Below are 185430 nucleotides of genomic sequence, written 5' to 3' on the forward strand. Positions count from 1 at the left end.
CCGGCAAGAACCAACGCACCGTCAATAAGAAGAGCAAGAGTAACGGTCAGCACTATTCCGGCAAGGATTTCGGCGGTGATTCCCCGGGCTATCCCGTCGGTGAAAAGCATGCCGAGATTCGGCACGCCCAGCAGGGCGGATACCGTCACCAGGCTGACCGTGGATACGGCGACCACGCGCAGGCCCGCAAGCAGCGCCGGCCCTGCCAATGGCAAGTCGACGGCGAAGAAGCGATGGATCGGCGAGTACCCGGTGGCCGTTGCTGCCAGTTTGGTAGAGAGGTCCACCGCCGTAAACGCGTCCGCCGCCGAGCGGACCATGAGCGCCACGCCGTAAAGGGTCATGGCTATAACCACATTGACCCTGTCGCGGATGGTGGTGCCGACGATCAACGGCAAAACGATAAACATCGGCAGGGAGGGGATGGCATAGATGAGGCCGGCTGCCCCGATGAGGAATGAGCGCAGACGGCGTAATCTGTTCGCCAACACGGCGATGGGCAGGGCGAGAACGAAACTGAGAATAATCGCGGGAACGCTCAATACGAGGTGCGAGAGCGTCCGCTCCCCCAGCATGGGCAGGTTTGCGATAATCCAGCTCACCGGGGTTCCTCCACACGAGGCTGCGCCGGACCGGGTTCCTCCGGAGGGGTTTGCTCACGGTGGCCTTCCCCCGGACGGGGCTCCTCCAAGCGGCCGACGACGCGGCCTGTCCCATCGAGCACGATAGGCGCGCCACCGGTGCTCTCCACGTGCAGGCTGCTGTTGCCTCCACGGCTGATGAAGCGGGCAACAAAATCTGAGACGGGCCGGGCGACAAGATCGTGCGGTGTGCCGATCTGCTCCACAATTCCACCCGTGGAGAGCAGAACCACTTGGTCGGCCAAGGTGAAGGCCTCGGAGATGTCATGCGTGACGAAGAGGATGGTTTTACGCAGGCGCGACTGCAGATCCTGTACAAGTTCTTGCAGGCCGGCGCGAACAATCGGATCGACGGCGCTGAAGGGCTCGTCCATCAGAAGGATATTCGGATCGCTGGCGAGCGCCCGAGCCACTCCTACCCTCTGCCGTTGTCCACCGGAAAGCTGGGCCGGGTAGCGCGATGCCAGATCGCGGTCTAGTTCGACTGCGTCCATAAGATCGAGGGCGCGAGCACTGGCTTCGGGCTTTGAGGCACCGTTCAGGCGCGGCACCGTCATAATGTTGGCGAGTACCGTTCGATGAGGCAACAGGCCGGACTCCTGCATGACGTAGCCGATCCGCCGTCGCAAATGTACGGGCTGAAGGGTGGCGACATCGTCGTCGTCGATCAGAACCCGGCCAGCGCTGGGGTCAACCATGCGGTTGACCATACGCAACAGCGTAGTCTTCCCACTCCCAGATGTCCCGACAAGCGCGGTCACCGTATGAGACGGGATGGTGATACTGACATCGTCGACGACGGTTGGACCGTTGCCGTACTGCTTGGACACGTGGTCGAATTGGATCACGAAGTGCTCCCATCGTTTCGCTTATCGTATGCTATACATCGATTCGATGTATAGCCCGAGGGAAGGAATCTCATGAACGAGAAGAATCTCATGCGCGATACCGAACCCGCGCAGGTTCCGCGCCTCATGCGGGCAGCGGTGTTGAGTGAGCCCGGCCCGGTCGAGAACCTCGTTGTACAAGATGTTCCTATTCCCTCCCCGCAAGAGGGGTGGGTTCGCGTGGCGGTGCGTGCCTTTGGCCTCAACCGCTCCGAATTGCACACCAGGCTTGGACTGGGAGAAGGCGTCTCATTCCCGCGAATCCTGGGCATCGAGGCCGTTGGCGTAGTGGATCTGGATCCTTCCGGCACCTACCGCCAGGGTCAGCAGGTGGCAACAATGATGGGAGAAATGGGACGGCAATATGACGGTGGGTACGCGGAATACACCTGCGTGCCGCTCGGCCAACTCATCCCCTTCCACTCCGAGTTGCCCTGGGATCAGATTGGGGCAGTGCCGGAGACTCTGCAAACCGCCTACGGAACGCTTCGAATCGGCATCGACCTGCACGATGGTAACCACTTACTGGTACGCGGCGGCACCTCGGCCTTGGGATTGGCCATCACCGCGCTGGCGAAACGGCAAGGCTGCACGGTGTATGCCACCACGCGGCGTCCGGAACGTTTGGAGCAGCTTGCGGCCTGCGGAGTTGATGTACCCCTGGTCGATGACGGCTCCATTGCGGATCAGATACGGGCGCTGCGCCCGGAGGGTGTTGACGGCGCCGTCGAGCTGGTCGGTACACCGACCCTGCGTGACACGCTGCGGGCGGTGCGAATACACGGCACAGCCTGCTTCACCGGAATGCTCTCCAATGCGTGGACGATTGACGGCTTCTACCCCATCGACTACATCCCGTACGGTGTGCGCCTGACATCGTATGCGGGCGAGGCCGCCGACCTGCCCGCTGCCGTCTTGCAGGATATCTTGGACGGCATCGCAACGGGAACGGTGACGCTCGGGCCGTATCACACCTACCGCTTGGACGAGATCCAGCAGGCGCATCGCGACATGGAGGAAGGTACGAGAGTTGGGAAACTGGTAGGGATGCCGTAGTCAACCACTGCCATGCGCAAGGCGCCACGAGTATAGTGGCGGCATGGCTCAATTGACTGTTTCTCTTCCCTCCTCCCTTCCGGATGACGTACTGGATGGTTTCGACGTGGAGATTGTCCGCTGGGATTTTGATGTGCCGGCACCACGTAGCGACGTCGACGTCGTCGTCGTGCCCGGTGGACGAGGCGTTTCCATTGTCAAGGAGTTGGAAGGACTACACCCCCGGCTTGTCCAGCTCTCCGCCATTGGCTACGACGGCCTAGTGGAAAACGCGCCCGCAGGAATGGTTTTCGCCAACGCTGCCACAGTTTATGAAACACCCACCGCCGAGTTGACACTTGGGTTGATTCTTGCCGCTGAGCGCGAACTGCCCCGGGTCGTCTTGGCGCAGCAGAACAACAATTGGGAACGTTTCTACGCTCGCGGCCTGGCAGATTCCACCGTGCTGGTTATTGGTACCGGCGGTGTCGGCCAGGCAATAATTGACCGGCTGCTTCCCTTCGAAGTGGATGTGATGCGCGTGGCGAGCCGAGAGCGCGACGACGAGGACGGCCATGTTTTCCCGACGGCGGCGCTGCCGGAGCTGCTGCCGCAGGCCGATATTGTGATTCTCGCAGTTCCGTTGAATGACGCTACCCGCCACCTTGTCGACGACGCCTTCCTGGCGGCTATGCGCGACGACGCTCTGCTGGTGAATATAGCGCGGGGACCGGTCGCCGACACCGATGCGCTGCTGCGGCATGTGGGGCGCCTTCGCTTCGCTCTGGATGTAACCGAGCCGGAGCCTCTGCCTGCGGACCATCCCCTGTGGAAGGCACCGGGAGTGTTGATCGCTCCGCACCTGGGTGGGCTTTCGGCTGCACAGTTCTCGCGTGAGAATGCCTTGCTGCGGCGGCAGATTGCGCATGTGCTTGCCGGAGAAGAACCGGAGAATATCGTCTACCGCAGTTGATACGCAGTTGATAACAAGGGCTGAGCGTTGATAACAAGGGCTGGGCGTTGATAACAAGGGCTGAGCGTTGATAGCGAGGGCTGAGCGTTGATCCCGGCGGTCAGGACGGTTGATCCCGGCGGCAACGAGGGCGACGACGATCAGGGCGCTGAGGCCAGATCCGGGTGTGGTGTCTGAGAGGCGACCACGGGAGGGTGACGATCGTGCCAAAACCGGCACAAGCCGATTAGTTCACGAATCGAGGTCCGCGCACAAAGTGCCGGGCGTAGCAAGCCATGACGCTTAGTCGATGGTGGGTATGAGGACGAAGACTTCAGGTGAGTTTTCGAGTCGGTCATCCTTGAAGGCCATGCCGGTGGGTGTGAAGTCTCCGGGGACTTGGTAGTACAACCAGCCCTCACCCGTCTCACCCTGTTCAAGCCAGATGACTTGCACGAGGTATTCATCGCCGTGGTAGCCTCCGACACTGACGTAGTGTTCATAGTATGTGCCTTTCGAGGTGCCAACGATGTGCCGTCCGACATCAACATACGGCGATGCTTTGTCGGGGTCGTTGTTGGTGATGCGGAGTTTGACGCCTACCCATTTGTGTCCTTCGATGACCACGGGGTGGTCGGCGGCGGTGAGGATGTCGTTCACATCAGGTGAGTATTCCAAGACTTCGACGGTCCAGCCACCGACTTCTGCTGGGCCGGTCACGGTCGGAGAAGCAGAAGGGGTGGGCGTCACGGTTGGCGTATGACCAGCCGTGGTCGATGGCGCCAATATTGTCGCCTGTGAGGAGGAAATTCCCACTGTTGGCGTGCCAGCTGGTTGCGTGCCAGCCGTGTCCCGTCCGGCGATGACGATCCCGGCGACCACCACCGCCACGACCACGATGCCGCCGATGAGCACCCAGACCCAGCCGTGTGAGTCCCGCCGGGTGGTGGGTGGTGTGGTGGTCGTCTGCGGCGTGCCGTTACTGTTCGTGTGCTGGCGCCTATCCGGGCCGCCGTTTCGCGGGAATGCCTGCGGGCCGTCGGTGGGTGGTGTGGTCATCGTGAGGGTCTTTCTGTCCGAATGTCGGGTTGTCGTGGTGTTGGTGGTGTCGCTCTTCGGGGAAGCGACGCGGCATGCGACCGGTGTGGTGCGTGGGTCGCTCTGGTGTTCTAGTCGGTGGTGGGCATGAGGATGAAGGTTTCGGGTGGGTCGTCGGGGTCGATGCGGTAGTCTTCGAAGGCCATGCCGGTGGGTGTGAAGTCTCCGGGGACTTGGTAGTACAACCAGCCCTCACCGGTCTCGCCTTGGTAGAGTCGCGGGACGCTGACAAGGTATTCATCGCCTTTATAGCCTCCAACGGTCACATAGTGTTCGTAGTATTTGCCTTTCGAGGTGCCCACGATGTGTCGGCCGAGGTCTGTGTATGCTGATGCTTTGTCGGGGTCGTTGTTGGTGATGCGGAGTTTGACGCCGACCCATTTGTGTCCTTCGATGACCACGGGGTGATCGGCGGCGGCGAGGACGTCGTTCACATTAGGTGAGTATTCCAAGATCTCCACCGTCCACCCACCAACCTGAGTCGGCCCGGTGACGGTGGGCGAGGCAGACGCGGCCGGTGTGGCAGTCTCCGTCGGACTGCTGCTGACAGTCGACGGCGTGGCTGCTGTCGATTGCGAGGAGGAGGCTCCCGGCATTGTCGTGCCAGCTGGGTGTGTGCTGGGCGTGTTCCGTCCTGCGATGATGATCCCGGCAACCACCACGGCCACGACCACGATGCCGCCGATGGCTGCCCAGGCCCAACCGTGCGGGCTCGGCCGGGTGGGCGGTGGTGTGGCTGGGTTTCCGGTCGCCTCGGGTGGTTGGCTGCTTGGGGCTGGTGCGAGTGGTGCGGTCATCGTGGGGGTCTTTCTGTTCGAGTCTCGAAATTGTCTTGTTCTCTTCTTGATGGTGGGGCGGTGCCAGGTTCGCATTCATGCGCGAGCTTATACAAGTCGATGCAGGGTTGAAACTCAGCAAGACTTGTACGAACATGCCAGCACGAGCCTCGGGTGTGCACGGCGGTCCGCACGCGTGTGTGCCCCTCGCGTCCGGGTTATCGTCTGCGAGGGGTCGAGGCAGTGTGATGCGTTGTGTCGGTCCTCGGAGGTGTCTAGTTGGTGGTGGGTATGAGGATGAAGGTTTCGGGTGGGTCGTCGGGGTCGATGCGGTAGTCTTCGAAGACCATGCCGGTGGGTGTGAAGTCTCCGGGGACTTGGTAGTACAACCAGCCCTCACCGGTCTCACCCTGGTAGAGTCGCGACACTTTCACAAGGTATTCATCGCCTTTATAGCCTCCAACGTCCATGTAGTGTTCGTAGTATTTACCTTCCGATGTACCTACGATATGGCGGCCGAGGTCTGTGTATGCTGATGCTTTGTCGGGGTCGTTGTTGGTGATACGGAGTTTGACGCCGACCCATTTGTGTCCTTCGATGACCACGGGGTGGTCGGCGGCGGCGAGGATGTCGTTCACATCGGGTGAGTATTCCAGGATCTCCACCGTCCACCCACCAATGTCCGCTGGCCCGGTCACGGTCGGAGAAGCAGACGCCGCCGGTGTGGCAGTCTCCTCCGGACTGCTGCTGACAGTCGACGGCGTGGCTGCTGTTGATTGTGAGGAGGAGACTCCCGGCATTGTCGTGCCAGCTGGTTGTGTGCTGGGCGTGTTCCGTCCGGCGATGACGATCCCGACAACCACCACAGCCACGATGAGGGCGCCGATGGCAGCCCAGGCCCAACCGTGCGGGCCACGCCGGGAGGCGGACGGTGTGGTAGTCGTCTGCGGCGTGCCACTACTGTTCGTGTGCTGGCGTATATCCGGGCTGCCGTTTCGCGGGGAGGCCTGCGGGCCGTCGGTAGGTGGTGTGGTCATGGGGTAGGGTCCTTGTCTTGTGATTGTCGTGGTGTTGGTGGTGTCGCTCTTCGGGGACTGTCTCCACTTATGACCGGTGGGCACCACTTGTGATCGGTGTGGTGCGTGGGTCGCTCTGGTGTTCTAGTTGGTGGTGGGTATGAGGATGAAGGTCTCGGGTGGGTCGGGGTCGGTGCGTTGGTCTTGGAAGCTCATCACGGTGGGGGTGAAGTCGCCGGGGACTTGGTAGTACAACCAGCCCTCACCGGTCTCACCCGGGTAAAGCTGTGGGACAGCGGAGAGGTATTCGTCGCCCATATAGCTGGCGGTCTCCATGTGGTGTTCGTAGTAGGCGCCGTTCGAGATGCCGATAATGTACCGGTCAAGATCAACATACGGATCGGCACGGTCTGCTCCATCATTGGTGATGCGGAGTTTGACGCCGACGTATTTGTGGCCTTCGATGTACACGGGCTGGTCGGCTGCGGCGAGGATGTCGTTAACATCAGGTGAGTATTCCAGGATTTCTACCGTCCATTCCCCGACCTGGGTGGGACCTGTGGATATTGATGCGGACGCAGATGCTGACGGCAGAAACAGGGGTGACACGGTCACTGTCGCCGTAGCGGTGGGCGTGTCGGGTACTGTCGTCCCACTAGATGTGGTCGAGGCTGTCGGTATCAGTGTTGGCGTGCCAGCTGGGTGCGGGTTGGCCGTGTTCCGCCCCGCGATGATGATCCCGGCGATGACGACGGCCACGACCACTAGGGCGCCGAGGAGCGCCCAGGCCCAACCGGGCAGACCACGCCGACCAGTGTTAGTGCGGGTGTTATTAGTCGGGGTGGGGATGTGCGGGTTGTTCTCGGGTGGTGGTGTGCTCATGGTGGGGGTCTTTCTGTTCGACTGTTTGGCTGTGATTCCTCTTGATTGTGACAGATTGGCGCGTGGCGCGCAGTTTCTGACGAGTTTTCATCACCGTTGTCGGGGTGCGACACACGGTGTGAGCTGCACAAACACTTTCAAACGTTGCCCGGCTGAGTGAGCGCGGGTCGTTATTCCGTGTAGACAGGGCTTGGTCTGCCCGGTAGAGTCTGTTGCATCACACGATTCTGGTCCGGGTATCGGGGTGGCTCACCGAGCATTCGCCCCGGCCGGGACACGAGACGAGAGGACAGCAGATGGCAAGCCGAGAGCAACGCGACACCTTGGCGCAGATCGCAACCTTCGACCCGGATGAAGCACAGGACTTGGCCACGGAGCTTGGCCGTGTGAGTCGTGGTTTTGAGGCGTTGCGCGTGAAGATTAATGGGATGTTGAATCCTGATGATTGGGGGATTCGGGGTGCGACGGCGGATGCGATGTTGTCGTCGTTGGAGTGGGTGCGTAACCGGCTGGGCAATCACGCGGATGATACGGAAGCGATGGGCAAGTCGGTTCAAGTGATCGCTGACGTGACGATTCAGGCCCGGGCGGCGCATAAGGAGATCAGCGCGGCCACCGAAGCATCGGATACTGCCTACAAGGTAGAGGTCGCCTCGATTGGCCTGGCAACTAGTACCGTCCCGTCCCCGGTCAATGCAGTCCTTGCCAATGGTGGCATGGAGCACGCCGCACAGGCGCATGAGGCTCGTGATAGTGGGTTTGAGGAGCGGGCGGGGCGGATGGTGGATTATGTGGGTGAGGAAGTCGACCGGGCGATTCGCATGCTCCCCAGGAGTGAGAAGGCGGCTCCACGCTCGTATGTGACCTACACGCCCTCGTCGCCGTCGTTGTCGGGTGTGGATTCGTCGGTGACGGGCCTGCCGAGCGATGGTGGGGCCTCCTATGCGGCCGCGATGGCGGAGGGCCGCCCGACAGACACGGACCCAGACGTGTCGGAGACGGGGTCTGTTGTTCCGTCAGTGGGTGCGATTGCTGCTGGTGTGGGCGTTCCTGGGAGTGCGGCGTGGATGTTTTCGTGGTATGCGGGTGAGCGTGTGGAGGGCATGGTGGGGACTCCGCAAGGCAGGATGATCCGAGCGGACTCGGCGGAAGCACGTTACCTGTATGGTCCGGGTGAGGGTGATTTGATGGACCGTGTCCGGGAAGCCGGACGCCTCTCCTTCCAAGACAACAACCCCTCGGGTGGTGCTGCTGGTGCTGCGGGAACAGCCGGTGCTGCGGCGGGTGTGGCCGGTGTGGCCCGTGGAGCGGCATCTGGTGTGCGGTGGAGTAATGCGCAGCAGATGGGTATGCGCCCCACACGTATCCCCCTGTCGGGCCAACCCCAACAAGGCGCAACCCGCGGCACAGGTGTAAGGGGCGGACAGGCCCAGCAGGCAGGCGCGCGTGGTACCGGTGGTGCGCGTGGCACGGGCCGTGGTACCGGTACGGCCGGCGTCCGGGGCGGTCAGGCGCAGCAGACTGGAGCCCGCAGCACAGGAGTCCGCGGCACAGGCGTAAGGGGCGGCCAGGCCCAGCAGACTGGCCGTGGCACAGGTGTTCGTGGTGGTCAGGTGCAGCAGTCTGGTGTGCGTGGTGCCGGGGGTGTGCGTGGTGCTGGTCGTAAGAAGAGGGATGAGCGGGAGCGGAGGTGGAGTCCGGAGGTGTGGTGTGCTATGCGTGGTCGGGAGGTTCCGGATCCGCAGGAAGAGGAGCGTCGCAAGGAGGAGGCGCTCAAGCGGTTGGATGCGGTGTGGTTGAGTCGTCATGGTGCGGAGAGTGTGCGTGAGCGTGAGCGGCGTGAGGCCGAGGAGGCTACTCGCCGGGAAATGTTCTCCCGGCCCCTGCTGTACTGGCGAGAGCCCCGCGAGAAGGGTGAAGGTCAATGACAGCTGTGCGTCGTGTTCACGCTGCCAGGTGCCTGTTTCCAGGTGTGAGCTTCACACCAGTTGCACGGCTGGTTGATCCGACCGTGCGGGGACGACCACCGTACGTGTGGTCGCGTGGGGTGTGCGGCATGCTGGTCTTGTGGCTTGATGGGTGGTGGCTATCCCGGGTGTGGGGTGGACGTTGACGTTGAGCATGGGCGTGCCTGGTCGACCGAACGGGTGGATCGAGGAGCGAGGAGAACTGCTGTGCGGCGGCCGTCGTTTTGGGCGGCGTAATAGTTCAGACAATGGCGAGATACTCTCAGGAATCTAGAGGGAAGGAGACGAACCAGTGAGTATTGAGTTTGATCGTGACGCGGTCGGGGTGCAGGCGCAGGCCCGGTGGGAGGATGCGGCGGAGTTTGGCCGGTTGACAGGGTTTGTGCGGGGTATGCAGGTACGCCGGTGTGTGTCACAGTTGCCGGCCCATGTGAGTTCGGCTGGTAGCAGCGAGTTACGGTCGGCGTTACGGGAGTTTAAGAACGATATGGAGGACGTGTTGGGTGAGTTTTCGGATACGTGTTCGATGCTCGGGTCGGGGGCCAAAGACGCTGCTGGCGATTTTGATGACTCGGAGAGGTTGAGTGCGGCGCAGTTTGAAGAGATGAACGCTCTATTGGGTGGAGGGCAGGACTTGTGAGGCACCACAGTGTGACTGGAGAACTGGTGCGGGGAAGAGTTCCGGGCAGGCCTGTGCGGCTTGTGAGGCCTGTGCGGCCTGATGGTGTGGCCACGCGTGTGGTTGCTGTGGTGTGTGGGGGTGTGTTGTGAAGGGTGAGGATGTGTTTTCGTTGCCGCCGGATACGTCCGGGGCGTGTTGTGAGGTGGCAGACCAGTTTGGTGGTGTGGGTGGTCAGGTACAGACCACGCAGGTGGCGATGATGTCGACCACGGGTGTGCCGGGCTGGTTGGGTGAGTCGGCGACGGCGTATCTGGATCAGGTGTGCCGGTTGAAGGGTATTGCGCAGGATGTCAGTGGCGTGTTGATGGATGTGGCCCGTCCGCTCAAGGAGTATGGGGAGAAGGTTCGGGAGACGAGAGAGTCGATCAAAGTCCTCTGGCAAGACTATGACGATGCGTATGCCGCCTACGAGAGGAAGATGCACGACTTGCAGCAGGAGCGGGTTGACTTTGCGCGGACGGGCATTGGCCCGATGTCGGATTACGATATCGACCGGGCGGAGCAGTCCTGTCAGGAGGAGTGGGAGGCGACTCAGGCAGAGTTGCGTCGTACCCATCAAGGGTATTTGGAGGCGTTGGATGAGCAGGCGCGAGTCATAGCGGTGCAGATCACAGCGATTAAGGACCGTCTGTTTGACATGTCGAAACCGCATGGCACGCGGGAGGAGATCGGTGTGAACCTGTTCGGCGATCTCGACCTGATCGCCGTACAAAACGAGATGAACCACGCCGCCCAGATCGCACCAGAAATGGCCGCCATCATCACCAACCCCAACCCCACCCCCGAAGACCTCGAAGAATTCTGGAACCAATACGGCGACGAACTCGGCAACCCCTTCGTCACCAACATGCTCCTCACCCACGTCTCAGCAGACGACATCCTGAACTTCTCCGTGCGCGTGGATGATGTTCTTGGTGATGGTGAGTTGCATGACGACATACTTCGCGGAGTCGGCACGACCATCGCTCTTGGTACCGGCGGAATGAACCTCGACGGAGACCACGTCGAGCAACAGGCCCTCCTAGAACAATACCGCGACCAGATCAACCTCAAGCCAGGACTGCCACTGACGACCCGAACGAACAGTTTCCTGGAGGAACTGAAAAATGCCGGTGACCGGGCATTTAGGATTCCGGATACCGCAAAGTCACATTACAACCCCTATATTCATACCTCTGGCGTTCCGGACCGGATCGGAGGTTTCGATCTGATCTCCCAACTGCTGGGCGAAGCTGGCCGCGAGAATCCGAATCTCACCCTCGGTTCGGGATTCTTCACCAGTACATCTGGCGAGGGGTTGTCCGTCGCCGAGAAAATGGTGATGTGGGACGCAGAGAGATTCCCGCATTCAGCTGCCGCAAACTACACGGATACAGACTCCTTGTTCAGCTCGGATGGGACCATGCGTGATCCGATGCATGCCATCTATACGCTCATGGACTGCCCCGAAGCCCTGGATCCGCAAATCCTGGACCAACAGGGAACGACGGCGGACCCCGTGTTGGCTGCGGCGGACCGAGTACGCTTAGATTCCGTGCAGGAGTTCCTGACGAGTACGACGCCAGCAGGTATGGATGTCAATCATGACGGCGTCGTCGATAGCAACGACGAGGCGATGGATATGACCCGGTACCTCACCGGCGGTCGCGTCTTGGCAGATCACTATTTCGGCTTCCAAGATGGCGGAGAACAGTTCGGCAAAGTGATTCAGCAGGCCTCCATGCCGGAACCTGCTCCAGACCGATCGCAGGTCAGCACGGAGGAATGGGAGGAATGGGATGCGCGTGATGAAAGGGCCACCCGTATAGCCGGGAATTTCCTCATCGGCTACCAGGATGGTCTAGACGTTCTCAACTCCACGGATGATATCGATGTTCCGAAGGATGATCTCGACGATAGCTACGTTGTGGACGGCGAGGATGTCTTTGGGAACACGAATCCTCATCTGCGCTGGTGGTCAAGCCTGATCTTGACACCCCATGTCGAGGGCCTAACAGATTCTCTAAAGGATCCGCTCTCTTCAGATGAGGAATTGGTCGTCGGTCCCGGCATCGGTGACCACCACACGTTTGCATTCTCCGGCGACGTGCGAACAAGACTGTTGGGTCATAACGGTTATTTCGTCGATATCGGGAACGACGCTCCCATGGAAGATGCAGGCGAGGATACAACGAACGGCAACGGGCGCAGGTCAGATCGCGCTCCGGCCGTTTATATCCTGCTCACGGCCGCACAAGCAGAGTCCATGCGTGATTTGAACGGGTCCTTGGACGGGACGATTAATTTCGATCTTGATCAGGTCATCGCACGTTGGACTCCATTGGAAGAGGCATTGTTCACCGCGCAGCCCGATGCGGAGGATCGGCAGAGCCAGTTGCTGGATCAAATGAATACCAACGAGAGGGAATTCCAAGAGAAGATCTTCGACCTACATCCAATCAAGTACTTACTTGACGATCCCGTGTTCGAATGGGCGTATGACGCTGCCGACACTCTCATTGTCGAGCCGACTCTCGATGCCATCTACCCCACCGATACGGTCACGCTCGGCAACCAATCGCTAGCGCACGGTGACCTGGAGACGCATCTGAAGGACGCCACCTACGAGGCCATTAGCACCCACGGCTCTTTTGAAAACGCCTCCCAGTCTCCAGCCGAATTCTGCGCACGAAACGATGCCAAGTACAGCTTTGTTGACGTTGACGGGTCGGTCCTGCCGTACCACGACATGAATGATGGTCAACGAAAAGCCTTTGACACGTATCTGCAAAGCGAGTCCAACACGCTCTACTACGATTCTGCAATCAATTCCGCGGGAGGCGCGATTGGTGAGGCCAATCGCGTTCACCACAATGCCTATTCCCAAACAGGCGCAAAACGGGACAGCTAATGACTATTGCTCGGTCTCTGCACCGCGGGAAAACCGAACGTACCGCTTTTCTTCTTGCCACCCTCTTGCTCCTCGCAACTGGTTGCTCTCCTGACGCTCCGGCGTCCAATGTAGTTTCGCCAACCGTGTCGGCGACTGCATCGGTACAATCAACCTTTGTAGCAGCGCAAGACGAAGCGGATGTGATGCGCGCAGAGATTCCGGAAGCCCTGACGGAAGTAGATACAGCTACGCCGGACTTCCTTGCCTCCATGGATGGCACCACAGGCTTCTCATCCGCAAGCATCCGCGCCTTGCGTTTCAGCCCTAGAACCATTGCAATGGATAGAAACATAAGGCGTGATGAGCCAGACACCTACGATCTCGACCTCCTGATCGGAACCCAGCTCGACAGTCTGTTGTCCGACAGTCGGATCAGTTCGTTTACTCTTCTTCCCGCCCGCACGATCGGTGGCGCACCCGCACGAGGCTACACCTACATCCGCATCTCCGACGGACTGCCAACCCGATACGAAGCATGGCAGGTAGGCAGGCGTGATGGCTTGTGGGATATCACGTTGAACTCTGCGCCCGGCGAGACCGAGCTCCCGCCCGAACTCGACGGTATCCTCGATACCATCACTTGGACCGACGCTCCCGCCCCAAGCGCACCCTCCACCTAAACCTAGGTGCAAGACAAAGACGCCCCCATACCCGGATCTACAGAGAACATAGGAAGTAATCGCCCCCGGAGAGGCACGGAAGGAGAACAGCATGGCACATAGCAGAAGGCCAGAGCGGAACACTGCACGGTTCCCCACCGCGCGACCTTCTGCGATTCTTCATGACAGCTCTGCTAATCGTCTCGTAGTCCTCCGGTCTGCAGATCTCACCAGATTTAAGGCCATCCAACTCGCCATCCTTCTACTCCTGGCAGCTGGCTGCACTGCTCACGTACCGGCGTCCAATGTAGTTTCGCCAGCCCTGTCGGAGACTGCGTCGGTACAGTCAACCTTTGTCGCAAAGCAAGACGAAGCAGATCTGATGCGTGCAAAGGCGCCGGAGGGATGGACAGAACTACCCGTGGATGACACGGCCCCACTGGACTACCTGGCATCCAGGGATGGCACGACAGGATTCTCAACCGCAAGCATCCGCGCCTGGCGTTTTGCACCTGAAATCATTGCAAACCGTAGGAATATAACCCTCGACGAGCCAGACAGTTATGATCTTGACCTCTTGATCGGTAACTGGCTCCACGGCATGCTGGCCGACAGTCGAGTGAGTTCGTTTTCTCTACTTCCTGCCCGCACCATTGGTGGCGCACCCGCACGAGGCTACACTTACATCCGCGTCTCGGATGGACTGCCAACCCGATACGAAGCGTGGGAGGTAGGCAGGCGTGATGGCTTGTGGGATATCACGTTGAACTCTGCCCCCGGCGAGACTGAGCTCCCGCCCGAACTCGACGGCATCCTCGATACCATCACCTGGACAGACGCCCCCACCCCAAGCACTCCACCCACATGAGGCATACTGGTGGCGGTAACGTACACAGCGTCACTCTGATCCATAGGCATATGACGCGAAGCATACCGGCCACCACATCCGCTTATGACCCACCGCAGAAAGGCCACTTGGACATGAGATCTCAGCCGCACGGCAGAAGCCCGTTTGCCCGCACCAGTAAACGGCACCACAGTCACAGGGGCGCCTTCCGAGCGGCCGCCGTCGCAGGCGCACTGTTCATCCTCGCTGGATGTGTCCCCGGCCAACCAACCGGTGACGGCACCACTCTGCAGACCCCCTCGCCCGAAGAAACAGTGTTTTTCACTGAAACGGAAGTCGCGGACATCATGGACGGCGACGAACCAGCCGGGTGGACCGAGACCGTTGACGAGTCGAAAACAGGCCTGGAGTACTTGGCTTCCGAAAACGGCGGCGTCGGCTTTGACTCCGCCTCTATCCGAGCCACCCGCATCGCGCCCAGCGTATTGGACGCAACCGGATACAGGTACGCAGGTCAAGCCGATACATACAGTTTCAACAGAGTCTTCCAAACCTGGTACCGAGAGATGGATCGTTCCAGCTCGCATCAGGAACTCGAAGAACTCGACTACCGCACCGTCGATGGAAGCCCTGCCCGCGGTTACACCTACGTGGACACAACCGACGAGGCGGCCCCCACCCGCTATGAGATCTGGCTCGTCGCCCGCCGTGACGGCGTCTGGCGCATCACCATCACCTCCACACCCGGACAACGGGACTTGCCCGAAGGTTTCACCGAGTCCTTCCTGGACTCCATCACCTGGACCGCGCCGACGGAATAGCCAGGCGCCTCATCCACCGGTGAGCCTTCTTCGACGGCGCCCACGCACCCCGATGGGCCGCCTTCAGCGCCGCTTCCTACGCCCACGCACCCCGATGGGCCGCCTTCAGCGCCGCTTCCTACACCCACGCACCCCGATGGGCCTGCACCTGATAGGTCCCTTTCAGCGCCGCTTCCTCCGTTCGCGCACCCGCACCGAAATCTCGATCGGTGTGCCACTGAACCCGAAAGTCTGCCGCAGGCGGTTCTCGATGAAGCGCCGATACCCGGCTTCCAGGAAGCCGGTCGCAAACAGCACGAAGCGTGGCGGCTGCGTAGAGGGCTGCGTCGCGAACAGAATACGTGGCTGTTTGCCTCCCCGCACCGGATGGGGATGCTCCGCCGCTAACTCCCCCAAGAACGAGTTCAACCGCCCGGTGGGAATCCGCCGGTTCCAAGACTCGAGTGCAGAGTCCATGGCCCGGGTCAGTCGATTCGTATGCCAACCGGTCGATGCGGAAAGATTCACCCGCTCCGCCCACGGAATCTGCACCAGTTCCCGTTCCAACTCGCGGTCAAGTTCCTGCCGGCGCTCGTCGGAAACCAGATCCCACTTGTTACACACGATGACGAGAGCCCGCCCGGCGTCGATCACCTGCTGCATGACCCGAATGTCTTGCTCGGTCAGCGGCTCCGAGGCATCAATGAGCACCAGCCCCAGTTCGGCTTTTTCCAGCGCTGCCTGCGTTCGCAACGAGGCATAGAAGTCCGCTCCGTGTGTCTGGTGCACCCGGCGGCGAATCCCAGCAGTATCCACGAATGTCCACTGCCGACCATCAAGCATGATGATCTCATCAACCGGGTCACGTGTAGTACCTGCTGTGGAATCAACCACCACCCGCTCGGCGCCGGCAAGCTGATTCAACAAGGACGACTTGCCAACGTTCGGTCGACCCACTAGGGCGATACGCCGCGGACCGCCGCTCACCCGTTCCTGGCCATGCGCGGATTCCTGCGGTAGCACCCGCATCGCCGATTCCAGTAGCTCGCCTATCCCCCGGCCATGCATCGCCGAAATAGGATGGGGCTCTCCCAATCCCAGACCCCACAGCACCGCGGCGTCCGATTCTAGTAGCGGCGAATCGACCTTGTTTGCCGCCAGCACAATCGGCCGCTTTGCCCGGCGCAGTAGCCGCACGATCTGCTCGTCCGTATCCGTCATGCCGGTGGTCGCGTCAACCACCAGAATGATTGCGTCCGCGCCTTCGATCGCCAGCTCCGCCTGCCGAGCAACCGCTGCATCAAGCCCGGCGACGTCGATTTCCCAGCCGCCGGTATCCAGCAGCATGAATTCACGCCCGTTCCATTCCGCTGGATAGGACACACGGTCGCGTGTCACGCCGGGAGTGTCCTGCACAACGGCCACCCGCCGTCCGACAATTCGATTCACCAGCGTTGACTTGCCGACGTTCGGTCGCCCGACCACTGCAAGAACCGGCAAACGTTGCGCCTGCTCGGATGAGGCAACGGCTTCTTCACCGGCCAGTACAGCCAGGTCATCGTCGCTGAGCTCATATGCCTCCAGACTGGCGCGTAGCACCTCCTCGCGAAGCATATCGTCCGCGAGATCCGTTACATCATCGGCGCCCTCCGGCATTCCACCGTCCCAGGCGTCGCTGCCATTACCTACGGCGTCGTCGCTCATCGTGCCTCCTCCGGAACCAGCGAAATAATGGCCGCCACGACCTCGTCAATCCCCAAGGTTGAAGAATCGATCATTGTCACGCCATCCCGCGCGGTCATGAACTCTGAGACGGTGGAATCCTCACTGTCGCGCCGCACCACCTCATCGCGGGTCGCCTCTAGGGCTGCCGCATCCGCCGAGCCGCGAGTCTCTAAGGCCCGGCGTGCCAGGCGTGCCTCTTCCGAAGCGGTGAGGAGCACTCTTACCTCCGCATCCGGGGCAACCACAGTAGTGATGTCTCGTCCTTCCGCCACGATGCCATGCCGGGCGCCGACAATCAGCTCGCGTTGGCGCCGCACCAGCTCGGCCCGCACATCCAGATTAGTGGCCACTTTCGAAACGATACGGGAAAGTTCCGGAGCACGGATCGCCTCGGTAATATCCTCCCCGGCGCATACGATCCGCTGCGCCATGGGACTCAGCGGCATCTCCAGAGGCATTCGCCGCGTTGCCTCAACCACAGCCTCGTGATCGTCGAGGTCAATCCCCTCTCGCTCACACCACCAGGTAGCAGCCCGGTACATGGCACCCGTATCCAGGTAGCTTAATCCCAACTGGCTGGCGACCTGCCGGGAAACTGTTGATTTCCCAGACCCGGACGGCCCGTCCACCGCAATGACAATACGCATCTTCTGCTCTCCCCCTTCGAGGATGACCTCCCAGCCTCGCTGCTCCAAGCAACGTGCCAGACGTTCCGCTTCGCCCGGAACCACCGCTAGCGAGGCCCGTCCAACGGGCGCCCCCACCGAATGCTCCAGTTGCAAATCCTCAATGTTGACACCGATTTCGCCGACCTCGGTGAACAGCCGCCCCAGTTCTCCCGGTCGATCCGGCACGAGCGCAACCACCTCCCGGTAACGCCGCGGTGCACCGCCGTGTTTTCCCGGAATACGCGCAACGCCATCATTGCCGTGCCCTATTACGCGGGAGATTCCGGCCAGCACTCCCGGAGCTAGCGGATCATCCACGCCCGGCTCCAAGGCGCGAATCAGCCCTTGCAACTCCCGTTGGATGGAGCTCAGCACACCACCGACCGCCTGGGCATTGCCGGCAATAATCGTTGCCCACAGACGAGGATCCGATGCGGCTACGCGGGTCACATCCCGCAGCCCCTGCCCGGCCAGCTCTAGTGCCTCCACCGGCGTGTCACGCAGTGCGCTAGCCACCAGCGACGACATGAGTTGCGGCATATGCGACACCGCGGCCACTGAGCGATCATGCTCCCGTGGCTCCATTTCCACCGGTAGTGCTCCCGTATCCAGGGCGACCTGCTTGACAAGGGCCAGAGCCTCCACATCGGTGGCCGATGTCGGTGTTAACACCCAAGGCCGCCCGATGAATAGGTCCGCATCGGCGGCGATCGCGCCCGAACGCTCCTTTCCCGCCATGGGGTGAGAGCCAACGTAACGGGATTCGCCGGGATGACCCGCAACCTCGGCAACAACGCGCTCCTTCACGGACGACACGTCGGTGATCACCGCCGTCGGAAAGCGATCCAGGGCGGCACGCACCACATCAGCGGCGCTGTCCGGCGGAGTGGCGACGACGACGAGTAGCGGTTCCGGGGAATCGGCGTCCGCAATCGCACCCGCGCCCAGATCGCGCGCCAGAGCCTGCGCGGCGGGCCAGGTGTCCTCCAGTTGCACCTCAACACCTAAGCTGCGTAGGCGCAACCCAAGGGAGGCACCGAGCAGCCCGGTACCGATGATTCGAACTGGAGAAGGCGCCATCGTTAAATCCCCGCCGCCACGACCATCGCTACATTCCCACCATGCGCATCAGCGCACCGAGTTCACTGCCCGCCACGATCCGCGTCTTTCCCGGCTTTAGACGGCCCGCCTCAATATTGCCGAACCGGGTGCGTACCAGCTCCATCACGGGGTGCCCGACCTCATCCATCATCCGGCGCACGATCCGATTCCGCCCCGAATGCAGCGTTATCTCGACAATCGAGTTCCGACGCGCAGATTCGCGCAGTACGAATTTGTCGACGCTGATCGGTCCATCTTCCAGCGTGATTCCCTGCTCCAACACGCGCCCCAAACCGCGCGTCACGGTGCCTTCCACTCGCGCCACGTACGTCTTCGGCACTTTGTAGGAGGGATGGGTTAAGCGATGCGTCAGTTCGCCATCATTGGAGAGCAGAAGGATGCCTTCCGTATCTTGGTCCAATCGGCCAACGTGGAACAGACGTTCCGGACGATCAGCCACGTACTGTGCCAGGCCGGGACGTCCGCGCGCATCCTCCTCTTCCATCGTGCACACAACCCCCGGCGGCTTGTACAACGCCAGGGTCACCAAAGACTTATCCAGTTGCAGCGGGGTACCATCCACGTGGATGGTGACTTCCTGTGGGTCCACACGCATGCCGAGCGCGGTGACCACCTCGCCATTGACGGTCACGCGACCCTGCGAGATGAGGTTTTCACACAGACGGCGCGACCCTACTCCGGCATGAGCCATAATCTTCTGCAGGCGCTCCCCCTGCGGGTTGTAAAGATCGCTCATGGCAAGTCCTTCTCCACATCCTCAAGTTCATCGGCCTCCGGCAAATACGGCGCAAGCGGCGCTAGTTCCGCGATGGAGTTCATACCCATAACCTCCAAGAAATACGGAGTCGTGCCGTACAGAATTGCGCCCGTTGCAGCGGTGGTTCCTGTTTCTTCCACCAGTCCTCGCGTGACCAACGTCCGGACCACGGAATCCACGTTTACGCCGCGCACGGCGGCTACCTGCGCGCGGGTGACCGGCTGCCGGTAGGCTATCACCGCCAGGGTCTCCAAGGCGGCCTGAGACAGTTTACCGGATTGGTCCGCCACAACATAGGCGGCAACAATATCCGCAAAGCGCGGTCGCGTGTACAAACGCCACCCGCCACCGGCCTCCCGTAGGTCAAAGCCGCGCACACGCCCCTCGCCGTCGCCGGCATACTCCCGCGCCATCTCACGCAGCAGTGCATCCGTGTATGCCTCGGATGCCCCGATGGCTCCCGCCAGGTTCACCAACGGCATCGGCTCCGCCGCGATCAGCAGCAGTGCTTCAAGGGCGCCACAGGCATCATCGTGCTCCGGCTCCCCTGTTTCAGGCACGCCCACTACTTCCGCTTCAGTCACCGTCCTGCCCTTCCTGCATAGCCTTCCCTATTTTTTGTCTTTTCTTCCTTGACGGTCGCAGTCTCCGTACCCACGCCATCCGCTCCGTCGTCGGACGCGGCGGTGATCAGCAGCGGGCCGAGCGGTTCTTCCTGGCTCACACTGATATCACGTGCGCGCAGTAACTCCAGCACCGCCATGAACCGCGCCACCACCGTCGGAACATTCGGGGCGTTAGCACATAGCGAGGCAAAGCTGACCGGATCACCCGGCACGAGCCGCTCACGCAGGTAGCTGATCTGCGTGGATACCGGTACCAGCGGGTCATGCAAATGGTCCAAGAGCAGCCGGGGTTCTTTGTGGCTTCGCGACATCGCCATGGCCGCCAACAATGCTAGGTCGGCCACGCCAATCCCTACATGTACTTCGGGCAAGGCCCGCGCATACTGCTCCTCCAAGGGCACGCGCCGCGGTACCGAGCGCGACTCTCGCGCCATACGAGCCGCGAAGTCTCCCGCGACCTCCTTGTACGCGCGGTACTGCAGGAGTTTCGCGAACAGCAGGTCACGCTGTTCAAGCAGTTCCAGATCCTCGGGCTCCTCCTCGCCACGCGGCAGCAACCGTGCCGCCTTCAAATCCAGCAGAGTTGCCGCAACGACGAGGAACTCGCTGGCCTCCGACATATCAAAGTCGCGTTGCGAGCGAATGAAGGCAATAAACTCGTCGGTAACCTCGGCCAGCGCCACCTCGGTAATATCGAGACGCTTGCGGGCGACTAATGACAGCAGAACGGAGAACGGGCCCGAAAACACGTCCAGTTCGACGGCGAAGGCCTGTTCGCCCTTCGAATCAATCGGGAAAAGCTCGTCCATCACGGGCATTGCCCGCGCGCCACGAGTTCGCGCGCCAGGCGACGATAGGAGGCGGCACCGGAATGCGTCGGCGCGTACTCGGTGATCGGAACCGCCGCGATGGTGGCATCGGGGAACTTTACGGTGCGGGAGATGTACGTCGAGTAGACCTTGTCGCCGAATCCTTCACGTACGGACTTGATCACTTCCCGCGAATGCAGGGTACGCATGTCCACCATGGTCAGCAGCACACCGTCGATCTGCAGGCGCGGGTTCAGCCTGTCTTGTACACGTTCAATCTGCTCGGTCAGCAGCGCCACGCCACGCATGGCGAAATACTCCGCCTCCAGCGGGATAATCACTCCATGCGCCGCAGTTAAGGCATTCACCGTGAGGAGCCCAAGAGACGGCTGGCAGTCGATAATGATGAGATCGTAGTCGTCCATCACCGGGCGCAGCACTCGGGTCAGCGCCTGTTCCCTGGCCACTTCGTTGATAAGAACGATTTCCGCCGCCGACAGGTCGATATTGGCCGGCACAAGATCCAGATTCTCCGCCGACGTCGGCTGAATGACCGCTTTCACGTCGGGCTTGGATGCAACGAGCTCGTTGTAGATTGTTCGCTCCAGCGCGCGGGCATTCACCCCTAGGCCCGCGCTGGCCGCACCCTGCGGATCAAAGTCGACCACAAGTACCTTCCGGCCGTACTCCGCAAAAGCAGCGGCGAGGTTGATCGTCGTCGTCGTTTTTCCGACGCCGCCCTTCTGATTCGACATCGCAATGATGCGCGCCGGTCCATGCGATGCCAGCGGAGCCGGCTCCGGGAAGTCCTGGCCGGCATAGTCGGGGATGAGGGCGTCTTGTTCGATCACGGTCCTAGCCTACCTAACACAGCGGCCAAGGGGGTTTAAGACGCCGCGATACTACAGCATTCCAGGGGGCTAACTCCGCGCCATGGTTAGGGTGTCGCAGCGAGTGAACCTGCCACGCTACGACATCGCCCCAGTTGCTTCAACGTCCCACCACACCGCTACTTCAGCCGTCGGCTCAGCTCGCTGCTCCGATGTACCCGCTCCGCATGGTCCTTCACGACAGCGCACGCGGATGTGCTGCAGCGTACACCTCCCGTACCGTATCGCGGGTAACCAAGGTGTAGATCTGCGTCGTCGTCACGGAGGAATGCCCCAGCATCTCCTGGACAACGCGTACATCCGCGCCGCCCTGGAGCAAGTGCGTGGCAAATGAATGCCGCAGACTGTGCGGAGACACCCGCCCGGCCAATCCTGCTCGCTCAGCGGCTTGCTGCACAATGGTCCACGCGCTTTGCCGCGAGAGCGGCCGACCACGAGTATTCAAGAAAAGGATGGGGGTGCCCGCGCCATGCCTCGCCAGCGCTGGCCGTCCGCGCACGGTGTAAGCCTCAAGCGCTGAAATGGCATAGCTTCCCAGAGGTAGCAGGCGTTCCTTCCGCCCTTTTCCGAACAGGCGGATCACCTTGGTTTCCGTATCAATATCGTCAGCGGTCAGCCCGACTGCCTCAGAGATACGAGCACCAGTTCCGTACAAGACCTCTAGCAGCGCTCTATCGCGCAGTGACACCGGAGTGTCCCGAACGCTGGCGGCCTCGATGAGGCAGCTTACTTCCTCAACCGACAGAGCCTTGGGGAGCCTCCGCGGAAGTTTGGGAGGCCGCACATCACGGGCCGGATTATCCGGCGTCGTTCCCTCGTCAAACAGGAAGCGATGAAAGGAACGCGCCGCCGTCATCGAGCGTGCCACCGACGATGGCGCCATTGCGGCCAGAACATCGGCGAAGGAGGCAACATCCTCCCGCGTCACCGCTGCCGGGCCGCTGATTCCCCTGCTCTCCAGGTGCCGTACGTACTTCTCCAGATCACGTCGGTATGCAGCGAGGGTATTCTCCGAGAGCGAACGTTCAACCGCGAGATGCGCAAGGTACTGCCGAGCCGCCCGCGCTAAGGCGCCCGATCCGGGAAGCTTCTCATTCGCCATGATGCCATTTATTCTAGGTGGGCGGCCATCCCGCCAACCACGACCCACGCGGTTCCGCGAGAATGGCTCGATCTGCGCGCATCGGCCCTCCCCGTCTTGTGCCACCCCACCGAACACCTCTGATCACGGCACCGGGTAGTCACCAACTGCACCCGTGTCACTCGTCGGGCGATTTCAAGCCAGTTGAACGGTAGTCGACGGGTGATTCTCTCCCGGCGGACCACAGGCTCACATGTTTCAGGGCCAAATATCCTGTCGTTTTGCTGTGCCAGGCAGGTAGGCTGGTAGAGATTGGCTCCGGATGGACCGGAGCACTGAGAACAAGGGAGCTTTCCAATGCCGGAACTTCAATGGACGGACCTTGATCAGCGAGCGGTAGACACCGGGCGTGCCCTAGCTGCCGACGCGGTAGAAAAGGCGGGTAATGGCCACCCGGGTACCGCCATCTCACTGTCGCCGATGGCGTATCTGCTTTTCCAGAAGGTCATGCGTCACGACCCGTCCGACCCCGCCTGGATCGGACGTGACCGCTTCGTTCTCTCCATCGGGCACTCTTCCGTCACCCTCTATAATCAGCTGTATTTCGCAGGCTACGGCCTTGAACTTGACGACCTGAAGTCATTGCGTACCGAGGGGTCCCTCACCCCGGGCCACCCCGAATACGGGCACACGGCGGGTGTGGAGATGACCACCGGCCCATTGGGCCAAGGCCTGGCGTCAGCCGTCGGCATGGCGATGGCCGCGCGGCGGGAGCGCGGTCTGCTCGACCCGGAAGCACCAGCAGGCTCTTCCCCCTTCGATCATTTCATCTACACGGTGGTCGGTGAGGGCTGCCTGGAAGAAGGCGTCACCTCTGAGGCCAGCTCGCTGGCGGGAACACAGCATCTCGGCAATCTCATTGTCATCTGGGATGACAACCGCATCTCGATTGAGGACGATACCTGCATTGCCTTCACCGAGGATGTTCTTGCCCGCTACGCCGCGTATGGCTGGCATACCCAGCATGTCGACTGGACCAACGGCGGTCACGGTTACACCGAGGACGTCGCGGCCCTCGCAGCCGCCATAGAGTCGGCTCAGGCCGAAACCGACCGTCCCTCCATCATCCGACTCTCCACGATTATGGCCTGGCCGAGCCCCACCAAGCAGGGTACAGGTGCAGCCCACGGCGCTGCACTCGGAGCCGAGGAAATCGCCGGCCTGAAGAAGGCTCTCGGGTTGAATCCGGAGACATCCTTCGATGTGGCCGATGAGGTCATTACTCACACACGTACACAGGCGCGCGAGCGTGCCGCGTCGGCACGTGCCGCCTGGCAGGCCGATTACGAGCAGTGGCGTGCCGCCAACCCCGAGCGCGCCGCGTTACTGGACCGGTTGCAGGCCAAGGAGCTGCCCCAAGATTGGGAGTCGGCACTACCCACCTTCGAAACAGGAAAGTCGATTGCCACCCGCGCCGCCTCCGGGCAGGTACTCACGGCTCTGGCCCCCGTTCTTCCCGAACTGTGGGGCGGTTCGGCCGATCTCGCCGGTTCGAATAACACCACGATGAAGGGCGAGCCCTCCTTCCTCCCCGCTGATCGCGTCAGCGCCGATTGGCCCGGCAACGAGTACGGACGGACCCTCCATTTCGGAATCCGCGAACACGGCATGGCCGCCATTCTCAACGGCATCAACTTGCACGGCCTGACCCGTTCCTACGGCGGTACGTTCTTCGTGTTTGCCGATTACATGCGTGGTGCTGTGCGGCTCGCCGCACTCATGCATGTGCCATCGATCTTCGTGTGGACGCATGACTCCATTGGCGTGGGCGAGGACGGCCCCACCCATCAGCCCATCGAGCATCTGTGGGCCTATCGCGCGATCCCCGGCCTCGACATCGTGCGCCCCGCTGACGCCAACGAGACCGCGCAGGCTTGGGCAGGCATTCTGGAACGCAGCGAGGGCAACCCGGCCGGACTCGTGCTCTCCCGGCAGGGCCTACCCGTTCTGGATGAGGTCAGCGCCGATGGCGTCCGTAAGGGCGGCTACGTGCTTGCCGATTCCCCCACCGGAACGGTCGATGTGCAGCTGCTAGCCACCGGATCCGAGGTGCAGGTAGCCCTAGCAGCGCAGGAAACCCTAGCTGCCGAAGGCATCGGTGCACGAGTGGTGTCGCTGCCGTGCCTGGAGTGGTTCGCCGAGCAGGATGCGGAGTACCGTGATTCGGTTATTCTTCCCGATGTGAAGGCACGCGTCTCCGTTGAGGCCGGATCCACCTTCGGCTGGGCCGGATTCGTGGGTGACGCCGGTCGTTCCATCGGTGTGGATCACTACGGTGAGTCCGCATCCGGTTCTGTATTGTTCGCGAAGTACGGCATTACCGGCGACGCCGTCGTGGCAGCCGCTCGCGAGTCGATTGCTGCCGCCAAGTAGCAACCGCAGACGAACAACCGCCATACGAACCGGTGGCCCACCCCGCAAGGGGTGGGCCACCGTCGTTTGAGAATTGGCAATTAGGCGAATTTCGTTGCCAAGCCGATCAGCACGACGACAATCGTCCACACCAGCGCAACACCAACCGTAATTCGGTTGAGGTTACGCTCCGCTACACCGGATGAACGCATCGACGTAGAAATACCGCCACCGAACATATCGGAGATACCGCCACCCTTTCCCTTATGCAAGAGGATGGACAGAACCAGCAGCACGCTCGTGATCACAAGCAGCACCTGGCAAATAACGAGGAGAACGCTCACCTCAGCTCCCTTCCGGTTGTGGCGAATAGACCCAGTGTAACGGATATCAGCGGTGGGGCAAGGTCACGCCTGCTGGTAGGTGACGATCTTCGCGAATTCGTCCGCCTTCAGGCTCGCACCGCCCACCAGCGCACCGTCAATATCCGGTTGTGCCATGAGTTCCGCCGCATTGGACGACTTGACGGAACCGCCGTACTGAATGCGCACCGCATCCGCCGTCGCCTGATCGAAGAGTTCGGCGATCCGAACCCGAATCGCGCCACAAACCTCCTGGGCGTCCTGCGAGGTTGCGACTTCTCCAGTACCGATTGCCCAGATGGGCTCATAGGCGATCACGGATTTCGCCACCTCGGCGGCGCTCAGACCCGCCAGCATGGCATTGATCTGGTCCAGCACATACTCCACGTGCGTCCCAGCCTTTCGGACCTCCAAGGGCTCACCGCAGCACATAATCGGCCGCATTCCGGCGTCGAGTACCTTCTTGGCTTTTTCCCCAACGAGTTCATTCGTCTCGCCGTGGTACTCTCTGCGCTCGGAGTGACCAACAACCACATAGGAGCAGCCGAGCTTGGTCAGCATGGCAGTGGATACTTCACCGGTGTAGGCACCTGAGTCGTGAGTTGAGACGTCCTGCGCGCCGTATGCGATGGAGAGTTCGTCCGATTCGACAAGAGTCTGCACGGAGCGAATATCGGTGAACGGCGGCACCACCACTACCTCCACGGCTGAATAGTCGTGCTTGAGATCAGTAAGTGTCCACGCCAACTTCTGCACCAGATGAGTCGCCTCGAGATGGTCGAGGTTCATCTTCCAATTGCCGGCAATAATCGGTGTACGTGCCATTATTCAGTCCTCCAGAACAGCGATGCCCGGCAGCGTCTTACCCTCGAGGAACTCCAGCGAGGCTCCACCACCGGTGGAAATATGCGAGAACTTCTGCTCATCGAAGCCCAGGTTGCGCACCGCCGCGGCGGAATCGCCACCTCCAACAATGGTGAAGCCGTCGGCATCTTGCATGGCCCGTGCCACGGCCTTGGTTCCTTCGGCGAAGGCCGGGAATTCGAAGACTCCCATCGGGCCGTTCCACACCACAGTCTTGGAATCGGCGATTGCTTCCGCGTAAGCGGCGCCGCTTTCCGGTCCGATGTCCAAGCCCATCTCATCGGCAGGAATGTTGGAAACCGGAACAACAGACGCCGGTGCTTCGGCGGCGAACTTCGGCGCAACGACAACGTCTTCCGGCAGAAGGATCTGCACGTTGTTGTCGGCAGCCTTGCGCAGGTACGACGCCGCAGTATCGATCTGGTCATCCTCCAGCAACGAGGTACCGACCTCATATCCCTGCGCACGGAGGAAGGTGAACGCCATGCCTCCACCGATCAGCAGACGATCAGCCTTGTCCAGGAGATTGTCGATGACGCCAAGCTTGTCCGAAACCTTCGAGCCACCCAGCACCACGGTGTACGGGCGCTCCGGGTTGTTCGTGGCACGCGACAGGGAGTCGATCTCCTTGAAGACCAGCTCACCGGCAGCTGAGGGCAGCAGCTTCGCAATGTCATAAACAGATGCCTGCTTGCGATGCACCACGCCGAAACCATCGGAAACAAAGGCGTCGGCCAATGCGGCGTACTCCTTGGCAAGTTCCTCCCGCTCCGCGTCAACCTTGGAATCCTCGCGCGCATCAAAACGCACATTCTCCAGCAGAACGATCTCGCCGTCGTTAAGCGCTGCAACCTTGGCCTGCGCATCCGGGCCAACCGTATCGGCGGCCAGTACAACATCGCGACCCAGTAGCTCACCTAGGCGAGCAGCCACCGGCGCGAGTGAGAACTCCGGCTTGACCTGGCCCTTCGGGCGGCCGAGATGTGCGGAGACGATGACCTTGGCACCCGCGTTCAGCAGACGCTGCAACGTTGGCACAGCGGCACGGATACGACCGTCGTCGGTAATATTACGGGCATCATCAAGTGGAACGTTGAAGTCCGAGCGAACGAAAACCTTCTTACCGACGAGATCGCCGAGCGAATCAATGGTCCTCATAAAATCTTCCTTTCATGCGGATGCCCGCACACGCGCACTGCATGTGCGGGCATCCCGCTTAGCTCATGGTATTCGAGCTGTTCAGTATCAGAGCTTCGCGCCAACGAGGACCGTCAGGTCAACAAGGCGGTTGGAATAACCCCACTCGTTGTCGTACCAGGAGACAACCTTGACCTGGTTGTCGATAACCTTGGTCAAGCCGGCATCGAAAATCGAGGAATGCGGATCGGTCTCGATGTCCTTCGAGACGATTGGATCCTCGGTGTAGGCCAGAATGCCCTTGAGCGGGCCCTCGGCGGCAGCCTTCACGGCAGCGTTGACGGCCTCAACCGTCACCGGCTTGGAGGCCTCGAAGGTGAGGTCGGTGACCGAGCCAGTCGGGGTCGGAACACGCAGCGCGTAGCCGTCGAACTTGCCCTTCAGCTCCGGGATGACGAGGGCGACAGCCTGCGCCGCACCCGTCTTGGTAGGAACGATGTTCAGGGCGGCGGCACGCGAACGGCGCAGATCCTTGTGCGGGCCATCTTGCAGGTTCTGGTCAGCCGTGTACGCGTGAATCGTGGTCATAAGGCCCTTGACAATGCCGAACTCGTCGTTGAGGACCTTGGCCAACGGTGCCAGGCAATTGGTGGTGCAGGATGCATTCGAGATGATGTTGTGGTTGGCCGGATCGTAGTCCTGCTCGTTCACACCGATGACGAATGTTGCATCTTCGTTCTTCGCCGGAGCGGAGATGATAACCTTCTTAGCTCCAGCCTCAAGGTGCGCCTTAGCAGCGGTCGCATCCGTGAAACGGCCGGTGGACTCGATGACGACGTCGACGCCGAGTTCGCCCCACGGCAGCTGAGCCGGATCGCGCTCCTCAAGAGCCTTGATCGTCTGGTCGCCAATGATGATGGAATCCTCGGTGTAGCTGACCTCGCGGTCCAGCTTGCCGAGAATTGAATCGTACTTAAGAAGGTGAGCCAGGGTCTTGTTGTCGGTCAGATCGTTAACTGCAACGACCTGAATGTCGGCACCCTGGGCGAGGGCGGCGCGGGTGAAGTTGCGGCCAATGCGGCCAAAGCCGTTAATACCTACGCGAATTGTCACTCTGTTCCTCCTAGTGCGCTTTCACGCACGTCTCATAGGTGCGGGCCGCACTTAACAGCCCGCGGGTACCGGACTTATTCTGCCGTCCGGGCTCCGTGCAACATTCTACCGCTTACGGCTCTATCAAGAGATGCCCGGTCCATTCCAAGATGCGACCTTGCCCACAACGAGCACACACCAATAGCGAAAGCCGTGCGGAAAGTCCCGGGTTCCCGCCATCTGTGCTACGCGACCCCGCGCTCGTCAAACATATGGGACTCCGCGCCTGGACGCCGGACTTCGTGCCCGCCTTTTCCTATGCCTTCCGGTTGGCGTCCGCCACGGCGTCAAGCGTGGAGGGGATACCAAGTTCCTCGGCCCGCCGATCCGCCATCGTGTTCAGGCGGCGAAGACGGCCCGCCACCGCATCCTTCGTGGCGGGCGGATTGAGCCGCTCCCCCAGCAAGTTCAACGAATCCTCCGGGTAGCGGATACGGAACTCACCCGCCTCACGGAGATTGTCGGGAATATCCTCCCCAAGGATCTCAAAGGCGCGCTTGACCCTGATCACGGCCACGACAGCGGCGTCCGCCGACCGTCGCATATTCGCATCATCGAAGTTCGCCAGACGATTAGCTGAGCCATGCACTTCACGCTCTACACGTAGTTCCTCCCAGCGCAGCACCGAATCGTTTGCACCCATGCGCGTGAGCATCTCCGCAATGGAATCGCCCTCGCGGATATCCACCCGATGCGCCCCGCGCGATTCGCGCGCACGGTAGGGAATCTCCATGCGTCGCGCCAGGCCCCCCAGTGCGTACGCCGCTTCCAGGCTCGGACACACCACTTCCAGTGCAGCGTTACGCCCGGGTTCCAATAGAGAACCACGCGCGAGGAAGGCACCTCTCCACGCTGCGGCCGCATCCGCCTTCGAACCCCCGACAATGGAAGTTGGCAAGCCACGCACCAGACGCCCATGCGTATCCAGGAGGCCCAGCCGACGCGCAATCCGTTCACCATTCTGCGTGATACGGACGACGTACCGATTCGTCTGCCGCGAGGAGGCAGACGTGGTCAGCAGCTCTGGCTGGATGTTGTAGAGCTGATGCACCAGTTCCCACAGATGCCGGGCCGCTCCAGTGTGACTCAGCTCCCCCTGGATAACAACGCGCCCATTGCTGATCTCAAGGCCACCGCTGAACCTGAACATGGCGCAAGCCTCCGCGATAACGCTGGATTGGAGTCGCGGCCGGACGGTTGCCAGTTCGTCCTTCACGGCCTGGGTAAGCGCGGGCATGCCTGATCCATCTTTCTATTCGGTGCACGTCGGTTACTGTGCATTATTATCTTTCGTCAACGTCCCCGAGGATACCCTCGAAAGCGTCTCGGTACGCAGCGGCTAGTCGGAGAGCATCGTGCCGGGCCGAGCCGTCGCCCATTCTAACCTGCCGCAGCAATAATCGCGCCCCGCATTCCGCAGCGGCCGCTTCTGTCTCCCGTATATCGTCAATCGACGACGGATCGGCGACGACGACGTCGAGTCGCAGGTCAGGTGCGTGTGTACGGAACGAACGAATGTGATCGGCAGAGCTCATTCCGCGCGTCTCCTTCTCGGCCAGAAGGTTCAGAGCGAGACCGCGCCGCGCCGTCGTCGCGCACAGGACCTGGCGTAACTCGGGGACCAAAAGGTGCGGAATAACCGAGGTATACCAGGAACCGGGTCCGAAAATCACCCAGTCGGCCGCACTGATTGCTTCGAGGGCCTCGGGTTGTGCCTGCGGATTCTCAGGCAGTAAGCGCACATGCTCCACATGCCCCGGGGTGGTCGCCACCGCAACCTGACCACGTACCAGATGCTCGCTACCGTCCTCGGTGACCTCCGCCTCAATCTCCAGGGGAACCGAGGACATCGGCAGAACGCGCCCCTTGATTCCAAGCAACTGCCCCACCCATTCCAAAGCGGGAACAGTGCCTCCCAACTGTTCCCACATGGAAACGATCAGAAGATTGCCCAAGGCATGTCCGTTCAACGGACCGCTGGAACTGAATCGGTGCTGCAGAACATCCCGCCAGGTTTGCCCCCACTCGCCATCGTCACACAGTGCGGAAAGCGCCATGCGTAGATCGCCGGGCGGGAGAACGCCGAACTCTTTGCGCAGACGACCGGACGATCCGCCGTCGTCCGCTACCGTCACGACGGCGGTCACGTTCTGCGTGATGATGCGCAGTGCCGACAGACTGGCGTAGAGGCCGTGACCGCCGCCAAGAGCGACCACAGCCGGCCCACGCGCTCCCCGTTCCAGCTCCATTACTCTCGCCCCAAATCACGGTGGATGACACGAACGGCATGCCCCCGCTCACGTAGATCCGCGGCAACCGCCTCGGCCATGGCAACTGACCGATGTTTTCCTCCCGTACAGCCGATTGCAATCGTCACATACGGTTTCAGTTCGTGCGCGTACCCCTCCAGGATGCCAGCCATGAGGTTCGAGTAGGACTCCGCAAAGTCTGCTGCCCCATCCTGGCCCAGCACAAAGTCGGACACCGGCTTGTCATGCCCGGTCAAGTGCCGCAGTTCAGATACCCAGTAGGGGTTGGGAAGAAATCGGACGTCGGCCACATTGTCCGCATCCATCGGTAGTCCGTATTTGAAACCGAAGGACATGACGGTCACATGAACCTCGCTGGCCGTTTCCGCTGCCACGAGTTTGCGAATATGCCGAGACAGGTCGTGAACAGAGAACGTAGTCGTATCAATAATCGTGTCAGCGTGTGCACGCAATGACTCAAGTAACTTGCGTTCGACTTGGATGCCGTCCAGCAGCCGCCCGCCTTCCTGCAGCGGATGGGGGCGGCGCACCGACTCGTAGCGTTGCACAAGTACGTCATCCGAACAGTCGAGGAAAAACACGCGCATATGTAGGCCGCTGTCACGTAGCTCATCAATGGCGTCTTGAAACTCGGCGAAGAAGCTGCGCGAGCGTACGTCGACGATGACCGCGAGCCGCTGTACGCCCGCGCCCGGTGTTATCAGCCCGGCAAGTGCGCGCAACAGCCGGGGCGGAAGATTATCGACCACGTACCAATCCAGGTCTTCCAGCGTGGCACCCACTTGAGATCTTCCGGCGCCAGACATACCGGTGATAATGAGCAACTCCGGGACCTCGTTCGTGGGCAAGATGGCGTCGGCGTCTTGCTCGGGGATACCGATAGGTATTGACGCGGTGTCATTGATGTCGCTCATACCTGCCATCATGCCACAAAAGTGGCAGGCATCACCCGTCCCCTGTTACGAGACGTGCCACAACAGCACAGAAAACGCGGCGACGCCGAGGCGCTAGGCCGTGTTACGAGGGCGCCTTTTCCGGCGGAGCACCCGGCGCAATGATCGAAACCGGGCCGTGTTACGAGGGAACGTTCCCCGGCGATCCCGAGGCGGGCGGCGCAGTATCGGTGGATGCCGCCGCATTGTCGTTTTCTTCACGCTGCTCGGCGTGCGGGGCTTCGGCGCGCAACGCCGTACTCACCATTGTTGCCAGAGCTGGGCCGATACCCGGCACCGTCTGCAGTTCTTCCGGTGTCGCTCGGCGAATCCGTGCCAGAGAGCCGAACGCGCGCAGAAGCGCTTTCTGCTTGGTAGGCCCGAGGCCGGGGATCGCATCCAGTGCTGAGCGCGTCATGGCCTGGCCACGCTTCTTGCGATGGAAGGTGATCGCAAAACGATGTGACTCGTCGCGTAGCTGTTGCAATAGGCGCAACGCGGCAGAATTGCGGGGAAAAATCACCGGGAAGTCCTCGCCCGGCAACCAGACCTCCTCCAGTCGCTTGGCCAATCCCACCAGGCGAACGTCCGCGCCCAGTTCGTCGATCACGCGCTGCGCGGCATTGACCTGCGGCAGGCCGCCGTCCACCACCAGCAGGTCGGGGCGATAGGCAAAACGACGCGGCCGCCCCAGTGCCGCATCCGCGCCGACACCTTCGTTTACATCGCCGCTGCCGTTCACCCTGCGGACATCAGCCTCATCGCCGCCGCCATCCAGACCGGCGGCTTCGGCAAGGCCCTCCGGGGCTTCCCGTGCCTCCTTCCCGGCGTCCTCCGCGCCGCCGGCGTCGTCACCCGCCGCACCGGCAACGAGTCGGCCCAAGCGGCGTCGCAGAACCTCGTCCATTGCCGCCGTGTCATCCGGTACGCCGTTACCTTCTGGCCCTCGCACAATGTAATGCCGGTAGTCGGCCTTCTTCGCGAGTCCATCCTCGAATACCACCATGGAACCGACCTGCTGACGCCCCTGTGTGTGCGAAATGTCGTAGCACTCGATTCGCAGCGGTGCCCGTTCCATTCCCAGTGCGTCGCGCAGCTCTTCCAAGGCCTGAGAACGCACGGTGATATCCGAGGCACGCGCGAGCTTGTGACGTTGCAGGGCCTGCTGCGCGTTGAGATGGACCGTTTCGGCCAGCTTCGCCTTGTCACCACGTCGCGGTGATTTCAGATGTACCGGACCGCCACGCCGCGTCCCGAGCCATGCTTCTAGATCCGCCTGCTCCTCCGGTAGTTCCGGCACCCAGATCTCGCTGGGGAGCGCGCCCAGGGCGGTGTGTTTGCGGTCGTCCACACTATTGGACGACTCCCGCTGCCGGGAAACGGCATCATAGCGGGGATCCGCATATACCTGCATCAACACCTGCGTGATGAGTTCTCCGGTGCTCACACCGGAAACCTCCTCGCTTACCCAGTCCTGTTGGCCACGGATGCGCCCACCGCGTACAAAGAAGACCTGCACGGAGGCTTCTATTTCATCGGCTTCCATACCGAAAACGTCAGCGTCCAGGTTGTCGTCAAATACGACGACGTTGCGCTCTGTCACTGCTTCCAACGCCGCGACCTCGTCGCGCAGGCGTGCCGCCCGTTCAAACTCTTCCGCCTGCGCCGCCGCCATCATCTCGCGCCGTCGCTGTGCGATGGCCGCCGACGAATCTCCATCCATGAACTCAACCACGCCCTCGGCATTCACCCTGTGCTCCGTGGCCGTCACTCGGCCTACGCAGGGCGCGGTACAGCGACCGATATCCGCGTACAGGCACGGCCGCCCGGTGCGTTGTGCCTGCTTGAATTGGCCGGCGGTACATGAACGCATGGGAAAAACCGTAAGCAGGCGATCCAGGGTGTCACGGATGGCCCAGACCTTCGTATACGGGCCGAAGTATCGGGTGCCCGAACGATGCCTTTCACGAGTTATCCACGCACGCGGAAACTCCTCCCCCAAAGAAACAGCGAGGTAGGGATAGGATTTGTTGTCGCGGAATACGACGTTGAACCGCGGCTCGAATTCCTTGATCCACGAGTATTCGAGGGTGAGCGCCTCAACCTCGGAACCAACTACCACCCATTCCACTCGGCAGGCGGTGTGAACCATGCGGCGGATGCGGGGCGATAGGGCCATTTCGTCCTGGAAATAATTGGCAAGCCGATTGCGCAGGCTCTTCGCCTTGCCGACGTACAGGACCCGCCCTTCCTCGTCGCGAAAACGGTACACGCCCGGCTGGGCCGGGATTGTGCCCGGCGCCGGACGGTAACTCGCGGGATCTGCCATCAGCGTGCAGCCGCCACCACAGGCGCGAGAAACTCGCCGGTGGCAGAACCTTTACTCTTGGCCACTTGTTCGGGGGTTCCCTCGGCGATGACGCGACCTCCTCCGGATCCCCCTTCCGGACCCATGTCAATGATCCAGTCGGCGGATTTGATGACATCGAGATTGTGCTCGATAACAATCACCGTGTTTCCCTTCTCCACCAGGGACTGCAGAACGGCCAGTAGCTTGCGCACATCCTCGAAATGCAGACCAGTGGTCGGTTCGTCGAGAATGTACACGGTCCGTCCGTTAGAGCGCCGATGCAGTTCAGAGGCCAGTTTGACCCGCTGTGCCTCACCGCCGGAAAGCGTGGTCGCCGCTTGGCCGAGATGAACATAGCCCAGCCCCACCGATTCCAGCGTGGCGAGGTACCGGGTGATGGACTGAATGGGTTCAAAGAACTCACGGGCTTCCCGTATCGTCATATCGAGAACTTCGGAGACGTTCTTACCCTTGTAGCGCACCTCCAGTGTCTCGCGGTTGTAGCGCGCACCGCGGCACACCTCACAGGGGACGTATACGTCCGGCAGGAAATTCATCTCGATTTTCAGTGTACCGTCGCCCTTGCACGCCTCGCACCGGCCCCCCTTAACGTTGAAGGAAAAGCGGCCGGGACCGTATCCGCGCACTTTCGCTTCCTGCGTCTGCGCGAAAATCCCCCGGATCTTGTCCCACACCCCCGTATAGGTAGCGGGGTTGGAGCGCGGCGTCCGCCCAATGGGCGACTGGTCCACATGAATGACCTTGTCCAGATCATCAATTCCGGTAATCGCCTTATGCCGCCCGGGAACCGTCCGGGCACCGTTGAGCTTGTTGGCAAGCCCCTGGTAGAGGATCTGGTTGACGAGTGTTGACTTGCCGGAGCCGGAAACACCGGTTACGGCAATGAAGCAGGACAGTGGGAAGGATACGGAAATGTTCTGCAGGTTGTTTTCCCGTGCACCGGTGACGGTGATGCGGGCCTTCGGATTGACCGGGCGACGTACCGGGGGCACAGCAATCACCCTCCGACCGGCAAGGTACTGGCCGGTAATGGATTTCTCGTTGGCCACGAGCCCGTCCACGGGACCCGAATACACCACTTCACCGCCGCGCTCTCCCGCACCGGGGCCAATATCAACCACCCAGTCCGCCGTGCGGATGGTTTCTTCGTCGTGTTCGACGACCACCAGTGTGTTGCCGAGGTCACGCAAACGCGTCAGCGTGGCAATAAGGCGCTCATTATCGCGTTGATGCAACCCGATTGAGGGCTCGTCGAGAACATAGAGCACACCGACCAGCCCGGAGCCGATCTGCGTAGCCAAGCGGATCCGCTGTGCTTCACCGCCGGAGAGCGTTGCGGCGCCGCGAGCGAGCGTCAGGTAAGAAAGACCGACGTCGACGAGAAAACCGAGCCGCGCCTGGATTTCCTTGAGCACCTGCGCCGCTATAGCCGCCTGCCGCCTGTCGAGCTGAACGTCGTCAAGGAACCTCTTCGCCTCGTCAATGGACAGGCGACACAGCTCATCAATATTCAGACCGTCGATGCGTACGGCCAGAACCTCGGGCCGCAGCCGCGCTCCGCCGCATGCCGCACAGGGAACCTCGCGCATGTACCCCTCATAGCGGTCACGCGACCAGTCGGATTCGGTTTCGTCATGCTTTCGCATCACGTAGGCAAGAACGCCTTCAAAACCAGTGGCGTATATCCGCTCCCGCCCCCAGCGGTTGCGATACTTCACCTTGACCTTGTAATCCTTGCCACGCAGGATTGCTTGGCGTGCTTTCTTTGGCAACTCGGACCACGGGGTATCCACATCGAAGTCCAGTTCCTCACCGAGTGCCTCCAGCTGTCGAGTGAAGAAGTCTTGATGACCACTCCATGGGGCGATGGCGCCCTGCCTGAGGGTGAGCGAATCGTCAGGAATCACCAGCTCCGGGTCGACCTCGAGTTTCGACCCGATGCCGTCGCAGGCTGGACAGGCGCCATAAGGGGCGTTGAAGGAAAAAGTGCGCGGCTCGATCTCCTCCAGTGCGAGTACGTGATCGTTCGGGCAGGATCGCTTCTCCGAATAGCGGCGCCTACGTTGCGGATCGTCGCCCTCCAGGTCTACTTGCTCGATCACCACAAGTCCGTCCGCAAGCCGGAGTGCGGTTTCAACCGAGTCGGTGAGCCGACTCTTCATGCTGTCACGCGCAACTAATCTGTCCACGACGACGTCGATGTTGTGCCGCAGCTTCTTTTCCAGTTGCGGGGGTTCCTCTAACCTCACCTGTTCACCATCGACGATGGCACGTGAAAAACCTGAGGCGGCGAGCTCGGCAAAAAGATCTTGGTACTCTCCCTTGCGCCCGCGCAGCACCGGTGCCAGCACTTGGAAGCGTGTCCCTTCCGGCAATTCGCTGACTCGATCAACGATTTGTTCTGCGCTCTGCGCCTGAATTCGCTCCCCGCATTCCGGGCAGTATTGCACACCGGCCCGAGCGAAGAGCAGACGCAGGTAGTCGTACACCTCGGTCACGGTACCGACGGTGGAGCGCGGGTTCCGGTTTGTTGACTTCTGGTCGATGGCGACCGCCGGTGACAGTCCTTCGATGAAATCTACATCGGGCTTATCCATCTGGCCCAAGAACTGCCGCGCATAAGAACTCAACGACTCCACGTAGCGCCGTTGCCCCTCCGCGAAAATCGTGTCGAATGCCAAGGAGGACTTCCCTGAACCGGAAAGTCCGGTGAACACTACGAATTCGTCACGCGGAATATCGATGCTGACGTTCTGCAAGTTATGCTCGCGGGCGCCCTGCACGTGGATAACATCATGAGTCACGCCGCAATTCTACATAGAACACGTGTTCGAGCAAAGCGTGGACACCGGGACGTGGCAGCTTCCGCATTTCCCTGGGCTATCAGCGTGTAACCCGCTACGCTTGGTACATGACCACCGTAGCTGTTGAGTACATTTACGACGCGAACAAACTCGATCTCCTGGCACAGGTCCGCCCCAAGCACCGCGAGCATCTCCGCTCGCTTTTCGATGAGGGGAAGTTGCTTGCATCCGGGCCGCTTGGTTCGAGTCACGCTCTGCTTATTGTGGTGGCGGACTCTCCTGAAGAAGGCCTTGCACTCCTTACCGGCGACCCGTTGTTGGAAGCAGGCGTTATCGAGTCGCGTACCGCGCGCGTCTGGAATCCGGTCATAGGACCGTGGAATAACTGATCACTCGGCGGTAGTACTCTGCCGAGGCTGCCTCGGTGGCGACTCGCACGTTATTGGCATGCGCAACGCTCTTGGTGGCATGTCAACACCGCGACTGACCTGACGGGGCCTGGTTCGGTGTCAACGGCGCCGCTAACGGGACACTGCGCGAAAGGCTGGAAGGCCGTTACGCATGCTTACGCGCTTGAGGACCGAAGACCTCAGACTACCTTTCCTGCCTCGTTGTGCCCCATTTTGTCATGACGTCGCGAGACGATCAGCGATGCAACTACTGTGATCAGCACGCACACAATGATGACGCCCAGCGATGCCAGCGGCGGAATCGCCGGAATTGCCTCCAACCATCCCTGACCGTGGCACGCCTCGACGAGCAGTTTTAATCCGATGAAACCGAGAATGGCCGCCAGTCCGTAGTGCAGGTAAATGAGGCGTTCCAGCAGTCCATCCACCAGGAAGAACAACTGCCGCAGGCCCATAAGTGCGAAGGCATTGGCCGCGAAGATAATCAGCGGTTGTTTCGTTAGACCAAATGACGCCGGAATGGAGTCAAGGGCGAACATCAAATCGGCTGAGCCGATGGAGAGTATGCACAGCAGGAACGGCGTAATGTAGGTCCTATTCGCACGACGGACCACTAGTCTATCGCCCACAAACCCGTCCGTGACACGGAAAACTCGCTGTGCCACGCGCACAATCCCATTGGGTTCGTACTCTTCCGGATCCCCTTCGTCACCGCCGGAGACACCCTCTTTGACCTGAGAGTATGCTGTGTAGAGCAAAAAGGCCGCAAAAAGAAAGAATAGCCACGAGAAGCGTTCTAGCAGCGCTGCGCCAAGCAAGATGAAGATCAGACGCAGGACCAGCGCGATGATGATGCCGTATAGCAAGACCTTTTGCTGGTGGGCACGCGGCACCCGGAACGACGCCATGATGATGATGAAAATGAAGATGTTGTCTATAGACAACGAGTATTCGGTGAAGTAAGTGGAGAAGAACTCCACCGAGAACTCCGGGGAGTGCCGGAAGATCATATACACGCCAAAGGCCACGGCGAGCGCGACATAAAACAGCAGCCAGCGGGTGGCCTCACCCAGCGTGGGCTCATGCGGCTTACGGACGTGGCCGACCAAATCCATTGTGATGAGTCCCACGACGAGCAGACCTAGTAGCAGCCACTCTATTGGGTGTACCGCCATGTCGGCGGCAGTTGCGGCGGCAGGCTCCGCCAGCACCGCATGTGAAAGCGGGGAGAGCATATGTTAATCGTTCCTCCGGTAGTTGGTGCCTGAGGTCTCCTCCCGCCATTGCTGGCCTCGGCCCGGACGTAATGCCGTGATGACGAACCGATGTTGTGTGGGAGTACTCCCCTCCGGGAGTCATAATACGCGCGTCTTAGCCATTGGCGGCATGCGCACAGCTAGGAACGAACGTGCGATTCCTAACGTGTTCGCCCTGCCCGAACCTCCGCCCTCTTGTTCCGTGCGCGCGCCTCCTTCCTTCGTGCCGGTCAGCGTCGTTTATTTCTGGGCCTGCTGCGCATGCCACAGTTCGCTTTTCAAGTCCTTGATCTCATCCCGGTATCGTGCCGCCAACTCGAAGTGCAATTGCTCTGCGGCGGTATGCATTTGCGCCGTGAGTTCCTCGATGAGCTGTACCAGGCTGCGCGTTCCTTCCGCACGATCCGCCTCCGCCTTAGATGCCCGCCCTTGTGCGTGAGCAGGCTCGCTGCGGTAGCCTCCCTCAAGCAGCTCGGCGGTATCGATATCTTCTCGCGCCAGCATGTCGGTTACATCAGCAATCTTCTTGCGTAGCGGCTGTGGGTCAATGCCATGCTCCGTGTTGTATGCGATCTGTTTCTGGCGGCGCCGGTTCGTCTCGTCGATGGCCTCCTGCATATTCGGTGTGATGACCTCGGCATACATATGGACCTCGCCCGAGACGTTTCGCGCAGCGCGCCCGATGGTCTGTATCAGCGACCGCGTTGAGCGCAAAAAGCCCTGCTTATCAGCATCGAGAATCGCCACCAGAGAGACCTCCGGCAGGTCGAGTCCCTCCCGCAGCAGGTTGATGCCGACCAGCACGTCGAACACACCGAGTCGGAGTTCGCGCAGGAGCTTCACGCGTTCAAGCGTGTCTACGTCTGAGTGAAGATACTGCACCTTGACACCGCGATCTGCCAGGTAGTCGGTTAGATTCTCCGCCATTTTCTTCGTCAGCGTGGTGACAAGTACACGTTCTTGGCGTTCTACGCGCAGGCGAATCTGCTCCAACAAATCGTCAATCTGTCCCTCGGTTGGTTTCACCACAATCAACGGGTCTACCAGTCCGGTAGGGCGGATTATCTGCTCGACGACGCCGTCGGACCGCTCGAGTTCATACGGCCCCGGCGTGGCGGAAAGATAGACGGTCTGGCCGATTCGCTCCAAAAACTCATCCCATTTCAACGGGCGATTGTCCAGAGCGGAGGGCAGCCGGAAGCCGTATTCCACCAGTGTCCGTTTGCGCGATGCGTCACCTTCGAACATAGCACCGATCTGCGGAACGGTCACGTGGGATTCGTCAATGATGAGAAGGAAATCCTCGGGGAAGTAGTCGAGCAACGTGTTAGGAGGCGTGCCAGGCCCACGTCCATCAATGTGCCGGGAATAGTTCTCAATGCCTGAACACGTGCCGATGTTTCGCATCATTTCGAGGTCATAGGTGGTTCGCATCTCCAAACGCTGCGCCTCAAGGAGTTGGTTCTGACTACGCAGAGTTTCCAGGCGCTCACCAAGTTCCTCTTCGATATCCGCCGTGGCGCGCGCCATCCTTTCCGGTCCAGCAACGTAGTGCGATGCCGGAAACACATGCGCCTGTCGCACCTCCCGGATGACGTTGCCGTTGAGCGGATGCAACAAGCTCAGTTCATCAATCTCATCACCAAAGAACTCAATTCTGATGGCAAGTTCTTCATAAACGGGGATGATCTCTACCGTGTCTCCGCGCACGCGGAAAGTACCACGTGCGAAGGCGATGTCATTGCGCGTGTACTGCATGGCGACGAACATGCGCAGCAGATCGTCGCGGTCTAGCACCTGCCCGACCTCCAGCTGGACCATACGGTCCACGTACTCTTGCGGTGTGCCCAGGCCGTAGATGCAGGACACTGAGGAAACCACAACGGTGTCGCGCCGGGTGAGCAACGAGTTCGTCGCCGAATGCCGCAACCGCTCCACCTCGTCGTTTATCGAGGAGTCCTTCTCGATAAACGTATCCGTCTGTGGCACATACGCTTCCGGTTGGTAATAGTCATAATAGGAGACGAAGTACTCGACAGCGTTATCCGGCATGAGTTCACGGAACTCGGCCGCCATCTGCGCGGCGAGGGTTTTATTTGGTTCCAGGATGAGGGTGGGACGCTGTACCTGCTCGACCAGCCACGCCGTCGTCGCCGATTTACCGGTGCCGGTAGCGCCTAGGAGGACGATGTCCTTCTCACCAGCGTTAATCCGTTCTGCCAACTCGGAAATGGCTTGCGGCTGGTCGCCCGCTGGTTGGTACGGGGAGACGACGCGGAACGGGCTTTCGGCCCGAACGAGCTCGGTAACAGGACGCATACACTCCAGGCTACTCCGCACGCCACCGGGAGAGCTAACGCACCCGTTCGCCTTTCGCGCAATGCACCGTGCGGAGTGGACAATGGAAGTTCAGGGCGAAGAGGATTAGGGGCAAAGAAGGAGTGTCATGTCCGAGTCAAATTCCGCTTCGGCGCAACGAAACGGGTCCGATACACGCCGCCCTAACCGTGAACCGGTTAGTTCGCAGGAAGCGCATCCGTGGCGCACCGAAGGCCTGCCGGAGATTGACCGCGCGGACGCCGCTTCTCGGCTGCGCGGACGCAACGACAACAATCAAAAATCCAGGCTGCCGAGGTGGCTGCGCACGCTTCTCATTGTCGGTGTTGCATGGGCCGTGAGCTTCATCTTTCTCACACAGATCCAGCGCGCCATCAATCCGGTGGTGGAGCTGCCCTACAACGAGTTCTACTCGCAGCTCCAGAAGAACAACATCGAGACGATTTCCGCCCAGGGCGACAGCATCGAGGGCGAATTGCGGAAGACGACCACCTACGAGGGCCAGAAGTACACCCAGTTCACCACGGAAAGGCCCACGTGGGCGGATGACTCGATGGCGCGCCTGCTGAGTCGCAACGACGTCACCATTACGGCAGTCTCCCCTATCCAGAGATCGAACCCCATTCTTACCCTTGTAGTATCCCTGCTGCCGATAGCTCTGATTTTCGGCTTCTACTGGTGGTTCCTGCGGCGGCAGATGCGCGGAACCTCCTCGTTGTTCGGCTCAAAGCAGCACAAGCCGGTTGATCCATCCGTCAACCGCGTGACCTTCGACGACGTCGCCGGTATCGACGAGGTCGAGGAGCAACTGCGCGAGGTCGTCGACATGCTGCGTGACCCGGAAAAGTACACGCGGCTGGGCGCGAAGATTCCCCGCGGTATCTTGTTGGAAGGTGGACCTGGCACGGGAAAGACCCTGCTTGCCCGTGCCACTGCCGGAGAGGCCGATGTTCCGTTCTTCTCGATTTCAGCGGCAGAAATCGGCGGAATCCTGGCCGGCAAAGGCGCCTCCGATGTGCGGTCCCTGTTCGAGGCTGCCCGCAAGGTGAGCCCGGCGATAATCTTCATCGATGAGATTGATGCCATTGGCCGGTCTCGTTCGCAGGTTAATTCGATTGGTTCCAATGAGGACCGTGAGCAGACCTTGAATCAAATCCTGACCGAGATGGACGGATTCTCCGCCACGGAGAGCATTATCGTTATCGCCGCCACCAATCTGGCCGAAGTACTCGACAGCGCTCTTACTCGTGCCGGACGCTTCGACCGCACCATCACCGTGTCCCCGCCGGACCAGAGTGGCCGTGAGGCGATCCTTCGAGTTCATACGCGGGGCCGCCCACTCGATCCGACGGTTTCTCTGGCGGCGGTCGCCAAGTCCACCCCGGGCCTTACCGGCGCGGATCTAGCAAATCTGGTGAACGAGGCATCTCTTCTGGCGGCGCGGCGTGGTGCGCAAACCGTCGAAATGTCCGATTTCACCAATGCTTTAGAGACGATCCAACTGGGTGTGGAACGGGCCGTCGTTATGGACCAGGCCGAGCGGGAACGAACCGCTTGGCACGAGGCCGGGCACGCCCTGCTCGGCATGATCCAACCCGGCGCCGACCCGGTGCGTAAGATCTCCATCATTCCGCGTGGCCGCGCCCTCGGCGTCACCCTCTCAACCCCGGAATCGGACAAGTATGGCTACGACAAGGCCTATCTACGCGGTCGGATCATCGGGGCCCTCGGCGGTATGGCTGCCGAGCAGGAGGTCTATGGCGTAGTGACAACCGGTGCCGAATCCGATCTTCGCACCGCCACCGGCATTGCCCGGCAGATGTTCGGACGCTGGGGCATGTCGGAGAAAATCGGCCCCGTCCAGGTGTACCCGGTTGAGGGTGACCCCCGCTCACAGGGGGTGTCCGACGAGCTTCTATCCGCAGTCGACGACGAGGTGCGCGCCCTCCTTTCAGAATGCTATGCAGAGGCGCGTCGCTTGCTGGCAGAACACCATGATCAGCATCAGGCGCTCGTGAATGCTCTCCTGGAGCAGGAGACTCTGGATGAAGATGATGCCTACCGCGTGGCCGGTATCGCTAAGCACTCCGACGCGCCGCGGATCGCCGCCAAGTTTGCTCCGCCCTCCAGTGCAACGCCGGATGCCGCTGTCATACAGCAGGACTGAGGCCTCGATGCGGCTCGAACAAGCACTCTGGCGAGTTGCGGCTGTCGCTTGTCGGCAGGTGAACGGCCCCTGTACACCTGATGTCGGCCGTGGGCCACGGTCGGCCATCATCGGGCTGCGCGCCCCATGGCGATGATGGCAGGGCTCTTAGGCTCGCTACGCCAACAATTGGCCGGGCAGGAGGACAACGGCCTATTGTTCTTTCTCAGGCACCACCGCTAGGTAGAAGCGCGGGTCCGCACTGCACCAGCTTCCGCCCCCAAGCGGCACGAATCCGGAGCGGGAAAAGACGGCTGCGATAGTGTCGTAAGCGCAGGATGTGTTATCGCCACCGGGGCCGGGCCGGGTGAGCAGAGTGCCATCCCGCCCCTGAGGATCGGGGTCTCCCTGTTTCAGAGGTGAGGTCGTTCCGTACAGTAGACCTTCCTCGCATTGCCGCGTACGCAAACCCCGATGGGCAAGCCGCGCCTGTGCACGCGCAAGGTCATGAGGTGTAGCATGCGGCGCGCCTTCATTCGAGGTACCCGCATACAGGTTCCTCGCGTAAGGCCGCAGCCATGACGCCCACAGGTCATCAACCTGCGCTTGTAGAGCCTGCTGCGAACCGGCATTCTCCAGCCACATGTCTGCCAGATGTTCCAGAGATTCCTGCGGAGGCTGCGCGGCGAGGCGAGCAGCCGCATCCTCGGCTGACATTCCCCGTGCTTGCACCAGACGCGACAGTCGCATATCACGGTCCGCCGCGACCACAACATTCGCATGATAGGCATTTTCACGCGGACTGCCGGCGAGCAGCGCCAGCTCAATAATCACGATTCCACTTGGATCGGCGCGCTCCCATCGCTCTAGGTGCTCATCTGCGAGCGCCCAGGTCCGCGGGTGCGTTATGGCAGAAAGCCGAGCGCGAGCTGCGGCGTCGCCGAAGACAACATGCGCTAACGCTGCTCGATCAACGCGGCCGTCACGGACGGTGTCAGGCCATTCGGCAGCAACTTCCGCTACGGCCGAGCCACCCGGCGCAAGCACCTGCCGGGCAACAGCGTCTAGTTCCAGTACATGCGCGCCGCGCGTGGCGAGCATCCTCGCCACCGTCGACTTCCCGGAACCGATTCCACCGGTCAAGGCAACGGTCAACATGCTGCATCCTCTCCTTTTGCTTCTGTGGGCGTCGCCTCGGCATGCACGTAGCATGCAACGCAAACAGGCCCGCGTGGTCACGGTTCCGTTCGGCTACACGGCGAGACTGCACGCCCACTCGGCGATCCCGCTTGCCTACGCCGCAGTTCCACCCGCTGGGCGGAGACGGCGGGATTTGAACCCACGAAGGCCTTTAGCCGACGCAGTGGCCCCAGGTTCGCGGTGGAGAATGGGGGATTCGAACCCCGCGGGTCTCCGACACCCGTTGGCCACTGCGCACGGTGCGCCGATCGGTAGCCGGACGATAGCACTGGTTGCCATCTGAATGCTATGCGTTTCATCGTAGTCCACGCCCGCGAAACCGGTACGCCAAGACTATTACCCTGCGTACGCCCAGGTCATCCCGTCACCGGCGACCATGCCCGCGTGCTGGTACCCACTGCTATCCCATCGTGACTCATGGGTGTGCATTGCTACGATGAAGGTACTAGTCTCGGAATATGAACCTCACGGATGTCTCCATTGGAATTGGAACCTGGTACATGGGCGAACAGGCACGCCTGCATGATAGCGAGGTCGCCGCGATCCGCCACGGACTCGATCTTGGCCTGCACGTTGTTGACACGGCGGAGATGTACGGCAGCGGAGCAGCAGAGGAACTCGTAGGCGAGGCCATCGCCGGTCGTCGCGATGAGGTCTTTCTTGTTACGAAGGTTCTGCCGAGTAACGCCTCCGCTCGTGGAACGCGCCGCGCACTCGAAGCTTCGCTACGTCGCCTCCGCACCGACCATGTGGATCTGTATCTGTACCACTGGCGGGGCGGGCACCCGCTGGCCGAGACCGTTGACGCGCTGGAGGAGGCCGTCAGCGACGGCCTGATAGGAAGATGGGGCGTATCAAACTTCGACATGTCAGACATGGCCGACTTGGAGGAGATCGGCGCCGTTCCCGCCGCCAATCAGATTCTCTATAATCTCACCCGCCGCGGGCCTGAATATGATCTGCTGCCCTACTTGCGCTCTGCCGGAATTGACATTATGGCCTACTCACCGCTGGAGCAGGCGCGCCTCTTCCACGGCCGCAATGGAAAACATCTTGCTGGCATCGCGGCGGACCTGGGTGTATCGCCTGCCACCTTAGCGCTGGCATGGGTGGTTCGCGACGGCGGTATCGTTGCCATTCCGAAAACGAGCCATCGCTCGCGGATGGAGGAGAACGCCGCGGCGGCTTCGCTCAAACTGGATAGCTCGGTGCTGGCCGAACTCAACGTGTTGTTTTCACCGCCCACCGGCCCTGAACCGCTGGAAATGCTCTAACACAGGCGAAAGAAGAGCGTCATGTGCACAAACATAACCGGGTAGCCCCTCTCGGGCGGCTACCCGGTTATCTCACGGCCTCAGCCTGTGGCGGCTCTATTACCGCCCGGTAGCGCCGGTCAGTTTGAGTGGCTCAGCTTGAGTGTCTCAGCGCGTCTCATCCTCATAATCGCAGATGCGCTGCACCTTGACTCCACTGCGCGACTGCGGGTCAAACTCGTTCGCCAAGTAGTTCTCCAGCAGTACCTTCGCGGTCTCGATGCCGAGTACCTGAGATCCCATGGCAATGAGATTGGCATTATTGGAGAGCGTCGCCCGCTGTGCCTGGTAGACGTCTGTTACGCAGGCGCAGTAAGCGCCCTTGACTTTGTTGGCGGCGATGGAGACACCAATACCGGTACCGCAAACGACTACACCGCGGTCAGCCTTGCCGGCCACAACATCTTCCGCAACCTGCACGGCGACATTGGCGTAGATCGGGTCATCGGCACCATAGTCGATGACTTCGTGGCCGAGCTCCTCGGCCTTGGCCATCAGCGCCTTCTTAAATTCAGTAGCGTTCGGATCACATCCGAAAATGAGCTTCATACGTACTCCTGCCTCAGTGGTTGTGTAGCCGCGCGTCATTCCGCCGCCACAGCGGGTGGGCATCGTTGGCCCGCTTCTCATTCTATGCGCATGAGCCGCGCATCGACTGGACAACGAAAACGCCTCCAGCGTACTCGACACTCGTCTCGCCCGTCAGGATGCCGTTTATTGCCTGTTCCACAGCCGAAAACCGGTCATATGCGCACGTTCCAAACGGTGCGGTGGTCATTTGCCCAGGCAATCCGATGGCGGTGGGGCGGTGCGGCACCGCCCGCCATTCAGTGACAGTCCGACGAACATACATGCCCACAGGCACCGGGAGCCCCACGACCACCGGCAGCATGACCACCGCGTCATCCGTTCCGCGGGCTTCGGCCCCTTCAGGTACCAGCGGTTCGTTGGGATTGGCCTGACAATGGGATGCGGGTGGGACGTACCGAATTGTACCGGACTTGGCGGAGTGGGTAGATGCACCGAAGGCTGACTGCTACGAGTGCACCGAGGAAGTACCGGAAGGCGTTGCGAGAAGTTGCGAAGCTGCATCGCATGTGGCCCAGCGTTCTATGCGAGACTGGTCTCGTGAAGAGGAATGCACTCAGCCAGATTGATCTCGCTTCACGACCCGAGAGACAGTATCTGGGGTCACCAGCACCCGATATAGCCACGGTCCTAGATAATCTTGTCTGTTTCCAAGCACAAATAGGCCGTGCGGCTCACGCCAGCTGGAAACTCCGCACTACGAATGGTTCAACAGACTTGATACGTACATGGTCTATTCGTGGCACGCTTCAACTGGCAACTCGCTCCGACGCTAGAGTTCTTACACTGCTCTCACGTGAACGAAACGAAGCTGAAACGAGACGAGTGCTTGAAAATCATGGACTTACCGGAAGACAACTGGAGAAGCTCATCGACTTCCTCCTTGAAGAACTTCACGACGGCTCACCCCATTCGCGCGATCAGCTGTACGAAGTGACCGCTACGCGCTTTGGAAGTGAAACCGCGAGCACCGCGCATACGCCTTGGGGCGGAGTCATGAAACTGATCGCCTGCCGCTACGTATTAGAAGTCGTTAGCAACGACTCTCGTGGAACGCTCTTCCGCATAGATTCTCCTTTACCAGATACTCGGGTACCGGACGTTGTCGAAGCTCATGGCTCATTGCTATGGGAACGCTTTCTCACTGGTTATGGGCCAGCTTTACCGCGCGACTTTCAGCGTTGGCTAGGGATAAGGGCCGCCGATCTAAAACCGCTGAAACTCGATGCCGACGTTCCCAATACAACCCCGATACCGTTGCGACCCGATGATGTTCAATCCGTGCCGCGCTCTGCTTCTGCCACATCGGGGCACAAGGTGGCCTCTTCTGGTGACTTGTCACCGATAGTGCTACCTGAGTTTGATCCATACATTGTCACCACCGCTTCACGATCCAGTCTCTTCAGCTCGCCGTCCATCGCAAAGGGAGTCGTTCGTCCGGGCGGCTGGTTAGCTTCGAGTATCCTCCTGGGCCACCAGATCGTCGGATACAAGGAAAAAGGAACGCCTGCCTCATTCGTAGTCGACGCGAAGCACGCTGCAGCAGTACAAGAGAAGCTCGCCCCCGCTGGCATCCAGGTTAAAGCTTCATAAACCGGCCACCAATCGACTGACACGAGTGCTCCGAGCCAGGCTGCACAGTACTGTCGTATGCCTACGAAACGTGTAGGTCAGTTGCCAGGGTGTCATGATGAGTCATATCGAACGAGTCATCATATCCAGAGCGGAATTCGAGCTCATCCAAATCGCTAACAATCCAGATACCGATATCGGTGACCATATCTATTCTTTTGCTGGCGAGGGGCAGCGCGTACGACGTTCCACTCTTTGCGACCATCGCCATCGATAGAGCGGTGATTCACCCCTGTTATGCCCGTATCCGCGCATCAGGGGCAGGCCTGCCCCGCCTAAGCCGCGCGCTACCTCAACACCCACCCTCACCATCTGACCCACAGGAGCACCGGTATTCGAACGTAGAGAGTCTGCCGCCGGGCCGGAAAGGACGCTCAGAGCCCAGGTCTGCAGTTGCGCGCGATGGCATGCCAACTGGTTCCGGTCCATCCTATTGGTGCTAGGAGCCAGTGGTTCCTCAGTCCGCACGCAATGGCCGACCATTCCAAACGCACTTCGGCCACTCGAGCTCACTACCTCTGTACAGCCACCCGCCAGATTGACATCACCATGCATTCCAAGAAAAGAGCGCACGCAATTTCGAACCCCAACGCATGACCAGGTGTCGGCGAGTGCCCGGTACAGCCACCCGGATAGCGCCCGTACACCGCTCTTTCTTCACAGCTCTAGTACGCCCCCTAACGGCCCTTCGCCTTCGATTCCTTGTAGGCTCGCCAAATCATTTGCCCGGCCACGAAAAGCAGATACGCCGAGAACAGCACATTTCCTTGGAAAGGCGTGAACACCCCCGCAAGATAGGAGCTGAATGGCACACACACCGAGGCTGCCAGACCAACGATCAAACCGGCCCGCACATTGACGTTGCCTCGTTTCGTATTCGCAACAGTGCCGGAAATAGAGCCCGGAATCATCATAAGAAGAGAAGAGCCTCGCGCAACAAGATCCCCGATGCCGAAGAAGAACATCATCGCGGGCACCACGATGGCACCACCACCCACACCGATCGGCCCCGCGATAACACCGGTGAGTAATCCAGTGAGGATAAGCAGTAGAAAGGACAGCCACGTCATGTGAAAATGCGAATCCCGCACCGGAATGACGAACCAAAGAGTCACGACAACCGCGAGGAGGAAAGCAACAAATGCTCCCTTGACAACGTTCAAGGGGAGGCGGTCAAGCAGCCTGCTACCGAGCTGCGCGCCGACCGTTATGCCTAAGGCAAGGGCCAACGCAACCAGCCAGTTGATGTTTCCACGCAACGCGTAACTCGTAACTCCCACCAACGCCGTCGGCAACATGGCCGTGATCGACGTACCCGCGGCAACCTTGTGGTCCATGCCGATCCACAGCGTGAGAAGCGGAACGATAACCGTTCCACCACCAATCCCGAACAGTCCGGACAGAAGCCCGGCGGCTAATCCGGTGATGATGAGTCGAGGAATGGGGTACCGTCCATCAATTGCTTTCACGCAGCCAGTATAGGGCGTTGCTCCGCCGTAGAAGCGGCCTGTTCAGCGCCGGGGAACGGCCGCCTCCGTGTCGCGAAATGGCAGGCCATCGATAAACACCACCGACGGCTGCTGGGTCACCGCGATATCTTCCTCGGGGTCGGCGTCGTACACCACGAAATCCGCCGGAGCTCCTTCTTCCCAGGTGGGCAGGCCAAGTCGGCGACGACCATCGTAGGACGCTGCCGCCATCACCACATCGGCTGGCATCCCGTCTGCCACCGCGCATATCAACTCCCGCGGCAGACCTCCTAGTTCGGCCACATCGCCATCGGTGTCGGATCCCATAATGAAATGCCCGCCGACTTCCAGCATCAGGGCCACATGGTCGCGGCGCCGTGCATCCATGGTGAGCATATGTTCCTTGTACACCGGGTACTTGGTGGCCCGCGCCGCAATATCGGGGAAAGTGGCCACCTGTCGCAGGGTCGGGTCAACCAGAATGCCCTGATCCCGTGCCTCGATGAAATGATCGCGTACCATGCCTGAGCCGTGCTCAATGCTGTCGACGCCGGCCTCCAACAGATCATCAACGGTCCTGGCCGCGAAGGTGTGCACCGCAACGCGCGCACCGGCATCGTGTACTGCGGCGACGGCGTCCACCAGCACGTTGCGTGGCCACAGCGCGCACAGATCGGAGTCCGCTCCTTCCGAGCGGTCGATCCAGTCTCCGACGATTTTCACCCAGCCATCGCCCCGACGTGCCTGCCGTTCCGCTTCCGCGGGTAGATCGCGCGGTTCCAGCTCGACGGCGAGGTAGCGCAGGTAGCGCATCGGGCGCGCAAGGTGTTGACCGGCCCGCAGCACCTTGGGCAGGCCGGAGCCCAGTAGGGGCGCGACGTCGCGTTGTGCGCCCATTTCTCGGATGTGTGTAACACCCAGACCACGGCACACCATCAGCCGCCTTAACACCTCAGCATCGCAGACCTGTTCCGACGTGCGGCTCAGGCCCGGGTGTGTATGTGCGTCCAGGAGACCGGGGTAAATCCAACCGGTGATCTGCTCAACCGGACCGGACGGCGCGCAGTAGCTGATGAGTCCGTCCTTGATCCACACCTCGCTACGTTCGCTACCCCGCAAGGTGCCCGTCAGGTGATAGCCGGTCATCTGCGCTCCGATCCGCCCGCGCTACTCCTCAGCGCAGGAAGCGCTGCAGGTCCGTCATATCGATATCGTCCAGGCTGGGGTGAGCCGCCCCGGCATTGGTCGGCTGTTGTGGCAGTCCGAAGGCACTTCCCGGCGCGGACTGCGTGCCGGCGGCCTGTTGCGCTTCGAGATTGGCCCGTGCTGCGGCCTCCGCCTCCTGGCGAGCACGCTTCGCCGGATTGCCGGAACGTCCTTTCTTCGAGCCGGATCGCTTCTTCTGCGAACGCTTCACCTTGCGGGAGCCGCCTCCCCCACCTCCGGACATCCCCGGCATGCCGGGCACCCCGCCGCCGCGGGAGAGCTGCTGCATCATCTTGCGGGCCTGCTCGAAGCGGTTAATGAACGCGTTGATTTCCTGCACCGTGGTACCGGAACCGTTGGCAATCCGTAGACGACGCGAACCGTTGAGAATCTTCGGGTCGTTCCGCTCCGCCGGTGTCATGGAGTTCACGATGGCCTCAATACGGTCAACCGAGCTCTCATCGAATTCCTCCAGCGCCTGCCGGTACTGTCCCATTCCCGGCAGCATTCCCATGATCTTCTTCATGGAACCCATGCGCTTGATCTGGTGCAGCTGATCGATGAAGTCGTTCAGGGTGAAGTCGCCGCCAGCCATCTTATTGGCCAGTTCGGCTTGTTGCTGTTCATCCCAGGTCCGCTCCGCCTGCTCGATAAGGGTGAGAATGTCACCCATATCGAGGATGCGCGAGGCCATTCGGTCGGCGTGGAACTGTTCGAAGTCGCCGAGCTTCTCGCCGGTAGACGCGAAAAGAATCGGAACACCGGTGACCCCGCGCACCGATAGCGCCGCACCACCACGGGTGTCTCCGTCGAGTTTGGAAAGTACGACGCCGGTGAATCCAACTCCTTCTTGGAAGGCGTTGGCCGTCGCAACGGCATCCTGGCCGATCATGGCATCAACCACGAACAGCACCTCGTCCGGATTGACGGCAGCGCGAATATCAATCGCCTGCTGCATCATCTCCTCGTCGACGCCGAGCCGTCCCGCGGTATCCACCACGACGATGTCATAACCCTGCTCACTCGCATGAGCCACGCCGCTACGAGCCACCTGCACCGGGTCGCCGACTCCATTGCCCGGTTCAGGCGCCCACACATCAACCCCGGCCTGCTCGCCGACCACCTGAAGCTGGGTGACGGCATTTGGACGCTGCAAGTCGGACGCCACTAAGAGTACTCGATGCGACCTCTCGCGCAGCCACACGCCAAGCTTTCCAGCCAACGTGGTCTTTCCAGCGCCCTGCAAGCCGGCGAGCATGATGACGGTGGGCGGGTTCGCCGCCAGCGCGAGCTCCCGCGACTGTCCGCCGAGGATCTCCACCAACTCATCGTTGACGATTCGCACCACCTGCTGCGCCGGGTTCAGCGCTTGCGATGCGAGCGCACCGGTAGCCTTCTCCCGCACTGCCGCGGTGAAGGAACGGACAACAGGGAGCGCGACATCCGCATCCAACAGTGCGCGCCGGATCTCGGAAACGGTCTCCTCCACATCTGCTGCGGAGAGCCGCCCCTTCGAGCGCAGATTCTTAAATGAGCCGGTAATACGGTCGGAGAGCGTATTAAACACAGTCCTGCCTTCGGTTTGTGATCGTCATACTTCGCACAGTCTACGCCAGTCGGCTATCGCAATGCCCGGTACGCCCTCGCCTCCTCCCGTCCGAGAATCATCACGGCTGCATGAGGGACGAAGGGACGCCTCGAAGTTGTCAGCCCAGAAGGGCGTCGACAAAGTCCTCCGGTACGAAGGGCGCAAGGTCGTCTGCACCCTCCCCCAGGCCGATGAACTTAACGGGCACTCCGAGTTCGCGCTGCACTGCGATGACGATGCCGCCCTTCGCCGTGCCATCCAGCTTAGTCAGAACAATGCCTGTAATGCCGGTGACCTCGGCGAACACCTGCGCCTGACGCATCCCGTTCTGCCCGGTTGTGGCATCCAGAACGAGTAGTACTTCGCTCACCGGCGCCTGACGCTCCATCACCCTCTTGATTTTGCCGAGCTCGTCCATCAGTCCCGCCTTGTTCTGCAGACGGCCGGCGGTATCAACGACGACGACGTCGACGCCGCGTTCGGTTCCCTGTTTAATCGCTTCGAAGGCGACCGAGGCCGGATCGGCACCCTCGCGTTCCGAGCGCACAACGTCAACGCCCACACGCTCGCCCCAGGTGGTGAGCTGGTCCGCCGCGGCGGCACGGAAAGTGTCGGCCGCACCGAGAAGCACCGTCTTTCCTTCTGCAACGAGTACGCGCGCCAGCTTTCCGACCGTTGTCGTCTTTCCGGTACCGTTCACACCGACCATCAAGATAGAAGCGGGATGAGAGACCTCACTTCCGGTGCTACCCGGGGTAACATCAGCGTCGTCCGGGGAAGATGCCGCCGCAGTCTCATCCGCATTTGACACGGGCGCCTCCACATGCAGGCTGCGATCCATATCGGCATCGACGAGGCGAATGAGTTCAGATCGGAGGATGGCCCGTACACGCTCGGGATCCCGCGTGCCTTCAACCTTCGTTTGCGTGCGCAGGGCGTCCATGATTTCCGCCGTCGGATCCAGCCCGACATCGGCCATCAGCAGGGTATCTTCAATTTCTTCCCAGTCCGCCGGCGACAAATCACCACGGGAAAGAATGGATAGCAGAGTCTTGCCGAGTCCCCCGGATCGGGCAAGCCGGGCGCGCAGGCGTTGCATTCGTGATGGAAGCGACTCCGGCATCTCGAGCGGGACAACCGTGATTTCCGGCTCGGCCACTACCTCCGGCTCGCCGGGAAGGGCCTGATCACCTGCTGGTACCGCTTCTTCAGAACCGGCCTCCGGAAGCGCGGGCTTCTCCTGCACGGGCGGCAGGCGGTAGTCGTCGCGCCGCCTTCCCTTCACCACAACGGCTGCAATCACACCAACCGCGGCGAGAATGGCAACGATGATAATAGTGATCGTCTGAGTCTTATCCACGCAGCCAGTCTAGCGGGACCGGTACCGCTAGCGTAGAGCGTCCGCTCACAACGTCGCGGATCACAGCCCGCTGCGCGGTTGATATCTGTATTCACCCCTGAGCAACGTATCCGTCTCCAACCAGAGTGCCGCCATCCAGATACCTTCGCTTGGCGGCGGTGCGACCACGCCGCCTACCCCGCCCCTATGGCGCAGCGTTTAGGCTGAGCGGCGCTGCTGCATACTCGGCTTTGGCCATGTGGGTTGCAGCGGATGTGAGTCCTGCACGAGGTCGCTCAGCGGATCGATGCCACTAGCCGCTTGGCGTGGACCGGTTGGAGCATTATCCACGCTATCCGCAGCAGTTTGTGCCACCGCGTTTTCATCGCCAGCAGCGTTTCCCTGTACTGCGTGCGCCGCCTCCGCAGGCTCCAAATCGCCAGACGGCTCCTCGCCCTCGCCCCTTTTGGATGGCAATACCGCCGACGCAGCTTCGCTCACCTTGGCAAAGACCGGAGCGGAGACCGCCTTCATCGACGCCGTCGCGTGCCGTTCCATGGTGACCATCCGGCTCCACTCGTTCTCGATATCCTCCGGACGAATGTAGGGGTCGTCATCCACCGGAAAACTGCTAAAGACATCCGAGACTCCAGCATCTCTGACCCGCACCTCAAAATCGTCGACAGACGCACCGTCCGAACGCAATGCGCTCACCGTGTCGGAGACTACCGAGTTGACGTCGCGCCCACTCGAAGCGAACACGAGGTAGTAGATTGTCCAGACCGCAGCCAAAACAGCGAGCACGATGAGAATTGCAGCAAACACGTAGTCAATTATCGCCGAGAATCTGTATGAATTCAGTGAGGCGCGGCTCGACACGCCGTGAACTCCATTACACCCTCACGTTGTGCATGTCAAGCATTTCGCAACAATTTGATAAAGCTTGGTTTCGTTCCGATTACACAATAATGCGGCTCAGACGGGCAGGGTTGCCCATAGTGGCAAGATTCCGCCAGTACCGCCGTTATACGATGTTTATCGCCTCGGCCGCTCATTGTGGTGCCATATCGCGCATTCGCTGCGACACCACACTGGTGAGACCTTCCTCACGCATCGCGACACCGTAGAGTGTATCGGCGATTTCCATGGTCCGTTTCTGGTGAGTGATGATCAGCAGTTGGGACGAGTGCTGCAGCTCCTTGAAGATCTCGATCAGGCGCGACAGGTTCACGTCGTCGAGCGCTGCCTCCACCTCATCCATGACATAGAACGGGGAGGGACGCGCCATGAAAATTGCCACCAGGAATGCAATGGCCGTCAATGACCGCTCGCCACCGGATAGCAACGACAGTCGCTTCACCCGCTTTCCTGCCGGTCGGGCCTCAATTTCGATACCGGTTGTCAGCGGCGAGTCGGGGTCCGTGAGAACGAGACGCCCCTCGCCGCCAGGAAAAAGTCGCGCGAAGACCTCCGTGAAACGGTCGGCGACATCGGCCAATGCTGATCGCAGCACATCTTCGATATGCTCATCGAGATCGCGAACGATCTGCAGCAAGTCATCGCGAGACTTGCGCAGATCCATGAGTTGACCGGCCAGGTAACGTTGCCGCTCCTCCAACGCGGCATGTTCCTCCAGCGCCAGCGGATTGATCTTCCCAAGCCGTGCCAGATCGCGCTCCGCTCGCGCCAACCTTCTCTCCTGTTCCTCGCGCACATAGGGCACTTCGCCATCTTCGGTGGGGATCATGGCAAGAGGTCCGTACTCCTCGATAAGACCCTCCGCCTCCATTCCCAGTTCTTCCAGGGCCTGCGCCGAAAGTTGCTCAAACCGTAGGCGCAGCTCTGCGCGAGCCAGTTCGCGGCGATGGCCGAGATCCGCTAGTTCACGCTGCGCGGACTGCAGTTCGTCAAGGTGCCGCCGAGCGGCGGAAATCTCCGTTTCCCGTGCCGAACGCGACGAATCCGCTGCAGCACGCTTCTCTCCCACCTGTGTGCGCAGCGCTCCGGCCGCGGAAAGCGCACGTTGCGCCCATACGCCAACCTCGGATGCCGACTGCGCCGCCACCGCCCGCCGTTGTGCCGCCTGCTCCTCCCGGCGGATTCGCTCCTCGACCGCAGCCGCCTGGCGGCGCAGAGACTCTCCGCGTCCGGCAATGGCGCGAAGGCGTTCTTCCCGCGTACGCAAATGCAGACGTGCTTCCGTCTCAGCCTGCCGTGCGGTGCGGGTCTTCTGATGCGCCTCGTCCCGTTGCTTGCCCGCTTCCTGCACGCGCTCCTCGAATGCCTCCGGCCCGGTACTGGCTACCTCTTGCCGTGCTTGAAGGCCGAGCAAGGCCGCACGGCGCTCTTCGAGTTCGCTGAGAAGCCGCTCCTGACGCTCTTCAGATCGGGTGACCTCCTCGGAGGCATTGGCCAGCGTTTGCCGTAACGCGCCCAGCTGCGCCGTGGTAGCTGCGAGTTTTGAATCGCGCGCCGCCAACTCAGCCCCCGTTCGCTCATTCTCCGCCTCAGCCTCCGCTAACCGCGACTCGGCCTCCGCCAGACTCCGTGCCAGTGACTGCGCCGTTTGCGCCGCCTCCTGCGCCTGCCCAAGCGCCTCTTCGTATGCGCTCTGCCGGGCGAGTAAGGATGCCTGGGAGTTCTCCCCTCCCCATGCCCGGTAGGCGGTGAGCACATCGCCCTGCCGCGTCGCCACCAGTGGCGCGCCCGCGTCGATGAGTTTGCGCGCGGTCACGAGGTCGGCAGCGAGGGCAGCTCCGGCAAGCAAATGATTCACGGCACTTTGTATACCGGGCTGGGCCTCAAGAACAGAAAGCGCGACAACGGCCGCGTCAACATCTGGCTGAACGTGTTTCCAGGCCTCCGCCAGTGCGCGCGTGTTCTCCTCCTCCCGCTCATCGGCCCCACCGGCCGAAGTAATGACAATTTCCAAGTGCCCGGCCGCGGCTTCCCGCGCGGCGCGCAGCGTGTCCACCGCCGCGTCCAAATCCTTACCGACAACCGCCGTCGCCGCACCAGCCAGTGCCGCCTCCAGAGCCGTTTCCCACCCCTGGTCAACCCTGAGTTGCTCCCGCAAAACGCCGGTGATGCGCGGGCCGGATTCCAGCGCCCATGCCGTGGCGTCCTCCGGAACCAGCGACAACCCCAGCGCATCCGCTTTGGCGTTCCACGCGGCTGCCTGTTCTCGCGCTTCCTGCTGTGCGTCACGCGCCTGAGCCACAGCACGCTGCGCGGCCGCCAACTCACGCGAAGTCTCCTCATGAGTGATCGCTAGAACATCGTCGGTATCCGATGCGGCCACAATATCCTCTTCGAGGCGAGCGCACTCCGTAGCCGCATTGTTAGCACGTGCGCGAGCTGCCTCTAACGACGTCGCCACTCGCTCCGCTTCCTCGCCCAGCGACTCTATTCTGGTTGTAACCGTTTGAATCTGCCCCAGCAGGCGGGCAGCGTCTTCGCGACGGTCGGCAGCCGCACGGTTCAGTTCCGCCAACTCGCGTTCGACCGTGCGTTCGTGCGCCTCAAGTTTCTCGCGCTCCGCGATGGCCTGCGTCAAACGGTCCTGGGAGGCGGTGACTTCCTCGGCCAAGGAATCTTCTTGTTGTTGTGCCTCGGCCGCCCGCTGCCGGATCTCTTCGGGTGTTTCGCCGTGGCTACGCGCGGTAGTGGCCGCCTGTAGCGAACGCACACGTTCCGCAGCCACCTGACCGAGCGAGCGAAACCGCTCCTCCAGGGATGTCAGGCGCTCCCATTGTTCGGTGAGTCGCGCCAGTTCCGGACTCGCCTGCGCCGCCGCCTCCTCCAACGCCGCCACGCGTTCACGCGCCGCTTCCACCTGCCGTGCGTTCTCCGCCTGCTGTTGAGCGAGTTTCTCAGCATCCACATGCTCCGCTTGGACGCGCGCCTGTTGCTGTGCCAGATCGTCGGCCAGTAGTCGGGAGCGTGCATCGCGCGCATCAGCCTGGATGATCTGTGCGCGCCGCGCCGCCTCCGCCTGCTTGGCAAGCGGTCCGAGCTGACGCCGCAGCTCGGTGGTGAGGTCCTCGATGCGGGTAAAGGAACCTTGCATTGATTCCAGTTTGCGCAGCGCCTTTTCCTTGCGCCGCCGATGCTTCAAAACGCCGGCAGCCTCCTCAATGAAACCGCGTCGGTCCTCCGGGTTCGCCGTCAAAACCGCGTCGAGCCGCCCCTGGCCGATCACAACGTGCATCTCACGGCCCATACCCGTATCGGAAAGAAGCTCCTGAATATCGAGTAGGCGGCAGGAGGTTCCATTGATCGCGTACTCGGACCCGCCCGAACGGAATAGCGTCCGCGATATCGTCACTTCGGTGTAGTCAATGGGTAGGGCACTGTCGGCGTTATCGATGGTTAACGCAACTTCAGCACGTCCCAGCGCGGGACGCTTCGACGTGCCGGCGAAGATGACATCGGCCATGGCGCTACCGCGCAGCGTCTTTACTCCCTGTTCCCCCATCACCCAGGCGAGCGCATCCACCACATTCGACTTCCCCGAACCGTTCGGGCCGACGACGCAGTTAATCCCCGGTTCGAAGCGCATGGTGGTGGCGGATGCGAAGGATTTGAATCCGCGCAACGTCAAGGTCTTCAAATGCACGTATCCCACAATAGGGCACGTTTAAGCCCCTAGCGGTCATCCGGCCTGGGCGTGGGAGAAATCCTGCGCTTACGCCGGTTCCTCCAGGCCGGCTGCGATGGCATCGGCCACGGTATCCACTGCCTGCCGCGCATCGGCGTCGGGGCTGGAAACGGTAACCGTATCGCCGAAGCTGACACCCAACAGCATCAGCGTCATCATCGAGTCGGCCTCCGCGCCATTGACAAGGATCCGCACTGGCTGTTTGGCTACCAGTTGTGCCAGGAGAGCCGCCGGACGCGCATGCAGGCCAGCACTATCGGCAATTACCACCTGCCGGGAGTACTGCCGCCCGGACGCCGGGACTGCACCAGCGTCGCTCGTGCCGCCGGTCGCCGACTCGGTGCCTACCTGCACCGAGCGCATCTGGTGCCCGTCCGTCGAGGCACCGGTGAAGCTCGCGTTGCCCGTCACTCCGGGCCCATCCTCGGAAATCCATTGGGCTAGTGGCGATGCAACCGCATTAAGAACTTCATCAACACCCGCTCCGGCTTGCGCGGCAGCGCTACCGGCCACGGTTCCCTCCAGGAAAGGACCGGCTCCAAGAATCCTGCGCGGCCTTCCATCCGCAACCGTCCCACCGGCCTCAACGGCCATTTCCGCACTCATACGTGCCGAGCCGAGATCGGCCATAAGGACCACATGTTCACAGCGCTGTTCCACTTCTTCACAGGCGGCCAACACAGCGGTGAAATCCGAGCCATACCCACCGTCCGCATCGCCGCCGGTCGGTACTAGCACAAGCGTCGGCGCCATTTGCGCCGCCAATTCCGCTACCGCCTGCGCCGCCTTCGCCGAGTGCGAGACCAGCACAAAACCGACGCTCATGAGCCTGTTGTTTCCTCCTTTGCCGCCTCCTGCGCTGCGGCCAGAATATAGGACGTTGACACCGCCCCGGGGTCCAGATGCCCGGCAGAACGCACCCCCAGGTATGAGGCACGCCCCTTGGTTGCGACCATGTCAAAGGTGGACTGCGCGCCAACAGCAGCCGCCCGCGCAGCCGCTTCAAGCACCGCATGGCACCCGCCGCCTACTTCGGCGGCGTGAGCCGCCGCACGGACCGCAGGAGCCCACGCATCGACCATGGTTTTCTCCTCCTCGGCCGCCTTGCCACGCTCCTGAATACCGGTACACGCCGCTTGCAGCATCGCCACCAGCTCATTCGGGCCAATATTTTCCCGCGCCGCACCCGCCATACGCAGGTAGGCGGTACCGAGCAATGGCCCCGATGCGCCACCGACGGTTGACATCAGCGCCATCGCGATGGAACGCAGCAGCGGTGCGGGAGCCGGATCCGGCACGTTGTCCACGGCCTTCAACGCCGCAGAGTAGCCGCGGTCAAGGTTCTCACCGTGGTCGCCGTCGCCGATGGCACGGTCCAATTCGATGAGTTCCTCCCGGTGCCGGTGTATGGACGCCGCTGCACGGCGTGTCCAGTCCACAACCCACAGGCCTCCGAGCGTAGCAGCCACCTCAGTATCCCTTCCGCAATGCCGCCGTCCACACCGGGGCATCCCATCCCGCCAGCATGGCGTCCGTGGCTCGCGCCAGTGTGACAGACACGCCTTGCATATCGAGGCTGGTGACGTAGTTGCCTACCAGCGCCCGCTCGACTCTCACATCGAGCGCATCGAGCCGTTGTGCTACACGTCGGAAGACAATATCCAATTGGTAGGCGGGAGTTGCCCCCATGCCGTTGACGAGCACGAGCACCCCTTCGCCCGCGTCGAGTTGCAGGTCGTCCACAACAGCGGCCACTAAGCGGTCCGTTAACTCGTCGGCACTGGCCATGGCGATACGCGCCGCGCCAGGTTCGCCATGGATACCGATTCCCAGCTCGACTTCATCCGCAAGAAGCTCGAATCCAGGTTTTCCAACATGCGGCACGGTGCAGCCTCCCAATGCCAATGCCATTGACCTGACTTCCCGCGCGGCCTCTTCGGCGGCGGCAGTGACCGCTTCCAATGCACCCCCGGATGCAGCTGCCGCCCCCGCTATCTTTTCAACGAAGAGCGTTCCTGCCACCCCGCGCCGACCGGCTGTAAAAGTGGAGTCCTCCACCGCAACATCGTCGGCCACAAGAACCGAACGGACCGTGTGCCCGTCGGCCTCAGCCAGTTCCCGGGCCATGTCGAAGTTGAGAACGTCGCCGGTGTAGTTCTTGACGATGCACAGTACGCCGTCGCCGGTATCGGTGCCCGTGATGGCTGCGAGGATGGTATCCGGGGAGGGGGAGGTGAATACGGCACCCGGAACTGCGGCGTCAAGCATACCGTTGCCCACGAGACCGGTGTGGAGGGGTTCGTGGCCCGATCCGCCTCCGGATATTACCGCGACACCGCTGGTGCGCGGTTGTGCACGCCCCACCCACAGCGGGTCGCGGTGCAAGGTGATAATGTCAGCGTTGGCGCGGCACAGGCCCTCCAGCGCCTCTTCGACAACGTCACGCGGGTCATTGATGAGTGCCTTCATCGTCTTCACCTTCCTGTAGTGCGTGTTGTCGTATGTTTCCGCTGCGGCGCCATCGGCGGCGGAGCCGATTCATATGCCGCCCGGTGGGACACGGCTGCCGATTCCCCACCCGACCCCTTGCGGCCGGGGTTGCAGGGCGCAGCCGGGTCACCGTCGGCGCGTGGTAATCCCTCGTCTTTGTGGGCCTTACCACGGCGGTTAACGCCGTGCGGGAGGATCATTCGCCCGCCGCACCGGCGCAGCGATTGCCACCCGTCAACAGCAGTTGCTATTCGCCCGGGAACCAGAGAGCGATCTCTTTCTCAGCGTTCTCTGGACTGTCGGAGGCATGGATAATGTTCTCGATGTTGCCGGTTCCCCAGTCACGAGCCAGATCGCCCCGAATCGTGCCCGGAGCTGCCGCGGTGGGATCGGTGACACCACAAAGATTCCGCACACCTTCGATCACCCGGCTGCCGGAGAAAATGGCGGCCACAATTGGGCCCGATTCCATATAAGCGGCAATATCCGGGAAGAAGGGCTTATCAACTAAATCGCTGTAGTGCTCCTGAAGGAGTTCCCGATCAGCCTCGCGCCAACCGATGTTCTCCAGCACGTAGCCCTTGGCTTCAATGCGACGCAAAACCTCGCCCACGAGTTGCCTGCGCACACCGTCCGGCTTGATCAGAATAAGGATCCGTTCCGTGTTCATGATCATATTCTCGCATTATGATGTGCGGCGCGCAGCAGTCTTGCACGATCTGCTCCCGTTACGCTCCGTCCACGGAGTTCTTTCCCAACAGCTGCCGCACCCGCCCGATGAGTTGTACCGATCCGAGTACCACCACGGCAGGGGCCGTCATGGGCTGTGAATCGTCGGATTCTGCGCGTGCAGCGGCGAGGTCAATGGCGGAGAGGAGATCCTCCTCGAGGTGCACACGGTCGGCTCCGAATACGTCATGAGCTGCTGCCGCCAGTTCCTCGGCGGGCATGGCACGCTCCGATGGCATGCCGGTGACCACAATTTCCGCCAGCACCGGTTCAAGCACGCCGAGCACGCCCTCGACATCCTTATCCGCCATCATTGCAATCACACCGACAAGCCGCCCCGGGAAGTACTCTGGCAAGGCACGTGCCGTGGCGAGCGCACCGTGCGGATTGTGCGCAGCATCGATAACAACCGTGGGCGAGTTACGCACCACTTCCATTCGTCCGGGCGAACTCACCGCCATAAAGGCATGCTCGACGACGTCGCCGCTCAGTGCCGACCCGTCAAAGAAAGCCTCAACCGCTGTGATCGCCAAGGCCGCATTCTCCGCTTGAAACTCTCCGCGCAGTCCAAGAGGAATATCTTCGTATACCGCCGCCGGAGTCTGCACTGTGACAAGCTGCCCGCCCACTGCGGTTTCGCGGGAGAGAACTCGCAGGGTTGGACCAGCCGAAATCAACCTGGCGCCAACGTCCCGGCACCGCTGCGCAGGCATATCAGCGATCTCTTCGGGCTGCGCGGCGCACACGAGCACACTGCCCGGCTTCACGATGCCCAACTTCTCCCGCGCAATACCACTCAATTCGTTGCCCAACCACCGCTCGTGATCATGGGAAATCGGCGTCAGGACGGCGACGTCCGCATCGATGACATTAGTTGCGTCCCAGAGTCCGCCCATCCCGACTTCCACGACGGCGACCTCCACCGGCGCATTGGCGAAAGCGGCGTATGCCATCGCGGTAAGCACCTCGAAGAAGCTGAGCCGCGGCCCTCCGGCCTGCTGCGACTTCGCGTCCGCCAGTGCAATGAAGGGCTCGACGTCATCCCATGTGGCAACAAAATCCTCCCGGGAGATCGCCTGCCCGTCAACGGCGATCCGCTCACGGACGCTCTCCAGGTGTGGGGAGGTGAACCGTCCGGTTCGCAGGCCGCGTTCCCGCAGCAGGGCCTCAATCATCCGCGCCGCCGAGGTCTTGCCATTGGTTCCGGTGACGTGAATGGCGTGAAATGAACGCTGCGGATTGCCCATCATGTCAAGGCAGTCGCGCACCCGCTCCAATGATGGCTGCACCTTATGCTCGGGGGCACGGGAGATTATATCCTGATAAATTGCCTCGACCTGGGCGTCAAGCTCCGCCTGCCGAGCCAGACCTTCCGGAGTGTCTGAATTCGCCTTACTCACTGAATCCGCCTCGCTCACTAACGTCTTGTTCCTCTGTCACCGCGCCTCCGCCACCCGGCAGGGGCACTTCACCCGCCGAGTGGCGCAGCCCAACGCGCGCTGCACGGCGACCTCCACCCAGTGGATGCCGCCGCACCATCACGGTCGGTACCGCACACGTCACCGTAGGTCAGTTCTCCATTTTTGCGACGTCCACCTCAAGGGACGTCACCCCACCGGCGACATCCGCCTGCAGGGCAAGTGTCTCCGTCGCGATGAACTCCAGGTGACTGCGCACGCCTTCCACTCGCTCATCGGGTACGCGCAAGGTGAGGGCGATCCGGTCGGCCACGTGTAGCCCGGCGGTCTTGCGTTCCTCCTGGACCGCGCGCACGACGTCGCGGGCGTATCCCTCTGCCTCTAATTCGGCGTCGAGTTGCGTATCCAACACGACGAAGGAACCGGAGGCCAGGACTGCAGCCACTGACCCTTCGTCGGCCGACACCGATGTGGTCAGCGTGTACTGCCCTTCGGTCAGTTCAACCGCCGGATCGGTATGCAGTAGCACACCGTTGCTCGTCTCTTCCCAAGCACCCTCTCGCGCCGCCTTGAACAGTGCCGAGGTTTGCTTGCGGACCGCGGGATCCAGCTCACGCGGAAGCACAGCCAGCTCCCGTGTCACCGTCAAACCGCAGGTCTCTGGATCTTCCAGGATCACATCTTTCACGTTGACTTCGGACGCGATCAGCGCACGGTAGGCGGAGAGATCCGCCGTCGAGACGACCCGCAGGGACCGCAGAGGTTGGCGCACACGCAGCTTGTTCGTCTTGCGCAGCGAATGGGCCGCAGATACAACCGCGCGGACCTCGTCCATCTGCGCAACGAGCACCGGGTTGGCAACGGCATCTGGAAGCTCCGGCCAATCGGTGAGGTGAACGGATCGTCCACCGGTCAATCCACGCCAAATCTCCTCTGTCACCAACGGGAACAGTGGCGCCATGACGCGGCACAGCACCTCCAGCGCTGTGTAAAGCGTGTCGAATGCCCGATGGTCTTCCGCCCAGAAGCGGTCACGCTGGGTACGCACATACCAATTGGTCAGTACGTCCAGGTAGTCGCGGATGCTTTGCGCCGCCCCGGGGATCTCGTATTCATCAAGTCGGCTACGCACGGTGTCGGCCAGGTCCTTGGTGGAGGCCAAGAGGTAGCGGTCCATCACTTCAAGATCGGCCAAGGCCTGCGGATCGGACAGATTGATCGCCTGAGCGAGATACCCCTGCCCCTTGGCGCAGGTCTGTGCGTAAAGCGCGAAGAAGTACCACGAGTTCCACAGCGGCAGCTCGATTGACCGCACGGACTCGCGGATGCCTTCCTCGGAGACGGACAGGTTGCCGCCTCGCAGAATGGTGGAACTCATCAGTGTCCAACGCACCGGATCGGAGCCGTAGGTATCAAACATCTCGGTGGGATCCGGGTAGTTGCGCAGCGACTTGGATGCCTTCTGCCCGTCGTCGCCCAAAACGATGCCGTGGGAGACACAGGTGGTGAAGGCACGGGAGTCGAAAAGCGCGGTGGAAAGCACGTGTAGCGTATAGAACCAACCGCGCGTCTGGCCGATGTACTCGACGATGAAGTCTCCCGGGAAGTGATTCTCGAACCACTCCTTGTTCTCGAACGGGTAGTGCTTTTGCGCAAATGGCATGGAACCCGAATCGAACCAGCAGTCCAGGACATCGCTGATTCTCCGCATAGTTGACTTTCCGGTCGGATCATCCGGATTGGGGCGGGTCAGTTCATCGATATACGGACGATGCAGATCCACCTCTCCCTGCGGATTGCGTGGCAGTCGACCGAAGTCCCGTTCCAGCTCTGCCAGAGAACCGTAGACGTCGACACGAGGATACTGCGGATCGTCCGACTTCCACACAGTGATCGGTGTGCCCCAGTAGCGGTTTCGGGAGATTGACCAGTCACGCGCACCGGCCAGCCAGTGCCCGAACTGTCCCTCCTTGATATGGTCCGGCACCCACATGATGCCCTCGTTCAGTTCGACCATACGGTCGCGGAACTTGGTGACCGCGACGAACCAAGAGGAAACGGCGCGGTAGATCAGAGGCTCTCGGCAGCGCCAGCAGTGCGGATAGGAGTGCACGTAGTTCTTCTCCTGTACGAGCACCGACCTTTCCTGCTCCGGTCGTCGGCTCAGCGGGCCGGATGCATCACGCAGGTCGCGGATGATGGGACGATTCGCATCGAAGACGAGTTCACCTTCGTAGTCCGGGACTTCCGAGGTGAATCGGCCGTCCTCCCCCACCGGAACAACCGTGCCGATGCCGACTGCCTGGCAGGCGATCATGTCATCCTCGCCGAAGGCCGGGGCAAGGTGGACAAGGCCGGTGCCGTCTTCCGTCGTGACGTAGTCGGCGGGGATTACCGTCCAAGCGTTCGGTCCGGGAGTCTCTTCGCCGCGTCCCGTGAAATAGTCGAAAATCGGGTGGTAACGCCGCCCGACCAGTTCTGTGCCCTTGTACTGTTCAAGGATCTGCGGTTCTTCACCGAGTTCTTTTGCGTAAGCAGCCACACGGTCGCGGGCGATGATGACGCGTTCACCGGCGACGGGCGAGTCAAGTTCCGAACTCACCACCACGGTTACGTAGTCCACCTGCGGCCCCACGGCCACGGCCGAATTGGACGGAAGGGTCCACGGCGTCGTCGTCCAGATCAGCAGTAGTTCACCAGTGTCCGCCATGCGCATACCAACGGTGACCGTCTGATCCTGCCGGTCACGGTAGGTGTCATCCATACGGAGCTCGTGGTTGGACAGCGGCGTCTCATCGTGCCAGCAGTATGGCAGGACTCGATAGCCCTCGTATGCCAGACCCTTGTCATACAGCTGTTTGAATGCCCAGATCACGGATTCGATGTAGTCCGTGTCAAGCGTCTTGTAACCTTTTTCGAAGTCCACCCAGCGTGCCTGACGGTTGACGTAGTCCTCCCACTCCTTGGTGTATTTGAGCACGGAGGTGCGGCAGGCATCGTTGAATTTGTCGATGCCCATGGCTTCGATTTCGGACTTGTCTTCGATGCCTAGCTCGCGTTCGGCTTCCAGCTCGGCCGGAAGACCGTGCGTGTCCCACCCGAATACGCGGTCTACTTTCTTTCCGCGTTGCGTCTGATAGCGGGCGACGAGGTCCTTCACGTAGCCGGTCAGAAGGTGCCCGTAATGTGGGAGTCCGTTGGCGAAGGGCGGGCCGTCGTAGAAGACGAACTCATTGGAGCCGTCCGGACCGCTCGGGCGCTGGTCTATCGACGCCTGGAACGTCCCATCCTGCTTCCAGTAGGTGAGAACGCTTTCTTCCAGCTGTGGGAAGCGCGGGGATGTCTCAACGTCTCCGTCACGGTGAAGCGGGTAGTCGGCCATGTCATCTCCTTGTCGCATCGGTCAGGCGAGGACGACACTCGGATGCACGGGCATCCGCAGCCGCGGTACCACCTCGCTTGCCGCGCACATGCGTGGCCGCTCATTGGGGACGATAACGAGTCCATCCGTCCGGTTCTACTGGGGCCGCACCCGCAACCGCAGCAGCCGCACCCCGCCATGGCTGGCGTGTTAAGCGGCACCTCCACAGTCGCGTCGGGCCTGTTCTTCCGGATGCTCGCCGGTGATACCCCGCTGCCGGTACATCCGCCACGGGCCGGGTCAACACAATGTCACTAGTCTAGTTCGCGGGACCGTCAAGGCCAACCCGCAAGGCTGCGCTCACCGCGTGAGATGACTCTCGTGCGACCTCAGCGATGCGCCCATGCCGCGCCAACTCGCGGTTCCCGGCTGTTTGCCAGATCAACCGGGCCGCCACGTAGGCGATGGCGCGCCATATCAAGCGCTAAGTCGCCTACAGCACCGAACTGTCTTCGTCGTCATCGTCACCGCAGTCTCCCAAGGCGGCTAGCAGCCCCTTCAGATATGCGGCCTGCCCCGCGTGTTGTGCGGCGTCGTCAATAATGCTGACAATACGAACCGCCCGAGTAACCGGCGGATCCCAGGCGCGATCAATCACCTCTGCCAGCGACTGCTCGGTGAGCGAGCTGATGTACTGATTCGCCGCGGCGACGACGGCGTCGTAGTAGCCGGTGAGAAGTGCCGTATCAGCCACCACCACGCGGGCGACCTCCTCCGGCGTTTGACCGTACCCGTGAGCGTCACGGGGAAGGTCCAATGCGAAACGGTCCACCCATCCCTGACTCGTCCACACGTCACTCGTTCCCGCCAAGCCGGCGATCTGCATGTCGATCTCCCGTGCCGCGTGCCAAGCCTGCCAGGTGATGGAGTTGGAGCTGGGAGTGGGCTGCCAGTTGGCGTCGTCGGCACTGATTCCGGCGAGGACACCGTGGAAGGTTTGCTGCGTGCGGGACAGTCCGTCAATGAGAATCGACTTGAACATACCGGTAGTCTAAGCCAGATCACTCGTCCGCTGCGGCAAGATCATCGGACGGTAGCTCTCCTTGCGAGGTGCCCTCGCGAGCGAAGAGTGCCGCCGTGGCTTGGGCTACGGGCCGAACGGTGACCGTATCGATATTGACGTGCCGGGGCCGGGTCAGAGTCCAGGCAATAACATCGGCAATATCCTCCGCCAGCAGTGGTTCGTCGATTCCCCGGTACACGGCCTGTGCTGCGTCGACATCACCCAACCTGTTCAGTGAGAACTCCGGTGTTTTCACCAGCCCCGGCGCTACTTCGATAACGCGCACCGGCTCGCCAAGCAACTCCAGCCGCAGGGTTTGCGGGATCATGGCCTCCGCATGTTTCGCCGCGGTGTAGCCTGCACCCCCGGGATAGGCCTCGTGGGCCGCCACCGATGTCACGAAGACGATATCGCCGCCGCTCTCGCGCAGCATGGGCAAAACCGCCTTTGTCAGCCGCAGCGTGCCGAGCACGTTTTTGTCGTACATGGCCTGCCAGGCGTCGATATTCGCCTCCGCCACCGGGTCAACCCCGATGGCTCCACCGGCCACGTTGACCAAAGCGGTAAGCGGCTCCTGCAGGGCCAGGAACTTCATGAGGTTGGCCACCGAATCGTCGTCGGTGAGATCTGCGGGGCAGAACTCACACCCGATCTGCCTGCCCAGTTCCTTGATTCGCCCCAACCTACGCGCGGTGGCGATCACCTCGAACCCGTCCGCCACCAGCCGACGGGCCGTCGCCTCACCGATTCCCGTTGACGCCCCTGTTACCAGCACCCGTCCGCGTGCCATATGTACCCTCTTCCCTGCTGCCTTGTCTCCAATTCACCGATGCGGCCAACCGCCCCTCTCCGGGATCCGACAGCCGCGTGGCTACTTCCACTATTCCACAACTGCCGGACGGAGCATGACATCATCCACGGGTTTGCGCTCTCCGCTTCCGCGCAGCCTAAGAATGCTTTTGCGCGAGTCACAGCGGCCGCGCTCTTCCTGTTTCCCGAGCGGCCCAACGGAAGCGGCCGTCTCTCGCGCCCGCGCGGGCAGGCAAAAACCCGTCAGCTTCTCAGCTGGCATGTTCCCCGCCGACTCGCGCCCGCCCGCATGCAAAACCCCTTGCGGGATGAGTCGGAGGAAAATGTTGCTCGCGCCGAGTATGCACGCGGAAAACCGTGGGCACACATGGAAGCAAGCGGAGAAAACGGTAGGCTCAGCAGTGCATGGTCGTGGAAGCCGGGCGCACACCCGGGCAGGCCCTCCCATGGCCCGGTTTGGGATCCGCTCATTCCGTGGCGTGGCTTGCCTATCCGCTTAGCGGCCAGGAAAGGAGAAACGATGCTGGGTTTCATCGGAGCAGGATCAATGGGGAGCGCCATTGTGCGCGGAGTGCTGAGCACAGGCATGTTCGACGCCGGCAGCGTCGTTATCTCCACCGGGCACCCAGAACACACCACCGCCCTTGCACAAGAACTTCACATTACCGCCGCCGCATCCAATAGCGAAGTGCTGCGCCTGGTCGGCCCCGAGGCGATCGTTATCGTTGCCGTGAAACCACACCTGATCGGTACTGTGTTAGATGAGATCCGCAGCGAGGCGGCCGCACAGCACACCGTCATAGTGTCGGTGGCCGCCGGTACACCGCTGAGTCTCCTCGCCTCCCACCTGGAGCCGGGCCAACCGCTTATCCGCACAATGCCGAACATTGCGGCGGCCGTCGGGCAGTCGATGACGGCCATTTGTGCCAACGAGTACGTCACCGAATCCCAGCATGAGGCCGTTACCGATGTGTTCCGGTCGGTCGGCGTGGTGATTCCTGTTGCCGAGGAGCATTTCGCCACTTTCAGTGCCATTGCCGGTTGTTCTCTTGCCTTCACCTATGAGTACATTGACGCCTTGGCGCGAGGCGCGGTGAAGAATGGCCTTCCGAAGTCGCAGGCGGTTGAGATCGCGACGCAGGCGGTTCTTGGCGCGGCTCAATTGCTGCAAAGCCGCATTGCGCAGGGTGCAACCCCGGCCTCTCTGGCAGATTCGGTTCAGTCACCCGGTGGCACCACCGTCGCGGGTGTGACCGCCATGGACGACGCCGGCTTCTCCGCCGCCGTCGTTCGCGGAGTGCAGGCGGCCATCGACCGAGATCGCGCACTGCAGGGGTGATTGCAATTGGGGGAGCGTGCCGCCCACCCTGCGAAAACGGAACCCTGCCGACTTGCACCGACGCGGCGTGGCCCGATATGCCAGCGCAGGCGCCTTCGTGGAAGAATGGAGCCCATGACCGAAACAACGCCGACCTTCGAGCCTTCCAACCAGCCTGCTTCCACCTCCGAGTTGTTACCACACACCGCGGTACCCGAAAAGGCTACCTTGGAGGGACTGGAGGAACGTTGGGGCGAACGTTGGGAAGCTGATGGCACCTACGCCTTTGATCGCACCGCCAGGCGCGAACAGGTGTACTCCATTGACACCCCTCCCCCCACAGTCTCCGGCTCGCTGCATATAGGCCACGTGTTCTCCTATACACATACGGATACGATGGCGCGTTTCCAGCGTATGCGCGGCAAGGTGGTGTTCTACCCGATGGGTTGGGACGACAACGGCCTGCCCACCGAGCGCCGCGTGCAGAACTACTACGGGGTGCGCTGCGATCCGTCGCTGCCCTATGATCCGGATTTCGTTCCCCCGCACGACGGCGGCGATGGCAAGTCCATCAAATATGCCGACCAGCAACCGATTTCGCGCCGTAACTTTATCGAGCTGTGTTGGAAGCTGACAGCCGAGGATGAGCGGCAGTTCGAAACGCTATGGCGCCACCTGGGCCTCTCCGTGGACTGGAAGCAGCACTACCAAACTATTGGTGAGAAGGCACAGAAGGTGGCACAGGCTGCCTTCCTTCGTAATCTGGAGCGGGGCGAGGCCTACCAGGCACAGGCTCCCGGCCTGTGGGATGTCACCTTCCAAACCGCCGTCGCCCAGGCAGAGCTGGAGGCCCGCGAATACCCCGGCGCCTACCACTCGCTCGCCTTCCACCGTGAGGGCGGTGACGATGTCATCATCGAAACAACACGCCCCGAACTGCTCCCGGCCTGCTGTGCCCTTATTGCCCATCCGGACGACGAGCGTTACCAGCACCTTTTCGGCACCACTGTCACCTCTCCCGTGTTCGACGTCGAACTGCCGGTGCTGGCGCATCCTGCCGCCGAGATGGATAAGGGTGCCGGTATCGCCATGTGCTGTACCTTCGGTGATCTCACCGACGTGCAGTGGTGGCGGGAGCTGAGCCTTCCCACCCGTTCCGTGCTCGGTAAGGATGGACGGCTGGTACGCGAGGTGCCCGCGTGGATCACCTCCGCGAAGGGACGTGCCATGTACGAGGAAATGGCGGGTAAGACGGCCTTCTCCGCTCGCAAGGTCCTGGTGGAGGCGCTGAAGGAGTCGGGGGAAATGATCGGTGAGGAGAAGCCGACCACCCGCATGACCAACTTCTTCGAGAAGGGCGATAAGCCACTGGAAATCGTCACTTCGCGCCAGTGGTACATCCGCAATGGTGGACGTGAATACAGCGAGGCGAACGGCCGTCAGCTGCGCGAGAACCTCATCGCGGCGGGTAAGGACCTCGCCTTCCATCCCGATTTCATGCACGTGCGCTACGACAACTGGGTCAGCGGCCTGAACACCGATTGGCTGATCTCGCGGCAGCGCTTCTTCGGGGTGCCGATTCCGGTGTGGTATCGCATCACCGAGGCCGGTGAAGTCGATTACGACGCCGTCCTCACCCCGCAGGTCGACCAACTGCCCGTCGATCCCTCCAGCGATGTTCCGGCGGGCTTTGCCGCTGAGCAACGCGGTGTTCCGGGCGGCTTCGCCGGGGAGACAGACATTATGGACACGTGGGCGACGTCGTCGCTTACCCCACAGATCGCCAGCGGCTGGCTGACCGACGACGACCTGTTCGCACGCGTGTATCCAATGGATGTTCGCCCGCAGGGCCAGGACATTATCCGCACCTGGCTGTTCTCGTCGATGGTACGCGCACATCTGGAGTTTGGGGAGAACCCGTGGCATCATGCCGCACTGTCCGGATGGATTCTTGACCCGGACCACAAGAAGATGAGCAAGTCGAAGGGGAATGTGGTCACCCCAATGGATTTGCTGGTCAAGCACGGGTCGGATGCGGTGCGTTACTGGGCCGCCAGTGCGCGACTGGGCGTCGACGCGGCATTTGACGAACAGCAGATGAAGATCGGGCGTCGCCTGGCAATGAAGGTACTCAATGCCTCCAAGTTCGCTTTCGGGATGGCCGGTGCGGATGCGGCCGTTGATCTTAACCCGGCCTCCGTCAGCGAATCCGTCGACCGAGCACTACTGGCAGGGCTGGCAGAGGTTGTGGACGAGGCGACGCGGGCCTTTGAGTCCTATGATCATACGCGCGCTCTTGAGGCGGCAGAGACCTACTTCTGGACCTTCTGTGACGACTACCTGGAGCTGGTGAAAGACCGTGCCTACGGCGAGGACGCGGCAGCGCGTTCCGCGCAGGTGACGCTGAATATAGCGGTGGACACCTTCCTGCGGCTCCTGGCTCCGTTCATCCCCTACGCCACCGAGGAAGTCTGGGCCTGGTACCGGACCGGATCGGTGCATCGCGCCGCCTGGCCCACCGCGCAGCCACTACGGGAGGCTGCGGCAGGTGCGGACGCGGATATTATCCGAGTAGCCGGTGAGGCACTGACCGTGCTGCGAAAGGTGAAGTCGGAGAACAAGGTCTCGCAGCGCACCACCTATGCCTGGGTGACGCTAACCGTCCCCGCAACTGATCGGGCTCGCCTCGACGCGGTACTGGGTGATATGGTGCGCGCCGCCCACGTGCGCGGCGAACTGGGAGTTGAGAACACGGACGACGCCGCGGCCGTCACGGTTGATTCCTACGAATTGGACCCGCCGCAACCGAAGAAGAAGTAGCGGAGTCCATCACCAAGAGGGCCGAGCCGAGAGAACCGATCACAGAGCAAAGAGCCGACCGCCGAGTAACCGCGCCCGGCGGTCGGCTTCAGGTTCGCGCACCCCAGTCGTCGGCACCGCGTTCCCAGTCGTGGCGCCGCAGGCATCAGCCATCCGCAGCTCAGTTCACACAGTTCGGCAGGAACAGTTCGGCAGGAACAGTTCGGCCCCACTCGTATCGCCCTGAAGCAGTGGGGCAACCTGTTCGGGGGATCCCGGCGGCCACAAGAAGGACTGCGGCCATGTCAGCCGCGACCATCGCGCGGCGGAAACGGAACCCTGCGCCGCCACGGCCGCGTGACACATGCCACCTCGAAGGACTCTCAGGCTCGCCCTTTTCTACGGTAGCGTAACTAGGGCACGCACGTCGAAAGGTACAGAAATGGCTGAGGAGACCACCCGTCACCCGATCGCCTTTACCCCGGGAAAGATCACCATCACCGATACGATGACGATCCCGTGGGTTCTGCGCGGTATTGCCCAGGATAATCCGAACCGCGTAGTTATCGAGCGCAAGTCGTCGATTAACACGTGGGTGCCGGTTACCTGGCGGCAGTTTGAAACGGAGATCCGTGCGCTGGCACGGGGCCTGATCGGACTGGGAGTGAAGCCCGGTGATCACATCGCGATTATGAGTCACACTCGATATGAGTTCACGCTTTTTGATCTGGCCATTTGGTCGGTGGGCGCACAGGGCGTGCCGATCTACGAAACCGACTCCACGGACCAGGCTCGGTGGATTGTCGACGACGCCCACTGCCGTTTCGCCATTGCGGAAACACAGCAAATGGCAGCGGTCTTGAACCCGCTCCTCAAGGAGTTCAAGCACTTCGAGCAGATCTTTGTGATTGAGGATGACGCGCAGGGAAAGATTTCCGCGCTGGGGTCCGCTGCCTCAGAAGAGGAAATCGACCGGCGTATTGATGCGCAGAAGGCCGATGATCTGGCGACGATCATCTACACATCGGGAACCACCGGCCGCCCGAAGGGAGCGCGGCTCACCCATCGTAATCTGTTGCATGTGGCGATTAACGGGCCCTTGGATGACAATCTCTCCGAAATTGTCGGCGGCAGGCAACGCACCTTGCTCTTCCTGCCCATGGCGCACGTCTTCGCGCGTTTCATTAATGTCATGGCGATGTACTCGGGCAATATCATTGGCTACTCGCCGGATACGAAGAACCTCGTTGCAGATATGCAGTCCTTCAAGCCGACGTATATTCTGGCAGTCCCCCGCGTTTTTGAGAAGATCTACAACGCTGCGGATGCGAAGGCTGGCCACGGTGTGAAGCTGCGGCTTTTCCGTCACTACGCAAAGGTCGCTATTACCTACTCGCGTGGCCTGGACAAGCCGGAAGGGCCATCCGCTCAGCTGAAGGCGCAGCACGCCATCGGCGATAAGCTGGTCTACCAGAAGATCAAAGAGATCACCGGTGGACATTTGCGCTACACCATCTCCGGCGGAGCGCCGCTGGGCGAGCGACTCGGGCATTTCTTCCGGGGCGCGGGGATTACCGTGTTTGAGGGCTATGGCCTTACCGAGACCTCGGCTCCCACGTCTGTGAATGTTCCCGGCAATATGCGCGTCGGATCGGTCGGCCCGGCCTACCCCGGTTGCCGTGTCACCGTTGATCCCGACGACGGTGAAATCCTTGCCAAAGGCGATCATATCTTTGCCGGTTACAACAACGATCCCAAGGCAACGAAAGCCGCCTTCACGGAGGACGGTTGGTTCCGTACCGGCGATCTGGGCCGCGTGGACGACGACGGCTTCGTGTGGGTGACCGGGCGGAAGAAGGAACTCATCGTGACGGCCGGCGGCAAAAACGTGGCTCCGGCCGTATTGGAGGATCGCCTGCGTGGGCATCCGCTTATCTCCCAAGTGGTTGTGGTCGGAGACCAACGGCCGTTTATTGGCGCCTTGGTGACCTTGGATGCGGAGATGTTGCCCGGATGGTTGAAGAACCACGGCCTGGAACCCATGGGGGTGACCGAGGCGGCAACCGATCCGCAGGTGCTGGCGGCTATCGACCGCGGCGTCAAACGTGCCAATGCCGCCGTTTCACGCGCTGAGTCCATCCGCAAGTTCACGGTGCTGCCCATCGATTTTTCCGTGCAGAATGGCTACCTGACGCCGTCGCTGAAGGTGAAGCGTAACGCTGTGTTGCGTGACTTCGCGGAAACGATCGAGCACCTGTACGAAGGATAACGGGGTATCGGTGAGCGTACGGCGCCTATGCGGGCAGATCCCCGCGTGGGCGCCGCGTTTCATTTCCGAGTGTGCGTCCCTTCTGCTCTGCCGACGCTGTGCACACCGGTGGTCAGCCTGCGAAGAGCCGCGGCATATCGCACTGAACGACGGGTGACAGCAGTCTGTGTAGCTTGTTACTGGATAGGTGGGAGCCCGTCCAACATCTCAGCCGTGGTCGGGCGAGTCCTCATCTGCCTCATGCTCGGCGGCGATCTCTTGGTGGTGACGAATAACCTCGGCGACGATGAACTTGAGGAACTTCTCAGCGAACACAGGATCAAGCCCGGATTCCTCCGCAAGTTGCCGTAGTCGTGCGATCTGCCGGGCCTCTCGCGCGCGGTCTGATGCCGGCAGACCCCGTTCCGCCTTCAGGTAACCGACTTGCTGCGTGCACCGGAAGCGTTCCGCCAATATATGAACGAGGGCGGAGTCCAAATTGTCGATGGTGCGACGGTAGCCCTCCAGCTCCACAGGCACCCTCGGGGTCTCGGCTGAAGCTGCTGTCTGGGCTGGTTCAGGCATTGCATTCATACGAACTCTCCTCGGTCACTTCGTGTTTGACGCAGCCGGCTCCGAAAACCCGCGGTATGGGCGTTTCACCCACGGGCGTTTCACCCGCGCGCCGCATCACATTAGAGTGTAGCGGTGCGATCAGCTCACGCCGCTATGCGGGCAGCATGGCGAGACGGTTCTATGGTTGCCGTCCTGCTACTCACGCCACTCAGGCAGTGCGCCCGTGGGCAGCGTTACGTTTGAGCGCGAGCTTCGGCTCGGACTCGCCCCGTGCTGCCGCAGCATCGAATACGATCTCCTCGACGTCGTCGCGTGAGGGAATTTCGAACATCGGCTCCGAGAGAAGCGACTCAAGTATGGAGCGCAGGCCGCGCGCACCGGTGCCGCGTGCCATTGCTTCGTCGGCGATCTCGCGCAGCGCGTCATCTTCCATGGTCAGGCGTACACCATCAAGCTCAAACATCTTCTGGTACTGCTTGACCAGCGCATTCTTTGGCTCACGCAGGATCCGCACCAGTGAATCGGTGTCCAGGGAATCCACCGTTGCCACCACGGGAAGCCTGCCGACCAATTCGGGGATAAGGCCGTACTTGTGAAGATCTTCGGGTGTTACCTCGCTCAGCACCTCCGTGCCCTGGTCGGCACTGTGCAACTGGGAGCCAAAGCCGATGCCTCTACGACCTGCGCGCGAGGAGATAATCTCTTCCATTCCAGCGAAGGCGCCGGCACAGATGAACAGGATGTTTGACGTGTCGATTTGCAGGTAGTCCTGCTGCGGATGTTTGCGGCCGCCCTGCGGCGGCACCGAGGCGACCGTACCCTCAATAATCTTGAGCAATGCCTGCTGCACGCCCTCGCCGGAAACATCACGCGTAATCGATGGGTTCTCGGACTTGCGCGAGATCTTATCGATTTCGTCGATGTAGATAATGCCGACCTCAGCGCGCTTGATATCGTCGTCGGCAGCTTGAATGAGCTTGAGGAGGATGTTCTCCACGTCCTCCCCCACATAGCCGGCCTCGGTGAGAGCGGTGGCGTCAGCGATCGCGAAAGGAACGTCCAGCATGCGTGCGAGGGACTGAGCCAGATAGGTCTTACCGGTACCCGTGGGGCCGATCAGCAGAATGTTGGACTTACCGATCTGCACGTCTTCGTCGTCGTCCTTGCGGCGAGGACGCGATTGCGAACGGATCCGCTTGTAGTGGTTATATACGGCAACGGCGAGCGTTCGTTTCGCCTCCGCCTGCCCGACGACGTACTCGTCCAAGAAATCGTAGATCTCGCGCGGCTTTGGAAGCGATTCGAGCGAGAACGCCGATTCCTCCTGCCCGAGCTCCTCCTCGATGATCTCATTGCACAGCTCGATGCACTCGTTGCATATGTACACACCCGAACCGGTGATGAGCTTCTTGACCTGGCGCTGGCTCTTTTGACAGAACGAGCATTTCAGCATGTCAGCGGCATCGGCCGTTCGTGGCATGGGCTTCTCTCCCTCATTGCGCGTGGGGCCCGAATAGGCCTCTCTCCAATTTCACACCATGACGCGGCATTTCGCACGTTTCCACGCGGTGATCACACGTGGGCTGTGCCATGATCGCCCATGTGTCCGCTGCCGGACACAGTGCCATCCCTCCAACTGCGACGCTGCAGCGGGCAGTCGTCCTGCTGCCCGCTCACCTGCCATACCGCTCACCGCGCGGGCAGATGGGGCCCAGTTCGGCGGCGTCGTCCGGGCCTGGACCGTACCGCTCACCGCGCGGGCAGATGGCCCGAGTACCACCGCCCTCCCCAACGAAGACGAGTAGTACGTGACTGATCCCCGGGAGAAGCACTCCCCCGGGGATCACTATGAACGATGCCACGCGGCAAGTAGCCGACGCAGAGCCGTCCGGTTGCTGCCCGACGGCCAAGGCGTACCTGCCGCCTATCAGGCCTGCGGCTTCGCCTTGCGGGACACCAGGACCTGGTCCACGAGGCCGTATTCCTTCGCCTGCTCGGCGGTGAGGATCTTGTCGCGCTGGATGTCCTGCGCAATTTCTTCGCTTGTCTTGCCCGAATGCGCAGCCAAGGTGTCGCAGAGCCAGTTCGTCATCCGGTCCAATTCATCGGCGACGATGGCAATATCGGACGCCTGGCCCTGCATGCCCTCCATGGCGGGCTGATGGATCAACACGCGCGCGTTGGGAAGAGCGAGGCGCCGCCCCGGCGCACCGGCAGCCAGCAATACCGCCGCCGCAGAGGCGGCCTGGCCCAGGCACACCGTCTGGATCTCCGGTTTGATGTACTGCATCGTGTCGTAGATCGCCGTGAGCGCGGTGAAGGAGCCGCCCGGCGAGTTGATGTACATGGTGATGGGAGAATCCGGGTCCTGGGATTCCAGCACGAGCAACTGTGCCATGACATCGTCCGCAGAGGCGTCGTCCACTTGAACTCCGAGGAAGATGATCCGATCCTCGAACAGTTTCGCGTACGGATCCTGCCGCTTGTAGCCGTAAGGAGTCCGCTCCTCGAAGTTCGGCAGCACATACCGTGAGCTCGGCATAGCCGGAGCACTACCTCCGGGCAGGCCAGCCACGGCGGCACCAGTGGCGATATTCGTATGCATTGACATGTGCTTCACTCCCCCTGCTCCTGCTCGTATTGCTCGGACTCTCCGGCGCTCTCTAGCTCGGGTTCGCCGTTGGTGGTTCCGATAACGGCCTGCGAATTCGTGATGATGTGATCGACGAAGCCGTATTCGAGGGCTTCCTGCGCAGTGAACCAGTGATCGCGATCGGAGTCGGCGATGATCTGCTCCACTGATTTCCCGGTGTTCTCCGCGATGATCTCGGATAGCTCCTGCTTCATCTTGATGATGAGGTCAGCATTGATACGAATATCGGTTGCGGAACCGCCAGCTCCACCGGATGGCTGATGCATGAGCACGCGGGTGTGCGGCGTGATGTATCGCTTTCCCTTCGCCCCTGCGGTAAGTAGGAACTGCCCCATCGAGGCCGCCATGCCCATCCCCACCGTCACGACATCGGGCTTCACGTACTGCATGGTGTCGTAAATCGCCATGCCGGCGGTGACGGAACCGCCGGGAGAATTGATGTAGAGGTAAATGTCTTTGTCAGGATCTTCGGCCGCGAGCAGCATCATCTGGGCGCAGATAATATTGGCATTCTCATCACGAACCTCGGACCCCAGCCAGATAATGCGCTCCTTCAGGAGCCTGTTGTAGACCGAATCGCCAAGGCCCAGGCCCTGGCGATCGTCGCCGGCCAACTGAGGCATACTCACGTGGTTTCCTTCCTCGACCGGGAGACCCCGGCCCAAGAGCGTCTTGGATTAGTATCGATATGCCACCTTAGCGCGAAGACGCGACCATGTTCACCGCAAGAGGCGGTTATTTCGCTTTGGGCGCATGGCTGCTGGCAACGGAATCCGTGTTGACCAACGGAATTCGTGTGGCGGGCAGACTCTCGGAAGCACAGACTCTCGTCACGCTGCGGAGCCGAAAGTCAGAGGCGTGACGGAGGAGGTACGGCGGTCTGATTACGACCGGATCAGTAGGCGCAACGCTACCTTTAGGAGCGCTAGGCTTCAAAAGCATGAATCACGTGGCAGCAACAACGAGTGAGCAGCCAAGTAGTAATGCGGCTGAACACCGGTGGGGGTGCCGCGATGATCGCGGCACCCCCACGTAAGTCGGCCGGTTCGACGTATCTACGGCCCGCGCGACGGAAGGCGAAGTACCCGGCCATCAACTCAGCGCGACATGACCTTCATCGATGGCACCGACTCAACCATTCTCTTTCCTTCGCTAGGACTTGAAATTATGAACTGTCCAGGCTGCTCCACCTGTGCCCAAACGAACCTCCATCCATGCCGTCCAGCCAGCGGGAAATCCCTTGAAGAGAACGGAGAGATTCGCGGAGTAACGCACACGACTGCTCGAGAACTTTGTAAAACGATGATTAGACAGCGAGCCGCCTATCAATCGGTGGGTCATACCGTAGTACCTTGTAATAGAGCCAACTCTGCCCTTGACAGTGTTCCGGTCAAAATGAAAACCCATCTGCCACACGCCAAACTCAACGTTCGCAAAGCAGTTCTTGTAGTTTGCATGGTAATTGCTGGAACTCACCAGTCGACAGGAAGAGATGCCGGCGGGCATTGGATCATCCGGATTCTCGGGAACGGCATCGATCGTGGAGACGACCACGGAGCCATCCGCATACCGTTCGATGGTGACGTCGCTGGCGCCAACCCGAGAGGTTTCTGTTGTCACGGGCGAAGCTCCGGACATCGAGTCCCAGGCGACGCCGTTATTGAGTTTGTCAATGAGTCCTTGTTGCTGCGTCTTGGGAACACCGTATCGGTCGAAGAAACTGACCAGTTCATCCTCGATACGATCAGAGCTAGATACCAACGCATTGCTATGGGCGAGATCAAAGGGCGCCGCAGTCGCCGCTTGTGGCACAACAACTGGTGCGCTTGCCAGTAGCAGGGAGGCTACCCCTGCCATGAGTCGGTTCTTCTTCATGGAAGTTCCTTTCTATTGTGTCTTTGCAACGTTGTACGTTGCAAAGGTGGTCGTATTGCATATGTGTGATGCGGCCGGTAGATGTCTCTATCTCATCGGCTCCATCTACCGAGATACAACTGTTGTGATGTAAAGGAGTACTGAACTTCATGTCAGTCCGCCCAAGATACGGACAGCGAGAGAAAGGCCGTGATACCTGTACCGCAGAGTACGCACGATAAATCCGTCGACCGATTCCGGAGCTCCGAAACACATCGCAGACGTCGCTTACCGTGTGAGGGACCGTACCGGGCAACAGGCAGCCTTCAAACATCGCTGCCCGCTATGCTGAGGGCATTCGATCACGGTCCGGTTCCGTAATAGGCTGCACAGCGGCCATTTGTTCTTCGAGCCAGCGGTCCTTGCGTTCTTGCCGTAGGAACCAGCGGATGAGCAGGACGAGTGCGATAATCGGCAGCGCCGCTATCGCGAGGACAAGAAGTACGCCTAAGCCGCCCAAGATTATTGGACCAAGGCTCTCCATGATACACCTCCGTATCCTTGCAGTAGGCGGAACATTCCGATCGGTGCCCATCCCGTCATTGCGGACACCCTCGGAAATGTACCGTGTAACTCTTGTGCGTTACACGGTAAATGTATCAGTTCTCCAGGCCCTACGCAAGAGATAGAAGTGACTCATCTCATTCCGCTGCCCGGTTGCCACCATGACGGATCTCGTTCGGTGTTATGGAGTAGCGGCACTCTAGCCGATAAACGCTTACGCATACTGCAGCACAACTACACTGTCGCTCCCCGCTCGACTACCAGAGCACTAATGCTGATGGCGGGGCTGAAGCCCCGCCATCCTTTACGTAGTGTGTACTGCGAGCTACTAGCTCTGCAGCTTCTCGATCAAAGTCTTGCGTGCCTTTCCAGCCTTCTCAGCCTCCAGTACGCGAGCCTTTTCGACGTCGTCTACACCGGCAACGTAGGCAAGCACTTCGTCCACCTTTGCAGTAGCCGGGTTAAAGAGCTCGGTACCCTCGGCCTTTGCATGGGACGCCTCTGCGGCGGTGGCCTTCTTAGACTCGGCCTTCTCCGCCTTCTTTGCAGGCTTCTTCGGCTCGGGCTTGGCTGCCTTCTCGGCATCGTTCGCATCTGCGGCCTCGGCGTCATCCTTGTCAGAACCCGCCTGAGCAGCATCTGCAGCCACCTTGGCCTGCTGCTCGGCAACCTTCTCCGCCATAGCCGCGAAATCCGGTACCGTCTCGTTTTCGGGTGCCTCACCGACGACGCCGACAACGTCCAGTTCCTTGCCGTCAGCGTCAACAACCTTGGCCAAGCGCAGCGCGGAAATCAGCGCCTTGCCCCGCGCGAGTTCACTGGCGAAGGCCCCCAACTCATTCGTGGAAGCGGCCGCCTGGATGAACTGATTCGGGTCCATACCGTAGGCCTGCGACTGTTCAACAAGGAAGTTGAAGAGTTCGTTCTGTTCCACATTCACATTGAAGCTCTCGGCCAGGACATCAAGCATGAGCTGATCGCGGATCATCCGCTCGGTGTCCTCGCGAATCTCCTCACCATGCTCGTCCCCGGGCTCCTTGCCCTCACGCTGCAGATGCTGCGAGATCTCCTCTTCCACCACGGACTGCGGCAAGGGGAACTCCACGGCCTTACGCAGCTCATCCAAGAGCAGGTCACGTGCGGCGTGAACCTGGTTGGTTTCCTTATCCTTGCCCACCTGCTCGCGGAGGTCGGCACGCAACTCATCAATGGTGTCGAACTCGGAAGCGAGCTGCGCGAAGTCGTCGTCCGCCTCGGGAAGCTCAGATTCCTTCACGTTCGAGACCATCACGCTGACCTCCGCCTCTTCACCGGCATGGTCACCGCCTGCCAGTGTCGACGTGAAGGTGGTGCTACCGCCCGCCTCCAGGCCGGTGACGGCCTCGTCGAGGCCTTCCAGCATATTGCCATCTCCGATACGGTAGGAGACTCCGGAAACCGAGTCAACGGTCTCGTCGCCGATCTTCGCTTCCATATCGATGGTCACGTAGTCGCGATCCTGAGCGGCGCGCTCCACATCCTTGAGAGTCCCGAAGCGCTCACGCAGAGCGGTCAGGCGCTCCTCGACGTCGTTGTCTGACACGGCGACGGAGTCAACCGAGAGCGTGAAACCGGCCGGATCCGGAATGGCGATTGCGGGACGCACGTCCACCGTCACATCGAAGACCAGCGGTGAGGTGTCACCGTTATTGACGGGAACCGCTGTAACATCCACCTGCGGGCGGGATAGCGGATGAAGATCGTTCTCGCGCACCGCCTCGGCGTAATACTCATCCAAGGAATTGTTCACCGCATCCTCCACAATGGCGGCACGCCCGAAACGCGCCTCAATGACGCGTGCGGGCACGTGGCCACGGCGGAAGCCGGGAATGTTGACTTGGTCGGCGATGTCCTTGGCGGACTTGTCGATAGCAGGTTTGAACTCCTCGAACGGCACCTCTACGGTCAACTTGACCTTGGTGGGCTCGAGATTTTCGACGGAGCTCTTCACAGGGGTCTCTCCACTCAGTTAGACGAGGGGGACGGCACGCAGGCCGTCCGGCATATTTCTGGATCCGTGCCGCCCGCTGCCGGGCACTGGCCGGTGTCCACTTGTCAGTGGGCGCCGCAGCCAGCCGGTGCTGACATACGCGCATACCGCTCAATCTTACGACATTTCGCGTCTTTGCTGCGATCCAGGAACGCGAGAATGCACACACGCACGGTTGGGTTGGAGGTGTCCCTGTGTGATTGGTCGGGGTAGCGGGACTTGAACCCGCGACCTCCCGCTCCCAAAGCGGGCGCGCTACCAAACTGCGCCATACCCCGATGCCCGGCAAGTCCGGGCGACGCCAATAATAGGCGAAAATGGGGGCCGCGCGCACCTTTCCGGTATACGTGTGGCTCACCACCGTCCTGTGGGGTGGTGGTGTCGGGGTTCAGAGCCCGACACCACCACCAGGCCAGTCACTTCTCGGCGACGATCTCTACGCGACGGTTAGCAGCCCTGCCCTCCTCGGACACACTGCCATCCTCATTCGTCTCCGAAGCAATCGGCTCACTCTCACCCTTCCCCTCGGCAGTAATCGTCAACCCAGGAAGCTTCGAGTCAATATAACTCTTGACCGCATCAGCCCGCTGCTCCGAGAGAGTCTGATTATGAGCATCATCATCCACCGAATCCGTATGACCAGTAATCACCACCCGACTCGGCGGATCCTCCTCCCACTCCTGGATCATCTCATCAAGAATCTCATGCGCCCGATCCGTCAACTCAGCCGAATCAACCTCAAAATTCACATCACTCGACAAAGTCGTCGTCGTAGCATCCTCACCCTCAACCACCGTCGCCGCACCATCCAAGGTGCCGATCGGAGTGTAAAAGTTCAAGACTTCCGCACTGAAGCTGAGGACGGGAGCACTGGCGGGTTTTGTTGCGGAGCTGGCCGCGGGCGCAATGTAACGCTGCGGCTTGGACGTGGAAAAATCGCTGGCATCGGAGGAGTTCTCTGCCAGCGCGAAGGGTGTGATGAGGGCGCTCAGCCCGATGGCACATACTGCTGTTACCACGCGTTTCATCGGCTCACCTGTACATCGGTGATGAGTTGTTCCACGCCTGGAACCCTAATATCCACGGTTTCCACATCGTCGGGCAAAGCAGCAAAGGTGGCATAGAGCGAGACAGTGTCTCCAGCCTGCACCTGATCTGCAGCCCCCTCTAACCGCGAGCAGAGGCACCTATCCTCCTCATCATGCGCAGCCCTGTAGACCTTCTTGTTCTTCTGGTCAATCAGCTCCACGGCACTCACGTCCCTGTCAATTGTGCGCGATCTACTAAGCAGGCCCAAAGACACTTCCCTACCAGAGACATTGGTCGCCGAAAACGTGACTACTGTCAAATCGTCTGAAATGGATACGTCGTTGATATCAATGCGCACTTCTCCGTATTCAAAGGTTTGAGCATACACGTTGTACTTCCCCGTCGCTGATTTAAGCACCGGCAACTCACCGGAAACTGTTGCGGCATCTCCGGATGCGGAGGCCTCGACCGCCGCGCTCTGCACGTCCTGCGCCGCCGTGGAATCGCCACCGCCTCCGTTATCGTCGCTATTGTTATTGCCGCAGGCTGCCATGGAGGCGGCCAGGGCGAGCACCCCTGTGAGGGCAAAGACTCGGCGCACGAGGGTGCGCCCTTGCTGAGGTGAAAACATGTCAATCTCCTAATAGATTGGGATTAGGACGTTTCCACCCTTTCAGACCGGCGCAGGTCACGCAATGGGGAATGATACCCATATGATTCCGCTCACAACGCCGGGCGTGTTGCGGCAGTATGTGGTACTGCGCCGACTCGCCACCTACCTTTGTGCCTGGCAACAGTCACCGGCCTTTGTACCTAGCACTCATCACCGGAACTAATACATCCCGGCCGCTCATCCCCTACTGCACCACCGCGCCGCTCATCGACTGCTGCAGAAGAGGCGACGACGCGAGTCACACTTCTCGCACGCCCTTCGACATGCGCTAGACCCCCATCTCCTGCTATCCTCGTGGGGCACCTGTTTGACGGTCTAACCCGGCAGGCGCATGCGAGCGTAGCTCAATGGTAGAGCCTCTGCCTTCCAAGCAGATTACGCGGGTTCGATTCCCGTCGCTCGCTCCATTCATCGAATCTGAAAGTCGTGATCGCCTGCGTTTTCATTCGAACCTTCTAATCGATGCAGTGAAACCAACCATCGAAGACGGTCCACCCATTGTAGAAGTCGCCATCGCCTAGGAGCGTCGTTGCCTCTAGGCCGTTGGGCATCGTCTCGCGGCCGATCTGAGGGTCCAGAATGCTGAAACCATGGTCATGAAGAATCTGTGGGATCCGATGGTCAGGGTCCCATGGGTGCTCTGCGACAAGTGCGGCGGAGTCAGGAGCGTTCGAGAATCCGCCATATTCACCGATCCGGTCCCAGCATGTATGACCGGCTGTGAAGGCAGCGATTGGTGCAATACGGCACACAAGCACCGAGGCGTAATCCCTGATTACGTATCCGTCCCGCACGTACTCGGTGCCAGTTCTAGCGATCTTGATTTCTTCGAATGAGGATACGAGCCCTGTGTAGGAGGAGTACATGTCGAATACGTCAAGCCCGTCAATTTCGTCAATAGCGTGCGCGATGTCTTCGTAGTGCGGGAATGGCGATCCACCGGATGCGCCCAAATTTGAGCAAGCTGCTTCAAGTAAGACGGGATCTGTGACGAAATTGGTGCTCTCTTCCTGCGGCATACCTCACAGTGTAGTGGCTCGCAGCCTGAATCGTTCCTCATGGCACACAAGGAGCGATTGGTGGGCAGGTGGGCGGTCGCTCATCCTGAGAGTGCCTGACCTGCATTGCCATTCCCACCCCCGCCCGCCTTGCGGCTGAGGCCCGACGCCGTATCTCGGTCTGGAGCCTAGTCTGTGCCACTCAGCTCAACTACTTGGCTTTAGGAATGCATCGTTGTTACGGTCGCGCTGCAACGATCTTGCTAGATCGTGAGCCGATCAGCCCCCCATGTGCCAGACAAGCGCTCACGTACACCCGCACCGGTGCAGAACCAGACAAGCGCTCACGTACACCCACGCCGGTGCAGAACGCGCCCACCCAGCCTGGTTGTGAACCCACTCGCCCAACTCGCCAGAAGGCACTAGCCGTCCAAGAAGCAAGACGCGCGGCACACATCACACCTCGCTACTGCCCAATCGGCTCACTCAAGCCCAACACGATGGCCTCGACGACTTGACGCAGCAAACCGGCATCGTCCTCACGCTCCAGATAGTGAGAGGCAATCGAATCGAGGTAGAAAACCGCAACGACATCAGCCAGCGTATCGTCGGACAGTGTCGACTTCCTGCCCATGCGGAGCAAAACGGTACTGACGAGCTTGGCGAGCGTACGTCCAAACTCCCGCCGCGCCTCCTGGAACGCCCCCTCTTCTGGATAACGAAGCCGATAGAGCCGGTACTCCGCCGTGAGGATGTACAGCGTTCTGCCTTCCGGCCGGAGCGCATCGAGCAATTCCATGATCGCATCTACGTCAGGAGTTCCTTCGATGGAGCCGAGCGCGATTTCTGCATGTTGCAGCAGTGTGGCCGCGTGCGCGGCAATCACCTCACGGAGCAGTTCTTGCATGGAGGAGTAGTTCGAGTAGAAGGCGCCACGGGTGAAGCCGGCCTGGTGAACGACGTCGTCGATGCGCGCACCGGCAAAACCCTTCTCCGCAAAAACAACCGTGGCAGCCTCTACCAAACGCGCGCGAGTATTCACACGCTTACGTAGCGACATGTTCGTCTCGCTCATGCCTCTTCCCTTCTTCTCTAACCGCTGCAGGGATGCTTGTCCAGCCTCACAATTCTTATTACACCACCGAAACATCGCGATGCTGATTCTGATGTCTGGACGATCCACGGCGCGCGGGGCAACGTCGCATCGATTGAACGCCCGCGTGTACATCCCACGTCCCCTCACTGTGAATCGCGCTTCCTCATGGTCAGCATCACGACTAGACAGTTTCAATACACAAGTGTATCCCGTACACTTGTGTATTGAAAGTTGCTTGATGGAAGGAGAGCCGTTGTCCGCGCTTCTACTGCGTATCGGCCGCTGGTGTGCAAGGCACGGTGGATGGGTGCTCGCGGCATGGTGTGCGATTGTCGCCCTGCTTGCCGGAGGCGTCGCGGCTCTCGGGATGAATCTCTCCAGCTCTTTCACCATCACCGGAATGGAGTCCATGGACGGCCTCGACGTCCTATCGGAACGGCTTCCCCAGGCGGCGGGTACCAGCGAACGAGTCCTCATCACTACCGACGACGGCGATATCACCGCCCATCAAGCAGCAATTGAGCAATTCGTTGCCGACGCCGGTGCGATCTCCGGCATCTCGCACGCCTCTGATCCCTTCGCCGATTCAACCAACACGGTCTCCGACCACGGCGCCCACGTACTCATCCAGGTCCAGGCAGACAACTCCGTCGGCACACTCACTAAAACCAATGCGGACAAAGCCGCGAGAGTCGCGGAGGAACTGCAAAGCGCCGCCAGCACACTTGAAGAAGCCGATTCTGCACTTACGGTGCAAATCGCGGGAAACATCGGTTTCGACGTCGGAATCGAACTCTCCGCTACCGAAGGCGTAGGCATCATCATCGCCGCCATCGTGCTGCTGCTCACATTCGGTTCAGTCCTAGCCGCAGGGGTCCCCATCCTTACAGCACTGATCGGAGTGGCCGTGGGCATGCTCGGCATCCTCGTGGCGGCGGCATTTACGGATATCACCTCAGTGACGCCAGTCCTCGCCGTAATGATCGGACTTGCCGTCGGCATTGACTACGCACTATTCATCATTTCACGTGCCCGAGAATACCTGGCAAAAGGTATCGCGCCCGATGAAGCCGCCGGGCGGGCGGTGGCAACCGCCGGGTCCGCAGTCAGCTTCGCCGGCATCACCGTGATTATTGCCCTCTGTGGGCTTTCCGTGGCCGGAATTCCCTTCCTCACCGCCATGGGCATCTCCTCCGCATTTATGGTCGCCATGGCAGTGTGCGTCGCGCTGACCGCTGTACCTGCCACACTCGGCCTACTCGGGCAGCGCATCACTCCACGCAATGGCCGAGCAGAGCGCGCCGGGCGCTTCTCCAGACGTTGGATCAACACGGTTACGCACCACCCGGTGATCGCCATCCTCGCCGTCGTCGCCGTTCTGGGCACGCTCACCGTGCCGATCTCCGGGGTCTACCTCGCCATCACCGACAGCGGCTTTCAACGGGAGGGGACGCAACGCCGCGATGCTTATGATGCAATAGCCCAAGCCTACGGTGACGGCTATAACTCGCCAATCATCGTTCTCGCCGATCTCCTGCAAACCGACGATCCCATTTCCGTCGTCTCCGATCTCGCCGATGATCTTGCCGGCCTCGACGGTGTCGCAGATGTGGCTCTGGCAACTCCGAATCAAGACGGTTCACTGGCATTCATTGAGATCATTCCCAAACACAGCCAGTCCTCTCCGGAAGCAACCGCACTTGTGAAAGACATCCGCTCCCGGGCGCCCGACTTCGAATCCGAGTACGGAATCAATGATCTCATGGTCACGGGCACAACTGCCGTCGCCATTGACATCTCCACCCAGTTGAACGCCGCCCTCTTGCCCTTTGGAATCGTGGTAGTGGGGCTCTCGCTCATCCTATTGATGATTGTGTTCCGGTCCATCGCCGTCCCCGTCACAGCGACGATTGGCTATGTGCTCTCGCTGGGCGCGGGCATGGGAGCCGTGGGCGCGATCTTTGGTTGGGGTTGGCTGGCCGACCTTCTCGCCGTATCGAAGGTGGGCGCCGTCATCTGCTTCTTGCCCGTCATTGTGATGGGCGTGTTGTTCGGACTAGCCATGGATTATGAGGTCTTCCTCGTGTCTCGCATGCGCGAGGAGTGGATCCGGAGCCATGATGCCCAACGTGCGGTGATTCGGGGTTTCGTGGGCTCAGCTCAGGTAGTCAGCGCCGCAGCCATTATCATGACCGGTGTATTCGCAGCCTTCGTTTCAAACCAGAACGTTTACGTGAAGCCGATCGCCGTGGCCCTCACGGTCGGAATCTTCTGCGACGCCTTTTTGGTTCGTATGACGCTGATACCAGCGTTGATGACGCTACTCGGACCCAAAGCCTGGTGGTTGCCGGGCTGGCTCGATCGGCTGCTACCGGTGGTCGACGTAGAAGGCGAAGGACTGGCACGGGCACTCGAGCACGCGGACTGGGTTTCCGAGCACGGCGTCTCGGAGCTGCGAGTTGAGCGCCTAGTCGTATCCGAAGGCAACGACGTCGCCATTGACGATTTGAGTATCGTCCTCGCGCCCGGTGAGTTGGGACTCTTCTGCAGTGATGACACCGTTGCGCGGGCGGCGCTGGCCGCCGTGGTCTCTGCCAGGCTCAGACCGACGGAAGGCCGCGTCGTCGTCGGCGACCACGCACTACCAGACGGAACATCCGCCGTGCAGGGTATGACAAGCTCGCTGCGCAACTGGGACGACGCGCTCAGCCCAACGGCGCGCATTGTTATCGTGGACAACCCGGGCACACGCCGTTGGCAACGAATTCGTGAGTTGCACGAAGAAGGTCGCACCGTGTTGGTCACCGGGCCGGTTGATCTTGCCGTTCCCTCAGACCTCTCTTTCGATGCCCGCGCCACCAACCAGCGCGAAGCACCAACCGATGCTTTACAGGTGAGAACTGCTCCCACTTCTCCCGGCACCGCATCACCCAAACATCTAGCAACTGACAGTGATTCCATCACGACAAGGGGACAACAATGAAGCTCCGTTCAATTCTCTTCGCGCTCGTCCTTCTACTTCCCTCGCTCATCGGACTGACAGCGCTGACCGGCACGAGTTCCAGCATTGACAACATCCATTCCGTGCGCGCCGCCATCGTCAACCTGGACGAGCCCGTAACCCCCGACTCCGGCACAACACTGCCCGCCGGACGCCAGATCACGGCTCGACTCACGCAGGGAGCCGGGTCTGAGGGCAGTACCAGCCTCACCTGGGATATTGTCTCCGCCGACACGGCCGCTACCGGCCTGAGCGACGGAACGTATGCCGCCGTCGTCACAATCCCGAAGGATTTCTCATCCGGCATCGCCGACGTGCTGCAAGGCGCATCTACGACAGCTCCACAGGTAAGCATTGAAGCCAATGGTTCCTCGGAAGTAATGGGGTTGATCTCGCATGCGGTGGTGACATCGGCAAGCAAGGAATTCGGTACTACGCTCACCGTCAACTATCTGGATGCATCACTGGCCGGTACAGGGCAGATAGCTTCGGGCATGGAAGACGCCGCAGATGGCGCGGGAGCGCTCGCCGACGGTTCCAGCACTCTATACAACGGCGCCTCCGAGTTGGCAGAAGGCAGCGCAACACTCTCTGACGGTGTCAGTAGCCTCGCCAACGGAACGGTAACCCTTGCTGACGGGATGTCAACACTCGCCAACGGATCCGTTACCCTCGCCGACGGCATGTCGACGCTCACGAACGGGTCGTCACGCCTCGCCAACGGAGCAACAACACTGTCAAACGGCATGTCAGACCTGCGTACCGGCTCCAACCAGCTCTCCACCGGTGCAAGTACCTTGTCCACGGGTGTCAGCGGATACACCTCCGGCGTTGATAACGCCGCATCCGCCTCGGCCACACTCGCTACGGGCGCCGATCAGCTCGTGACCGGCGTTGCATCATACACCGACGGCGTCCAGCAGGTTCATGACGGCATAACGCAGCCGAGCGGTGCAAGCTCCGTGAGTTTGAAGGACGGCGCAGCGCAAGTGGCCGACGGATTGTCGCAACTGGCCAGCGAGCTCCAGAACGTTGACACCGCTGCTCTCGATGGCCTGCCCGGCCAGCTTGACTCTGCGGCGGAAGGCGCCGGGGAGCTGAAGGCGGCGGCGGATTCCCTCCCCGACCTGATCGAAGCCTGCGGCCAGGGTGATGCGGCCGCATGTCAGGGCGCCAACACCATAGCGCAGGAGATCTCTGGTGGCGCCGATACTCTCAACCAGCAACTCTCTGCAGGAGCAAGCTCTGCCCGTTCCTCTTCACAGTCGCTGAGTGGTCAAATAAGCACGTTGAAGACGAGCGTTTCGACGCTGTCCGCCGGGGCCTCCGGCGTCTCAAGTGGGATCGACACTCTCGCCGAGCAGATCGACAGCAACCTCTTGGGCCCCAACGCCGCACAGCTCAACGCCGGTGCCCAGCAACTGGCCTCGGGCAGTTCAACTCTGAACAACGGGCTGAACACGCTGAGCAGCAATTCACAGTCGCTGAACTCGGGCGCGAACCGGCTAGCCTCTGGATCAAGCACACTCGCCGACGGGACTGCCAGCGCAGCCGACGGTGCGGATACCCTGGCGGAAGGGGCCAACGACCTCGCCGACGGCACGGCGGATGCCGCGGACGGCGCGCGGACACTCTCGGACGGAACCGTCACGGCTTCCACCGGAGCCAACACACTTGCGGACGGAGCGGTAAGCGCCTCCGACGGCGCCGAGACGCTCGCCGGAGGTGCCCAATCGCTTGCCGAGGGATCATTCACCCTGTCCGACGGCGCGAACACGCTGGTTGACGGACTGCGCGATGCCGGCAATCAAATCCCGGTGTATGACACCGACGAAGCCTCGGCCATGTCCAACGCCATCGCTTCCCCCATCAACGTTTCTTATTCATCCGCCCAAGCGGGCACGAAGACATCGCTGGCGGGAGGCGCCTCCGTGATCGCATTGTGGATCGGCGCATTGATTACCGTGGTCGGACTGGGCGCGATGGGCAGCAGGCGTATCGCTTCTGCTACTACGCCCGTTAACTTCGTGCGTAGCTCCGCGCGACCCGCCGTACTCTTCGCGCTCGGGCAGTCCGTGCTTCTGGCAGCGGTGCTGGTCGCAACCGGAGTTTCGCTCGCACATCCTATGGCAGTACTTGTGGTCATTGCCTGCACGGCGATCAGCTTGACCATCGTCCATCAGGGCCTGCTGGCCGTATTCGGGCAACGCGGAGGCGTCATCGCCTCGTTGTTCTTGCTGGTTGCGCAGGTAGTTTCAATGGATGGCGTTCTGCCCGCACAGCCGGGCGGTGTCTTCACAGCGGTCCGGCAGGCGTTCCCACTGCCGACGGCGGCTGACGCCCTCACCACGCTTATTACCGGCATCGGTCCATCTGTCGGAAGGGCTATCGCCGTAGTTGTGGCTTGGGCCGTAGTCGCCTTCGTCGCCTCGATAGCTGCGGTTGCGCGCCGCCGCCAGACCAGCCTCGGCTCACTGCGCGCCGCCGCAGCACAGGCGTAGGGCGGGGCACGAGCGTAGGGCACGAGCGTAGAGGGATCGGGCCGGAGGGCAGGCTGCCAGGCGCGACGTCAGGCCTTTGCAGCTGTGGCTGCGTGCAGCAGTTGTCCTCGGTATGCTCGCGATGGTCACACGCGGCACCTGGTCTCCGGTGGTAGCGATTGCTTCGTACGGTGGCTTGGCCCCCTCTGGCAGCGACGGCTACGTGCAACGGGCGAACCCCTCTGGCAGCGACGGCTACGTGCGGTGGCTGGTCCTCTGAACGCAAAAGTTACGTACAGTGGCTTGGCCCCTGGCGGCTATAATGTCCGCGCGCGGCAGCTTGGTCTCTAGTGGCTGCGACCGCTACGTGTACCACGCCGTACAAAGCCGTCTGCTCCCAGTAATACTGCGGCCGCCATCAAGTCATTCGGTCGGTAGGAGCTTGTGAACAGCCCGCAATCAATTGCCTTATCGGTGAGGAAATCGGGCGCAATTGGAGCCGGGTGGGTTATATCCCACACCAGGAGCCCAGCCATGAGCTCAGCTGCAGCCGCAGCATCCAGCGGTGGCATCCCGAGCCGCTCGAGCCCAGCGTATGCAGCGCGCAGCGCCCTGGATGAGAGCACAGACTCGGTGCGCGCCAGCGGCCCGACATTATAGGAAACTACGCGCCCAGCCGCCTGCTCGACAGTTGCGCGCCACCGGCCGATCCGTTTCGCCGCAGCATAGTTCGGCCCCTGCACGTCAATGAAACCGTTGTATACATTCGCCCCGTGGTCGCCGTGTACATCACCTTCTGAACCGGTATGCGTCGCACGGACGTGGGTGGGGGCGGAGTCGGCCGAGCAGGCGCAGGCAGAAACGGTGGGGGCGGAGTCGCCGTCGGAGCAACCAGCATATGCGCCGCGCTGGATACCGTTGTTGCCGTTGCACAAGGCGTTGTGAATCCCTTGCCGCGCTGCTCCTTGACCAGTGGCGGATACGCCGGGTTTCCGAGCCGGTTCCAATCGGCGCACTTTGGCGTAGGCGGTTACGGCGTGTGCCAGCGCTCCCGTGCCAAATCGGGTGCGAGGCGCGAGATCGAGCAGGAAATACGCGTCGGTCGGAGTCCCGTACCAGGCGAGCGCTATGTCCGGACGTGCTTCGATGAGTAGGCGCTCGACGACGTCGGCACCTGCCGCCGCCAATAAGAACTGCGATCCGGGCGCATACAGTGTGTCAACAACCACCAGGCGTCCAGGCAACTGCGCTGCCCACCCGGCAATCGCTCCGGGATCGTCGACCACGTCGCCGACACCGCTCGGGGGAAGAAAGAGTGTGCCAGCCGTCGTGGCAGCGTACGAGGTCAACGCGCGCACGCCGGGAGAAGCCGGGCGCCCCACCGCGGCCACGCGCGCTCCCAAAGCCAGCAACGTGCGCGCGGGTGAAAGCTCGGCGGAGGCACCCAGACACACGAAGGTCCACTCGGATAAATCCGGCAAGGCTGGTGCCAGCGCAAGCTCGCGAAGCGCGTTGGCTGCTGCGGGGCGGATTCGGCCCGCCTTCCGCCACTCCCCCAGCCACGTGAGGAAAGTTTCACCGCCGTTACGCCACGCGGGCAGCGCCTCATCGGCTACCTGACTAGCCGCGCCCGCAATGACCGTCCCACAGCCGATGTCGCGCATCGTCACCTCGCCGATCACCCGCCCATCACCGGTCCGAATAGTAGCGGCGATGAACTCCAGGCCGGCCCGCGCGGCCTGGGCGCCAATCTGCGGTGCGTCATAGGCCGAGAGCGCCGTCATGGCGTCGCGGTACGCACGCCACCAAGGATCGGCCGACGCGATAAGTTGCCGCAGCTCGGAGTTTTTGCCCGCAGCAGCCAGGCACATTCCCCGCGTCACCGCCGTCGATGTGAGACGTCCGTCCTCGCGCGGGAGCGACAGCCGATACGGCGAAGGACGGTGGCGTATCAACCCGCCGCCAAGGAATTCCTCCGCGGTGTCATCGGCTGAGGTGTCCACAGCGCGCTGCGAGCGGCCATGCCAGTGGCCTTCCGCCCGCTCGTCAGAAGTCTCGCTGGCAGGGACGCTCAAAATGCGCTGCGACAACAGCTCTTCGTTGTGGTCTACCGGCTCCGACATCTCATCTGAAACCGTATGCGGCATATCCGCTGCTGAGTCACGCGTCCCATCTGCGACGACGGCGTAACACAGATGCACGAGATCACGCCCGTTGCGCTCGTCCAGTATCGCGTAGTCCAGGCGCGGTCCGACGACACTTCCATAACCGTTGCGCTGCGTTCCGTGCTGTTGCCCTCGAACCTCGACATCCGGCTCCCTCTCCGCCGAACCGGACCGTTGAACTCCCACCTCGGGTTGTCCGCGCTCGGTTCGTCGGGCCTCGGCTTGCCGTACAGAAGGTCCAATTGTCGGCATACCAGTCGTGGACTGCGATTCCGTGCTTCCAGACTGCGCCTCTCGCACCTCAGATGCGGGCTGCCGCTCCCAGCCCGCAGATTCCTCTGCACCGTCCTTGGGAAAGCACTCCTGGAGCGGGCGACTGCCCTGTGAATCGAGCGCGCCCCTAGCCTGTGGAGTACCTGCCCCCAGCAGCACCAACTCGACGGTGGCCGGAAGCATCACGGGCGCCCGAAAATAAGCAGCCCCGGCACAGGGGGTTCGCCCGTCTATCCCCGCTTGGGTGGCAGCCCACGCATCAAGCGCAGCCCCGTGCAGAATCGCGCGGCGAAATCCAAAGAGCCGCGCCGACACTGCGGACATGTGAATGGGGTTGGCGTCACCTGTCAGTCGTGCCCATTGACGCGAATCAGCGATAGAAAAAGCACGGCGGGCCATTTGGGGACACTGTCCGACGTCGAGCCTGCCCGCCGAGTTGACGCCGTATCGGCTGCGGGCATCCGGTACCGGGAGCACGACAGGTGCCGCAGAACCGCCTTCGTCGCTTTCCTGCATCTCACGCGCGGTGCCTGCGGGCTTATCGGCTTGCTTCTCAACACCGTCTCCTCCAGCGAGTTCCTCCAGCGTCCGCTGGTTCTCGTTCCCGTGCAGATGGTCCAGATTCACCCGCCTGCCACGTCCCGAATGATCCTCCTGCTTCCCGTGTGCGGCGTTTGAGGCCTCATTGTCACGCTGTTCATGCCCAGCCGCTCCGGGAAGGCCTTCTCGCCCCTCCCGTTCCTCTCGCATTAGCGGACTACCCTGCCAGCTCTCTCGGTCTAGTTGTAGTTCCCGCTGCCTTTCCTGCCCGATGGACTCGGCGCCTCGGCGCGTTCGCCGAGACAGATAGGAAATAGCCTCTTCGTAGCACAGGCGCGATAGAGATCGTCTATTGGCCGCTGTCCGGCTGGAAGACCCTCCGCTCGCAGGCCCTTCATTCGCGAGCCACACCGAGCAGAACAGTTCCAGATGCGTGCCGGCAGAGTCCTCGTGTACGCCACCCACTCGCACCTGGATATCCAGCCGGTCCCCCGTCTTCACCGGGCGCAGGAGCCGCCATGACTGCCCGGTCACCACCAGCCTTGGCAGTGAAACAGGTAGCCGCTGATCGGCAAGTACCTCCACACTCGGCTCGAAACACAGCGCATGTAACAGGCCCGGAGGAACCATCAGAGAGCCCTGAACCCTGGGACCCTCCACACCGAGAAACTTGGCGAAGGTCGCCACCTGCTCGCGCGTCACGGACGCCGTCGTCGTGATGCATGGCCCATTCCCAAGCGACTGCCGTACTGGTTGTTTCCTATTCGCGCTGCTAACGGCCACAGCGGCGAGACGACCCAGTTGCTTGATGTGCGACCTTGCCATGTGCCCTCCGAATTCCCATTGGCTGCCTAGAACGCTTGCGCGTTGCGCGCGAGCTACTACGTGCGCAATGACGACTCACGCATCACACATGCGAACGACTACATGCGCAACGACCTCCCACGGGTCGCGGCCGCAAACGAGCGCGTACGCAACGCAGCCACAAACGACCACATGCGCGTTGCAGCCATTAGCGACTACATGTGCAACAACCTCCCACGCATCACACATGCGAACGACTACATGCGCGACGACCACCCACGCATCACACATGCGAACGACTACGTGCGCGACGACCACCCATGCATCGCAACACGCCTACCCACCCACCATACTTGTTTCAGTTGCCCTTGGCTGGCCCCTCGTCCAGGTCACACCTGCCTGAGGGACGCGATCAGCCCAATAGTGCGCACGCCCCAAAGCGTCCGTGTCAAAATCCCGTCCAAACGGAAACAAAATGGAATCGCTCAATTTAAAGAATGGCGGAATTCCGCGGATTTGAAGCGATGGCTGTTTGGCGAACTCATCGTTTGGACGGGATTTTGACACCTGTAGCCCACCAAGGCCGCATTCTCGGCCTGCAGGAGGCGCGTGCGACGGGCACCGAGCCGCGTTGGCGCTGCCACGCAGCGCATTGTCGGCCTAAAGGCCGGATTGGCCGCCCATACATGCGCACCGCCCCTATATGTTAGGAACATATGCTAGGTGCATCGCTCTCGAAGAACGCACAGGACGCCACGCCCGCCTGCCAGGGACGCGTTCCCAAAGCATCCGTGTTAGCAGGGCGCCATTACACCAGCCAGCACTTCTGGCGAGGGCGAGCTCATAGCACCTGCGCTGAGTCATATCACCCGTGCTAATCGGGCGCCGGCAGCAAAGCCCAAAGCAAAAGAGGGGACCCGGAACCGGATCCCCTCTCGCTAGCTTTATGTCAGTCGCTCAGCAGGCCAGTCTGGTAGGCCTTCGCCAGCTTGCGCGGAATGCGCACCTCGCGCCCTTGAACGCGGACGGTCTGAAGCTCGGTCAGCTCGGCCTTCCACTGGGAACGACGAGAGCGAGTGTTGCTGCGGGACATCTTGCGCTTGGGAACTGCCATGTCTACCGCTCCTCTCCATCAATCAACCGCCGGCCGGCGGCCCGTCTTCTTTCTTCCGCACCGGCATTTCACCGGCGCACACAAGTCAGCATTTTACCCGCCCAAGCCCCTCCCCGCCATTCCGGAGGCGAGCTGTGCAGGCGCCATCCGCGAGGAGTTGCTCACAGCAAGTTGCTCACACTCTCTTTCCTGCCCCGACGGCATAAGTCCCCTCTACGCATGCCGCTCATTCGTCGAATGAACAGAGCAGAGCCGCACTGATCGCAAAGTTGTTCGCATATGCTCAGCTTCGCCCACCGCAGTCCAAATCCAACCATGCACATCGAAGCAGAGCCACCACATATCGAACTTCGACCGCAGTAGGAAGTGTGAACGCCCACCGTCAGCAACACCCCGACCACCGGCACTTATGGCCAGTGACGCGCACATCCGATGAGTCCTCGCAGTGCCTCGTCAATGAGTGGTCCACAATGGAAGGGTGAACCCGATCCTGCTTTCCTCTGCGGCCCAGCGCAGCGCATTGCGGAATGAAATCGTCGTCAAACGCTCACGTTTCTTGGCTGCGGTAGCTCGAGTTCCCGATGCCGCAGCAGCTCGCGCGTTCATCGACGCCGAACGTGCTGCAACACCCGATGCTCGGCATCATTGCACCGCTTTCCTCGTCTCCGTTTCGGGAGCGGCCCCGCAATCGCATTCCTCCGACGACGGTGAGCCCTCCGGAACTGCCGGACGTCCCATGTTAGACGTGCTGACGGGAAGCGGAGTTATCGACATCGTCGCCGTAGTCACGCGTTATTTCGGCGGTACCCTCTTGGGCACGGGCGGCCTTGTGCGCGCATACTCCGATGCGGTTCGCGAATGCCTCGAGGGAGCGAAACTCGTAGAACGGCAACACGTCCCTATTTGGCAGGCATTCCTGCCCCACGACTATGCCGGGCGTTACATCGCAAAGGTTTTTGAAGCCGGGGAAACGGTCGAACCAGAATACCTGGAAGATGGCGTGCGAGTATCTGTGATGACCGACGCCGGCGAGCGTCTGCACGCTGAGCTGGCGCAGCTCTCCGGCGGCGCCATCACGCTTAAACAGGAAGGCAGCGCCGTCGTCGAACGCCCCTGGGGGCATATTCGCTCCGGGAAGGCAGTCACTGACGGAGAAACGCCCGGTCAGTAACAGGCAGCTGGGAGCAGACCCAACGTAACTCTAGCGTGGCTCGTCACGTCCAAGCCGCAACGTTGAAGTACGCGCCCACTCTTACGCATAGGCTATGATCATCCACGCAGTCACGGCCGATCTTCACACAGGCTCAATGGCGCTGGACTCTTGCGGGCGGCATACAACGCGGTTGCCGCCGCGCTACGCACGGACTCGACAACAACACCTGGACACGACCTGGTCAACGCGCCCGCGCCACCGAACTCACTGCACCACCAGGCTCACTACACCTCCAGACGCACTGCACCACCGAACTCACTACACCTCCAGACCCGCTGCACCACCGCCCCTTGCCGCATCGTATTTCGCTATGAGAGACAATCACCTCAAAGATTGGACAACAGCCAGCGAGTGTGCGAGTGTTAATCACGTCGTCCATGGAGAAAAAGAAGGAGGGGACCTCATGATGCACGCAACTCGCCGTCCCTCCTTCTGCATGTGCTGTCTGTGTCTTTAGGGCGTCAGGCTTTACTGGTGCGCCCGCGCACGCTTGACGCTCGTCAGCTCCCCATCTGAGCATCATCATTCCCACGAGAATTCGAGAATTCATAGGCATTTGCACGTAAAAGGAGTTTCCCATGTCTAATATTCACGCCGACGCTACCGCACTTGTTGGCGGCACCCCGCTCGTCCGTCTCAACCGTCTGACCAATGGCTCGGAAGCCACCGTGCTCGTCAAGCTCGAGTACTTCAATCCCGCCAATTCCGTGAAGGACCGTATCGCCGTCGCCATCGTTGATGCCGCCGAAGAGTCCGGCCAGCTGCCTGCAGGTGGAACGATTGTGGAGGCAACATCCGGCAATACCGGTATCGGCCTGGCATGGGTAGGGGCCGTGCGCGGCTACAAGGTCATTTTGACCATGCCGTCGTCCATGTCGCGTGAGCGGCGCGCTCTTCTGCGCGGTTTCGGTGCCGAACTGATCCTCACCGACCCCGCCGGAGGAATGCAGGGCGCAGTGGATAAGGCGAAGGAAATTGTCGCCTCCACACCGGGCGCCGTATTGGCCTCGCAGTTCGCCAATGAGGCCAACCCTCGCATTCACGAGAAGACGACCGGGGAAGAGGTCTGGGCCGATACCGACGGCAACGTTGACTACTTCGTCTCCGGCATAGGTACAGGTGGAACAATTACCGGCTCCGGGCGGACTCTTCGCCGGTACAACCCGGATATCAAGCTTGTTGCCGTTGAGCCGACTGAATCGCCGCTCCTTTCCGAAGGCAAGGCGGGTCCGCACAAAATCCAGGGCATCGGCGCGAATTTCGTGCCGGACGTACTAGACACAGACATCTACGACGAAGTCATCACCGTGCCGAGCGATGCCGCCTTGGCTACCGCGCGACGGGCTGCTACCGAAGAGGGATTACTGGTTGGTATCTCCTCCGGGGCCGCGATTGCGGCCGCCCTGCAGATTGCCAAGCGCCCGGAAGCGGCTGGTAAGACAATCGTCGCCATTGTTCCGGACTTCGGAGAGCGCTACGTTTCGACGCCGCTTTTTGAGGGACTCGCTGACTGAGACAGGAAAATGGCCGTGGGCCGGTGCCTCGTGGTACCGGCCCACCCGTATAACATTCTGACCTGGGCACCGTGCTGAAATTGAGCGCGGGAGGGCCGGGCAACAGAAGGAGACTGCACGATGGGACAGGCAAAACCACGGCTGCGGGAGTTGCTGCGCGAGGATCTGAAAGCAGCGCGCGACCATGACCCTGCGGCACGATCTAATGTCGAAGTTGCCCTTGCCTATTCCGGCGTCCACGCATTGTGGGGTTATCGGGTCGCACACGCCATGTGGGAATCCTCCCCGCGCCTGCGTCTACCGGCACGCCTGCTCTCGCAGGCCGTGCGCGGACTGACCGGCATCGAAATCCACCCCGGCGCGAAAATCGGGCGTCGCTTCTTCATCGATCACGGCATGGGCGTAGTGATCGGCGAGACCGCTGAGGTCGGCGAGGACTGCATGCTCTACCACGGTGTCACCCTCGGCGGCACATCGCTTGAGCCCACAAAACGCCATCCGACGTTAGGCGACGGCGTCGTCGTCGGTGCCGGCGCAAAGGTTCTCGGACCGATCACATTGGGTGACGGCGCTCGAGTGGGAGCTAACGCCGTCGTCGTCAAAGACGTCCCACCGAAAACCACCGCCGTGGGGGTTCCCGCCAAGTTACATCAACGCGCATCCGAGGCCTACACCATCGACCCGGCGATGTATATCTGACAGCGGCAGACTCTGATAGCGGCGGAATCTACGCACTTCGTACCGGGTGGCGGATTACCGTCTTGAGCTTCTCCGGTGCCACCTTGCGCGCATCACTGAGGTAAATTTCGTGGTGGTGGCGCTCCTGTGTAATGTCGAGAACGTATCCCTGCTGTGTGGCGAAGTCATCTATCAACGCCACGGTCGCAGGTTCGCGGTCATAGGGTCCGATGTGCATGCATTGAACGCATAGCCCCTCATCAAGTGGCAGGTACTCCACGGCAGAGAAGTCGGCATTCTTCTTTCGCGTTGCCTCGCCGATAGCCCAGGCAAACTCGTCCCGCGTAACGAAGTCAGGTAGGCGGATCACAGAGATCCACTGGAAGTCAGCTTTGCGGGCGTAGTCGACCCCGGCGACGCCGTCCTGCCACCAGAAGCCCTCCAGCGGCGGAACCACGTAGTCAAAATACCCCGCAATCCGGTGATCGCCCATCTTGCTCATTTTGATGGTGAAGGCGACGCTGTACAGCAGGTTGATCGCCTGCTTGTATTCCCCGTCCTCAAGATTGGGATCACCGCTACCTCGTACCGCAAGGAAGTTCATCGCAGGCACCGTGACGATGCCCGGTTTCCTCGGCGGCAGGTAGAACTCCTTGTACTCCTTCTTGAAATCAAATGCCACAGTGCACCTTTTTCCCGCTCTGCCCATCGCGCGGAATTGCGCCTCCGCACCTATGGTAGAGGCTCTGGGCAGAGATGCCGCTCGCACCCTCAGAGCGCAAGAAAACAAGCGACTGACCCGCAACACCCAGGGCGGACCCGCAACCACGAAGGTGCAGGCGTTTGGGCAGCGGGTGCTACCCGCGTGGCAAACTGTGATGCTTGCCTTGACGCGAGTATCACCCGGCTATCGTCAGCTGCGGGAGGCCTCGTAATCCGCCAGTAGATCGATGCGACGCTGGTGACGCTGATCCTCGCTGAACGGGGTCTCCAGAAAGGTCTTCACAAGCTCCCATGCCTCTTCGACGCTATGCTGGCGAGCGCCAACGGAGATGACATTGGCGTTGTTGTGCTCGCGGCCGAGAGCTGCCGTGCTCTTATTCCAGGCGAGGATGGCCCGCACGCCCGTCACCTTATTCGCGGCAATCTGCTCGCCGTTGCCCGAACCGCCAATCACAATGCCGAGCGAGCCTGGATCGGCGACGACGCCCTCACCACACGCGATGCACATGGGAGGATAATCGTCCAGACTGTCGTATGTGGAGGCTCCGTGGTCAACAACCTCGTAACCCGCCTCCCGCAGCTTGGGCACTAGGTACTCTTTCAGTTCAAAACCGGCATGATCGGTTGCAATGTGTACTCGCATGTTTCCATGGTAGTGGGTTACTCCGACACAATTTTAGGACATGACGGCAGGTCTTTTCGCCACGGCCATGTCGGAGCCTGCCTGTATGCTTGGCGCATGACAGAAACGCATACTGACTCGCTCGGCCCGGTGCTGGAGGGCGCGGATTCCGCGGTCCGCATTCAAGACGATCTCTTCCATGCCATCAATGGCACATGGCTGGCCACCCAAGAGATTCCTTCCGACCTCTCCTCCTACGGTTCCTTCATGAAACTACATGTGGAAGCCGAACAGCAGGTGCACGAGATCATTGAAGAACTCGTCGCCTTGGCCCCCGCTGAAGGTGAGGCACAGCAGATCGCCAGCTTCTTCCGTTCGTGGATGGATACCGAAACAGCCAATGCGCGCGGAGCATCACCACTGGATAGTGATTTAGCACTGGTTGCAACTGCGTCAGATAAAGCTGAACTTGCCGCCGCCGTCGGGCAACTACTTGCTTCCGGCGTGGGCACCTTCTTCAGCTTCGGTGTTGACTCTGACCTCAATGATCCCAACCGTAATATCGCCTTCCTCTCACAGTCCGGGATTGGGCTTCCCGATGAGGCCTACTATCGCGAGCCCCAACACGCCGAGGTGCTCGCGGCATACAAGGCTTTCGTTCCGAAAATGCTTTCGCTGGTTTTCGGACTGTCCGCCGACGACGCCGCAGCCGAGGCTGCCACAATTATCGATGTTGAAGCCGCTATCGCCGCACATCATATGAACGTCGTCGATACGCGCGACCTGGACAAGGTCAACAACCCGATGCAGTGGAGTGCCTTCACAGGATCAGCCCCCGGCTTCGATTGGGATGGTGCGGTCGCGGCGGCGGGGCTGACGGAGGAGAAACTGGCGGATGTACTGGTCCTGAATCCGGATGCTCTTTCTGGAAGCGCCCGGCTGTGGGCTGAACTTCCGCTGGAGAAGTTGAAGTCCTACACTCGCTGGCGGATCGCCGTCGCCTACTCGAAGTATCTCACCGAGGAGATCGATCAGGCATTTTTCGACTTCTACGGCCGTACCTTGACGGGAGCGGAAGAACAGAAGGAGCGGTGGAAGCGCGGCGTACAACTGGTCAACGGCGCACTCGGCGAGGCAATCGGTAAACTCTACGTGCAACGGCACTTCCCACCCGAATACAAGGCGAAAATGGAACAGTTGGTCGCGGATCTTCTGCAAGCCTATCGGGAATCCATCACGCAACTTGACTGGATGGGAGAGGAAACGAAGAAGAAGGCACTTGAGAAGGTCGACTCCTTCGATCCTAAGATCGGGTACCCGGAAAAGTGGCAGGACTACTCTGCCATGAAGATCGGTGACGATCTGGTGGAAAACGTTCGCCAGGCCACTCGCTTCGAGTTCAACCGCGACATCGCCAAGCTCGGCGCGCCGGTGGATCGCAGCGAATGGTTGATGTCACCGCAAACGGTTAACGCCTACTACAAGCCGACGTGGAATGAGATCGTTTTCCCCGCCGCAATCCTGCAGTTCCCCTTCTTCGATCCCAACCGTGATGATGCCCTGAACTATGGCGGTATTGGCGCGGTGATCGGCCACGAAATCGGGCATGGTTTCGACGATCAGGGCTCAAAGTACTCGGCAGACGGCTCGCTGAACAACTGGTGGACAGACGAGGATCGCACCGAATTTGAAAAGCGGACGAAAGCACTTGTGGAACAGTATGACGCGTATATTCCCGGCGAGTTTGAGCCGGATAGCCCCCACCATGTGCAGGGCGCATTGACGCTCGGGGAGAATATCGGCGATCTCGGCGGCCTGACAATCGGCCTGAAGGCCTACGGCATTGCGCTGCGCCGGGAAGGAAAGACCCTCGCGGACGCTCCTGTGATCGACGGTTATACCGGCGTGCAGCGTGTTTTCCTCTCCTATGCGCGGATCTGGCAGGAAAAGCGGCGCCCGGAGATAATGCAAACCTTGCTCGCCACCGATCCGCATTCGCCCGCCGAGTTCCGTTGCAATGGCGTGGTGAAGAACGTTGACGCCTTTGCGGAGGCGTTCGATGTGAAACCGGGTGACGAGTTGTACCTGCCTCCCGAAGAACGAGTACGTATCTGGTAGCTGTCACGTATAGTTGCCCGCCAAATGTTCTGCCGTGTGGCGGTATCGGTTTCGTCATCGACCGCAAACCATGAATCGGACAACGAGACGCGGACCGAATCTGAGTTTCACGCCGGTTGCGTACGCCGGCAAATGTCAGTTGAGTAACCGATACCGACCACCAGGCCACTGACCTTAGGGAGTCGTCGCGAGGCGATAGCGGCGTCCCCCTGCGTCCCGCTGCAGTATCCCGTTGTCCACGCAGTCGCGGCGGGCCAGCGCAACATCATCGACAAAAACCGCCAGCGCCGCATTCAGTTCAACTTCAGTACACGATTGCCAGCGGTTACGACGAAAGACCTCTTCGCATGCCCTCCGTGCAAGAGGAAGACGTCTTCTTTCCTGCACCGGAAGCTCGATGGGCCCTTGCTCGAAAATAGCCTCTACATCAAGAGCTTCGGTAACCGCGGCGCGTAGCTGTTGCAGCGCATCCGCGTTTAGACCCGTCGCGTCAACGAAGGAAAGCCGATTGACCGGCGCTGACTGAGTGCGGTCACCGCTGAGAACGGCTGCGAGTTCTTTTCGTAGCGAGGGCGCACACAGCACATTGAGAAGCAAACGTATCTCAGACACGGGTTGAGCCACCATTACGCAACAGTCTCCTTAACGGTCAAGAACAGAATCAAGGCGAACACGTAGCTTGGCATACTGGGAACCACGGCCCAATCCGGGGCACACCGAGAAAGCTGTTAACCCCCTCGGTACAAGCCCAACCGCATTCGCCTCACTCAAAAATCGGGCCGACGTTCCGGCTGCGCTTCAACTCGAAGAAACCGGGGGTGCGGGCCAACGCCACACAACCATCCCACAGGTCAAGCGCCGCCTGACCGTGCGGAGCGGGCGAGATCACCGGACCGAAGAAAGCCACGCCGTCAAAGGCGATAATGGGCACACCCACTTCGTCGCCCACCAGTTTCAAACCAGCAGCCGTGGAGGCACGGACAACGTCAGCATACTCCCCCGCTCGGTCAATCAGATCGGCAGGTGCGCCAACGGCGGCCAACGCCTCAGCCAAAGCATCACGCTCATTCAGACGCCCACCCACGAAATGCCTTGTGCCAAGCTCGGTATAGAAACGCCCCAGCACTTCGCTTCCCAGTGTTTGCTCAACCGCGGCGGCCACCTCCGCACCCAGACGCCCCTCTTCGACGTGCGCACGGTAGTCGGCGGCGATGTCCTTGTCCTCGTTAAGAACGGCGAGAGAAAAAGCGTGCCAGTTCACGGAGAAACCGCGCGCCTCGGACACCTCCACAAGCCAGCGGGAGGTAATCCATGTCCAGGGGCACGACGCATCAAACCAGAAATCAACGGTAGTACTCATGCCTCTATCGAACACCCTCGCAGCGCGGTACGCCAGTGATACGTGCCGCATTGTCACGCCAAGTTTGATTCACACCATCCATCTGATGCCCCCGCGCCCATTCGACACAGCCCGGATCTTCGTCACCCACGCTCGATAAAGGCAACACCTTCCGTATGAGCACCAAGCCTATTTGAAATAGTCCGGATATTCCGCAAAGGGGTCGTGCTCACTGTGCTTGACCCAACCGCTATAGACCTCCTCGGCGCTGATACCGGGGAACAACACGGTATGCCCGCTGAAGTCGCCGTCGGTGAACCAGAGCACCAAGTCAGGGTCAGGATGTACCTCCCGCAGCCACACCGCGGCCTCGGCTATCTGCTCCGAGCCGCCATCTATTGACACAAGTCCGCCACCTGGAAAGTGAATCACAAGGAAAAGCGGGCCATCGGCTGGATTCACTTCGAACTCTGCATCACTGATGTACCTGCCGGGGTCATGCCGCATGACCCGACACCGCGGCCATCGTTCCTGGGCCCATTGCAGAAAGGTCTCCGCATCGAACATATGCTGATCAGAGGTCACAGTTATGACGCAGAATCCCACTGACATCTCGGCACTCCTTCGCGCGCACGCAGCCGTGCACCTGACTGAGGGGCTGTGCAACATGTTAGATGTTCCATGAACACGTGGCCATTACCGACGTCGCAGAGAAGGCTCCAGTACGCACAAGAACAGCCCAGCCGCGGCGAGAAGAAAACACATCAGCTCAGTCGTCTCCAGCCCCAGATGGTTCATCAGTGGAGCAGCTAATACCTGGCCAACCGGAACAGCGACAAGCGAACCAAGCATGTCAATCGCAAAGACTCGTGATAGCAGATGCTGAGGAATATCGGCCTGCATCACGTTCTTCCAGGCCAGACTCTGAAAAGCGATCGACGTACCGGCAGCAAAGAAGGCCAAATAGAGCAGTGGAGCGGCGGTGGGCGCGTATCCGATGACCAAGAATGGAAGTGCCTGGCAAACGCACATGATCATTGAACGATACAGCGGCCTACTCCAGAAAACGCGCGCTGCAATCAACGAACCGGCGAGCAGGCCGATAGCCTGGAACGACCGTGCAAAGCCCCACGAGGAACGACTCAGTTCCTCCCCTATGACCCACGGGCCGATCGTCGTCGTGCCGAGTGCTATCAAGGCGTTGAGTAGCGTGAATGAAGCCACCACGGCCCGAAGCCACGGAACCCGAATGAAGTATCGCCAGCCTTCGAGCAGGGCTTGCACGGGTGGCTCCAACGCCGCGACTGCATCAGTTTTGATCCCGAAGAGCAGCATCATGGCAAACAGCCAACACATCCCGTTGACGGCTAGGCAGGCAGGCGTGCCCCACGCCGTGACCAATACACCAGCTACAACGGGACCGATGACGCCCAAAGTGGCACGGACTTGTTGCAAGAGTGCGTTCGCCGCGTTACGTCGCTTCATGGCAACCAGTTCCGGAATGATTGACTGAGTCGCGGGCATCATCAATGCTGCGGCGGCTCCATTGATAAACTCCAAAACCGCTAGCGAGTAGACGGTGGCTAACGCGGTGTACAAAAGCCACGCGGCAACGCACTGTGTCAGCCCTGCGGTCAAACAGCAGACCTGCAACAGCTTGACCTTCGAGCGAGAATCCGCAATCACACCGCCGACAACAACAAATAGCAGCGTTGCCACCGCTCGTGCGGCCAGCACTAAGCCCAGCCCACCCAGCGAGTCTCCGGTATCAATCGCCGCGAAACTCACCGCAATCGGAGCCATTGAAGTACCGCACCAGCTCACGGCTTGGCTGAGGAAGTAGCGCCGAAAAAGCCGCTCGCGTATAGGTGAATTGGAAAACAATGGCGACATGTAACTCCCCGGACTCCCCTTCACCGAATGGGGCGATGGTGTTGCCTTCGCTTGATTGTACCTGTGTAAGTCGTCCATGCAGTTCTGGATGAACGGTACGACAGTGGCCGCGAATAATATTCCCGGGGCATCTCGTGGGTCCAGCCTGTGTATAGCTTGCTTCGGCCGTCACCAGAGTCCATGGCGCCTCCGGCGTCTTGAGTGTTCCTATGATTCTGAGCGCACCCACGTTTTAGGCGTCTCTGCAGTTCCCGGTGGGTGCAATCGAGAATCTCTCTGTAGCGATTCACAACCGAATCTGGGTACCCGCCATCTCACGCCCGGCTGCCGACTCGCACGAGTACAGACCTAAAAATCAAGCCATAGCTTCCTGGTCGCTTTCCACTTCTCCAAATCAAACACATCCGTGAGTATCAACGACCTCGAAATCGCTTTCGCCGCTTTCAGACAAACAATCTGGCATGTGAGAACTCTGGGCTGTTAAGCTCTGATCAAGTTGCGCAACTCACCGGGAAGGTACACGACACGCTATGGTCACCCTCACGAAGAAACGACTGGTCGCAATACTCGCGTCACTCGCAGTGATCATTGGAGCAGCCGTCTACGTAGTGTTCTGGCGGCCGCTTCCGCAAGGCACCCCGGAGCTGAGCCCCGAAATCGAAGTACTTCGCAACCAAGCGATGAGTCTACCGGAACGAGGCCCGCTCGATTTCGGCGACTACTCGATAGTTGTCACGTCCGTAAGTACCACGAATGTTGGTGTCAGTTTCGCTCGAGACGGCAACCATGCTACTCATACCACGATCGCCGTCGGTTCTTCTGAGGAAGTGCTCGGCTGCACCATCACCGTCCTAGAATCACATCCCACACGATCCGACAACGGTTCGGCACTCGTCGCCATCCAGTGCCCCGACGAAGCCTCCGCCACTCACTCCCCCATACCCGATACCGGCCCGTAGTCGGTATTCCGAAGCGGAACCAGCACTGTGACAAGCCGTGGGCGGCAACTGGCTAGCCGCCGCGTTGGGTACTCGAGTCATAGATCCTCCGGTTCTCACCGCTCCTCGCACACCACAGCTCCCCAGCCACACCTCCCAAACCGCAGCTCACGCTTTCGCGTAAGCTTGACCTTGTTCTATATCTGGGCCTGAATTTTTGGAAAGGATACCCATGCCGGGCACCAACCTCTCACGTGCCGAGGCTGCGGAACGCGCAAGCCTCGTCGCCACCGAATCTTATCGAGTGACCCTCGATCTGACCGGTGAATCCGAGACAATCTTCCCATCGGTCACCGAGATCGATTTCTCCGCTACGCCGGGGGCCTCAACGTTCATCGATCTTATAGCCGAGTCCGTTGAACGCATCGTGCTCAACGGGCAAGAACTCCCAACCTCGCTTTTCGCGGACTCCCGCATCGCGCTGAACGATCTCGCGGAACACAACACCCTCCGCGTGGAATCCACCATGAACTACTCGCGTACCGGTGAGGGACTACACCGCTACGTTGATCCGGCCGACGGCGAGGTCTACCTTTACTCCCAGTTCGAGGTGGCCGATGCCCGCCGCGTTTTCGCCTGCTTCGAACAGCCCGACCTGAAAGCCGACTTCACCTTCACCGTGACCGCACCGGCTTCCTGGCGTGTCTTCTCCAACTCGCCCTCGCCTGCACCAGAACTGGTTGGCGACGGCGTCGCCCGCTGGAGCTTCACTCCCACCGAGCGCATCTCCACCTATCTGACCTCTATCGTTGCCGGACCGTACGACGGCGTCGACGGAGCGGTCTATCAATCAACCGATGGCCGCGAAATCCCGCTGGGAGTGTGGGCACGCAAGTCGCTGGTCGAATACCTGGATGCGGAGGAGATCTTCACCATTACTCGGCAGGGCTTCGAGTTCTACGAGGCGAACTACGGCCATCCCTACCCCTTCCGGAAGTACGACCAGATCTTCTGCCCGGAGTACAACGCCGGCGCCATGGAGCATCCGGGCAATGTGACGATCGTCGAATCCTACGTATTCCGCACCAAGCCGACCGCCGCCATGGTTGACCGCCGCGCCATTACTATCCTGCACGAGCAGGCGCATATGTGGTTCGGTGACCTGGTCACCATGAAGTGGTGGGATGACCTGTGGCTGAATGAATCCTTCGCCGAGTACATGAGCCACCTGGCAGCCGTTGGCAACACCCGCTGGTCGGATGCCTGGATCACATTCCTTGCATCCGAGAAAACGTGGGCTCTGGCCCAAGACCAGCTGCCCTCCACACACCCGATTGCCGCCAATATTCGCGATATCGAGGATGTCCTGGTCAACTTTGACGGCATCACCTACGGCAAGGGTGCTTCCGTGCTGAAGCAGCTGGTTGCTTGGGTGGGTCAGGAGGAGTTCCTGGCCGGCGTGCGTAGCTACATCGCGAAGAATGCGTGGGGGAACGCCACCTTACAGGATTTGCTCTCCGAGCTTGAAGTGGCCTCGGGGCGCGACCTCTCCTCCTGGACCAAGCTGTGGCTAGAGGAGGCCGGGCCGAATACCCTCTCCCCCAGCATCACGGAGCGGGACGGCGTCGTCAGCGAACTCTCCATTGTGCAAACAGGCAATGGCCCCGCCTCTCTCAGGCCGCACCGCATCGGCGTCGCCGGGTTCGACCTCGTCGAGGGGAAGCTTGTGCGCACACTGACCACACAACTTGATATTGACGGCGAGCTCACTCCCGTTCCCGATTTTGCCGGTCAACCGCGGCCGGCGTTGATTCTGCTGAACGACGGCGACCACGCGTACGGCAAGATCCGCCTCGACGAGCAGTCACTGAATACCGCCGTGGAGCACCTTGACGCCTTCGACGATCATCTGGCGCGCTCCATCGTGTTCTTCTCCGCCTGGGATATGTGCCGCGACGCCGAGATCGCCGCAACCGATTTCTTGCAGATTGCGCTGAAGGCGGTCCGCGATGAAACCGACGGAACCGTACTGCGTCTGGCGCTGAATAACATTGTCACCGCAACAAATCTGTACTCGGCTCCCGCCCATCGGGAGGCCTTACGGCTCGATGTTGCCAACACCATGTTCGAGATTCTTCAGCAGGCCGCCCCAGGTTCGGATCACCAGCTGCAGATCGCTGCGGCAGCCGGCAGGCTGGCGGTGACCGATGAACAGTTGGACCTGATTGCCGGATGGCTCGACGGTGTGAACGTTCCCGAAGGGTACGACGTCGACGCCGAGGTGCGGTGGACGATTCTCGTAGCGCTGGCTGCGGCCGGGCGCATCGGCGAGGCGGAGATCGCTGCCGAATACGAACGCGACACCACGAGTTATGGGCAGATCTACTCCGCCCAGGCTCGCGGAGCTTTACCCGACGCCGCCGTGCGGGAGGCTGTGTGGAGCGATATCACCGGGCACGAGGTCAGTAACACCGTGCAGCGGAATCTCTGCCTGGGATCGGCGCGGGCAAAAGCAGAATCACTGGTTCCTTACGCGCAGCGCTACTTTGCGGATGCCGAGGCACAGTGGGATAACCACACGGTGGAAACCGCGTCCAATATGCTGGAATACGCATTCCCCTTGCAGTTGACGGGTCGCACCGACCTGGGGGTTGACCTTGTGGCACTGGGAGATGCGTGGCTGGCAGAGCATTCCGAGAGCACTGCACCGGCATGCGTCCGGCTGGTCTCCGAAGTGGTAGATGCAGCGCATCGTGCACTGCGCGCTCAGCAAGTCGACGCGGCAGGGGCGTAATCGCACCACGTGTGGGACCGGTCGCCCTAAGAGAGGGCGCGCTCCCACTAAGAAGTGGATGCTGCCACGCTAAGAAGTGTCGGGTTTTTCAAGAAACTCCGCGAAAAACCCGACACTTCTCGCAATTCCCGACACTTCTCGCCCTGGCATGACCCGCGCGCGGGGACTGCGCTTTCCTTTGCCTGTGGCTTGGGGCTTCCCCTGGCATACCTTGCGCTCAAGAACTGTTCACCGACACGAAGGACTCTGGCGCCCTGCGGATGGCTATTGCACCTCAAAAAACGGCGTGCCCGCCTCAACGCGTCCCTCAGCCAGGAGGCGCAGGTCACCCTGCTGCGCCCCGACCACTACAACGGGCGTACAGAGCGAATATCCCGCCCGCTGCGCGACCGAGGTGTTCCATAGCACAAGTGGCTGGCCCGCCGAGACGCAGTCGCCCGGGGAAACAAGAACGGTGAATCCCTCTCCAGCCAGGTGCACGGTGTCAAGGCCGAGGTGCACGATAACGTTGAGCGTCCCGACGCCCGCACCGTGCGTTTCCGTGCCCGCAACATCCGTCCCCGGGCCCGCAGCGTCAGCCACCAGCGCCGCCGTCTCGCCTCCCGGCTCGCCGACGTCGTTTCCCAACTGCTTCAACCTTGTGCCCGGCCGGGCGGCATCCGTCTCTTGAATCGCGGCAGGTGCCTGACGCCCGGATTCGCTTCCTGCGCTGCCGACGGCTCCGTTCACACCACGTTCACTGCCCTCGGCACCGCGCACACCACGCCCGCCGTCGTCGGACTCGGAAACTTCGCCGTCGTCACCCAACACCTCAATGACGATCCCATGCGGTTTGGCCTGGCGAACAACGCCACGACACGGTGAGACAACCGTCAACCCACCAGCAAAGGGGTCAATGGCGAATCCGGGCCCCACCATGGAAGCGGCAAACACCGGATCCGGCACATCCTCCATGGCGCGAATATCGCCCGACAACGGCGCAAGAAGATGTAGACGCATTGTTTCCTTCAAAGTCCGAATTGATGGCGGAGATCGTCGCCCGGTGACATCGCGATACCACGGGGCGGCAATGCCGCCAAGGCGAAAACGGCGGGTGCCTGATGCCCACCCGAGTACCGAGGGCAGCCAACGCACTCCAGGCGCTGCGCCGCAGCGGCTCAGCCCACCGTGCCGGAAGATGTGCCGCGCGCTGTTACGCCCTACGCCGGGCGCGGCAGTGACTCGCCGGCAGGCCTGTCACTGGCAGGGCTCGTGGTCTGGTTAGTCGTCCAACAGCGAGGTCATCGACTCGCCAAGGTTGTCGGCCACCGGGCCGACCACCACCTGCACGACGGAGTCTTGCAGAACCACCCCGAAAGCGCCCGCGTTGCGCAGCGCGTCCTCATTGACCTTCTCCGGATCCTTAACCTCAAGGCGCAGTCGAGTAATGCAGGCTTCTACGTTGTTCACATTGTCTTTGCCGCCAACAGCGTCAAGCAGCTCTTCCGACCTGATATCCATGTCCGCTCCACTCTCCGCCAGCCAGGGCGGGTCGATGCTGTTCAGTTTCAAGGATAGCCGCCCGAGGGCGACACGTCCCGCAAGCTGGTGAAACACCGGCCAGCGCGTTGACATAACGGGCCAGCCCCAACTGCATCGACTGCCCGGCGCCCGTCGCGGCCATCGGCACGCGGGCGCGCAAGCGAACACCCGCGCCTACAACAATCCGAACCCGGTCCAACCGCGCCAACGCACCTGTGCCCGCCCAACCGCATCTCGGCCGCGCCAACGCGCCGGCGCCGGTCTAAACGCGCCACGGCGGTTCCATCCGCACCCGGCCGCGGCCGCACATACTGCTATTGCCGCGCGGCTCGCAACTCGGCCGTGAACGCTGCCAACAGTGACTGCAGCCGCGCGTTATTGGGCAGGTCCTCTACCAGCACCACCTGCTCGCTGCCATCGGCCAGCGGAATCCGCCAATTGGGATACTCCTGATCAGTGCCCGGTTGATTCTGCGCACGCCGTTCGCCCACCGCGTCCACAAGCGCCACGCCGAGCATTTCGGCGGGTGCGCGCGCTATAAAGCGGTACAGCGCCTCGACCACCTCGCGCTCCGTCGGGTCCTCCCCAACCAACTCCTGCTGGCGCAGCCGCTCCAACAATCGCTGCCGTTCCGCAGCGGCATCATTGCGGACCTTCTCTGCTGGTTCCGTCAGAAGCCCCAGGCTCTCTCGCAAATCGACATGCTCACCCGCCAGATACCCAGCGGCCGGCGGAAGGTCGTGCGTGTCCACGGTTACCAGAGCCTCGCGGCGGTATGCACCGGGTTCCTTGAAGTAGCCGTTCTCCTGCTCGAAAAGCATCACCGAGGTACCAAGAATGCCCCGCTCACGCAAGTAGTCACGTACCCACGGTTCCACGTTTCCAAGATCTTCTCCCACGACGACGGCGCCCGCCCGGCGGGCCTCCAGCATTAAGACGCCAACCATAGCCTCGTGATCGAAACGCACATACGTCCCTTCAGATGGGCAATGCCCATCGGGAATCCACCACAGGCGGAAGAGCCCCATGACGTGGTCAACCCGCAGCGCGCCGGCATGCCGCAGTACGGTCCGTGCCATGTCACGCAAGGGCGCGTAGGCCATCCGGCGCAGCGAGTCCGGGCGCCACGGCGGCTGAGACCAGTTTTGGCCCTGCTGGTTGTACATATCCGGCGGGGCACCCACGCCCACGCCCTCCGCGAAAGCCTCCGGAATCGACCAGACATCCGAGCCATGCGGATGAACGCCGACGGCGAGGTCGTGGAAAATCCCCAACGCCATGCCGGCAGAGCACGCACTGCGTTGCGCGTCTTCAAGCTGTGCGTCAATAATCCACTGCAGCCAGGCATAGAAGTCGATGCGTCCAGCCAATTCGCGGCGCTCATTCGCCGCATAGGCGGAATCGGGCCGCGCCAGATTCTCCGGGAATTCCTCGCCATACTTCTCACGCAGCGCGCACCAGAAGGCAAAGTCCTCCAGCCCCTGGCCCTCCTCGGCACGGAATCGCTCGAATGCGCGTTGTCTGGCGTCCGAACGCCCGAAGTTGAAAATCACCTCAAGGGCACGCCGCTTGGATTCCCACACGCTATCGCGGTCGATGTTCTCGTTACGCAGCGACGCAGCCTTCGGTTTCTCCGCCGCCCAGTGCACCAATGCCCGTTGAGCGGCCGGCATATAGGCGACCTCGCGGATATCTTCCGGGCGAATGTAAATCGGGTTGAAGAAGCGCCGGGTGACGGGTAGATAGGGCGACGGTGACATATGCCCAACCGGTTCCGCTGCGTGCAACGGATTAATGAGGATGAAATCGCCCCCGCTCGCACCGAAGAAGGAACACATCTCCTTCAGGTCAGCTGTGTCTCCAACACCCCACGAGTCACGCGAACGCGTGGAATAGAGCTGCGCCATGATGCCCCAACCCGAGGCTCCACGCTCGGACGGCAGTCGGAGACGCTGCGGCACAACGATAAGCGGCGCGTCGTATTCGACTGACTCCACCGCGGCGGAGGTGATGACGCTGGCGCGCAGCGTGTGGTAACCCAACGGAAGGTTTGCAGGCAGGGTGAAACTCGCCCGGCCAATCAGTGTGCCATCGACATACCGCGGGGGAACGTAGTCATCCCGCTGGGTCAGGGCACGTTGACCGCCGTCTTCCAGCACCGCCGTCAAGGTTACGGATGCCCCATCGGGCACATGGGCAGCAACAGTGCCTTCGGTGTCACGGCGAATCACCGTACACTCGGGAAGAACATTGTGCCATGGCTGCATATCGACGTCGGCCAGAGATGCGCGAGCGCTCTCTTCTGTGGTCGCGTCAATTCCCATGGCGGCTAATACGGCTACGAGTGTATGGTCGGCCACCGATGTTAAGTTGCCGTCATAGGACCAATACTCTGTCTCCACGCCGCAAGCGTGTGCCAGCTGAGATAACAGTTCCCGATCCGGGACGTTTTCCCTCATGACGCTCCCTCTGTGTCATAGCACGGACGTCTTCGATCACGTTCAGAAATATCTTGCCAGATTCCGCAAGCTTTTTCATAAGGTCTGCGGCAAGTCGCGTTGCAATCTGAGCGGTTCACGCAACGGCCGGTAACTTTCTTACATCCCGAGGTAGTCTGTGGCAGCCCCAGAGCCGAGGAAACACCGGCCTTCACACGGTCATCCTGAACCATTTGTCCTTCTGCCATGCAAGAAACGCTCCTTGACACCATCGGGAACTTCTTCGGCCCGCTGAGCATCCAATGGGCCGGAGCGGCCCGGACATCACACGGACCGCTTGCATGTGCGAGGCGCCAGACAACATCTGGATCGCGCTTTCCGCCACAGATTTTGCACAGATGTGCGCAATTCCGTGTCAGAAGGGCCGTTCGGCCACACCCTCTAGCCGCTCCTTTAGGTAACATGATGGCGTTATTAGCCAACCGTGAAGGACTCGTTCCATGTCGTCCACTACCGTCGAGCTGCCGTCGGTCGATACCGAACCACTGGCCTCGGTGCTCAATACACTGCGCCTGGAGCGCCTTGGAAATAACCGTTATCGCGGCAACAACATGCCACAGCTCAGCGGCCGCGTCTACGGCGGGCAAGTTCTTGCCCAGGCAACCGTCGCAGCTTCAGACACCTTGGGGGTAGCCCCGGAAATCCGACTCGCGCATTCAATCACCGCGGCCTTCCTGCGCCCCGGCAGGGTCGAAGTACCCACCGAGTTCATGGTTGAAGAACTTAATGACGGACGTTCCTTCTCAACTCGAAACGTCTCCGCCTTGCAAAACGGTCACATCATTTTCACGGCACGCGTTTCCTTCCAACTGCACCAGCCCGGTCCATCTTTCCGCACTCCAATGCCGGATGCTCCCGCACCCGAATATCTGCCATCCTCGGTTGATTTTTTTGCAGGGTTGGATTCGCATTGGGGGCATGTCATGTCAACCACGAACGCCGTCGACCTCCGCCATGTTGATGGCGATATCTATATTCGCCCCGCCGAAGACCACAGCACACATCAACAGATCTGGTTACGCACACGTTCCCCGATGCCAGAAGGCTCGTCAAAACTTCTGCAGCGGGCCATGTTGGGGTATTCCGCCGACCAATTCATGCTGGAGCCGGTTATGCGGGCAACCGGTCTCCACTGGGCGAATACGGACGCCTCGCTGGCAACCCTGGATCATTCCATCTGGTGGCATCGCAACTTCGATATGTCGGATTGGATCCTGGCCGATCTGGAGAGCCCGTCCGCGCAGAATGGCCGCGGACTTGTTATCGCCAAATTCTTCCAAAATGGCCGCCACATCGCCACCATGTCGCAAGAAGGAATGGTACGGGTCCGCACCGTGACGCACCGGGAGGACTGATCGAGGGCATGCGACCGGATGAGAGCCACTGCCCTACCGGCGAACTCAAGCGCTTCCGAGCGTTCGGATACGTTCGAGCATCCAAATAAGGCACGATTAGCGCCTCTCAAAACACCTTGAAGCCAGCCCGGCGGAATATATCACGTGCCTCTTCCGTCTGCTGGGCGCTGGGAGGCTTGGTGCCTTCGAGCTTGTACTCAAGTCCGAGGTTATGCCACTTGTCGCGGCCCATCTGGTGGAAGGGCAATACCTCCACTCGGCTGACTGATGGCCACCGACCAGCGATCTGCGCAACCTTGCGGATATTGTCTGGATCGTCGGTCAGCCCGGGGACCAAGACGAACCGGACCCAGATTTCGATGTCACGCTCGGCCAGGCGGTCCCCGAAGGCAATCGTGGGTTGCAGCATGCGCCCAGTGACCTTCTTGTAGGTCTCCTCGTCGCCAGACTTCACGTCGAGCAGCACAAGATCGACGTCGTTAAGCATCGCATCGCTGGCGTTCGCCCCCAAAAAACCGGAAGTATCAAGAGCGGTGTGGATGTCCATGGCCTTGGCGCCGCGTAGCAACTTGCCGACAAAAGCCGACTGCATAAGCACCTCACCACCGGAGAGAGTGATCCCTCCCCCGGTTGTAGCGAACACCCGCCGGTAGCGCTTCATCCGCCGCAGCAGTTCATCGGCCTCCACCGGATGCCCGTCGCGCATCAGGAAGGTGTCCGGGTTGTGGCAATACAGGCATCGTAACGGGCACCCGTTGAGGAAGATCGTCAAACGAGTACCCGGGCCGTCTACCGCAGTAACGAGCTCCCACGAATGAATCGAGCCCAGCGTGCCCGCGCGCATACGCGCCAACCGATCCGCGCGTTCCAGATCGGTGAGTTCGACGAGGCCATCCGCCCCCGCTCCCTGCAGACGGGCCGCCGGGGCCAGGAAGTCCTGGTCGCCGGCGGCCGCCATTACCGCATTGGGCATTGAAAACCTCAGGCGGACTGATGGAAGGTACGGGAGAGCACGTCCAGCTGCTGCTCGCGTGTGAGCTTAACAAAGTTCACCGCGTAACCGGACACGCGAACCGTCAGGTTCGGATACTTCTCCGGGTGCTCGATTGCGTCCTCGAGGGTGGAACGATCAAGAACGTTAATGTTGGCGTGGTACAGGCCCTGCACGCCACCCTCGTTCTCGCGCGCCGCCTTCATTGAGGCCAGACGCTCCTCGTATGTTTTGGTTGCCATGTTCCGGCTCCTTTTCTTTAACTGTTGGTTAGTGTCTTGTAAACGAAACTCAGTCGCCCTTGGTTGCATCGACGGCGCAGGACTCATCCGGGACGAATCCGGCATCAAGGATACCGACCAGGTTGGTGACCTGCTCTTCCTTGTTGCGGCCCAGACCGGACGGGGTGATCGTATTGGTCAGCGAGATGCCGTCCAACGCGTCGTTATAGTCCAGTTTGCCAACGGAGAGCATGGAGGCGACCATGCCATGCGTATCCATGCCATTCTCCGGGTTCGCACCCGGTGAGAACGGTGTTCCCTTGACATGCCCCGAGGGGAACGAGCCGGTGTTGCGGCCATAGACCACATTAGAGGTAATGGTCAGAACCGACTGGGTCGGAATGGCATCCCGATACATCGGGATCTCACGGATCTTACTCATAATCGTGTGCACGATCGTGGCAGCTATGTCATCGGCGCGGTCGTCGTCATTACCGTACTTCGGGAAGTCGCCTTCCGTTACATAGTCGACGACGAGCCCGGTCTCGTCACGCACCGGGGTCACCTTCGCGTACTTAATGGCGGACAGCGAGTCGGCAACAATCGACAGGCCGGCAATGCCACAACCCATGGTGCGGGTGATCTCGGAATCGTGCAGCGCCATCTCGATCGACTCGTAGGCGTAACGATCATGGCAGTAGTGAATGATGTTGAGAGCCTCGACGTACGTGCCGACCACCCAGTCGAGCATTTCTTCATACTTCTGCCACACATCGTCGAAGTCAAGCGGGCCGTCGCCCACAACGCCTTCGTGGTCGGGAACGACCAGCTTGCCGGTCATCTCATCGCGGCCGCCGTTAATGGCGTACAGCAGCGACTTGGCGGCGTTGACACGCGCGCCGAAGAACTGCATCTGCTTGCCCACACGCATCGGCGAAACACAGCACGCGATCGCGGCGTCGTCGCCCCAGTGCTCGCGGATCTGACCGTCAGACTCGTACTGAATAGCCGAGGTCTCAATCGAGATCGAGGCGCAGAACTTCTTGTAACCCTCCGGGAGGTTTTCGTCCCAGAAGATCGTGATATTCGGCTCCGGTGCGGGACCGAGATTGCGCAGGGTCTGCAGCAGCCGGAAAGACGTCTTGGTGACCAGCGGCCGACCGTCATCGCCGAATCCCGCATCCGACCATGTGGCCCAGTACGGGTCACCGGAGAAAATCTGGTCGTAAGCGATCGTGCGCAGGAAGCGGACAATACGCAGCTTCATGACGATGTTGTCAATAAGTTCCTGTGCCTCCGCCTCGGTCAGTGTGCCCGCCTTGAGGTCGCGCTCGAAGTAGATGTCGAAGAAGGCGGAAAGCCGTCCGATCGACATGGCAGCGCCGTCCTGGCTCTTCACGGAGGCGAGGTAGGCAAAGTAAGTCCACTGCACAGCCTCACGGGCATTCTGTGCCGGGCCAGAGATGTCAAACCCGTATGAAGCCGCCATATTCTTCAGCTTCTTGAGTGCCTTGATCTGCTCGGAGTGTTCTTCGCGGTAGCGTGCCCAATGCTCGGAGAAAGGCTGGTCAACCACCGCGTCGCGCATCGTTTCCTTATCCGCGATGAGGCGGTCCACGCCGTAAAGCGCAACACGGCGATAGTCACCGATAATACGGCCACGCCCGTACGCATCGGGCAGGCCGGTGATGATATGCGAAGAACGCGCGGCGCGAATGCGCGGTGTGTAGATATCGAAGACCGCGTCATTGTGTGTCTTGCGGTACTTGGTGAAGATCTTCTTGATCTCGGGATCTTCTTCCTTCCCGGCTTCACGGATCGCCGTCTCAACCATTCGCCAGCCGCCGTTCGGCATCATGGCCCGCTTCAGCGGGGAATCGGTCTGCAGGCCAACGACGACGTCGTCGTCATCGCTGATGTAGCCGGCCGGGAAAGCATCGATATCGGCAGGAGTGTGGGTATCGACATCGAGAATGCGAACCTTCCGCTCCTCCGACAGGTAGTCCTTCTCAAGGGTGTCCCAGAGGCGGAGCGTCTTCGCCGTCGCTCCTTCTAGGAAGGACGCATCGCCTTCGTAGGGACTGTAGTTCTTCTGGATGAAATCGCGGACGTCGATGTTCTCCGTCCAGTTACCTGTAGTAAAGCCAGCCCATGCCTGTTCGACAGAGGACTCAACGGCTTCCTCGGTACGCTCCATTGCTTCACCTCTCATGAAGGGTTTCTCTTGTCTTGATCAAAATGACCATGTACGCCGACCACATGACCATATACGACCGAAGCGGCCGACTAGGACTATTGTCCACCATTACGCCGAAAAATGCTGTGACACTGCTCGCTTTGATCCCCTTTTCAGGCTGATCGCGGTTAGGCCATACACACTCCTTTGCTGTATCCACGCCATTTATCATCCCTGCGACACAGCTTATGTGAGATTGCTCCACCTCAGAGGTCTGCGCGTCGCGGTCCATCGAGACGCAGATGTACGGGGCGCGGGAGCGGTGCCGAGGCGGTACGGCGGCACGCCTGCCTGGCCGAGGCCGCGGCACCCACCGTCAAAGCGTTAATCGACGGGTAGGTGCCGCGCGTGCCTGGCCGAAACGTGGCAGGTGCTTGACCGAGTCGTGTGGTGCGTGCCTGGCCGCTGGATCGGCTCAGATAGCGGTGTACCCTCCGTCCACTGGAACCGGCACACCGGTGACATAGCTGGAAGCAGGAGAGGCCAGGAACAGCACTGCCGTATCCAACTCCCCTTCGTTGCCGTAGCGTTGCTCGGGAATGCTCGCCTTCGCGTGCTGCTGGAAGAAGTCTGAGTCGAGGGTCTCCGTGGTCAAGTCGGTATAGAAGTAACCCGGGCAAATCGAGTTGACCGTAATGCCGTGCTTGCCCCACTCCGCAGCGAGTGCACGCGTTAAATTGACCACACCGCCCTTTGCCGCATGGTATGGCGCGGAACCGGCAACCATATTGCCGACAAGACCATACATGGAGGCGATATTGATGATCCGACCGTAACCGGCGGGGATCATGGCCTTCTTCGCCACGGCGCGGGCCACACGGAAGGTGCCGAAGAGATCGATTTGCATCTCGTTCTCGAACTGCTCGTCAGTAATGTCCTCAGCGTTGTCTACTGCTCCGGTACCCGCATTGTTCACCAAAATATCCACACGCCCGTACTCGCTAAGGACTGTATCAACCATGGCATCGACGCCGACCGTATCGGTGATATCGCAGCGCACTGCGAGAGTCGGCACGCCGAACTCGTCGGCGATCTCCTTGGCGACGGCGTCGATACGCTCTTTGCGGCGTGCCACCGCCACGATGGTGGCACCCGCACTGGCCAGGGCCTTGGCCATCTGCACGCCGAGGTCGGCTGAGCATCCGGTAACGATGGCGACACGGCCGGCAAGATCGAAGTAGTTGCGGTTCACGTGAATCCCCTCCGTTGGGATCGGCAATGTTGTGGTCGGTTCTTCGGTGTGCCGAAACGGCTAGCAAAGGGCAGTCATTTCGATCACTGTTCCGAGTATTCGCCACATCGGTGGCGCCGACCCTCTATGTGGGCCCACTTATGCCGAGCAGACGAATCCGACACCGGTAATTGTAAGGGTTCTCTTCTCTAGGTTGCTAGCACTTGCGGAAACATGCCGCCACACGGTGCCGGCCATTAGTCCCTCGCTGTCCGGCAGCGCACAGCGCGCACACGGCAGAGAGGAGGCTGGCATGGAGCCGCGCGACGGGCGCCGCACGTAGAGGCGTGATGATCGGTCTCTCCTTGGGCTCGATGCGCGAGGTTCGGGCCACCCGCAGGTGAAGGAGCGATGGGTGGACCGCGTCATTACCGCGCCCCACGAACAACTCGCCGCCTGCTACCGCTCCTGTCTGCCCCTCACGCTGGATCACGAGCTCGGCTCGATCATGTTCAGCTGCATCTCAACCGGTGAATTCCACTTCCCCCACCAAGAGGCGGCGCCAATGGCCGTCGAAACGGTCCGCAATGTTCTGTGCCGTGCCACGCACCTACTTATGACAATGAGGAAATTGTGCGCCACATGGTTGCCGAACAGAGCGACCTGCGGGTGCCCAGCCGACTGCTTGCCCTCTGCCCACGCTGCGGCGAGTTGATGACGACGAATCTGCGTGCCGATGACACCTTCGTGGAAGACGACGGCTGGCACGATGCGGCAGCTCGCTACCGCGACTTCTTGCAACGCCACGCCGAGGGGCGGGTGATGTACTTAGAACTCAGTGTCGGTGGTGATACACCAGGTATTATCAAGTACGCCTTCTGGCGATCAACCGCCGCAAATCCGCATGCCACCTATGTGTGCAAACCTTGGTCAGGCCTTCACCCCGCAGGTGATCGTCGACCGCGCGCTGCTGTTGACCACCGACTTGGCGGAACTGCTGAGCAACCTTCGTGGAACCGCCGAATAGGCGGGGTCCCACCGCCATCCGCGTCGTCGACCGTTGTCCGCATCAACGTGTGCCGGACGGGCCACGCAATCACGTTGCCCGTCAATCCACCAGAGCCGTTGAAGGCGCTGCACGAGTACCGACCGATAGCGGGTGCTGATCGCGAGTCACGGGGTTCGCCGTGACTCGTGGTCGCCCTGCGCACTGGGAGCAGTTGGCGCAGCTAGGAACGCCGACTCAGAGCTCTCCTTATCGCTGGGATAAACCGGCGGCTCCGCGGAGTTCGCTTCCGGTGTGTTCCGGTTCCGGATGAGGTGGACAACGCAGACAATCACGATGGCGGTGATCGCGATACCTGCGATCCAGAAGTCGAACCTGAGGATGTTGTACATCAGGCCTTCACCTGCGGACGGCACATCTTCTTCCCCGCGTGTGGCGGCCGCCGTCAATACCTGCATTGCCATGAGCATCCGCATTGGCCTGTCCTTCAGTCTCGCGTTAGCTTGCGGTAGGTCACCGAATGCGGATGAGCTGCCTCCGGCCCCAATCGGTCGACCTTGTTCTTCTCGTAGGCTTCAAAATTACCTTCGAACCAGTACCAGGCCGCCGGATCGTCATCAGTACCCTCGTAAGCCAAGATATGGGTAGCGACACGATCCAGGAACCAGCGGTCGTGCGTGATGACCACGGCACACCCTGGGAACTGAAGCAGTGCGTTCTCCAGCGAGGAGAGGGTCTCCACATCCAAGTCGTTGGTCGGCTCGTCGAGGAGCAGGAGGTTCCCGCCCTGTTTGAGGGTCAGAGCCAGATTCAGGCGGTTGCGTTCTCCACCCGAGAGCACACCTGCCTTCTTCTGCTGGTCCGGCCCCTTAAAACCGAAGGCGGAGACGTAGGCACGCGACGGCATTTCTACATTGCCCACCTGAATGTAGTCCAACCCGTCCGATACCACTTCCCACAGGGTTTTCTCCCCGTCGATTCCCGCTCGGTTCTGATCGACGTAGGAGAGCTTCACCGTCTCGCCGATCTTCAGCGTCCCGGCGTCCAGCGGCTCGAGGCCGACGATGGTCTTGAACAGCGTGGTCTTTCCAACGCCGTTGGGGCCAATAACTCCCACAATTCCATTGCGAGGAAGGGAGAATGACAATCCGTTGATTAGGGTGCGATCACCGAAGCCCTTCTTGAGGTCGGTTGCCTCCAACACCACGGATCCGAGCCGCGGCCCTGGAGGAATCTGAATCTCCTCGAAGTCCAGCTTACGGGTGCGTTCAGCCTCCGCAGCCATTTCCTCGTAGCGTTCCAAACGCGCCTTGGACTTGGCTTGGCGCCCCTTAGCGGATGACCGCACCCACTCGAGCTCATCCTTCAGACGCTTGGCCAGTTTCGCATCGCGCTTGCCCTGAATCTCCAAGCGGGCTTGCTTGGTTTCAAGATACGTGGAGTAGTTGCCCTCGTAGGGATACAGACGCCCACGATCCACCTCGGCGATCCAGCTGGCAACGTGGTCAAGGAAATAACGGTCGTGCGTGACCGCAATAATCGCTCCCGCGTACTGCTGGAGATGCTGCTCCAGCCAAAGCACGGATTCCGCATCAAGGTGGTTCGTCGGCTCGTCGAGCAGCAGCAGATCGGGCGCTTCCAGCAGCAGCTTGCACAGGGCCACGCGGCGGCGCTCGCCACCGGAGAGCACGGACACCGGAGTGTCACCGGGAGGGCAACGCAGAGCATCCATGGCCTGTTGCAACTGGGCGTCCAGATCCCATGCATTGGCCGCGTCAATTTCCGCCTGTAACTTGCCCATCTCATCCATCAGCGCATCGAAATCAGCGTCCGGATCGGCCATTTGTTCACCGATCTCGTTGAATCGATGAATCTTGGTGATGATATCGGCCCGGCCCTCCTGCACGTTCTCCAGGACCGTCTTCTCTTCATCCAACGGCGGTTCCTGTTGCAGAATGCCGACAGTGTAGCCAGGGCTGAGGCGCGCCTCCCCGTTTGACGGTTCGTCAAGGCCTGCCATGATCTTCAGGATCGTTGACTTGCCCGCACCATTCGGGCCAACCATGCCGATTTTCGCTCCCGGATAAAACGCCATGGTCACGTCATCGAGGATCGTCTTATCGCCGACACGCTTGTAGGCGTGAATCATCTGGTAGATGTACTCTGCCACTGTTCTCCATCCGCTGTATCAAGACTCTGGCCGCCCGGGCAAGCAAACGGCCCTCGTACAGGATACAACCCCGGCACCAACCGTTGAAAAATACCGGCGTGAGGCTCCTACCACCATCGAGGCGCACCTGCGTCACGCCGCCGGTGAACAGCGTGCGCACAGCATCCTTGCGGCATATCGCTATACCATCACGGCGCTCAGGTTACCCGCCGGATCGGGCCCACTCTGACTTTGCTCCTCCGCAGGAAAGTCCGCCGACACCTGCTGGAGCGCGGACTGCTCGCCATCCAGTTCGTTAGAGTCCCCGTTCCCACCGGTGCCCGTGTTGCCTTCCTCCTCCAGGTAGGCCCGTAATGGTTCCGTGTTGCTGGCCGACTCACGTGGCTCTCCGTCAACCGGATCGAGGGCTTTCTGCCGTGTCTTGACGAATTTTGCCTGGCCGGTACTCAGTTCGATGCCGAAGGCATCGGCGACGATCACGTTTTCGCTATGGTTATGCCCCTCTTTATCGGTCCAGGTACGCGTGTTCAACCTGCCACGCACCAGCACCGGGGTGCCCCGCCGTACGCATTCAGCGACATTCGTACCGAGGTCGCCATAGCACCGCACCGAATACCAGGACGTCGTTCCGTTCTCGAAAGTACGCGTGTCACGTCTGAAGTTGCGCGGCGTTACACCCACGCGGACGAGTGAGGTCGTGCGTCCGAGGGCGTTGCTGAACACCGTCGGATCTGCGCCGACGTACCCGCGGATGGCGATAAGCGTTTCATTAGACATTGGGTTCTTCCTTTCTGTACCTACCACTTGGCACGGGTCAAGCATCCGCGATTGAAGGTTGGAAAGGAAGAAAGGTGCGATCTGCTGTGGAAAACAAGACCATTTCCGTGCCTGTGGGGATCGCGAGCCGCGCGTGCGTGAGCACTTCCTTGGGACAGATTGTGACTGGGGAGCGTAGATGTCGCGAGCCGCGCGTGCGTGAGCACTTCGTTTGCCGTTTTGTACGTACTCCGGCACCGCGCCGCGCCAACGAACTAACGGCAATCCGATTCCAACTCGCTGGTCAATACGGCAGCTTCGCGGATGATTTGATCGGGTACGTATCCGATTAGCGACGATTCACCCCAGACCACGCCCAGAACATCAAAGACTCCGCCGGGCATCGCGAGTCCCCGCGGACCAGTGCGTCACACGCGCCATGCAAAATCCGCGTCAAGCATTTGCACGAGGGTTCGTGGCCTAGGGGCTGACCCCAGTGGGTTACACCTCAAGTGCTTCACGGGCAAGCCGATGCCGGTCCAACACGGATGCCGCGGTTTCCACCAAGGTCTCTTTTGTACTCTGCGCAATCGCCTGTGTAGCGGCGGCCTCGTACTGCTCGGCGGAGCGAACTCCCGCAGTTGCCTGCATGCGCAAGCCCACGACCCACAACACCGCACTAAGGGCCAGCCCTCCCACCGCGAGAGCGATACGCGCGGGCAGAACTCTCACTGGCACTCCAATAATGGCAAGAACAATGCCGGCAACAGCGAGCAGGCTGCCGAGCACTCCAAGAACGATGGTGGGCTTACGGGAGACCGCTGGCACCGGCACTCCCCGTAACGCGAGTGCGATTGCTCGCCGCACGCGATCCGGATCGGGAATTGCCTCCGCAACCGCATCCTGCCACCGTGCAGGCAATCCGGTGCGCACATGTGATAACCATGCGTCACGCGCCGCAACCACCATGGAGGCAGCGGGCCGTTCCGGTTTGGCAATGGCACTCTGCCCCAACGTACGCCCCGCCTGCCGCAAGGACTCTACGACAGCGGGAATACCACAGGCACTGACAATCTGCTCGTTCGTCGCCTCAACCACCTCGCCGTCCAGTTCCGCCTCGCCGTCGCCCACACTTACGGCCAGGCGACGTCGTATCGCGTCCAACTCGGCTTGAGCGGTCGCAATGCCGGCCTCCGTAGTTTGAACGGCGTCGCGCAAGGCCTGCCGAATCGGTTCCAAGCCCTCGTGATTCAACGCCGATGCCGCATGGACCGGAACGCCCTCCAAGCCGTCCTCCTCCAGCAGGCGAATCACATCGGCCACCAAGGCGTCATAGCCTGCGGGCGGAATGGTATCCACCTGATTGAGGACCACGATCATATGGTCCTTCCGTGCCCGCATCGCAGCCAGGTATGACTCGTGAATGAGATGATCGGCGTACTTCTGTGGATCGAGTATCCAGACAAGCACATCAACCATCGGCAACAGCCGATCAACCATCATCGAGTGCCCCACGGCAATCGAGTCGTGGTCGGGCAGGTCCAGTAGCACGAGCCCATCCATGGAGTCCCGACCCGCCGTGAGAATCGACTCATGGTTAATCCGCCGATTCGGGCTAACGCCCAACATATCCAAGAGCTTCGTGGCATCGGCATTCCACACACAGGCCGTCGCCTGTTCCGTTGTCGGGCGGATTTCCCCCGCATCGGCAAAGTCCAGCTCTGTCAGCGCATTGAACAGCGTTGACTTACCGGATCCAGTACCACCGGCCAACGCGGCAACGGTAAGGCCAATGCCCGCGCCTAGGCGCTCCTGAGCGCCCAGCAGTTCCTTACGCACACGCGCCGCCAAGAACGGGTCGATGCACTCACCGCCGGCTTCAACCGCCAAGCCCAGTTTCTCCAAACGCTCCGTCACATCGGCAACACTGGCGCGTCCGGTAATCGGCCCGCCCACTCCACGGGCGTCATCATCGCCCGATTCTTCAGTATCGTTCGCGGGTGCGACTGGAGTGTCATCCTCCGCGTCGTTCTGACCATCGACGTCACCCTCGGCGTCGTCGGCGAGAGAGGCCTCTTCCGTTCCGGTATCCGCTCGATCTGCTGCCCCGGCGGATTCCTCGGCATTAGATGCAAGTTCCTCGTCGACGCCCACGGCCCCCTCACCCGGCCCGTCTACCTTTGCAGCCCGATCCTCCGGCACCGCATCCAGATCGCCATTGTCAGCCACGTGCTCATGCCCCCTTTGCCTGATTCTGAGCGAGATATTCACTGGCACGCAAACGTAACTGACGGCCGTTACCAATGGGAATCTCGTCAAGTACAGAAGTGTATGCCGCCGCGGCTTGATCCACCGCACCTTCCAGCCGCTCCGCCAGTTTTTCACGCGCAGGGCGTAGAACTTCGGCAACTCCCAACACACGAAGCGCCTGCTCGGCTCCCCCAACACCGCCTGCCGCGGACCCGAGCAGCGCCGCAACGCCCGAGGGTGTCAACCACGGATTGTCCGGTACTGTTTGTGCCATCACTGTAAGGTCAGAATGCCACTGCGAGACGGCATCGGCAACAATTCCGCGCACCGAAAGCCGCTTATGCCCTTCCTCCCGGTACTCCACAGTCTGCACAACGGTTTCGCCCCACACCTTCTGGATCGCTTCATCCGCGGAAATTAGCGCCTGGTTGAGCCCCACGCGAATGGAGGTGAGGACGCCATCGAACACGGAACCTGCAGCGGCGTCGCGCTCCACCTTGCGCCGTCGCTGCAGTAGCCCCGGACGTTCACCGGCCGCTAGTGACGCCAGTGCGCCGCCAGTAGAAGCGAAGGACAACCACGATGTGGTTGGTGCGCCATGGCCGTAGCGTCCCAGGCGCGCGTTTGATGCAACTCTGCTCCGTGGTTCCTCGGCGGCTTGCCGCGCCTTCTCCGCCAAGTCCTGGACTGCGGCCGCCTGCAACTCCACCGCCTCCGACAGGTCGAGCAGTTCACGTCGCAGCTCCGGCAGCATGGCCTGCGTTGTCCGGTCTACCAGTGCTGTGCCCAGTTTCGCGGCAGCGATAACCTCGAGCCACTCCCGAAACACCGCGACGTCCTCCGGCTCCAGCAAGCCTTCATGTGGCCCGGCATCGTTGATCAGCATCAATGGATCCTCACCGATCCCTGTCGCTTCCATACGGCTAAGCAGGTCGCTGCGCACCGCTTCCAAGGCTCGTTCGGGGATACGGTTGAGGACGACTGCGGTTGTCATTCCGCGACGATGTGCGTCTGCCAGGGTATCCCACGCCAGAGCATCCCCGTACCGGGCTGCCGTCGTCACGAACACCCAGAGATCGGCGGCGTCCAGCAACCGCCGCGAAAGCTCCCGGTTCCCGGCATCCACGGAGTCCAGGTCCGGGGCATCTACTAGCACAATGCCCGGAACTGCGCCTTCACTGACTACGACCTTGCCCATCTCAAGGAGCGCGTGATCCTCCATCGCCGCAGCGTTGGATGGGTGCACGGCGATCGCCGGAAAACGTGTTGTCGGTCGTAGCACCGAGGCGGGCGATGCCTCCTCGCCCAAAATCGAGTTGAAAATGGTGGACTTTCCAGCTCCCGACGACCCTCCGAGTACAACAACTGCTGGCAGATCCGCTTGGCGCAGGTGCGGGAGGATACGCGTCTTGAGTTGCGTGAGGAGCTGCTGGCGCGATTCAGAGAGTTCGCGAGAACCGGGCATGTCGAGCGGCAGCCGGGCATTCTCCAGCGCAGAAATGGTACGTGCGACAAGATCGACCAAATCGCGATGCGTGGTTGCAGACTTCACGCGCCTATTCTCCGCCACTTTGCAGGAAAAGTGGCGGATCACTCGCGGCATGTGGCAAAAGAATTGGTACTTGCGCCTTCCTCGGGTACATTAAGGGGGCCAGGATTCACCTGGGTCCGCCTCCATAGCTCAATGGATAGAGCAACGGCCTTCTAATCCGTAGGTTTCCGGTTCGAGTCCGGATGGGGGCGCAACCACATACCGCACCAGCACGCGAAGTCTGCCTCTTACGCCCGGCGCACCGGAACTTCTACCCTTCGGCTACAAGCGCACGCATCACCGCGCGAGCGCACTTTTCACGCAGGTCGTGCACGCTGCGAGCAAAAGCCGCGACGAAACGCGAGTCCGTACCGAGTTCGCCGAACACCTGCTGGTCCGAGATGAAGGCCTCATCCTCTCCGACACACTGCCGCGCCGCAAGCTGCTGCAAGCGCTCCCCCTGCTTGTCGTCGACGACGATTGTGGAACCGTCCTCAGCTGTGCCTTCCTCGCCCAGGTCCCAGGCGGCGCACAGCGCGGCTCCCAGTTGGATAGGACCGGAAGCGAGGTTGTCGCGCACGGTGGGTAGTTACTGGCTGCCGACGGACCCGTGACGACCGCGGAGCACCCGCTGAACCGTACCCGCGCCATGTTGGCTGCCAGTGTAGCACTCGGTTCCAAGCGAAAATGACCCAGCTCCAGAGCCCCATCCAATGGAGTACATCCCACCTGGATCCAGACCCGGAGCATCACACCTCCTCTCACAACACAACACCTTCGTCCACTGCGGCGTGCAGGCGAGTACACTTGCCGCCGTGACTACCCATGATGCAGCAACTCGTGAACCGAATACCCCTATCGTGTGGATCGACTGCGAGATGACCGGCCTAGACATCGACGTCGACGAGCTCGTCGAGGTCTCCGTCGTAATCACCGATTCCGATCTAACTCCGGTCGACGCGGGGATTGACCTCATCATCAAGCCCACACCGGGTGCCGTCGAACATATGGGAGACTTCGTTCGCCAGATGCACACCAACTCCGGGTTGATTAAGGAATGGGAAGGTGGCCTTGAACTGGGCGAGGCCTCAGCACAAGTCCTCGACTACATCAAGCGTCACGTACCCGAGGCGCGCAGGGCTCCACTGGGTGGCAATTCCGTGGGCACGGATAGGACCTTCCTCGCCAAATACATGCCGGAAGTCGTCGAGCATTTGCACTATCGGGTAGTTGATGTCTCCTCCATTAAAGAACTCGCCAAACGGTGGTACCCACGCGCCTATTTCGCTTCACCGGAGAAGACCGGCAACCACCGTGCCCTCGGTGATATCTACGATTCGATTGACGAGTTGCGCTACTACCGGAGCGTTCTTATGCCGGACGGCGAGGGCCCGACGACGGCGCACTGCAAAACCGCGGCCGCTACCGCCGCCGGCACAACCGCCCGCATCGCGCAAGCCCCGCAAACCGCAGAAGGCTAGCACCCGGCGACTCCTTGACGAGGGCGCTACGGGTTTCCCGCCGTAACGATCGCCGTTGCAAACGACACCACCAACCTCGAATAAGCGCGAGTCGGCTGCGCACCTGCGCAGAGCCTTTGAGGCCTCCTAGCGCGTGCGGCCTTTCAGGCAACCGTATCCGGATAGACCGCCAACTCCACCAGGTTTCCATCCGGGTCGCCCAGGTACACCGATTCCATCGGCCTAAGCGCTCCGGTTCGTTGCAGCGGTCCCAGTTCTGTGGTGAGTCCGGCCCGTCGGAGGTCGGCGACGACGTCGTCCATCGGGGCGCGGACCGCAAAGCACATGTCGGCGCTGCCGGGAGTGACGGCACCGGCATGCTGCTCCAACTCATGTCCGCGCTGATGAAGCTTGATTTTGGACTGGCCGAAGCGCAGCGCTCACCAGACTGGTCGAGAGCGACCAGGCGATCAAAGCCCACTGCTCACCAGAGCGAGGCCCACCGTTTACCAGACTACCCGGAGGGTGCCTCCACTGCTCTTGAGGCCCCACGGTCCCTCAGGCTGCTACGCCCCCACTCACACACCTTCCCGGGCGGTGCCACTAACCAGACTATTCGAAACGTGTAGCGCTGTGGTCCGTCCACCGCACCGCGACCCGATACGCCACCAAGGCCGCAACACCGACCAATGCCAGGCACAACGCCAGTATCCCGTAATACCACAGCCCGGGCCAGGAGATGCTCCGCTCGCTCAACCCGGTAATTGTGACCCAGCCGGTGAAGACCCCGAGCGCGACCGCGCCGAGGAATGCCACAACAACGGGCAGTACGGTCTCCGCGGTGATGATTCGCCGTAGCGTTGCCCCTCGCATTCCGGTCAGGCGCAGCAGTCCGAAGACTCGCCGTCGGTCCAGGATGCCGGAAATCGTTGCTACCGCGAGTGAAAGCGCCGAAATCGCCGTTGCGATCACAATGCCGATCGCCGCCATGGCGGCGAACTGGTTCTCGGTAGCCTCCGCCGCCACATTCCCGTCTTCATCGCGCGTCAGTGGCGTCGACAGCGGGTTAACGTGCCCGCCGTTCCACAGCGCCGTGCGCACTCGCTCCCGCGCGGCCGCACTGCCGTCGGTAGCAACGAGCAGCACTGCGGCATTCTCGCCGCCAGAGGGTGCGGCGGTGGGCCGGAGGTCTAAGGACTCCCCGGCTGCTGCTAGCGCATCCGTATTCAGGGAGACTCCCGCTGCGCCGTCGGGCACGGTCAAGCCGATACTACGGGTGTCGGCAGCGGAGAAGATCACGCGCGAAATAGTGCCGTCGGTAGCTCTCGGCGCGTAGCCGACCCCCGCACCCGTCACGCCCGGCACTCCCATAAGCTCTTCTTGCTGTTGCTCAATGCCTGCTGTAACGCGCTCGGCATTCTCTCCACTCCCCGCCTGAACAATGATCGTTGCCGTTGAGAGGTGAAGATCGTCGCTGACGGCTGCCGGTCGGCCGACTGCCGCGGTCATGGCCACCGCGAAAACGGAGACGAGAAACACCGCGATGACCATGCCAGAGACGGTTCGAAAAGCAGCTCGCGGGTGGCGGGCTATCCGAGCGCAGGCAACGAGGGTTTCGGGCCGTCGGGCGTGCCGTTGCCCGAGCCGCGCACACCATGCGGTAAGCATGGCCCCCGCCGTCATGAGGCCGCATGCCACTAGAAGGAGCCCAGCCACCAGTGCAAGTCCGGTGCTACGCGTTCCCCAGAGGCCCGCTCGGATCATGAGAAGAAGAATCACGCCTCCCAGCAGGGGCACTATCGACACCACCCGGGGGCGCCGCTCCTGCACATCGCGAATAGAGCCTACGATCAGCGCCTGACCGGAGCGGGCACGTAGCCAGGCGATCAGAGTAGCAGCCGACGCCGTGGCAAGAATGATTCCGATAACCAGGGCCGCCGGTAAGCGCAAATCCTCAATATAGAAACGCCCCGAGTTTACGCGCACCCGTGCTGCAGCCGGGAGAAGCAGGCGCGCAGCGACCGCACCGAAGCACGAACCCACAAAGGCGGTGAACGCCGCTTCCAACGCGGAAATCGCGGCAACAGTCGGCCGTGTTGCACCTATGAGCCGAAGCGTCGCAATATGTTCGGCGCGCTGCGCGGCACCCAAATCGGTCACGATAGCTATCAGAAGGAGCACGGGCACCAACATGGCAATCGCTCCCAGCGCGGCAATGATCTGGTATACCTCGCTGGAATAGCGGGTGCCGACAAAAGAAGAAACAAGTGACGCAGCGTTGCCCAGTTGTCCGGCATCAAGTAGTTCGTCTACCGTAACGCCTTCGACGACGACAAGTGCATCCGGCCCCTCCAACCCACTGCGCTGAATCGTTCCCGCAGCTACACCGTAACGGTCCCCCAGTTGATCCGCCGGTGCCGCACCGATGAGCTCCTCCAGCGCCGGAGAGGCGAAGTACTCGCCCGGGCGCGGAGTTCTGTCGATTCCCGGAAGCGCTACCGTGGTCTGATCGGACGCGGCAATACGCACAACCGTTATCGTCCGCCCACCGTAGAAATCGGATGTGGTGAGGGCGGCCGCCGTATCCGGCTCGAGGGGCAGGTCAGCTTCGGTGAGGCGTTCGGGAACACGGTATGGGGTGAGGGTCCAGGTGGAGCGCTCCGTGCGCTCCCCGATTCCGCGCGAAGCTCCGAGCAGCAGCAGGAGGATTGCGACGCCGATCATGACGCCCACACACATCCCACTGACGCGACGCCGCGAAGCGACGTCGCCGGCCACTAGCAACCGGGTGAGTTGTATCCGCGCCTTCATTGCGGCGTCCCGTCGCTCTGCCCGCCCACGCACGGCCCCGTGCTGTGGCTACCCGCACTGTCACTACTACCCGTACCGGCACTGATGCGGCCGTCACGCACAATGACCTCCCGATCGGCGTATGCGGCCGTGCGTGCATCGTGGGTTACCAGCACAAGCGTCGACCCGTCCTCTCGCACGCGCCTCACCAGCGCATCCATCACCTGTTCGGCCGCGAATGAATCCAAAGAGCCGGTCGGCTCATCGGCGAAGATGACGCGCGGGTGGGCAACAAGCGCACGTGCTATCGCAACACGCTGTGCTTGCCCGCCCGACATTTTGCTCGGCAACCGGTCGAGTTCCGCCTCCAGGCCGAATGCGACAAGGGCATCACGCGCTCGCGGCACGGCCTTACGCCGCTCGATACCCGCCAGAAGCAGCGGGATCGTGACATTGTCGAGAGCGCTGAGATCCGGCAATAACTGGCCGAACTGGAACACGAAACCGAAATCGGTCAAGCGCAGATTTGCTCTCCGCTCCTCGCTCCAGGAGCTCATGTCCTCACCTCGATAGCGCACCGTTCCGACGTCGGGAACAAGCACACCCGCGAGGACATGCATAAGCGTGGACTTCCCCGAGCCGGATGGCCCCATAACCGCCAGGGTTTCGCCTTCACTAATATCAAGATCGATGCCGCGCAATGCCCGCGTCATGCCAAATGAGTACTCGACCGCCCTGGTTTGCAGTAGGGATTGTTGACCCACCGCCTCTGGCGCCTTGCCGTTGTCTGTAGACGCTTCTCCCATCCGTTCCGCCAGACGACTGCCTGCCCTACGTGGCAGGTTCATGCCTGCACCTCCTTCCGAAGGGAGCCGAGCCGGGCCTCGGTTACATCAATCCACTGCAGATCGGCCTCAATGTGGAACATTGCGTGATCGGCCAGCAACGCCCCTCGCAGATCGGCTTCTTGTTTGGCCCGGGTGAGTTCGCGGAGGCGGGCGAGATGTGCGCTGCGTTGGATATCGAGAAGACGTTGGGCGTCGTCGCCAAGCAGAAGAGCAATGATCGTCTTGGCAAAGAGATTCGATTGTAGGGTATCCGCCACCGGATCTGCGGTGAACATCCATTCCTCCACCCTCTTGCGCCCCTGCTCTGTTATCTCATAGCGTTTCCGTTCCGGCCCGGCCCCGGGCTCTTGGGCGACGAGTGTGATCAGGCCGTCGCGGATGAGGCGTGCCAGTGTGGCATAGACCTGACCGTAGGCCAAGGGTCGGCGCGATCCGAACCAGTGGTCGTAGCTCTGTTTGAGGTCGTACCCGTACCCTGGGGCGGGGCCGAGCAATCCGAGCAGTGCAAGCGAGGTGTCCATGGCTCGACTATACACTCAGCGTATACACCGCGTCTATAGCCGCCTTTGAGTGCTGACGTGTCTGATCTTCCTACCCGGCGGCTCATACGGCGGCGGTTCCCTGAGGCAGCCATTCCTGCGGCGGCGGGCCGAGGAAGCACTGACGACGGCTTCGTCGCCACGCCGGAGCCACGTCGGCACTATCTCCCCTACGCGGCTGGCCTGCCCCGCAGGCCTGCCGCGGCGCATATCACCCACGCCGTGACCCGATCCAGAATCGGTGACTCAATGCGCCACCGTTGCCAATACAGAGGAACGGCAACACTGCGGCTCGTATCAAAACGCACGAGGGCACCGCGCGCAATCTCTTCTCTTGCTTGGTTGCTGGGAAGGACGCTCCACCCCAGACCAAGACGTACCGCGGCGAGGAAGTCATGATTCGACGGGACGAAATGCGCTGGAGGCTCATGCAGGGCACCAACCATCTCCAGGTATCGATGCTGCAAAGAATCATGCATATCAAAACGTACCAGCGGTTGACGCTCGGGAGCGGCGGCGACGGCGTCGGCTATCTGCGGAGCACACACTGGCCAATACTCCATTGCCCCCAGCGGGCTGACCACGCAACCCGGCGCGGGCGCCGACTGTGAAGTCACCGCCGCCATCACCGCTCCCCGGCGCAGAGACTCGCGGCTGACCTCCTCGTCCTCAATGCGCATGTCCAGCATCATGCTCCCGTCCCGCGCAATACTGCCGACGACGGTTGCGAACCACGTGGCGACCGAGTCGGCGTTAACTGCCAGCGCACAGCGAGTAAGCCGTGTGGTGCCATCACTTCGAACACCCGCCACGCCCGCTGCAGCCAAAGCCTCGGTTGCGTCCGCTGTTGCCAGTTCCACCTGGCGCGCCAACTTGAGCAGGACCTCACCCGCAGCGGTCGGCGCCACCGGTCGAGTTCGCTGCACTACGGCCCTACCTATCTCATGTTCAAGGGCTGCTAAGCGCTGACTGACCGCCGATTGCGTGATGTGAAGTCTGCGTGCGGCAGCCTCGAATGACCCTGTTTGGCACACCGCGGCCAATGCGGCCAGGCTTGTAGCGTTGTACATATTAGGAAGTCTAATGATACTTGCAGACTCTTTAAGATACTTGGTGGGAGTGGGATGGCTACCTAGTCTGATCATTATGGCCCTACCACTGATGAGTTACCTTCCGATGGCCGCCACTTTCGCCTTCGCACCCGGACCGGATGCCACCCTCACCATTCGCAGCTCGTTATCCGGCGGACGAAGCCACGGCCTGGCTACCGGGCTTGGAACCGCCTCCGGGTCCGTGGTCTGGGGACTTTCCTCTGCGGTCGGGCTGGCTGCGCTTGTGGTGTCGCAACCTGCACTGTTCGCAATATTGAAGGTGACCGGCGCGGTTTACTTGGCCTTTCTCGGGCTCCAAAGCCTCAACTCCAGCGTGCGAACCCACCGGTCAGCACCTCAACAATCGGCCGCAGCTCGACGCCCCTTACCGCTGCGTCCACTGCTGCAACGCGTCGGCTTGCGACGGTCCTACCCGCAACGCCCCGCCCTGCGAGAGACCGAGCCACAACACTCCGCTCTGCAGCAGCCAATACCGCAGCACTCCACCCAGCAACACTTCACCCAGCAACACTCCGGCACCCGAACGATGACCTCCTTGCCATCGCATCTACGCGCCTACCGTACCGGCCTTCTGGCTTCCGTTTTGAACCCGAAAATGGGGGCTTTCTACCTGGCGGTGATGCCGCAATTCATCCCGGACGAGAGTAACACGTTCCTCTGGTCGATGGCACTCATGGGCATTGAGTTTCCCGTCGCCGTCGTCGCAATGTCGCTGTATGCCGTGGCAGCAGATCGACTGCGGGTGCTGAGCAGCGAGCAACGAGTCTTGAGGTGGATGGACCGCATACTCGGCTTTGTTCTGCTGGGGTTCGCCGCTCTTCTCCTTGTTGAATGATGCGTGAGTGAATATCGTGGCATTCACTATGTGGACAGATGGACAAAGGTCTCAAATACAATTCGCCATCCGGACTAGGATGACTACCGGCGGCAGTGGCGGGAGCCACTCACCGCTATTCCGCCCGGTAGCGGGACACGTTTCCACGGGAGCGATCCTCTATTGAAACGGGTTTCGACTCCCAGGGCGATATGTTATGCACACCACCAATGGGAGGAATCTCGATGTCGAGTTCCACGCAAGAAAAGCCCCGTTCACGGGCTAACTCGCTAGTTATCCGCAGCGCTATCGTCGCTGCGCTCGGTGGCCTTGTCTTTGGCTTCGACACGGCCGTCATCTCGGGTGCTGAGGGCGCCCTACAGGAGGTCTTCAGTCTGAGTAACTTCAGCCTTGGCCTCACAGTTGCAATTGCAACCTTCGGTACCATCTTCGGCGCCATTTTCGCCGGCCGACTAGCAGACCGCTTCGGCCGTCACAAAGTTCTGTTGTGGATCGGGATCATCTACATTCTCGGTTCCCTCGGCACGGCCTTCGCTCCGACCCATATCATCCTGCTGATCTTCCGCTTCGTCGGCGGTATTGGCGTCGGCATGTCCAGCGTCTGCGCGCCGATCTACACCGCAGAAATATCCCCGGCTGCCTACCGCGGACGCCTCGTCGGACTCGTTCAGTTCAACGTTGTTCTCGGCATTCTGCTGGCCTACTTCTCCAACTTCCTCATCCGGCGGATCGCACCCGATGATGTCGCATGGCGCTGGATGCTCGGAGTTATGGCGATCCCCTCGGTCATCTTCCTCCTGCTGCTCCTCACCGTACCGGAAACGCCGCGCTGGTTGATGAGTCATGGTCGCACGGATGCAGCCATTGCCACGAGCCGTCGGCTCTGCTCCACCCAGGAAGAGTCAGACGAGCAGATCGCCGAGATCAAAGAGCAGCTAGCCGAAGACGCACGCCTGCGCAGCATGCGCACCCCGTTCTTCTCGCGGAGGTACCGGAAAGTCATTCTTATGGCCTTCGCCATCGCCGCGTTCAACCAGCTCTCCGGAGTCAACGCCATCCTGTACTACGCGCCCCGTGTGATTCAGGAGGCCGGCGCAAGCGATGATCAGGCATATCTCATGACTGTCGCAGTCGGTTTCATGAACCTCATAGCGACGATGGCGGCTTTGACAGTTATCGACCGCCTCGGCCGCCGAACCCTGATGCTTGTTGGATCAATTGGATATCTGCTGAGTCTCGGCTTCCTGACCGCTCTGTTCTTCGTCTACGACGGGAATTACAACACGACGTCGTCGGTACTGGTGCTGGTCGGCCTGCTCTGCTTCATCGCGGCACACGCCTTCGGGCAGGGCTCGGTGATCTGGGTGTTCATCTCCGAGATCTTCCCCAACCGGGTGCGCGGCGCGGGCCAGTCCTTCGGCTCACTGACCCACTGGACCTTCGCGGCGCTGACTACCCTGCTGTTCCCAAGCATTGTTGGAGCGCTCGGCGGCGGCATCGCCTTCCTGATCTTCTTCATCTGCATGATCGGACAGCTCATCTGGGTCCGCCTGGTCATGCCGGAAACCAAGGGAATTCCATTGGAGGATATGGAAAATAAGCTCGGCCTACGCGACGCCTGAGCCGCCCTGCCCGAGCGCGCCCCTGCGGCAATCCGTCAAGCGGTCACCGCCCGGGCGTTCCGTCCAACGGAACTGCACTCCCCGGGACTGCGCTCCTTGACGGCCGCCGCGGTCGGCAGCTCAGCGGCAGCACCCAGTGGGTACGGGACTTCTATCCAAGGGGTATCCCCCATAGGCGAACGCTCTTCAGAGCCCGGAACAATGACTCTTGCAAGGCGCGTCGCCGCTCGCGGAACACCGAGCCCAACAAAAGGGAACTGGCCGCACACATCAATACACACCCGTAACGCCCCTTGTCCGGCACTGATCGGAGAACTTGCTAGGCAAAACCGCCGCCGGTGCCGGACAATAGGTAACAAGATCTCTATACATCCACTCAGAGGAGAATCACATGGCTGTGACCGATCCGGATGCCGCACCCGTGCTGTGCCTGGGCGAAGCCCTTATCGACGTCGTTATTCGCGGCGACGAATCCGAAGAACACGTTGGGGGAAGCCCGCTCAACGTTGCGTGCGTACTCACCGAACTCGACCATCCGGCGCTTATCGGCGCGTGGTGGGGCAAAGACCAGCGCGGCGCCATGATCGAAGAGTTCGCGCGCGCGCACCACGTCGGCATTGTGCCGGGGAGCGACGCGGCACAACGAACAACTGTTGCCTACGCGCGTCTAGATGAGCAAGGCCGCGCCACATACGAGTTCGACCTGCTGTGGGACGTCCCACCGCTTCCCGCCCCGGCGTCGCTTGCCCACCTGCACACCGGCAGTATTGCCGCCACTCTTGAGCCCGGCGGAACCGGTGTTCTCAAGGCCGTCAAGGACATGGCAATCCGTGGAACCGTCTCCTACGATCCCAACGTTCGCCCCTCGATCATGGAGTCACCGGAGAAGGTCCTGCCACGTATCGAGGAGTTGGTGTCGCTGTCTGATGTTGTCAAGGCCTCCGACGAGGACTTGGCCTGGTTGTATGGCGAAGACACCCCCGTGGAGGAAATCATCCGCAAATGGTTGGCACTCGGACCGGGACTAGTCGTTGTTACCCGCGGTCCGTGGGGCGCCTATGCGCGACTCGCCTCCGAGCGGGACATGCTCGTTATTGATCCGCTCAATGTGGAGGTGGCCGATACCGTTGGTGCCGGTGATTCCTTTATGGGAGGCCTGATCTCGGGCTTGCTCGACGCCGGACTACTGGGCAATGCCGAAGCGAAGGCGCGCCTGCGCAATGCCACCTGGAATCAAATCCGCAGCGCATTGCACCGGGCAACCATCACCTCGGGGCTGACGGTAAGCCATCCTGGCGCTCACGCGCCCACCCGCACGGATATCGACGAAGTCCTGAAGGCCGACCCGCGCCTCGCATAGATCAAGCTCCCGCACCGCACGCTGGATGCGGGCAGGAGTCCCAGCAACCCGTGCCGGATACGACTAGGAGTTCGCGAGCCGAGCCGCATGCCGCGCAGCTAGAATGCTCCGACACTGCGTGCCTCGGGCAGCTACAGGCCCAGCAGACCTTGTTAGGCGGGCACCATTCCAGCAGGTGCCCATGAGGCAGAGTACCCGTCGACTAGGCGGTCCCATGGCCTGAGCGTCTCGCTCGTCTGCCCGTCTCGGTGAGCGTGGATGGTTACTGCCACATAGCCAACGTAAACCGGCTGACCCAGTCTTCGGACTCTGGTCAGCCGGTTCTGCCGTATTAGGCATTAGCTGCGGTTGACTCGCAGAGCCGGTCACCGCAGCGGCAACAGGTGGCGGCTTGTTTCCAGGCCGCCGGTCCAAATCAGGGTCACACACCTCGCACCGAGCAGACACTTACATTCTCAACGTCCAAATCCCGTCCAAACGATTCAAGCGGGACGCAGTAGCCTTCTCAAATCCGCACGATTCCGCCGTTCTTCAAATGGGGCTATTCCACTTTACCTGCGTTTGGACGGGATTTGGACATCCTCGGCCCCACAGCGCGCTGGTAACGGCACGAGTGCACAATTCGATGCCGGGGAGCCGACCTGCGCCTGCGGCACCTACGCATGCCTTCGTACCCAGAACTCGCCTTCGTACCTAAAGCTTGCCTTCGTGCCTAAAGCTTGCCTCGACGACCGTCACGAATGACCTCCGCCACAGCCGCCTTCTGCGCCGATTCGAGTTCGGGGCCGCGCACGCCCGGCAGCGCCAAGATGTTGACCAGAATCGCCACCGTGATGAGCACAACCGCGAAACCTGTGGCGGAACCCTCCCCGGCAAGCCCGACCAGCGGACTCACGAGTCCACCGCACACGAACTGCGCGAATCCCAGGATGGCCGATCCTGTACCGGCCCGCCGTCCGGCAACGGCTAGGGCGATTGCCGGGATATTTCCGAAGGCGAACCCGAGGCAGAACACGTGGCACATCAAAAGCGCAGGGATCGCAATGCGCAGCGGTGCCGAGTCGACTGGCTCCCGCATCGTCGCCAGACACAACGCGGCCATACCAACATCAACAACCAGGACGCTGGCCAAAGCGGTACGAATTTGCCGTTCCGGAGCCCAACGGATAATAAGTGCCGACGAAATCGTCGTCGCTACGGTCATGGTCGCCGCACAGCAACCGAAGATGACGGTGTACTGACCGGTCGCCATCCCTAGCACCGATTGAAGAACAAAGGGCGCGGCGGATAGGTAGGCCATCAGCAGTGAGAAGGTTGCCGCGTTTATGAGAACGATGCGAACGAAGAAGCGGCTCTTGCTCAGCTCCTTGGCACCTACGAGCAGGGAGCGTAATCCCGCAGTATTGCGGCGCTCGGCGGGAAGGGTCTCCGGGACGCAGAAGATGATGAGCAGCAGCAAGATGGCAGCAAATGCGGCGACGACGGCGAGGATGCCACGCCACCCAATTGGCCCAACGAGGATTCCCCCCAAGATGGGCGCGAGCACCGGCGCGATACCCTGAATCGCCATCACCAGATTCAACGCCTGCGCGGCGGCCGCTCCGCGCGCCCGGTCGGCGATGACAGCACGGCCCAGGACCATTCCCGCTGCCCCGCCCAAGCCCTGGACGAAGCGGGCGATGATCAGAACGGTGATATTCGGAGTGGCCACGGTTACGATGCCCGCGATAAGTGACAGCACGGTTCCCCACAGCAATAGCGGCCGCCGCCCCATCCGGTCAGAAAGCACGCCAATTGTTAGCTGCCCTATGGCGATGCCCACCAAGAATGAGGTCATCGTCAACTGGACCTCCGACGCACCCACATGAAGGTCACGCGCCATATCCGTGAAGGCGGGAAGGTAGGTATCGGTCCCGAGCGGTGCTACCGCTGCCAAGGCCGCCAGAGATAGAAGAAGCGTCGGTGGGAAGGCGGATCGCAATGTCTGCGGTTCACCCTGCGATGCAGCAGCGTTTCCGTGCCCGGCACTGCGGCGTTCTTCGGTGGCCTTGCCTTGCTCAGCGCCGGTAACGTGCTGTTCGGCAGCCCGTTGCGCGGCACCCACAACGCGTCTTTCAGCATCAGTAACTCGTTTCACGGCCTTCGTGGTCTGCTCTGGGGAATCTGTCACCCGCATATTGTCACTCGCACCTTTACACGCGTAGCGCCGGGGAACGAGGAATTGTGTCCATACTCTCACCATTCGGCATTGTCCCTGCCCCGCGTCATGACTGGTTGCCGGAAGTAAGTGACTGGTGGCTGGCAGCAGGTGACCGGTTGGCACTTCCGAGCCCTCTCCGACGACTTACCGCTCACGCCTCGCCCGCATTCACGGCGATCATCGCCACGCAGGGTTGGCTCGGCCGTCTCGCTGGAATGGCCGACTCAACGCGATAGTCGGCTCGGCGTGGTCACTTCCAGTCGGCTTGGCGTGGCGGCTCACAGTATTCGTTCACTCGGGCAGAGACGCTCTCCTCGCTGAAACATCGCTCGCTCTTCTCTCGTTCAGCAATAGCGCCTATGCTGGAGCATTGTAGCGATCTTCCCCGCATATCATTCGCACCGCGGGCCGTTGGCCGCTACGCTAGCGTGTATAGCGTTTTTCTGTTGCTTTAGCGGATACCGGTAAACGTCAGGCGAGTATTTTGAAAGGACTATCATGCGCAACCGCGACGATCTCGAGCGCACACTACATTCTTTGGATGGACAGAGTTATGCCGCCTACCGGCAAATTGAGGGGAGTTACAACCTCGGCAAGTGCGAACTGACTATTGATCGCGTGCAAGTCGACCCATACGCGCCGCCGTCGCGTATGCGTTTGCTCCTTGATACCGAAACGGCCAGTATTCCTGAGAACCTGCGCAGCGACGCCGCCGGTCGTATTGCTACTGCTGATTTTCTTACCCGCTCCGTGGCGCGGGAGATTCGCCGCATTCGGTCGGAGAGCGATAGTGAACATCCGCCGCGGATCTCAATTTTCCGTCCCGGCCAAGAGATTCTGGAGCGGACAAGCGTCATCGTGGACGACGACGGCGTCGAGGCGCGGCTCAGCGTCGGACTGCCCGCTGCGGGGCGGCGTATCCGTGGCCGTGAAGCCGCCTGGATCATATGCCGTCTTCTACCGCGACTAGTGGACCGGGCACTTGCGTACAAGGCCGTCAATCCCGAAGCACTTGCCGATCATGTTGAGTTGTACCGCGATGAGGAGTTTGTGCGCTCACAACTCGCGGAGCGTGGGCTGGTGGCCTTCGTCGGCAACGGTTCAATTCTGCCGCGCAGTTCTGGCGATTCAGACACACCATTGGACTCGGGAGCCATCGAGTTCGAGGCACCCGAATCCATGGAGACCAGTTTTGACCTTCCTAGTGGTCGCCGCATTAGTGGTATGGGTATTCCGGAGGGGGTAACCGTTATTGTCGGCGGAGGCTATCACGGCAAGTCAACGCTGCTACGCGCGATCGAGCGTGGCGTATACTCGCATATCGGCGGGGATGGTCGCGAGTGGGTCATTACCCGCGCGGACGCTGTTTCAATTCGGGCCGAGGATGGACGCGCGGTAGCCGGCGTCGATATTTCGCCGTTCATTTCCGATCTTCCTTCCGGTGCCGATACGGCGAATTTCTCCACTACGAATGCCTCCGGTTCGACGTCGCAGGCAGCAAACCTGATGGAAGCTCTGGAAGCAGGGGCTTCAGCGCTGCTTATAGACGAGGACACCTCCGCTACGAACTTTATGATCCGTGACGAGCGCATGCGGCGGCTAATTCCGGAATCACGCGAGCCGATCACCCCATTCTTTGACCGAGTGCGGGAGCTGTACGCCGAGCGCGGCGTATCGACGGTGTTAGTTGCCGGAGGCTCGGGAGCGTTCTTCGATGTGATGGACCACGTCATTGCCATGGACGCCTACGTACCCCGCGATGCTACCGAAGCGGCCCGCGCAATCGCGGAGGCGGACTACGTCGAGCACGACGGCGACGAGGAGGATGCGGAGTTTCCCTCCTTCAATGATCCATTCTCAGCGGAACTGACAAAGCCACGCCGTAGCACAGGAGCCGATGGTGCCGTCTTCCCGGTACCGGCACGACGCATTCCGGTTGCATCATCGCTCCAGCCGGCTGGAAAGACGAAACCAGCCCGCGCCTCGGGTGTGGACACGATTCGCTACGGCCGCGATAGCGATATTGAATTGGGCGCGTTGTCGCAGTTGGTCGACGAGGCGCAGACTGCCGCCATCGCTGAGGCACTGGAATGTGTGGTAGAGCTAGCCGACGGGAAGCGCCCGGTCACGGATATTGTTGACGAGATCATCGGTTGGATCGATGAGGACGGTTTGGACGCACTGGTACCCGAGCAGCACTTCCTTGGTGGTTTGGCAAGGCCGCGCCGCCACGAGATCTTGGCCGCGTTGAACCGCTACCGCGGCCTGCGTTTGGCGTAGCTTTCGCGTAACCGCGCGTGGCCTTGCCTAGCGGCCGGAAACTTGGAGAGGTGTCTCCAACGGCATGCCGTCGATATCTGCCAGGCCCAACGGCCCGGGAACTTGGAGAGGTGGAGAGTCCGAATCCTTGCCCGCCGGAACGCGCCACAGTTGTGCTCGGCGGAAAATGTGCAGGACTCGTGCCCGCCGGAACGTTTCAGACTTGTGCCTGGAGGAACGCGCCAGCCCTACGGGCGGCGGAAACGTGCTGGTCCTACGGTCGGCTTAACCAAGGCGGAGGCGGATACTCGCGGAGCCATCCTGCGCGGAAAGGCGCTGCCTTTCATCGCCGGACAGACTGTATTGGTGGTCGCCTGACCCGAGTTAGTGGTCGCTTGACCTGACTGCATTCGTGGTTGCTTGACACGATGACCGGATTGCAGCGAAGCCCCGATGTGGGTACCTCCCACAGTACCCGTAGCGCGCCAACGTCCATGTCTCGGCTAAGTACTGGTTTCCGCCTTTGGTTCCCGAGTTTGGCTTCATGCCTCGAACGCCGGGCATCGCACACTACTTCGAACGATCCGCTTTATCGAGTCGATGCGTAAGCGCAGCAGCGGCAACTCCACCGAGTGCTCCGCCCACGTGCGCCTGCCAGGAGATTCCAATGCGCAGCGGCAGAAGGCCAAGAAGCATCCCACCGTAGATGGCGGCCACGGCCAGCGCGATGAGCAGGTGGCTGATTCTTCGCGTATAGAAGCCACGGACGAGGATATACACGAGGTAGCCGAAGACCACGCCGGAAGCCCCCAACGTAACGCTGCGTGAGGGCGATACCAGCCAAACGAACAACCCCGAGCACACGACCGAAACCAGCGTGGCATCGGCAAAGACACGTTGCCCGGAGAGCAAGATGATAAATCCGAGCACAAACAGCGGCACGCTGTTTCCCAGTAGGTGCCACCAGCTGTAATGCAGGAACGGCGAGGTGAAGATCTCGAGCAGACCGGCGAGCGAACGCGGGTGTATCCCGAAGTAGTCCAGCCGGTGCCCGGTCAGGGTGTCAATCAGCTCGACTGTCCAAAGGACGGCGAGGATGACGCCCATAGTGGTAGCTGCTTGTCGAAGAGTTCCACGCTCGTTTTCTGCCATGCCAGTAGTCTGGCAGACGGAAGAACAGCGCGCGAAAAAGACACGAGGCTGTGGCACTAAAGGACGCATTCGCGCGGGGTCAGCGGCAGGAGGACACGGCGGCACCTGAACACATTCATACGAAAAAGTGTGAAAGGGAGGGCCGACTCTACGAGAGCACGCGCAATACCACGCGCGTGAGCTCAGGCCTTCTCCGAAAGAGAGTACCGTACGACAGTACCCAGGGCGTGAGCTCAGGCCCCTATGCGAAAAACCAACTCCAAGGGAGTACAGGCAGTGAGCACCACAGCGAGGTACTCGGCTGCGCCTGAGAATCAGCTCTGTGCGTCACGTACTTGGAGCAACCGTTCGGTGTATTTGGCAAAGACATCGGTCTCGATGTTCACCCTACTGCCCACCGCGAGCCGTCCCAAGGTCGTCTGTTCAAGAGTCGCCGGTATGACGCCCACCTCGAACCACGGCTCGGCTTCGGTGGGTGCGCTCACCTCGGTGATCGTCAGCGAGACGCCATTGACGGCAATTGCTCCCTTTCGGGCTACCTGGCCCGCTAGCGCACTCGGAACACCGATACGGATACGCTGCCAGCCGCCCTGCGGATCGACGATGAGCACGGTACCCGTTCCATCGACATGCCCTTGCACGACGTGGCCGTCGAGACGACCACCGGCAGGAACACAACGCTCTAGATTCACGGAATCGCCGACGGCGAGCGCCCCGAGCGTCGTGACGGCGGTGGTCTCGCCCATCAGCTCGGTGCGGAAAACACCGGCGGGCGACGTCGTCGTTGCAACCCGCGTCAGGCAGACTCCGTCCACAGCAAGCGATCCTCCTGCCTCCAAGTCATCCACTATGCCCGGTGCGCTAATCTCCAATCGGGTCAGACCTGCTGCGGTGTCTTGTTCAATGGCGGTAACGGTGCCGACAGCGGCAATGATTCCTGTGAACACATGCCCACTATGCCACAATTGCAGCCAAGTGTCGGAGTCGGGCCGCGCACCGAAGGGCGGAACTGCCGACAGCATTTCCCCGCCGCGTGAGGCGGAACCTGGCAAGGGCTGTGAAGCGGCATCGAGAACGCTTCATTGACGGCGTCGAGTACTACGAAGTGCAGCGCACCGCGCACGTGTGATGCCGAACGGCGTGCCGGGGATGGCAGGGATGTACACGTGCGGCGTGACCTGAAGCGAAAAGCGCCTTGCCGTCGGCTGTGTGCGATAGCACTTCCCTTGCACATGCTCTGCATACGAAGATTGTTTTGACCGATTCCAACGATTGGTCCGATGCTTCACCCAGGGCGGTGAAGCGTCATAGGTACATAAGACGAAGGCGAGCAGCAATACGCGGCGGCACATCTGCTTCCCCGCGAGCCCGGCCCGCCGCCAACACTCAGGAAGGCATGTGATTGGCATGAATCCCATCTACAGCATCGAAGCACTGGCCACCGGTGAGGGCCGCAACGGGCACGTCCAGTCGGCGTCGGGACGTATCAATACGGACCTCGCCATTCCGCGCGAGATGGGTGGAACGGGTGCCAACCTGCCCAACCCGGAGGAGTTCTTCGCGGCCGGCTACGCGGCCTGCTTCCACTCCGCTCTGCAGGGTGTTGCCCGGCGGCAGAAAGTCGACTTGGGCGACTCGACGGTCGGTGCGCATGTGAGCATCGGCAGCGACGGCAAGGGCGGGTACAGCCTCGCCGTCGCCCTGGAAGTGGTAATCCCGAATCAGCCGCATGATGTTGCACAGTCGCTTGCCGACGCCGCACACCAGGTATGCCCGTATTCGAACGCTACTCGCGGCAATATCGAGGTGACTGTCACGGTCGTCGACGACTGACACTTTCCGTCAGACGATTAGTTCCGGTCGGACGTCGGCATAGCGCTGGCGTCCGACCGGATTGTCTTCGGCCTAATCGGTTTAGGTCTTCTGTCTGGTCAGTTTAAAGCTAGTCGGTTTACAACCGAGGCGATGCCGTGGGTGCGCTTGGCTCACGGTCGCGCGCCTCCTCGTCACAGCGCTGCGCCCTCGCTCTCCATGCGAAGCCGTTTATTCGGAGCACCTTCCACGGCAGGTCTGAATCAACCCACGTCCCATGCGGAGCGCTTTGACGAACGCGGCAAACACCGCCGTATACACGAATCTCTACCTCATGCGCATGCCGCGCCGTGCACCAGCATCAGGCAAGTCACGGACCCGAGTCCGCCCATCCACACAGGTCTAGAAGCTCCACTTCTGCATGCGAAGAAACTCGAAAAAACCTATGCACCTCACTCCATATTCATCAGCAACATTAGGTATGGACTGGTTTTTGTCCGAGACATTTGGCCCTTTCCGTTTCTCTTCCGTCACGAGGACAAGTCCATCTGTCTTCGCGTGGGCAATGATGTGGGGATCCGCCTCGTTCTTCGTCTCTGTGACCCAGCCCGGATGGGCGCGCGCGATGTCGCTAACGATCCTCAACTCCGCACTGGTCGGATCACAGACAAAGCCGACGATGCCAGCAAGCCACGAGATGAGGTCGCCGGTTCCTCTTGCAAGTTCACTTTCCACCATCCGGCAGATACAAACCTCGTTGTTGCTCGCGGCCTGGGCAATCAGATCCCAGAGCGTCGGAAAAAACATCACGCGGGTACCAATTCCCCAGATTGATGAAAATGTTCGAATCCAAGGTATAGCTCACGGACGGTCCCCGGTCCGGTAGTACTCGTCAACCATACGGTGAACCGTTGGAATACCAACGTCCAGCAGGTAGCTGGCATCCATTAGATCAACCCGTTCCTCTTCCAGTGCCCGTACCACGGTGCCAACATAAGTTGGGCCGAGGTCTCGATAACGCAGGCGCCAGGACGGCGGACCTCCTTTCCCTTGCTTTTGCTTCTCACGCTGTTCTTGCCAGCGGCGCTCACTTCCTGCCTGGATGAGGTCAAGGTCTTCGTCGGTGATGAGGTCAAGCACACGAAGACGCACGGCCGCAGCAAAGTCACTGACCTTAAACTCGTGCGCTACCTTCTGCGCCAATGCCGACGGACTCTCGGATGATGCAGAAGCGGTAGCTCGTACATACGCCTCCGGCATCAAGAAATTCGCCGCGAATGCGTTGGCAACCGCTTCTGCGCTGATATCGCGGTCCAGTGTGCATACTCCACTCGTGCGGTTGGCCAGATGCGCAACTTCGTGAAAGAGCGTGAATACTTTGCCATTGTATGAATCTGCGCCATTGAGCAGAATAATCGGAAGAGTGCGGTGGTAGATAGAAAGCCCTCGGAACACCCTAAGGTCAATCCGCGTCGCCTGAAACACCAGGAACCCATGTTGCTCAAGCAGACCTCGCCAGTAACTGAGTAGCCGGTTACCAGGGGGACCTTCGGGGCGGAAACTATCGTGAAGGCCAAGCAGTTGCCGCAGCTCATGTGCACGTGCTGCCGCATTGTGCCGATTAACCATCCCGACCAAGGAAGGCTGCGGAACATTGTTGTCGAGCTCAAGGACAGTTTCACGATGTTGCTCCACCCGGCGCAGCTCGCGAGCAAGGCTAGGCGGGATGGGGTCACCACTGTACCCCCGATAATCCGCAGTCTCGGGCACATCAGGCTTGGCCGGAGCTTCAGTGAAGAAAAAAGCGACCGTTCTGTCCAGCTTCTTTGCCATCTTTTGCAGTTGTTTAAACGTCGGCTCAGCATCACCGGACTCGAACGCGAGAACGTACCGTTCGCTCGTCTGCGCGGACCTTGCTAGTTCGCTTGGTTCAAGGTGCAGTGCCTCGCGTGCCCAGCGCAAGGTTGAGCCGTTGATCGGAACTCTGACAGTGGTATGCGCCACGTTCCCCTCCCCTGCTATACCTGCGATGCATTCGCCTTTGACGATCTGTTCCTTGGCCAGTTCCAGTGTAGTCGGACGGTCCGACGGTATCTGTGATCATCCACAAGGTACGGTTCGTGTAAGTTCGTGTGAAGAGAGGAATCCCATGCGACCATCAGGGCAGCGGAGGAGCGGCCACATGCCCGAACAATTGCGCATGGCCTTGCCCATGTGGCGCGGTTCGCAGATGACTGATCTGCGGGAGGTCGTTGCGGCCATCCGCCCGGACAGCCTGCGCTGGGTGATGGCTGGCGCCTGGGTGATTATCGAAAGAAATGCTCCGGATGCCGTCCGCCGCCTGCTCAACGCGGCCGAGCGGGCGTGCGTGCCCGCGACGTGGCAGGAGGTTCGGGAATGTGCGCGCTGGTCGACGCAGTGCATCGAGCTGACCTTGCGCGGCTACGAGCAGCAGTCTGCGCTGCAGAACGGCGACGACGCAGGCTTGCGGCTGCCAGACAATAGCGAGACAGATAACGCGGTTACTCCGCGCCCAGATTACAGCGAAGCCGATGTACAACCTCGCAGCCACGCTGAAGTCGGCGCTCCGCTTCCGAACGAGGCCAAAACAACCACCCAGCCGCCTTGCGAGCAGGGAGCTGTCTCCCCCGGTGCGGGGATGTCAGACACTTCTTACCGCCCGGGTCCGACCGTTGAAATCGTGGCCGTTGACTCCACGTGGTGGGAGGTCGCCACGTCGGATCCAACCCGCCTTGATATGGAGGCATTGCGTGATTTGGGTGCAGAGTATGAGTGGGATGACGATTCGGAGAGGACGGCGAATATACAACACGGGACGACGGAGGGTGAATCGTGCGGATAGACGAGGTAGCGGAGTTCCTGCTCCGGCAGGGGGTACGTCCCAGTATCTTCGCCATTAACACGGTCGCCGTGAGCGATGCCATCGTGTTGTACCAGGAGGGCCCAAACCGTTTCGCGGTGTTCTACACGGAGCGCGGGATGCGGGTGGACGAGAGGATCTACGACTCCGAAGAGGAAGCATGCCAGGGCTTGATAACACAGGCACTCGAAGCGGAGAGATTCGCCCGAGACCACGAGGCCAAGACGCGGGGCCGCGGAGAGCGTTGACTCTGTAGGCCAACCAGTTGCGACGACGTCGCACTGCCGGAGCTGCCAAGGGTCTGGCACGAGGCGGTGGTTTGCTCGCACAGACAAGCCATTCACAGAAAGGAGCAGATGCCTGGCATGAGGCCGTGGCAGGCGCGCCTTGAAAGGCCCCAAACTGCCAGAGGAGATAAGGCCTGACGTGAGCCCTCGCCTGGCTGGCCGTGGACCTAGCTACCGGAAAAGATGACCCGGGCGCAGGCCCTCTTCTTACTGGCGGTCAGTTGCCGCTTACAAACACCGTGGACCCGGGAGCCCGCTCTGCCTCCCTATCGTTGCGGAGACAGACGCACTGGACGGACAGATCTGATGGAAAGGATAGAACAGCATGAAACCCTCGGAACGGCTCATGCATATCCGCGAGGCGTGGGGAAACGGGCGACTCAACGTGGCGTCTCTTACGCTCGGACTTGACCAAGTCTTTCACGAAGCGCGCGATTACCTCAGTCCCGACGACGCCTCTGAAGCGCGCAGCCAGTGGAACCGCATCGAAGTCTTCAATGCGATCCTGCTGGACGAGTATAGGCCGCCGACGGCGGAAGAGAAGCAGGAACTCGACCGCCTCGTGGACGAGTTCCGCACCTTCATCCGCGAGCGCCTGCCGGAGGGGAGGTGAGCTGTCCTAGCGCTGCTGTGCCAACTGCCAACCGCGAGTGCGTGCATCTTTCCAACCACACAGTGCATTTACGGTGTCACCCGGATCATCCAGCACGGTTCTCAGTCTCTTCCGCCAGCCAACGACTGAAGTTACGCATTCGTTGCCGCGGTCGTAGAAGATCACGCAGCTGGCCCAGCGTTGATATAAGTTGCGTAATCGCACCGATGACAACACACTGTACGTAGTGTTTGAGAGACTAATTGACTTCACGCGGGACCGAACTATCTTCTGCCGGTCCTGCCACCATGTGTGGCGAACCTCCGGAGAATCGCACACCAAGGCAACGCTACAGACCGGTTCTACCTCTACCGAGTTCGCCTCCGGTCAAGTGTTGTTGTCGCCTCCGATGAATTCATTGACCCGGCGGGGCATTTCGGCGACTTAAAACTAAAAGACGTGTGCCCACCCGGTATTGATGTTGCCCGCTATCTTAATCTCCACGAAGACAAAGGCAGTATTTCACTTGCCCTGGGAAGGAACGCGATCTATCGGCAGGCTTTCAGCACTGTCGGCCGCCTACACCCCTGCCGCAAGAGAGCGGGCCTGCAAGCAACCGACTGCACGTAGAATTGGCCATGAATAGGCATCTCAATGTCAGGGATCTCATCGAGAGCATTATCCGAACTCGCAACTCACAATCTGAGGAAGACTATGAGGCAACTGCGAAGAGACAAGGGATCATCGACCGGTTCACTGCCCTTCTGCCACCCCTGCAACGTCAACTGTTCGCAGACGCAACCGACGAGCTCCTTCGCACTGCCGGTGCAAACTCAGCCCGGAGGTATCTTGCAGCTCTAGCAGATTTGGTGAACAGGCCTGAACTGACATTACAGGCGCTTGATGGACAAGTCTGGCGACCGATCAGTTGATCGACCCCCTTCGCCAAGACTCTTTCGACTACCTAGAGTCTTCGTAGACACACGACAAGATCTCCTCTTGTTATCCCGTCTTCCGCGTGCAGTGCCCTCTCTAACACGGGATAAGTGCAGCGACAACTCCACACAGGAGTCTGACATCACGCGTACGCAACAATTGCCTTGCCATCACAGGTCTTTCTTCTCCTTGATATAGGTGACCCCGAACGCGCGGACTTGCCGGAACTCCTGCCTGCTGGTGCCAAGGTCAAACCAGCTGCCTTCCGACTTCTGAAAGATATCGAGTCCTCGGCCGAGGTTGATACGCCAGCCGGTATCGGTGTGAAGCCATCGGTCATGACCCCCCGGATCTTTCTCGATGTCAAGTCTGATACCCTCCTGAGCAGCCGTCTGCACAATCTGTCGGAGCATCTGCAGCTGCTGTGCCTGGTGGCTCGTCTCATCATGAAGCGTTGTGAATAGCTTGAAGTGCACTTCATCGGCGGGGTCCTTCGCCACAGCTATCAGTGCCAACAACTCAGCAAGGTTCCGCCCCTGGTGATTCAGCCGGATATATGGATCATGCAGTTCAATTTCCGTCGCCCCGCGTAGATATGGCAGCAGTATTTCTTCGTAAGAGACTCCGCGTTGATTCTCGGCAAAGTCGCGATGTCCTTCGGGCAGTTCTTCTTCTGGTAGTCGCGTCTCATTCCGTTCCGCAGATGGTACGTCCGGCGACGGCTCCCCGCTGCCACCATTCGCAGAACCATGCGAGTGCTTGATCGGTCCAGAACCGATTGTGCCAAAGACGTCAGAATCATGGCTGCCAACAGCTGCCGCGACCTTGGTAGCCGCTCGCTGACCACCTTGATCGTCATCGGCCGCTGCCTTCCTGCTGTAATACGTGGGATACTCGTCCTCCTCCAGCGTCGTCACCGAATGCCAACGGCCCACGAGATCGGTGTATCCGAATTTCACCTGGGTCATAGTTGTGTCAATGCGAAGGAGTTGGTCCTTGACCCGCTTTCGGCCTTCAATCGCGAAGCGAAGCAACTCCTCGATCTCTTCCGTGCTGGCCTCCCCCGTCGGGTACACGAGTTTCATCAGCCCGGAGAAAGTCTTGTGAATAGCGTCGCGGTCTCGAGTAGAGATTTCCGAGCCGAGCGTGAAGTGTGGCTGGTACTTGTCAGAAAAGTCACTGTTGCGCATGTGCCGCAGAACTTCGGCAACGTAGTCCACAACGAAGCCATACCCGGATGAGAACATCTCGCTGCGAATCGTGTCCGCCTCCCAGCCTGGGATGTAGTAGTGCAGTCGGTCCAGGTAAGCGGAATCATGGTAGGAATCCGGCAACTCATCGAACAGGTCCGAGTTCTTCAACATATAAGGCACTGTGTGGGACGTGTTTCCAACGAACACCATGGAGGCTTCAGCGCCAAGCGTCTGGATGCCCCGTGAGAACGACTTGTTTGCCATGTAGTTCTTCATGATGTCCACAAGAGCACGATCTGCGCGTTTCTTCCTGCCCGCAAACTCGTCAAAGGCCACGACATCCCAGTAGCCGACTAAACCGATCTTGCCGTTGGAATTATTGACGAACAGTTTTGGCACTGTTACTTCTCCACCGGAGATCAGCATTCCATGTGGCGAGAACTCGGAGAAAATGTGCGACTTGCCAGTCCCTTTTGGTCCCAACTCCACCAGGTTGTAGTTTCGTTCCACGAAAGGTACGAGACGCACTAATTGCAGCAGTTTTGCGCGACGCCCGAACAACTCGGGATTGAACCCAACGGTTTGAATGAGCAGGTCTACCCATTCCTCACTTGTGAACTCTTTGCGCGCTGCAAGAAACTCGTCAAAGTCGAAGCTCGACATCTGGATTGGCTTCAATGACTCGAGAATCCAAGGCACTGTGCGAGCGTCCTCGGAGTGGAGGTATCCAATAGCACAGATGCACCACACGCCACCTACAAGCAGTTTCTCATGCGCTTTGACAGTGCTCGCGTCAATTAGAACACCACGAATCCCGAGGTTCTCAAACGACGCCTCGTAGGCGTCAGCTTTCTCGTTGAGCACCACGGTCACGCGATCGATGATGCGGTGCCGTCCTTTTTCGCGGATTGTGGACTTGATCAGTTCTGATTCGTTGCGATGCACATAGTGATCCGCCAGGATCCTCCGAACGGAGTCGATGCCTGCTTGGATCGTAGCCTCGTCGTCTGACGCAGCGTATTGTCCGAGGAGATACTCCAGCACATAGGTGGGAACGATTGCGTTCCCCTTGACTGCTTTAACCAAGTCTTTGCGCACGACGACGCCGGGGAACAGACGGTTGATTTTACGGTCGAGCTCGCTCTGTTGCGGGGCGGGGTCCATAACCACGGAAGTCTGACTTGGGTCGAGTTCGGGATCCTCGTTTGACATCTGCCAACTCCTACAGCTCAAAATCTGTTGTGAATGAACGCCGCAGTGTGTACTCGACTGAGTCACAAGTGCGCCATTGCGACGTGTTCGGGATCAGCTCTTCCAATCGGAATTGCACACGACGGTTGTTGAACGGATCCGCATCCTCGCTCAGCAGCAGTTGGACGCTCTGGTACCGGTCGCGCGCATCGCCGGACGGTTGGTCGAACAGAAGCTCGACCTGGTTTGAGATAAGTTGCTCACCCGCATACAAACCGGCACGCAGAGTTCGTGCTTGTATCTTGTCAGTGACCGCTTCAGATTGGAAGAGCTTAACGACCAGCTGCCCTGTAGTGATTTTGTCGGTCTCGGGCAGTATCTGAACGTTGACCGCGCGGGTATCGCTTTTGCGCTTCTTATTGACAGCCAGCACGGGTACCACGATCTCCTGCAATGTTGCGCCGCCATGAACATATCGGGCTCCTGCGCCGGATAGCTTCAGCCGGTGGATTGACTTGGGGATCTGCACTTCCAGATCACTAGCCAGTCCCAGCTGTTCCGAAGTGAACTTCTTGAAGGCGGAGTTCTCCTTCAACCCTCGTCCGAGAACATAGCGGCTTTTCCTGACCACGATCTTGTCTCCTTGTGGCTCCTCGGAAAGGTATCCAGCTTCGGGTAGTTCCGAGTCCTGGTAAAGGAAACCATGGTCTGCCGTGATAAAGATGTTGTTCGCGTTGGCACTGGCAAGTTTCTTCACCAGTCTGACGAGTTCTTTGAGAGCCTCTTCTACTGCTTCGAAAACTCGCCGTTCCGTGCGGAGCTTGTCGCCGGTCGCGTCAATGCGGTCATGGTAGATGTAGAACACGCGATGTTCGGTGTACAGCTGCTTGAGCTCCTTGTTTCCCATGGCTAGCACGTCTTCGGCTTGGATGGCATATCCATCGACGGCGGAGAGTATCTTGGTCCGATTTGTCGTACCGTCGGACGGCTGGCCATCAACAAGGATGGGATCACCTTTGTCTGAGTGTGCCAAGGTATTGTGCGGTAGAAGCGCGGCCATGCCGAGTTGGGTGTAACTCGGCACCGTTCCAAGTGTCGCGTCTATTCTTGCGTCGAAGCGGTCCTCTTGACGGATGAGAGCGCCCAATTCGGCTGCGATCTCATAACGTAGTGCATCCGAAATGATGACGGCAGCCTTGTTGTTCCTCTTGCTCACAAGTGGCGCCACATAGTCACGGTAGAAAGCCCGCTGGGGCCGTAGAACCCTCGAGCGCCAGGCGCTGACAGTGTCTAGTTCATGCTGCCAGGCGGCGCCGAGCGGACCAAGAAACCTCGAACCGTAGTGATTCTCTACCTCAGTCCACAGCTTCTCCACCGTCTTCTGTACTGTCTCCCCGAATTGGGCGTCGCGTGTGGCGCGTTGAAACTGTCGATACAGTTGGTCGACGCGGTACCACTCTTCCTGATAGCGCTGTAATCCTTCGTCAAAGGATGGCACCTCAAACGTGTTAGTCGCTAGCATTGTCAACAACTCAGATGCAGCCCGTATCGCCTCGTACTGATCGCGATACTCATCAACCCAGATGCTCGACTGACGGCTTCGAACTATCGCGTCAACCTCGCGCACGGTGATTCTCCGATCCGCCACCTGAGTAGCAAGGCCGGAAACAATCTTCTGTTCCACTTCCTCGAACAGATCATTTCCCCGGAACTCAGAAAGGTCAGCATCTTCGATTTGGCGCGCATAGTCCAAGTCTTTCGCCGCACGCTTCGCCAGAATTGCAAGTGCATCAGCACTCCGACGGTCATTACGCAGGCTGGAAAAGTCCAGCTGAATGTTACGCAGCATCCCCGGTTCGTCACTCCTGAAACCGTTGATTGCCTGCCGAAACATCCACAGGATAAAGTCATCTACAGTCGGCTGGTCTGCCTGGTAGCGGTAAATCCTTGCAACACCTGCCCAGTGAAAGTCTAGAAGCCCATAGTCGCCAAGCAGCTGGCACTTTTCGCTCAGTCCCTGCGCATTCTCGATCAGCAAAGTGCGGGTGAGCTCAAGTAGGCTGTGTTCGCGTTGTCCAAACAACACCGCACACATCTTGGCTCGAAGCAGGTCCGCGTTGTCGGAGGCGTCCCGGAGGGCTCTCAGAGCCTCAGTCCGTTTGACTGAACGGAAGAATGTCTTATGCGCGTCAAGTATCGGGACGACGTCATCAGAAGTCAGGCCAAGATCCTGCCGGAGCAAAGCAGCTCGATCAGCGCTGAACACTCCATAGGCAAGTTCCAGGTCAAGTAACCAATTGCCAATTCCGTCCGGAATTATACCCTGCCGGTAGACGAGGAACTTACCCTTGGGCTCTTCTTTCAGCATGCGGTACTTCAGAGCGAATTCGTCGCCCAACACTTCCACTGTGGTAACACCAGGTATGTTGAGCTTGTCGACTTCGTCGGCGTACTCACCGTCAGGATCATGCCAGAACACTAGACGCTGCCGGGTGAATTGCCGCTCCAGGTGCGGGAGCACTGCGGTGGCAAAACTCATTCGCCGCCCTCCCATTGCCGGAGAAAATCCCGCCCAGAGCCCGCAACCCGATAGCGCTGATTCTTACTTCGTGGTTCGTCTGGGATGGTGAGCTCAAGGGGTCCGCCATTGAGGAGTGAAATGACAGGACGCGTATAGTCCTGTGCGAGCCTGCCGAGACCTGCCGCAACTAGCAGATCGTTGCGGCGTACAGGTCCGTTCAGCGCAGCCTTAAACATGACTACATCATACCTACCAACATGCCTACCCGAATCGCGCCTGACGTAGTCGCCATGGCCACTCGGGCCGGATGCGGGTTCCGCACGGTTAGAACTCCGGGTTGACCAGCAAAGCGCCCGCCCTTAGACGCACGTGAAGGTAGGCAAGTCGTAGCCCTGACCCTGTCAGGTCGCTCAGAGTAGCACGCGGCTCAGGCATCTACTCAAATGCAACGCCACGTACGTTGCGTTCGAATTCGGCGCCTAGGGCCGGAACGGCATGGCGGATGGTCGACCCCAGATGCATGCAATGCCCGCCTCGACTCCGCGCCGCACCATGTAATGAGGACGACGTGTACTAACCGGGACATCGATCATCAGAAGCCGTCTCTCCGTGAGTGCGGCGGATCAGTCGCTGGGGCAACTGCAGGAAGATCCGATACGTCAATGAGCGATGCTAGCCGCTCCTCTTCCTTAAGAGGGTCGCTGATCCCCACCACCGTGCAATCGTCTGAGGCAACAACAACGAGGCGTCCACCCGCAGAACTCACAAAGGCAACGATTGTTCGTAGCAGCCTATCTGGGAAGGAGGGCACAAGTTTAAGCTAAGCACCGCGCCTTCGCGGTCAAGAATACGACCGCCAGGGTCGGTTGTGAGAAAGTCAAGCATGCTAACCCTTCTTTCCCGCACTCATGTTGGGAAGCTCTCGCAGTTTCTTGGGGTCAAGTCCGAACGTACTGCACATGAGCCTAAGGTGCTCTGGATCGAGATAGTGCATGAGTGCAAAAAGTGACGTCAGGACAGCCGCTGACTCACTTGGGTCAAGTGGACGTGAGATATCCCCTTCTTCAAAATGCGAATAAGTATGTAGGTAGCGCTCTACGTACGTCCGCACAGCGGGATCCAGTTCTCTGTCCTCGTCTTGCACCATGCTACGTTTTTCAGCCAATGCAGCACTCATCGACCCATGAAATGACCCCATTTTATCGGGCTGCCGAAAACTCAAAAATGACTCCAGCATCCGTCTCGCCGCATTTGGCATAAGTGCCGTTATTTCCATCTGTTCGGCGAGGCTCAAGTCATCACGAGCCGCTTCTAGTGCACTTGCGACCTGCGAGAAAAGGAAATGATACTGCGACCGCAGCTTCTGCGTCTGTCGATCCTTCAGGTTCCAAGGCCTCATCTCGGGAACTCGGCGTATTTCGCCATCCTTGCCACCGACATAGCGTGCTTTTATTTCAAATACACCGTAGCCGCCGGCCTTGTTCCGAGTTTTATCAGGCACACGTTCCATCTGGACTAGCCATTGGCGAAACAGCTCAAAGTTGTGCGTCATCAAAAAGACCTGGCTTGTGTGGGCCTTAACCACGAACTCCGTCCATAAGTGCGCAGACGCACCAAAGAGAATACTGCTGTCCAAGCTAGAAACCGGATCATCGATGATGACTATGGGCTTATCTCCACGGATTTTGTCTTCCCTCACGCTCAAAAGGAAGTACAGGAGGGCGATAGCCGTCTGTTCCCCTTCACTGAGATGACTGGCAGGCACACCGCTACGTGTGATGACGTAATGCTGACCGTCAGGCGCGGCATTGAACGTGAGTTCGTCACGACCAAGGAGCCTGCCGACGTAACCTGTCAGATCTTCCGCTCCAGGTATCGGATCGCCGTCCACATTCTCTAGCGACGCAATCTGCCCCTTAAGTTGGTCAACCCGCTTTGTTTTCACATTGCGGGTTCTCTCAAGCTCCTCGCGCGTTCTCCTGTAGAGGACAAAGTCACCGGCGGCCTCCTTAACGTGATGCAATTCAACCCGTCGAGCCGCCTGACGTGCTTCCTCGTCATGTTTACTGACTTTCTCCCTATGGTCGGCAACAATCTTCTGAAGCTCTGCGATTTCAGGAACAGTCAGTGTGAGCTCAGAGTCAACTGCGATACTGTTGAACGGGTTGTCTCGCTTCTCTTTCAACGCTGCGATGATCGTCGCAACGGTTTCGGCGTAAGCGGCATGCTCTCGTTGATAGGCGGCACGAGCCTGCTGAAGAGCACTTTTCAGATCTGGGTATACTGATGCATCGGCGGGGATAGCTTTCAAATAGTCATCAGAGGCAGTGACGGAATTATTGAAATCGGCCACCAGTGAGTCAATTGCCGTCTGAAGCTTCTTAAGCGAGTCATCGAAGTGTGCCGAAAGCTCCGTGCGTCGCCCTGCGGTCAGAGGCTGACCACAAAACAGGCAGTCTTCAAGGTATTCGTGCAACGAAATGCCTCGCTGTACCCATGTTGCCCGCTCGGGGTGCTCGCGGAGTTCCTCAATCACTTGTATGACAACGTCTCGACCGAGAAGCTCGCGGGCATGGTTGACGCCATCTTGCGCCAAAACCTTACCGCGCGTACCTAGGGACACCGGAGTCATTGCCTCGCTGGTCGCTATCTTTCGGTCCACGTCGAGTTCCGTCGACGCACTGTCGAATATGCTTGGATCATGCGCGAAGTCGTTGAGCACCTGCTCCGCCCTCGGCTTCTTATAACTGCGCGGGTTGTATTCGGTCACTTTAGTACCGAGCAGAGAGTCGGTCACTGACTTTGCGGTCCGAGTCAGGAGTGACCCCATTTGCTTCTCGACTCGCCCCACGTCCGTAGCCGCTTTTTTCGCCTCGGTTTGCGCGTCGTCTAACTCACGGCGAAGTTTCGTCAACTGCTCCTCGGCATCGGCAAGCCGCTCACCAACGGTGAGCAGCGCCTCAGGCTGCGGGCCATCTGGTTCCTCAAACCGAAGATTCCTCCGAACGAAGTCCTTGTTGAAGACCCTCACTCGAGCCCAGAATTCAGGATCGTCCATCCCGATCAGAGAGGGAGATTCCCCCGCATCATTGGCCACAAGTAGCTGCAAACCGGCATCTGCCTCATTGTTACCACCGCCACGAGACTTGGTTCCCACGGTTGCATTAGCCGCGCAGTCGGCAAAGAGACTCGCCAGCGTACTCTTACCACTGCCGTTCTGGCCGTAGATGAGGTTAACTCGGGCGAACTCGATGCCACTGCTAGGCTTCCAGTTCTGGAATATGCGATAGTTCTCAATCCGTTCGATTCTGCGGATCTTGGTCATTCTTTGGCCTCCTTTGGCGCAAGCGGTTAATCGGCCACGTCCAGCCTTTAACCTTGGAACGTTTCTCTTCGACGCCATCAATCTTCCGAAGGGCGGAGCCGAAGCGTAGGTAGTTGACGAGCACGCCGTCGTCAAGGTCAATGGCTAGTTGCTGGGAAGCCAAAGGATAGAGCACGCTCCGCTCGTAGTCATCGAGTTCGGTCAGTACCGTTCGGAGACGTTCGGCCTCCTTCAATGCGGCCGCTTTCTGCCGAGGTGTTCCGTCACCAGCAATCTCGTGGTCTAAACGCTGGACGCTGGCTTCTAACTTTCCCTCGTACTCACGCAGGTATTCGTTCAGTATCGTTGAAACTGTTGAGGGCGCGTAGCGGTGCAGGTAGATCAGCGCATTGAACGAACCCTTCGGGCTGGAAAACATCCAGTAGATCGGGCGCTTCTGGTATCGCTTGACGTGATCGTCATAGAACTTTGATCTTCCAGCACGGGTAATGAAATAGTCACGTAGTGTTTTCACGCCGAGTGACTCTTCGACAAACCGGAGGTTCGTCTCAAAGCGCTCTTCACCGAATACGATCCGAAGGAAACGGCGAAGTTTGGCCACAATGTCATCTTCGAACCACTCATCATCAATGATCGGGAGCACGTTGTCTGGATCCGGCGCGAACGACGGCAACGGTACCGTCTTACGATAGTCGTCGACGGTTGACCGCTGATCCCTGGGAATCAGACCGGGGCGGTCCAAGCTATACCGTCCGAAGAGGCAGCCGACGCCGTAGGAGATGAGATCGCGTACCGCGTCCGCCGTGAAGAGGCGGCGATACTCCTCGTCCGTGCGCGTCGCGCCCTTGTTGGGTGCGTAGCGGAAGTAGGGGTTGGAGGTCAGCGAGACCCGGCTCAGCGGAACCTCCATGGGAACCTCATCCTGGAGGCCGTAGACCTCAGCCCAGTAGCGGTTGTTCTCGGTCTCAAGCTCCCGAGCCTCGCGAGCAGCGCTGAGGGAGTCCTGCCACCAACGCTCCAGCGCGTCCGCCAGGGATCCTCCCGAACGAGCACGCCTGACGAGCGGGTTGAACTTGAAGTCCCACGAGGTCTCGTAGGCGTTCCAGTCGTCTCTGAACAGCTTAATCAGTTGGCGGACGGCGGAGCTGTCGGGTCGCGCGGAATCCAGACCCATGATGGGGAGACCGGCCAACTGCCCTGCTTCGAAATGGAGCGTCGGAGAAAGGACGGCGAGCAGAGAACGGCAGGCTGATGAGTTCGCAAACCCGATCAGCGGCTCAGTGTCTTGCTGGGGGAACAAGGCCTGACCGACGTGGCCGAAGATGCTCCCTTGCTCGTAATAGCGGAAACTTGGTTCTCCGGAAGACACGTTTGACCAGGAGATGGCGGGCTTGAAGTAGGAGTCGATGTTCTGCGGGCGCGACTTCTGCTTGCCGTTGGCGTCACGGAAGTCTTGGATTTCTGCGCCGTCATGCTCCCAATTGACAACGTAGTCCTGGTTGCCCCACCACTTGCGGAACTCACCGCCCTTGAGATGCGGGAACCACTTGGCGCCGGAGGCGGCGGCCGCCCCGCGCGAATCGGCATCGAAGCAGGTGCGGGAGTGGGAGACCTCGAACCACTGGCGCAGGAAACGGGCATTGTCGGCGGTAGCCAGGCCCTGCTTCGGGGCGGCGACCTCGCTGAGCGGCTTACCGATGGTGAAGGCGCGCGTCATAGCTGGCGACAGCCAGTAGGCCATCCGTCCTCCTGGGAGGGTAAGCAGCGTTTGGGGGCGGGCGAAGAAACGCAGATCGGTTGCCCCGGCCAGGGCTCGTCTGAACAGGTGCTCCTTTTCGGCCTCCGAGCCGCCGGGAACAACCCGGAAATACTGGCAGGGCTCGTCGGTGTTTCGGCCAGGCTCCAGGACGAAGGCGGTGGTTGAGACGACCTCCCCACCGATCAGGTCAAATGCCCGCTCGCCCAGGTGCAGCATGGTCACCGGCGGGGCGTCGTGCAGGATGCGTCGGCGCAGCTTCTCATAGGAGCCGAGGAACATCCAGGCCTGCATGGTGATCATGGCGACCAGGCCGTGCTCGGCGTCTGTAAACCGCAGACTCCGCTCGATGAAGGCAGCGAACAGGTCGGACTTTGCCTGCGGGTGGTGTTTCTTCACCCAGGTGGACAGCAGCGAACCCATCTTGCCACTACCCATGTACGGTGGGTTTGTCGCCACCACGGCGTAGGAGCGAGTCAGGTATTCCGCCTGGATCACCACCCGTCCGGCGCGCGCGTGCAGATCCGCGGCGTCCAAGGTGTCCGCCTCGAGCGCCGCCAGTCGCTCCCTGGCGCCGGGTAGGGCCGCGGCGTCGGGAACGATGAGAGAGCCCAGCACGTCGGCGTGGATGAAGCTCTGCCAGAATTGTCGGTCCGCCTGGTCGCTGCCTTCCGCGCTGACAAGCTGGTCCAGCTCCTCGTTGCTGAACTCCACCGGCTCGATCACGCGAATATGCGGCTGCACGGGCTCACGCAGGAAGCGACGCTGCCGCGAGCGGGCCTTCATCATCAGGGCGAAGGCTGCCAGTGCCGCGGCGCGCGGATCAATCTCCGTGCCGTGCAGGTTGTGCTCGAGGATCAGCGAGGGGATCTCCGAGGGCGCATAGCCCTCCTCCTCATAGATTGCGTAGAGCAGATCAAAGGCGTAGGTGAGCATGTGCCCCGAGCCGCAGCACGGATCCATGACCGTCAACTGCTCCGGCTCGGTGATCCGCAGGAAATCGTGCTCGCCGTCAGCGGGCTCAATGTAGTAGTCCATGTGGTCGATCAGGCGGGAGTCCGGATGGTTGAGCATCCACAGCCGACCCACCGAGTTCTGCACCAGGTAGCGCACAATCCAATCCGGGGTGAACAACTGCGTCGCCGCCGGAATCTCCGCTGCCCCCGCCTTCTGCTTCTTCGCGAACCTTTCGAAGACCTCTTTCTTCCGCTCCGAGATATAGAACTGATAGAGCCAGCCGATGGCTTCAACGTCCTTACAGGCTTCCGAGGTCAAGGCAGCGATCACTCGGGCAAGGATGGAGCCGTCTGCAAGCAGGTTTCCGGGAACAAGCAACTCAGTGTAGTCGCCGTCGGGGGCGAACATGAAACTCATCGACTTGTGCCAGTTCCGGCAGTACTCAGTGAGTAGCAACGTGTAAGCCTCGCCCTGCGGATCGGCACTAGGCCTGGAGCCGTCAAGGAGTCGGGTTACTGCATCCACGACCGCGGGTGAAATCGTGGAATCGAAAACACCGCGTTTTGCGTCGGCCAGGATTTCCGGCTGTCCGGATGACTGACCAACTCTCGGCGAGACAACTCCGGCATCGGTATAGCCGTTGGCATCCATGAAACGCAAGGCGATGATGCGGTTGAACCAGGTGTAGGCGACTCGATCGATGACCGCTTCTTTTCCTACGGTGCCGCCACCAGCTCTGCCGATTTCGGATTCCAGCATCCGGACGGCGCCAGCGTGCTCGGTACGAGCCGACGAACCGGGGGCAAGAACAGCAGTAACGCGAGCGCCGACCTGGGATCTCAATTCAATGCGAGCCCATGTGGCGAAGTTCCTCAGTGGTGTTGTTTCCATGTTGGTCTTTCAGAGGGAGATACGTTTGCCATCGGTGAGTACGTTGAGAAGCGCTGCTCGTAAGGCATCTAGGTAGTTGTCAACATCTGCTTCGCTCTCAAGCAGGCCAGGAACCCCGGTGACACCGATCCTCTTGATGCTGACTGTTTGTTTTGCCAACCGTGGGGGTTGCGAGTCGACCTCTTCCTCCCGTACCACACGCAGCCCGGGCTGTTTTCCCTGCGAGGCACTCTCAAGGTCATCGATGATACGCGCATACTCTTCGTCCTCGAAAGCGCGAGCGATCTCATTGACCTCCGCAATTTGCTCCACGCCGTTGACGCGTCTACGCAAATCTGCGATACGCTGATCCACTTCCTGTTGCGCCTCAGCAGGAGCCTCTTGATAGATCTTGGTGCCACGCAACTGTTCTTGCCGGGAGACAAGAATCTCATCTGCTCGGGTGCGGTGCGCCGCAAGCTCGTCGTCGATCCTCGACCGAAGTGCGAGCACCGCCTCTTTCAGTTTGTTTGTCTTCGTGCCGCGGAATATTTCCGGATCGGCCAGTCCTTCAACCACGGCCGCATCGCTACTTTCAACGAGGTACGTCAAGTTGGTTCTATTCTGCTCCATGAAGGTTCTCGCATCATCATAGATCTTTCGTTGGCTCCCCTGATAGAAGGCGATGATCGGATCGATGATGTCTTCCTTTGCTTCCAACAGCTCGTCCGCGTGTGTGAACTCGGTCAGGTACCAGTCATCTTTCTGGCCAACAACCTTTTCAAGCAGCGTGATCGGCTTGTTGAGCTGGCTCATAAACGGATACTGCTCATCCGCAACTAGGTTCTTGAGGTCGTCAAGCTTCGCGCGAAGCTCCCTCGCTCCGAACTGTGCCAACTCCAGCGGATCCTTGGGAACCGTCGGATCATCAAAGAAATCCATGCAGAACTTGCGGAAGGCACCGACTTGCCGACTATCGAAGTCCTTTTGCAGAGTCACGACCGTATGACCATGCTTCTGTGTATTGCGCAACGCTGCCGCGGCTTCGCCACGCTTGAGTACATTGGAGTCCAGTGTGAGCGACGCTTTCGCGGTGCCCACCAGCCACGCAATAACTACCTCGATTGAGGCAAGGTCCCAGCCATATGGTTTGCCTTGAAAACAGTCGACAATTGACTTGACCGTCACCTGTTCGCCGAGATCGTCCCGTCGCAGTAGAAACGACTGAACTTCTTCTCCCGGCTGTCTGAGGAGTGAAAACGACGAAGCATCCAAAAGGCTGGCCCCATCCGGATACGTATAGTCAGCGATTTGCTGTTCGCTGTACGTCCGTCCCTCTAACAAAGCCAACTGGGTGTATGTGCGAGATATCAGCACCTGAAAAGCCTCGGCAACCCTCGCGAAAGCATCCTCCGAGGAGGATGGAATGTCGGCGGCATTGATGACCAGCGATCCGCTTCCGACCGCCCGGCGAACGCGCTCGACGAGCTCTTTCTCCCTCTCACCATTCTGGGTAGCCTTCACTTGTAGGATGCGTTGTTCATTCGCAGTGCTAGACGTGGAACTGGTCTGCTTGCGTTTGATGTATTTCTCAGTGCGAATTAGGAGCCGCAAGTCACTCATCACTCGCTCATCAGGTTCAAGCACCACCCGCAGTTCATCCTTGCCAGCCGAGTGCATCCGGATTTCTTCCGGGCTACCAGGATACTCGGGGCTAATAAAGTGCAACGTCAGTTCCTGCTGCTTGCCATAGACTTGATCATCGAGTTTAAAGCCGAAAGGGAAGTCCTGACCATTCTTCGTGTACCGGATCTTCGCGGTTCTGATGATGTCACCTGAGATGATCTTATTAAGCCGAGATGAGACTTCAGACGGATCGATGTCAACATTCTTGATCTCAGCCTCGATCGCCTGCTCCTCATCAGTTAGATACTCATACTCCTCTCCTGCACGTTGCACATAGCTCTGTGTTTCCAATAGAGCTAGGGAGGATTTAACCTCCCTAGCTAGATCAGGAAGATTGCGGTCAAAACCGTCGTAGACCAAGATCGTTAGGTTCCGCGCTGTGGGCTTGAAATCATCCACATACTTGACCAGGAAGAGGGTCTTGAGCAGTCGGATGGCTAATTCGTCATCCAGATTACGCTCAGCGACATCAATGGAACGCTGCGCCGCGGACTTCAAAGAGGCCCGAATACCTGCAAACATCTGGTCGAAACTGGCCAGCGCCCCAACTTGCTTGTCACCGACTTTCTTCACAACCTGTTGGACGACCGCGAGCATGGAACGCTCCCCTACCGAAGAGTTCCGCCCCTCGAATACGTTGTGGTCCGAGATTGACTCAATTGCCGATTGAAAGAGCGGGAACTGGTAGGAAACAAAGGGGTAGGTGCCAACAAAGTGATCCTGGTCGGCGTAGTTACGGTACCTCTTGGCGCCGTCGACAAAGTCGAATAGGGTCTTGAAGTTGGCCTTTTCTCCCGCGTAGAGGTCCTTCAACTGCTCCGCACCGACCTCGTTCTTCATCAGCAAGCGCTTCCGGATTACCTCTTCAACGTCGGCCGAGGTCAGCTTCACACGCGTGGCAAAGCGCGCTTGGATCTTGGAGAAGTCGTTGCCTTGAGACTTCGTACGATCACCTATCACCTTCTCCATATCCTCTTGACTGGTCACAAACACCCATGCCCGGCCCCGACACTTCGTGTTTAGAGACTCGGCAATTGTCTGCAAGTTGAGCATTAGCTGCGTATTCGACCCAATAAACTGCCCCACTTCATCCACAAAGAAGTTCAAGCGATAGCCCGAGGGCTGGCGATCTAGCCACGCCTTCACCTCTTCGGCAAAATCCTCAATTGAGACCTTGTACTCACTGCGGTACTTGGTGAGTATATTGGTCGGAGTGCCTTCACTCTCGCCCGTGATCTCTGCATAAGCCTTGGCAACATTGCCTTCTTCTAGCACGCCCTCTTCCCGACCATGCGCCCAGTCCCGGCCAGAGATCCTGGCATATGCGGCCTTGAATGCATCTAACTGACCGCGGTTGTCCAGATCGCGTTCGAAGCGAGCAACGTGGCCTTGGTTGCCGTAATAACCACGAGACTCATCGAATACCTTCACGAAGACTCTCAGCAGAGCATCCGTCTGGTCCTTTGAGATGAGGGTTGCCTTCTGGTCTATGTTGAACAGCAGGCTCTTGGCGGGAATGTGCTCCGCTTTCGCGAGAGAGGAGACAAGCATCTCATCGCTCTCAACCTTTGCGGTAATACTCCTGCTCACACTCGTGCGCGAGTAGTTCTGCCCTTCAACGTCACCCAGTAGGTGGGCGAGTATCTTCAGCAGATGTGATTTGCCGGAACCGAAGAAACCTGAGATCCACACACCGTTGGCATTCGTATAGTTCGTATACGCCTCGAGCAGGTTCCCCAGCCCGCCGGTGATCTCATTGGTCAGAACGTATTCGTCGACTTCGGTTTCCAGATGGTCGGCGTCGTCGGCCTTGATAACACCCTCAATGGGGCGCTGGACATTCTTTGTGAAAATCTCATTGAGCAGCATCTCGATCACGGTTCCTGTTCCAGAATGTTCTTAGCGCGGTAGTACTGATCATCTTTCAACCGTCCGAATAACACCAACGAGGAACCGAGAGTCTCGGATTGCTCGTAACGTCCGGGAAAGAACATCAGCAAGGGCTTTTTCACCACAGATTGCAAGTTGTTCAGCACACTGTGAGAACGGATGTAGGGGAACACTTCGCCTATACCAGTGAGAAACACGATGTCGGAGTCAGTATCAACGAGCTTCTTGATCTCAGGAGCAAGGTGAGCCTCCGGATCGAGCATGCCTTGCAGCAGTTCACGAAAGTCATTCTTATCCTGCTCAGGTTCCAAAGCGATAAGGCGCTCCCATACACCGCGCCTTTTAAGAATCTCAATTGACAGGTCGTATAGGTCGACCACACCAACCGCGATGCCTTCCTTCCGAAGTCGGTTGGCAATACGTTTGCGAGCCCCAGCTACCGCGATTGCATCCTCTGGCGCATAAGGGTAGATAAAAAACGGAACCTCGTTGGAGAGTCCCTCCCCTTGCAGGAAACGCGCACTCGACATGGCCTCAAAGAGGTGGTTCTCCTGAGAAGCGAGATCTGTAGGTGTCATCGTGTCGCCTCCACGGGAATGCGTATCGGCAGGAAGCGAAGGTCGCTCGGATTGCGAGCCTGAAGAAGATTCTGAACATTCTCGGAGGGAATTGCGTGTTGGATGAGCCCGCTCTCTAGGAGGCCCGCCTCCGTGAGCATACGGAACACATTCGAACGGAGCTTCTTGCGCGTTGATTCCCTGAGTTCCGTCAGCTCTGGATGCCACAATGCTTTGCCATTGACAAAACTGTCAAACTCGTCATGCCCAAGCCGCGGTGTGAGTAGAAGATAACGTTCGCGTACCACTTCTTCGGCGAAGTCCCCTATGAAGGCATAGCGACGGCAGGCCGCCACCCATAGAAGCAGACCGCGGTCGCTCGGACTAGCATCTACAAGAGCCGTAAGCTCGTCGATACTGAAGACGGCGAGACGTTGAACGGTTTCACGCGCCAGCCGGACAGCGGAGGAGGTAGTACGGGTTTGCAGCAGGTTCTGTTGCGTTAGCTGAGCGCGAGCATCTTGCCAGTCACGTAAATCCAGATAAAGAGCCGCTGCAATACATGCCTCACGCGCAAGGAGAGAACCACTAGTGAAAGACAAGGCGTAACGTCCGCGGTCACTGGTCTGCGATATCACATGGGACTCCTTCCAAGTTTGGCGCAATAGGACAGGATAGCGCACAGTCGGGCCACGCGGGTATCTTTGGAAGGTGCTGTATTGCCGAAGACTCAGGGCAGCGGGTGAAACGGCATGATTCGGAGAGATGTCACTCTCAGCAAGGCACACTGCCGATCGCCAAGACTCTGTCACGTCGTCCCCCAAATAATTGCCGACCACAACCGCTGTGGTAGCGATGCTCAGTCTACCGAGAATGATCTAGACTCGTAGCGGAGTCGCAGGAAAGTGAGCATGGTGAGTCCATTTGGACTCGTTTTCGCGTCGGAGGCTCTTGCTAGAGTCGCTGCATGAATACTTTTACACCGTTGCATAAGGCCCTGGGACTGCAACCCGGGCCACTGACAGATAGCATCTTGGACCAAGCAATCGAGGGACAGGTGGAAGAGGCCGAGGATCTCGATTGGAAACGGGAACTTCCACCGTCTAAAGGCATCGCGCAAACGGACGTACCCAAGGATATCGCTGCGATGGCAAACAGCGGCGGCGGAATGATCGTCTACGGAGTCGAGGAAGAATCCAAGGCTGCCACGGGGCGATGCGACGTCGGCGATTTCACTGAGCGGCATGAAAGTGCCTACCGCAGCGCTGCCGTCACCGCGATATCCCCTCCGGTCTTCGGCCTGGAAATCATAAAGCTTGGCAAACAAGGTCGCCGCGCCGTGGCGGTCATTGTACCGGCGAGCGTCGACGGTCCGCATCTCATTTACAAGGGCGAGTACTTTGGCGCACCAATCAGAAACGACGCTGATACGGTATGGATGCGGGAACGGCAGATTGAAACAATGTACCGTGCGCGATTCGATGAGCGCAGGCACGCAAACGAAGCACTCGACGAGTTATACGACGAGATCGCTCAGAACCGTGATGCGAGAGACCGCGCGTGGCTCATCGCAGTCGCACGTCCGCGCATTCCGGGCGTTCCAGAGCGACTGAGTCGGCAGGAAGCGCAGGCAATCTTTCGTGAAGCGGCAGGGATAACGCTGTCTTTTTCGCACAACAACGCCTGGCACCCATTGGAGGGGGTTCAGAGCGCATGGCCGCAGCCAGGACTACGGCGTATGACTGTGTGGGGCACGTCTGCACGAGGGGAAGCAAGCCCAGAGAGGGACAAATACGAGACTTGGATGAGCGTACATTTTGATGGCACAGTTTCCTTGGCGTATGCCGTCAGTGGGCACCGACTGCCTTCCAGACTCAAAGATGTGCGTGAGCACGAGTTCCAGCCATGGGAGATTCATGGACGAACAATCGAGTGCACCGTTGCAGACTTCATGGCGCTCGTTCGTGCCACAAGTCGCGCTCTTCATCATGGCGAGTACGACATACAAGTCGGCGTCAAATGGCACGGAGTCAAACCGCTCACGCTTATTGCGTGGAATGCCTCGAGCCGAGACGGTGCTGAAGTCCCTACTTCGCTGAGATCCTTCACACCGATTCGATCAACCATAACCGCTTCCGCCACAGATACCGCTTTTCACCAGCAGGTCTACGAGATCGCACAAGACTGCATCAACCAAGGCGGTCTTACTAAACTCGTCTGTATCAAGCCACCGGAAGACGATAAAGCCCAATGACAACACGTCCTCGCGCACAGGATCCCCGCAAAGGGCTCTCGGAAGGCACACACCAGAACAGCCAATGAGCCCTCCCTACTGGAGCAGCGTTGTTCGTTGACCACGCATAGGCGAGAGCCCTTCAGCCCTGTCATGCTCCAGGAGAAAAGCAGACCACACATCACCGGCCCGCAGTTCCCCTCATCGGAGGAAAGGCCCATGATCGGCCACATACTGTGGGGTCATGGCCGCTCTTACACCCCGTTTGGCGTGCGTAGTCTCCGCGACAACCAGCCCGGCAACGGCTGTGCTCCTCATCGACTCCGCCTGAAACTCTCACGCCTGTGACTCCCGATCAATCATCGCAGAACGAGACCCATACCGGAGCTTCTCATACACCAGACGTCCGACACCTTCCCAAGCTGCACATGGAAACTGGTCCATGCGTGCAGCGCATACCAATCGGATAGCCACTCATCCGGCCTCTCTCAGGCTTGCCATTCGGAAGCACCGCTGCTGGAATGCGCCCTGTACATCGGCGTCGAATCCATCCAACACCGACAGCCGGATCATCCATCGCCCACGCAAACACCTCAAACGGCCGAGAAACGGAACCTGCTTCTTTCGGCCGTCCTCCGCTGTCGGTGGCCCCCGTCGTCGATCTCCGAGCTTCTTCGCGATGGCGAGGCGGGCGCTCCCCCGCCGTCGGTAGAAAGACTCGCAACGGTGTAGCATCCTCGAGTCACTCGCAGGGCGCCGTGCCGCATGCCCAGCCTCGAGTACACCTGCAGTGCAAATCATCCGGGCCATTCGCGGGCGCAACACTGCCTGCCACGCCTCGACTCCCCCTCCGCACGATCCACCACCGATGCAAAATCTTCGGGACATCCCCAAAACTCCGCGGGGCTGATCACTGCGCGCTGCGGCAGCTGCGAAACCTTCGGGAAATCCCCAAAGTTCCGGGTTATTCGCGGAAAACTGGGGAAAACCCGGAGAATTCTCACCCTAGGTGGGAGAGCGTAGCAAAAAGCGGGACGTAGGCACCAACCGGAAGGTGGAAATTGCCATTTCATCATCCATGCCGAATCGGCACATAATCTTACGCTGCACCGCGCAGCTAATAAACCAACGTTGGAACACTGACATAACGCAGAAAAATCGGGGTGGAAGACGGGACTTGAAATCTTAGGGAATTAACCCCCTGGAGGCGCGTTTTTCGGCGGTGTGTCAATGGTTCCGCCGTGTTGGACTGCGGGCCGGGCGTGTAGTGTAGGGGACGTGGGAATGCGGAAAAATCGGGGTGCTTGGTGTTACGTAACACAGGCGTATTCCGGCGGTGGCCCCGGTTCTTCCAGTGTGGAGCGTTAGGCGGCGGCTGGTATTAAATCCGGTATAGATTCCGGGGAAAAACTACGTGCAATGATGCGTTGCCATGCGTGGATGAGCTCCTCTGTGACGCCAAGCTCGACGGCGAGCAGGTAGGGGTTGGGGCCGAGTAGGTGTTCCGCGGTCGCATAGTCGACGGGTGAGATGAGGAGGCGGGCTGCCCATTCGTCAGTGGCAGCTTCGATGTGGGCGGGTTGTGGTCCTGTGTGACCGAGGGTGAGGTGTCCGAGTTCGTGGGCGAGTGTGGAGATGGCGTGGCGGGGTGTGGCGTCGAGGATGGTGTCGAGGTAGATGGTGCTCGTGGCGGGGTCGGCGGCACCGGTGTGGCCGGGAGTGAGGTGTGCCCAGACGATACGGACTCCGGCCTGTTCGACTCGGTTAGCAAGATCCGTGAACTCCATCGTCCATCCCCATCTTGTTTGGTCTAGTTGTTGGCTTCGTATTCCTGGTCGCGCGTGTCTCGCATGGCGGCGAGGCCGAGAGCTTCCGGGTCAATAGTAGGAATCGGATCCGACACAGAAGAGGCCTGCCTGTCGGCTTCTCTGATCATCTGAACCACATCGACGCCCACGGCCGCGGCAATAGAGTAGATTTCCCCCATCGTCGCTGGTGGTGGCTCTTTACGAAGAATAATGCCAATTCGATTGATCGACAGGCCTGTGAGTCTCCGTAGTTCCCGATAGCTCACGCCGGAATCTTGCACGGCAGCAATCAATGCGTCACTAACTGCTTCGTCCATCGGTTCAAAATTCTTACTTTGCCTCATACAGCAAGTGTACCGACCCTGGTTCAAATGTTCACTTCGGCGATAGGTGCGACATGCGGTTGACAATGTACCCGATTGGGTTCACACTTGAGACATGGACGCGAACCAAATTGGGTACAACACTCTTGATCAGGCGATTGCCGCTGAGGTTCGCGCAGAATTCGCGCGACAACGGCAGACAAAGAGCTTGACTGAGCTTTCCTCCTTACTTCATGTTCATCGGACCAATCTCTCCGCCCGCGTATCCGGAAGGACCGCGTTCACAGCTGGAGAGTTGAAAAAAGTCGCTGATTACCTTCAGACCACGCCGGATGAGTTGATCCAAGAAGCCGTTCGGCGACTCGGCTCAATGCCGCGAGTCGAGGGGGTGGCGTGATGGGTTTCGTGCTTTTGGCCGTGGACGGCCAACTTGTCCCCGTCGACCTGCCGTCCCCGTCCGCGACTGCCACACAAGAAAACGCCGTGCCCGACAACGAATGCCGGGCACGGCCAGACACCGAAAGATCAGGGTAAAACCGATGTCTAGCACAGATCCTACCAGCCTCACTCCCGTCCCGGACCCTCCTGTCTTATGGACGGCGGACGAAGTCGCTTCACGGCTACGTCTGACCCGGCGGACTATCTCCATGTACGCCGCTGACGGCCAGTTCCCCGGCGCGTTAAAAATCGGTGGCCATTGGAGGTTCCCGCCCGCATCAGTCGACGGCTTCCTGAACGCGCGCACACCCCAGAAAACAGACCCCTACCAGATCGCACCCCGGACACGACGAGCCCAACTCGCCCACCGGAAAACCATCTAACCCGGAAGGAACATGCCAACGATGAATCAGCATCGTAAAGGCTGGCAGGAGGCCACCGACCTCGTCGAGCTGCTCGACGGCGGTATCGGCCCGATGAGCACAGACGCCGTGATCGACCGGATCGCCACTCTTGCCTCCCTGTACGGGCTCAGCGTCGTCGAAGGAACCCCATCCGACCAGTGCAACTGGGATGTTAACCCGGATAATGCCGACGACCTTCACGCCTTCCGGCGCGTCCGGATCTTCGGCGGCGTCTTCGAGTACACGAGCCGCTTCAACTCCACCCGGTAAGCCCACCCCTCTTGAGAGGGACACGTAAAGGAATGCCGCGCCCTAGTGCTAGTGGGGCGCGGCGGAACAAAGGAGAATCCAATGTCTACCAACAACACTACCAGCCCCCAACCAGCGGGGAAGCAATACCCCGAATGTGCGAAATGGAACGAAGCCGCTGACTACGCCTTCGAGATCCTCAACTTCCTCGAATATCTCGAAAAAACCTACGAGGGCATGTACCTGTATAACGTTGACGACGGCCGTGCCTATCTCTCATACGAGACCGCCACCGAGAACCTCGTCTACGAGTACTACGGCATCGATAAAACCCTGCTTGAAGCGGAACGCCGAGACAAGATCGCCCGCCTGAATGACACGCTCGCCAGCATAGACGGTGGTGATGCGGCATGAAACGCGTCCTCCACTACCTCGACCGGGAAGCAATCCGCGTCCTACGCATCTTCGCCTACACGGCGATCTACGCGCTCGCAGTCCTCGCCTCCGCGCTCGCGGTCAACGGCGGCATGATCCACAGTGCTAGCGACGTCGTCCTGGGTACGGCTGGTGTGATCGCCTGCCTCTTCGCCGCCTCAGCCCTGACACCCACTACCAGGACCGGTGACGACGATGAGTGACATTTTCACGGACGCGTTATGCCGCACGGATCCGGATGGTTGGTTCCCCGAGCCGGGCCATAAAGACCAGACAGCCACGGCCTGCGCACGGTGCACGGCTTGTCCGGCGCTCGCGGCGTGCCGGGAGTACGCGGGCAGTCTGCTCGCGAAGAACATACGCCTGTCAGGCGTATGGGCGGCACGGTTCTACGGCGGACGCCGACCCCGCACGCCCCGCACGGCCGAGCCGTGCTTGTCCTGCGGGCGACTAACCCGACCACACCACACCAGCAAGCAGGACATGCCAGACACGATGGGCTACGGCGCTGCCGGGCCCTTGTGTATCACCTGCTACCGACGAGGCCTCAAACAATCGAAGAAAGGACTTACATCATGCCCGTCTACTATGTGACGTTCGGTGCGAAGTATGCCGACGAACCGCATCCTATTAACCCGCTGATCACGGACCGGTCCGTTGCCATCATCCAAGCCGGAGACGAAACCCTGGCCCACAAAGCCGCGTTCCACCATTTCGACCAGCACTGGTCCCGTGTCATCCCCCAAGACGAAGGAGAACAATACACAGCCGCGTGGGACTGCCACATTGTCGCCTACATTATCGGCCACTCAATCGTGTGGGCTGTGAACGCGGACGCGATGACCAGCCCCATCTCGAACACTCAGGAAGCGCGGGGAGGAGCTGGTCATGGCATCGACGGTTAACGGCATCACCATTGACACTCCAGCATTGGACAAGTTCGACACAGTGAAACCCAGTTTTGATGCGGTCCGCGCCTATCTGGAGGACCGCCAGCTCTACGCGGCACGCCGAGAGGACGTGTACACGTATTTCGGGCTCGATGAGGCCGCGATGGAAGCAGAACGGCAGGCGATCCTGGAAGCCGTCAGACAACCCCCAACCCCCACCACTAACACGGAGGGGCCTGCCGGGTGGGCGACGGTCGCGTTAGACCTGTCCACGCCTGGACTCGCACTCGAACCCCGCGGGCACCGGTACATACGCATCATAGTGGACCCGCACGGTCAGATCATCAGGCCTGCCACGTGGACACCGGCAGGGCCCCGCCTGACAGGCTTCCACACGCTACCCGAACGGGTGGCACGGCCAGCGTATTCGTTCGCCCAGTTCACTCGTCAGCCGGGCCTGGCACGTGGCCTGTACCCGGTCATCACCACTGCCAACGATACGACGGTGACGGCCCGTTGCTATGTCACTGTCGTCTCCGCCACCTTCGCCAGAGACAAGGAAGGGAGCGGCCTGTCATGATCCCAGCACAACAACGATCATATGCCAGCTGGGAAGATTGGTGCGCCATCCTTTCTGACCGCTTCACCACCGCCACATCGGACTATATCCGATGGGAAGGAAACGTCCCACTGATCGACGACCTGGCCTCCATGAATAACATCGAGTGCACGGCAGAGGATACCTACGTGCTCGCAACCGGTCAGCCATGGGACGACGCCACGACCGACACTCAAATTACCTATATCGACACTATTGCGGACCTCTATTACTGGTTGGAGGGTCAGGGCCGGTGGAAGGTCACTGCTGCCCAGCTGGCGGATGACGTGTTCGCACGCCGACCCGACCTGCTACTGCCATGGGAGATATCCGCTCGGGACGTGCGCCACCGTCTCCAAGAGCACGCGGACATCGTCCTGCTATACGCCGGGAAACGGATCTCGGTCGAAGGGCGGGCGTGGGACTCTGCACTCCGGATCGATGGCGACACCGATCACGGCCCATGGGAAGACCTCACAGATAAGCAGAGACTGCTTGTCGCTAATCGTACCGACTTCATGTACTACCTGGTCCGCCGGGCGGCAGTGGACGCGGCGAAACGTCTGCCTGGCGGTCCTGACCACAAGAAAGGAAACATATTGTGACACGTCCAGACCCAGAAACGGCCCGCAGGCCAGCCCGGACAGAGGATGTTGCTGCACGGTTGGACTCTGTCGCGTCCGCACCGACACCTGGTGACGGAGGTGACGACGAATGACCACGACGGCGACGGCGACGGCGACAGTGCGCGAGGAAGCGGAGACGCTGATGCGGACATATCTGGCCTTAGATGAGCAGGCACAAGCTATCGAAGAACAGAAAGCGTCGATCAAGACACGGCTCGCAGATCTGTATCCCCAAGGGTGCCCTGACATTGCTGGGAAACGACTGGTGGTGACCACGCCCCGGCGGATCGCGTGGGACAAGGTCGCTAAAGATTTCCCGGCATCTACGCATCCGGAGTTGTACGAGCAGGCGTTCAACCAGAGGGCTGCGAAGCGACTGTTTTCCGAGGCGGCGTTGGACGCGTACCGGATGCCGGGGAAGGTAACGGTCACGGTCCGATGAGCACGCCGACCATGTCACTCGTCCCGCCAGCTGCCCGGTCCGCGTCGGCGGCTCAGGGTACAGGACAGGTAGATGAGATGATGCACGTCCTGCGGGCGTTGATTGAGGACTCGATCCTCTCGGCCCCCAGGTCGTTACAGAAGCTCATCGGCCCGTCCGAGCTTGGCACGCCGTGCGACCACTGTCTGGCGGCGAAGCTGGCCGGGTGGGAGGCCCGTCAGGATCCTGCCTGGCTGCCGTTCATCGGCACGTGCGTTCATGAGCATTTGGAGCGGTTTTTCGGTTCGTTGGCGAAGGCTGGCGTGCTGGAGTCCCGGCAGGAGGCACGGGTCACGGTCGGGGAAGTGGCGGGTACGCCGATCACCGGGTCAACCGATTTGTGGATCCCGGATATTGCCGGGCCGGGGTCGGGTGGGATGACAGTGGATTGGAAGATTGTTGGGAACGCGAAACTGGACAAGGTGAAAGCGTCCCAGCATCCCGGTATCCAGTATGAGGCCCAGGCGCATTTGTATGCGAAAGGCTGGAATGACGCCGGGTATCCCACCAGGCATGTCGCCGTGTATTTCCTTCCTCGGAATAAGTTCCGGATAGGGGATGGATGGTGGTGGACCGACACGTACAGGCCGGAGATCGCCCAACGGGCGTTAGACCGTGCGGATCGGATCACTCGGACGCTGCACGCTTTAGAGGACGTGTCAGTGGATGCGCGGGATGAGTGGATTACGGGGCTGGCACGGGATCCGGACTGTTTCTCATGTTCAAAGTATGCGGATTGGCCCCGGGCGGCCAACCTGCTCGACCAAACCTTATAAAAACAACCAGGAAGAAAGGACACGTAACAATGTCAATGCTTGATGAACTGGACAAGCTTGCGTCCGGTGGTGGCAGGTCAATCTTCACGAAGGATTCTGTCCTTGGGGAGACCCATGAGGGCACGATCGTGTCAATTGATCTGCGGCAGACAACGGATTTTCAGACGGGCAAGCCACAGACGTGGGATAACGGTGACCCGAAGATGCAGTGCGTGATCTCGCTGCAAACGTCGGAGCGGGATGATGCGGAGGATGACGGGTTCCGTGCCGCGTATATCAAGATGTGGGGCGGGCAGCGGAAGGCGTTGACGGATGCTGCTCGTACTGCTGGTTTTGAGAGGTTGTCACAGGCTCTTGCGCCGGGGAACGTGTTCCGGGCGACGTATGTGCGTGATGAGCCGCCTGCACGGCCGGGAATGTCGCCGACGAAGGTGTACGCGTATGAAATTGTGCGGGCCGTATCGGCCGAGTTGGATGCTGTGTCATCCGTACCAGCACAGGAGTCAGCACCGGCAACACCCACGCCCGCACCTGCCCCGACGCCCGCACCGACACCTGCGCCCGCTGCGGGGCAGTCGATCCCTGCCCAGATCCAGGCTCTTGCCGCGGCAGGCATGACAGATGAGCAGATCGGCCAGGCTCTTGGTTTAGAGCCGACCGCTGTCGCGATTCTACGTACTACCCGCTAGACGCGGGCAGGCTGTCCACGGTTGGAACCCTCACGGGTTGGTGGGTTCGACTCCCACCACAGCCCCAAACCAAAAACAAAGTTGACATTGAAAAGGGAGGACGCAATGGATAGGACTTTGTTGGATGCGGCGCTCTCATATCAGGCTGCCGGGCTGTCTGTTGTCCCGATTCTTCCCGCGTCTGCTGATCGGGGTGATAAACGGCCTGCTGTGCCGTGGAAGCGATACCAGACTACACCGGCAACCAGGGCCCAAGTTACTGACTGGTTCTCAGCGTCCCGTCCCCTTGGTATTGGTGTCGCTACCGGGAAGGCCTCTAACAATCTGATCATGATCGAGTTGGAGGGACGGGCAGCGGCCCGCCTGGCCGACCTGCAGGCAACCGCGCAGGCAGCTGGTTTAACTGACCTGTGGCGGCGCGTGATCATGCAGGGCTGTTCGGAGATCTCTCCGTCGGGTGGTTTCCACTATTACATGCACATCGACGGGGAGGATTGTCCGGGGAATACGAAGCTTGCCCGCCAGCCCGGTGACAACGGCGGAGTGCAGGTATTAGCGGAGACTCGCGGGCAGGGCGGTTACTCTGTCGTTGCCCCCACCCCAGGAGCATTCCATCGTACGGGGCGTGGTTGGACTGGGCTCACTGGTACGTTGACGAATGCTCCTCATATCACCCCGGATGAGTACGACGAGTTGTGCCGGTTGTTTGCGTCGTTGGATGCGGTGCCTTCTTCTCAACCATTGACACGGCCGATGGTGCTCGGCGTGGATGACCTTGTCGGTGGTATCAGCCCGGGCGACGACTACGAAGCGAAAACCTCCTGGGTGGACATTCTTGAACCCCACGGTTGGGTGCAAGTGTTAACTCGTGGTGGGGAGACGTTTTGGCGGCGCCCCGGCAAAACCCAAGGGATTTCCGCTTCGACTGGGCATGCGGGCGACCGTGACCGGCTCTACGTGTGGTCCACGTCCACCGTGTTCGACGCCGAGACACCGTATACGAAGCTCGGCGCGTACGCAGTACTGAACCACGGTGGGGATCATCGGAAGGCTGCGAAGCAGTTGTTAACTGACGGGTATGGTCGGCAGGCGGAGCATGCCCGTCCCCGTCCGGATGTCGTCGATGATCTCACCCCTACCAGACAGGCCTCCACGACCGCAAAAACCGCCCCTGAGGACGCGGGCGAGTCTGCGGCGGACAAGAACACCACTAGCACGGCTGCGGCTCTCACAGGCGATCCTGGCAACGCTCACACGGTCATCACGAGCGAGCCGAACATCTATACGCGGACCGACGACGGTAACGCCCTCCGATTCGCCGACACGTACACCGGACACTTCGTCTACATTCCCGAACGGCACACGTGGGCCGCCTGGACCGGCCACCACTGGGACTTGGAATCCGGTAACGCGAAAGCCTACGAAGCCGCGAAGAACCTCGCCCGGTCCCTCCCCGTTGACACGAAGGCCGACGAAACCCACAAACGCCGTACCCTGTCCCGATCCGGCCTGGACAACATGCTGACCGTCGCCTCCACCATCCCCACCTTCCACACCCCCTACACTGTGTTCGACATCGACCCCTGGCAGCTGAACACGCCTGCCGGGCCGGTTGATCTACGCACGGGGCAGACCAGTCCGCCCTCGCCTGCCTCCCGATTCCTTCGCTCCACCACTATCGCACCCGACCCGGACATGCCCACTCCTGCATGGACCGCATTTCTTGACCAGATCTTCACGAGTGACGCCCAGCTCATCGGATTCATGCAACGCCTCTTCGGGCTCGCCATCATCGGTCAGATCCGTGAGCGTATCCTCCCGTTCCTGCACGGCTCCGGTGCGAACGGTAAGACGACCATGCTCAACGTTATCCAGCATGTGCTTGGCCGGGACCAGTCCGGTTACACGTCCAACCTGCAAGCTGAAGCTCTCCTCGCTTCGACGATGCAACGCCACCCCACGGAGATCGCTTCCCTGGCCGGTGTGCGGATCGCTATCGCCTCAGAATTAGAGGAGGGGCAACAGTTCGCGGAGGGACGCGTAAAGCTCTTAACAGGCCGGGACGTGATCTCGGCACGGTTCCTCCACCAGGACTTTTTCACGTTCACACCGTCTCACACTTTGTTCCTCCTTGGGAATCATGAGCCGGAGGTCCGTGGCGGCGGGGACGCGTTCTGGGACCGGCTGCGCAAAATCCCGTTCAACTATGTCGTGCCAGCGGGCGAGCGCGACCCTGGCTTGGAGGACAAACTGTTCGCTGAGGCGCCGGGGATCTTGGCGTGGATCCTGGAAGGGACCCGTCACTATTTGACTGGTGGCCTGGCGACACCGGACGCGGTACGGGTAGCGACAGGCCAGTACGAGTTGGAGCAGGATACGGTCACCCAGTTCTTGAACGAGAAGTGTGTGACCGGGGAGCCGACCCGTCAGGACTTGCATATCCGTGTTGCTGTTTTCCGCCGTGCGTATGAGGCGTGGTGTGTGGGTGTGGGGGAGCGGCCCGTGTCGGCGAAGGGGTTGACGCAACGTCTACGCACCCACGGCATCCTTGCCAGCAAAGGCAGTAGAGGATCCCGTTTCTACGACGGCGTGCGACTGAAAGAAGAGGAACAGGAAGATGCCACCCTCTCTGACTCGCCATGGGACGATTTAGGAGGCCGCTAACATGGTTCACCATTCGACAACATCCGCCACACACATCTGCCATCCACACACGCATGTAGGGCATGCCCAACAAAAAGCGTCTGTGGATAACTTTCACAGGGTGGCAGATCATCTGCCACAAGTGGCGGATGATTTCAACATCTGCCACCCTGACCTTTCCGCACCACGCCGCCACAATCTAAACATGTGTGGCAGGTGTGGCAGGTTTTTTCTATGTTGGTCTATACGCACGCGTATAAATATATATATATATACGCGCGCGCACGCACGCGCGCATATGCGCGAACTTTCTCAAACAATCTGCCACCTGCCACACCTCCCCATCCAGGCAGGAGACCAGTCATGAGAGAACGCGACCTCGAATCCCAGCTCGTCACCGCCGTCAAAAACGCCGGAGGCATCGCCCCCAAATGGACCAGCCCCGGACTCGACGGCGTCCCCGACCGCATCATCCTCCTCCCCGGCGGCCTCATCGCCTTCGTCGAACTCAAAGCCCCCGGACAAACACCCCGACCCCTCCAACACCACCGCCTCCACCAACTCCAAACACTCGGCTTCACCGCCACATGGATCAACCACCCCAACCAAATCCCAACCCTCCTCAACCAACTACTCGAAAGCGGCCACTAATGCACTACCAACCCCACGACTACCAGACCTACACCACACGATTCATCGAAACCCACACGCAGGCCGCCATCCTCCTCGGCATGGGCCTCGGCAAAACCGTCGCCACCCTCACCGCCATCAACAACCTCCTCCACGACGGCCACATCAACAAGCCCCTCATCATCGCACCACTCAGAGTCGCCACCACCACCTGGCCTCAAGAAATCATCAAATGGGACCACCTCACCCACCTCACACCAGCCCTCATCACCGGCACACCCACACACCGCCTCCACGCACTCAACCAACCCGCCGACCTCCACATCATCAACCGTGAAAACATCCCCTGGCTCGTCAACCACCACACCACCACTAACACCCCCTGGCCCTACGACATGGTCATCATCGACGAACTCTCCTCCTTCAAAAACCACACCGCCAAACGCTTCAAAGCCCTCCTCAAAGTCCGCCCCCACATCAACCGCATCATCGGCCTCACCGGCACCCCCACACCCAACGGACTCCTCGACCTCTACGCCCAATACCGCCTCCTCGACGGCGGCCAACGCCTCGGCAAATACATCACCCACTACCGCGCCACCTACTTCACCCCCGACAAACGCAACGCCACCCAAATCTTCACCTGGAAACCGAAGCCCGGAGCCGAACAAGCCATCTACCACCGCATCAAAGACATCACCGTCTCCATGAAAACCACCGACCACCTCAACCTCCCACCCATCACCTACATCACCCACCCCGTCACCATGACCCCCACAGAACACGCCACCTACACGAAACTCCAACACGACATGATCACCACCATCAACGACACCGACATCGACGCCGCCTCCGCCGCCGTCCTCTCCTCCAAACTCTCCCAACTCGCCACCGGAGCCATCTACACCCAAACCCCACAAGGCACCCCCACCAGCAACTACACCACCCTCCACAACCACAAACTCGACACCCTCGAAGACCTCCTCGAAGCCGCCAACGGCAACCCCGTCCTCATCGCCTACTGGTACAAACACGACCATGACCGCATCCACCAACGCTTCCCCCACATCCGCGACCTCACCACACCCACCGACATCGCGGACTGGAACCACGGCCGCATCCCCGCCGCACTCATCCACCCCGCAGCCGCAGGCCACGGACTCAACCTCCAAGACGGCGGCCACGACCTCATCTGGTTCTCCCTCACCTGGTCACTCGAGCTCTACCAACAAGCCAACGCTCGCATCTACCGGCAAGGCCAAACCCACCCTGTCACCATCCACCACCTGACCACCACCAACACCATCGACCCCCTCATACTCGACGCCCTTCACCGCAAAAACACCACCCAACAAGCCCTCATCAACGCCGTCAAAACCACACTGACCGGAGGAGAAACCCATGACTGATAAGCTTGCCGCCCAGCTTGAAGACGTCATCCGCCTCGCGGCATCCATGCCCGACCCACATCACACGTGGTCACCGGTACACGCCGCCGACCCCTCCCGGCCCGTCACAGGATCCCCATCGAAACCGGACACGTTGCCCTTCGGCCTATCCCACACACTCGACTACTGGGACACCCCACCCGCCGACCCGACAGGCATCCGCAGCCGTACCGGCCTCAACCAATGGGCAACCGCCTGGGCAGTCGCGTGGTGGACATGGCGCGACACCCCCAACGAACCCAAACCCACCAGCCAACCCCTTCTCTGGCTCCACGCCAACCTCCCCTGGGCGGAAATCTCCTACCCCGCCATGGACCAATTCGCCGCCGAGCTCAACACCGTCCACTACATACTCCAACAAGCCTGCGGCCTCACCCCCATCCCCACCGACCGGCACTGCCCCACCTGCGGACAGACCCTCGTCCACCCCGTCACCGCCCGCGGCGTCGCCGACGTCTACCACTGCGAAGACTGCGACAATGACTGGACCGCGCAAGGTATCGCCGAGTACCAACGCCTCCGCATCCTCGCCGCCGCACCCTACGTCACCCGCGACCAAGCCGCACACCTCCTCCACATCTCACGCCACCGCATCCGCGTCTGGATCAACCGCCACCAACTCCACCCACGCCCCGACGGCACCATCCCACTCGCCGACGCCTACCACCTCGCAACCACCCCGCCAGACACACAAAAACCGCGCTAGAAACGACAAACAGCCCCCGCATTAGGAACGGGGGCACCAAAAATACTTAAGCCCATAGAAACGCGAAACATGGAACGTGCCGACACGCCAAAAGAACCCACACTTGCCACGGGGAACAAACCATGAGACGCTTTCCAGTGAAGAACTATGCCCCCACCCGAGAACAAGAGGGGGCCTCTTTCAACAACCACCCCCTCAAAACAAAAGGGGCCCCTCCAAAAAACACCCCACCCCACAAAAAACAAGGGACCCCTTCCGGTAGACACCACCCCAAAAACAACACCCACCACCCACGCGCCCACCCACGCCACACCCCACCAACAACAAACACAACACCACCATGACCACCAGCCGCACCGGCACCACCAGCCACAAAAAATGGCGCACCCACATCATCACCCGCGACCACAACACAGGCATCACACACTGCCCCATCTGCGGAACCCAACTCAACTACACCACACCCAAACAACCCAACTCCGCCGAAGCAGACCACATCATCCCCTACAGCCACGGCGGACAAAACACACCAGAAAACGGACGCACCATCTGCCGCACATGCAACCAAAAACGCGGCAACAAACCCACCAAAACCACAACAACACAACCAGCAACCACCACCACAACCATCCCCTGGTAAAACAACCACCCCACCCGCCCGGCCACCACAAGGGGCAGCACACCCCCACCCCCACCCGGTCGCGTTCCCAGAGGCATAGCGAAATATCTCCCCGACCGTTTTTTCCACCACACACGCTCCTGAGGAAGGCTGGTGATCTTTGATGGCACGCCAGCTGAAAGCCGTCGACGGCACGGAAGCCCCGGCCGGGAAGAAGCCGTCCGTGTCGAAGCGGAGGGGACCGCAGAAGATTACGACGGCGGCGAAAGAAGGGGATGAGAAAGCACTGTTGGTGCATTTGCAGGCCCGGATCGCGCAAGCGGTGGAGGATCCGGGTACGCCGCCGCGTGACTTGTCGTCGCTGTCGCGTCGGCTGATGGAGATCACGAAGGAACTGAAAGCGTTAGAGGTGGCGGAGGCGAAGGAGGCGGCGCATGTCTCAACGCAGGACGCCGCGTTCGACTCCGAAGCTATCTGAGACGGTCCGTCACCTGTGTGTGCCGGACGGGATTGTGACTACGGGATGGGGGCCGGTCCGCGCCCAGGCAGCCGAGCTGGGGATTCAGTTTGACCGGTGGCAAGACGGCCTGGGCACGTTGATCCTGGGGAAGCGTGCCGATGGGACGTATGCGGCCGGTGTGGGTGGCGTTGTCCTGTCGATCCCACGGCAGACAGGTAAAACATTCACGATCGGTTGGATGGTGTTCTGCTTGTGTGTCCTGTTCCCGCGGTTGACGGTGATTTGGACGGCGCATAGGACTCGGACGGCGACGGAGACGTTCCAAGCGATGCGGTCTATGGCTCGGAAGCCGCGCGTCATGCCATTGGTCGCCGCGGTTCGGGCGGCGAACGGGGAGCAGGCTGTCCTGTTTCGGAATGGGTCACGGATCTTGTTCGGGGCCCGCGAGTCCGGGTTTGGTCGCGGGTTCGCTCAGGTGGATTTGCTCGTGTTGGATGAGGCGCAAATCCTGTCGGAGGATGCCATGTCGGACATGGTTCCGGCGACGAATGCGGCTTCGAATGGTCTCGTGATCATGATGGGCACGCCGCCCCGGCCGAAGGACCCGGGGATGGTGTTCACGCAGCGTCGCCAGGATGCTCTAGCGGGAGATAGGGGCACGTTGTATGTCGAGTTTTCTGCCGACCCTGACGCCGACCTGGACGACTGGGCACAGGTAGCGAAAGCGAACCCGTCGTTCCCGCACAGGACGTCGAAAACGGCAGTGTTACGGATGCGGAAGCTCCTCGGGGCGGACGCTTCGTACCGTCGGGAGGCGCTAGGCATCTGGGATGCGGTGGCTGTCCGTCGTGCTATCCCCGCTACGGTCTGGGAAGACAGTGCGGTGGAAGTAGGGCCGACGGGCGGTGTGAGGTCGTTCGGCGTCGCGTTTAATGCGGATGGTGATGCGCAAGCCATTGCCGGTGTCGTGAAGAACGGTGACCACTACCATGCGGAGGTTATTGGCGCGTATACCGGCACAACTGAGTCTGGTATTGGCACGTTGGCGGACTGGCTGGCGGACCGGTGGAAGCAGACGGCTCGGATTGCGATTGTTGGCCCGGCAGGATCTGGTGTGCTTGCTGACGCGTTACGCGCCCGGAAAGTCCCGGACCGTTTGGTGCAGGTGATGACAACCCGCCAGTACACGGACTCGTGTGCGGCCTTGTTGGAGGGGCTGCGGGATGGCACTGTGACACACCCGGTCGGTCAGTCTTCGGACGTGTTAGAGGCGGCGGTGAGAGTGTGTGACAAGCGTCCACGTGGCCGTGACGGGGCGTGGAGTTGGACAGCGACATCACCAGACGGAGACGAAACACCTTTAGAGGCCGTGTCTGCCGCATTGTGGGCGGCGCGGACAGCGAAACGAGTACCAGGACGACGAACAGGAGGCATGTCGTGAAGTACGGGCGTGACATTCTCTTGGCGCCGATTGCGTTCAGTCCTCCTCGTGTGGCGGGCCTGCCGGATGACCTGCAGGGCCAGTTAGATGAGCTGGTGGTGTTGTGGGCGCGGAAGCGGCCGCGTAACGAGCTCCGGCAACTGTATGTGGACGCGCACCACCTGGTGGAGAACTTGGGTCTGGCTGTGCCGACGGACATTGCGGCCCGCTTGTCTATCGTGTCGTCCTGGCCGGAAAAGGCCGTGTTTGGCTTGTCCCACTTGTGTATGTGGGACGGTGTCGTGTCGCCGTCTGGGGATGAGGACCCGTTCGACCTGGGAGAGATCTTTCGGGAGAACAGGTTCGATGTTGAGATGCCGCAAACGATTGCGTCATCGATGACGCATTCGGTGGCGTTCGTTTCGACGTCGTTGGGGGATGTGGCGTCTGGGGATCCGCAGGTGATGATCTTGTCGCATTCGGCCCAGTGGGCGTCCGCGATCTGGGACCGGCGAACCAGGTCGCTGCGTTGCGGCTTGGTGATCAACGACATTGACGACTTGGGCCGTCCCACCATGCTCACACTGTTAACCCCGGAGCAGGTGATCACCTGTCGGACGGCCGGGGCTGGCTGGTTCGTGGACTGGCATGCGCCGCACGGACTTCGCCGAGTACCGATGGAGCCGTTACCGTTCCGTCCGTCGCTGGACAGGCCGTTTGGCCGTTCCCGGATTTCCCGGCCGGTGATGACGATTACGGACCGGGCGATGCGTGCCGCGCTGCGTATGGATGTCGCATCTGAACTGTTTACCGCTCCGGGTCTGCTGATTCGCGGGTTGACGGAGGAGCAGTGGGAGGATGTGAAGCAGTGGTCGTGGAAGTTGGGTACGGTGCGCGGTTTGACGAAGGACGAGGAAGGGGACCTGCCGGAGGTGGACAGGATCCCGCAACAGTCGATGCAGCCGTTCACGGAGCAGTTGCGGGAGTTAGCGGCAGAGTTCGCTGGCGCAACGTCCCTGCCCCTGTCCGCGTTGGGTATCGTGCAGGATAATCCTTCGTC

Annotated in this window: 152 protein-coding genes and 3 tRNA genes (1 of these 155 cut by a window edge); 59 read left to right on the plus strand and 96 right to left on the minus strand. The window is 60.5% G+C overall.

All coding sequences use genetic code 11. From position 1 onward, the window contains the following. Together EKN07_RS05430 and EKN07_RS05435 are read right to left on the minus strand one after the other, a co-directional pair. Nucleotides 1–602, minus strand: partial view of an ABC transporter permease subunit gene (locus EKN07_RS05430; RefSeq protein ID WP_126145829.1) — the 5' portion only. 34 nt of this gene lie to the left of the window's left edge; the window shows 602 of its 636 coding nt (coding positions 1–602); its start codon is at nucleotides 600–602; its stop codon lies beyond the left edge, outside the window. Next, entirely contained in the window at nucleotides 599–1489 is an 891-nt protein-coding gene (locus EKN07_RS05435; protein WP_126145830.1) for an ABC transporter ATP-binding protein, read from the minus strand. Before EKN07_RS05435 ends, EKN07_RS05430 begins: the two co-directional genes overlap by 4 nt. Before the next feature lie 72 nt (nucleotides 1490–1561). Between EKN07_RS05435 and EKN07_RS05440 the strand changes: the two genes are divergently transcribed. Both EKN07_RS05440 and EKN07_RS05445 read left to right on the plus strand, forming a co-directional pair. Next, on the plus strand, nucleotides 1562–2584 hold the full coding sequence (locus EKN07_RS05440) for a zinc-binding dehydrogenase (RefSeq protein ID WP_240611222.1): 1023 nt from the start codon (nucleotides 1562–1564) through the stop codon (nucleotides 2582–2584). Between the two features lie 43 nt (nucleotides 2585–2627). Next, entirely contained in the window at nucleotides 2628–3536 is a 909-nt protein-coding gene (locus EKN07_RS05445; protein ID WP_126145831.1) for an NAD(P)-dependent oxidoreductase, read from the plus strand. A 282-nt stretch (nucleotides 3537–3818) separates the two neighbouring features. On the opposite strand, the gene EKN07_RS05450 is transcribed toward EKN07_RS05445, so the two are convergent. The 4 genes from EKN07_RS05450 to EKN07_RS05465 all read right to left on the minus strand — a co-directional run bounded on the left by EKN07_RS05450 (nucleotide 3819) and on the right by EKN07_RS05465 (nucleotide 7287). Beyond that, nucleotides 3819–4574 (minus strand): hypothetical protein, encoded by a 756-nt coding sequence (locus tag EKN07_RS05450; protein WP_126145832.1) that lies wholly within the window; start codon nucleotides 4572–4574, stop codon nucleotides 3819–3821. A gap of 110 nt (nucleotides 4575–4684) precedes the next feature. Then, nucleotides 4685–5410, minus strand: a complete 726-nt coding sequence (locus EKN07_RS05455; RefSeq protein ID WP_126145833.1) for a hypothetical protein — start codon at nucleotides 5408–5410, stop codon at nucleotides 4685–4687. A 254-nt stretch (nucleotides 5411–5664) separates the two neighbouring features. Further along, nucleotides 5665–6426, minus strand: a complete 762-nt coding sequence (locus tag EKN07_RS05460; RefSeq protein ID WP_126145834.1) for a hypothetical protein — start codon at nucleotides 6424–6426, stop codon at nucleotides 5665–5667. Between the two features lie 123 nt (nucleotides 6427–6549). Next, complete coding sequence (locus EKN07_RS05465; RefSeq protein ID WP_126145835.1) at nucleotides 6550–7287, minus strand: hypothetical protein; 738 nt, start codon at nucleotides 7285–7287, stop codon at nucleotides 6550–6552. 296 nt (nucleotides 7288–7583) lie between these two features. Here EKN07_RS05465 and EKN07_RS05470 point away from each other — a divergent pair, with 296 nt between their 5' ends. The 6 genes from EKN07_RS05470 (at nucleotide 7584) to EKN07_RS05495 (ending at nucleotide 15135) form a co-directional block, all read left to right on the plus strand. Continuing rightward, on the plus strand, nucleotides 7584–9215 hold the full coding sequence (locus EKN07_RS05470) for a hypothetical protein (protein WP_126145836.1): 1632 nt from the start codon (nucleotides 7584–7586) through the stop codon (nucleotides 9213–9215). A 331-nt stretch (nucleotides 9216–9546) separates the two neighbouring features. Further along, on the plus strand, nucleotides 9547–9894 hold the full coding sequence (locus EKN07_RS05475) for a hypothetical protein (protein WP_126145837.1): 348 nt from the start codon (nucleotides 9547–9549) through the stop codon (nucleotides 9892–9894). A 184-nt stretch (nucleotides 9895–10078) separates the two neighbouring features. Continuing rightward, on the plus strand, nucleotides 10079–12826 hold the full coding sequence (locus tag EKN07_RS05480; RefSeq protein ID WP_126145838.1) for a hypothetical protein: 2748 nt from the start codon (nucleotides 10079–10081) through the stop codon (nucleotides 12824–12826). Then, complete coding sequence (locus EKN07_RS05485; protein ID WP_126145839.1) at nucleotides 12826–13488, plus strand: hypothetical protein; 663 nt, start codon at nucleotides 12826–12828, stop codon at nucleotides 13486–13488. Before EKN07_RS05480 ends, EKN07_RS05485 begins: the two co-directional genes overlap by 1 nt. A 361-nt stretch (nucleotides 13489–13849) precedes the next feature. Then, nucleotides 13850–14335, plus strand: a complete 486-nt coding sequence (locus EKN07_RS05490) for a hypothetical protein (RefSeq protein WP_125482475.1) — start codon at nucleotides 13850–13852, stop codon at nucleotides 14333–14335. A 113-nt stretch (nucleotides 14336–14448) separates the two neighbouring features. Then, nucleotides 14449–15135 carry a hypothetical protein gene (locus EKN07_RS05495; protein ID WP_125482476.1) on the plus strand — a complete coding sequence of 229 codons (687 nt, stop codon included), beginning with the start codon at nucleotides 14449–14451 and terminating at the stop codon, nucleotides 15133–15135. Nucleotides 15136–15297: 162 nt separating this feature from the next. Here EKN07_RS05495 and der read toward each other — a convergent pair whose 3' ends face one another. The 7 genes from der to xerD all read right to left on the minus strand — a co-directional run bounded on the left by der (nucleotide 15298) and on the right by xerD (nucleotide 22813). After that, complete coding sequence (der, locus tag EKN07_RS05500; protein WP_240611481.1) at nucleotides 15298–16770, minus strand: ribosome biogenesis GTPase Der; 1473 nt, start codon at nucleotides 16768–16770, stop codon at nucleotides 15298–15300. Between the two features lie 44 nt (nucleotides 16771–16814). Beyond that, nucleotides 16815–18587: a prephenate dehydrogenase gene (locus tag EKN07_RS13185; RefSeq protein WP_126145840.1), complete on the minus strand. Its 1773-nt coding sequence runs from the start codon at nucleotides 18585–18587 to the stop codon at nucleotides 16815–16817. A gap of 28 nt (nucleotides 18588–18615) precedes the next feature. After that, nucleotides 18616–19365 carry a pseudouridine synthase gene (locus EKN07_RS05510; protein ID WP_108715934.1) on the minus strand — a complete coding sequence of 250 codons (750 nt, stop codon included), beginning with the start codon at nucleotides 19363–19365 and terminating at the stop codon, nucleotides 18616–18618. Further along, entirely contained in the window at nucleotides 19362–19946 is a 585-nt protein-coding gene (scpB, locus tag EKN07_RS05515; RefSeq protein WP_277600502.1) for an SMC-Scp complex subunit ScpB, read from the minus strand. Before scpB ends, EKN07_RS05510 begins: the two co-directional genes overlap by 4 nt. 20 nt (nucleotides 19947–19966) lie before the next feature. Next, nucleotides 19967–20821 carry a ScpA family protein gene (locus tag EKN07_RS05520; protein ID WP_108716699.1) on the minus strand — a complete coding sequence of 285 codons (855 nt, stop codon included), beginning with the start codon at nucleotides 20819–20821 and terminating at the stop codon, nucleotides 19967–19969. Beyond that, nucleotides 20821–21672, minus strand: coding sequence for an AAA family ATPase (locus EKN07_RS05525; protein ID WP_240611223.1), 852 nt, complete (start codon nucleotides 21670–21672; stop codon nucleotides 20821–20823). The genes EKN07_RS05520 and EKN07_RS05525 overlap by 1 nt, the downstream gene beginning before the upstream one ends. Nucleotides 21673–21886: 214 nt before the next feature. Continuing rightward, nucleotides 21887–22813 carry a site-specific tyrosine recombinase XerD gene (gene xerD / locus EKN07_RS05530; RefSeq protein ID WP_126145841.1) on the minus strand — a complete coding sequence of 309 codons (927 nt, stop codon included), beginning with the start codon at nucleotides 22811–22813 and terminating at the stop codon, nucleotides 21887–21889. A gap of 336 nt (nucleotides 22814–23149) precedes the next feature. Between xerD and tkt the strand changes: the two genes are divergently transcribed. Beyond that, the gene (gene tkt, locus EKN07_RS05535) at nucleotides 23150–25225 is read left to right on the plus strand and encodes a transketolase (protein ID WP_108715935.1); all 2076 of its coding nucleotides are present in this window, start codon (nucleotides 23150–23152) and stop codon (nucleotides 25223–25225) included. Between the two features lie 80 nt (nucleotides 25226–25305). On the opposite strand, the gene secG is transcribed toward tkt, so the two are convergent. The 9 genes from secG to uvrA form a co-directional block, all read right to left on the minus strand. After that, complete coding sequence (gene secG / locus EKN07_RS05540) at nucleotides 25306–25548, minus strand: preprotein translocase subunit SecG (protein ID WP_108715936.1); 243 nt, start codon at nucleotides 25546–25548, stop codon at nucleotides 25306–25308. Between the two features lie 63 nt (nucleotides 25549–25611). Continuing rightward, entirely contained in the window at nucleotides 25612–26391 is a 780-nt protein-coding gene (gene tpiA / locus EKN07_RS05545) for a triose-phosphate isomerase (RefSeq protein ID WP_126145842.1), read from the minus strand. Nucleotides 26392–26394: 3 nt separating this feature from the next. After that, nucleotides 26395–27588, minus strand: coding sequence for a phosphoglycerate kinase (locus EKN07_RS05550; protein WP_108715938.1), 1194 nt, complete (start codon nucleotides 27586–27588; stop codon nucleotides 26395–26397). A gap of 87 nt (nucleotides 27589–27675) precedes the next feature. Then, nucleotides 27676–28680 (minus strand): type I glyceraldehyde-3-phosphate dehydrogenase, encoded by a 1005-nt coding sequence (gene gap, locus EKN07_RS05555; protein WP_108715939.1) that lies wholly within the window; start codon nucleotides 28678–28680, stop codon nucleotides 27676–27678. 295 nt (nucleotides 28681–28975) lie between these two features. Continuing rightward, nucleotides 28976–29956 (minus strand): DNA-binding protein WhiA, encoded by a 981-nt coding sequence (gene whiA / locus EKN07_RS05560; RefSeq protein WP_108715940.1) that lies wholly within the window; start codon nucleotides 29954–29956, stop codon nucleotides 28976–28978. A 46-nt stretch (nucleotides 29957–30002) separates the two neighbouring features. Further along, on the minus strand, nucleotides 30003–30968 hold the full coding sequence (yvcK, locus tag EKN07_RS05565; protein ID WP_108715941.1) for a uridine diphosphate-N-acetylglucosamine-binding protein YvcK: 966 nt from the start codon (nucleotides 30966–30968) through the stop codon (nucleotides 30003–30005). Beyond that, complete coding sequence (gene rapZ, locus EKN07_RS05570; protein ID WP_126145843.1) at nucleotides 30968–31903, minus strand: RNase adapter RapZ; 936 nt, start codon at nucleotides 31901–31903, stop codon at nucleotides 30968–30970. The genes yvcK and rapZ overlap by 1 nt, the downstream gene beginning before the upstream one ends. Before the next feature lie 160 nt (nucleotides 31904–32063). Further along, nucleotides 32064–34250, minus strand: coding sequence for an excinuclease ABC subunit UvrC (gene uvrC, locus EKN07_RS05575; protein WP_126145844.1), 2187 nt, complete (start codon nucleotides 34248–34250; stop codon nucleotides 32064–32066). Beyond that, on the minus strand, nucleotides 34250–37096 hold the full coding sequence (uvrA, locus tag EKN07_RS05580) for an excinuclease ABC subunit UvrA (protein WP_126145845.1): 2847 nt from the start codon (nucleotides 37094–37096) through the stop codon (nucleotides 34250–34252). Before uvrA ends, uvrC begins: the two co-directional genes overlap by 1 nt. Nucleotides 37097–37203: 107 nt before the next feature. Here uvrA and EKN07_RS05585 point away from each other — a divergent pair, with 107 nt between their 5' ends. Beyond that, nucleotides 37204–37485 carry a YciI family protein gene (locus EKN07_RS05585; protein WP_108715942.1) on the plus strand — a complete coding sequence of 94 codons (282 nt, stop codon included), beginning with the start codon at nucleotides 37204–37206 and terminating at the stop codon, nucleotides 37483–37485. A 200-nt stretch (nucleotides 37486–37685) separates the two neighbouring features. Here EKN07_RS05585 and EKN07_RS05590 read toward each other — a convergent pair whose 3' ends face one another. Continuing rightward, nucleotides 37686–38741, minus strand: a complete 1056-nt coding sequence (locus EKN07_RS05590) for a TerC/Alx family metal homeostasis membrane protein (RefSeq protein WP_346426204.1) — start codon at nucleotides 38739–38741, stop codon at nucleotides 37686–37688. 261 nt (nucleotides 38742–39002) lie between these two features. After that, nucleotides 39003–41081: an excinuclease ABC subunit UvrB gene (gene uvrB / locus EKN07_RS05595; RefSeq protein ID WP_108715943.1), complete on the minus strand. Its 2079-nt coding sequence runs from the start codon at nucleotides 41079–41081 to the stop codon at nucleotides 39003–39005. 127 nt (nucleotides 41082–41208) lie between these two features. On the opposite strand from uvrB, the gene ftsH reads away from it, so the two are divergent. Continuing rightward, nucleotides 41209–43266, plus strand: coding sequence for an ATP-dependent zinc metalloprotease FtsH (gene ftsH, locus EKN07_RS05600; protein WP_108715944.1), 2058 nt, complete (start codon nucleotides 41209–41211; stop codon nucleotides 43264–43266). Between the two features lie 192 nt (nucleotides 43267–43458). Here ftsH and coaE read toward each other — a convergent pair whose 3' ends face one another. After that, complete coding sequence (gene coaE / locus EKN07_RS05605) at nucleotides 43459–44403, minus strand: dephospho-CoA kinase (protein WP_164546607.1); 945 nt, start codon at nucleotides 44401–44403, stop codon at nucleotides 43459–43461. A gap of 500 nt (nucleotides 44404–44903) precedes the next feature. Here coaE and EKN07_RS05610 point away from each other — a divergent pair, with 500 nt between their 5' ends. Then, complete coding sequence (locus EKN07_RS05610; RefSeq protein ID WP_108715946.1) at nucleotides 44904–45719, plus strand: aldo/keto reductase; 816 nt, start codon at nucleotides 44904–44906, stop codon at nucleotides 45717–45719. Between the two features lie 147 nt (nucleotides 45720–45866). On the opposite strand, the gene EKN07_RS05615 is transcribed toward EKN07_RS05610, so the two are convergent. Next, entirely contained in the window at nucleotides 45867–46307 is a 441-nt protein-coding gene (locus EKN07_RS05615) for an RpiB/LacA/LacB family sugar-phosphate isomerase (RefSeq protein ID WP_108716702.1), read from the minus strand. A 546-nt stretch (nucleotides 46308–46853) separates the two neighbouring features. On the opposite strand from EKN07_RS05615, the gene EKN07_RS05620 reads away from it, so the two are divergent. After that, nucleotides 46854–47939 carry a crosslink repair DNA glycosylase YcaQ family protein gene (locus tag EKN07_RS05620; protein ID WP_241228141.1) on the plus strand — a complete coding sequence of 362 codons (1086 nt, stop codon included), beginning with the start codon at nucleotides 46854–46856 and terminating at the stop codon, nucleotides 47937–47939. Nucleotides 47940–48000: 61 nt separating this feature from the next. Here the strand turns inward: EKN07_RS05620 and EKN07_RS13120 are convergent, their stop codons facing one another. From EKN07_RS13120 to EKN07_RS05690, 15 genes are all read right to left on the minus strand, one after another. Beyond that, the gene (locus EKN07_RS13120) at nucleotides 48001–48126 is read right to left on the minus strand and encodes a hypothetical protein (RefSeq protein ID WP_277600498.1); all 126 of its coding nucleotides are present in this window, start codon (nucleotides 48124–48126) and stop codon (nucleotides 48001–48003) included. Nucleotides 48127–48655: 529 nt separating this feature from the next. Beyond that, nucleotides 48656–49447: a sulfite exporter TauE/SafE family protein gene (locus EKN07_RS05625; protein WP_126145848.1), complete on the minus strand. Its 792-nt coding sequence runs from the start codon at nucleotides 49445–49447 to the stop codon at nucleotides 48656–48658. Between the two features lie 42 nt (nucleotides 49448–49489). Beyond that, the gene (locus EKN07_RS05630) at nucleotides 49490–50593 is read right to left on the minus strand and encodes an amidohydrolase family protein (protein ID WP_126145849.1); all 1104 of its coding nucleotides are present in this window, start codon (nucleotides 50591–50593) and stop codon (nucleotides 49490–49492) included. A gap of 28 nt (nucleotides 50594–50621) precedes the next feature. Further along, nucleotides 50622–52220, minus strand: coding sequence for a signal recognition particle protein (ffh, locus tag EKN07_RS05635; RefSeq protein ID WP_108715950.1), 1599 nt, complete (start codon nucleotides 52218–52220; stop codon nucleotides 50622–50624). A gap of 139 nt (nucleotides 52221–52359) precedes the next feature. Next, on the minus strand, nucleotides 52360–53601 hold the full coding sequence (gene ftsY / locus EKN07_RS05640) for a signal recognition particle-docking protein FtsY (RefSeq protein ID WP_164546609.1): 1242 nt from the start codon (nucleotides 53599–53601) through the stop codon (nucleotides 52360–52362). 198 nt (nucleotides 53602–53799) lie between these two features. Continuing rightward, on the minus strand, nucleotides 53800–54405 hold the full coding sequence (locus tag EKN07_RS05645; protein ID WP_125482478.1) for a hypothetical protein: 606 nt from the start codon (nucleotides 54403–54405) through the stop codon (nucleotides 53800–53802). 226 nt (nucleotides 54406–54631) lie between these two features. Beyond that, nucleotides 54632–58198 (minus strand): chromosome segregation protein SMC, encoded by a 3567-nt coding sequence (smc, locus tag EKN07_RS05650; protein WP_126145850.1) that lies wholly within the window; start codon nucleotides 58196–58198, stop codon nucleotides 54632–54634. Nucleotides 58199–58267: 69 nt separating this feature from the next. Continuing rightward, nucleotides 58268–59065: an HPr family phosphocarrier protein gene (locus EKN07_RS05655; RefSeq protein WP_108715952.1), complete on the minus strand. Its 798-nt coding sequence runs from the start codon at nucleotides 59063–59065 to the stop codon at nucleotides 58268–58270. Further along, on the minus strand, nucleotides 59062–59709 hold the full coding sequence (dhaL, locus tag EKN07_RS05660; protein WP_241228142.1) for a dihydroxyacetone kinase subunit DhaL: 648 nt from the start codon (nucleotides 59707–59709) through the stop codon (nucleotides 59062–59064). Before dhaL ends, EKN07_RS05655 begins: the two co-directional genes overlap by 4 nt. Before the next feature lies 1 nt (nucleotide 59710). Next, nucleotides 59711–60709 (minus strand): dihydroxyacetone kinase subunit DhaK, encoded by a 999-nt coding sequence (gene dhaK / locus EKN07_RS05665; RefSeq protein WP_126145852.1) that lies wholly within the window; start codon nucleotides 60707–60709, stop codon nucleotides 59711–59713. 268 nt (nucleotides 60710–60977) lie between these two features. Beyond that, nucleotides 60978–61400: a nucleoside-diphosphate kinase gene (gene ndk / locus EKN07_RS05670; protein WP_108716704.1), complete on the minus strand. Its 423-nt coding sequence runs from the start codon at nucleotides 61398–61400 to the stop codon at nucleotides 60978–60980. 58 nt (nucleotides 61401–61458) lie between these two features. Further along, complete coding sequence (locus EKN07_RS05675) at nucleotides 61459–62859, minus strand: folylpolyglutamate synthase/dihydrofolate synthase family protein (protein WP_240611226.1); 1401 nt, start codon at nucleotides 62857–62859, stop codon at nucleotides 61459–61461. Between the two features lie 169 nt (nucleotides 62860–63028). Further along, complete coding sequence (ileS, locus tag EKN07_RS05680) at nucleotides 63029–66259, minus strand: isoleucine--tRNA ligase (RefSeq protein WP_126145853.1); 3231 nt, start codon at nucleotides 66257–66259, stop codon at nucleotides 63029–63031. A gap of 472 nt (nucleotides 66260–66731) precedes the next feature. Beyond that, the gene (locus EKN07_RS05685; RefSeq protein ID WP_126145854.1) at nucleotides 66732–67280 is read right to left on the minus strand and encodes a DUF664 domain-containing protein; all 549 of its coding nucleotides are present in this window, start codon (nucleotides 67278–67280) and stop codon (nucleotides 66732–66734) included. Between the two features lie 19 nt (nucleotides 67281–67299). Next, nucleotides 67300–68091: an SDR family NAD(P)-dependent oxidoreductase gene (locus EKN07_RS05690; protein ID WP_126145855.1), complete on the minus strand. Its 792-nt coding sequence runs from the start codon at nucleotides 68089–68091 to the stop codon at nucleotides 67300–67302. A 540-nt stretch (nucleotides 68092–68631) separates the two neighbouring features. On the opposite strand from EKN07_RS05690, the gene proC reads away from it, so the two are divergent. The 3 genes from proC to EKN07_RS05705 all read left to right on the plus strand — a co-directional run bounded on the left by proC (nucleotide 68632) and on the right by EKN07_RS05705 (nucleotide 74497). After that, entirely contained in the window at nucleotides 68632–69450 is an 819-nt protein-coding gene (gene proC / locus EKN07_RS05695; protein ID WP_126145856.1) for a pyrroline-5-carboxylate reductase, read from the plus strand. 114 nt (nucleotides 69451–69564) lie between these two features. After that, entirely contained in the window at nucleotides 69565–72249 is a 2685-nt protein-coding gene (gene valS / locus EKN07_RS05700; RefSeq protein ID WP_126145857.1) for a valine--tRNA ligase, read from the plus strand. 421 nt (nucleotides 72250–72670) lie between these two features. Then, nucleotides 72671–74497: an AMP-dependent synthetase/ligase gene (locus EKN07_RS05705; RefSeq protein WP_108715960.1), complete on the plus strand. Its 1827-nt coding sequence runs from the start codon at nucleotides 72671–72673 to the stop codon at nucleotides 74495–74497. 207 nt (nucleotides 74498–74704) lie between these two features. Here EKN07_RS05705 and EKN07_RS05710 read toward each other — a convergent pair whose 3' ends face one another. The 5 genes from EKN07_RS05710 to EKN07_RS05730 all read right to left on the minus strand — a co-directional run bounded on the left by EKN07_RS05710 (nucleotide 74705) and on the right by EKN07_RS05730 (nucleotide 78328). Further along, on the minus strand, nucleotides 74705–75061 hold the full coding sequence (locus tag EKN07_RS05710; protein WP_108716705.1) for a chorismate mutase: 357 nt from the start codon (nucleotides 75059–75061) through the stop codon (nucleotides 74705–74707). Nucleotides 75062–75260: 199 nt separating this feature from the next. Beyond that, nucleotides 75261–76532, minus strand: a complete 1272-nt coding sequence (gene clpX, locus EKN07_RS05715; RefSeq protein ID WP_126145858.1) for an ATP-dependent Clp protease ATP-binding subunit ClpX — start codon at nucleotides 76530–76532, stop codon at nucleotides 75261–75263. 193 nt (nucleotides 76533–76725) lie between these two features. After that, nucleotides 76726–76914 (minus strand): hypothetical protein, encoded by a 189-nt coding sequence (locus tag EKN07_RS05720; RefSeq protein WP_126145859.1) that lies wholly within the window; start codon nucleotides 76912–76914, stop codon nucleotides 76726–76728. Between the two features lie 65 nt (nucleotides 76915–76979). Then, nucleotides 76980–77594 carry an ATP-dependent Clp protease proteolytic subunit gene (locus EKN07_RS05725; RefSeq protein WP_126145911.1) on the minus strand — a complete coding sequence of 205 codons (615 nt, stop codon included), beginning with the start codon at nucleotides 77592–77594 and terminating at the stop codon, nucleotides 76980–76982. A 74-nt stretch (nucleotides 77595–77668) separates the two neighbouring features. Beyond that, nucleotides 77669–78328, minus strand: coding sequence for an ATP-dependent Clp protease proteolytic subunit (locus EKN07_RS05730; RefSeq protein WP_126145912.1), 660 nt, complete (start codon nucleotides 78326–78328; stop codon nucleotides 77669–77671). Between the two features lie 92 nt (nucleotides 78329–78420). Here EKN07_RS05730 and EKN07_RS12525 point away from each other — a divergent pair, with 92 nt between their 5' ends. Further along, on the plus strand, nucleotides 78421–78567 hold the full coding sequence (locus EKN07_RS12525) for a hypothetical protein (RefSeq protein ID WP_164546610.1): 147 nt from the start codon (nucleotides 78421–78423) through the stop codon (nucleotides 78565–78567). A 290-nt stretch (nucleotides 78568–78857) separates the two neighbouring features. On the opposite strand, the gene EKN07_RS05735 is transcribed toward EKN07_RS12525, so the two are convergent. The 6 genes from EKN07_RS05735 to EKN07_RS05760 form a co-directional block, all read right to left on the minus strand. After that, nucleotides 78858–79580 carry a hypothetical protein gene (locus EKN07_RS05735; protein WP_126145860.1) on the minus strand — a complete coding sequence of 241 codons (723 nt, stop codon included), beginning with the start codon at nucleotides 79578–79580 and terminating at the stop codon, nucleotides 78858–78860. A 322-nt stretch (nucleotides 79581–79902) separates the two neighbouring features. After that, on the minus strand, nucleotides 79903–80103 hold the full coding sequence (locus tag EKN07_RS05740) for a hypothetical protein (RefSeq protein ID WP_126145861.1): 201 nt from the start codon (nucleotides 80101–80103) through the stop codon (nucleotides 79903–79905). A gap of 348 nt (nucleotides 80104–80451) precedes the next feature. Further along, nucleotides 80452–82113 carry a trigger factor gene (gene tig, locus EKN07_RS05745; protein WP_126145862.1) on the minus strand — a complete coding sequence of 554 codons (1662 nt, stop codon included), beginning with the start codon at nucleotides 82111–82113 and terminating at the stop codon, nucleotides 80452–80454. Nucleotides 82114–82353: 240 nt separating this feature from the next. Further along, nucleotides 82354–82430 (minus strand) — tRNA-Pro (locus tag EKN07_RS05750). Nucleotides 82431–82568: 138 nt separating this feature from the next. Continuing rightward, complete coding sequence (locus tag EKN07_RS05755; RefSeq protein WP_126145863.1) at nucleotides 82569–83180, minus strand: OmpA family protein; 612 nt, start codon at nucleotides 83178–83180, stop codon at nucleotides 82569–82571. Then, nucleotides 83177–83812 carry a hypothetical protein gene (locus EKN07_RS05760; protein ID WP_108715967.1) on the minus strand — a complete coding sequence of 212 codons (636 nt, stop codon included), beginning with the start codon at nucleotides 83810–83812 and terminating at the stop codon, nucleotides 83177–83179. The genes EKN07_RS05755 and EKN07_RS05760 overlap by 4 nt, the downstream gene beginning before the upstream one ends. 375 nt (nucleotides 83813–84187) lie before the next feature. On the opposite strand from EKN07_RS05760, the gene EKN07_RS05765 reads away from it, so the two are divergent. After that, nucleotides 84188–84261: transfer RNA gene (locus EKN07_RS05765), tRNA-Gly, on the plus strand. A gap of 48 nt (nucleotides 84262–84309) precedes the next feature. Here the strand turns inward: EKN07_RS05765 and EKN07_RS05770 are convergent. Then, entirely contained in the window at nucleotides 84310–84873 is a 564-nt protein-coding gene (locus tag EKN07_RS05770) for a hypothetical protein (protein WP_108715968.1), read from the minus strand. 445 nt (nucleotides 84874–85318) lie between these two features. Then, on the minus strand, nucleotides 85319–85927 hold the full coding sequence (locus EKN07_RS05775) for a TetR/AcrR family transcriptional regulator (RefSeq protein ID WP_126145864.1): 609 nt from the start codon (nucleotides 85925–85927) through the stop codon (nucleotides 85319–85321). A gap of 259 nt (nucleotides 85928–86186) precedes the next feature. Between EKN07_RS05775 and EKN07_RS05780 the strand changes: the two genes are divergently transcribed. Both EKN07_RS05780 and EKN07_RS05785 read left to right on the plus strand, forming a co-directional pair. Beyond that, nucleotides 86187–88931: an MMPL family transporter gene (locus EKN07_RS05780; RefSeq protein WP_241228143.1), complete on the plus strand. Its 2745-nt coding sequence runs from the start codon at nucleotides 86187–86189 to the stop codon at nucleotides 88929–88931. Continuing rightward, nucleotides 88928–91450, plus strand: a complete 2523-nt coding sequence (locus tag EKN07_RS05785; RefSeq protein ID WP_126145866.1) for a YhgE/Pip domain-containing protein — start codon at nucleotides 88928–88930, stop codon at nucleotides 91448–91450. The genes EKN07_RS05780 and EKN07_RS05785 overlap by 4 nt, the downstream gene beginning before the upstream one ends. A 326-nt stretch (nucleotides 91451–91776) precedes the next feature. On the opposite strand, the gene EKN07_RS12845 is transcribed toward EKN07_RS05785, so the two are convergent. Then, nucleotides 91777–95232, minus strand: coding sequence for a MaoC/PaaZ C-terminal domain-containing protein (locus EKN07_RS12845; RefSeq protein ID WP_206435681.1), 3456 nt, complete (start codon nucleotides 95230–95232; stop codon nucleotides 91777–91779). Between the two features lie 928 nt (nucleotides 95233–96160). Then, nucleotides 96161–96325, minus strand: a complete 165-nt coding sequence (gene rpmF / locus EKN07_RS05795; protein WP_108715975.1) for a 50S ribosomal protein L32 — start codon at nucleotides 96323–96325, stop codon at nucleotides 96161–96163. A 478-nt stretch (nucleotides 96326–96803) separates the two neighbouring features. Here rpmF and EKN07_RS05800 point away from each other — a divergent pair, with 478 nt between their 5' ends. The 3 genes from EKN07_RS05800 to epsC all read left to right on the plus strand — a co-directional run bounded on the left by EKN07_RS05800 (nucleotide 96804) and on the right by epsC (nucleotide 99751). Beyond that, complete coding sequence (locus EKN07_RS05800; RefSeq protein ID WP_108715976.1) at nucleotides 96804–97496, plus strand: YigZ family protein; 693 nt, start codon at nucleotides 96804–96806, stop codon at nucleotides 97494–97496. A 620-nt stretch (nucleotides 97497–98116) separates the two neighbouring features. Then, a complete protein-coding gene (cysK, locus tag EKN07_RS05805) occupies nucleotides 98117–99052 on the plus strand; it encodes a cysteine synthase A (protein WP_108715977.1) in 936 nt (311 codons plus the stop codon). A 120-nt stretch (nucleotides 99053–99172) separates the two neighbouring features. Then, nucleotides 99173–99751: a serine O-acetyltransferase EpsC gene (gene epsC / locus EKN07_RS05810; RefSeq protein WP_108715978.1), complete on the plus strand. Its 579-nt coding sequence runs from the start codon at nucleotides 99173–99175 to the stop codon at nucleotides 99749–99751. Between the two features lie 28 nt (nucleotides 99752–99779). Here the strand turns inward: epsC and EKN07_RS05815 are convergent, their stop codons facing one another. Together EKN07_RS05815 and EKN07_RS05820 are read right to left on the minus strand one after the other, a co-directional pair. After that, nucleotides 99780–100412 (minus strand): GyrI-like domain-containing protein, encoded by a 633-nt coding sequence (locus EKN07_RS05815; RefSeq protein ID WP_108715979.1) that lies wholly within the window; start codon nucleotides 100410–100412, stop codon nucleotides 99780–99782. A gap of 231 nt (nucleotides 100413–100643) precedes the next feature. Next, nucleotides 100644–101096: a ribose-5-phosphate isomerase gene (locus EKN07_RS05820; RefSeq protein ID WP_108715980.1), complete on the minus strand. Its 453-nt coding sequence runs from the start codon at nucleotides 101094–101096 to the stop codon at nucleotides 100644–100646. Between the two features lie 96 nt (nucleotides 101097–101192). Here EKN07_RS05820 and EKN07_RS05825 point away from each other — a divergent pair, with 96 nt between their 5' ends. Next, complete coding sequence (locus tag EKN07_RS05825) at nucleotides 101193–103193, plus strand: M13-type metalloendopeptidase (RefSeq protein ID WP_126145867.1); 2001 nt, start codon at nucleotides 101193–101195, stop codon at nucleotides 103191–103193. A 174-nt stretch (nucleotides 103194–103367) separates the two neighbouring features. Here the strand turns inward: EKN07_RS05825 and EKN07_RS05830 are convergent, their stop codons facing one another. The 4 genes from EKN07_RS05830 to EKN07_RS05845 form a co-directional block, all read right to left on the minus strand. Next, entirely contained in the window at nucleotides 103368–103820 is a 453-nt protein-coding gene (locus EKN07_RS05830; protein ID WP_108715981.1) for a DUF2087 domain-containing protein, read from the minus strand. A 136-nt stretch (nucleotides 103821–103956) separates the two neighbouring features. Continuing rightward, a complete protein-coding gene (locus EKN07_RS05835) occupies nucleotides 103957–104553 on the minus strand; it encodes a DsbA family protein (protein WP_108715982.1) in 597 nt (198 codons plus the stop codon). 168 nt (nucleotides 104554–104721) lie between these two features. Then, entirely contained in the window at nucleotides 104722–105144 is a 423-nt protein-coding gene (locus tag EKN07_RS05840; RefSeq protein WP_108715983.1) for a hypothetical protein, read from the minus strand. 84 nt (nucleotides 105145–105228) lie between these two features. Then, nucleotides 105229–106425: an MFS transporter gene (locus EKN07_RS05845; protein WP_164505502.1), complete on the minus strand. Its 1197-nt coding sequence runs from the start codon at nucleotides 106423–106425 to the stop codon at nucleotides 105229–105231. Nucleotides 106426–106955: 530 nt separating this feature from the next. Between EKN07_RS05845 and EKN07_RS05850 the strand changes: the two genes are divergently transcribed. Next, on the plus strand, nucleotides 106956–107384 hold the full coding sequence (locus EKN07_RS05850; RefSeq protein ID WP_108715985.1) for a hypothetical protein: 429 nt from the start codon (nucleotides 106956–106958) through the stop codon (nucleotides 107382–107384). A gap of 211 nt (nucleotides 107385–107595) precedes the next feature. Continuing rightward, complete coding sequence (gene pepN / locus EKN07_RS05855) at nucleotides 107596–110157, plus strand: aminopeptidase N (RefSeq protein ID WP_108715986.1); 2562 nt, start codon at nucleotides 107596–107598, stop codon at nucleotides 110155–110157. Between the two features lie 264 nt (nucleotides 110158–110421). Here pepN and EKN07_RS05860 read toward each other — a convergent pair whose 3' ends face one another. The 3 genes from EKN07_RS05860 to malQ all read right to left on the minus strand — a co-directional run bounded on the left by EKN07_RS05860 (nucleotide 110422) and on the right by malQ (nucleotide 114137). Beyond that, a complete protein-coding gene (locus EKN07_RS05860; RefSeq protein ID WP_108715987.1) occupies nucleotides 110422–111156 on the minus strand; it encodes a PTS glucose transporter subunit IIA in 735 nt (244 codons plus the stop codon). A 261-nt stretch (nucleotides 111157–111417) separates the two neighbouring features. Beyond that, nucleotides 111418–111657, minus strand: a complete 240-nt coding sequence (locus EKN07_RS05865) for a PTS transporter subunit EIIB (RefSeq protein WP_108716708.1) — start codon at nucleotides 111655–111657, stop codon at nucleotides 111418–111420. A 335-nt stretch (nucleotides 111658–111992) separates the two neighbouring features. Continuing rightward, nucleotides 111993–114137, minus strand: a complete 2145-nt coding sequence (gene malQ / locus EKN07_RS05870; RefSeq protein WP_108715988.1) for a 4-alpha-glucanotransferase — start codon at nucleotides 114135–114137, stop codon at nucleotides 111993–111995. 479 nt (nucleotides 114138–114616) lie between these two features. On the opposite strand from malQ, the gene EKN07_RS05875 reads away from it, so the two are divergent. Then, a complete protein-coding gene (locus EKN07_RS05875) occupies nucleotides 114617–115531 on the plus strand; it encodes an acyl-CoA thioesterase domain-containing protein (RefSeq protein WP_108715989.1) in 915 nt (304 codons plus the stop codon). Nucleotides 115532–115637: 106 nt separating this feature from the next. On the opposite strand, the gene pflA is transcribed toward EKN07_RS05875, so the two are convergent. From pflA to EKN07_RS05895, 4 genes are all read right to left on the minus strand, one after another. Further along, on the minus strand, nucleotides 115638–116504 hold the full coding sequence (gene pflA / locus EKN07_RS05880) for a pyruvate formate-lyase-activating protein (RefSeq protein WP_126145868.1): 867 nt from the start codon (nucleotides 116502–116504) through the stop codon (nucleotides 115638–115640). An 8-nt stretch (nucleotides 116505–116512) separates the two neighbouring features. Then, nucleotides 116513–116764, minus strand: coding sequence for an autonomous glycyl radical cofactor GrcA2 (gene grcA2, locus EKN07_RS05885; protein ID WP_108715991.1), 252 nt, complete (start codon nucleotides 116762–116764; stop codon nucleotides 116513–116515). A gap of 49 nt (nucleotides 116765–116813) precedes the next feature. Further along, nucleotides 116814–118955, minus strand: a complete 2142-nt coding sequence (gene pflB / locus EKN07_RS05890; protein WP_241228144.1) for a formate C-acetyltransferase — start codon at nucleotides 118953–118955, stop codon at nucleotides 116814–116816. Nucleotides 118956–119394: 439 nt separating this feature from the next. After that, entirely contained in the window at nucleotides 119395–120171 is a 777-nt protein-coding gene (locus EKN07_RS05895; RefSeq protein ID WP_126145869.1) for an SDR family oxidoreductase, read from the minus strand. Nucleotides 120172–120565: 394 nt separating this feature from the next. Between EKN07_RS05895 and EKN07_RS05900 the strand changes: the two genes are divergently transcribed. After that, nucleotides 120566–120865, plus strand: coding sequence for a macro domain-containing protein (locus EKN07_RS05900; RefSeq protein ID WP_241228145.1), 300 nt, complete (start codon nucleotides 120566–120568; stop codon nucleotides 120863–120865). After that, nucleotides 120793–121341, plus strand: coding sequence for a hypothetical protein (locus tag EKN07_RS12530; RefSeq protein ID WP_164546606.1), 549 nt, complete (start codon nucleotides 120793–120795; stop codon nucleotides 121339–121341). The genes EKN07_RS05900 and EKN07_RS12530 overlap by 73 nt, the downstream gene beginning before the upstream one ends. Here the strand turns inward: EKN07_RS12530 and EKN07_RS05905 are convergent. From EKN07_RS05905 to EKN07_RS05925, 6 genes are all read right to left on the minus strand, one after another. Next, nucleotides 121324–121632: a hypothetical protein gene (locus EKN07_RS05905; protein WP_108715996.1), complete on the minus strand. Its 309-nt coding sequence runs from the start codon at nucleotides 121630–121632 to the stop codon at nucleotides 121324–121326. The genes EKN07_RS12530 and EKN07_RS05905 overlap by 18 nt on opposite strands. Nucleotides 121633–121643: 11 nt before the next feature. Beyond that, nucleotides 121644–123326 carry an energy-dependent translational throttle protein EttA gene (gene ettA, locus EKN07_RS05910; protein ID WP_126145871.1) on the minus strand — a complete coding sequence of 561 codons (1683 nt, stop codon included), beginning with the start codon at nucleotides 123324–123326 and terminating at the stop codon, nucleotides 121644–121646. 180 nt (nucleotides 123327–123506) lie between these two features. Further along, nucleotides 123507–124103: a single-stranded DNA-binding protein gene (locus EKN07_RS05915; RefSeq protein WP_164546611.1), complete on the minus strand. Its 597-nt coding sequence runs from the start codon at nucleotides 124101–124103 to the stop codon at nucleotides 123507–123509. Nucleotides 124104–124357: 254 nt separating this feature from the next. Next, nucleotides 124358–124486, minus strand: coding sequence for a hypothetical protein (locus tag EKN07_RS13125; RefSeq protein ID WP_277600500.1), 129 nt, complete (start codon nucleotides 124484–124486; stop codon nucleotides 124358–124360). A 97-nt stretch (nucleotides 124487–124583) separates the two neighbouring features. Further along, entirely contained in the window at nucleotides 124584–126311 is a 1728-nt protein-coding gene (locus EKN07_RS05920) for a GTPase (protein WP_164546612.1), read from the minus strand. Nucleotides 126312–126315: 4 nt separating this feature from the next. Continuing rightward, nucleotides 126316–127884, minus strand: coding sequence for a GTPase domain-containing protein (locus EKN07_RS05925; RefSeq protein WP_164505505.1), 1569 nt, complete (start codon nucleotides 127882–127884; stop codon nucleotides 126316–126318). 118 nt (nucleotides 127885–128002) lie between these two features. On the opposite strand from EKN07_RS05925, the gene EKN07_RS05930 reads away from it, so the two are divergent. After that, nucleotides 128003–128075, plus strand: a tRNA-Arg gene (locus EKN07_RS05930). A 59-nt stretch (nucleotides 128076–128134) separates the two neighbouring features. Here EKN07_RS05930 and EKN07_RS05935 read toward each other — a convergent pair. Next, nucleotides 128135–128443 (minus strand): hypothetical protein, encoded by a 309-nt coding sequence (locus tag EKN07_RS05935; protein WP_108716002.1) that lies wholly within the window; start codon nucleotides 128441–128443, stop codon nucleotides 128135–128137. A 235-nt stretch (nucleotides 128444–128678) separates the two neighbouring features. Between EKN07_RS05935 and orn the strand changes: the two genes are divergently transcribed. Further along, nucleotides 128679–129344: an oligoribonuclease gene (gene orn / locus EKN07_RS05940; protein WP_277600501.1), complete on the plus strand. Its 666-nt coding sequence runs from the start codon at nucleotides 128679–128681 to the stop codon at nucleotides 129342–129344. A 143-nt stretch (nucleotides 129345–129487) separates the two neighbouring features. Here orn and EKN07_RS05945 read toward each other — a convergent pair whose 3' ends face one another. The 5 genes from EKN07_RS05945 to EKN07_RS05965 all read right to left on the minus strand — a co-directional run bounded on the left by EKN07_RS05945 (nucleotide 129488) and on the right by EKN07_RS05965 (nucleotide 134645). Continuing rightward, entirely contained in the window at nucleotides 129488–129712 is a 225-nt protein-coding gene (locus tag EKN07_RS05945) for a hypothetical protein (protein WP_108716004.1), read from the minus strand. 223 nt (nucleotides 129713–129935) lie between these two features. Then, nucleotides 129936–132134: an ABC transporter permease gene (locus EKN07_RS05950; protein WP_126145874.1), complete on the minus strand. Its 2199-nt coding sequence runs from the start codon at nucleotides 132132–132134 to the stop codon at nucleotides 129936–129938. Then, nucleotides 132131–132919 carry an ABC transporter ATP-binding protein gene (locus EKN07_RS05955; protein WP_108716709.1) on the minus strand — a complete coding sequence of 263 codons (789 nt, stop codon included), beginning with the start codon at nucleotides 132917–132919 and terminating at the stop codon, nucleotides 132131–132133. The genes EKN07_RS05950 and EKN07_RS05955 overlap by 4 nt, the downstream gene beginning before the upstream one ends. Before the next feature lie 38 nt (nucleotides 132920–132957). Further along, a complete protein-coding gene (locus EKN07_RS05960) occupies nucleotides 132958–133482 on the minus strand; it encodes a PadR family transcriptional regulator (protein ID WP_108716006.1) in 525 nt (174 codons plus the stop codon). 188 nt (nucleotides 133483–133670) lie between these two features. Further along, nucleotides 133671–134645 carry an ArgP/LysG family DNA-binding transcriptional regulator gene (locus EKN07_RS05965; RefSeq protein WP_346962692.1) on the minus strand — a complete coding sequence of 325 codons (975 nt, stop codon included), beginning with the start codon at nucleotides 134643–134645 and terminating at the stop codon, nucleotides 133671–133673. Between the two features lies 1 nt (nucleotide 134646). Here EKN07_RS05965 and EKN07_RS05970 point away from each other — a divergent pair, with 1 nt between their 5' ends. The 3 genes from EKN07_RS05970 to EKN07_RS05980 all read left to right on the plus strand — a co-directional run bounded on the left by EKN07_RS05970 (nucleotide 134647) and on the right by EKN07_RS05980 (nucleotide 138429). Then, nucleotides 134647–135447 (plus strand): LysE family translocator, encoded by an 801-nt coding sequence (locus EKN07_RS05970; RefSeq protein WP_164546613.1) that lies wholly within the window; start codon nucleotides 134647–134649, stop codon nucleotides 135445–135447. Nucleotides 135448–135671: 224 nt separating this feature from the next. Then, nucleotides 135672–137069: a sugar porter family MFS transporter gene (locus tag EKN07_RS05975; RefSeq protein ID WP_126145877.1), complete on the plus strand. Its 1398-nt coding sequence runs from the start codon at nucleotides 135672–135674 to the stop codon at nucleotides 137067–137069. 391 nt (nucleotides 137070–137460) lie between these two features. Further along, the gene (locus EKN07_RS05980; RefSeq protein WP_108716010.1) at nucleotides 137461–138429 is read left to right on the plus strand and encodes a carbohydrate kinase; all 969 of its coding nucleotides are present in this window, start codon (nucleotides 137461–137463) and stop codon (nucleotides 138427–138429) included. Between the two features lie 712 nt (nucleotides 138430–139141). On the opposite strand, the gene EKN07_RS05985 is transcribed toward EKN07_RS05980, so the two are convergent. After that, nucleotides 139142–140599, minus strand: coding sequence for a multidrug effflux MFS transporter (locus EKN07_RS05985; RefSeq protein ID WP_346426207.1), 1458 nt, complete (start codon nucleotides 140597–140599; stop codon nucleotides 139142–139144). Nucleotides 140600–141127: 528 nt separating this feature from the next. Here EKN07_RS05985 and EKN07_RS05990 point away from each other — a divergent pair. Continuing rightward, entirely contained in the window at nucleotides 141128–142909 is a 1782-nt protein-coding gene (locus tag EKN07_RS05990) for an ABC-ATPase domain-containing protein (RefSeq protein WP_126145878.1), read from the plus strand. A gap of 549 nt (nucleotides 142910–143458) precedes the next feature. On the opposite strand, the gene EKN07_RS05995 is transcribed toward EKN07_RS05990, so the two are convergent. Both EKN07_RS05995 and EKN07_RS06000 read right to left on the minus strand, forming a co-directional pair. Beyond that, nucleotides 143459–144040, minus strand: coding sequence for a rhomboid family intramembrane serine protease (locus EKN07_RS05995; protein WP_206435682.1), 582 nt, complete (start codon nucleotides 144038–144040; stop codon nucleotides 143459–143461). A 314-nt stretch (nucleotides 144041–144354) separates the two neighbouring features. After that, entirely contained in the window at nucleotides 144355–144987 is a 633-nt protein-coding gene (locus tag EKN07_RS06000; protein WP_108716710.1) for a riboflavin synthase, read from the minus strand. 460 nt (nucleotides 144988–145447) lie between these two features. Here EKN07_RS06000 and EKN07_RS06005 point away from each other — a divergent pair, with 460 nt between their 5' ends. Beyond that, the gene (locus tag EKN07_RS06005; RefSeq protein WP_126145879.1) at nucleotides 145448–145873 is read left to right on the plus strand and encodes an organic hydroperoxide resistance protein; all 426 of its coding nucleotides are present in this window, start codon (nucleotides 145448–145450) and stop codon (nucleotides 145871–145873) included. A gap of 381 nt (nucleotides 145874–146254) precedes the next feature. On the opposite strand, the gene EKN07_RS06010 is transcribed toward EKN07_RS06005, so the two are convergent. Continuing rightward, complete coding sequence (locus EKN07_RS06010; protein ID WP_126145880.1) at nucleotides 146255–146659, minus strand: DUF4411 family protein; 405 nt, start codon at nucleotides 146657–146659, stop codon at nucleotides 146255–146257. 54 nt (nucleotides 146660–146713) lie between these two features. Continuing rightward, a complete protein-coding gene (locus tag EKN07_RS06015) occupies nucleotides 146714–147856 on the minus strand; it encodes an XRE family transcriptional regulator (protein ID WP_126145881.1) in 1143 nt (380 codons plus the stop codon). 178 nt (nucleotides 147857–148034) lie between these two features. On the opposite strand from EKN07_RS06015, the gene EKN07_RS06020 reads away from it, so the two are divergent. The 4 genes from EKN07_RS06020 (at nucleotide 148035) to EKN07_RS06035 (ending at nucleotide 150544) form a co-directional block, all read left to right on the plus strand. Continuing rightward, complete coding sequence (locus tag EKN07_RS06020) at nucleotides 148035–148715, plus strand: hypothetical protein (protein ID WP_126145882.1); 681 nt, start codon at nucleotides 148035–148037, stop codon at nucleotides 148713–148715. Further along, a complete protein-coding gene (locus EKN07_RS06025; protein WP_126145883.1) occupies nucleotides 148706–148981 on the plus strand; it encodes a hypothetical protein in 276 nt (91 codons plus the stop codon). The genes EKN07_RS06020 and EKN07_RS06025 overlap by 10 nt, the downstream gene beginning before the upstream one ends. A 364-nt stretch (nucleotides 148982–149345) precedes the next feature. After that, complete coding sequence (locus tag EKN07_RS06030) at nucleotides 149346–149633, plus strand: hypothetical protein (protein WP_108716020.1); 288 nt, start codon at nucleotides 149346–149348, stop codon at nucleotides 149631–149633. Between the two features lie 617 nt (nucleotides 149634–150250). Further along, nucleotides 150251–150544 (plus strand): hypothetical protein, encoded by a 294-nt coding sequence (locus EKN07_RS06035; RefSeq protein ID WP_108716021.1) that lies wholly within the window; start codon nucleotides 150251–150253, stop codon nucleotides 150542–150544. 174 nt (nucleotides 150545–150718) lie between these two features. Here the strand turns inward: EKN07_RS06035 and brxL are convergent, their stop codons facing one another. The 8 genes from brxL to EKN07_RS06075 form a co-directional block, all read right to left on the minus strand. Then, nucleotides 150719–152953, minus strand: a complete 2235-nt coding sequence (gene brxL / locus EKN07_RS06040) for a BREX system Lon protease-like protein BrxL (protein ID WP_108716022.1) — start codon at nucleotides 152951–152953, stop codon at nucleotides 150719–150721. A 10-nt stretch (nucleotides 152954–152963) separates the two neighbouring features. Then, entirely contained in the window at nucleotides 152964–155471 is a 2508-nt protein-coding gene (gene pglZ / locus EKN07_RS06045; protein WP_108716023.1) for a BREX-1 system phosphatase PglZ type A, read from the minus strand. Next, nucleotides 155468–155689 carry a Fic family protein gene (locus EKN07_RS06050; RefSeq protein ID WP_108716024.1) on the minus strand — a complete coding sequence of 74 codons (222 nt, stop codon included), beginning with the start codon at nucleotides 155687–155689 and terminating at the stop codon, nucleotides 155468–155470. Before EKN07_RS06050 ends, pglZ begins: the two co-directional genes overlap by 4 nt. 650 nt (nucleotides 155690–156339) lie before the next feature. Further along, nucleotides 156340–158778 carry an AAA family ATPase gene (locus tag EKN07_RS06055; protein WP_164505507.1) on the minus strand — a complete coding sequence of 813 codons (2439 nt, stop codon included), beginning with the start codon at nucleotides 158776–158778 and terminating at the stop codon, nucleotides 156340–156342. Beyond that, the gene (gene pglX, locus EKN07_RS06060) at nucleotides 158747–162382 is read right to left on the minus strand and encodes a BREX-1 system adenine-specific DNA-methyltransferase PglX (RefSeq protein WP_126145884.1); all 3636 of its coding nucleotides are present in this window, start codon (nucleotides 162380–162382) and stop codon (nucleotides 158747–158749) included. Before pglX ends, EKN07_RS06055 begins: the two co-directional genes overlap by 32 nt. 9 nt (nucleotides 162383–162391) lie before the next feature. Then, nucleotides 162392–165916, minus strand: a complete 3525-nt coding sequence (brxC, locus tag EKN07_RS06065; protein WP_126145915.1) for a BREX system P-loop protein BrxC — start codon at nucleotides 165914–165916, stop codon at nucleotides 162392–162394. A 5-nt stretch (nucleotides 165917–165921) separates the two neighbouring features. Beyond that, complete coding sequence (locus EKN07_RS06070; protein ID WP_108716026.1) at nucleotides 165922–166515, minus strand: DUF1788 domain-containing protein; 594 nt, start codon at nucleotides 166513–166515, stop codon at nucleotides 165922–165924. Further along, entirely contained in the window at nucleotides 166512–167132 is a 621-nt protein-coding gene (locus tag EKN07_RS06075) for a DUF1819 family protein (RefSeq protein ID WP_108716027.1), read from the minus strand. Before EKN07_RS06075 ends, EKN07_RS06070 begins: the two co-directional genes overlap by 4 nt. A gap of 329 nt (nucleotides 167133–167461) precedes the next feature. Between EKN07_RS06075 and EKN07_RS06080 the strand changes: the two genes are divergently transcribed. Next, a complete protein-coding gene (locus EKN07_RS06080) occupies nucleotides 167462–168748 on the plus strand; it encodes an ATP-binding protein (RefSeq protein ID WP_126145885.1) in 1287 nt (428 codons plus the stop codon). 1343 nt (nucleotides 168749–170091) lie between these two features. Here the strand turns inward: EKN07_RS06080 and EKN07_RS06085 are convergent. Both EKN07_RS06085 and EKN07_RS06090 read right to left on the minus strand, forming a co-directional pair. Next, entirely contained in the window at nucleotides 170092–170514 is a 423-nt protein-coding gene (locus EKN07_RS06085) for an ImmA/IrrE family metallo-endopeptidase (RefSeq protein WP_126145886.1), read from the minus strand. A 23-nt stretch (nucleotides 170515–170537) separates the two neighbouring features. Continuing rightward, nucleotides 170538–170879: a hypothetical protein gene (locus tag EKN07_RS06090; protein WP_126145887.1), complete on the minus strand. Its 342-nt coding sequence runs from the start codon at nucleotides 170877–170879 to the stop codon at nucleotides 170538–170540. 94 nt (nucleotides 170880–170973) lie between these two features. On the opposite strand from EKN07_RS06090, the gene EKN07_RS06095 reads away from it, so the two are divergent. The 18 genes from EKN07_RS06095 to EKN07_RS06190 all read left to right on the plus strand — a co-directional run. Next, complete coding sequence (locus EKN07_RS06095; RefSeq protein WP_126145888.1) at nucleotides 170974–171255, plus strand: helix-turn-helix transcriptional regulator; 282 nt, start codon at nucleotides 170974–170976, stop codon at nucleotides 171253–171255. Nucleotides 171256–171700: 445 nt separating this feature from the next. Next, nucleotides 171701–171970: a hypothetical protein gene (locus EKN07_RS06105; RefSeq protein ID WP_126145890.1), complete on the plus strand. Its 270-nt coding sequence runs from the start codon at nucleotides 171701–171703 to the stop codon at nucleotides 171968–171970. Nucleotides 171971–172051: 81 nt separating this feature from the next. Beyond that, nucleotides 172052–172363: a hypothetical protein gene (locus EKN07_RS06110; protein ID WP_126145891.1), complete on the plus strand. Its 312-nt coding sequence runs from the start codon at nucleotides 172052–172054 to the stop codon at nucleotides 172361–172363. Next, entirely contained in the window at nucleotides 172360–172587 is a 228-nt protein-coding gene (locus tag EKN07_RS06115) for a hypothetical protein (protein ID WP_126145892.1), read from the plus strand. The genes EKN07_RS06110 and EKN07_RS06115 overlap by 4 nt, the downstream gene beginning before the upstream one ends. A gap of 372 nt (nucleotides 172588–172959) precedes the next feature. Continuing rightward, nucleotides 172960–173289, plus strand: coding sequence for a hypothetical protein (locus EKN07_RS06125; RefSeq protein ID WP_126145894.1), 330 nt, complete (start codon nucleotides 172960–172962; stop codon nucleotides 173287–173289). Continuing rightward, a complete protein-coding gene (locus EKN07_RS06130) occupies nucleotides 173273–173854 on the plus strand; it encodes a hypothetical protein (RefSeq protein WP_126145895.1) in 582 nt (193 codons plus the stop codon). The genes EKN07_RS06125 and EKN07_RS06130 overlap by 17 nt, the downstream gene beginning before the upstream one ends. Further along, nucleotides 173851–174477: a hypothetical protein gene (locus EKN07_RS06135; RefSeq protein ID WP_126145896.1), complete on the plus strand. Its 627-nt coding sequence runs from the start codon at nucleotides 173851–173853 to the stop codon at nucleotides 174475–174477. The genes EKN07_RS06130 and EKN07_RS06135 overlap by 4 nt, the downstream gene beginning before the upstream one ends. A 109-nt stretch (nucleotides 174478–174586) precedes the next feature. Beyond that, nucleotides 174587–174940 carry a hypothetical protein gene (locus EKN07_RS06140; RefSeq protein WP_126145897.1) on the plus strand — a complete coding sequence of 118 codons (354 nt, stop codon included), beginning with the start codon at nucleotides 174587–174589 and terminating at the stop codon, nucleotides 174938–174940. After that, on the plus strand, nucleotides 174937–175755 hold the full coding sequence (locus tag EKN07_RS06145; protein ID WP_126145898.1) for a hypothetical protein: 819 nt from the start codon (nucleotides 174937–174939) through the stop codon (nucleotides 175753–175755). The genes EKN07_RS06140 and EKN07_RS06145 overlap by 4 nt, the downstream gene beginning before the upstream one ends. 29 nt (nucleotides 175756–175784) lie before the next feature. After that, entirely contained in the window at nucleotides 175785–176444 is a 660-nt protein-coding gene (locus tag EKN07_RS13130; RefSeq protein ID WP_126145899.1) for a hypothetical protein, read from the plus strand. A gap of 105 nt (nucleotides 176445–176549) precedes the next feature. Then, the gene (locus EKN07_RS06155) at nucleotides 176550–179108 is read left to right on the plus strand and encodes a phage/plasmid primase, P4 family (protein WP_126145900.1); all 2559 of its coding nucleotides are present in this window, start codon (nucleotides 176550–176552) and stop codon (nucleotides 179106–179108) included. A gap of 342 nt (nucleotides 179109–179450) precedes the next feature. After that, nucleotides 179451–179738, plus strand: coding sequence for a VRR-NUC domain-containing protein (locus tag EKN07_RS06160; RefSeq protein ID WP_126145901.1), 288 nt, complete (start codon nucleotides 179451–179453; stop codon nucleotides 179736–179738). Beyond that, nucleotides 179738–181126: a DEAD/DEAH box helicase gene (locus EKN07_RS06165; RefSeq protein ID WP_126145902.1), complete on the plus strand. Its 1389-nt coding sequence runs from the start codon at nucleotides 179738–179740 to the stop codon at nucleotides 181124–181126. The genes EKN07_RS06160 and EKN07_RS06165 overlap by 1 nt, the downstream gene beginning before the upstream one ends. Beyond that, complete coding sequence (locus tag EKN07_RS06170; protein ID WP_126145903.1) at nucleotides 181119–181871, plus strand: helix-turn-helix domain-containing protein; 753 nt, start codon at nucleotides 181119–181121, stop codon at nucleotides 181869–181871. The genes EKN07_RS06165 and EKN07_RS06170 overlap by 8 nt, the downstream gene beginning before the upstream one ends. Nucleotides 181872–182211: 340 nt before the next feature. Next, nucleotides 182212–182511 (plus strand): HNH endonuclease, encoded by a 300-nt coding sequence (locus EKN07_RS06175; RefSeq protein WP_126145904.1) that lies wholly within the window; start codon nucleotides 182212–182214, stop codon nucleotides 182509–182511. Between the two features lie 142 nt (nucleotides 182512–182653). Then, nucleotides 182654–182968, plus strand: a complete 315-nt coding sequence (locus EKN07_RS06180) for a hypothetical protein (RefSeq protein ID WP_206435683.1) — start codon at nucleotides 182654–182656, stop codon at nucleotides 182966–182968. Beyond that, nucleotides 182925–184391, plus strand: coding sequence for a terminase family protein (locus tag EKN07_RS06185; protein WP_126145905.1), 1467 nt, complete (start codon nucleotides 182925–182927; stop codon nucleotides 184389–184391). The genes EKN07_RS06180 and EKN07_RS06185 overlap by 44 nt, the downstream gene beginning before the upstream one ends. Continuing rightward, nucleotides 184388–185430, plus strand: a 1043-nt coding sequence (locus tag EKN07_RS06190) for a phage portal protein (RefSeq protein ID WP_164546615.1), incomplete at its 3' end; no start/stop codon positions are given. The genes EKN07_RS06185 and EKN07_RS06190, both read left to right, overlap by 4 nt.

The organism is Actinobaculum sp. 352 (genome assembly GCF_003957265.1).
Classification (GTDB): Bacteria; Actinomycetota; Actinomycetes; order Actinomycetales; family Actinomycetaceae; genus Asp313.

What these genes read in the sequence shown, in the direction of transcription:
- cysK (WP_108715977.1), top strand. Translation starts at nt 98,117, where the DNA reads ATGTCTAATATTCACGCCGACGCTACCGCACTTGTTGGCGGCACCCCG.
- proC (WP_126145856.1), top strand. Translation starts at nt 68,632, where the DNA reads ATGCTGGGTTTCATCGGAGCAGGATCAATGGGGAGCGCCATTGTGCGC.
- EKN07_RS05450 (WP_126145832.1), bottom strand. Translation starts at nt 4,574, where the DNA reads ATGACCACACCACCCACCGACGGCCCGCAGGCATTCCCGCGAAACGGC.
- EKN07_RS06115 (WP_126145892.1), top strand. Translation starts at nt 172,360, where the DNA reads ATGAAACGCGTCCTCCACTACCTCGACCGGGAAGCAATCCGCGTCCTA.
- EKN07_RS05975 (WP_126145877.1), top strand. Translation starts at nt 135,672, where the DNA reads ATGTCGAGTTCCACGCAAGAAAAGCCCCGTTCACGGGCTAACTCGCTA.
- tkt (WP_108715935.1), top strand. Translation starts at nt 23,150, where the DNA reads ATGCCGGAACTTCAATGGACGGACCTTGATCAGCGAGCGGTAGACACC.
- EKN07_RS06055 (WP_164505507.1), bottom strand. Translation starts at nt 158,778, where the DNA reads ATGACCAAGATCCGCAGAATCGAACGGATTGAGAACTATCGCATATTC.
- xerD (WP_126145841.1), bottom strand. Translation starts at nt 22,813, where the DNA reads ATGGCGAATGAGAAGCTTCCCGGATCGGGCGCCTTAGCGCGGGCGGCT.
- brxL (WP_108716022.1), bottom strand. Translation starts at nt 152,953, where the DNA reads ATGTCAAACGAGGATCCCGAACTCGACCCAAGTCAGACTTCCGTGGTT.
- EKN07_RS05710 (WP_108716705.1), bottom strand. Translation starts at nt 75,061, where the DNA reads ATGCCTGAACCAGCCCAGACAGCAGCTTCAGCCGAGACCCCGAGGGTG.
- EKN07_RS05835 (WP_108715982.1), bottom strand. Translation starts at nt 104,553, where the DNA reads ATGAGTACTACCGTTGATTTCTGGTTTGATGCGTCGTGCCCCTGGACA.
- EKN07_RS05520 (WP_108716699.1), bottom strand. Translation starts at nt 20,821, where the DNA reads ATGGACGAGCTTTTCCCGATTGATTCGAAGGGCGAACAGGCCTTCGCC.
- EKN07_RS05730 (WP_126145912.1), bottom strand. Translation starts at nt 78,328, where the DNA reads ATGCCTCAGTTGGCCGGCGACGATCGCCAGGGCCTGGGCCTTGGCGAT.
- EKN07_RS06155 (WP_126145900.1), top strand. Translation starts at nt 176,550, where the DNA reads ATGGATAGGACTTTGTTGGATGCGGCGCTCTCATATCAGGCTGCCGGG.
- rapZ (WP_126145843.1), bottom strand. Translation starts at nt 31,903, where the DNA reads ATGAGCGACATCAATGACACCGCGTCAATACCTATCGGTATCCCCGAG.
- EKN07_RS05840 (WP_108715983.1), bottom strand. Translation starts at nt 105,144, where the DNA reads ATGTCAGTGGGATTCTGCGTCATAACTGTGACCTCTGATCAGCATATG.
- EKN07_RS06135 (WP_126145896.1), top strand. Translation starts at nt 173,851, where the DNA reads ATGATCCCAGCACAACAACGATCATATGCCAGCTGGGAAGATTGGTGC.
- valS (WP_126145857.1), top strand. Translation starts at nt 69,565, where the DNA reads ATGACCGAAACAACGCCGACCTTCGAGCCTTCCAACCAGCCTGCTTCC.
- EKN07_RS13185 (WP_126145840.1), bottom strand. Translation starts at nt 18,587, where the DNA reads ATGGCGCCTTCTCCAGTTCGAATCATCGGTACCGGGCTGCTCGGTGCC.
- EKN07_RS05495 (WP_125482476.1), top strand. Translation starts at nt 14,449, where the DNA reads ATGAGATCTCAGCCGCACGGCAGAAGCCCGTTTGCCCGCACCAGTAAA.
- EKN07_RS05955 (WP_108716709.1), bottom strand. Translation starts at nt 132,919, where the DNA reads ATGGGAGAAGCGTCTACAGACAACGGCAAGGCGCCAGAGGCGGTGGGT.
- EKN07_RS05960 (WP_108716006.1), bottom strand. Translation starts at nt 133,482, where the DNA reads ATGGACACCTCGCTTGCACTGCTCGGATTGCTCGGCCCCGCCCCAGGG.
- EKN07_RS06050 (WP_108716024.1), bottom strand. Translation starts at nt 155,689, where the DNA reads ATGTTTAAGGCTGCGCTGAACGGACCTGTACGCCGCAACGATCTGCTA.
- yvcK (WP_108715941.1), bottom strand. Translation starts at nt 30,968, where the DNA reads ATGGAGCTGGAACGGGGAGCGCGTGGGCCGGCTGTGGTCGCTCTTGGC.
- EKN07_RS05875 (WP_108715989.1), top strand. Translation starts at nt 114,617, where the DNA reads ATGTCGTCCACTACCGTCGAGCTGCCGTCGGTCGATACCGAACCACTG.
- malQ (WP_108715988.1), bottom strand. Translation starts at nt 114,137, where the DNA reads ATGAGGGAAAACGTCCCGGATCGGGAACTGTTATCTCAGCTGGCACAC.
- EKN07_RS12845 (WP_206435681.1), bottom strand. Translation starts at nt 95,232, where the DNA reads ATGGCAAGGTCGCACATCAAGCAACTGGGTCGTCTCGCCGCTGTGGCC.
- EKN07_RS05610 (WP_108715946.1), top strand. Translation starts at nt 44,904, where the DNA reads ATGAACCTCACGGATGTCTCCATTGGAATTGGAACCTGGTACATGGGC.
- EKN07_RS05845 (WP_164505502.1), bottom strand. Translation starts at nt 106,425, where the DNA reads ATGTCGCCATTGTTTTCCAATTCACCTATACGCGAGCGGCTTTTTCGG.
- EKN07_RS05860 (WP_108715987.1), bottom strand. Translation starts at nt 111,156, where the DNA reads ATGCGTCTACATCTTCTTGCGCCGTTGTCGGGCGATATTCGCGCCATG.
- pflA (WP_126145868.1), bottom strand. Translation starts at nt 116,504, where the DNA reads ATGCCCAATGCGGTAATGGCGGCCGCCGGCGACCAGGACTTCCTGGCC.
- EKN07_RS05740 (WP_126145861.1), bottom strand. Translation starts at nt 80,103, where the DNA reads ATGGAGAGCCTTGGTCCAATAATCTTGGGCGGCTTAGGCGTACTTCTT.
- grcA2 (WP_108715991.1), bottom strand. Translation starts at nt 116,764, where the DNA reads ATGGCAACCAAAACATACGAGGAGCGTCTGGCCTCAATGAAGGCGGCG.
- EKN07_RS06145 (WP_126145898.1), top strand. Translation starts at nt 174,937, where the DNA reads ATGAGCACGCCGACCATGTCACTCGTCCCGCCAGCTGCCCGGTCCGCG.
- EKN07_RS06020 (WP_126145882.1), top strand. Translation starts at nt 148,035, where the DNA reads ATGCCCGAACAATTGCGCATGGCCTTGCCCATGTGGCGCGGTTCGCAG.
- brxC (WP_126145915.1), bottom strand. Translation starts at nt 165,916, where the DNA reads ATGCTGCTCAATGAGATTTTCACAAAGAATGTCCAGCGCCCCATTGAG.
- EKN07_RS05990 (WP_126145878.1), top strand. Translation starts at nt 141,128, where the DNA reads ATGCGCAACCGCGACGATCTCGAGCGCACACTACATTCTTTGGATGGA.
- der (WP_240611481.1), bottom strand. Translation starts at nt 16,770, where the DNA reads ATGCCGGAGGGCGCCGATGATGTAACGGATCTCGCGGACGATATGCTT.
- EKN07_RS05440 (WP_240611222.1), top strand. Translation starts at nt 1,562, where the DNA reads ATGAACGAGAAGAATCTCATGCGCGATACCGAACCCGCGCAGGTTCCG.
- EKN07_RS06005 (WP_126145879.1), top strand. Translation starts at nt 145,448, where the DNA reads ATGAATCCCATCTACAGCATCGAAGCACTGGCCACCGGTGAGGGCCGC.
- EKN07_RS06070 (WP_108716026.1), bottom strand. Translation starts at nt 166,515, where the DNA reads ATGACACCTACAGATCTCGCTTCTCAGGAGAACCACCTCTTTGAGGCC.
- EKN07_RS05485 (WP_126145839.1), top strand. Translation starts at nt 12,826, where the DNA reads ATGACTATTGCTCGGTCTCTGCACCGCGGGAAAACCGAACGTACCGCT.
- EKN07_RS06160 (WP_126145901.1), top strand. Translation starts at nt 179,451, where the DNA reads ATGAGAGAACGCGACCTCGAATCCCAGCTCGTCACCGCCGTCAAAAAC.
- EKN07_RS05460 (WP_126145834.1), bottom strand. Translation starts at nt 6,426, where the DNA reads ATGACCACACCACCTACCGACGGCCCGCAGGCCTCCCCGCGAAACGGC.
- EKN07_RS06170 (WP_126145903.1), top strand. Translation starts at nt 181,119, where the DNA reads ATGACTGATAAGCTTGCCGCCCAGCTTGAAGACGTCATCCGCCTCGCG.
- EKN07_RS05775 (WP_126145864.1), bottom strand. Translation starts at nt 85,927, where the DNA reads ATGAGCGAGACGAACATGTCGCTACGTAAGCGTGTGAATACTCGCGCG.
- EKN07_RS06130 (WP_126145895.1), top strand. Translation starts at nt 173,273, where the DNA reads ATGGCATCGACGGTTAACGGCATCACCATTGACACTCCAGCATTGGAC.
- EKN07_RS05465 (WP_126145835.1), bottom strand. Translation starts at nt 7,287, where the DNA reads ATGAGCACACCACCACCCGAGAACAACCCGCACATCCCCACCCCGACT.
- ftsH (WP_108715944.1), top strand. Translation starts at nt 41,209, where the DNA reads ATGTCCGAGTCAAATTCCGCTTCGGCGCAACGAAACGGGTCCGATACA.
- EKN07_RS13130 (WP_126145899.1), top strand. Translation starts at nt 175,785, where the DNA reads ATGTCAATGCTTGATGAACTGGACAAGCTTGCGTCCGGTGGTGGCAGG.
- EKN07_RS05865 (WP_108716708.1), bottom strand. Translation starts at nt 111,657, where the DNA reads ATGGATATCAGGTCGGAAGAGCTGCTTGACGCTGTTGGCGGCAAAGAC.
- EKN07_RS05965 (WP_346962692.1), bottom strand. Translation starts at nt 134,645, where the DNA reads ATGATCAGACTAGGTAGCCATCCCACTCCCACCAAGTATCTTAAAGAG.
- ileS (WP_126145853.1), bottom strand. Translation starts at nt 66,259, where the DNA reads ATGGCCGACTACCCGCTTCACCGTGACGGAGACGTTGAGACATCCCCG.
- dhaK (WP_126145852.1), bottom strand. Translation starts at nt 60,709, where the DNA reads ATGAAGGCACTCATCAATGACCCGCGTGACGTTGTCGAAGAGGCGCTG.
- EKN07_RS05490 (WP_125482475.1), top strand. Translation starts at nt 13,850, where the DNA reads ATGCGTGCAAAGGCGCCGGAGGGATGGACAGAACTACCCGTGGATGAC.
- EKN07_RS05785 (WP_126145866.1), top strand. Translation starts at nt 88,928, where the DNA reads ATGAAGCTCCGTTCAATTCTCTTCGCGCTCGTCCTTCTACTTCCCTCG.
- EKN07_RS05655 (WP_108715952.1), bottom strand. Translation starts at nt 59,065, where the DNA reads ATGAGCGTCGGTTTTGTGCTGGTCTCGCACTCGGCGAAGGCGGCGCAG.
- EKN07_RS05585 (WP_108715942.1), top strand. Translation starts at nt 37,204, where the DNA reads ATGACCACCGTAGCTGTTGAGTACATTTACGACGCGAACAAACTCGAT.
- EKN07_RS12525 (WP_164546610.1), top strand. Translation starts at nt 78,421, where the DNA reads ATGTTCACCGCAAGAGGCGGTTATTTCGCTTTGGGCGCATGGCTGCTG.
- uvrC (WP_126145844.1), bottom strand. Translation starts at nt 34,250, where the DNA reads ATGGCAGATCCCGCGAGTTACCGTCCGGCGCCGGGCACAATCCCGGCC.
- EKN07_RS05550 (WP_108715938.1), bottom strand. Translation starts at nt 27,588, where the DNA reads ATGAGGACCATTGATTCGCTCGGCGATCTCGTCGGTAAGAAGGTTTTC.
- EKN07_RS06110 (WP_126145891.1), top strand. Translation starts at nt 172,052, where the DNA reads ATGTCTACCAACAACACTACCAGCCCCCAACCAGCGGGGAAGCAATAC.
- EKN07_RS06095 (WP_126145888.1), top strand. Translation starts at nt 170,974, where the DNA reads ATGGACGCGAACCAAATTGGGTACAACACTCTTGATCAGGCGATTGCC.
- EKN07_RS05630 (WP_126145849.1), bottom strand. Translation starts at nt 50,593, where the DNA reads ATGACCGGCTATCACCTGACGGGCACCTTGCGGGGTAGCGAACGTAGC.
- pglZ (WP_108716023.1), bottom strand. Translation starts at nt 155,471, where the DNA reads ATGAGTTTTGCCACCGCAGTGCTCCCGCACCTGGAGCGGCAATTCACC.
- EKN07_RS05950 (WP_126145874.1), bottom strand. Translation starts at nt 132,134, where the DNA reads ATGAAGGCGCGGATACAACTCACCCGGTTGCTAGTGGCCGGCGACGTC.
- ndk (WP_108716704.1), bottom strand. Translation starts at nt 61,400, where the DNA reads ATGAACACGGAACGGATCCTTATTCTGATCAAGCCGGACGGTGTGCGC.
- EKN07_RS05760 (WP_108715967.1), bottom strand. Translation starts at nt 83,812, where the DNA reads ATGTTTTCACCTCAGCAAGGGCGCACCCTCGTGCGCCGAGTCTTTGCC.
- rpmF (WP_108715975.1), bottom strand. Translation starts at nt 96,325, where the DNA reads ATGGCAGTTCCCAAGCGCAAGATGTCCCGCAGCAACACTCGCTCTCGT.
- EKN07_RS06035 (WP_108716021.1), top strand. Translation starts at nt 150,251, where the DNA reads ATGAATAGGCATCTCAATGTCAGGGATCTCATCGAGAGCATTATCCGA.
- EKN07_RS05510 (WP_108715934.1), bottom strand. Translation starts at nt 19,365, where the DNA reads ATGAGCGATCTTTACAACCCGCAGGGGGAGCGCCTGCAGAAGATTATG.
- EKN07_RS05995 (WP_206435682.1), bottom strand. Translation starts at nt 144,040, where the DNA reads ATGGCAGAAAACGAGCGTGGAACTCTTCGACAAGCAGCTACCACTATG.
- pflB (WP_241228144.1), bottom strand. Translation starts at nt 118,955, where the DNA reads ATGAGAGGTGAAGCAATGGAGCGTACCGAGGAAGCCGTTGAGTCCTCT.
- EKN07_RS05830 (WP_108715981.1), bottom strand. Translation starts at nt 103,820, where the DNA reads ATGGTGGCTCAACCCGTGTCTGAGATACGTTTGCTTCTCAATGTGCTG.
- EKN07_RS06185 (WP_126145905.1), top strand. Translation starts at nt 182,925, where the DNA reads ATGTCTCAACGCAGGACGCCGCGTTCGACTCCGAAGCTATCTGAGACG.
- EKN07_RS06125 (WP_126145894.1), top strand. Translation starts at nt 172,960, where the DNA reads ATGCCCGTCTACTATGTGACGTTCGGTGCGAAGTATGCCGACGAACCG.
- EKN07_RS06030 (WP_108716020.1), top strand. Translation starts at nt 149,346, where the DNA reads ATGAAACCCTCGGAACGGCTCATGCATATCCGCGAGGCGTGGGGAAAC.
- pglX (WP_126145884.1), bottom strand. Translation starts at nt 162,382, where the DNA reads ATGGAAACAACACCACTGAGGAACTTCGCCACATGGGCTCGCATTGAA.
- EKN07_RS05705 (WP_108715960.1), top strand. Translation starts at nt 72,671, where the DNA reads ATGGCTGAGGAGACCACCCGTCACCCGATCGCCTTTACCCCGGGAAAG.
- EKN07_RS06085 (WP_126145886.1), bottom strand. Translation starts at nt 170,514, where the DNA reads ATGGAGTTCACGGATCTTGCTAACCGAGTCGAACAGGCCGGAGTCCGT.
- EKN07_RS05770 (WP_108715968.1), bottom strand. Translation starts at nt 84,873, where the DNA reads ATGCCGCAGGAAGAGAGCACCAATTTCGTCACAGATCCCGTCTTACTT.
- EKN07_RS06140 (WP_126145897.1), top strand. Translation starts at nt 174,587, where the DNA reads ATGACCACGACGGCGACGGCGACGGCGACAGTGCGCGAGGAAGCGGAG.
- EKN07_RS06165 (WP_126145902.1), top strand. Translation starts at nt 179,738, where the DNA reads ATGCACTACCAACCCCACGACTACCAGACCTACACCACACGATTCATC.
- EKN07_RS05455 (WP_126145833.1), bottom strand. Translation starts at nt 5,410, where the DNA reads ATGACCGCACCACTCGCACCAGCCCCAAGCAGCCAACCACCCGAGGCG.
- EKN07_RS06080 (WP_126145885.1), top strand. Translation starts at nt 167,462, where the DNA reads ATGAATACTTTTACACCGTTGCATAAGGCCCTGGGACTGCAACCCGGG.
- EKN07_RS05755 (WP_126145863.1), bottom strand. Translation starts at nt 83,180, where the DNA reads ATGAAACGCGTGGTAACAGCAGTATGTGCCATCGGGCTGAGCGCCCTC.
- EKN07_RS12530 (WP_164546606.1), top strand. Translation starts at nt 120,793, where the DNA reads ATGGTTGCCGAACAGAGCGACCTGCGGGTGCCCAGCCGACTGCTTGCC.
- pepN (WP_108715986.1), top strand. Translation starts at nt 107,596, where the DNA reads ATGCCGGGCACCAACCTCTCACGTGCCGAGGCTGCGGAACGCGCAAGC.
- EKN07_RS05690 (WP_126145855.1), bottom strand. Translation starts at nt 68,091, where the DNA reads ATGGCACGCGGACGGGTGCTGGTAACAGGGGCGTCAACGGGAATCGGT.
- EKN07_RS06090 (WP_126145887.1), bottom strand. Translation starts at nt 170,879, where the DNA reads ATGAGGCAAAGTAAGAATTTTGAACCGATGGACGAAGCAGTTAGTGAC.
- EKN07_RS05735 (WP_126145860.1), bottom strand. Translation starts at nt 79,580, where the DNA reads ATGAAGAAGAACCGACTCATGGCAGGGGTAGCCTCCCTGCTACTGGCA.
- EKN07_RS13125 (WP_277600500.1), bottom strand. Translation starts at nt 124,486, where the DNA reads ATGCCCGGCGGAGTCTTTGATGTTCTGGGCGTGGTCTGGGGTGAATCG.
- EKN07_RS05445 (WP_126145831.1), top strand. Translation starts at nt 2,628, where the DNA reads ATGGCTCAATTGACTGTTTCTCTTCCCTCCTCCCTTCCGGATGACGTA.
- EKN07_RS05820 (WP_108715980.1), bottom strand. Translation starts at nt 101,096, where the DNA reads ATGCGAGTACACATTGCAACCGATCATGCCGGTTTTGAACTGAAAGAG.
- tpiA (WP_126145842.1), bottom strand. Translation starts at nt 26,391, where the DNA reads ATGGCACGTACACCGATTATTGCCGGCAATTGGAAGATGAACCTCGAC.
- EKN07_RS13120 (WP_277600498.1), bottom strand. Translation starts at nt 48,126, where the DNA reads ATGGTCACCGATATCGGTATCTGGATTGTTAGCGATTTGGATGAGCTC.
- EKN07_RS05725 (WP_126145911.1), bottom strand. Translation starts at nt 77,594, where the DNA reads ATGCCGAGCTCACGGTATGTGCTGCCGAACTTCGAGGAGCGGACTCCT.
- EKN07_RS05470 (WP_126145836.1), top strand. Translation starts at nt 7,584, where the DNA reads ATGGCAAGCCGAGAGCAACGCGACACCTTGGCGCAGATCGCAACCTTC.
- EKN07_RS05780 (WP_241228143.1), top strand. Translation starts at nt 86,187, where the DNA reads ATGGAAGGAGAGCCGTTGTCCGCGCTTCTACTGCGTATCGGCCGCTGG.
- EKN07_RS06105 (WP_126145890.1), top strand. Translation starts at nt 171,701, where the DNA reads ATGAATCAGCATCGTAAAGGCTGGCAGGAGGCCACCGACCTCGTCGAG.
- EKN07_RS05905 (WP_108715996.1), bottom strand. Translation starts at nt 121,632, where the DNA reads ATGCGGATGCTCATGGCAATGCAGGTATTGACGGCGGCCGCCACACGC.
- EKN07_RS05980 (WP_108716010.1), top strand. Translation starts at nt 137,461, where the DNA reads ATGGCTGTGACCGATCCGGATGCCGCACCCGTGCTGTGCCTGGGCGAA.
- EKN07_RS05590 (WP_346426204.1), bottom strand. Translation starts at nt 38,741, where the DNA reads ATGCTCTCCCCGCTTTCACATGCGGTGCTGGCGGAGCCTGCCGCCGCA.
- clpX (WP_126145858.1), bottom strand. Translation starts at nt 76,532, where the DNA reads ATGCCACGAACGGCCGATGCCGCTGACATGCTGAAATGCTCGTTCTGT.
- whiA (WP_108715940.1), bottom strand. Translation starts at nt 29,956, where the DNA reads ATGCCCGCGCTTACCCAGGCCGTGAAGGACGAACTGGCAACCGTCCGG.
- EKN07_RS05620 (WP_241228141.1), top strand. Translation starts at nt 46,854, where the DNA reads ATGTGGCCCAGCGTTCTATGCGAGACTGGTCTCGTGAAGAGGAATGCA.
- EKN07_RS05615 (WP_108716702.1), bottom strand. Translation starts at nt 46,307, where the DNA reads ATGAAGCTCATTTTCGGATGTGATCCGAACGCTACTGAATTTAAGAAG.
- coaE (WP_164546607.1), bottom strand. Translation starts at nt 44,403, where the DNA reads ATGTTGACCGTTGCCTTGACCGGTGGAATCGGTTCCGGGAAGTCGACG.
- EKN07_RS06180 (WP_206435683.1), top strand. Translation starts at nt 182,654, where the DNA reads ATGGCACGCCAGCTGAAAGCCGTCGACGGCACGGAAGCCCCGGCCGGG.
- uvrB (WP_108715943.1), bottom strand. Translation starts at nt 41,081, where the DNA reads ATGCGTCCTGTTACCGAGCTCGTTCGGGCCGAAAGCCCGTTCCGCGTC.
- EKN07_RS05970 (WP_164546613.1), top strand. Translation starts at nt 134,647, where the DNA reads ATGGCCCTACCACTGATGAGTTACCTTCCGATGGCCGCCACTTTCGCC.
- EKN07_RS06175 (WP_126145904.1), top strand. Translation starts at nt 182,212, where the DNA reads ATGACCACCAGCCGCACCGGCACCACCAGCCACAAAAAATGGCGCACC.
- EKN07_RS05915 (WP_164546611.1), bottom strand. Translation starts at nt 124,103, where the DNA reads ATGTCTAATGAAACGCTTATCGCCATCCGCGGGTACGTCGGCGCAGAT.
- EKN07_RS05685 (WP_126145854.1), bottom strand. Translation starts at nt 67,280, where the DNA reads ATGTTCAAGTCGATTCTCATTGACGGACTGTCCCGCACGCAGCAAACC.
- EKN07_RS06010 (WP_126145880.1), bottom strand. Translation starts at nt 146,659, where the DNA reads ATGTTTTTTCCGACGCTCTGGGATCTGATTGCCCAGGCCGCGAGCAAC.
- epsC (WP_108715978.1), top strand. Translation starts at nt 99,173, where the DNA reads ATGGGACAGGCAAAACCACGGCTGCGGGAGTTGCTGCGCGAGGATCTG.
- EKN07_RS05850 (WP_108715985.1), top strand. Translation starts at nt 106,956, where the DNA reads ATGGTCACCCTCACGAAGAAACGACTGGTCGCAATACTCGCGTCACTC.
- EKN07_RS05825 (WP_126145867.1), top strand. Translation starts at nt 101,193, where the DNA reads ATGACAGAAACGCATACTGACTCGCTCGGCCCGGTGCTGGAGGGCGCG.